Annotated in this window: 200 protein-coding genes, 4 tRNA genes and 1 other RNA gene (2 of these 205 only partly in view); 82 read left to right on the forward strand and 123 right to left on the reverse strand. The window is 52.4% G+C overall.

Annotated features, from left to right (window positions below; all coding sequences use genetic code 11):
- The 14 genes from hrpA to NHM04_RS05135 all read right to left on the reverse strand — a co-directional run.
- A protein-coding gene (hrpA, locus tag NHM04_RS05070; RefSeq protein WP_254265956.1) for an ATP-dependent RNA helicase HrpA crosses the window boundary here: on the reverse strand, nucleotides 1-2671 show its 5' portion. It extends 1238 nt beyond the left edge of the window; only the first 2671 of its 3909 coding nucleotides appear in the window; the start codon lies at nucleotides 2669-2671; the stop codon falls past the left edge of the window.
- 167 nt (nucleotides 2672-2838) lie between these two features.
- Nucleotides 2839-3309 (reverse strand): Dps family protein, encoded by a 471-nt coding sequence (locus tag NHM04_RS05075; RefSeq protein ID WP_254265957.1) that lies wholly within the window; start codon nucleotides 3307-3309, stop codon nucleotides 2839-2841.
- 124 nt (nucleotides 3310-3433) lie between these two features.
- Nucleotides 3434-4222, reverse strand: a complete 789-nt coding sequence (locus tag NHM04_RS05080) for a class II glutamine amidotransferase (protein ID WP_254265958.1) — start codon at nucleotides 4220-4222, stop codon at nucleotides 3434-3436.
- Nucleotides 4223-4240: 18 nt separating this feature from the next.
- Nucleotides 4241-4645, reverse strand: coding sequence for a GNAT family N-acetyltransferase (locus NHM04_RS05085; protein ID WP_254265959.1), 405 nt, complete (start codon nucleotides 4643-4645; stop codon nucleotides 4241-4243).
- A complete protein-coding gene (locus NHM04_RS05090) occupies nucleotides 4645-6729 on the reverse strand; it encodes a vWA domain-containing protein (RefSeq protein WP_254265960.1) in 2085 nt (694 codons plus the stop codon). Before NHM04_RS05090 ends, NHM04_RS05085 begins: the two co-directional genes overlap by 1 nt.
- A gap of 85 nt (nucleotides 6730-6814) precedes the next feature.
- A complete protein-coding gene (locus tag NHM04_RS05095) occupies nucleotides 6815-7171 on the reverse strand; it encodes a hypothetical protein (RefSeq protein ID WP_254265961.1) in 357 nt (118 codons plus the stop codon).
- A gap of 2 nt (nucleotides 7172-7173) precedes the next feature.
- The gene (locus NHM04_RS05100; RefSeq protein WP_254265962.1) at nucleotides 7174-7620 is read right to left on the reverse strand and encodes a YcgN family cysteine cluster protein; all 447 of its coding nucleotides are present in this window, start codon (nucleotides 7618-7620) and stop codon (nucleotides 7174-7176) included.
- A gap of 1 nt (nucleotide 7621) precedes the next feature.
- Complete coding sequence (locus NHM04_RS05105) at nucleotides 7622-7921, reverse strand: YcgL domain-containing protein (protein ID WP_254265963.1); 300 nt, start codon at nucleotides 7919-7921, stop codon at nucleotides 7622-7624.
- Nucleotides 7918-9060, reverse strand: a complete 1143-nt coding sequence (rnd, locus tag NHM04_RS05110) for a ribonuclease D (RefSeq protein WP_254265964.1) — start codon at nucleotides 9058-9060, stop codon at nucleotides 7918-7920. The genes NHM04_RS05105 and rnd overlap by 4 nt, the downstream gene beginning before the upstream one ends.
- Before the next feature lie 8 nt (nucleotides 9061-9068).
- Nucleotides 9069-9662: a recombination mediator RecR gene (gene recR / locus NHM04_RS05115; RefSeq protein WP_254265965.1), complete on the reverse strand. Its 594-nt coding sequence runs from the start codon at nucleotides 9660-9662 to the stop codon at nucleotides 9069-9071.
- A 16-nt stretch (nucleotides 9663-9678) separates the two neighbouring features.
- Complete coding sequence (locus tag NHM04_RS05120; RefSeq protein ID WP_254265966.1) at nucleotides 9679-10002, reverse strand: YbaB/EbfC family nucleoid-associated protein; 324 nt, start codon at nucleotides 10000-10002, stop codon at nucleotides 9679-9681.
- 36 nt (nucleotides 10003-10038) lie between these two features.
- Nucleotides 10039-12132, reverse strand: coding sequence for a DNA polymerase III subunit gamma/tau (gene dnaX / locus NHM04_RS05125; protein ID WP_254265967.1), 2094 nt, complete (start codon nucleotides 12130-12132; stop codon nucleotides 10039-10041).
- A gap of 106 nt (nucleotides 12133-12238) precedes the next feature.
- An RNA gene (gene ffs, locus NHM04_RS05130) (signal recognition particle sRNA small type) lies at nucleotides 12239-12335 on the reverse strand.
- Between the two features lie 99 nt (nucleotides 12336-12434).
- The gene (locus NHM04_RS05135; protein ID WP_254265968.1) at nucleotides 12435-13913 is read right to left on the reverse strand and encodes an AbgT family transporter; all 1479 of its coding nucleotides are present in this window, start codon (nucleotides 13911-13913) and stop codon (nucleotides 12435-12437) included.
- Between the two features lie 95 nt (nucleotides 13914-14008).
- Between NHM04_RS05135 and tpx the strand changes: the two genes are divergently transcribed.
- The 3 genes from tpx (at nucleotide 14009) to NHM04_RS05150 (ending at nucleotide 15841) form a co-directional block, all read left to right on the forward strand.
- A complete protein-coding gene (tpx, locus tag NHM04_RS05140) occupies nucleotides 14009-14506 on the forward strand; it encodes a thiol peroxidase (protein WP_254265969.1) in 498 nt (165 codons plus the stop codon).
- A 107-nt stretch (nucleotides 14507-14613) separates the two neighbouring features.
- A complete protein-coding gene (locus NHM04_RS05145) occupies nucleotides 14614-15462 on the forward strand; it encodes a 6-carboxytetrahydropterin synthase (RefSeq protein WP_254265970.1) in 849 nt (282 codons plus the stop codon).
- Nucleotides 15443-15841: a YbaN family protein gene (locus NHM04_RS05150; RefSeq protein ID WP_254265971.1), complete on the forward strand. Its 399-nt coding sequence runs from the start codon at nucleotides 15443-15445 to the stop codon at nucleotides 15839-15841. Before NHM04_RS05145 ends, NHM04_RS05150 begins: the two co-directional genes overlap by 20 nt.
- Nucleotides 15842-15859: 18 nt before the next feature.
- On the opposite strand, the gene lpxL is transcribed toward NHM04_RS05150, so the two are convergent.
- From lpxL to fabV, 3 genes are read right to left on the reverse strand one after another with little or no spacing between them, the layout of a single operon-like run.
- Entirely contained in the window at nucleotides 15860-16780 is a 921-nt protein-coding gene (gene lpxL / locus NHM04_RS05155) for an LpxL/LpxP family Kdo(2)-lipid IV(A) lauroyl/palmitoleoyl acyltransferase (RefSeq protein WP_254265972.1), read from the reverse strand.
- Nucleotides 16781-16787: 7 nt separating this feature from the next.
- The gene (locus NHM04_RS05160) at nucleotides 16788-17678 is read right to left on the reverse strand and encodes an acyltransferase (RefSeq protein ID WP_254265973.1); all 891 of its coding nucleotides are present in this window, start codon (nucleotides 17676-17678) and stop codon (nucleotides 16788-16790) included.
- A gap of 12 nt (nucleotides 17679-17690) precedes the next feature.
- Complete coding sequence (gene fabV, locus NHM04_RS05165; RefSeq protein WP_254265974.1) at nucleotides 17691-18875, reverse strand: enoyl-ACP reductase FabV; 1185 nt, start codon at nucleotides 18873-18875, stop codon at nucleotides 17691-17693.
- Nucleotides 18876-19019: 144 nt separating this feature from the next.
- Here fabV and NHM04_RS05170 point away from each other — a divergent pair, with 144 nt between their 5' ends.
- A complete protein-coding gene (locus NHM04_RS05170; RefSeq protein ID WP_254265975.1) occupies nucleotides 19020-19433 on the forward strand; it encodes an MAPEG family protein in 414 nt (137 codons plus the stop codon).
- On the opposite strand, the gene NHM04_RS05175 is transcribed toward NHM04_RS05170, so the two are convergent.
- Together NHM04_RS05175 and NHM04_RS05180 are read right to left on the reverse strand one after the other, a co-directional pair.
- Nucleotides 19430-20590, reverse strand: a complete 1161-nt coding sequence (locus tag NHM04_RS05175; RefSeq protein ID WP_254265976.1) for a BamA/TamA family outer membrane protein — start codon at nucleotides 20588-20590, stop codon at nucleotides 19430-19432. The genes NHM04_RS05170 and NHM04_RS05175 overlap by 4 nt on opposite strands.
- Nucleotides 20590-22050 (reverse strand): hypothetical protein, encoded by a 1461-nt coding sequence (locus NHM04_RS05180; protein WP_254265977.1) that lies wholly within the window; start codon nucleotides 22048-22050, stop codon nucleotides 20590-20592. Before NHM04_RS05180 ends, NHM04_RS05175 begins: the two co-directional genes overlap by 1 nt.
- 207 nt (nucleotides 22051-22257) lie before the next feature.
- Between NHM04_RS05180 and NHM04_RS05185 the strand changes: the two genes are divergently transcribed.
- The 22 genes from NHM04_RS05185 (at nucleotide 22258) to NHM04_RS05290 (ending at nucleotide 43841) form a co-directional block, all read left to right on the forward strand.
- On the forward strand, nucleotides 22258-23217 hold the full coding sequence (locus NHM04_RS05185) for a 2OG-Fe(II) oxygenase (protein WP_254265978.1): 960 nt from the start codon (nucleotides 22258-22260) through the stop codon (nucleotides 23215-23217).
- 77 nt (nucleotides 23218-23294) lie between these two features.
- Entirely contained in the window at nucleotides 23295-24386 is a 1092-nt protein-coding gene (gene ychF / locus NHM04_RS05190) for a redox-regulated ATPase YchF (protein ID WP_254265979.1), read from the forward strand.
- Nucleotides 24387-24473: 87 nt separating this feature from the next.
- Nucleotides 24474-24550: transfer RNA gene (locus NHM04_RS05195), tRNA-Met, on the forward strand.
- 79 nt (nucleotides 24551-24629) lie between these two features.
- The gene (locus tag NHM04_RS05200; protein ID WP_254265980.1) at nucleotides 24630-25493 is read left to right on the forward strand and encodes a ParA family protein; all 864 of its coding nucleotides are present in this window, start codon (nucleotides 24630-24632) and stop codon (nucleotides 25491-25493) included.
- Between the two features lie 2 nt (nucleotides 25494-25495).
- Nucleotides 25496-25894 (forward strand): hypothetical protein, encoded by a 399-nt coding sequence (locus tag NHM04_RS05205; protein ID WP_254265981.1) that lies wholly within the window; start codon nucleotides 25496-25498, stop codon nucleotides 25892-25894.
- A 3-nt stretch (nucleotides 25895-25897) separates the two neighbouring features.
- Complete coding sequence (locus tag NHM04_RS05210) at nucleotides 25898-27547, forward strand: ParB family protein (protein ID WP_254265982.1); 1650 nt, start codon at nucleotides 25898-25900, stop codon at nucleotides 27545-27547.
- 6 nt (nucleotides 27548-27553) lie between these two features.
- Nucleotides 27554-28144: an STY4526/YPO1902 family pathogenicity island replication protein gene (locus NHM04_RS05215; protein WP_254265983.1), complete on the forward strand. Its 591-nt coding sequence runs from the start codon at nucleotides 27554-27556 to the stop codon at nucleotides 28142-28144.
- A complete protein-coding gene (locus tag NHM04_RS05220) occupies nucleotides 28144-29502 on the forward strand; it encodes an STY4528 family pathogenicity island replication protein (protein WP_254265984.1) in 1359 nt (452 codons plus the stop codon). Before NHM04_RS05215 ends, NHM04_RS05220 begins: the two co-directional genes overlap by 1 nt.
- A gap of 480 nt (nucleotides 29503-29982) precedes the next feature.
- The gene (locus NHM04_RS05225; RefSeq protein WP_254265985.1) at nucleotides 29983-30219 is read left to right on the forward strand and encodes a hypothetical protein; all 237 of its coding nucleotides are present in this window, start codon (nucleotides 29983-29985) and stop codon (nucleotides 30217-30219) included.
- Nucleotides 30220-30255: 36 nt separating this feature from the next.
- Nucleotides 30256-31107, forward strand: coding sequence for a PFL_4669 family integrating conjugative element protein (locus tag NHM04_RS05230; protein WP_254265986.1), 852 nt, complete (start codon nucleotides 30256-30258; stop codon nucleotides 31105-31107).
- Between the two features lie 20 nt (nucleotides 31108-31127).
- Nucleotides 31128-31700: a hypothetical protein gene (locus NHM04_RS05235; protein ID WP_254265987.1), complete on the forward strand. Its 573-nt coding sequence runs from the start codon at nucleotides 31128-31130 to the stop codon at nucleotides 31698-31700.
- A gap of 248 nt (nucleotides 31701-31948) precedes the next feature.
- On the forward strand, nucleotides 31949-32374 hold the full coding sequence (locus NHM04_RS05240; protein ID WP_254265988.1) for a single-stranded DNA-binding protein: 426 nt from the start codon (nucleotides 31949-31951) through the stop codon (nucleotides 32372-32374).
- 290 nt (nucleotides 32375-32664) lie between these two features.
- Entirely contained in the window at nucleotides 32665-33918 is a 1254-nt protein-coding gene (locus NHM04_RS05245; protein ID WP_254265989.1) for a hypothetical protein, read from the forward strand.
- Between the two features lie 8 nt (nucleotides 33919-33926).
- Entirely contained in the window at nucleotides 33927-35441 is a 1515-nt protein-coding gene (locus NHM04_RS05250; RefSeq protein WP_254265990.1) for a hypothetical protein, read from the forward strand.
- 7 nt (nucleotides 35442-35448) lie between these two features.
- The gene (locus NHM04_RS05255; protein ID WP_254265991.1) at nucleotides 35449-36669 is read left to right on the forward strand and encodes a hypothetical protein; all 1221 of its coding nucleotides are present in this window, start codon (nucleotides 35449-35451) and stop codon (nucleotides 36667-36669) included.
- Between the two features lie 3 nt (nucleotides 36670-36672).
- Entirely contained in the window at nucleotides 36673-37332 is a 660-nt protein-coding gene (locus tag NHM04_RS05260; RefSeq protein WP_254265992.1) for a hypothetical protein, read from the forward strand.
- Nucleotides 37333-37348: 16 nt separating this feature from the next.
- The gene (locus tag NHM04_RS05265; protein ID WP_254265993.1) at nucleotides 37349-39109 is read left to right on the forward strand and encodes a GspE/PulE family protein; all 1761 of its coding nucleotides are present in this window, start codon (nucleotides 37349-37351) and stop codon (nucleotides 39107-39109) included.
- The gene (locus tag NHM04_RS05270) at nucleotides 39102-40205 is read left to right on the forward strand and encodes a type II secretion system F family protein (RefSeq protein ID WP_254265994.1); all 1104 of its coding nucleotides are present in this window, start codon (nucleotides 39102-39104) and stop codon (nucleotides 40203-40205) included. Before NHM04_RS05265 ends, NHM04_RS05270 begins: the two co-directional genes overlap by 8 nt.
- Nucleotides 40206-40207: 2 nt before the next feature.
- Nucleotides 40208-40654 (forward strand): prepilin-type N-terminal cleavage/methylation domain-containing protein, encoded by a 447-nt coding sequence (locus NHM04_RS05275; protein ID WP_254265995.1) that lies wholly within the window; start codon nucleotides 40208-40210, stop codon nucleotides 40652-40654.
- 2 nt (nucleotides 40655-40656) lie between these two features.
- Nucleotides 40657-41145: a type II secretion system protein gene (locus tag NHM04_RS05280; protein WP_254265996.1), complete on the forward strand. Its 489-nt coding sequence runs from the start codon at nucleotides 40657-40659 to the stop codon at nucleotides 41143-41145.
- A complete protein-coding gene (locus NHM04_RS05285; RefSeq protein WP_254265997.1) occupies nucleotides 41142-42284 on the forward strand; it encodes a competence type IV pilus major pilin ComGC in 1143 nt (380 codons plus the stop codon). Before NHM04_RS05280 ends, NHM04_RS05285 begins: the two co-directional genes overlap by 4 nt.
- 138 nt (nucleotides 42285-42422) lie before the next feature.
- A complete protein-coding gene (locus NHM04_RS05290; protein ID WP_254265998.1) occupies nucleotides 42423-43841 on the forward strand; it encodes a hypothetical protein in 1419 nt (472 codons plus the stop codon).
- A gap of 357 nt (nucleotides 43842-44198) precedes the next feature.
- Here NHM04_RS05290 and NHM04_RS05295 read toward each other — a convergent pair whose 3' ends face one another.
- From NHM04_RS05295 to NHM04_RS05315, 5 genes are all read right to left on the reverse strand, one after another.
- Nucleotides 44199-44774, reverse strand: a complete 576-nt coding sequence (locus tag NHM04_RS05295) for a histidine phosphatase family protein (RefSeq protein ID WP_254265999.1) — start codon at nucleotides 44772-44774, stop codon at nucleotides 44199-44201.
- 146 nt (nucleotides 44775-44920) lie between these two features.
- Entirely contained in the window at nucleotides 44921-48691 is a 3771-nt protein-coding gene (locus tag NHM04_RS05300; RefSeq protein ID WP_254266000.1) for a hypothetical protein, read from the reverse strand.
- A 123-nt stretch (nucleotides 48692-48814) separates the two neighbouring features.
- Complete coding sequence (locus tag NHM04_RS05305; protein ID WP_254266001.1) at nucleotides 48815-49681, reverse strand: IS3 family transposase; 867 nt, start codon at nucleotides 49679-49681, stop codon at nucleotides 48815-48817.
- Nucleotides 49678-49986 (reverse strand): transposase, encoded by a 309-nt coding sequence (locus NHM04_RS05310; protein WP_254266002.1) that lies wholly within the window; start codon nucleotides 49984-49986, stop codon nucleotides 49678-49680. Before NHM04_RS05310 ends, NHM04_RS05305 begins: the two co-directional genes overlap by 4 nt.
- Nucleotides 49987-50137: 151 nt before the next feature.
- Nucleotides 50138-51388: a Shedu immune nuclease family protein gene (locus tag NHM04_RS05315; protein ID WP_254266003.1), complete on the reverse strand. Its 1251-nt coding sequence runs from the start codon at nucleotides 51386-51388 to the stop codon at nucleotides 50138-50140.
- Between the two features lie 661 nt (nucleotides 51389-52049).
- On the opposite strand from NHM04_RS05315, the gene NHM04_RS05320 reads away from it, so the two are divergent.
- From NHM04_RS05320 to NHM04_RS05330, 3 genes are all read left to right on the forward strand, one after another.
- Entirely contained in the window at nucleotides 52050-52811 is a 762-nt protein-coding gene (locus tag NHM04_RS05320; protein WP_254266004.1) for a DUF3577 domain-containing protein, read from the forward strand.
- Nucleotides 52812-53022: 211 nt separating this feature from the next.
- The gene (locus NHM04_RS05325) at nucleotides 53023-53268 is read left to right on the forward strand and encodes a hypothetical protein (RefSeq protein WP_254266005.1); all 246 of its coding nucleotides are present in this window, start codon (nucleotides 53023-53025) and stop codon (nucleotides 53266-53268) included.
- A gap of 721 nt (nucleotides 53269-53989) precedes the next feature.
- Entirely contained in the window at nucleotides 53990-54217 is a 228-nt protein-coding gene (locus NHM04_RS05330) for a hypothetical protein (RefSeq protein WP_254266006.1), read from the forward strand.
- A 460-nt stretch (nucleotides 54218-54677) separates the two neighbouring features.
- On the opposite strand, the gene NHM04_RS05335 is transcribed toward NHM04_RS05330, so the two are convergent.
- On the reverse strand, nucleotides 54678-54920 hold the full coding sequence (locus tag NHM04_RS05335) for a hypothetical protein (RefSeq protein ID WP_254266007.1): 243 nt from the start codon (nucleotides 54918-54920) through the stop codon (nucleotides 54678-54680).
- A gap of 134 nt (nucleotides 54921-55054) precedes the next feature.
- Here NHM04_RS05335 and NHM04_RS05340 point away from each other — a divergent pair, with 134 nt between their 5' ends.
- The 6 genes from NHM04_RS05340 to NHM04_RS05365 all read left to right on the forward strand — a co-directional run bounded on the left by NHM04_RS05340 (nucleotide 55055) and on the right by NHM04_RS05365 (nucleotide 58867).
- Nucleotides 55055-55285 carry a hypothetical protein gene (locus tag NHM04_RS05340; protein WP_254266008.1) on the forward strand — a complete coding sequence of 77 codons (231 nt, stop codon included), beginning with the start codon at nucleotides 55055-55057 and terminating at the stop codon, nucleotides 55283-55285.
- Nucleotides 55286-55675: 390 nt separating this feature from the next.
- Entirely contained in the window at nucleotides 55676-55918 is a 243-nt protein-coding gene (locus tag NHM04_RS05345; RefSeq protein WP_020208892.1) for a hypothetical protein, read from the forward strand.
- 77 nt (nucleotides 55919-55995) lie between these two features.
- Nucleotides 55996-56895, forward strand: coding sequence for an ArdC family protein (locus NHM04_RS05350; protein WP_020208891.1), 900 nt, complete (start codon nucleotides 55996-55998; stop codon nucleotides 56893-56895).
- A 72-nt stretch (nucleotides 56896-56967) separates the two neighbouring features.
- The gene (locus NHM04_RS05355; protein ID WP_020208890.1) at nucleotides 56968-57684 is read left to right on the forward strand and encodes an N-6 DNA methylase; all 717 of its coding nucleotides are present in this window, start codon (nucleotides 56968-56970) and stop codon (nucleotides 57682-57684) included.
- A gap of 218 nt (nucleotides 57685-57902) precedes the next feature.
- Nucleotides 57903-58334 (forward strand): antirestriction protein, encoded by a 432-nt coding sequence (locus NHM04_RS05360; RefSeq protein ID WP_020208889.1) that lies wholly within the window; start codon nucleotides 57903-57905, stop codon nucleotides 58332-58334.
- A gap of 71 nt (nucleotides 58335-58405) precedes the next feature.
- Entirely contained in the window at nucleotides 58406-58867 is a 462-nt protein-coding gene (locus NHM04_RS05365) for a JAB domain-containing protein (RefSeq protein WP_020208888.1), read from the forward strand.
- 58 nt (nucleotides 58868-58925) lie between these two features.
- Here NHM04_RS05365 and NHM04_RS05370 read toward each other — a convergent pair whose 3' ends face one another.
- From NHM04_RS05370 to NHM04_RS05400, 7 genes are all read right to left on the reverse strand, one after another.
- The gene (locus NHM04_RS05370; RefSeq protein WP_020208887.1) at nucleotides 58926-59597 is read right to left on the reverse strand and encodes a hypothetical protein; all 672 of its coding nucleotides are present in this window, start codon (nucleotides 59595-59597) and stop codon (nucleotides 58926-58928) included.
- 34 nt (nucleotides 59598-59631) lie between these two features.
- Entirely contained in the window at nucleotides 59632-60300 is a 669-nt protein-coding gene (locus NHM04_RS05375; protein ID WP_254266009.1) for a DUF4113 domain-containing protein, read from the reverse strand.
- Nucleotides 60301-60368: 68 nt separating this feature from the next.
- On the reverse strand, nucleotides 60369-61337 hold the full coding sequence (locus NHM04_RS05380; protein ID WP_020208885.1) for a cation diffusion facilitator family transporter: 969 nt from the start codon (nucleotides 61335-61337) through the stop codon (nucleotides 60369-60371).
- Nucleotides 61338-61412: 75 nt separating this feature from the next.
- Nucleotides 61413-61754: a P-II family nitrogen regulator gene (locus NHM04_RS05385; RefSeq protein WP_020208884.1), complete on the reverse strand. Its 342-nt coding sequence runs from the start codon at nucleotides 61752-61754 to the stop codon at nucleotides 61413-61415.
- 9 nt (nucleotides 61755-61763) lie between these two features.
- Nucleotides 61764-64868: an efflux RND transporter permease subunit gene (locus NHM04_RS05390; protein WP_254266011.1), complete on the reverse strand. Its 3105-nt coding sequence runs from the start codon at nucleotides 64866-64868 to the stop codon at nucleotides 61764-61766.
- 15 nt (nucleotides 64869-64883) lie between these two features.
- Nucleotides 64884-65981, reverse strand: a complete 1098-nt coding sequence (locus tag NHM04_RS05395) for an efflux RND transporter periplasmic adaptor subunit (protein ID WP_020208882.1) — start codon at nucleotides 65979-65981, stop codon at nucleotides 64884-64886.
- On the reverse strand, nucleotides 65978-67240 hold the full coding sequence (locus tag NHM04_RS05400; protein ID WP_169334790.1) for a TolC family protein: 1263 nt from the start codon (nucleotides 67238-67240) through the stop codon (nucleotides 65978-65980). The genes NHM04_RS05395 and NHM04_RS05400 overlap by 4 nt, the downstream gene beginning before the upstream one ends.
- Before the next feature lie 1097 nt (nucleotides 67241-68337).
- On the opposite strand from NHM04_RS05400, the gene NHM04_RS17400 reads away from it, so the two are divergent.
- Together NHM04_RS17400 and NHM04_RS05405 are read left to right on the forward strand one after the other, a co-directional pair.
- Nucleotides 68338-68562: a DNA-binding protein gene (locus NHM04_RS17400; RefSeq protein ID WP_342661972.1), complete on the forward strand. Its 225-nt coding sequence runs from the start codon at nucleotides 68338-68340 to the stop codon at nucleotides 68560-68562.
- Nucleotides 68507-69115, forward strand: a complete 609-nt coding sequence (locus tag NHM04_RS05405) for an SOS response-associated peptidase (RefSeq protein ID WP_083915324.1) — start codon at nucleotides 68507-68509, stop codon at nucleotides 69113-69115. Before NHM04_RS17400 ends, NHM04_RS05405 begins: the two co-directional genes overlap by 56 nt.
- An 89-nt stretch (nucleotides 69116-69204) precedes the next feature.
- Here NHM04_RS05405 and NHM04_RS05410 read toward each other — a convergent pair whose 3' ends face one another.
- The 7 genes from NHM04_RS05410 to NHM04_RS05440 all read right to left on the reverse strand — a co-directional run bounded on the left by NHM04_RS05410 (nucleotide 69205) and on the right by NHM04_RS05440 (nucleotide 74881).
- Nucleotides 69205-69717: a DUF305 domain-containing protein gene (locus NHM04_RS05410; RefSeq protein WP_020208876.1), complete on the reverse strand. Its 513-nt coding sequence runs from the start codon at nucleotides 69715-69717 to the stop codon at nucleotides 69205-69207.
- A gap of 44 nt (nucleotides 69718-69761) precedes the next feature.
- Nucleotides 69762-70466 (reverse strand): MauE/DoxX family redox-associated membrane protein, encoded by a 705-nt coding sequence (locus NHM04_RS05415; protein WP_040516365.1) that lies wholly within the window; start codon nucleotides 70464-70466, stop codon nucleotides 69762-69764.
- Nucleotides 70467-70666: 200 nt separating this feature from the next.
- Complete coding sequence (locus NHM04_RS05420; protein ID WP_020208874.1) at nucleotides 70667-71251, reverse strand: cytochrome c; 585 nt, start codon at nucleotides 71249-71251, stop codon at nucleotides 70667-70669.
- Nucleotides 71252-71264: 13 nt separating this feature from the next.
- The gene (locus NHM04_RS05425) at nucleotides 71265-71549 is read right to left on the reverse strand and encodes a hypothetical protein (protein ID WP_020208873.1); all 285 of its coding nucleotides are present in this window, start codon (nucleotides 71547-71549) and stop codon (nucleotides 71265-71267) included.
- 58 nt (nucleotides 71550-71607) lie between these two features.
- Nucleotides 71608-72105, reverse strand: a complete 498-nt coding sequence (locus NHM04_RS05430) for a DUF411 domain-containing protein (RefSeq protein ID WP_020208872.1) — start codon at nucleotides 72103-72105, stop codon at nucleotides 71608-71610.
- 56 nt (nucleotides 72106-72161) lie between these two features.
- On the reverse strand, nucleotides 72162-72950 hold the full coding sequence (locus NHM04_RS05435) for a copper resistance protein B (protein ID WP_371872597.1): 789 nt from the start codon (nucleotides 72948-72950) through the stop codon (nucleotides 72162-72164).
- A 77-nt stretch (nucleotides 72951-73027) separates the two neighbouring features.
- The gene (locus NHM04_RS05440) at nucleotides 73028-74881 is read right to left on the reverse strand and encodes a copper resistance system multicopper oxidase (RefSeq protein WP_020208870.1); all 1854 of its coding nucleotides are present in this window, start codon (nucleotides 74879-74881) and stop codon (nucleotides 73028-73030) included.
- A 183-nt stretch (nucleotides 74882-75064) separates the two neighbouring features.
- Here NHM04_RS05440 and NHM04_RS05445 point away from each other — a divergent pair, with 183 nt between their 5' ends.
- From NHM04_RS05445 to NHM04_RS05455, 3 genes are all read left to right on the forward strand, one after another.
- Entirely contained in the window at nucleotides 75065-75745 is a 681-nt protein-coding gene (locus NHM04_RS05445) for a heavy metal response regulator transcription factor (RefSeq protein ID WP_020208869.1), read from the forward strand.
- A complete protein-coding gene (locus NHM04_RS05450) occupies nucleotides 75746-77149 on the forward strand; it encodes a Cu(+)/Ag(+) sensor histidine kinase (protein WP_020208868.1) in 1404 nt (467 codons plus the stop codon).
- Between the two features lie 154 nt (nucleotides 77150-77303).
- Nucleotides 77304-77954: a thermonuclease family protein gene (locus NHM04_RS05455; protein ID WP_254266012.1), complete on the forward strand. Its 651-nt coding sequence runs from the start codon at nucleotides 77304-77306 to the stop codon at nucleotides 77952-77954.
- A gap of 786 nt (nucleotides 77955-78740) precedes the next feature.
- On the opposite strand, the gene topA is transcribed toward NHM04_RS05455, so the two are convergent.
- Complete coding sequence (gene topA, locus NHM04_RS05460) at nucleotides 78741-80699, reverse strand: type I DNA topoisomerase (protein WP_020208865.1); 1959 nt, start codon at nucleotides 80697-80699, stop codon at nucleotides 78741-78743.
- A gap of 83 nt (nucleotides 80700-80782) precedes the next feature.
- Between topA and NHM04_RS05465 the strand changes: the two genes are divergently transcribed.
- Complete coding sequence (locus NHM04_RS05465; protein ID WP_020208864.1) at nucleotides 80783-81052, forward strand: DUF1778 domain-containing protein; 270 nt, start codon at nucleotides 80783-80785, stop codon at nucleotides 81050-81052.
- Nucleotides 81053-81565 carry a GNAT family N-acetyltransferase gene (locus NHM04_RS05470; protein WP_020208863.1) on the forward strand — a complete coding sequence of 171 codons (513 nt, stop codon included), beginning with the start codon at nucleotides 81053-81055 and terminating at the stop codon, nucleotides 81563-81565.
- Nucleotides 81566-82017: 452 nt separating this feature from the next.
- Here the strand turns inward: NHM04_RS05470 and NHM04_RS05475 are convergent, their stop codons facing one another.
- The 23 genes from NHM04_RS05475 to traD form a co-directional block, all read right to left on the reverse strand.
- A complete protein-coding gene (locus NHM04_RS05475) occupies nucleotides 82018-83652 on the reverse strand; it encodes a conjugal transfer protein TraG N-terminal domain-containing protein (RefSeq protein ID WP_020208861.1) in 1635 nt (544 codons plus the stop codon).
- Nucleotides 83649-84017, reverse strand: a complete 369-nt coding sequence (locus NHM04_RS05480; protein WP_020208860.1) for a hypothetical protein — start codon at nucleotides 84015-84017, stop codon at nucleotides 83649-83651. The genes NHM04_RS05475 and NHM04_RS05480 overlap by 4 nt, the downstream gene beginning before the upstream one ends.
- On the reverse strand, nucleotides 84017-85369 hold the full coding sequence (locus tag NHM04_RS05485) for an integrating conjugative element protein (protein WP_020208859.1): 1353 nt from the start codon (nucleotides 85367-85369) through the stop codon (nucleotides 84017-84019). The genes NHM04_RS05480 and NHM04_RS05485 overlap by 1 nt, the downstream gene beginning before the upstream one ends.
- A 249-nt stretch (nucleotides 85370-85618) precedes the next feature.
- Entirely contained in the window at nucleotides 85619-85909 is a 291-nt protein-coding gene (locus tag NHM04_RS05490; RefSeq protein ID WP_020208857.1) for a hypothetical protein, read from the reverse strand.
- Nucleotides 85906-86937 carry a TIGR03756 family integrating conjugative element protein gene (locus NHM04_RS05495; protein ID WP_040516364.1) on the reverse strand — a complete coding sequence of 344 codons (1032 nt, stop codon included), beginning with the start codon at nucleotides 86935-86937 and terminating at the stop codon, nucleotides 85906-85908. The genes NHM04_RS05490 and NHM04_RS05495 overlap by 4 nt, the downstream gene beginning before the upstream one ends.
- Before the next feature lie 42 nt (nucleotides 86938-86979).
- Complete coding sequence (locus tag NHM04_RS05500; RefSeq protein WP_020208855.1) at nucleotides 86980-87375, reverse strand: DUF1525 domain-containing protein; 396 nt, start codon at nucleotides 87373-87375, stop codon at nucleotides 86980-86982.
- Between the two features lie 20 nt (nucleotides 87376-87395).
- Complete coding sequence (locus tag NHM04_RS05505; RefSeq protein ID WP_020208854.1) at nucleotides 87396-87776, reverse strand: conjugal transfer nickase/helicase domain-containing protein; 381 nt, start codon at nucleotides 87774-87776, stop codon at nucleotides 87396-87398.
- A gap of 11 nt (nucleotides 87777-87787) precedes the next feature.
- Nucleotides 87788-87985, reverse strand: a complete 198-nt coding sequence (locus tag NHM04_RS05510; protein ID WP_157497734.1) for a hypothetical protein — start codon at nucleotides 87983-87985, stop codon at nucleotides 87788-87790.
- 25 nt (nucleotides 87986-88010) lie between these two features.
- Nucleotides 88011-90836 (reverse strand): conjugative transfer ATPase, encoded by a 2826-nt coding sequence (locus NHM04_RS05515; RefSeq protein WP_020208853.1) that lies wholly within the window; start codon nucleotides 90834-90836, stop codon nucleotides 88011-88013.
- Nucleotides 90833-91207, reverse strand: coding sequence for a hypothetical protein (locus NHM04_RS05520; protein WP_020208852.1), 375 nt, complete (start codon nucleotides 91205-91207; stop codon nucleotides 90833-90835). The genes NHM04_RS05515 and NHM04_RS05520 overlap by 4 nt, the downstream gene beginning before the upstream one ends.
- A gap of 7 nt (nucleotides 91208-91214) precedes the next feature.
- Nucleotides 91215-92627, reverse strand: a complete 1413-nt coding sequence (locus NHM04_RS05525; RefSeq protein ID WP_020208851.1) for a TIGR03752 family integrating conjugative element protein — start codon at nucleotides 92625-92627, stop codon at nucleotides 91215-91217.
- Nucleotides 92617-93402, reverse strand: coding sequence for a TIGR03749 family integrating conjugative element protein (locus NHM04_RS05530; RefSeq protein WP_020208850.1), 786 nt, complete (start codon nucleotides 93400-93402; stop codon nucleotides 92617-92619). The genes NHM04_RS05525 and NHM04_RS05530 overlap by 11 nt, the downstream gene beginning before the upstream one ends.
- Nucleotides 93399-94013, reverse strand: a complete 615-nt coding sequence (locus NHM04_RS05535; RefSeq protein ID WP_020208849.1) for a DUF2895 family protein — start codon at nucleotides 94011-94013, stop codon at nucleotides 93399-93401. The genes NHM04_RS05530 and NHM04_RS05535 overlap by 4 nt, the downstream gene beginning before the upstream one ends.
- Complete coding sequence (locus NHM04_RS05540; RefSeq protein ID WP_020208848.1) at nucleotides 94010-94378, reverse strand: DUF3487 family protein; 369 nt, start codon at nucleotides 94376-94378, stop codon at nucleotides 94010-94012. Before NHM04_RS05540 ends, NHM04_RS05535 begins: the two co-directional genes overlap by 4 nt.
- 9 nt (nucleotides 94379-94387) lie before the next feature.
- Nucleotides 94388-94774: a hypothetical protein gene (locus tag NHM04_RS05545; protein WP_040516363.1), complete on the reverse strand. Its 387-nt coding sequence runs from the start codon at nucleotides 94772-94774 to the stop codon at nucleotides 94388-94390.
- Between the two features lie 10 nt (nucleotides 94775-94784).
- A complete protein-coding gene (locus tag NHM04_RS05550) occupies nucleotides 94785-95015 on the reverse strand; it encodes a hypothetical protein (protein WP_020208846.1) in 231 nt (76 codons plus the stop codon).
- 5 nt (nucleotides 95016-95020) lie between these two features.
- On the reverse strand, nucleotides 95021-95377 hold the full coding sequence (locus NHM04_RS05555) for an RAQPRD family integrative conjugative element protein (protein WP_020208845.1): 357 nt from the start codon (nucleotides 95375-95377) through the stop codon (nucleotides 95021-95023).
- Nucleotides 95374-95859 carry a PFL_4695 family integrating conjugative element protein gene (locus tag NHM04_RS05560; protein WP_020208844.1) on the reverse strand — a complete coding sequence of 162 codons (486 nt, stop codon included), beginning with the start codon at nucleotides 95857-95859 and terminating at the stop codon, nucleotides 95374-95376. Before NHM04_RS05560 ends, NHM04_RS05555 begins: the two co-directional genes overlap by 4 nt.
- A complete protein-coding gene (locus NHM04_RS05565; protein WP_020208843.1) occupies nucleotides 95856-96386 on the reverse strand; it encodes a transglycosylase SLT domain-containing protein in 531 nt (176 codons plus the stop codon). Before NHM04_RS05565 ends, NHM04_RS05560 begins: the two co-directional genes overlap by 4 nt.
- Nucleotides 96383-97108 carry a TIGR03759 family integrating conjugative element protein gene (locus NHM04_RS05570; RefSeq protein ID WP_020208842.1) on the reverse strand — a complete coding sequence of 242 codons (726 nt, stop codon included), beginning with the start codon at nucleotides 97106-97108 and terminating at the stop codon, nucleotides 96383-96385. Before NHM04_RS05570 ends, NHM04_RS05565 begins: the two co-directional genes overlap by 4 nt.
- A complete protein-coding gene (locus tag NHM04_RS05575) occupies nucleotides 97105-97863 on the reverse strand; it encodes a hypothetical protein (RefSeq protein ID WP_020208841.1) in 759 nt (252 codons plus the stop codon). Before NHM04_RS05575 ends, NHM04_RS05570 begins: the two co-directional genes overlap by 4 nt.
- An 8-nt stretch (nucleotides 97864-97871) precedes the next feature.
- Nucleotides 97872-98552: a DUF4400 domain-containing protein gene (locus NHM04_RS05580; RefSeq protein ID WP_020208840.1), complete on the reverse strand. Its 681-nt coding sequence runs from the start codon at nucleotides 98550-98552 to the stop codon at nucleotides 97872-97874.
- Nucleotides 98549-100774 carry a type IV conjugative transfer system coupling protein TraD gene (gene traD / locus NHM04_RS05585; RefSeq protein ID WP_254266013.1) on the reverse strand — a complete coding sequence of 742 codons (2226 nt, stop codon included), beginning with the start codon at nucleotides 100772-100774 and terminating at the stop codon, nucleotides 98549-98551. Before traD ends, NHM04_RS05580 begins: the two co-directional genes overlap by 4 nt.
- 133 nt (nucleotides 100775-100907) lie before the next feature.
- Here traD and NHM04_RS05590 point away from each other — a divergent pair, with 133 nt between their 5' ends.
- The 4 genes from NHM04_RS05590 (at nucleotide 100908) to NHM04_RS05605 (ending at nucleotide 105126) form a co-directional block, all read left to right on the forward strand.
- Nucleotides 100908-101315 carry a hypothetical protein gene (locus tag NHM04_RS05590; RefSeq protein WP_020208838.1) on the forward strand — a complete coding sequence of 136 codons (408 nt, stop codon included), beginning with the start codon at nucleotides 100908-100910 and terminating at the stop codon, nucleotides 101313-101315.
- The gene (gene mobH, locus NHM04_RS05595) at nucleotides 101312-103252 is read left to right on the forward strand and encodes a MobH family relaxase (protein WP_020208837.1); all 1941 of its coding nucleotides are present in this window, start codon (nucleotides 101312-101314) and stop codon (nucleotides 103250-103252) included. The genes NHM04_RS05590 and mobH overlap by 4 nt, the downstream gene beginning before the upstream one ends.
- Before the next feature lie 114 nt (nucleotides 103253-103366).
- Nucleotides 103367-104299 (forward strand): site-specific integrase, encoded by a 933-nt coding sequence (locus tag NHM04_RS05600; protein ID WP_020208836.1) that lies wholly within the window; start codon nucleotides 103367-103369, stop codon nucleotides 104297-104299.
- A gap of 485 nt (nucleotides 104300-104784) precedes the next feature.
- Complete coding sequence (locus tag NHM04_RS05605; RefSeq protein ID WP_254266014.1) at nucleotides 104785-105126, forward strand: hypothetical protein; 342 nt, start codon at nucleotides 104785-104787, stop codon at nucleotides 105124-105126.
- Here NHM04_RS05605 and NHM04_RS05610 read toward each other — a convergent pair whose 3' ends face one another.
- From NHM04_RS05610 to NHM04_RS05655, 10 genes are all read right to left on the reverse strand, one after another.
- Nucleotides 105127-106131, reverse strand: a complete 1005-nt coding sequence (locus NHM04_RS05610; protein WP_254266015.1) for a tyrosine-type recombinase/integrase — start codon at nucleotides 106129-106131, stop codon at nucleotides 105127-105129.
- On the reverse strand, nucleotides 106128-107414 hold the full coding sequence (locus NHM04_RS05615) for a hypothetical protein (RefSeq protein WP_254266016.1): 1287 nt from the start codon (nucleotides 107412-107414) through the stop codon (nucleotides 106128-106130). The genes NHM04_RS05610 and NHM04_RS05615 overlap by 4 nt, the downstream gene beginning before the upstream one ends.
- A gap of 193 nt (nucleotides 107415-107607) precedes the next feature.
- Nucleotides 107608-108909: a zonular occludens toxin family protein gene (locus NHM04_RS05620; RefSeq protein WP_254266017.1), complete on the reverse strand. Its 1302-nt coding sequence runs from the start codon at nucleotides 108907-108909 to the stop codon at nucleotides 107608-107610.
- A 3-nt stretch (nucleotides 108910-108912) separates the two neighbouring features.
- The gene (locus NHM04_RS05625; RefSeq protein ID WP_254266018.1) at nucleotides 108913-109251 is read right to left on the reverse strand and encodes a DUF2523 family protein; all 339 of its coding nucleotides are present in this window, start codon (nucleotides 109249-109251) and stop codon (nucleotides 108913-108915) included.
- A 3-nt stretch (nucleotides 109252-109254) separates the two neighbouring features.
- Entirely contained in the window at nucleotides 109255-110652 is a 1398-nt protein-coding gene (locus NHM04_RS05630) for a hypothetical protein (protein ID WP_254266019.1), read from the reverse strand.
- A 140-nt stretch (nucleotides 110653-110792) separates the two neighbouring features.
- Nucleotides 110793-111023: a hypothetical protein gene (locus tag NHM04_RS05635; protein ID WP_254266020.1), complete on the reverse strand. Its 231-nt coding sequence runs from the start codon at nucleotides 111021-111023 to the stop codon at nucleotides 110793-110795.
- A 20-nt stretch (nucleotides 111024-111043) separates the two neighbouring features.
- Nucleotides 111044-111253: a hypothetical protein gene (locus NHM04_RS05640; protein ID WP_254266021.1), complete on the reverse strand. Its 210-nt coding sequence runs from the start codon at nucleotides 111251-111253 to the stop codon at nucleotides 111044-111046.
- Nucleotides 111254-111289: 36 nt separating this feature from the next.
- A complete protein-coding gene (locus NHM04_RS05645; protein WP_254266022.1) occupies nucleotides 111290-111589 on the reverse strand; it encodes a hypothetical protein in 300 nt (99 codons plus the stop codon).
- A 373-nt stretch (nucleotides 111590-111962) separates the two neighbouring features.
- Nucleotides 111963-112199, reverse strand: a complete 237-nt coding sequence (locus tag NHM04_RS05650; RefSeq protein WP_254266023.1) for a helix-turn-helix domain-containing protein — start codon at nucleotides 112197-112199, stop codon at nucleotides 111963-111965.
- On the reverse strand, nucleotides 112196-112465 hold the full coding sequence (locus NHM04_RS05655; protein ID WP_254266024.1) for a hypothetical protein: 270 nt from the start codon (nucleotides 112463-112465) through the stop codon (nucleotides 112196-112198). Before NHM04_RS05655 ends, NHM04_RS05650 begins: the two co-directional genes overlap by 4 nt.
- A 149-nt stretch (nucleotides 112466-112614) precedes the next feature.
- On the opposite strand from NHM04_RS05655, the gene NHM04_RS05660 reads away from it, so the two are divergent.
- From NHM04_RS05660 to NHM04_RS05675, 4 genes are all read left to right on the forward strand, one after another.
- The gene (locus NHM04_RS05660) at nucleotides 112615-112896 is read left to right on the forward strand and encodes a helix-turn-helix transcriptional regulator (RefSeq protein ID WP_254266025.1); all 282 of its coding nucleotides are present in this window, start codon (nucleotides 112615-112617) and stop codon (nucleotides 112894-112896) included.
- Between the two features lie 89 nt (nucleotides 112897-112985).
- Complete coding sequence (locus NHM04_RS05665) at nucleotides 112986-113168, forward strand: carbon storage regulator (RefSeq protein WP_254266026.1); 183 nt, start codon at nucleotides 112986-112988, stop codon at nucleotides 113166-113168.
- 37 nt (nucleotides 113169-113205) lie between these two features.
- A complete protein-coding gene (locus tag NHM04_RS05670) occupies nucleotides 113206-113718 on the forward strand; it encodes a hypothetical protein (protein WP_254266027.1) in 513 nt (170 codons plus the stop codon).
- Nucleotides 113715-114440, forward strand: a complete 726-nt coding sequence (locus NHM04_RS05675) for a hypothetical protein (RefSeq protein ID WP_254266028.1) — start codon at nucleotides 113715-113717, stop codon at nucleotides 114438-114440. The genes NHM04_RS05670 and NHM04_RS05675 overlap by 4 nt, the downstream gene beginning before the upstream one ends.
- Nucleotides 114441-114805: 365 nt before the next feature.
- Here NHM04_RS05675 and NHM04_RS17325 read toward each other — a convergent pair whose 3' ends face one another.
- A complete protein-coding gene (locus tag NHM04_RS17325) occupies nucleotides 114806-114931 on the reverse strand; it encodes a hypothetical protein (RefSeq protein ID WP_256527293.1) in 126 nt (41 codons plus the stop codon).
- Between the two features lie 1114 nt (nucleotides 114932-116045).
- On the opposite strand from NHM04_RS17325, the gene NHM04_RS05680 reads away from it, so the two are divergent.
- Nucleotides 116046-117140 (forward strand): glycoside hydrolase family 43 protein, encoded by a 1095-nt coding sequence (locus tag NHM04_RS05680; RefSeq protein WP_254266029.1) that lies wholly within the window; start codon nucleotides 116046-116048, stop codon nucleotides 117138-117140.
- A gap of 390 nt (nucleotides 117141-117530) precedes the next feature.
- Here NHM04_RS05680 and NHM04_RS05685 read toward each other — a convergent pair whose 3' ends face one another.
- Both NHM04_RS05685 and NHM04_RS05690 read right to left on the reverse strand, forming a co-directional pair.
- A complete protein-coding gene (locus NHM04_RS05685; RefSeq protein ID WP_254266030.1) occupies nucleotides 117531-119450 on the reverse strand; it encodes a Cache 3/Cache 2 fusion domain-containing protein in 1920 nt (639 codons plus the stop codon).
- A gap of 220 nt (nucleotides 119451-119670) precedes the next feature.
- Complete coding sequence (locus NHM04_RS05690; protein ID WP_254266031.1) at nucleotides 119671-120177, reverse strand: hypothetical protein; 507 nt, start codon at nucleotides 120175-120177, stop codon at nucleotides 119671-119673.
- A 328-nt stretch (nucleotides 120178-120505) separates the two neighbouring features.
- Between NHM04_RS05690 and NHM04_RS05695 the strand changes: the two genes are divergently transcribed.
- From NHM04_RS05695 to NHM04_RS05705, 3 genes are read left to right on the forward strand one after another with little or no spacing between them, the layout of a single operon-like run.
- Nucleotides 120506-121057 (forward strand): paraquat-inducible protein A, encoded by a 552-nt coding sequence (locus NHM04_RS05695; RefSeq protein ID WP_254266032.1) that lies wholly within the window; start codon nucleotides 120506-120508, stop codon nucleotides 121055-121057.
- Nucleotides 121044-121661: a paraquat-inducible protein A gene (locus NHM04_RS05700; RefSeq protein WP_254266033.1), complete on the forward strand. Its 618-nt coding sequence runs from the start codon at nucleotides 121044-121046 to the stop codon at nucleotides 121659-121661. Before NHM04_RS05695 ends, NHM04_RS05700 begins: the two co-directional genes overlap by 14 nt.
- On the forward strand, nucleotides 121654-123978 hold the full coding sequence (locus NHM04_RS05705; protein ID WP_254266034.1) for a PqiB family protein: 2325 nt from the start codon (nucleotides 121654-121656) through the stop codon (nucleotides 123976-123978). The genes NHM04_RS05700 and NHM04_RS05705 overlap by 8 nt, the downstream gene beginning before the upstream one ends.
- Before the next feature lie 78 nt (nucleotides 123979-124056).
- Here the strand turns inward: NHM04_RS05705 and ylqF are convergent, their stop codons facing one another.
- The 9 genes from ylqF to NHM04_RS05750 form a co-directional block, all read right to left on the reverse strand.
- The gene (ylqF, locus tag NHM04_RS05710; RefSeq protein WP_254266035.1) at nucleotides 124057-124989 is read right to left on the reverse strand and encodes a ribosome biogenesis GTPase YlqF; all 933 of its coding nucleotides are present in this window, start codon (nucleotides 124987-124989) and stop codon (nucleotides 124057-124059) included.
- 3 nt (nucleotides 124990-124992) lie between these two features.
- A complete protein-coding gene (ybcJ, locus tag NHM04_RS05715; protein ID WP_254266036.1) occupies nucleotides 124993-125208 on the reverse strand; it encodes a ribosome-associated protein YbcJ in 216 nt (71 codons plus the stop codon).
- Complete coding sequence (locus NHM04_RS05720; protein ID WP_254266037.1) at nucleotides 125201-125980, reverse strand: hypothetical protein; 780 nt, start codon at nucleotides 125978-125980, stop codon at nucleotides 125201-125203. The genes ybcJ and NHM04_RS05720 overlap by 8 nt, the downstream gene beginning before the upstream one ends.
- A complete protein-coding gene (locus NHM04_RS05725) occupies nucleotides 125973-127133 on the reverse strand; it encodes an ABC transporter permease (protein WP_254266038.1) in 1161 nt (386 codons plus the stop codon). Before NHM04_RS05725 ends, NHM04_RS05720 begins: the two co-directional genes overlap by 8 nt.
- The gene (locus NHM04_RS05730; RefSeq protein WP_254266039.1) at nucleotides 127123-127854 is read right to left on the reverse strand and encodes an ATP-binding cassette domain-containing protein; all 732 of its coding nucleotides are present in this window, start codon (nucleotides 127852-127854) and stop codon (nucleotides 127123-127125) included. Before NHM04_RS05730 ends, NHM04_RS05725 begins: the two co-directional genes overlap by 11 nt.
- Nucleotides 127847-129328 (reverse strand): alpha/beta hydrolase, encoded by a 1482-nt coding sequence (locus NHM04_RS05735; RefSeq protein WP_254266040.1) that lies wholly within the window; start codon nucleotides 129326-129328, stop codon nucleotides 127847-127849. The genes NHM04_RS05730 and NHM04_RS05735 overlap by 8 nt, the downstream gene beginning before the upstream one ends.
- A gap of 128 nt (nucleotides 129329-129456) precedes the next feature.
- Nucleotides 129457-130215, reverse strand: coding sequence for a CPBP family intramembrane glutamic endopeptidase (locus NHM04_RS05740; protein WP_254266041.1), 759 nt, complete (start codon nucleotides 130213-130215; stop codon nucleotides 129457-129459).
- Between the two features lie 121 nt (nucleotides 130216-130336).
- A complete protein-coding gene (locus NHM04_RS05745; protein WP_254266042.1) occupies nucleotides 130337-130939 on the reverse strand; it encodes an arylesterase in 603 nt (200 codons plus the stop codon).
- A complete protein-coding gene (locus NHM04_RS05750; RefSeq protein WP_254266043.1) occupies nucleotides 130939-132420 on the reverse strand; it encodes an AAA family ATPase in 1482 nt (493 codons plus the stop codon). The genes NHM04_RS05745 and NHM04_RS05750 overlap by 1 nt, the downstream gene beginning before the upstream one ends.
- Before the next feature lie 112 nt (nucleotides 132421-132532).
- Here NHM04_RS05750 and NHM04_RS05755 point away from each other — a divergent pair, with 112 nt between their 5' ends.
- Genes NHM04_RS05755 through NHM04_RS05765 form a run of 3 tightly spaced genes read left to right on the forward strand, consistent with a single transcriptional unit; the run spans nucleotide 132533 to nucleotide 134255 of the window.
- Nucleotides 132533-133264, forward strand: coding sequence for a hypothetical protein (locus NHM04_RS05755; protein ID WP_254266044.1), 732 nt, complete (start codon nucleotides 132533-132535; stop codon nucleotides 133262-133264).
- Between the two features lie 33 nt (nucleotides 133265-133297).
- Nucleotides 133298-133936: a 2-polyprenyl-3-methyl-6-methoxy-1,4-benzoquinone monooxygenase gene (gene coq7, locus NHM04_RS05760; protein ID WP_254266045.1), complete on the forward strand. Its 639-nt coding sequence runs from the start codon at nucleotides 133298-133300 to the stop codon at nucleotides 133934-133936.
- Nucleotides 133937-133985: 49 nt separating this feature from the next.
- Nucleotides 133986-134255 (forward strand): hypothetical protein, encoded by a 270-nt coding sequence (locus NHM04_RS05765; RefSeq protein ID WP_254266046.1) that lies wholly within the window; start codon nucleotides 133986-133988, stop codon nucleotides 134253-134255.
- A gap of 10 nt (nucleotides 134256-134265) precedes the next feature.
- On the opposite strand, the gene NHM04_RS05770 is transcribed toward NHM04_RS05765, so the two are convergent.
- Nucleotides 134266-135666: a PLP-dependent aminotransferase family protein gene (locus NHM04_RS05770; RefSeq protein ID WP_254266047.1), complete on the reverse strand. Its 1401-nt coding sequence runs from the start codon at nucleotides 135664-135666 to the stop codon at nucleotides 134266-134268.
- Nucleotides 135667-135862: 196 nt separating this feature from the next.
- Between NHM04_RS05770 and NHM04_RS05775 the strand changes: the two genes are divergently transcribed.
- Nucleotides 135863-136441 (forward strand): LysE family translocator, encoded by a 579-nt coding sequence (locus NHM04_RS05775; RefSeq protein WP_254266048.1) that lies wholly within the window; start codon nucleotides 135863-135865, stop codon nucleotides 136439-136441.
- Nucleotides 136442-136599: 158 nt separating this feature from the next.
- Here the strand turns inward: NHM04_RS05775 and NHM04_RS05780 are convergent, their stop codons facing one another.
- Nucleotides 136600-137580: an alpha/beta fold hydrolase gene (locus NHM04_RS05780; RefSeq protein WP_254266049.1), complete on the reverse strand. Its 981-nt coding sequence runs from the start codon at nucleotides 137578-137580 to the stop codon at nucleotides 136600-136602.
- 387 nt (nucleotides 137581-137967) lie between these two features.
- On the opposite strand from NHM04_RS05780, the gene NHM04_RS05785 reads away from it, so the two are divergent.
- Complete coding sequence (locus NHM04_RS05785; RefSeq protein WP_254266050.1) at nucleotides 137968-140196, forward strand: alpha amylase C-terminal domain-containing protein; 2229 nt, start codon at nucleotides 137968-137970, stop codon at nucleotides 140194-140196.
- Between the two features lie 86 nt (nucleotides 140197-140282).
- On the opposite strand, the gene NHM04_RS05790 is transcribed toward NHM04_RS05785, so the two are convergent.
- Together NHM04_RS05790 and mrcB are read right to left on the reverse strand one after the other, a co-directional pair.
- Nucleotides 140283-140810, reverse strand: a complete 528-nt coding sequence (locus tag NHM04_RS05790; protein WP_254266051.1) for a lipopolysaccharide assembly protein LapB — start codon at nucleotides 140808-140810, stop codon at nucleotides 140283-140285.
- Nucleotides 140811-140812: 2 nt separating this feature from the next.
- Complete coding sequence (gene mrcB / locus NHM04_RS05795) at nucleotides 140813-143203, reverse strand: penicillin-binding protein 1B (protein WP_254266052.1); 2391 nt, start codon at nucleotides 143201-143203, stop codon at nucleotides 140813-140815.
- A gap of 100 nt (nucleotides 143204-143303) precedes the next feature.
- On the opposite strand from mrcB, the gene NHM04_RS05800 reads away from it, so the two are divergent.
- Nucleotides 143304-144308, forward strand: a complete 1005-nt coding sequence (locus tag NHM04_RS05800) for an adenosine kinase (protein WP_254266053.1) — start codon at nucleotides 143304-143306, stop codon at nucleotides 144306-144308.
- Here the strand turns inward: NHM04_RS05800 and NHM04_RS05805 are convergent.
- The 6 genes from NHM04_RS05805 to hemA all read right to left on the reverse strand — a co-directional run bounded on the left by NHM04_RS05805 (nucleotide 144298) and on the right by hemA (nucleotide 150785).
- Entirely contained in the window at nucleotides 144298-145476 is a 1179-nt protein-coding gene (locus NHM04_RS05805; RefSeq protein WP_254266054.1) for a M48 family metallopeptidase, read from the reverse strand. The two genes, NHM04_RS05800 and NHM04_RS05805, sit on opposite strands and share 11 nt — an antisense overlap.
- Entirely contained in the window at nucleotides 145424-146755 is a 1332-nt protein-coding gene (locus NHM04_RS05810) for a YjgN family protein (protein WP_254266055.1), read from the reverse strand. The genes NHM04_RS05805 and NHM04_RS05810 overlap by 53 nt, the downstream gene beginning before the upstream one ends.
- 84 nt (nucleotides 146756-146839) lie before the next feature.
- Nucleotides 146840-147595 carry a molybdopterin-synthase adenylyltransferase MoeB gene (locus NHM04_RS05815; protein WP_254266056.1) on the reverse strand — a complete coding sequence of 252 codons (756 nt, stop codon included), beginning with the start codon at nucleotides 147593-147595 and terminating at the stop codon, nucleotides 146840-146842.
- The gene (gene prmC / locus NHM04_RS05820) at nucleotides 147588-148427 is read right to left on the reverse strand and encodes a peptide chain release factor N(5)-glutamine methyltransferase (protein WP_254266057.1); all 840 of its coding nucleotides are present in this window, start codon (nucleotides 148425-148427) and stop codon (nucleotides 147588-147590) included. The genes NHM04_RS05815 and prmC overlap by 8 nt, the downstream gene beginning before the upstream one ends.
- 1 nt (nucleotide 148428) lies before the next feature.
- A complete protein-coding gene (prfA, locus tag NHM04_RS05825) occupies nucleotides 148429-149511 on the reverse strand; it encodes a peptide chain release factor 1 (RefSeq protein WP_254266058.1) in 1083 nt (360 codons plus the stop codon).
- Nucleotides 149508-150785 (reverse strand): glutamyl-tRNA reductase, encoded by a 1278-nt coding sequence (gene hemA / locus NHM04_RS05830; RefSeq protein WP_254266059.1) that lies wholly within the window; start codon nucleotides 150783-150785, stop codon nucleotides 149508-149510. The genes prfA and hemA overlap by 4 nt, the downstream gene beginning before the upstream one ends.
- Nucleotides 150786-150913: 128 nt before the next feature.
- Here hemA and NHM04_RS05835 point away from each other — a divergent pair, with 128 nt between their 5' ends.
- The 8 genes from NHM04_RS05835 (at nucleotide 150914) to NHM04_RS05870 (ending at nucleotide 157630) form a co-directional block, all read left to right on the forward strand.
- The gene (locus NHM04_RS05835) at nucleotides 150914-152668 is read left to right on the forward strand and encodes a tetratricopeptide repeat protein (protein WP_254266060.1); all 1755 of its coding nucleotides are present in this window, start codon (nucleotides 150914-150916) and stop codon (nucleotides 152666-152668) included.
- Complete coding sequence (gene lolB, locus NHM04_RS05840) at nucleotides 152668-153303, forward strand: lipoprotein insertase outer membrane protein LolB (RefSeq protein WP_254266061.1); 636 nt, start codon at nucleotides 152668-152670, stop codon at nucleotides 153301-153303. Before NHM04_RS05835 ends, lolB begins: the two co-directional genes overlap by 1 nt.
- A complete protein-coding gene (ispE, locus tag NHM04_RS05845) occupies nucleotides 153296-154141 on the forward strand; it encodes a 4-(cytidine 5'-diphospho)-2-C-methyl-D-erythritol kinase (protein WP_254266062.1) in 846 nt (281 codons plus the stop codon). The genes lolB and ispE overlap by 8 nt, the downstream gene beginning before the upstream one ends.
- A gap of 7 nt (nucleotides 154142-154148) precedes the next feature.
- Nucleotides 154149-154223 (forward strand) — tRNA-Gln (locus NHM04_RS05850).
- 202 nt (nucleotides 154224-154425) lie between these two features.
- On the forward strand, nucleotides 154426-155355 hold the full coding sequence (locus tag NHM04_RS05855) for a ribose-phosphate pyrophosphokinase (protein ID WP_305881968.1): 930 nt from the start codon (nucleotides 154426-154428) through the stop codon (nucleotides 155353-155355).
- Between the two features lie 121 nt (nucleotides 155356-155476).
- Nucleotides 155477-156115 (forward strand): 50S ribosomal protein L25/general stress protein Ctc, encoded by a 639-nt coding sequence (locus NHM04_RS05860; protein WP_254266064.1) that lies wholly within the window; start codon nucleotides 155477-155479, stop codon nucleotides 156113-156115.
- Between the two features lie 22 nt (nucleotides 156116-156137).
- The gene (gene pth, locus NHM04_RS05865) at nucleotides 156138-156719 is read left to right on the forward strand and encodes an aminoacyl-tRNA hydrolase (protein ID WP_254266065.1); all 582 of its coding nucleotides are present in this window, start codon (nucleotides 156138-156140) and stop codon (nucleotides 156717-156719) included.
- A 98-nt stretch (nucleotides 156720-156817) separates the two neighbouring features.
- Nucleotides 156818-157630: a peptidylprolyl isomerase gene (locus tag NHM04_RS05870; RefSeq protein WP_254266066.1), complete on the forward strand. Its 813-nt coding sequence runs from the start codon at nucleotides 156818-156820 to the stop codon at nucleotides 157628-157630.
- On the opposite strand, the gene NHM04_RS05875 is transcribed toward NHM04_RS05870, so the two are convergent.
- Complete coding sequence (locus NHM04_RS05875) at nucleotides 157614-157976, reverse strand: DUF6164 family protein (RefSeq protein ID WP_254266067.1); 363 nt, start codon at nucleotides 157974-157976, stop codon at nucleotides 157614-157616. The genes NHM04_RS05870 and NHM04_RS05875 overlap by 17 nt on opposite strands.
- Nucleotides 157973-158413, reverse strand: coding sequence for a thioesterase family protein (locus tag NHM04_RS05880; protein WP_254266068.1), 441 nt, complete (start codon nucleotides 158411-158413; stop codon nucleotides 157973-157975). The genes NHM04_RS05875 and NHM04_RS05880 overlap by 4 nt, the downstream gene beginning before the upstream one ends.
- A gap of 103 nt (nucleotides 158414-158516) precedes the next feature.
- On the opposite strand from NHM04_RS05880, the gene NHM04_RS05885 reads away from it, so the two are divergent.
- Nucleotides 158517-160355 (forward strand): sodium:proton antiporter, encoded by a 1839-nt coding sequence (locus NHM04_RS05885; protein WP_254266069.1) that lies wholly within the window; start codon nucleotides 158517-158519, stop codon nucleotides 160353-160355.
- A 4-nt stretch (nucleotides 160356-160359) separates the two neighbouring features.
- Here NHM04_RS05885 and NHM04_RS05890 read toward each other — a convergent pair whose 3' ends face one another.
- Nucleotides 160360-161172: a RimK family alpha-L-glutamate ligase gene (locus tag NHM04_RS05890; RefSeq protein ID WP_254266070.1), complete on the reverse strand. Its 813-nt coding sequence runs from the start codon at nucleotides 161170-161172 to the stop codon at nucleotides 160360-160362.
- 120 nt (nucleotides 161173-161292) lie between these two features.
- Here NHM04_RS05890 and NHM04_RS05895 point away from each other — a divergent pair, with 120 nt between their 5' ends.
- Entirely contained in the window at nucleotides 161293-162639 is a 1347-nt protein-coding gene (locus NHM04_RS05895; RefSeq protein WP_254266071.1) for a YihY/virulence factor BrkB family protein, read from the forward strand.
- 14 nt (nucleotides 162640-162653) lie between these two features.
- Here NHM04_RS05895 and NHM04_RS05900 read toward each other — a convergent pair whose 3' ends face one another.
- Nucleotides 162654-163697 (reverse strand): alkaline phosphatase, encoded by a 1044-nt coding sequence (locus NHM04_RS05900; RefSeq protein ID WP_254266072.1) that lies wholly within the window; start codon nucleotides 163695-163697, stop codon nucleotides 162654-162656.
- Nucleotides 163678-163977, reverse strand: a complete 300-nt coding sequence (locus NHM04_RS05905) for an alkaline phosphatase (RefSeq protein ID WP_254266073.1) — start codon at nucleotides 163975-163977, stop codon at nucleotides 163678-163680. The genes NHM04_RS05900 and NHM04_RS05905 overlap by 20 nt, the downstream gene beginning before the upstream one ends.
- A 94-nt stretch (nucleotides 163978-164071) precedes the next feature.
- On the opposite strand from NHM04_RS05905, the gene NHM04_RS05910 reads away from it, so the two are divergent.
- From NHM04_RS05910 to NHM04_RS05920, 3 genes are all read left to right on the forward strand, one after another.
- Nucleotides 164072-164782 (forward strand): DUF6445 family protein, encoded by a 711-nt coding sequence (locus NHM04_RS05910; RefSeq protein ID WP_254266074.1) that lies wholly within the window; start codon nucleotides 164072-164074, stop codon nucleotides 164780-164782.
- A 93-nt stretch (nucleotides 164783-164875) separates the two neighbouring features.
- Nucleotides 164876-165142, forward strand: coding sequence for a DUF4212 domain-containing protein (locus NHM04_RS05915; RefSeq protein ID WP_020210853.1), 267 nt, complete (start codon nucleotides 164876-164878; stop codon nucleotides 165140-165142).
- A gap of 3 nt (nucleotides 165143-165145) precedes the next feature.
- Nucleotides 165146-166873, forward strand: a complete 1728-nt coding sequence (locus NHM04_RS05920; protein WP_254266075.1) for a sodium:solute symporter family protein — start codon at nucleotides 165146-165148, stop codon at nucleotides 166871-166873.
- Between the two features lie 74 nt (nucleotides 166874-166947).
- Here the strand turns inward: NHM04_RS05920 and NHM04_RS05925 are convergent, their stop codons facing one another.
- The 3 genes from NHM04_RS05925 to NHM04_RS05935 all read right to left on the reverse strand — a co-directional run bounded on the left by NHM04_RS05925 (nucleotide 166948) and on the right by NHM04_RS05935 (nucleotide 171153).
- Nucleotides 166948-169089 (reverse strand): methyl-accepting chemotaxis protein, encoded by a 2142-nt coding sequence (locus NHM04_RS05925; protein WP_254266076.1) that lies wholly within the window; start codon nucleotides 169087-169089, stop codon nucleotides 166948-166950.
- Nucleotides 169090-169318: 229 nt separating this feature from the next.
- The gene (purU, locus tag NHM04_RS05930; RefSeq protein WP_254266077.1) at nucleotides 169319-170179 is read right to left on the reverse strand and encodes a formyltetrahydrofolate deformylase; all 861 of its coding nucleotides are present in this window, start codon (nucleotides 170177-170179) and stop codon (nucleotides 169319-169321) included.
- 83 nt (nucleotides 170180-170262) lie between these two features.
- Nucleotides 170263-171153, reverse strand: coding sequence for an AEC family transporter (locus NHM04_RS05935; protein ID WP_254266078.1), 891 nt, complete (start codon nucleotides 171151-171153; stop codon nucleotides 170263-170265).
- A gap of 135 nt (nucleotides 171154-171288) precedes the next feature.
- Here NHM04_RS05935 and NHM04_RS05940 point away from each other — a divergent pair, with 135 nt between their 5' ends.
- From NHM04_RS05940 to NHM04_RS05965, 6 genes are all read left to right on the forward strand, one after another.
- A complete protein-coding gene (locus tag NHM04_RS05940) occupies nucleotides 171289-172122 on the forward strand; it encodes a DUF481 domain-containing protein (RefSeq protein WP_254266079.1) in 834 nt (277 codons plus the stop codon).
- Between the two features lie 535 nt (nucleotides 172123-172657).
- The gene (locus NHM04_RS05945) at nucleotides 172658-175588 is read left to right on the forward strand and encodes a ribonucleoside-diphosphate reductase subunit alpha (protein ID WP_254266080.1); all 2931 of its coding nucleotides are present in this window, start codon (nucleotides 172658-172660) and stop codon (nucleotides 175586-175588) included.
- Between the two features lie 61 nt (nucleotides 175589-175649).
- The gene (locus NHM04_RS05950; RefSeq protein ID WP_254266081.1) at nucleotides 175650-176876 is read left to right on the forward strand and encodes a ribonucleotide-diphosphate reductase subunit beta; all 1227 of its coding nucleotides are present in this window, start codon (nucleotides 175650-175652) and stop codon (nucleotides 176874-176876) included.
- A gap of 40 nt (nucleotides 176877-176916) precedes the next feature.
- Nucleotides 176917-177126 carry a hypothetical protein gene (locus NHM04_RS05955; RefSeq protein WP_254266082.1) on the forward strand — a complete coding sequence of 70 codons (210 nt, stop codon included), beginning with the start codon at nucleotides 176917-176919 and terminating at the stop codon, nucleotides 177124-177126.
- A 226-nt stretch (nucleotides 177127-177352) separates the two neighbouring features.
- On the forward strand, nucleotides 177353-177901 hold the full coding sequence (locus NHM04_RS05960) for a transglutaminase-like cysteine peptidase (RefSeq protein WP_254266083.1): 549 nt from the start codon (nucleotides 177353-177355) through the stop codon (nucleotides 177899-177901).
- Between the two features lie 39 nt (nucleotides 177902-177940).
- Nucleotides 177941-179842: a LapD/MoxY N-terminal periplasmic domain-containing protein gene (locus NHM04_RS05965; RefSeq protein ID WP_254266084.1), complete on the forward strand. Its 1902-nt coding sequence runs from the start codon at nucleotides 177941-177943 to the stop codon at nucleotides 179840-179842.
- A 43-nt stretch (nucleotides 179843-179885) separates the two neighbouring features.
- Here NHM04_RS05965 and NHM04_RS05970 read toward each other — a convergent pair whose 3' ends face one another.
- The 14 genes from NHM04_RS05970 to NHM04_RS06035 form a co-directional block, all read right to left on the reverse strand.
- Nucleotides 179886-180215: a hypothetical protein gene (locus tag NHM04_RS05970; RefSeq protein WP_254266085.1), complete on the reverse strand. Its 330-nt coding sequence runs from the start codon at nucleotides 180213-180215 to the stop codon at nucleotides 179886-179888.
- A 1-nt stretch (nucleotide 180216) separates the two neighbouring features.
- Nucleotides 180217-190101 (reverse strand): Ig-like domain-containing protein, encoded by a 9885-nt coding sequence (locus tag NHM04_RS05975; protein ID WP_254266086.1) that lies wholly within the window; start codon nucleotides 190099-190101, stop codon nucleotides 180217-180219.
- Nucleotides 190098-198128, reverse strand: a complete 8031-nt coding sequence (locus NHM04_RS05980) for an Ig-like domain-containing protein (protein WP_254266087.1) — start codon at nucleotides 198126-198128, stop codon at nucleotides 190098-190100. The genes NHM04_RS05975 and NHM04_RS05980 overlap by 4 nt, the downstream gene beginning before the upstream one ends.
- 196 nt (nucleotides 198129-198324) lie before the next feature.
- The gene (locus NHM04_RS05985; protein ID WP_254266088.1) at nucleotides 198325-208413 is read right to left on the reverse strand and encodes a VCBS domain-containing protein; all 10089 of its coding nucleotides are present in this window, start codon (nucleotides 208411-208413) and stop codon (nucleotides 198325-198327) included.
- A gap of 91 nt (nucleotides 208414-208504) precedes the next feature.
- Nucleotides 208505-209095, reverse strand: a complete 591-nt coding sequence (locus NHM04_RS17350; protein ID WP_305881960.1) for a response regulator transcription factor — start codon at nucleotides 209093-209095, stop codon at nucleotides 208505-208507.
- Nucleotides 209095-210513: an HlyD family type I secretion periplasmic adaptor subunit gene (locus NHM04_RS05995; protein ID WP_254266089.1), complete on the reverse strand. Its 1419-nt coding sequence runs from the start codon at nucleotides 210511-210513 to the stop codon at nucleotides 209095-209097. Before NHM04_RS05995 ends, NHM04_RS17350 begins: the two co-directional genes overlap by 1 nt.
- Nucleotides 210513-212669 carry a type I secretion system permease/ATPase gene (locus NHM04_RS06000; protein WP_254266090.1) on the reverse strand — a complete coding sequence of 719 codons (2157 nt, stop codon included), beginning with the start codon at nucleotides 212667-212669 and terminating at the stop codon, nucleotides 210513-210515. The genes NHM04_RS05995 and NHM04_RS06000 overlap by 1 nt, the downstream gene beginning before the upstream one ends.
- 66 nt (nucleotides 212670-212735) lie before the next feature.
- The gene (locus NHM04_RS06005; RefSeq protein ID WP_254266091.1) at nucleotides 212736-214493 is read right to left on the reverse strand and encodes a TolC family outer membrane protein; all 1758 of its coding nucleotides are present in this window, start codon (nucleotides 214491-214493) and stop codon (nucleotides 212736-212738) included.
- Between the two features lie 449 nt (nucleotides 214494-214942).
- Nucleotides 214943-215746, reverse strand: coding sequence for a PhoH family protein (locus tag NHM04_RS06010; RefSeq protein WP_254266092.1), 804 nt, complete (start codon nucleotides 215744-215746; stop codon nucleotides 214943-214945).
- Nucleotides 215747-216076: 330 nt separating this feature from the next.
- Complete coding sequence (locus NHM04_RS06015; protein ID WP_254266093.1) at nucleotides 216077-216844, reverse strand: zinc-dependent peptidase; 768 nt, start codon at nucleotides 216842-216844, stop codon at nucleotides 216077-216079.
- Nucleotides 216845-216865: 21 nt separating this feature from the next.
- Entirely contained in the window at nucleotides 216866-218206 is a 1341-nt protein-coding gene (locus NHM04_RS06020; protein ID WP_254266094.1) for a DEAD/DEAH box helicase, read from the reverse strand.
- 64 nt (nucleotides 218207-218270) lie between these two features.
- Nucleotides 218271-219581 (reverse strand): sodium ion-translocating decarboxylase subunit beta, encoded by a 1311-nt coding sequence (locus NHM04_RS06025; protein WP_254266095.1) that lies wholly within the window; start codon nucleotides 219579-219581, stop codon nucleotides 218271-218273.
- A 27-nt stretch (nucleotides 219582-219608) separates the two neighbouring features.
- Nucleotides 219609-221393, reverse strand: a complete 1785-nt coding sequence (gene oadA / locus NHM04_RS06030; protein WP_254266096.1) for a sodium-extruding oxaloacetate decarboxylase subunit alpha — start codon at nucleotides 221391-221393, stop codon at nucleotides 219609-219611.
- Nucleotides 221394-221452: 59 nt separating this feature from the next.
- Nucleotides 221453-221704: an OadG family protein gene (locus NHM04_RS06035; protein WP_254266097.1), complete on the reverse strand. Its 252-nt coding sequence runs from the start codon at nucleotides 221702-221704 to the stop codon at nucleotides 221453-221455.
- 272 nt (nucleotides 221705-221976) lie between these two features.
- On the opposite strand from NHM04_RS06035, the gene NHM04_RS06040 reads away from it, so the two are divergent.
- Entirely contained in the window at nucleotides 221977-222954 is a 978-nt protein-coding gene (locus NHM04_RS06040) for a tRNA-dihydrouridine synthase (protein ID WP_254266098.1), read from the forward strand.
- Here the strand turns inward: NHM04_RS06040 and ggt are convergent.
- The 4 genes from ggt to NHM04_RS06060 all read right to left on the reverse strand — a co-directional run bounded on the left by ggt (nucleotide 222951) and on the right by NHM04_RS06060 (nucleotide 226581).
- Nucleotides 222951-224630: a gamma-glutamyltransferase gene (gene ggt / locus NHM04_RS06045; protein ID WP_254266099.1), complete on the reverse strand. Its 1680-nt coding sequence runs from the start codon at nucleotides 224628-224630 to the stop codon at nucleotides 222951-222953. The genes NHM04_RS06040 and ggt overlap by 4 nt on opposite strands.
- 667 nt (nucleotides 224631-225297) lie before the next feature.
- Nucleotides 225298-225374 (reverse strand) — tRNA-Arg (locus NHM04_RS06050).
- 447 nt (nucleotides 225375-225821) lie between these two features.
- Nucleotides 225822-225909 (reverse strand) — tRNA-Ser (locus NHM04_RS06055).
- 108 nt (nucleotides 225910-226017) lie between these two features.
- Complete coding sequence (locus NHM04_RS06060) at nucleotides 226018-226581, reverse strand: nitroreductase (RefSeq protein ID WP_254266100.1); 564 nt, start codon at nucleotides 226579-226581, stop codon at nucleotides 226018-226020.
- 142 nt (nucleotides 226582-226723) lie between these two features.
- Here NHM04_RS06060 and NHM04_RS06065 point away from each other — a divergent pair, with 142 nt between their 5' ends.
- Nucleotides 226724-227914 carry a hypothetical protein gene (locus NHM04_RS06065; RefSeq protein ID WP_254266101.1) on the forward strand — a complete coding sequence of 397 codons (1191 nt, stop codon included), beginning with the start codon at nucleotides 226724-226726 and terminating at the stop codon, nucleotides 227912-227914.
- Between the two features lie 90 nt (nucleotides 227915-228004).
- A complete protein-coding gene (locus NHM04_RS06070) occupies nucleotides 228005-229381 on the forward strand; it encodes an adenylate/guanylate cyclase domain-containing protein (RefSeq protein ID WP_254266102.1) in 1377 nt (458 codons plus the stop codon).
- On the opposite strand, the gene queF is transcribed toward NHM04_RS06070, so the two are convergent.
- Together queF and NHM04_RS06080 are read right to left on the reverse strand one after the other, a co-directional pair.
- Nucleotides 229371-230198: an NADPH-dependent 7-cyano-7-deazaguanine reductase QueF gene (gene queF, locus NHM04_RS06075; protein WP_254266103.1), complete on the reverse strand. Its 828-nt coding sequence runs from the start codon at nucleotides 230196-230198 to the stop codon at nucleotides 229371-229373. The two genes, NHM04_RS06070 and queF, sit on opposite strands and share 11 nt — an antisense overlap.
- Before the next feature lie 11 nt (nucleotides 230199-230209).
- Nucleotides 230210-230686 carry the 3' portion of an ABC transporter permease gene (locus tag NHM04_RS06080; protein WP_254266104.1) on the reverse strand. Its footprint extends 297 nt past the window's final position, so the window shows 477 of its 774 coding nt (coding positions 298-774); its start codon lies beyond the right edge, outside the window; its stop codon occupies nucleotides 230210-230212.

Genomic DNA, 230686 nt, shown 5'->3' on the forward strand with positions numbered 1-230686 from the left:
GTTCGGGAAGCTCGTGCAGCAAACTGACTGGCACATTGACACTGACGCCATCGTCTTCGCTGCCAGGGCTGAAGTGGTAGCTGAGGGGAAACTCAATCCCCTGCCACTGCAAGGTAGCCGGAAACTGCGCCTCGGTAATATCCGTTACCGCACGTTGCATCAAGCGCTCGCGCGGAATTTGCAGTAAATCCGGGTGCGCCTTTTCAGCCTCTTTGCGCCAGGCCTCGAAGCCGGCGCGGTTAATCACCTCGGTGGGGATACGCTCGTTGTAAAACTCAAAAATGGTTTCATCCTCGGCGAGAATATCCCGCCGCCTGGATTTGGCCTCTAATGCTTCCAGCTCGTCCACCAGCGCTTTGTTATGGCGATAAAACGGCGGCGGCTTTTGGCCGCGCTTAACATAGCGCCCCTCGACCAGCGCGGCGCGAATAAATACTTCGCGGCATTCGCCAGGATTGATTTGGCTGTAGTTAACCCGCTGACGTTCAACCAGAGTCAGACCGTAAAGTGAGACCTTTTCAAAGGCTTTTACCTGTCCCGAGCGCGGGTCGTAATGGGGTTCAAAATGATTACGCTTCACCAAATGCTGGGCAGCAGCCAGCAGCCATTCGGGCTCCACCTTGCCTACATCCATGGCAAATAGCTGCGAGGTTTCTAGCAGCTGCGCGGCCACCAACCATTTGGGCCGTTTCTTTTGCTGAGACGAGCCGGGAAATATCGCAAACTTACGGTTGCGCGCGCCCAGATACTCGCGCCCCTCATTGTGAAAGCCAATATTACCCAGCAGCCCAGTCACCAAGGCCTGATGAACCTGAGCGTAACCGGCGGGCTCGCGATTAAAACTCAGATTGAGCTTTTTGCAGATTAACTTCAGTTGGCGATGAATATCTCGCCATTCGCGCATGCGCAAAAAGGCCAGATATTCTTTTTTGCACAGTTTGCGCAGCTGGTTTTGTGATAACTCCTGCCGCTGTTGCTCGTAGTAGTTCCACAGGTTTACATAGGCGATAAAATCCGAGTGATCATCCCAGAAGCGGCGGTGCATTTGATCGGCAGCCTGCTGCTTTTCGGCGGGGCGTTCGCGCGGATCCTGAATCGAAAGCGCGCTGACAATAATCAGCACCTCTTCTAACGAGCCGAGTTTATCCGCCGCCAGCAGCATGCGGGCGAGAGTCGGGTCTACCGACAGCTGCGCCAGACGGCGCCCATCTTGGGTAAGTTTGTGTTTTTTATCGACGGCGTGCAGCTCTTGCAGCAACTTAAAACCGTCATTAATCAAACGCGAGTCGGGCGCATCCACAAACGGAAACTGCTGAATATCACCAATGCGCAGCTGTAGCATCTGCAAAATAACCGCCCCTAAATTGGTGCGCAGAATTTCGGCGTCGGTGAATTCGGGGCGACTGAGAAAATCCTCTTCGCTGTACAGGCGCACACAGATACCATCGCTGACTCGTCCGCAGCGACCTTTGCGCTGGTTGGCACTGGCTTGGGAGATAGGCTCAATAGGTAGGCGCTGAACTTTGGTGCGCACACTGTAGCGGCTAATGCGCGCCACGCCGGTATCAATCACATAGCGAATACCCGGTACGGTGATAGACGTTTCGGCCACATTCGTGGCCAGTACAATACGCCGCCCCTTGTGGTTGGAAAACACCCGGGTTTGCTCGGCAAGGCTCAGGCGGGCGTAAAAGGGTAGGACTTCGTAATGGCGCAAATCAGCATGGCGCAAGCGCTTAGCGGTTTCGCGAATTTCCCGCTCGCCGCTTAAAAACACCAAAATATCGCCGCCGCGGCCCTTGCCGGTTTTGCGCTCGTGGCGGTCGATCTCCTCCACCGCATCAATAATGCTCTGGTAAGCGTCGCTGTCTTCTCTGTCACTGTCGACGGGCGGGCGATACCACACCTCTACCGGATAAGTACGGCCCGACACCTCAATCACTGGAGCGTCGTTAAAGTGCTTGGAGAAGCGCTCTACATCGATGGTAGCGGAGGTTATTATCAGCTTTAAATCGCGCCGTTTGGGCAGCAGCTGCTTCAGATACCCCAGTAAAAAATCAATATTAAGGCTCCGCTCGTGCGCCTCATCGATAATGATGGTGTCGTAGCGGTTAAGGTAAGGGTCCTGTTGAATCTCCGCCAACAAGATACCGTCGGTCATCACCTTGATCAGCGTATTGTCGTTCGCCTGTTCGGTAAAACGAACCTGGTAACCGACGGTTTCACCCAGCGGGCTTTTTAACTCTTCCGCCACCCTTGCCGCCACCGTTTGCGCAGCGATTCGACGTGGCTGAGTGTGACCGATCATGCCGCGCACCCCCAGCCCCAACTCAAGACATATTTTGGGTATTTGGGTGGTTTTGCCCGAGCCGGTTTCGCCGGCTAAAACCACCACCTGGTTATCGCGAATCAGCGCGGCGATATCATCACGCTTGGCGCAAACCGGCAAGTTTTGCGGAAATTCAATATCTTTGGGCACTTGTGCGGCGCGCATCTCGGCCCGCTCTTTAGAGGTCTGCCACTCACCTTGCCAGCGCTCCACCATTTGATCTACCGGCTTGCCGTTTTTCTCCCGCGCACGAATATCCTCGGCTTTGCGGCGCAGCCGGTGCACATCGCGCAGTAAAACTTGTGACAGGGGTTGATCCAAATTAACAGGCAAAACGGGCATAGCTACTCCGGCATCGGCCCGGCAACACCCCGGGCCGCGATAAACAGGGTGGCTATTGTACCTCGCTGGCGCCACGAGCCAAATGCCCATATACGGACGGTTATAAGGCGCCATAAAAAAAGGCCCCAAGACCTGCGCCTTGGGGCCGTTTGAGCTATAAACGCTACCTATTCTTCAAGCAATGAGCGCAGCATCCAAGCGGTTTTCTCGTGCAGCTGAATGCGCTGAGTCAACAAATCGCCGGTGGCTTCATCATTGGCTTTTTCGACCACAGGATACAAAGCGCGCGCGGTTTTTACTACGGCCTCTTGGCCCGCTACCAGGCTGGCAATCATTTCTTTTGCTGCTGGCACGCCCTCTTCTTCTTTAATCGAAGACAGCTCGGCGTACTGCTTATAGGTGCCAGGGGCGGGATAACCGAGAGAGCGGATGCGCTCGGCGATTTCATCCACCGCAGCGGCTAGCTCGGTGTATTGTGACTCAAACATCAAGTGCAGGGTCTGGAACATGGGTCCGGTCACATTCCAATGGAAATTGTGTGTTTTCAAATACAGGGTATAAGTATCCGCGAGCACATGAGACAGGCCTTCAGCCAGGGCTTTGCGGTCTGTTTGATCTATACCAATATCGATATCCATTGTCATCTCCTAATGATGTATTCCGTAAAACTCAAAGCTATTGTGAATCAAGCGATTGGCAATTAACAATCATGCGTGTCAATTGTTGCCATTAGTACATTTAATGGGGACGAAGTTACCCAACTCAATCTTCCGATTGAAAGATTACTTGACCTGCGTCAAATACGATCAACTCGCCCGGGTCCATGGCCTGCCAATGCTCATTTGCGGTTAAGGGATTAGTGGCAATCACGGTGACGATATCCCGCGGGGTTGTATGCTCGCCAAAGTCTACGGTTAAATCGGCATCGCTCAAGCGCGCTTCGCCAAAAGGCGCTTTGCGAGTTAACCAATGCAGCTTAGTTGAGCAGTAGGCGTACAAATACTGGCCCTCACTAAACAGTAGGTTTGCCACCCCCATAGAGCGCAGGTGATCGCACCAGTGCTTTAGTTGACGCCAAAAATTAGTGCGGTCGCGGGCAATACGCTGGGGCGATTCAAAGCGATCACGAATTTTTGCCAATAGCCAGCAAAAAGCCTGTTCACTGTCGGTGGTGCCTACCGGGATAAAGTCAGCCAACGGCAAGCTGGCGGCGTCTGCCAACTGGCCATTGTGAGCGAAGGTCCAGTTTTGTCCCCACATCTCCCGCACGAACGGGTGAGTATTTTCCAGGTTTACCGCTCCCACATTGGCTTCGCGAATATGGCTTATGGCGATACAGCTTTTTACCGGCAAGCGACTGACGAGCTTGGCGATTTCCGAATCCACGCTCGGCGCGCTATCGCGAAAGGCGCGCAAGCCTTTGCCTTCGTAAAATACCACTCCCCAGCCGTCGCGGTGGGGGCCGGTACCACCGCCTCGCTGAAGCAGCCCGGTAAAGCTAAAACACAAATCCGTCGGCACATTTGCCGACATTCCCAACAGTTCACACACAGTGAAAACCTCTTTTCCCTAATACGCCATCAGGATAAATCCTTTGCCGCGCTTTTGGTATTGCCGAAACGGACCTGCAATGGTTTCGGGAACCTCTTCCGGCGGTGTTTGGCGCATGCCTAAGCTGTGGTAAAACTCACCCAAATACGGCTGACAGTAACAGTACAAAGGTTGACGCTCACTTAACACTGCGCGCATCAATGCTCGCGCCAACCCTTGGCGCCTGTGCTGTGGGTCTACGGTTAAATTGCGCAATAAATAAACGCCGGGTTCCGGCTCAAGTATCCGCGCTGCGGCGGTAATGGCTTCCCCTTTCCAGCAATAGACCTGATCACGCTTACCGCACTTTGCCTTCTCTCCCCATTGACGATATAAACGGGTGACCTGAGGATATTCAGCAACGGTGGGGCGATACACTTGCATCAATCTTTTTTGTCCTCGCTGTCGGGGCTAAAGTCGTCCATTGGCAGCGGATCATCAGCGCCCGACTCAAGGGAATCAAGCGCTGCCATCGGATCATCGTCATCCACTGCGACTGTATTGGATTTTTCTCGCGCCGCTTGTGGCTCGCTGGCGGACTCTTTAGCTTCGCCGTCACCGCTGCGCAGCTGCTGCTCGATTTCATCCAGCTCGCTCTGCACGTCTTTGGTATTGAAGCGACGGTAACCCCAGTAGAGCCCAGCCATCAGTACCAAATTACCCAGAGTTATCGCGGCAATCATCGGCCAGTTCAGCCCTCCGCTTTCAGCCTCATCGCGCTCTGCATCGTTCTCTTTAGCTTGGTCGTCAGGCGGCGTCTGCGCCGGCGCTGAGACTGACAAGCTTGACGCTGAGCTGTGTGAAGCGTCAACCGCTGCGGCCGAATCGCTAGGCGGCGGGCTTTTAGCGTCTTCGAGTGCGGCCCGCTCCTGCTCAAGCTGCTGCTTTAGTGTGGCGAGTTGCGAGTCTTCTGCAGACGCCAGAGGATCGCCCTCATCCGGATACTGGTAATATTGCGTGGGCAGAGTTTCATCAAAACTGCTGCCATCGGCAAGCTCACCACTGGCGTTTAGTTCAATGACAGTACGCGCCGCTTCAGTAGGATTCATAACAAGCTGCCAGTGGGCGGCTCCCGCACGCTGTAAAGCCCGCAGCTCACTCTGGCCTGAGGAGTGTCGTACATGGGCCACCACCGAGGTTTTATCGGCGTTGATCAAATCGCCTGCGGCGGTAACACTTACCGTATAGGTTACCTGTAAATCATCTACGGCTTTTGCCATATTGACCGCAAACAAAGAGCCCACCTGAAGCTGGTGCTGGAACTCCCGGGCAAAGGTCTTACCATCAATTGTCAGGCGCAAGCGATAACGTCCGCGCTCGCTAAATTGCGGCAACACCTGCTGAAATTGCCCACTGGTAAAATTCGGCTGTTCATTCAACGAGACCTTCCAGCTCGCCTCGCTAGCCAGGTTAGTGATAACAGCCTCGCCAGTAATCAGATTGAGAAAATCCGCGTCGGTGATATTTTGCCCTTTCTCCTGCAGCGCATAGTTCAGCGTCAACGAGGCTCCAGCAACAAGATTATTCGGCAGTGGCTCCACATGCAGCTGCAAATCGCTGACCACGGTGACTCGGTTTTGTGGCGATTGCTCAGCTTCCAACTGCCAGCGCCCCGCTTTGGGCTTGCCGATGGTAATTAAATCGTAGCTGTCGGCACTGTACCAGCGCACGTTATCCGGATGACTTGCGGCGCTCAATGCTTCGCCCTCCGGGGGTATAAGTCGGTTGGGCTTAGCCGACGGGGCGCGAAACACCAAGGCGGTAAATTCGTTTACCTGCTCATCTACCAAAAACGTATTATTTTCTAAAGGCAGGCGTTTTGCCGGTACTGCCTGGTCGAAAATTTGCAAATAGGCCTGCATTAAATCGTCGGCATTTTTTGCTACCAAATGATGGCCATCACTATCGCGTGATAACTGCTGCAGCAGTTCGCTGTCGGCATCGTCAGACAGCGCAATAGTGTGCAGACGAAAATTTTTTGCGGCCAGCTGGGGCAGCAGCTCAGTCAATACTCGCTCGCGCTCGCGGGCGTTCACACTGGCGTTCTTGTCGATGTCGATTTTGCCATCGGTGAGTAGAATGACATCGGCCTTGGGGGCTTTAGCGCCAACCTCTGTAGCGCGCTCAAGCGCTTCGCCCATGTTGGTGTATAGCCCCACCGAGTTGACGCGCGCGGTTTTTTCCAGGGCGTCGCGCTGCCAAGTCGCATCGCTGCGGGCGAATGGCACCAGCATGTTAACCTGCTCACCGAAGGTCCAAACCCCGGCGTGGGTGGAATCTGACAAAAGCTTAACCATCAGCTCCAACGCGGGCTGACGTAAATTTTCCGGGTCGGTATTTTTCATACTGCCAGAGATATCCACTAGCAGCCGCACATCGGCCTCGGTTTCGGTTTGGGCGTAAGCCGGTGAACAAAGAAGTACTGCCAGCAATAGCAGAATACTTATGCGGGATGTGTGAATGGCCATGCGCTCTCCTGTGTGCTTCTTTATTATTACCCCAGAGATTGCAGAGGCATTAACAATGTATAGCAGCGGCCATTAAAAATGCAATTTAATCCGCCGCTGCCGGCTCTTCTTTCGGTTTGCGCCAGCGGGTGGTGGCCAGCAGGTAAATAAGCGAAATCACCAGCGCCACTATCCAAATTAAGGCCAGGGTAACGGCCGCATCCAACCCGGCGTCCTCACCCAAAAATAAAGTGTTGAGTACCGCAATAAAAAATGCGGGGGCGTAAGCATCGGGCTTATCAGCCAAGTTCAGGCTAAAAGGGGTAAACACGAATACAGCGTAGGTCACCAGCAAAAAATGCCGTACATAACGCGACCAGCTGCGGCATACCCGCCACACTACCAGCCCAAATAAGAGGCCACCGGCGAGGTAAACAGCCCAGGCCAACATTTGCTTATCCATGATTATTCCACCCAATAAATAATGTGTTCTTCGTAATCGTCTTCGGCAACATCCTGTTCACGGCACACCTGCCCGGCAACGGACATACCGGCAAGTTTCGTCGAATCCGCATCGCCCGTCAGTAAGGGGTGCCAAGCGGGCAAGGGCTTCGCCTCAGCCAATAAGCGGTACGCGCAAGTGTCCGGCAACCACTGAAACTCGGGCACATCGGCCGGTGTTAACACCAAACAATCTGGCACTTGCTGCTGCCTTCTCGGGTAATCAGAGCACTGGCAGGTTTCGGTATCCAGCAATCGGCAGGCGATGTCGGTGTAGTACACATCACCCGTATCTTCGTCCTCCAGCTTGTGCAGACAGCATTTACCGCAGCCATCGCACAGCATTTCCCACTCGGCGGCGTTCATTTCATGCAAGCGCTTACGCTGCCAGAAAACCCGCTCGGCGACCATGCTAGCGCCCCGAGTCTAACTTGCTGTTGTGCGAGCGCACGGCAGCGGCCTCGGCATCCATTTGCTGCAGCGGCGGTAATTGCAGGTAATAGCCCTTTTCATCCAGGCTTTGCAACACCTTACCGATATCGGCATTGGCAAGTTTGCGGTTTTCATCCAGCACCAGCACCATCGCCGGCTCGGCGCGGCCGAAGCGTTGCATCAACTCCTCCGGCACCTTGCTGGTACCTTGGTCTTTACGGCAGTAAAGGTACATGCCGCTGTCGCGGCTACTGCGGTAAATCTGGCAAATTACTTTCACGATTTTCCTCCCAGCGCGTTAGAGGCAACCTCTAACAAGCCTTTGCCAATAACCTCATAGCGCCAGCCGGTGAGCCTTGCGGGCAGCTCGATCTGACCTGCGGCATAAGTGCGCACTAAATACTCGTATTCTTTTTTGCGAATCAGCAGCTCGGGCGGCAAGCCCACCGCTTCTGCACGTTCGCGTACCCAGGCCTTCATGGCTTTTATTGCGGTGCCGTATTCGCGTCCCAGCGGCGCGGGCATGCGCGGCGGCAGCTGATCCTCGGGCAAATCGCGCGCGACTTGCAAAAGCCCCAGCAGTTGGTCGCCATGATCGGCCAGAGTGCGTTTGGGAATGCCCTCTATGCGCCGCATGCCGTTGTAATCATCCGGCAGGCGACGCGCAAGCTCGTACAAAGGCTGCTCTTTTAACAATCGATTACGCGGTATGTTGCAAGCTCGGGCCTCTTGCTCGCGCCACAGGCAAAGGCTTTGCAGCGCCGCAACGCCACGCGGCGGCAGTTTCCAGCCCAAGCCAACCTTGGTATAGGCCTGCGCCAAGTCCAAAGGCCCGGCTGCGGCTTCAACCTGGGCATAGCACTCGGCCAGCACCCAATCGAGCCGGCCCTGTTCTTTTAACAGTCTTAGCAATTTCCCGTATACGATTAGCAAATGCGCCACATCCAGCGCGGCATACTCGGTTTGAGCCTTACTCAAGGGCCGCGCCAGCCAATCGGAGCGGGTTTCGCCCTTGGGTATTTCTATTGCTAATAAGTCCCGTACCAAGGCGGCGTACCCCAATGAATAACCGCAACCGGCAAAAGCGGCCGCCACTTGAGTGTCAAAAAGTGGCTGCGGTAAAGCGTTGAGTAGCACCGAGAAAACTTCTAAATCTTCCGAGCAGGCGTGCAGCACTTTGGTCACTTTAGGGTTGCGCCACAACTCTGCCAACGGGGTAAAGTCGCTAATAGCTTTGGGGTCAATCAGGTAACAGCCCTGGCCATCGCCCACTTGAATCAGCCCGGCGATGGGATAAAAGGTATCGCTGCGCATAAACTCGGTATCCACCGCAATCGCGGCCTGTTGCGCCCAGCGCTGACACAGAGTGTGCAAGGTTTGATCGTCGTCTACCCAAATGGGTTCGGTAGGAATGTGCATAAGCTCGCTTATAGCGCGCGGCGGCTGGAGAAGGCATGCGCCAGGGTGCCACCGTCAATGTATTCAAGCTCACCGCCCAGAGGCACACCGTGAGCAATGCGCGACACGGTGATTCCGGCGCGGCGTGCGCGCTCGCTGATGTAATAGGCCGTTGCCTCCCCCTCAACGGTGGGGTTGGTGGCGAGAATAATCTCGCTGATGGGTTCGGCGTCCAGTAAAGCCAGCAATTGGTCGATGCCAATATCCTCGGGGCCGACGCCGTCGATGGGGGACAAATGCCCCAAGAGCACGAAGTACTTACCCTGATAACTGCCTGCCTGCTCAATGGCCAGCACGTCCGCCGGGGTCTCGACCACGCACAGCAGTGTGTTATCGCGGCGTTCGTTGCTGCACGCGCCGCATATATCCTGCTCCGTTAGGGTACGGCAGCGACGACAACGGGCCACGCCCTCTACCGCTCGATTCAGGCAATCGGCCAGACGCGTTGCACCGGCGCGGTCATGCTCCAACAGCTGCATTGCCATACGCTGAGCGGACTTTGGGCCCACACCCGGCAAGCAGCGAAGCGCCTGCATTAACTCATCAATCAGAGGGCTGAACATAAACGCCGTTATCCACCTAAAAAGGCATTTTAAAGCCGGGGGGCATGCCCATACCGGCGGTCATTTCAGACATTTTCTCTTTGCTGTTGCTCTCCACCCGGCGCACTGCATCGTTGACGGCAGCGGCGAGCAGATCTTCCAGCATTTCTTTGTCCTCACCCATCAAACTGTCGTCAATTTTCACGCTTTTTACGTCGTGGCGACCGGTCATGATAATTTTCACCATACCGGCACCGGCCTGGCCTTCAACTTCGGCATTAGCCAGCTCTTCCTGCATCTTTTGCATGCGCTCTTGCATCTCTTGCGCCTGCTTCATGATATCGCCCATGCCTTTCATCATGGTTTCACCTCGTTACTTTGTTAGAGATCGTCCGGGTTAGGGATCTACCGGCTGTACCGATTCCAGGTTCAGCTCGGCGGCAAAATGTTTTACCAGTTGCTGCACTATGGGGTCAGACTTGACCGCTTCAACCGCTTCGGCCAAACGCTCACTACGCTTGCGCGCGGCGATCTGCGCCGGTGTTTCGGTATTCACCGCTCCCGGCTGAATCATCACTTTAACTGGCTCGCCGTAGTAGTCGGTTAAAGTGTCGGCCAACCGCTGCTGCTGGCCATCGCCAAATAAACTGCTGTTGTTTTCATCCAGAATAAAGTGCAGCTGATTACCCTGCCTGCCGATTAACTCACAGTTGGCGGCAATGTTTTTGGTGACCCCGCCTACATCCAAGCCGAGGAAAATCTGCGGCCAGCTGTGAGGTGCGGTCTCCTCAAGGGCGACTTTTTCGATAGGTGCCTGGGGCTTTAATTGAGCCTCTCCTGCAGGGTGCGACGCCCCTGAAGCTTGAGGCTGCACTGGCGGTTCAGCTTGAGCCTGTTCGGGTGGGGGTGCAGAGGTTTCTTGCAAAACCCGCTCTACCGCCGCCATTGGGCTGGATGCTTGGGCCGGAGGATTCGCCTCGGGCGCTGTGGCCCCGGCTTCTGGATAATCCTGGTCAACAAGATTATCCGGCGCCTCATCCCAGGGTGGGGGTTCATCGGCAAAGGGCGGCGCTTCGTTGACGGCAGCGGCGGGCCCGGCTGCAGGGCTGGGCTGCGCAGCTGGCTTTTGCTCTGCTGCGGCTTGATGATTCGCAGGCTCACTGACCTCGGGGGCTGGTCTTGGCGCTTCTGCCGGGGCCGGTGGCGTATTGGGTTCAACTTGAGGTGAAGGTTCAGGCGGCGTGGCTTGTACCTGAGCCTGCGGCTCTTGGTGCTCGCTTGGCGCTTGGCTTGGCGCCGCCGACACAGGTTCGGCCTGCCGAGCCGGCGGTGGCGCGGCTTGCGCATTCTCGGTTTGCGCCCCAGCCTGGCCGCTCGACAAACGGCGCGTGGGAATATCAGTCACCCCTTGCGGCCTGAAAGCCAGCATGCGCAGCAGCACCATTTCCAAGCCCGCGCGGGGCTCGGGGGCCAAAGGTAAATCGCGCCGCCCCAATAGACCCGTTTGGTAAAAGAGTTGCACGTCTTCCGGTGGTAATTCAGTGGCGAGCTTTAACACCTGATCGCGATCGCCCTGGCTGTTGTCTACCGCCTCGGGCAGCGCCTGAGCGATAGCAATGCGGTGCAATATGGACAGTAAATCGGCCAGCGCAGCGCCAAAATCCGGCGCATGCTCGGCCATTTGCGCCACAGCATCCAGTACGGCCTTGCCGTCACCTGCTACCAGAGCGCGCAAAATATCGTAGACCGCACTGCGATCAATGGTGCCCAACATGGCACGCACTTCGGCTTCAACCACCTTGCCAGAGCCAAAGGCAATGGCCTGGTCGGTCAGACTCAAGGCATCGCGCATACTGCCATCGGCAGCCCGGCCCAATTGCCACAGGGCGCTCTCTTCAAAGGGCACGACTTCGGTTTCCAGCACATGTTGCAGATGCCCGGTAATCAGCTCGGGGGTCATGTTCTTTAAATTAAACTGCAAACAGCGGGAAAGAATCGTCACCGGCAAACGCTGGGGGTCGGTGGTGGCCAGCAAAAATTTAACGTGCGGCGGTGGCTCTTCCAGGGTTTTTAACAGGGCGTTGAAAGAGTGGGTTGAGAGCATGTGCACCTCATCGATCAGGTACACTTTATAGCGGCCACGAGTCGGCGCGTACTGAACGTTCTCCAACAGCTCGCGAGTGTCTTCAACCTTGGTGCGACTGGCGGCGTCCACCTCAATCAAATCCACAAATCGGTTTTCGGCAATCTCAACACAGGCCGCGCATTGGCCGCAGGGTGTGGAGCTAACACCCACTTCGCAGTTCAAACATTTGGCAAGAATACGGGCGATGGTGGTTTTACCCACCCCACGGGTGCCGGTAAACAGGTAGGCGTGGTGCAGTCGGTCGTGATCCAGCGCGTTTACCAGAGCCCTCAGCACATGCTCTTGCCCCACTAAATCGCGAAACGTACGGGGGCGCCACTTGCGTGCGAGAACCTGATAGCTCATGCCTTCCTCAATGTTATTGCGGGTAAAAGCACGGATTATAGCTTTACCGGCGGCAAATAAACACGGGCAGAAAAAGATGAAAAATGGGGAAATAAATTGGAGATGACCCCACCAGCCACACCCCGGCACATGACTTTACCGCTACCGTTGCTCCCTTCCGGGCCTGGCGGGGTTCACGGCGAATCATTGCGAGGGGACCGGCAGGGCCACCATTACAGCAACAGACGCTGTCTGCTGAGGCCGCGCATTATCCGCAAGTTGCCCACGCTTTGCAAGGCGCGCCCACAATAATCTCGCCCCGCCTAAAAACCAAGCGGCCAACCCAGCAACAGCCAGAGGGTAAACATAGCCGTCCACACCAGTAAAAACGCCAGTGAATATGGCAGCATCATCGCAATCAAAGTACCCACGCCGATTTTCGGCCGATAGCGCGCAGCAAACGCCAACACGACCCCAAAGTAAGGCATTAGCGGAGTGATAATATTGGTGACACTGTCGCCGATACGGTAGGCCATTTGCGTTTGCTCAGGCGCCACCCCCAGCAACAGCAACATAGGCACAAAAACAGGCGCCAATAGACCCCATTTGGCCGAGGCGCTGCCGACAAACAAGTTGATAAACGCACTGATCAAGATAAACAGCAGCAGTAAAAGCAACACTTGGCCATCAAAACCGACCAGCCAATTCGCCCCCGTGGCGGCCAACAGCTGCCCCAGGCCACTCCAGCCAAACCAGGCCACCGCCTGAGCGGCGAAAAACATCAATACCAGATAACCGGCCAGCGACGCCATGGCCTGCTCCATGCCTTCGGTTGCCGCGCCCGGTTGCTTAAAACTACCACTGACCTTGCCGTACACCCAGCCGGCCCCGGCCGCATAAAGGGCAATTAAAGGCACCAGCGCCTGCAGCGCAAACCCCTGTTCTGTGCGAAGAGGCGCCCCATCCGGCAGTGCCACACCGAGCACTATCAGAGCAAAGACCAGACTGTAAACCAACACCCAGCGCAACCCCTTGGGGTGCGGCGCAGGCGGAGCATCTTGTGTGCCGCTCTCGACCGGCTGCCCCCGCAAGTAGGGGCTAACCACCCGCTCGGTGACCCACATACCAGTGAGCGCCAGCACTACAGTGGAGGCCGCCGCAAAATAGTAATTAGCGGCCACACTCACTTGCGCCTGTGGCTTGACCAGTTGCAGCGCCTCGCTGCTCAACCCGGCCAGGATTACATCCGCCGGGCCCAGTAAAAAATTGGCACTGTATCCGGCTGAAACACCGGCAAAGCAGGCGGCTATACCCGCCAGCGGCGGGCGCCCGGCCACCTGAAACAACACCCCTGCCAGGGGTATTAACAGCACATAGCCCACATCAAACGCGAGGTTGGACAGGATACCCGCCAGCACTACAGCAAAACTCAGGTAGCGCGGGTGCACTGCCATCACTAGGCGCAACAGCAAAGCCTGCAACAGGCCCGCGCGCTCGGCCACCCCAAGGCCCAGCATAGTGACCAGCACCGCCCCCACCGGGGCAAAACCGGTAAAGTTATCCACCGCGCTGGTGAGTGCCCAGCGAATGCCTTCAACAGACAACACGCTGCGGGCGGATAACACCTCGCCACTGCCTGGCACCCGCGCCTGCCACTGCAGCCAGTGGGCAAGGGTGGATGCCAGCGCGATCAGAACCGCAAGGGCAATAAACAAAACCACCGGCTGTGGCAGACGATTACCCAGCTTTTCCAGCGCACTGAGACGACGCACCCAAAAACTATTTTCCATCGGTGCAGTCATTATTTTTTGTCCATACTTGATTTCACTCTTAACGTCACCACATCAAAGCGGTACACACACTTCAATTCAATGCATGCGACACAATGGAGAACACTATGGCCACGGTTACTTTGAAAGGCAATCCTATCAACACCAATGGCGACCTGCCCGCTAAGGGGCAAAACGCGCCGGCTTTCACTCTGGTCAAAGCCGACTTGAGTGAACTGAACCTGAGCGATCTGAAAGGTCAGAAAGTGGTGCTGAACATTTTCCCAAGTGTGGACACGCCCACCTGTGCCCAGTCGGTACGCACCTTTAACGAGAAGGCCAGCAGTCTCGACAACACCACCGTGGTGTGTGTGTCTCACGACTTGCCGTTTGCTCAGGCACGCTTTTGTGGCGCCGAAGGCCTGGACAATGTAGTCACCGGCTCGGCTTTCCGCTCAGACTTTGCCGAGCAATACGGCGTAAAACTAGTCGATGGCCCCCTAGCCGGTGTCACCGCTCGCGCAGTAGTAGTCATTAACGAAAATGGTCAGGTGGAATACAACCAGCTGGTCTCTGAAGTGGCCGACGAGCCAGATTACGATTCCGCCCTGAGCGCACTCGCTTAACCCCTTCGCCGGTGGCATCTGCTGCCGGCTTTTTTAGCCCCCGCAACGGCTGAGAAATTCCCCCCTTGCTGTTATCATAGCCGCCTTCACAATTGCCTGGCCTCACTATGCTGTTATTTGTCGACAACCTCACCAACGTGGACTTCAGTTATCTGGACCCAACCCGCGGTATTGTGGGCGAAACCTGGCTCGCCAATATTCGTCTGCACGGCGACTTAAATGAGCAGAGCATGGTGTGCGACTTTGGCCGGGTAAAAAAAGTGGTGCGCCACTGGCTGGACACCGAGCTGGACCATCGTCTTGCCGTCCCCGCCAGGGCAGACAATATTGAGATCAGCGAAAGCAATGATCGTATCGAGCTGACCTGGACGCTGACCAATGGCGAGTTCATTCACCTTAGCTGCCCACGTCAGGCCATTGCCCTGGTCGATGCCACTGAGCTCAGTGCCGAGTCTATCGCCCGCTGGTGCGAAACTCAGCTTGAGGTAGCATTTGCGCAAAAGCTCGATAAATTGGAGCTCGACTTCTCCACCGAGCATATCGAAGGCGCCTTCTACCACTACAGTCACGGCCTGAAAAAACACGACGGCAACTGTCAGCGCATTGCCCACGGCCACCGCTCGCGGATTGATATCTGGCAAGACGGTATCAAAGCACCCGCGCTGGAGCAGCACTGGGCCGAGCTTTGGCGGGACATATACATTGGCACCCGCGAGGACATCAGTAGCGCCGTGACCGTGGCGGGCGTCGACTACCTGGACTTTGCTTACCAAGCTCCCCAAGGCGAGTTTACTCTGCGCATTCCACAAAGCCACTGCTACATCATCGACAGTGACACTACAGTCGAGTGCTTGGCCGAACATATGGCTGGCGAAACCGCACGCCTGTACCCCGACAGCCAATTGCGTATTCGCGCCTATGAAGGAATTAATAAAGGTGCCGAAGCCTACCGCTGATTCGCACGGTCAATCACCGCTGCTATTGCGCCTGCCATGGATTATTCTGGCCTGGGTGAGTGTGGCTCTGGGAGCCATTGGCTTATTTTTTCCGGTGTTGCCCACGGTACCTTTTTTACTGGTGGCCGGCTGGGCGGCGTCTAAGGGTTCGCCGAAGCTACACAACTGGCTCTACAGCCATCCCAACTTCGGCCCCCTGCTAACCGCCTGGCACGAGCATCGCGCCGTGCCCCGTTACGCTAAACGACTCACGCCCCTGCTATTGCTCGGCAGCTTAACCATAATGTTTTTGCTGGGGATAAACCCCTGGGTGATAGCCTGCTGTGCGACTATCTTTATCGCCGTGACCGCCTACCTGTGGAGCCGGCCAGACGCCTGAGTCCGGTGTGCTGGCAGGTTATTCGTAAAAGCTGTCTTCACCTTCAGGCCGGGTTTTAAAACGCTGTTGGGCCCAGAAGTATTGCTCCGGCGCCTTGGCGATTTCGCGTTCCATAAAGCTCGCAATGCGCTGAGTATCGGCCAGATCGTCACCACTGGGAAAATCTGCAAAAGGCGGATGAATCACCAAGTCGTAACCGGAACCGTCGGCGCGGCGGAATTGGGTAAAGGGAATAACCCGAGCCTTGCCCAGCTGAACGATTTTGCTGGTGGCGGTAATCATCGCGGTAGGCACGCCAAAAAAATCCACAAATACACTGTTTTTAGGGCCCAGATCGCGGTCGGGCGCATACCAAACGGCGCGGCCACGGCGTAAGTGAGCGATCATGGTTCGCACACTGTCTCGCGGAATGGCAATCCCGCTTTTGCAGTAAGACTCGCGACCCTTGCGCTGCAAATAATCGTACACGGCGTTGCTGTGGGGGCGGTACAGACCATCAAACTCGGTGTTACAGCCAAGAAACGCACTGCCGATATCCAAGGTGCTGAAATGTGTGGTTAACAGCAGCACGCCTACGCCGTCCTGCTCCGCCTGGCGCAGATGCTCCTGCCCGGTAATCGTGTGCAATTTACGCAACCGCCACTGAGGCCAAAACCAGCCGATGCCCGTTTCAAACATGGCCGCCGCCATGGACTCGGCATTTTTTTTCAGCATTTGTTCGCGCTCCTGCTCACTCAAATTGGGAAAGCAGTGCTGTAAATTAATGCGGCCGTAATTAATACGCTTTTTATTCAAATACAACAGCGGCGCTATTTTATTAGCCAGCCACATCTGCCAGCGATAAGGCAGCTGCGCCAATAAAAACCAAACGCCCGCCCCGAGCCAAAACAGCCAGTAGCGCGGGTGCAATAATGCTTTGGAAAAGTGTGTTCGGTTCATCAATTTTTTACCTGTTCGCGCTTTGCTCTAAGCGCTGCAGCAGCTCGTCTTTTTCCTGCCAAATAGTATTGACCCACTGCTGAAAATACGCACGAAACTCACTGTCGCCATAGTCACCGCTCAGCGAGCCATCGATGGGTCTTTGCCGAATCACCACATTAATAGTCTTAACATCGCCCGCCAGATACTGCCAGAAAGTTGGCCGCCCCTCGGGAAAGTGAATAGTGACATCAAGCAGCGTATTAATTCGCCCTTCCATCGCCGCCAGAGTAAACGCCAGGCCACCGGCTTTAGGAATCAGCAAATGTTTATAGGGAGAGTTTTGCGCTGCGTGTTTTTGCGGGGTAAAACGAGTGCCTTCCAAATAACTAATAATGGTCACGGGTTTATTGCTGTAACGCTCGCACTGCTTGCGCGTGGTGGCCAGATCTTTACCGGCAAGGCTAGGGTCGCGGGCAATTTGCTCCTTGCTGTGACGGCGCATAAAGGGAAAATCCAGCGCCCAGAAAGCCATTCCCAATACTGGGATCCACACCAACGATTTTTTTAAAAAAAACTTAAAATAGGGAACACGGCGATTCAGCACACGCAGAATCACCAGAATGTCCACCCAGCTTTGATGGTTTACCACCAGCATAAACCACTGCCGCCGGGCAAACTCCAGCGAGCCGTCCACATTAACCCGGGTGGGCAGAAGTAAGCGTTGGTGAAAGTTATTGCAGCTGATCCAAGCGCTGGCGGTTTTGTCCAGCCAGCGCGTTAAGGTGGGTCGCCAGCGGCTGCGGTACAGAAGTAGTTTGAGCAGCGCGAGTGTCATCAGGGGCACCCCGATCACCAACGTCACCAGCACAAAGAAACTCAGGCTCAGCAGTGCTCGCAAATGCCCCACAAAACTCACAACCGCCCCCGATCAGAATTTGTGGTCAACCAACGGCGTGGTTTCGGCGTCATAGTCCACGCCGTCAAAACCAAAACCAAACAGTTTCAGGAAATCACTGTTATAGGTTTTGTAATCGGTAATCTGCATCAGGTTTTCTTCCGTTACCTCGGGCCAAATGGCCTCTACCTCGGCCTGGGTCGCCGGGTCCAGCTCTTTGTCGTCTACGCGGAAACGATTGGCGTTATCCAGGCGCGGGCTATCGGTGTACAAGCACTCGGTAAACAGGCGCTGCAGCTGCTCGATACAGCCTTCGTGAGTGCCCTTCTCTTTCATCACTTTAAACAAAATGGACATATACAAAGGCATGACCGGAATGGCCGAACTGGCCTGGGTGACCAATGCCTTGAGCACCGCCACATTGGCGCTGATATTTTTGTCCGCAAGGCGCTCGGCGATCGCGCCAGCGGCGCGGTCCAGATCTTCTTTGGCCTTGCCTATAGTGGCATGGCCGTAAATAGGCCAGGTGAGCTTATCGCCGAGATAAGTGTAGGCCACGGTCTTGGCGCCCTCGGCCAGCACATCGGCCTCGGCCAGCGCGTCCAGCCACATTTCCCAGTCTTCGCCGCCCATCACTTTTACGGTGTTGTCAATTTCCTCTTGGGTGGCCGGCTCAACGGTCACATCGGAAATTTTCAAAGTGTCGGTATTGAGGTTTTTGGCGGTATAGCCTTTGCCGATTGGCTTTAACACCGAGTTATAAGTTTCGCCAGTGTTGGGGTCGGTGCGGCGGGGCGAGGCCAGCGAGTAGACCACCAAATCAATTTTGCCTAAATCTTCTTTAATGGCGGCGATGGCCTCGGCTTTGATTTCATTGCTGAACGCATCGCCATTAATGGTGCGGGCGTACAGGCCTTCTTTTTCCGCCGCAGCGTGAAAAGCGGCAGTGTTGTAATAACCGGCCGAGGCGGTTTTTTTCTCGGTGGGGGGCTTTTCAAAGCACAACCCCAGGGTCTTAGCGCCACTGCCAAAGGCCGCGGTTATCCGCGAGGCCAAGCCATAACCGGTAGAGCAACCAATAACCAGTACATTTTTGGGGCCATTTTCAATGGCGCCCTGGGCCCGGGTGTAATCAATTTGCTCTTGCACATGAGCCGCGCAACCCTGTGGGTGGGCGTTAATACAGATAAAACCGCGAACTTTTGGCTTGATGATCATATTCTTCATCCTGTTGGTCTGGAATTCTCCGCAGGCTGTTGCAGCGCAGGTTGCGGGCCGTAAAAGGGGGCTATTATAGTGCTCCAAGCGCCGATTAACAGTACCGTCCCAATCCGAGCACTTTTTGATCAGCAAGGAGGTTGTATGATCTACCCAATGGCCGCTATGGTTTTACTCACCTTCGCCGTCGCCTTTACCATGCTGGGCGCGAGAATCAGCGCCGTAAAAAACCGGCAGGTGCCGCTAAGCTACTTTAAAACCTATAACCTGCCCGCCGACCAGCTGCCCGAGCGCATGGTGCTAGCGCAGCGCTGTTACCACAATTTGCTCGAAATACCGCCGCTGTTTTACGTCGCCTGTCTGGCGGCCATGGCAATTAACGCCACAGGCACCGCCATGATTGTCCTGGCCTGGCTTTACGTGATTGCGAGAATATTACAGGCCATCGTTCATCTAAACGGCAACAAGGTATTGTGGCGAATGCGCGCGTTTTTACTCAGCAACCTATTTTTGCTGGCCATGTGGGGGCTATTGGTGCTTGCTTATACAGCCGTTTAAAAAGCCTCACCCACGCCAAAGTAGAACTCGGAGCCGTTTTTCCCCACGGCCCAATCGGCGGACAAGCTCACCTGATGTTTGCGCGAAAGCATATACCGCGCGCCCACGCCGGCGGCGGGTAAAAAGTTGCTGAAGAACTTTTTCGGCGAGGAGGCCACCTCGCCCACCCCGGCAAAGCCGGTTAACACCCAACTATCGCTGGCGCGCCAGCGATATTCTCCCTGCACCGCGTACATATCGGTATCGCGGTAGCGGCCGGTGTCATAGCCGCGCAAATCGGTTTTGCCGCCAAAAGAGCTGAGCAAAAAGAAAGGCGCATCGTCGCTGGCGCTGCGGTACATAGCCCGCAGAGCCAACACATCGGCTGCGCCAATGGGCAAATAGACATTGCCGTCGAGCTTAAAAATATCGGCGTTAAAATCGGAGCTCAGCCAATCGCGATACAGATAGGCATTAGCCTCAGCCAATACCCCCTTGCGGGGAAAGTGCACATCGTCGCGATCGTCGTGTTGCAGAGGTAATTCCAAAGCTCCCAGGTTTATATCAAGGCTCGGATCCGGCAGCTGTGGAATGAGCTCTTGCACCCCGCGCAGGGTTACCTCTGACTTGCCACCAAGCAGACCGACCCCCGCATAAACACTGTCAAACCACTCCCACATGGCCATGCTGTAAAACATCTGCCCGGTTTGACTGATGTTTAAATGCCGCCCGCTTTCGCCGGCGTCGTTGCCGATCCCCCAAAAGCGATAGTTAAATTTTAGGTCTCCCAGCATCAGCACCAGGCGCAGGCGATCGTTGAGTAAGTGAAAGCTGCCGCCCGCACCCAGAGCGTGACTGTCATTCTCCGAACCCATGGCCATGACGCCCACCAACGAGGCTGGGTTTTCTTTCTGCTTTCGCGGTAAAAAGTATCCGGCGCCCAGTGCCAGGGTCCACCCCAATTCAGAGGAGTAACCGGGCACGGGGGCCAATATCAGATCATCGGGCCAACGGGAAAAAATAGACTGCGCCGGATTGCCACTCACCTTGGCAGTGCTTACCTGATCCACCGCCTGCCCCGCGGGCAAGGGAACCTCGGCAATATCTCCCTCGGCACCTAGCGCGGGGGCGCACAGCATAACCATACTCGCACAACACAACACTATGCTTCGCAACATTAAAACCGCACCGTTAAAGAGGATGTAAAACCCTCACGCGAACCGCTAAAGCCCTCGTACTGCAGCATAAGCGAGAGCCGCGCGCTGATATCCCAGTTCATCCCCACCAGAGCACTCCAAGGATCCTGATTGCGCTGATGTATGCGATAGCCCAACTCTTGGGCGGTGCCGGGAATACGATAAGTGCCATCAATCACATTTTTACTGTCCAGGTAATTGCCGCCGGTAAAAACCGTCAAACTGCCCGCGCGCGGCAAATCAATCAAGCGCCCCAGGCGCGGGGAGACAGTAATGGTCCGACCATCAAAGGTTTTATCACTCGCCTCACTGTAGCTGATATTGCTGGGCACAATCACAACCCAGTCGTGCCAGGCACCGGCCAACACCATTCCGCCGCCGTAGGTGGTGGGCCCCACATGGGCACGCACCGGAAATGTCACCGCGCGATCGGAAAACACATAGCAAACAGGCGGGCGCAGCAAATGCGAACAATCGGCCCCGAGCGAGTCGAGCAAGGTGTCGCCATCGACGGTGATATCCATATCCACATGCCCCTCCACTTTACCCAAAGTGGCGTATAGGTTTAAAAACGGCAGGACCCAGGCGTCAAATTTTATTTGATCGGTAACGATATCCGTTTGCGCATTGTTTACCGCCACAAAGTCGTAGGGCAATTTGGTAGCGCCATTGAAACCTACGTCCAGGTGAGTGAGCGACATGGCTTGATTCATATTCGCGCGAATCCAGCCCACACCATAGGGCCGAGGGAGATTAATTCCACGGTCGATTACTTTTTGTGCCAAAAACGGCAGCGCGTAGGGCCAGCGTCTCGGTGCGTTATCCCCCTGCCCTGCGGCATAAGCGCGGGTGCGCCCAGGTACGGTTGATTCGGACAAGCCTGTATCGGTAAGGCGTTTGTTCACCTCAATATGGGAGAGGTTGAGTCCCGCTCCGATGGCGGCGCCAGACTCACCACGCGAATAGAGGACGTACTGATCCGAATGCAATGCCACACTGCCGCCCTGCTCGCCGATGTTTGAACTCGCCTCGGAATTCAACAGCCAGCGTCCTCTCTGCAAACTGTCCAGCAACTGGGTGGAGTTGATCACTGCCAAAAAGCGTCCGCCGCGCGACCCCAATCCCACCCCCAGCCCCAGGCTGGAAATATCCAGGTAGGTGTCGCTGCTGCGACGCTGATCGCGCAGCACCGCGATAGCACCGCCGCTACCCAAAGGCCCCAGCAATAAGGTATCACCAGTGCCAACCAGATAACCCGGTGCGGCCGCCAGCTCGGCTTCTAGGCCCGGGTTTTCGGCGATAAATTCGGCCAGTGCTGCATCAGTGCGGGCTTTGACCTCGGCCCGGACGGCGGCACTAGTCGCATTCGCACCCTGCGCGTAAGCCACCAAAATGAGCCAAGCCAGCAGCGCCGGTAACAAACCCACCTGCAGTGGTGGCATCCCTTGTTTTCGCACCATCATCCTTCCTAACGCCAAAGGCTTACAGAGTAGCGACAGCAAAAGGAAAAAGAAACCGTCCGCTGCGCACGAAAAAACTGGGTCGTAGACACCTAACCTCACCCAGTTATAATCGAACGCTAAATAACACCAATAACGATCCACGATTGCGCCTTGGCCCGCGATCGCGATTTAGACAACGAGATTTTTATGGCACTTTCACAGTGGCTCAGTCCATCCACCCTCGCCAACACCCCCAACTTTGCGCACAGCTTTCAATCTGCCGAGCCGTTTTCCTATTTGGTTATCGACAATTTCTTCAGCGAGCAAACCTGCGAAGCACTGGTAAAGGAGTTTCCACCATTTGACACAAATCGCGCCCGCGATGAGAACGGCAACATTGGCCGCAAAGCTACCTACCCCAATATCCGTGAGTTGGGCGGCAGCTACCAGAAGCTGGATAAACTGATTCAGTCAACGGAATTTCTAAGCTGGATCTCCGAGGCCACGGGCATCGATGACTTGCTCTACGACCCTGACTATTTTGGCGGAGGCACCCATGAAAACTGTCACGGCCAGGATTTAGACCCCCACGTCGATTTTAACCGCCACCCTGTCACCGGCCACCACCGGCGCCTAAACCTTATTGTGTACCTCAACCGCGAGTGGCAAGACGCCTGGGGCGGCGCCATTGAATTTCACCGTGACCCGCGCCTGCCGCCCAGCGAGAACGAGATTACCGAAGTACAACCGCTGTTTAACCGCTGCGTTATTTTCGCCACTCACGACCATTCCTGGCACGGCTTTAAGCGAATTAACCTGCCCGAGGGAGACGCTGACACGCGCTCGCGCAAGTCGCTGGCACTGTATTTCTACAGCAAAACCCGGCCGCAGCACGAATACCATGGGCGCCACTCGACAATCTACGTGGAGCGCCCTCTGCCCGCCCATATTCAACCCGGGCTAACCCTAAGCGAGGCAGACTACCAGAGCATTCAGGGACTGTTGACACGGCGCGACCAGCACCTCGCGCGGCTGTACCGCGATAACCAAAGGCTTCACACCATGCTCGACAAGCTCACCAACAACCGCGCTGTTAACCTGGCGCGGCGCGGCCTGAATGTCGCCTCGCGCGTGAAAAACCGAGCGCAAAAACTGATCCGCCGCTAGGCCTGGGGCGGCAAAAACAGCGGCCGTTTCATGTATAATCGCGGCCAATTTTTCATATCAGGCAAAGAGACAGATTCATGGGCTTTAATTGCGGTATTGTCGGACTTCCCAACGTGGGCAAATCCACCCTGTTTAACGCACTCACCAAAGCGGGCATTGGCGCCGAAAATTTTCCGTTTTGCACCATTGAGCCCAACGCCGGCGTAGTCGCGGTCCCCGACCCGCGCCAGGACAAAATCGCCGCTATCGTAAAGCCCGAGAAGGTGATCGCCACCACCATGGAGTTTGTGGACATCGCGGGCCTTGTGGCCGGCGCCTCCAAGGGTGAGGGCCTGGGCAATAAGTTCCTGGCGAACATTCGCGAAACCGACGCCATCGCCCACGTGGTGCGCTGCTTTGAAGACGAAAACGTGATTCACGTGGACGGCAACATTAACCCTGCCTCAGATATCGACGTCATCAACACCGAACTGGCACTGGCCGATCTGGAAACCGTGGAAAAAGCCATTCAGCGCTTTGCCAAAGCCGCCAAGGGTCAAGACAAGCATGCGATTGTTATGAAAGCGCTGCTGGAAAAAATTCAGCCGCATCTGGACGAAGCCAAGCCGCTGCGCTCGTTTGATTTAACCGACGACGAGAGAAAGCAACTGCGTGAGCTGAGCCTGATGACCCTCAAGCCCACCATGTACATTGCCAACGTCGCCGAAGACGGCTTCGAGGACAACCCGCACCTGGATAAAGTGCGCGCCATCGCCGCCGAAGAAAACGCCGTGGTGGTGCCCATTTGCAACAAAATTGAAGCGGAAATCAGCGAGCTGGACGACGAAGAGAAAACCGAATTCCTGGAAGCACTGGGCATGGAAGAGCCGGGCCTAAACCGCGTTATTCGCGCCGGCTACGACTTGCTGGGCTTGCACACCTACTTTACCGCCGGGGTAAAAGAAGTACGCGCCTGGACCATCCCCGTAGGCGCTACCGCGCCCCAGGCGGCCGGTAAAATTCACACCGACTTTGAAAAAGGCTTTATCCGCGCCGAAGTGGTCAGCTACGACGACTTTATTGAACTAGGCGGCGAGCAAGGCGCCAAAGACGCCGGTAAATGGCGTCTGGAAGGCAAAGACTACATCGTTAAAGACGGCGATATCGTCCACTTCCGGTTCAACGTTTAAGCAAAACAGGGCGCGACGGCAAAAAACCCAAATTCACCCTTGACTTTACCCCCCCATGTGGTGAAAATACGCGCCCTCAAGACATGTGGCTAGGTAGCTCAGCTGGTTAGAGCACAGCACTCATAATGCTGGGGTCGGCGGTTCAAGTCCGCCCCTAGCTACCATTTTCTAAGTGGTAGTAAGCCCACTTCTTTGGACCATGAGTTCTTAATCGTTGCGTTAAATCAACGGTTGGAGGGCTCTATGGCCAAAGTCTATTCTTTAGTTTCCACCAAAGGTGGAGTCGGCAAAACTTCTATCTCAGTAAACCTAGCTGCAATCTTTGCAGACTTAGGGCAACGTACACTTCTTATTGATACTGACTTCGCTCAAAACTTGAGCAAGTATTTCAATATTCCCTTCCCGGCCGACTCAGGCCTGACTCAACTAATTACCACGACAGACCCCGAAGGCTGTATCAGCCACACCGGATTTTCGAACCTGGATATCATCGTCAACGATGACTCCAAGGGCGACAAAGGCGGCCCAATCCTGCCATTCCTTCGCGAGTCCAGCAGTCATGTTTTATATTTCCACATGGCACTCCAGAAGCTGGCGACCGAGTACGATTACATCATTGTCGATACCCAGGGCGCTATAGGCTTGCTTCAGGAGGCCGTGATTCTGGCCTCGGACGAGGTGATCAGCCCTGTTGTACCCAATTATCTGGACTCGACCGAGTTTGTGACCGGCACAGTCAATATGCTGCGTTCCCTTCTCCCGGCGCCAGGCATGAAAACCACCATTGCCGGCCGTCCCCTCCCTACCTGTAACGCACTAATCAACCGTATGGGTCGAACCAACGACTCACGCGAGATGGCTGAATGGCTTAGCAGGGAGTTCGATGAAGTTGGCGATGGCATGGTCCGGGTGCTTAAGACCATTGTTCCCGATATTGCCGCCTACAACAAAGCTGCCGGGCGTTCTGAGCCAGCACATCGCTTTGAACCGAAGCGCCGAGGAAAGACCCCGAGCGCGCAGGAAACCATGTTGGAGCTCGCCTACGAGCTACAGCCTAAATTGACTGGTCGTAAGCCCCACGACGTCTTATCTGCAGTGGAGGCCTAGTCATGATCTATCGAGCCGTAGTGGAAAGTTTCGATCCTTCAAGCCAGTTCGACCAAAGCGGCTATGTCTTTTTGGTCGCCAGTAACAAGGATCAGGCACAAGAGCGTCTGGCCGCGGCCTGCACGCTCTGGTGTGACGGGCGCGAGTATGATGCATACAACTTGAACTCAGAGAACGAGCTTATGCGCGACTGTATCGAGCCTATCTTTGAGGATTCCCACCTGATTGAGGCTGGCTGTCGAGGCCAGAATATTACCTTTGCCTACCCTGGCCGAAGTGACAACGAGCAGCTGGGGATCTTTTTGCCACCGGATCAGCAGCAGAGGCTGGAGGAAGCTTTTGAGAAAGCTCAAGCCTACGACCGAGACTGGGCACATAACATTGAGAATGGAGAGGGTTAAGTCATGGCCTCTAAGAACAAATCTGTCAATTTATCTGAACGACTGACACGACAGTCACGCACTGTCGAGGCGATACGTAAAGACCCCGCGATCCCGACAGAAATCACGGTTACTTTGGATGAGCTGGTACCCAGTGAATTCAATCCACGTCAATCAGTGAACCCAAAGTTCGATGATATTAAGGCGTCCATCAAAGCCCGAGGCCTCGATCATCGCTTTAATGTGACTCGAAAAAGTGTTGATGATCCCTACCAAATTGCCGACGGCGGTAATACACGTCTTCAAGCTCTGCAGGAGCTTTGGGAAGAGACCGGCGACGAAATATTCTTTCGGCACCAGGTCACTTTTAAGCCGTGGGTGGACGATGAAGAGTCGTTAGCTGGCCACCTGGTAGAGAACGATTTGCGCGGTGATATGAAGCTCATCGAGCGCGCCTTAGCCGCAAAGCGTTGGATTGCCTTGATTGAGGAGAAGGAAGGCAAAATATCCATGCGTAAAGCCGCCGATCGGATGAAGGCTAAAGGTTGGGGAATTGACTCAAGTAACCTTTCTGTATTGTTGTATGCCGTGGATGGGCTGCATGAATTTGTACCGGATTTACTTTGGGCGGGAGCCGGAAGACCTGTTATCAAGAAAATACGTTCCTATGAGACAGCGTTTAAAGCGTACTGGGATTCGCTGATTAAAAACGGTGAAGAGCCTAAAGAAGATTGGGATTCGCTTTGGCAAAATACTCTAAAAGAGTTCGATGACGTCTCGTTTGATTTTGATGGTTTCTTTCAGTTAATGAGCATCAAATTTTCGGACGCGGTAGACGAGCCTTTCAGTGCTGTAAGTTCGGAAATATTTAACATTATGAAAGGCGGCAAGCCTTCAGGTGTTAAATCACCTCAACCCAACCATCCGAACGCTCAGCCAGAGCCTTCGACCCAACCAGATACAGCTGCACCTGAGGCCAGCAATTCGGCACCGTCACAGCGCCCCAGCCAAGAGGCCGGTAATGCTCCTGGAGCTTTTTCGCAACAAGTTGCGACACCAAGCGAGAATGAAGCACCTGCTGTAACAGCCGGCAGGGCAATGCCGGGTACTGCACAAGGTGACACTCCTACCGGGAGCGATCAACTTTCAATTGCTGGGCAAGTAGGAAACTTCCAGCCGAAGACGCTGGACGATCTTTTACAAGAATCGTATCTCGCCAGCTGTATGGTCGCTGAGGTTCATGATATCGACCACCTCTTAGTGCCTACTTACGGCGACACCGCACCTGGTATCGGGTGGCATATCGCAGCCGATCTGTTTGGTGGCTTCGAGGCGATGTTATCCGAGCTAAGGCCTATACAGCGCTTGTGGGCTTACGGGCTCATGATCCCGTTCATCGGTATTGCGCATGATTGTACCGAGAAAGGACAGGACGACGTAGTTGAAGCAATCAATGCCCTGCTGCCGTTTCCGTTTATGCGGCTATTCGAGATTGTGGGTGTCCAGCAAGCCTATATACACACCAACATGCTGAGAACCCTACCGGATTACGAGGGGGCTTCCGCCCAGCATCAACAGAGCCAACAAGGGTTACTCGCTTTTGACAAAGCGTTAGCAACCATTAGGCAACATTGTGCCGACGACTATTCGAGCCTGTTTCTGGAATCGAAGTAAACAACGATGCGCATGATCACGCAAGGAGGTATCGCTGTGGGGCGAGACAACAAAACCATCAATTCAAAGCAGCTGGCTTCATTGAACAGAGAGGCACTGTATACCGCGGCTACAGCCGCTCAAACCTCCAACTTCGCCCTCCTGAAAAAGATGGGCGTTGAGGAGACCTGCTACGACTTATTGCGATCTGTCACGCTAAGAGCGTTGGATCGTATGACCGACTTCCCGGCTCCTCTCGTGGATGTGTCGTTTAATGGGAAAGCGCTCAGTAATTTCCTGAATCACCAGGAGCTAGAGCATTCCGAAGAGACCGATACTGACCGAGCGATTCGACTGGGAATAAGACAACCCATGCTGAACGCGCTGACGGGTATCAGTCGAAGAGACTATGATCAGCGCAAGCAAGCGCTGGGGCTACCACCCCAGGAGCGCGGACGAATCGAGTCACTGACAGAATCTGAAGAGCTGGATGCTCTTCGCCAATGGGAACAGTTAAAAAACTCCAACCTGTCTGAATTACGCAAGTTGTGCTCTCTTTCAGAGTCGACAGGCATAGGAATCGACAGGTTGTGGAACACGATCATGGAGGGCATTTGATGTCCGACCTGTCTCCCATCATTAAGCAGATTTCTTTTGCCGAGCAAAGCCTGCTTCAGCAACGACGAATTGACAACGGTGGCGCCAACTCCTCCGGCAGCTCCGGTACCAGCATGGGCGTCATATTTACCGGTAACTTTCATCATAGTGTGCCCAATCACTTAATCTTTGATGGACAGTTGAAGCCGGCGGATAAACTCCTATGGCAGGTTTTGAGGGCGTTTATCTCAAACCCACAGATGCCTGGCTATGTTCCCTCTCGTGAGGAACTGAGTGCAGCCATGGTGTGTTCAGCGCCTACAGTAGCGAACTCTCGGGCAACACTGCGTATCAATCGCTGGATGACCTTCTGCCGGTCGGTGCGCGATGAGCTTCAGCGGTTTGTGGGCGATGTGTATTTGCTTCATGAGGAACCGTTGAGTTTGGCAGACACGCTGGAACTGGATTCAGGGTATGTACAGTTCCTAGAAGCCCAGGTAAGTGGCGCTAGTGCGGGTAAAGCCAATCGCAACCTGGCCAGCCAGGTTCTCGCTCAAATAAGTGCGCTGGAGTCGACGCCCAGAAGTCCCACTCAATTGGAGTCCATGGAAGACAGGCTGAGAGAAGCTGTTTTTGGGAAAAGTGCCTTGATCACTACGAGTGAAGAGCTTGATAGCCATGTTAAAAATTTTAACACGGCTCTGGCTGACGTTGAGGGTGAAAATACCAGTGAGAAAATCGCAGTAAACGAAGCAATGCGGGCTTCAGAGGGGCCTTTGGAAAGCCATGATAAGAATTTTAACGCGGGTCAAAATAGCCATGTTAAAAATCTTAACACGGCTTTTGATCATAATTTGTCCGAGAAAGAAAATTCTTTACACGGCTCCGAAGAAAATATTTTTTATCCCCGTAGTATTGGTAGTAGTAGTATTAATATTAATAAATATATTACTACGCGCGCGCACAAGGGAATTCACCCATCCACTGAGCCGGCACGGCGACACGATGCCGACTTGGATAAACCCTTGGCCGAGTGCCTGGCTGCCTCCCATCTCGGCTGGCTGGTCGCCGACACCACCCAGCCCATGCTGTTTCTCTGGGAAGTCTACCGAACCAACATCCCGGTCATTGGCCGCGTGTTGCTTGGGCTTGGCGAGGAGGCCCGACGCGACGTGATGTGCCAACTCTTCGGTCGCATGATCTTCAACGTCAAACACCCCGGTACTGAGCCAATCCGCAACATCGTCAGCTTCACGAAAGCCCTGGTAGACCGTCGTCGAGACAACGTCATGATGCTGGATGAGTGGGGGCAGATGGTGAAGGAAGCTATTGAAGATAGTGAACCTCATTTCTTGATTGGCCAAGGTGGTGTGATATGAGTATGCACATCCAAAGTGCGGTCACTGACCGCACTCCGAAGCTGAGTCCGATGCACATCCAAAGTGCGGTCACTGACCGCACTCCGAGACTGCAATTGGAGGTGGTCAATGGCTAGAGTCGAATTTGTTTTGTATGGCGGTGTAGGCGAAGGTCACATTCCCATTCCGGGGCTGACTTCTGAAATCTACCGCGGTGAAAGCCAACCTCCCGTTAAAGTGGTCGTGGTAAAAGTGACTCGCCTAGATCGTAGGCGCCATCGCTATTTGCTGTCCACCAACGACTCACGCATGAAAGCACTCGAAGAACGATGCAATCATTCCCTAAGGCCCGACGGGCAACATGGTCCCGATGTGTGCGTGAAGTGCAACATGCGAATTCCTGAAAAATCCAAAGAGATTGGAAACTGAAGATTCCACGTGAAACACATAGTCCGCTTGGGGCAAGTGGATTAGAAAAAACCATACGGTTGGAGATTGAGAATGGAACAATTAAACCCGAGAACACTGCGAGACATCGCCGTAGACTTATCGTCGATGGCATCGACCGCTGATGGTGAGTACATCGAAGGATACATTCGCGGTGGAGCAATATCGCTGATGCTGTTAGCTACGAGTCTGGAACAGGGTCAACTGGAGATATCCGAAATTGAAGGTCACTTTGTGGAAATGATCAGTGACCGAGAAATGCAAAAGAAAATGCGCGGGTCTCGTTGGTGAGACTGGTGCAAGTTTACAACCTTAGGGCGATCAATCATGGAACATGAGACAAACGAATCGATTCTTGATTTAGAAGAGAAAGCGGAGCTTCGTGCAGAGGCTAAGCGGAATTTGAACCGGTCGCACCCGGACGGTGCCGACAGTATTGTCAAACCTGCGTCAGTTCAGGGGCGACCTGGAAGGCTTGAGACTGGCGGCGGCAAGATCACATTGGAGACGCGGCAAGCGCACGCCCTTTTCTACGGGCGTCGTGGGGATAAAGATAAGAACATCTATCCTATCGTTGGCTTGGTTCGGTTCGCCAAGAATGTGGCGGAGATATGGCATGCCAGTGAGAATGATGATCCCTATGCGGATCAGGCGTTGTTGGAAATTGAAACGAAGTTTGAGGATGCGGCTGCGTTTATCCGGGCACAGAAGAAACACATCGATGAGATTCTGGATACTGAACTTCAAGGTATCGACATTCCCGACACTCATAGCGTCGATCCGGCCACGATGGATATTCAGTTCTATTCGCCCTGGGCCTACCGTTCCGCCATCTTGCTGACTCAGTTTGACCGAGTGGTGTTATCGGCGATGACCGCGAAGAAGATGGGTCTCATGTTTGAGGATGATTGGACCTCCAGCATTGTAAAGTGCTCGTCCATGATTCGATCAGTGTTTGAAGCAAGTCGTCTTTGGGTGAATACATCAGTTAAGCGTGATGATTTGGCCGCGAACAACAAAGTGGCTCAACGTGCGGCGAAAGTGTACGAGTCACACAAACCGACTATGCCCACATTGTCTGAGGATGTTCGTAAAGGTGAGCGTCGCGCAAAATTAGCGCCGCGAATCAAGACTGGTGAGTCTGCGGACGACCGACAAGAATCACTATCGAATATCTGACAGAGAGGAATATCGGTCATATGGCGGTCATTACTTTAAAAGGCCTTTTAATGGATAAGGGCGGTCACTCCGTTGACCGTTGGAAAGATCAGATTGTCCGGCAGCTACAGGCAGCCGATCAGACGGCTCGCAATGCGGTGCAGGACTGGAATCGTTTCTACGGCCCTGAGTGTGAGTATGTCACTCTGTGTTACAGCCCAAGGGCTGGTAGTCATGTGAAGCGTTTCGATGTGCCAGAGGTCCGGATAGGTGATCTACGATGGAGGGTGTTAGCCAAAGGTCAGGATTTTGGTTTCAGTCTTCATTCGTTTGTTCGCCTAACCTCTGGTGTCCGTGAGCGAGTAGATAACCGCGCAAAGGTCGCCGCGATGATGAGCTGCATTCAAGGCGAGTCACCTAGATTTGCCGAGAGTATGTATTCCTACGATGCGGTGGGCATGAGGCTACGTGTTGAAATAGATTCATATCTAGCGATTTTTAAATCATTGGTCGCCGCACAAGTCTGGAAGGACAGTGTTGCTGGTGAAGTCAGCCCCTATTCGAGTGGTAGAGAAATTCTCGTGAGATCATCTGTTGATGGTTATGAAGTTTGAATCGTTTAGAAATGTATTTGTACGAAGTGAGATCAATTTAATAGTTGTCTACCCCTACGCTAGCGTTATACTAAAACCACTTGCCTACAGTCCGACCGACTAAGCGAGTGCGCAATTATTCACGGGGGCTTGCCCCCGTTTCTTTTTCCTTCCTAATTTGCACACCTCTTGTTCAGTTAAAAGCTCTAACCCGTTCACAATTTTAAGTATCCTCAATCCTCCAAAAATTTATATTGAGAGGATGTCCCATGGCGCTCAGCATTTTTGCCCACGAGGGTAATGTCGGTTCATTTGAGTACAAAACCGTTCCGGTCAAAGGCGAAGAAAAATCCGTTTTAAACGTCTCATTTCGTGCGGACGTGAAAGCGCGTGATGAATCGGGAGAATGGAGCAAAGACAACGGCTTCTGGGTGGATGTGGAGTTTTGGGGAAAGCGCTCGAAAGCTGTGGCGGAGCTACTGAAAGTAGGTGCTCGTATCGTCGTGATCGGCGAACAGAGAATGGAGTCCTTTCAATCCAATGACCCAGCGACGCCAGGTCAAGAAATCTATCGCTTAAAAGTCCGTGCTGACTCAATCTCGTTCGCTCCTATGGGCATTGAATCCATTCAATACAAGCCCAAAGCCGGGCCAGAGAATCAAGGCTATCCAGCTGAGGAGCAATCACAAAGCTAATTTTCCATGCACTACATCGCGGGGGCAGGCGATGGAGAAGGTTATTTTCCTGCAAAGACTGCGGGCACTTGAACGTGAGCTATTGACGTTGCAGCGATGCTCTCTGGATCAAAGCGTGAAGATCATTGACCCAGATGAAAAGCTGTTCAATCGAACTGGGGTTGTGAGATCCCTAAAGCTGACGAACACATGTATCTACCTGAATATTGAAATTGGAACAAACATCGGGTTGTACAGGTTGGAACAACTGGGCGCGATGAACACGCCCCTACATTAAACCGGCGATGATTATGAGATATTTATTTCTGATAGCACTGACATTTTCCGTAACGGCCAGCTGGGCGGGTCAAGATCCGATAGCAATCAAGACCGACCGATATACACTGGCTGTGATGGAGCCGACCCAAAGCTCGGTTAATCCACTCTACACGGCCGTGACCGCCGCCTTTGCGACTGATGTTATTACGATCGGTGAGGCTGTCGACGAGGTTCTTGACGGTACCGGCTATCGCGTTCGGCGCAATGCCGATCAAACGCATCGGGGTATCTATCTCGATTCAATCCTACTAAACCAGCCACTGCCGGCCGCGCATCGTGAGCTAGGTCCTCTCCCTCTGATTGAAATACTCCAAGTGATCGCGGGAAGCTCCTGGACAGTGAAAGGTTCTGACCTGTCCCGCACCGTCACATTTACTCTGAATGATTCCGCAGCACCGTCAGGTGCCTTATTGGACATTCTGGTCGATGAGGTGGACGGGCTGGCCTATACCCGAAAAGCGCCAACAGAAGTGATGGGGTCGACGGGAATGGCTGCGGGACAGTTCGAGCCGAATGCCACGATTGGGGGCTCGGCTACGAACATGCAATCCAATGTGGTTGCCCAGGAAAGCGCCGGAAGGGCTTCACAACAATCTGTATCGCATCGCACGGTAACAGCAGCAAAGTCTATTGGAACCCCCTCAAGAGCGGCTTCTGAGGGCGCTCAGGGGCCGTCTGGCCGTGCTGAGGCGCCTATCCCTGAACTAACTCTGCTTGAAGGCGAAAGTCTGGTATCGGCAATCATGAAACTCCAGTCCAGGTTTGACTTGGGTGGTGTGGTCTACAGCGTTCGAGATAAATCCTTTGATATTAACCGTCTGAATATTGGAGACGATATCGAAGTATCAGAGGATCTTATGAGCACCGAATCGATAGCGCTCAATGATGTGTTGAGTGGTTTCATCGTATCAGACCAAGGTGATCGATCGCTGATCATTACCGACAACTCAGCATTGAATGCATCCAACACCGTGGTATTTGATGTGAAGCCCGGTAGCGTGCAAAGCAATGCTAAGCGGCTGCTATCTGAATTTGGCTGGGAGATGCCTTTCAAGGATGGCTGGCAGGCCCAGGACTACCCCATTACGTCCTCCTTCCCAATCGCAATCTCACGCGATGATCCCCGTCAGGCCTTCAGTGAACTTCTAGCCGAGTATCCCATTCAAGCGCGACTTAACCCGAGTACAACCACGGCGTATTTCGTACATCGCAATCCGATTCAATAGGGGCAGACATGCAATTCAGACAATACATTCAGCGAATTTTGGTGATGCTTGCCGCCTGCAGCGTTTCGGGCTGTGGCGTGATGGGATCCTTCAATGACAGTAAACAAGGCCTGGAGTCGGCCGAAGACAAGATTTCCGCAGCCGCTACCGACACCAGCCAGGATGCGGCGATCTATGTACAGCGTCCGGCCGCCAATCTAACGCCCATCAAAGAGCCCGAAGGTCCAGCTTGGGTAAACCAACCCTTAGCGTATGACGTTGATGTGGCAGGTTTACCGATTGACCAGGTATTGGATCTAGTTTTAACCGAAACCGGCATCGTGGCTCAACTCGATTACAACGTCGATCCATCCTTCCGGTTGTCTATGACCCATCGTGGCAGTGTACGTGGTGCCCTGGACAAGATTGCTTCGCTGTCCAATTACTCCTATGAGGTCAGCGACACCTCTGTACATTGGAGTGCCTACGAAACCGAGACATTCACCTTACCAATCCCTGGTGGCAACTACAGCTACATGGTGGGGAAGAAAAAGCCCCGCGACGATAACGCCAATAACGGTGGATCGAGTGAAATGACACCGATTGATTCGTCGGTTTTTGATGTTGACCGCGATCAGTTCAGCAACACTCAAGCAGAAGGGTTAAATCCATTCACTGATGCCAAGACTACGGTCGAAAGCATTGTGGGCGACTATGGCGTGGTAATTCCCTCCGAGTCATCGTCAACCATTCTGGTGAAAACCACACCTGATTTGATGCGCACCGTGCGCTCCTATATGGAACCGTTAATTCAAGAGCTTTCCACTCAGGTTGTATTAGAAATCAAAGTCCTTCAGGTGACCACGGAAAACAATGCCGAGGTTGGTTTGGATTGGACGGCCGTGAAAAACACCGCCAGCAGTCAGCTTAACTTTTTTGGCGAATCCCCCTTTGGTGTTTTCACCAATGATGCACCGATCGCTTTTTCCGGTAGCCGTCAAACCGGATCCAGCTCTATTGATGTTCTGGTAAAAGCGCTTGAACAGCAAGGTCAAGTGTCGTTTGTGACTGAACAGCGAGTCATGACACGCAGCGGTAGTGTTGCCGAAGTCGAGCTTGCCGATATCGAGGGTTATCTGGCCGCGTCTCGCACCACGAATACGACAGATGTGGGTAGTACGACAGAACTTATACCAGGAATTCTCCAGGGTGGTTACACACTCTACTCAATGGCCAAAGTCTTTGATGAAAATAGAGTCTCGGTTGTATTGAGCAACAGCGGATCTGAGCTGCAGCCCACCGAAACCATCGGTACTGAAACTGACTTCATCCAACTGCCTCGAATGAAACGTAATCGTTTCAACATCCAGCAAGTAGTAAGCGATGGCACCACAGTGGTAGCGGCCGCTGTTCGTCGTGAAGAAAACATGAGCAAGCAGGACTCCCCTATACGTACTGGCTGGGCTTCTACATCGGCCGGCGCCAGACACCGGGTGACCGATATCTACCTGCTGGTGACGCCCCGAATCATTCGGAATATCTGAGGTCGTCATGGGAATCATCATCGGTAATACCCGTTATGTGGTTGGCGCTCAACGTGAGCGTATTCCAGCCGCTCAACAGCCCTCCAAGATTCAGAGCAAGGTACAGCAGTTTAAGCAAGTTTATGAAAGTACCTATCCCTATGCGTCCATGTATGAGCGTCAGGGCTATTGGAACTTGGTGTTCAGTACCGAACAAGGTGTAGCACTGGGTGATCTGGTCAGAAGCAATATCGACGACAATAACTTTGTGTGGATTAACCAGGTAGAAGATGGCTCACACTTGGTGGTCGTTGGTCATGGATCGGATGTTGACGAAAAACACGTAAAGCCAGGTGAGTCCGACAAGCTCTTTTGGAACAGCATTGTTAGGGATCTGGATCAGTACAAGGTATATCTATACGGAGAGTTGCCTGAGGATCTTAAGGGGTTTACGCAGTTTGACATCGATGAACGCTCGAATGCGATTATCAGCGATTCCCCACTGATCAATAAACTGTCGTCTTTCACCGGCGCGACGTTAATGCCGTTGGAAGAGGCCCTAAAGAAACATACGAGTGCCGGGAACAAGCCTGTGCTTGTGGCAGGCCTGATAGCCATCGTTGCTATTGGTAGTGTTTTGTTCTTTACGCTGGGAGGTAACGAAAAAGAGCAGGAGGTGGTTGATGACTTTGCTGACTACCGGCAACAGTTTCAAACTCCCTCAGCGACGGCCGTATTAAATGACGTTTGGTCAATTACTGAGGGCATCCAGTTTATCGCAGGCTGGAACTTGCGCAGTTGTTCTTTGAGTGGGAGCCATCTCAGTTGTGAATTTTCACCCACACCTTCCGCTTACGTTAGTAATCTCGAAAATCGGTTAACTCATATCGGCCGAGACTTTACCGTTGATCTGGCAAAAGAGAACGCGATAGCCAATATCGCACTTCAATTGGAAGACAACTCAAGGCCTTACCTGATCACGCCCGTCTCTGAGTCGGAGCGAGAAGTTCGATTCAATCTGTTCTCGAACAAGGTGGTGGACAGTGTCGACTTTGATACCACCGTTCCAGGCAATCACTGGAGTTCTCGCCATGTCCTAGTCAAGAAATCCGGCGCGGGCTCACACACCTTGCTGCAGCTGGCTAAGGCCACTCGTCATCTGCCTGTGTTTATCGACTCACTGACTGTGGATCGCGCCGGCGTTGCATACAACATTGAAGCAAATTTAAAACTCGTGGGTGCTAATTAAATTATGAAAACTTCAGAGAAGGTCCTTATTGGCATGTTGGTGGTGGCCGGTGCAGCCATCGGTTACTCAGAGCTCTCTAGCGACTCGGACAACGTGGCTGACAAAGAAGTCGTCAAAGTGCCCGATCCGGTATTGGTGCCCGTCCAGGAGTACAAAGACCAATCCGTAGACCCGGTTATCCGACTTCCAAGCAATGCTGAAACCTTGATAACCAAAGAACATCAGCTGCTGGTTGCCGGCTACGACGCCAAGATCGCTGAGCATAAGAAAACCGCGGACATTGCGGAAGTCGATGTCGATAAAGCCGAGGCTGAGCTGGCGAATCGCCGTAAAGAGGGCGAAAGCCTGTCTAGTCATAACACAATGTACAACCCACAACAGCCCACAACGACTGATTCAGCGACAAGTAAATCTGAGCACGTGCCTTCACAGGTGGCGATCAACACGTTTCTTCCTGACGGTCGTGCAATCACCTCAATCAACGGTGTCTCGACAGCTGTCTCTGAAGGCCAGACCTATGCTGGCATCACGATCAAAAACATTGATCGATCTGGCCAACGGCTGACCTACACCGACGGCGGAGTGAGCAAGTCCATTGCCTATTCCAAATTGGTCGGACGTTCCCACCCGACAGTAAAACCCATGAAGTCGAGCACTAAGTAACCTTCGAGAGCGCCTTATGACATCAGATATGCAGAGCATTGCGGATATGTGTGGCACTAGCCCTGTGCTGGACATGCGAGACATCGCCGGCACACCGGTGCAGGACGAACGCTTACGTTCCTATTTGGCTGACATGCAATCTTGTGTGCTCCTGGATACCGATGAGTTATTGACAGCAGACATCTCCCACAAAGGCTTACAGACGGCCAGGAGAGCCAAGGATTTTTTAAAGACGTCACACGGTCTGGACGTCACGATTCGCCCCGCGGAGCAACAAATCGTCTCGATGTTGCGCTCGAATAATGCGGTCCTTCAAGGCACCGCCGAAGAACCTACTCAAAGTGAGTTAAACAACGTTGAGCGTTCCGCTATTCAACGGCTCTTGGATATTTTGGTTCAGTCGGCCTATCAGGCCGGATCCTCCGATGTGCACATTGAGACCGATGAGATCTTGGGGCGCTCGATCGTCAAGTTTAGGGTGCTGGGAAAGCTGGTCGAGCAAACGGGTACCAGCTTTCGCTTAACCGCAGAACAGGGCCGCAAATTAGGGGCTCTGATTGTGAACTTCGAGTCCTACCGCACCGGGGGGACGTCGCCGAAGCCCTTTGACGTCAATATTCCAGTGGACGCCAGTGTCACGGTAGAGATCAGTGTGGGCGGCCGTCTGCGTAAAGTGAAGATCCGCTACGCCCACCAGCCAATGGATGACCCTAAGGGCATCAGCATTGTTCTACGGTTGCTCTCCGCCGATGGCGAAGGTAAGAACCCAACATTCGTGGAGCTAGGCTACAGCTCGGGCCAAGTAGCGCTGCAGGAGAAAGCTTTTGCCTTTCCCCACGGCATTGTGCTTTACGTCGGCCCTACCGGTTCCGGTAAGTCAACGGCACTGGCAGCCGGGGTAACCATCCTTGCTAAGGACGGCACCCGGAAGATCATCACCTACGAGGATCCGGTAGAGAACCGAATCCCCGGTGTTTGCCAAACACAAGTCAATGAAAAGCGCCCTGAGACTTCATGGGCAAGCTATTCAAAATCGACGATGCGTCAGGACCCGGATGTCATTGTCTACGGGGAGATCCGTGATCCTGAAGTACAGTCCAGCGCGTTTCAGCAGGCGAATACAGGCCACTTGGTGCTGTCCACTCTCCACGCTAACAGTGGTGTAGTGGCTATTGAGAGAATGGTGGACCTTGGCGCTCAGCCGAGCCGGTTGGCCTCCCCAGGGTTAATCCGGGCCATCATCGCCCAGCGTCTGGTGCCCGAGCTTTGCCCGGCGTGTAGCCCGCGGTTGGCGGATGTCGTAACCAGCCCGAAAGCGACCGATGATCACCGCCGTGTCTGGGATCACTTTCAGAAGGTGACAGCCGAGACCAACCCAGAGGCTCTGAAACGTATTCGTACCAAAGCGGTTGGTGAGAACCACTGCCAGCACTGTGATGGTCATGGGATTAGTGGTCGCGTCCCGATTGCTGAAATCATCTTCCTGGACAGGTTGGGCCGCGGATACATCCGCAGTGGCGATTTGAATGGCTGGTTGGATTACTTGAAGTCTACCGGCTGGAAGTCAATGGAAGACAATGCGGCCGATAAAATTCTCTCGGGGCGACTGTGTCCCATCATCGTTGAAAAATCACTGGAATCTCCTTACGGGATCAATGCGGACAGCTTTGATTACGCTCAGTTTGATCGCGACATCGAGTCTCGCAGAATGGCGGAAATTGAGTCACGCCAGGCCGCGATCGCCAAGAAGCAACTGGAGGTGGTCGAGAATGGATAGCTCTATCGCCAACCTTGTTAACGTGAATTCACTGAGTGAGTCGTTCAACGATTCATTACAGAGTCTATCTCGGTCTTTTCGTTTCAGTCGTGCAAAACAAGCTGACTTTCTTCGTGCGTTTGCTGGCCCCATGTCAGTTGGTAGGCAACCGATTGAAATCTGTGAACACATACGCAAACACGGCTCGACCGTTCAGAAGGAAGTCGCCACACTGATTCTTGCGTCGCTCGAAGAAGGGGGTGGTATTGCCTCGGCTATGGAGGGGTGGATCGACCCGGTTTCATTGTCTGCGCTTAAGGCGACCGAAGAGGCGGGTTCAGAAGTGTTTGTACGCGCCTTAGAGCGCATTGCTGAGTCACTGGAAGTGTCGTCACAGGGACGTGCGAAAATTATCAAGCTTGCCATCTATCCCGCGATTATCTTGATTGCGACGATCGCTATTATGATTTACCCCGTTGGGCCGGTGATTGAAAGTCTGAAATTGATGATTCACGGTAAATCCGATCCAACACTCGACAGCATGACCTCTCTCATCGAGTTTTATGTTCATTGGTTATGGTTGGTGGCACTGATCGGAATCGGGCTGATCATTGGATACCGCTGGTATATGGCGAACAGTATCTCCAGCTTCAGACACAGAATCGATCAAATACCAGTATTTTCTGGGTACCGGCTTTCGATTGCGAGCAAGTTTATCTCTACGTTCGCGCTTCTCAAAGAGTTCGGCATGCCTGCCTCACGAATTTTTAACATCCTGAAAGATTCTGGAAATAACTATCAACGGTATCACGCCACTTTAGCTCAATTTAACTTGGGTGAGGGTGCTATAAGCGAAGTGGACGCCATGGATACTGGTTTGTTGGATGACTCGCAAATTGCGACGCTGCATCTTTACGCCAGTGCCGATGACGACCAGCTGATCGCTGCAATGAACAAGGCCGCAGATGTAGTCGGAAAATCAATATCGAAGCGTTCCACCTACGCTGCTTATCTTGTAGCTCTTCTCATTGGAGGATGGGCTTTTTATAACGTCATCATGATCGTATCCGTACTCGTAGGGTTTAACCCTAAAGATCACATGCAACTTGGAGTCTAACCATGAACAAACCATTCTTACCCAAACGCCAGGCGGGTCTAACAGCAGTTGAACTGATTGTTGGCTTGGCTGTACTAGCGCTGGTCCTTCTCTACGCGGTTCCCAAAGTGAACAGTATGTATGAAAGTAAGCAAGAAGAATCGCTCATAAGCGATATATCCATGCTTGTTGCCGGTGCTAAAAAAATGCGTGGTATTCGCAGCAATTACACCGGGGTTACCTGTAACACCATCGTTTCTCAGAAGTACGCCAGCATGCCGTTTTCCAGTTGTACCGGCGCCAACCCTCAAGGCGGTAACTACACCGTCAGTGCCAGTGGATCGACACTCACGGTCACAGCGACAGGGTTAGAGGCTAATTTCTGTTCGCGTGTCGAAAACGCGATCGCACCATCCTCAACGACTGCAGCGTGTTCCGGTGGAACACTGACGACGACGTTCAGAGGATAATCGTGAATCCACGACAGCAAGGTTTTACCTTACTTGAGATAGTGACCGTTCTCGCGGTCCTATCTCTTGTTGCAATTGGAGGAATCAGAGCGGCTGAAAGCTATTATCGCGATGCCGACTATAGGCTACTTGAAAGAAATGCCGTGCTTGTCATGAGCGCTCTCAACGGGTACTACGACATGCATTGCAGTAGTACGTCGTTCAGTCCGACACCGTCGATAAGCCATCTGGTCGGTCTTGGTCTGCTTGATCAATCATCTTTCGCTGACAATCCATTCGGGTCTGATCTTACCGTTGAAATTGACCAAACCTTGATGGTTAAAGCCCGTGTTTCTGGCGTATCCGCGTCAAGGCTGTACTCGACTGTGGGCGCAACGCGATATAGCGGCAGCGAGGTGATTTGGGAATCTGCGCCGACGGTTTTAACCGCCCAGGAAAATGTCTACAACATGCAGCTTAAACACATGTACGAACCAGGAGTATGCCAATGATTAAGGTTTTCAGGTCTAAAGGCTTTACCATGATTGAGCTGACCGCTGCGTTGGCTGTTCTTGGTTTAATTGCGTTGTTCGCGATTCCGAAAGTCGAAGAAGAATGGGCTGAGCGCATTGTGAATAATGCGGCTAGCCAGGTGCATGATGTACTGACTGCCGCCAGGCGTCATCGTCTGGACACTCAAGCTTGGCCAAATAATGTTGGCGCTTTAGTATCTGGTGGGTATCTAAGTTCCAGCATGGCGGCGGCGCCACTGGGTGGCAGCTATACCTTCAACCATGTTGGAGATGATTTTGAAGTCCAGTTCAGTGCAGCGCAAAGCGTCTATGCGAACCGATTATTAGCAAGACTTCCCTACGCGCGTCGAATTGGTGTAGCCAATGTGGCCACAGTGATTCCGATCCCAGGGCACGAAGTATCTTATGCTGCACTTGATGACAAGTACTACCACCGTGATGGCTCTCGGGAGCTTACAGGTACCTTTGCCGGTGGTGACCAGGATGCCGTGAACTTGCGCAATATTGAAATGACGATGCTCACAGACAGGGATGACATTACCAAGGTGCTTGATCCTTCTGACCTATCAATTATCCATAACATGGAGGCGAACCGAGTAGATGCCAACAATGTGGTAGCGGATCACACAGAAACCGGAGCACTTAACCTTTTACAAGTGGCTCGTGAAGGAAGTTTTTGTAATGCGAACTCGGGAAATATCGCAATTAATGAGGCTGGCCGTAAATCGTTACTTGTTTGCTACATGGGCGCCTGGGTAGAGAAAGAGGAAAGCAGATTGGTTGCGATTAACCCGACAATACTTGTTCAGCGCCGAGGGTATCAATCTGGAAGCCTAAATAGTAACTATGGCGGCGATTACCTTAGGGACGCTCGGGTTGCATTAGTAACAGCACGCTGTGAGCTCGCCGGTTCACACGGCTCAACATTTACCATTCATGCGGCGGGCAGCCTACTTCTATCGGTTAAACATGCAGGCGATAGCGGTCACTCTGATAGTGCGTTTGGGATGACTCTCGCCAATGTGACTAATGGCCGTATTCGACTGACTTCAAACACCTCACACGATCACCCTTGTGAAGATGGTTTTATTGTCCATGTAGTTGGGTATTCGACTTAGATTGTGTACGCTTCTGCGCGGGGAGGATGCGATTTAGCAAGAAATTATTCGATAAATCGTATGAGACTGAACATCAGATTGACAGATATTTTGCAACCCCCAAACTGTAGGAAAGTCATACAAGAAAGGATGTGTTCGATGAAAATTTCAAAAGCTCTTCTTGCAATCTCAGCAATTACCTTGGCTGGATGTGGGTCCGGCTCTGGCTCTTCTGGAGGGGATACTGGTGAATCTAATGGCGGCCAGCGAGGCAATATTGAGGACCGCCCAATAAGCATCTCTGAAAGCGATCGAGAGATGACCATAATTGAGATTGTTGGTGACTCCATAATGAAGCAAACGATACCTGCTTATCGTGGATTTCCCATGGAATTCACCCTTAACGGTTTAGTGGATGAACGTTTTGAGCTAACCGATATTGAAGGTTGCGGCGGTGTTCGCTCGATGAATCCCGACGCTCCTTTAGTAAGCCAATATGAAACCGTTCATAACGTACCCGGCGATTGTACGGTTACCGCTACATATTCTCTCGCTAGTGAGACACCGCATCTCATATCCGTAGATCTGGAAGGCTACGGAACATCAATTTCCCCTATGGACCTATCTGTTCCTAGTGGTGAGAGTGCGTATTTATTTGTAAGTCGCGAACCTGGCTATGATTTGAATATTACTGGCTGTAACGGCTTGCTTAATGAAGACACCTATGTCATTGAGTCGGTGACTGAGAATTGCAAGATCACGGCAGAATCCACGCCCACCAGCGCTGAGCAGGTCATCATTACTACATCAGCAACGGCTGGCGCTCGTATAGAGCCATCGATAGCTACAGTAAATAGCGGCGATCAGGTGGCTTTCGATATCGAGTCAGGGTATGGATTCACAGCAGAGGTTACGGGGTGCGATGGTACCTTTTCTGAGGGATCATATCAGTTTACGGCAACAGGTGATTGTACGATTAACGTTGTATCTTTGCCTGACAGCGATAATCCAATTTTGACGATTGAAACTTCAAATAACGAACCAGTTTTTCTTAAGATCGTAGATGAGAATGGCTGGGAAAATCCTGTTCTCACCACCATCCCTCATGTCGTTCTTAGGAAATCTATTGAATCAATGGACATCCAGCTTGTAAAGCCATCAGGATCAATATTGTATTCAGCCGATGGCTGCCATAGAGATCCCTATCATAATGAGATCATTCATGACGGAATAATCAATTTATACGACGAGCTTCCACTCATCCAAAATGATTGCGCGCTAACCCTAGAAACTCGCGTTTCGGACTATACGCCAGTCGGCACCGCGTCATTATCTAAGTTCTTTACTGAAACAATGGAAAACGAAGAAATTACAAAAATTGCATTTGTCGGCACTGCCTCACAGTTTACGATTGACGAGCCAAATAAGTCAGTAGATGAGCTTAACGGTCACTACCTTTGTGAATATCGACGCGATGGGAACCTAGTTACTGTTTATCATAATCAAACGTACACAAATTGGAATTCCCCAAATGCCGGATTATCTGAGTTGTGCTGGGCTACTATAGACCTTGAGTGATGCGATCTTGTCAAATGAACACAGCCCAATATGCGTCGGGCTGTGTTCTTCTTTTGGCAACCACATAAAGAGTGCTTTTTATGGGCAGACCGACATTATATCTAACGAAAGTTTTAACCAAAGCAATTGAACCGTCCTTTGTGTGGGCGACGGGTTCACATTAATCATCGAATACGTATACGCACCCCGCAATGGGGTGGCGACTCTAGGAAGCGGGCCAGATGCCGCTTTAGCATCTTCACTCGCTTGGACTTTTCTAGCCTTCGCTGGAGTAATTTGCATACGCCTTCCATTTGATTTTTAGCATTTCCGTCACCGGGGCCCAAAGTGGCGGTGTAGCGACACTTATGGCCTCCGTTACACGGCGTTGTTAGAGCACAGTGCGCGATTGATAAATACTACTGTGTTTAGCTCACCCACTGAGATGCGGCTTAGCCCGCAGTTGTCGTGAGGGAACCGTGTTTTTACTGGTAAAGCCAAATAATTGTTTAGTAATTCGCGAATCATATGCCCGTGAGTGACGACCAAGACCTTAGATGCAGATTGAGAGGAAATTATCTCTTGCGCCTGCAACGCTCGCCTCAGAAACGCGCCAGCTTGCTCATTTTCTGCGGGATAAAGATGACCGGAAGAGTGCGACACGTAAACGGGCTCTTCGTGGGAGACGAAGCTATCAAGCACCAATTGTCCTTCAGCTAAACAGGGGTGGACCACAACGGGGATCGAAGCGGCTTGCGTGAAAGGGTAAATTGTATCCAGGGCTCTAGAGTAGGGAGAACAAAAAATAGCCTCTATCTCTAGCTCCATAAGGCCGGCGACAATCGCTTGGGCCTGCCATTTGCCATACTCTGTCAAAGTATCTTCACTTCCAGAAGCGAGTGAGCCCGCTTGGTTTGACTCAGTTTCGGCATGTCTCAATAGAAATATGTCCATATGCTTCTTGCTCTAACGTCCGCATTTGCGGCTGGTTTGGAGCGCAGCGGAAAACCAGTCCGACAACATGCGCTTGTTATACGGTACTTAGGTTCTAGTCGCTAGACACCCGGAGGAACCATAGAAAATAGCACTTAAGATATTAGCTAATTCAAATCTACAGTTTGATCATGACGATTTGCATCTGAACGATAATGATCTGCAAGTTCCCTTAATATTTTAGCTGTGCGCGGGTATATCAACTGTACAGACTCTGAATCCTTTTGATACCCCTCAGCCAGCTTCCTTTCTTGATCTCCACCTGCGTGTGGATGCCTAGTAGTAACACCCCTAGAATTTAGCTTTCCGTTGATTATACCGTCTTCAAAAGACTCCGTTTTTAGAGATTCGATAGTGTCCCTAACAGACTTTTTCGGCCAAATTTTATCCTCTTCATCTGGCTGACATTTGGAGAGGTATTTTCCTATGTATAGGTCGCCAATATCTAACCTGCCACATTCAACTAACTGCTCCCTAGCCAATGAAACCCACTCACCAATAAAGTCATCTTCTGGCAAATGGTGTAAAGTATCAAGTATATCCCACGCTGCACTAGCAACTTGTTTCGCCTGTTCCTTAGGCATGGTTTCCTCTTCTTCAACACCGTCTTTTCTTACAAAGACCCACTTTATTAATTGCACAAAGTTCGATGGATCTTTTGCAATTGACTTATGAATAAAAGTTGGTGAGAAATCGTGATGACGAAAAGCTTTTGCATACAGCCATTCAACCTGCAATACCTCTTCGTCACTGCACTGGCCAGAATCCTGAATAAACTTTATTGCCTGAGTAATATCGTGGCTTACAGTCTGTATTGAAACCCTATCTATATCTTCAGGGTTAGTAGCGACCTTTATAAGTATTTGATGAGCAAGTTTGGCATCTAGATCTCCAGCACTTTTTCCACGGTGGAGATATTGGGCAAATGCATCAATGGCAGCTAGAGGTCTGCCATTCTTCAATAGGTTCCTAGAAATATACTCTACCAAGGAGGAATCTTTATCTTGAACAAAGTAATATGCGATCTTGTGCCAATAACTCTCTTTTACGGACCCTTCACACGCATCAAGTATATCGAATGTTTCTTGGGTAACAGGGAAATTCACTAGCATTTGGCTTTTAATGTTTTCATCAACCAAATGATGTTCGCTAATTATTTTCTTGGTACTAGTAAAGTTAGAATGTGCCATTGCTGAAAAATATCCATTTGAGCACTCTTTATAACAGTCATCTTGTCCTAACCAGGCAACCAAATCATCAACGAATAAATCTTTTAGTTTAGACTTATATAATGAAAAACCCACCAGCCGAGGAAACTGACAGTTTTCTAATAGGTCTTTAAAGCCCTCAAATCCAGACTTATCATATAATTCTTCTAGTTTTTCAACTCGCAAAGATTCTAAGTATTCCTGCCTTTCATCATAGGGCACTTTTCTTCTTTTGACAGGGTCAATCAGATCAGGCCAATGATCATCAAAAAGATACTTCGCATTGAGTACGGGGCTATCAAAATCAAGGTGCAGATAAACCTCTTCCAATTTGGTTATCACTTCATCTGGCCATGCCCAATCGGAATCTGAGAACTCTCTATGCCTAGAGATTAAGTCCCTTAAACGCTTAAGTAATTTTTTACGAGAATCTTCAGACAACTTATCGATATCAACTGATAGCAATTTATCAATGATTATTTCGCGCTGAGCAACGGTATAGGAATCGAAGTTACTCGCTAAATCGATGTATCTGTTATCTGGGTCTTTGTCGGCTTCAGCGATCATCATATCAACAATTTTTCCGACATATGAAAAGTAGTCGCTTTGCTTAGTAGTTTTATCAACCCCCTCAGCCCAATGTTGATAATCTGGACTAGCTATCCCACTTGTCGTTCTGGTATTACCGACCAATAATTCACGCATCAACCTCCAGGCAACTTCGGGATACTGTTTTAAGAGGACTTGTTTAATAAGGTTAGCCCGCTCATCATGCGTAGCGGAGCTATATGTAACCCATCCAATAAATATGTCGACTAACGAAGAAAATGGCCTATTACCGTATCTTCCGCCAGGATCTATTTCCGAAAGCCTTGCTAAAGCCTGGCATACTCTAGTGAGGTAGTTTTTATTCCAGGATATGGTTTCTAAAGCCCACAATAGATCAGAGTGGTAACACCCGCCGGCAAAACTATCTTCGGTTTCCGAATTAAATAGGCCAAGCAAAGGTGAGTTTTCACCTAGAGAGGATCTATCTACCGCATCTAGAAAAACTTCTGGCGCAGCTTCCGCTAAAGGTGATGTAGATCTACCAAGTGAATACCAGAACTCCGTCGTGTTATTATCTTTGAAAAGATGATTCAACCAAGTATCAATCTTAATCTTAACCGACACCCCACCAAGCTGAGATACATAATCATCACTATAAGTTGACAGTAAGGCTAAAGTATCAGCTATATCTCTTTTCAATAGCCCAGAATATTTGGGTATATTTCCCTTAACAGACGCCATCCATCTTTCATCTGGATCTAGGTTATACGATGGATCAGTATCTCCTAACACCTTGCCACAAATTTCACCAAGCCTATCGATATGGGACACTGACATTAAGCTTCTAATGTTCAACCAAACGTCAATCTTAGATATCACTTGCCAAGCTGCACCAACTCTTCTGATAGGCGCATCAGAATAAGTGGATAGCTTATCTAGTTGCTTTTCAAGCTGGTCGTAATCCATTCCCGATAAAGCGGACAAAATATCTTTGTCACTGTCATTATTCGAATTCCACTCCGTGGCAAAAAAGGCTGCAAATAATACATCTGCGTCAATCTCTGTTGGCCACTTTGGTGCAATATATTCTCTAGGCCTTAAAATTTCATGTCTCAGAAGTGGCTCCAAATAGCCTTTAGTATCAGAATATAACTTAGAGGCCTGACTATCATTAAAGCCGAGTTTTTGTATCGCCTCCTGCTGAATCAACCTAGGCCGCTTATCTAAACGGATAAGAGGGGTTTTCTGGCTTGATTCATTTGTAGGCAATATCACAGTATGCCCATTACTAACTGCATCACCGACCCCGTTTGGCTGGAAATTAATTGGCATTAGTATGAGCGGAGATTTAGATGATGCAATATCGTCCCAAGCCGGCTGGTTGAGCACTGCTAGAAATTTGGAGCTTAGTGAATCATCATTTAAAATGACCGAAAGAATAAACCCTTGAGATTCATTGATAGACTTGGCACATACTGTATAGCTGGCGGAGTTGCCCATTAAAGAATCTTTTAAGCGATCAGCTTGCTCATCCCTGTTGTGGAGAAAAAAATCACCAGTGAGTGAAATCTCTGTGATATTGGAAAACTTTGACCAGCTCTGTTCAATATCCCATAAATTAGGACACCGTTTACCTATTAACTCTGCAAACCAACGATGTACCGCCGGGCACTGCTCCAGCCAGTCACACAGAACTTTTGCATTGATTGCTTTTACGCTACCCCATTTTTCTTCAAGGTTCTTCTCGGCTTCCCACTTGGATCTATCTTTCCAATGTCTCGATGTTACAAAAACGTAGGTAGTGTTATTTTTATCAAATGGGTCAGGATCCTTGGTTCGCTTTTCATAATCATCATTTGCTTTTGAGTTGACGCTTTTGTCGGTTCCAAACTCCCAAGCCGACACTCCCGATGGCACAAATAAATTACCCTGATCAACTTCCAACTCTCCATCCCAACCACCTGTAGATACTGAATCCCCAAAGGGGAAGTCGATTTTATTCGGACTGCATGAAGCTAAGATAAGTTTATAAATAAGCTGAGGAAGCAACTCTTCTGATCTGCGCTTATCTGTCTCAGTCCAGTTTTTTATATCATTCTCCGTGACATGCCATCCAGCCATTGTTATTCCTTTTCGTGAGCGTTAATCATGAATTCAAATTATTTGATCTGTTTGGCCCGAATGAGTTGAGAGTAAACGCGATTTCTAGCTGTTGGTGTTCCCCACAAAAAATAGACACCGTACCTATGCAGCGATAGCTGCCTTCTCTTCAAACTCAACAGGGCTTACCCCGTCATTTGCAGAATGTCTTCTTTTGCGATTGTAAAAAATTTCAATGTAACCAAATATACCTGATCTTGCCTCATCAATCGACTGATAACACTTGGAGTAGATCAGCTCAACTTTGAGTCGAGCATAGAAAGATTCCATCACGGCATTGTCCCAGCAATTTCCCTTCCTACTCATGCTGCGCGTGATGCCGTGCCGCTCGAGAAAGCTGACGTAGCTGTTTGAGCGATACTGCGTGCCCCGATCTGAGTGAACAATCAAGCCGGGGGTTTTCCCACGAGCATCGATGGCCATTTGCATCGCCTGCGTGATTAGTTCTTCCGTCATACTCGTATCCAGACTCCAGCCAATAATACGACGTGAATAGAGGTCCATGACCGTTGCCAGGTAGAGCCATTGGTGTCGAACCCAGACGTAGGTAATATCCGTGACCCATTTCTGATTGGGTCGCTCCGCCGAGAAATCTCTCCACAGTAAGTTGTCCGCCACGTTGTGCATCGTTAAGGCATGGCCGCTGTAGTTAAACGCTTTACCGTTTCGCGCCACTATCCCCTGCTCCTGCATGATTTTGGCGATAAAGTTAACCGAGCACTTATGCCCGAGCGCATTAAGCTCCTGCGCTATCCTGGGGGCGCCGTAGGTAGCCTCAAACGATTCAAACGTATCTTTAACCAATGAGGTGACCTTCTCTTTACGAGCCTCTCGCTTGCTTTGTGGACCCTCTCGCCACCGATAGAAGCCGGAACGATGAACACCCAGCACCTCGCACATCAGGCTGATGCTGTATTGACTCACGTGATCAAGGATAAGCGCGTACTTCACTCTTGGTCTTTCGCGAAGTACGCAGAAACCTTTTTTAAAAATTCCATCTCCTCTTTCAGGCGCTTGTTCTCCCGCTTGAGCTTACGCAGCTCTTCGCTTTCGGACTTGGAATAATCTACGCCATCGAGGGAGTTAAACTGTTTATCGGAGAGACGATTGAACTGCCTCTTCCAGTTCGAGATCTGTTGAGCGCTGATCCCGAGTTCTTTGGCTACTTGGGCCTGTGTAACGCCCGGCTTTTCCGAGCGCTTAATAGCTTCTTTTCGAAACTCTTCGGTGTAGTGCTGATGCTTTTTACGTGCCATTTTGGACACCTCCATATAGGGCAAATATAACTATACAGGGTGTCTACTTTTTATGGGTAACTTGGCTGTATAACGCCGCCAGCAGGCGACCATTTGTAGTGAAGCAAAGCGCAACGAAAAATGGGTCGCACTGCCTGGCCTTGTTATAAGCTTACCCGCTGATGAGCGATTTAAGCATCTCTATTTTTCTTTTAATCTCATCGAATGTGATTATTTCAACGTCTCGATTATTACTTCTGAATAATTCAAAAGAATACCGTTGTTTTTTCGTTAAAGCTTCGAGAGACCCAACCAAAACGAAGCATTCAGGGTTGCACGACTCAAACTCTTCATCGCTTTCCATTTTTAACATAGCATATGATTTCTGAAATTTATCTCTTTGGTTTAGAACCTGATTAATACACCCAGCCAGCTCTTTGGATGTACTAAAAACATCATTTCCTCTATAAGCTTTATCTTCTAGGAGCTTTGTTCTATGGGTTTTAATCTCAAAAAAGGCAACATTATCACTTAAACTATTTTTAACGAGAAAGTCTGTATACTTTCCATTCTTATTGTCTATTGATTTTCCGCCTGCATAAGCCTCGTCATGGTACAAAATTACTGGCTGGGCAAAAATTGAAGAAAATATCCATGCATTATCTTTGAGATAACCTTGCCATTTCTTCTCTAAAGTTGTCGTATTACTGGATTGTGAGTATAGATCGTCAAATTCCGACAACGCCTTTTCTATGAGTCGGATATCGACAATTTCTTTTGTGCTTTTTAGCGAGTCAGCTGTTAAAAAGTCCGTAGAAGAAGATAAAGATTCAAAAAGCTCTGCTATAGCCTCTTTATCTTGCTCAGAAAATTCATCAATAGAGTTCCCCCAAGTTGCTAAGGATTGTGAAAGAGCGTTTTTTATATATTTGGCTTCTGGCTCTTTTACTTCCTTTGGAAATAGATCATGAACAACCCTCTCCAGTACAACCTGAACCTCAGCTTTGTTTTTGGCAAAAACAGTAGAAAAAGACGAATTAAGCTTTTGTAGCGAGATTTCATTGAGGTATAGAATATTTTTCGAACTATCGATTTTGGTCAATCCACCTTTTTCAACGACCACCTCTTTAAACTTAAAGTTATCATCTATAAATCTTGAAAAAGGCCCCAAAGTTTTAGTGAAACCATAACCAAAAAATGGCGATTTCACCATTCCCACAGGTAGTTTTCCTTTAAATCCAAGAAAAGATATTTTCTTTATAGTCTTATACTTTTGTCCTCCCTCGAAACCTCTGGGATAGTGAACTTCTAAATCTTTATTCTTATAAACTTCCTTGGATAGTTGATCTATGCCAGCGTCGGTATCTACAAAGTGATAGACTTTTTTGGTTTTAAGGTCTTTTTCTAGTTTTTCGTCTTTCATTCGCGCTCCGTCACTATAGATTTGAGCTTATAACAGTGTATTAGGAGGAATTCCGATTATACAACACAGAAATTCACCTTTATTTCTACGTTTATCTTCAAAAAATCATACCAATCTCAATAGGTTAGTGCATCTTTTTCGAGCCCTTGTTGTTGTGGAAACGAAGCCATTGGGCTTAATGAGACCACAGCGAGGCTTTCCATACACTCACGAGGTTAGAAAATATACTATTATTTCAATGGGTTAGAGTGCAGAACACTGAGAAACAAAGACTCATGAGTTTGTTACTCATGGGACCCAATCTTTGAGTTTACCGACAAAGCCATTATGGCCATATATACAAACAGTAAAGTGTTGAGATGTTTGTGAAACCTGCTCCTTCGCAGCGAGGGTTCTATCTAGGCTTCATATTGGCCTCTATTCGCTTTGAAGGCAGGGTTTACAAGCGTCTAAACTTTGCTAGAATCAGAAATGCATAGTGGCCACTGCTATCAGTGGTACCTTTGTTAGAGCTTTCGTGACGCGGCAGCAAGCTCAGGGTTCATCCCGGCGTTCATATCTAGCCTTCGGGCCTAATCAGTTGTACCAACCCAATGGGGAGCATCTTCCCGTTGGGGGCAAGTGTCTCCCCTTTTTTGTTCCTAAAATCAGGAGAGATATCATGTCTTACAACCAATCAAACGATCAACGTTACTTCAATCTTCACCTGGAAGGCTTTGCCAACCTGTACGATGCACGGATGGTTACCCCCAAACAGGGGCAGTCATTTGAGTCATTCCTGCAAGTTCGCGCCACCTTCCTTCAGGGTAAGGCCGAAGACGCTCAGCCGGTTTTTGTCGACCTTAAGGTCACTGGCAAAACCGCTAAAAAAATCATTGAGAAGTTCCAATCCGAAATCGCTGACCGTGACAAGAAGGTCAATGCCGTCCTTAAAGCCGGCGATCTTCGATTCACAGCCAGTTCTCCCGGCCAAGGCCAGGAGGTTCGGGTGTTCACCAGTGCTCGTCTACTGTCCATCAAATATTTGAAGGTAGATGGCCAACAAGTGAACCTGGAGCAATTCAATGATGCTAGTGCTCAAGCAACCGCTGGCGGTTCTTATCAGCCACAAGCGCAGCAAGCCAATCCGGCCGCGGCAAATGCCAACTTACCGGATTCTGTGACGCTGGATCCAGAGGCACCTGATTTCAAGCAGCGTAAAGCTGAATTGAAAGCGGCAGGCTACTCTTGGAACCGCGATCAGGGCGCTTGGGTCGCTCCTCAGAGCCGTCAAGCTCCGGAGAACCAAGCTGCTCCTGCACAGGGCGATGTAGTAAGGCTGGATAAAGGTCAGCCTGATTTTGCTGCTCGTAAAGCTGAACTGAAGAGCCAGGGCTACCGCTGGGATCGTGATCAACAAGCATGGGTTCGTCCCGCGGCTTGAAAGTCCATTCCCATCCAAGTGGCCAAAGGCACCTGGCTGGCAGCATCGCTGTCAGTCCGGGTCGCCTGGATCTTCTACAGTACTCTGACGCGCTGATTTGCCCCTCTGGGCGATTTAGCGCTCCTGTGGAGTCCCGCTTAGCGGGTTCCCTAGAAGGCTTTCTGAGCCTTTTAGGGAGCCCGTTGGGCGTAACGAAGCATAGGAGCACAGTATGAGCACAGCTACAGCATCCATTGGTAATTCTCAGTCCACCGTTTACCCCAACTACCAACGAGCCGTTGGGGCATGCATTACCCAGTACGCCTCTGGTGGCTTAGCACGGTTTGTCGTGCGCTCAATCAGGGGTATCCAGGTATTCAGTGATTTTGATATGACGGTCCGGTCATCCGAGGTCATCGCTACGCTATTCGATATTGAATCAGGTAGCGCGATCCACGCTCCCAAGGAGGCGGCATAGCCGGCGGTGCCGGCATGCCCCTTATTTCACCAGGTTCCGCTGGTGAGCTGATTTTGGTAACATGCTGCGCCTTCGGGCAAGAGCCGCTGTATTACTCAAGACGTGTGATCACCACGGTTTCAGTAATCCAGTTCTCCCGTCCCACTACGGATTTAGTGGACCTTAGCCGCTTATGCGGTTTGATTCAGTCGTACCGGTGAAATACTGAACAAGGCTCTGTTCTGCCCCACAGCCAGGCCTTTCCGGTTGACAGTCAGCAGGTACCCTCCAACCGTCCTGACTGGCTGATTAAACTCGACGATGTGAGAATCGTCCCTTCCAATGTCAACCGAGGTCACACCCGTGGCCTCGGCCTAAAATCGCTTCTGGCAAGGCCTTTGTGATGAGCATACCGGGCAACACCTGGTGTTTTTATCACAGAGGCCATGCCAGTTTGCCAGGTCAACGTACCGCGACACGTACAGGCGCGGGCCATAGCACAATATTGTGCGCTGATATCCAAAGGGTCCGTCACCAGGCGGACCACTTAAGGACCTTGAATCAGGGTCTTTACGTGGTCTGATTGTGCTGCCGGCGAGCCTAAACGCCGACCCTTTTAGCTGTTCATGGATCTGAGCAGGCACTGCCTGTGATAGCAGCAATACGATCCTTTTTTCAAACTGTCCGCCCACTGGGGAATACTCCCCATGGGGTGTTCCCTGTCTTAACCAGGAGCATTCCCATGGCAACTTCCCCACGTTTCAACATTGGCTTCTTTCGGGTCGCCGAATCTCACATTGACGGTGAGTATCACATAAAGGTTTCCGACACCCGCACGGGTGCCACGTCGACCTTTGGTGAGCTTTCACTACTTGAGTATGACGAGCTCTTATCGGGGCTTGAGTCTGACCCATCAATTCACTGTTTGGCCAATCTCACTGATCAATTTCAGGCCTTGGCCAATGGTTAATTTGTTGGATCTTCGATACCTCATTGACTGCAAGAAGAAAGTCAAAGAACTGGCACAGGATCCAGAGTATGCACAGCAAATCCTGGACTGGCTCAACGCCAATCCAGAGATGCGCGATGAACTCTCTGAGGTGTATGTAACAGCCATCAAGACCGTAGAGGTTCAGACGAAGCCTTAGGGCTTCTCTGACCTCCACATCCCGTTAGGAGTGTTTATGTCTAAGGAACGTATCAGCTTGGCGTCCCGTCACCGCCACGCGATGACAGTGGCGTCCAAGCCAAAAGATCGTGAAACCCACACTCGCAACATGTGGTACCGGACCTACCGGTGTTGGAGAGTGGTCTTCCAGGCGGGCATTATGCCCCCATCGTCGGATGAGCAGTACTATGCCGGAGATAAGATTGGATTTTCTGCGGCTAAAGTATTGGAAACCAGGGCGTAGTCAGAGCGCGGTGTGGAGCTATTCGTTCGCACCGCCGCCCTTTTTAAGGTTGATGTCGATGAGATGCCGTAGCAGCACTTCTGCGGCCGAATCACCGGAGAATTGTTGTTTGCTGAGCTCCACGTTCTGTTGATATTGGTCGTGGCTCAAGAACCGCTTACGATCGAGACCAGCCAACTCTTTTAAAGCTTTCTGCTCTCGTTTGTCGAGATATACAGTGCCAGCTGGTTTTGCTTCGGTGGTTGCGACAGTAAGCATCATATGTGGCCCGATTTATTGCATGAGATTCAAGTGTAGCAGAATCAGATGCCAGCTCAATATGAGGCTGTAGCCTCAGGGTTGTAGAGTACTCTAGGCGATTCTATACTGACTTCAGTAATAGATTGGAGGTCACCATGAGCATTGATCAGAACGGACTGAGTACGCCCAACGATCACCTTGGCAACGTCATCCAAGGGATGATTGATCGAGGCAGCCTTAAACCTGAGCAAGTAAGGACGTGGACGTTTGTGGAGCTGTACCATGCGGCCCCGGCCGATTTAACACCCCTGGAGCGTCAAACCCAGGTTGAGTACAAAAATTCAGCCGTGTGGGCTGAGCTTAGAACCAAACATGGATTGCAGTAATGGACTTTGATTCTGTGCCTCACAGTGAAGCGTTTCTGGCCAGTGTTAACTTAGACCTGGCTCTGCGGGGAAAGTCGAGAGAAACGCCCATCCACTGGACTTTTTTAGGGCTGTGCAAGGCACCGCCGGCAGAGCTCACGCCAACCGAGCGCCGGCTACAGCTACAGTATTTGAATTCACCAGATTTTAAGGATCTGCGCGAAAAATATAATATTCCTCGCGCGTTAGTTCCTGGTGGCAACTACCCTTAGTTGCACCTTGAAATGCGGTTGTGATGCCTGAAATACCGCACCCTTAGACGGGGCATCTTCCTTTCAAATAGATTTTCAATCACCCGCTCGGGATATGTCATCCTGAGGATGGTGTGTTCCGAACAAACGGAGATACACCATGATTCTGCAATTCAAAACGAAAGTTCTTCAAAATGGGGATTTTTCTCGCCCTGACTGGCACAGTCACCATGTGCTGAAAGGCAACAATTTCGCGAATGACTTGCAATTCAAGATGGCAATGCGAAAGCTTAATGATTGGCGTGTGCCTAAAGCCATGAATATTTCTAAGCTGCCTGCCAACGTCAAAGTAATTTCAAAAAACAGTTTAATGGCCACAGTTCAAATAGTCGTTAACTCTTAGGTCATCAATTCTCGCACTTAGCTCACCCTTGAGGGACATTCCCTCAGGGGAGGTCCCTCCAAATTTCGGAGGTTACCATGAGCAACCAAACTGACATTCAAGACGTAGTCACCAACAAAATCATTGAGCTGATTGAAGGTGGTGAACTTCCACCCTGGCGTCGACCATGGGATATTTCACAAGATGGCATGATGCCCTATAACGTCTCTACCAAGGCGAACTATAACGGCATTAACATTCTGATTCTTTGGTATGAAGCACTGGATCGAGGTTTTTCCAGTAATGGCTGGGTCACCTACAAACAGGCGCAAGCCTTAGGCGGCCAGGTTAAAAAAGGAGAAAAATCGGTTCGATGTATTTTCTTTAAACCCATCGAGATTGAGTCCGAAGATGGCGACGAGGAATCAAAAATAATCCCTTGTCGTCGTACCTTTTCGGTATTCAACCTTGAACAGGTAGACGGGCTTGATCATTTACTTCCAGGTAAGGCGGACGGTTACTCAGAAGTTGTCGAAGAGGCGACACTGTGTATCGAGCAACTTCAGCGGTATTGTTCGAATGAATCGATCGACGTGAGTCAGCAAGGAAATGTCGCAGCCTACTCACCGAGCAAAGACCTCATTCGATTGCCGACGGGGTTTCACTCTGCTGGTGATCATGCAGCGACCTTTGCACATGAGTGCATTCACTCAACAGGTCATCGTTCTCGGCTGGATCGCTTCGATAAGACAACGTTCAACTTTTCCATGGAGGATGAGAGCTATGCGTATGAAGAGCTAATCGCAGAGCTGGGCGCAGCGTTCTTGTGCGCACAGTTCAACATTCAGGGACAGCATACTCAACACGCCTGCTACCTGAAGCATTGGCTCGGCAAGCTCAAAGAAGATAAGACCTTTTTGTTTAAGGCCTCTGCGGCTGCAAACAAAGCCTTCCAACTCATTCTGCAATCTGCCAACTCAAAGCGCGTTGCAGCATAAACTCACCACTTCCTCTGCAGGGAATCCCCCTGCAGAGGTGGATTCCCTCAGGGGTCATTTCCTGGAGGAATCATGTCGTTTAATACCTCGAACTTCGTTCGTTTGTTCAAGACCATTGCACCACACCAGCACCGATACGAAGTCTTCCGCGACTTTGTGATCCTATCCGCATGCACGCTACAAAATGCGGTTCGTTTCGATCAGGCCATTGAGGATGAGTATCTGCAGGTGGCGGGCAAGTACCAAAAATCTGACCTTGAGGCTATCTCACATCTCTTTGCTGAGGTGGTCATGGGGCTGGAAAAGCAAGTCGGTGACTACCTGGGGGCAACCTACATGTCGCTTGAACTGGGCTCTGATCACATCGGGCAGTTTTTCACGCCCTACGAGGTTAGCCGGATGATGGCCAAGGTAACGGCCGGTGATGATATCGCTCTTCCTGAAGGACAAGATTTCATTACCGTCTCTGAGCCGGCCGCTGGCGCTGGAGGTATGGCCATCGCCTTTAGTGAGGCATTCATGGAGGCCGGATTCAACCCGCAAACCCAGCTTTGGGCCTCTTGTTGGGATATTGACCCAGTGGCGGCCAGGATGTGTTTCATCCAGCTGTCGCTATTGCATATTCCAGCGGAGGTGGTTGTCGGCAACACGCTTAGCGGGAAGGTGTACCAGGTAATGCATACACCAGCCCACCATTTAGGTTTTTGGGATCTGAAGCTTCGCGGCCGCAAAAATACGGCAGCCAATTCGGTTGGAACGCAGGACGCAACTTTGCGCACTGCCGTCTAACTTTTACGCCCCTCGATGAGGGGCACACCCTAAGTGCATCACCAGGTGTATTTAGGATGTGAATCACGGTGGCAACTGCCTTTAGTTGCACCTTGATAGCGGTTCGTTTGCCTGAAAAACCGCACGGGAAACCGAGGCATATCTTGGGCGTTACGCCTACAACCCAACTGGGGGACATTCCCCCAGAGGGGGGAAGTCTCCCTATCTTAGGAGGCTTTATGCAATCCAACGCAGCTGAAGTACAACCGGTAACGGCCGAGGCCGTGCCCACTGAGGAACGAGTCGACACCTTACCGTCGTTCTTTCCATCGTGTTATCTGGAGTTCGAGCTGATGGTGTTTGATGTGGCTCGCACTATTTCGAAGACCTACCAGGGAGTCTCCGGGTACTGGCAGTTCTATCGCTTATCCAACGGGGGCTTTTACATGGCCCCTCATTGCGATGGTGAATTCGAGGTAACCATACCCTTCGGTAATGGCTTCCGGGGATCACTCAGTGCTGATGCTTTTGGCGTGGCCGTGACTCTGTATGCGTACTGTTTCATTGCTGAGAAGTTCCAGGATGCAGATCTGGCGGATCATTATGCTCGGTTATATGACTACATGTCCGATCACAAAGAAGCCGGCAGCATCTGGCAAGCCATTGACTGATTTCATCATCGTTTTATTCAAATCCTGAGCCCTCATCGAGGGCTCTATCTTTTACATTTAGGAGTACTTATATGTCTTACGATCGTTACAAGAAAATTGATAAGCGTCGCGTGATCGACTCACCCAAAAAAGCCATTGCGTATGTTAAGGCTCACTCGATAAAGACAAGAGAGCGTATGCTGTTCTGTCTATACCTGGATGACAACCTGCAGCCATGCTTTTTTGATGCTTATCCTGATGAGATGCAGATGGAAACTGCTACGGCTCAGCGCGATATTTTGCGCAAGGCAATTCAGCTGGGTATCGAGAAAGTGGTGATCGTCACCATGCTTGATTTGGAAAACAGCCAGGTGGGTGATCCGCTCCAGGATCAGTACGAGCTGGTAGAGGCATTGAATGTCGCCGGCATCGAGGCCTTGGATCATGTCATCATGAGCCCAGTGGGCTTTATGGAGGCTACTCGGTCAGTTCTCACCAGCGTAAAACGCAGCTGGCGGAAGGTTCGGCGTCTTCCGGCCCCGGTTGCAGCTTAGCCAAAACCACTGGCCGTCCATTAGGACGGCCATTCAATTAACAGTAGGCTTTAAGTATCTATAAATACATACCGACTTCTTTGCGGTATAAATTTTGAGATTCTACCCAGGAAAGGTTCTTTTCAGAAATTAGACGACAAATATCCAATTGCCTTGCGTGTTCATCCAACTTTTGTCGATTTTTCTCGGACCCTCGATAGACTCCATCGCCATACTCTAGTAACCGGAAAATATTGAGAATTTCATTTCGATGGATCTTTGACGTACCCGTGGTCAGAGGTACTAACATATTTTCATCTTGGCGTAGGTGAATACGATTGGATAATCCTTTGAGGTACAAAGGAACTAATAAGTTATTAACGGCAATGCTTGCGTGCTGTTCTGAGTTAGTAGTCCAAAACCCGTGGATGCTCAACACTCCATTAGCCAAGATTAAATCACAACCCAGCTCACCTTTGACACATTGATTACCATCAAGTCTTTCGTATATGTGAACGCTGCCAATACCGTCGCTATCCAATTTTCCTACGAGCTCAGAAATAGAAGATTCGGTGCTTCCGTCTTGGGCTAAAAGAGCATTGTTGTTTTCCAGTAAAAACCTATTAAGACAATCAGTGAAAAAACGTGATGGCACACGTCCAGCTAGCTTACATAACGTTATAAGACTGAAAGATGGAATACCGTCTAAGGTGGAGTATTCGCCAAAAAAGAAATCGTTACCTTTAGTCATAAGCATCATCCTCTGTCGTAAGAAATAAAAATTATTAACATATCGCTCTTGGAATTTGAGACCAAGAGGTCATGTATCGTGGCGATGCGTAAGACTGCCTCATCGCCCATTTTTTCTTTAAGCCCTCGGCGGCCGAGAAAGCGGTTCCGCTTCCAAACCGCTTATTCACGGCATCCAGTGTCGCCATGATTTTGGTCGATCGGAGTGGCTGCGTTACCTGAAATAAGTCTCCCTGACCATATGCCGGATCGATGAGGTCGACCAGCCCAACACCTGATTTAAGGGTTTGATACCCCTCTTTGTAAAGAGATTGAATTGCTTGCTTGGCGGCACGTGTTATCAGGCGTGTGTTGTCGGTCGGGTAAGGCAATTTCACCGTCACAGACTTGGAGTAGCGCTTTTCCGCAAAGGGCGAGGTTTGCAGGAACACCAAGATCTCACGCATCAGGCGTTTTTGCTTTCGGAGCTTTTCGCAGGCACGCCTAGCATAGAGTGATGTCACCTGCAGGATGGGCTCTATCGAACTCGCCTTCTCGCCAAAGGATCGCGTACAGTAGATTTCGCGTTTAGCCGGCGGCGCATCCTCCAGGGGGAGACAGGAAATTCCGTTCAGCTCCTCGATCGTGCGCTCCAGGCAGACGCTGAAGTGCTGACGATCATGTTGGTCAAACCCCTGCCGACCGCCACCCCAGATATCATCCACTCTGGCTTGTTTTCGAGAAAGAAATACTAGTGGATCGATTCTGGCAAGTGTCTGTGGACTCGTATTGTTCACCTTTGTGTTGGCGCGGTCGGGTTAGTGGAAGCATCCGCAGGGCATGCTTGCGCACTGCCGTGCTTTCTGTTGGTCTGCGTGTCGACACAGCCACTGCCTTCCTGCTCAATTTCAAGTGTTGAGTGGCTGACGTCAAATTGGTCATGAAGCACGCGCTTTAAATTGGTCTTCACCCGTTCAAGATCGGGCAGATTAGCCTTCTTTACGACAACATGTGCTTCCAGTGCGATTGTGTGTTCAGCCAGTTCCCAGACATGTACATGATGGACACCCACAACATCGTCCAATTGTTCCATGGCGCTGATCACCTCATCAATGGAGACTCCGTTTGGTGTGCCTTCCATCAGTAAGTGAATGGTTTTCGGTAGCATACTGAAACCTTGCCACAGCACGTACCCAGCGATCATCAACGTCAGCACAGTGTCCGTCCAGTACCAGCCGTACAGGAGTATCAAGGTCCCCGCTATAACAACACCGACGGACGCCATCGCATCCGACACATTGTGCAAGAACGCGGCCTTTATGTTCATGCTGCTTTTTGACATCGTGTAGGTGAGTATGGCCGTGGCAAGATCTACAATTAGAGCGATACCTGCCACCACAACTATAGTCCAGCCTTCGACGGGCTGCGGAACAAATAGTCGTCCTATCGCCTCGTAGACAAGATACAAACCCACGATTACCAGAGTGACCAGATTGATCAAGGCAGCTATGGTTTCACTGCGTTGATAGCCGAAGGTTTTGAACGCATCGGGTGGTTTTCGACCAATTTTTCGTGCTATGAGCGCGATCGCCAACGACGCGGCATCGCTCAGATTATGGAGCGCATCAGCGATGAGCGACAAACTACCTGAAAGTATTCCGCCAACAACTTGTGCGAGCGTGAGTAATGCATTAACACCAATGGCCGCGACCAAACGTTTGTCGCCCATATCACTGGCACTATGGTTATGTTCATGTCCCACGGGATGACCCCTCTCAGAGTAAACAATTTGTGAAGAGCAGCAGGGGTGCTAATTAGCACCCCTGCTACTCAACGTTTAGACGACGTTGGTGTCTTCGATACCATCTTGAATGCGAATTGCGCGCCTGATATCGCTCACAAAGATACGGCCGTCCCCTCTAAGTCCAGTATGGGCTTCGGTTTTCAGCAGCTCCACTACGGCATCGGCAAGGTGGGCCTGACACACGATCTCCACCTTCACGTGCTCGGAGAACTCCGACGCACCCGCAATCGGGTGCGTGGCGCTGCTTTGCGCCTTGCTGCGACCGAAACCCCGGACTTCGGAGACGCTCATCCCGGTAATGCCATCCAGGCGATGCAGCGCCAGAGTGACCGATTCCAGTTTACGCGTTTTGATGTAAGCTTTTATCTCTTGCATGGTGTCACCTCAAGACGTTGAGTTGTCGCCGTTGGAGCGATCGGCGAACCAAGGGTAGAGAGCTGGCAGAATCACCAACGTGAGAATGGTGGCGGTAAACAGCCCGCCGATAACCACAGCCGCTAAGGGACGCTGAACTTCGCTGCCCGTCCCTGTGGCAAACAGCAATGGCGCGAGCCCCAGGCCGGTAGTGACGGCCGTCATAACGACCGGGCGCAAGCGCGCCATTGCGCCCTGGACACAGGCCTTTGCCATGGGCACGCCATCACGCACCAACTCGTTTAAGTAACTGACCAGTACCAGACCGTTTTCAAGCGCTATGCCGAATAGGGCGATAAAGCCTACAGAGGCCGGCACTGACAAACTCAACCCCGCCAACCACAGTGACACAATACCCCCGACCAGAGCTAGGGGAATGTTGAGCATGATCAGCAGAGCATTACGCAAAGAACCGAAGTTTGCGTATAGCATCAGAAACACCAGCGCCAAGGTAATCGGAACTACCACCATCAGGCGTTTGTTGGCCTGCTGCTGAAGTTCAAATTGGCCGCCCCATTTCAGGAAGTAGCCCGGTGGAAGCTCCACCTGCTCGGTAATCGTCTGGTCCGCCTCGGCCACATAGGAGCCGATATCACGGTCGCGGACGTTGGCCTGAATGGTGATAAATCTCTGATTATTTTCCCGGGTAACCTGTCGTGGACCAACCACTTCTTCCACGCTGGCGAGTTCACTGAGAGGAATCTGCTGCCCCAGTTCATTGCGAACCTTTAGGTCCCGAATAACCTCGGTTTTATCTCTTGACGACTCTGCCAGCCGCACATAGATATCGAAGCGACGAATACCTTCGAATACCTGACCGGCGCTCTCGCCACCTACACCAACCCTGATGGTTTCCTGCACGTCCGACACATTCAAGTTATAGCGGGCTATAGCCTTCCGGTCCAACTGAACTTGGACTTGAGGCGTACCACCCACTTGGTCTTTCTGGACATCTTCTCCACCAGAGACTCGGCGCATGACCTCGGCAATCTCCGTGGCTTTACGATCCAGAACCTCCAGATCATCGCCAAATAGCTTAGCGGCCAGCTCGGCTTTCGTGCCTGTTAGCAGTTCATCAGCAGCGGCTGCAATCGGCTGTGTAAAGTTGAACTTGGTGCCAGGAAAATCTTCGAACTCGGCACTCATTGCAGAGTATAGGCCGTCCAGTGTCTTCGCCGTCTTCCATTGCTCCTTGGGTTTAAGTCCGACAAAGATTTCCGCACTATTGACTGGGTCAGCATGTGCCCCGACTTCACCGCGACCGATGCGGGTTACTACCTGAGTTACTTCGGGAAAGCGCTCCAATAGTTGACGTTCAAACAGCGTCATCGATTGCTTGGCTTTATCAAGCGAGATAGAGGGCGCCATAGTAGCTCGGATCAATAGGTCTCCTTCGTTGAATCGCGGTACAAACTCCGAGCCGAGGCGTGGACCGATAACGCCCCCGATTGTCAGAACCACCACTGCAATGGTCACACCAATCCAGCGGTTGCGAATAACGCCCTGAACGAGTGGTCGGTAACCCCGGGCGATCAAGCCAATAAGGCCACCGGGCTCATCCGAAGTCTGAGTTGATTTTGGGCGGCGCATGATTAGCGAAGCAATCACCGGTGCCACTACCAATGCAAAGATCAACGAGCCCATCATGGCTAGAGATACCGTGTATGCCAGTGGCCGGAAAGTGGCACCTTCAACACCCTGCAAGCTGAACAACGGCAAGAACACCACTATGATGATACTTATGGCAAAGAGTATTGGTCTTGCTACCGCCTGGCTGGCCCTCGCCACAATGTGCATGCGTGACTCATCCGAGGACGATTCACGCAAAAGTCGGTCGATGTTCTCTACCACGACTACAGCGCCGTCTACCATCATGCCAATGGCAATAGCTAGGCCGCCCAGAGACATCAGGTTTGCGGAAATCCCAAACCATTTCATGGCAATCAATGCCAAGCACACCGAAAACGGAATGGATAGGGCTACCACCAGACTGGGGCGCCACCCACCCATAAAGACGAGTAATATGATTGCGACTAAGACAATACCCTGGAGTAACGCATTGGTCACAGTAGAGACGGCAGCCTCGACCAATTGCGCCTGGTCATAATAGGGACTGACTTGAATACCTTCCGGCAAATTAGCATTGATGGTTGTCAGCTCTTCCTTCACGGCACTGATCACGTTAGAGGTGTTGGCACCAATTAGCTTGAGCACCATACCTACCACGGCTTCGCCTTTACCATCCTTAGTGGTCAACCCTCGACGAATTTCACCGCCAATAGTTAGCTCGCCGAGTTGGTGCAGGTAGACCGGCACTCCATCAACACTTTTGACCACAATGTTACGCAAGTCATCCAGGTTTTCTGCGAGGCCGACAGAGCGAACGATGTATTGCTCGTCATTCTGGATGATAAACTGGGCTCCCGCATTGGCATTGTTCGCCTCGATCCGACGTTTGACCTGTGGCAAGGAGATGTCATAGCGCAACAGCGCCTTGGGATCAATGCGCACCTGAAACTGCTTGACGTTGCCGCCAATGGACAGTACTTCGGTGACGCCTTTGACCGTCTGCAGGTTGAACTTGACGATCCAGTCCTGAATCTCTCGCATATCGGTGCGGCTGTACTCGCCACTGGTGTCCTCCAGAACATAAAACAGAATCTGTCCCAGGCCGGTGGTGATCGGCCCCATAACCGGTTCACCAAATCCATCCGGAATGGCCTCTCTGGCCTGTTGCAATCGTTCGCTAACCAATTGTCGGGCGAAATAAATGTCGGTTCCATCTTCGAAATAGATGTTTACCACCGATAGACCAAAATTGGATACTGACCTGACGTGGTCTAGCTTCGGTAAACCATTCATGGAGCTTTCAAGAGGGTAGGTCACATATTTTTCTACTTCCTCCGGCGCGAGACCTTCAGTCTCAACAAATACCTGCACCAATGAGGGGGAAATGTCCGGGTAAGCGTCTACCGGTAAACTACGATAAGCGGCATAACCGCCAATCACACAAGCCAGTGCAATCACTACCACCAGCAGCCGGTTTTGCAACGCCGCTCTAATTATCGCCTGCATAAAAACCTCCGAGTACTAGTGGTTGTGGCCCGATTCGAATTCGCTCTTGAGCAAATCCGCTTTCAGCGTGAAGCCACCTTTCGCGACGTACTGTTCACCTGGGGAGACGCCCGACCGGATAACCACCTGATCTCGATCTCTTGCCCCTAGGACGACAGGCCTGGGGCGCCAACTGTCACCCTCTTTTACAAACACTACCTGACGGCCCTGATACTTGATTACCGCCGTCTGAGGCACCACCACTTCGGCTTCCGTCTCGGTCAGAGTCACCTCCGCCTCAATGAACATGCCGGGTCTCCATTGGCCTGCGGCATTATCTAGATAAATTCGAGCCAGGCCGCTCCTCAGCTGTTCGCTGACAATGGGATCGAGATAGTCGATCTGGGTGTTGACAGGCTCGGGGCCGAACGTCGTGGAAATGCGCACCGGTTGGCCCTTTTTTACGAGCCCAATCTGTCGTGGATAGAGTGCAATATCGACCCAGAGCGTCGAAAGGTCCGCGACTACGAACGCTGCGTCACTAGGCTGGATATGTTCACCTAGCGTTACGGAACGATCAATGACAGTGCCGCGAATTAGGGACTTGAGCGAGAAACGTTGTAGGGTCTGAGAGCTTTCACCAATGGCCAGCGTATCTCCTGCGGCGACAGAATCGCCGATTCGGGCGCTAACATCGACAATCTGCGCAGAGTAGCGAGGGGTGATCTGAGCCACCGCCTCTTTATTCAGGCGGACCTCACCCGGTAAAGACACGGTTTGACTCACTCTTCCGGGACTCGCGATACTCACTTCTGCGCCAAGCGCCCTTAGCGTTTGGGGATCTATCGAGGCGCCTTGCTCTTCATGTCCTCCATGTTCATCATGCTCCTCGTGGGCTTCCTCGCCAGCTTCATCATGGGCTCCCTCGTCCTCTCCGTGGTCTTGGTGATCATCATGACCTTCTTCGTGGTCCTCATGCTCACTATGATCGTCGTTATGGGTTTTCTCTTTTTGCGTCTGCTCATGCTCGTGATCGCTGTGTTCGGCTTCTTGAGCCTGTACTCTGATGCTGACTCCAGACAAAGGCAGCGCCATACTCATCACAAAAATCCAGAAAAATGCTAACGACTTCATGATTCACCTGTTTGTTCTTTAATGTAACGGGGTTGGGGTTCATAGGGTTCGGTGGCCCCATCGATTGAATTGGGAGTCAGACTCCATTGCCCGGTTAGGCCCGTGCCAGTGAGCTGTTCGAGAGTCACCAGTGTCTGGTGAAAATTTACAGCTGCTTTAAGTGCATCACTCTCTACCGCCAGACGTTCCCGTCCCGCATCGACTAGCTCAAGGTAACTATACAAACCCTCTTGGTAGCCTCTGCGAATACTCTCAAAAGCGGCGCGAGCAGAAGGTAAAGCTTCGCCCCGCAAGCGAATTGCGGTGCTGCGAAATACCTCCAGCTCCTGATAAAGCCGTTGAATTCGAGCCATAAGATGTACCCGTGTGGTTTTCTCTTCCAGTGCCAGTTGCTCGTATTCTGCACGTCGAGCCCGGACCTCTCCCTGGTTACGGTCATTGACTCCAATAGGCATGGACAGGCTCAGAGTAAAAGCGTGATCGTCGGTTTCTTGCATTTGCTTGACGCCCACACCGATTCGAAGGTCTTGCCGACCCCGAGTTTGTGCCAACTGCAATTCCGCCTCGCGTAGGCGTTTTTCGGTGATATAGCGAGATAGTTGCGGCGCATTTTCTAGCTGGCGACGGATCTGATTAAAATCAGGCAGCTCCACAAGTTGGTACAAATCGGCGTGAACCTGCTCAAAATTCGGTTCGCTCTCGCCCCATTGAGCAGCCAACGCCACCCGCGCAGACGCCAGTTGTTGATGGGCAGAGTCTACGGCGAGCTCCGCACGTGTGACCAAAATGGCCGAGCGTTGAAGAGAAGCGTCACTGGCTGTTCCCGCTTGCGTACGCTTACGGATAGTCTCCCTGCTTTCTTTTGCTAATTCTAGCGACAGTGAAGCCAGTTGGATCTGTTCTTGGGCTTCGGCTATCCCGAGAAAGCGGCGTACGGTTTCCGCGAGCACTTGCCAGCGGACTTGCTGGTATTCGCTGTCCACCAGATCGGTACGGTAGCGGGCGACCTCCTCGCGCTGTCCGCGCTTACCGCCCAATTCGATCAGTTGGCTCAGCACCAGCGAGGCTTCGGCCGAGTCCGTACCGGCAAAGCGGCCGCTGCCGCCGATGTTTTCCACTTCAACGGCCAGTTCCGGGTTGGGGATCAAACCTGCCTGGAGCTCCCGGGCCTCTGCGGCGCGCCGACGGTAGGAAAACTGCGCCAGCTCGGGATGGCGCTCCAATGTGTAGGCCAATGCTTCGTTTAATGAAAGAGGCATCGGCTCCGCCACAGCGGGCGTGGCAGTCATGACCAATAGCAAAGCCCAGACCGCTAGTATCCCTCTCCTCTGAGAAGAGAGAGTTAATAAAGAAATAAACATGCATTACCTGCCTGAATTTTCAGTGATAGAAATGTGCCGTTCTGCATAGGGCAAGGTGCCGAGCAAAAACCGACAGAGGATCTCTAGTGCATGAAATTAGGCAATGGGGGGGGGCACATCAGGTGCCAAAAAGTGCTGTGGAGGTAAAGGCAGGTCTTCAGCTCGCCAACGAGGTGCGGAGGGTAAATCGGGCCCATATCCACTGGTTTCAACAAAAAACAGATGGGAATGGGCATGGCAGCTATGGCTGTGAACGCAGCTCCCCCCTGGAGGGTGAGAGTGATTGCCGCGATCGGTGCCGAGTTTACCCTCAGCATTGGCCAAATATTCCAACGCGGACTCATCTCCTGTTACTCGCTCATGCCAGTCCGCTGCGAATACGAGGTTCGCGACAGCTAGCAGCATTAAAAACAGGATCAGAGAGCGTTTTTTCATACGGTTGAGTTTACTAGCAAGCGTTCAGGAAATACAACTCCTTTCCCTTTTACGTAGCCGCGCTTTTGGCTGTCACGGTCAGTTAGCCGCCTTCAGCAGGCCGTAGTCGATGGTTTTCTTGTAGAGCGGAGAGGCATTCGAAGTCGAGGTCATCTTTCTGTGTCGTGTGGAGTAGAGCCATACATCACCTTGAAGGTCATGGGATTTGAGATCAAGGAGAGACTCACTCGGTTAGCGGTTTGCAGCAACCTCTTCATGACTTGCTTGGCCTGGAAAGATCTGTACCTGTACAGATTTTGGCGTCGGCTTGAGCAAACAACGTTCCAGCATCAGATAAACCACTATTATTCTCTGTCAGATTTACCCCATACCAAGCCTCGGACACGACCTAAATAATACGTATTACAGTACGAAATAGACAGGAGGAAAACCCGATGGCCCGTGGCGGTATTAACAAAGCATTGGTGGCGAAGGCCCGTGAGATTGTTCTAGCCAGGGGAGAAAATCCCTCCACTGACGCTGTACATATTGAACTCGGTAACATCGGCTCCAAATAGACCATTTATCGCCACTTCAAAGAACTGGAGGAAGAAGCGTCCACCCGGATGGGGGATGAGACACTGTTAAGCCCGCCCATCAAGGAGCTCGTTGCACGCCTGATATCACATTTACAAGAAGAGGCCCAGCGCATTATTGATGAGGACAAAAGCCACTATGAGAACCAGCTCAATGAACTCTCTGACCACTCCGCGCAAGACAACACAGGAACTCGAATCGAAGCCTAGCCCCTCGAAAAGGCCAATAAGCGATTGCAGGGCTGAGCAAGGTTATACTCTAGGACCAATGCGATGGTGGCTGCACCCGCACTGGTCGCCAGACCCGCCTAATCAGGCATTTAGCATGTTCAATGCGAAAATTGAGACCGTACTGAGCAGCCGGGCCTTCAGGGGGGCGGTACGGCACCGTAGGGGTGCAGTGTTGGCTGCTGGTTTTGTGGAGTGGGAAACCCGATCGGATGGCAAGCAGCCGTATTACATCACCACCGACGACGTCCTGAAACTCGCCGCTATCTGGGATTGCTGGCAAGACCAGGTATGGTCGTGCTCGATCATCACCCAGCCGGCCTCCGATGATTTCAAGCACATTCATCACAGGATGCCGCTGGGCTTAGATGACGATCAGCTCCATCAATGGCTTAACCCTGAGGCGGACGCTAAGCAGCTCCTTAGCGGTCTGAAAGGTGCCTCACAGCCTTTACGGACTTGTGAGGTCGATCGAGAGATTAATAATGCTAGGAACAAGATCTGGCCCGATAGGGCTGCTACTAATAAATTATGAGCTAATTAAGTGTATCGTGTGATTTTGATAATCTGTTCCCCACCAATGACGCTTAAACGCCATTGATGAGGTAAAAAGATATACAGAATTTAAAGTTTACCTTCAAAGTTTGGAATCGGCCGATCTCGCGCCTGTAATTCAGTTGTTGCTTTACCATTTTTTGAGATGTCGTCAAGAAGCCACTCCATTTCTTTAATTTCTTTGCGTTGGGCTTTTATAATTCCATCAGCCAGCTCTCGCACACGAACATCTGTAATTTCAGAACGCTCACTTGTTAATATGGCAATGGAATGATGTGGGATCATTGATCGCATGTACGAGGAGTCTTGTACTGTCGTTTGAGAGCGGAGAAGAAATAAGGCAGCTATAAATACCACAACGCTACCTAAGTAAATTCCAGCATTGACTCTCTGCTTTTTATACATGGACAGCATGAAGCTAAGCATGATTACCGTCATCGCCGCCCCCATCATTAGGGCCATGTATGTTCTTGTTTCACTGTAAAACACATGGTTAACTTCGTAGGTGCTTAGGTACTTTAAACAAAACATAACCACGACTGAAGTGGCAATCATCAGTCCAAATCTAACGTAATTCGACATGGCATCCTCCAAGGTTGAAATGATTGGCTTGTGTTGTTGAGTTACTACTTGAGTAACATCCAAGTCCCCATTGCGATCATCATTAAATTTTCTGTTAATGATATGAATCCTAATGGAACGTTACTGTTGCCGCCCACGCAGGCACACTTTAACTCTCGCTTGTCGATATAAACGGCTTTAAATACAGAAATCGCGCCAATAGTACCGATAAATAATGCAGGTGGTGCAAAAAGCCAAGGGGCTGTTCCGCTCAGCATTCCTATACCTGAAAAAGCCTCAAAAACCGCATAGATATAGGCATAAGGAACAAACCTCATCGCCAATAAATCGTAGGTGATAAACTGTAGGGAGAAAGCGCTTAGATCACGAAGCTTTTGGATAGCCAGGGCGCACATGCTCAAAGCTATGAAAGTCTCAACAATAAAAATAACTTCGAAGCTCTGGAGTTGACGCCAAGCCAGGGCAGAAGCCATCAAAAATGTCATGGCGAAAATGGCTACGACCGGTTTATATGTTGTCTCTTCGGCGGATTCTACCGTCTTGCCAAAAAACTCTTTGAGATCATCATAGCCGCCAATTCGCTCTCCATCAATAAATGTTTGCGGTGTTGTCTTGACATTATTCTCCCTTTTAAAGGACTCTGTTTCTTCCCTTGAAGTAAGAAGATGATCCTCAATTTCATAGCCCTTCCGCTTAAGTAGGTCGCGTGATTTCAGACCGAAAGGGCATATATGCTCATCTGTATGCATTCTGTAGAGAGTAGCGATCTTGCTCAAAATTGCCTCCTAGCTATTTGAATTTGACAGTCAATTAAGCAAAACAAATGCCGAATATACTCGTTGAAATGATAAGGTGGCGAGAGTAAATCCCGAAAACCTCATGGCGGTCTTGTAAAAAATACAATTAGTTAGATAAATAAGGCTTTCTAAAGTAATTTACTTCGGGTGCGCTAATGTGATGTTCCGTGTGTATCGTTTACATCTCCTCTTGCCGTCAATATTTGATATTCTGATTTAGATAAGCTCGGAAGTTTCTGCAGGAACGCCACCATATTCCAAATGCGTTCTTCATTGTGTGTTGGTCCCCACGCAGGCATGCCGGACGCTTTAATGCCATGTTTTATAATCCAAAACTGTCGTCGAATAGCCTCATTACTGGTCGGCTCTGCGATTTGGCTATGGATACTCCCGTCAGCTGAGCTGCTCAGGTTTCGAGGTGAGGGATACAGGCCAATGGTAAAATCACTATCTGTTCTACCCGGCTTCAAGTGACATCCTGTGCACATGTCATTGTAATCGGCTCCACCAGCCAATAGCCGGTCAGCGGATTCCAGGTCTGTTGGGATTTTAATTCCCTTTGCAGCGCGGGCGATGGATTTTTCACGCAGCGTTTCTAATAACCAATAGGTAATTGGGTGGTGCTGGGTATCGGCTCCAATCGGATAAAGTCCTGAATAAATAAACAGCCCTCCCGCCAGGAAGGCTGCAATCACAATGATTAATAAACTTTTAAAGAACGCTGAGATCGATAGCATGGCACCCTCTCAATTAATGTTTATGTTCTGCGTGCTCGTCCTTGTTTTGATTATCGTCGTGCGCATGATCTGAATCGGACTCGTTGTTTTCATTATCATGGTGCATATCTTTCTTGCACTTTTTCATCATGGCTTTCATGACCGGGTCGTCCATATCCATTTTGCTGTGATCCATATTTTTCATTTCGGAACAATCCGGGTTTTCAGCATCTTTCTTGTGCTCCTTGGGATCATGGGCTTGAGCAGCCAAGGTCGTTGTAAGAAGAGTTGACAGTAATATCGATGTAGTCATATTCATAATATAGTTTCTCCAAAAAAGTGGATGACAGGTAAAGCAAAAATTAGATCTCTTTGTTTTATTCAGGTCTGTCGATGTGCGCATAAACGCTTGTGCTTCCATCTTCTTTCATCAGAAGGACATCGTATTCATGAAATTGACCGTTTACTTCCATTCCGGGGCTGCCTAATGGCATTCCCGGAACAGTCAAACCAATGGTGTTTTCTGGTTTTTCTTTTAAAAATCTTTTTACGACAGTTGCAGGAATGTGCCCCTCAAACACATAGCCTTCTATAATGCCTGTATGACAGGATTGATTAGCCGGCATAATTTTATGTTTATATTTTATAGGGTTTAAATTTTCTTGATCATAAACTGTTGTTGAAAATCCTGCATTTTTCATATGATCAACCCAAAGGCCACAACATCCGCAAGTTGGTGTTTTGTAAACAGTCAGAGCAATCGGAGATGCCAAGTCTTCTTCAGTTGATGGCATCGACTGTGAAGCGTCATCCGCAGAGTGTTCAGTGCATGCGGCAAACATAAGACTCGTTATAAATAGCAAAATTTTACGCATAACTTATACGCCTTTTTAATGCAAAAGTATTTCAATGCATGATTTCTTTGGCTGATTCAAAACCAAAACTTCAGGCCAGCCACTAATTGCGAGCTGGATTTATCTTCTCCGGCCGCTAGCAGGTAATCGGCTGTGTCATCAAAAGCTCTCGACCACTCCACGCCGATATAAGGCGCAAATTGACGGCTAAATTCGTAACGGAGGCGCAAACCTGCCGACAAATTTGTTAAACCTGATCCAAGTCCGTTTTCAGGGTCATCTTTGCCAAGTAGATTTATCTCTATTCTGGGCTGCAGTATCAGTCGTTGAGTGAACAAGAGTTCGTATTCAGCTTCGGCAGACAAGGCTGATCGCCCGTCGTCACCGAGATATGCGGTGACATCAAGTTCAAACCAATAAGGAGCGAGCCCTTGAAAACCCAGCGCGAGCCATTGACGATTTTCACCTTCGTCATAGGTATCAACCCGTGCGCCTAGCTGAGCATCAAAATACGCATTAAAGGCACGGCTCCAAAAGACATCGGTGGAACTCTCCTCAAGAGCACCATCAACACTGTCTCCTTCTGTTTTCACAACGAAGCGGTTGTAGGTGGTTCCATACCACGCTTGCAAATCGAAAACAGTACTTTCGGATTTTTCCTGGTACTCCAGGCGATCACCGATGATTGCCCAAAAGCGATGTTCATCGGCCAGCCTTAATTGTCTGGGCCCAGGTAACGCATAAGGCCCCTCAGTCAATGTGAAACCATCTGAATAGGCATGTGGATCACGTGCATTATCAGGAGCTTTGCCACCTTGCGCTTGACCCATCTCGTGCGCTCCCGAATCATGGTTGCTGTGATCCATTTCTGCATAAGCCCCGCTCGCTAGCACCGAAGCCAAAACTAGAGAAATATGGGTTAGCCTGGTGAAATAGTTCATACTCATGACACCACCACTTCACGGAACATGCCCGCATCCATATGGAATAAAAGGTGACAGTGCCAAGCCCAGCGCCCTAGATCGTGAGGTGTAGTGAGAAAGCTGATGCGCTGAGCAGGCTGCACAGGAATCGTGTGGCGTCTGACGCGTAGCTCGCCCTGTTCAGTCTCCAACTCGCTCCACATCCCATGTAAATGCATAGGATGAGTCATCATAGTGTCGTTTTGTAATATGATTCGAACACGTTGTCCGTGCTTAAGGGATACTGGCGTACTTTGGCCGAACTCGAGCCCATCAAAGGACCAGGTGTAGCGCTCCATGTTTCCGGTGAGGTGCAGCTCAAGCTCCTTCTCGGGTATACGAGAGTCATCGAAGACGCCGTCGGTGGATGTTAAGTCAGCCAGGGTGAGCACCTTGTGCCCGTGAGGGCGCAGGCCTTTCTCTACAAGGTTGCGTAACCCCACCCCCGGATCGTCGAGATTAGTGCGTGGTGTATCCACCCGCGCATCAACAGAAGGACCATATTCAGTTCGCGCATGATTGACGCTGGTAGACGGTTTTGCTAACGGATCATTGTCACGGTCTTGCATGCCGTGCATGCTATGATCCATGGCCATACCGCCGTGCATGTTTGAGTGGTCCATCTTATCCATTGCCATATTGCTATGATCCATTCCGGCCATAGGCATATCGTGCCTCACTCCTTCATGGCTCATTGCACCCATCATGTCTTGCATCGCTAACCATTCAACGGGGTCCAGTGCGGGTACGGGTGCTGACAAACCTTGTTGCGCAGCCAGGGTGCCCCTAGCATAACCAGTACGATCCATACTCTGCGCGAAAATCGTGTAGCACTCTTCATCGGGGCTTACTAATACATCGTAAGTCTCACCAGGGCCAAAGCGAAATTCGTCAATTGAGACTGGCTCAACGTCTTGACCATCGGCTTGTATTACTGTCAGTTTTAATCCGGGAATGCGAACATCGTAGAATGAGTTGCTGGCAGCATTAATAAACCTCAAGCGTAGGCGCTCTCCTTTTTTAAATATGCCTGTCCAATTGCCCGAGGGAGTCGTGCCATTCATGAGGTATGTGAGAGTAGCTGCAGATAAATCCGCCAAGTCTGTGGGATTCATTCGCATTTGGTTCCACATCTGGCGCTTGCTTAGTGCCGCCTTCAACCCCTTATCTGACACATCTCGAGTGAAATCAATAAAAGTTGGTTGGTTAAAATTGTAGACGTCCCCTTGGACTTTGAGCTTACTGAACACATGCATCGGATCTTCATCGGTCCAGTCAGAGAGCTGAACTACAAGGTCCCGATCAGTTTTGTGTCTTTCCCCCGAGCGAGGTTCGATGATGAGCGCGCCGTACATACCAGTCATTTCTTGAAAGCCGGAATGGCTGTGATACCAATAGGTTCCGCTTTGACGAAGCTTAAAGCGATAAACAAACGTCTCCCCTGGAGAAATGCCCTTGAAGCTGATGCCAGGAACACCGTCCATTTCGAACGGTAATAAAATACCGTGCCAGTGGATTGAAGTCGGGACACTTAGCCGATTTGTAACTCTTATCGTAACCTCATCACCTTCACGAAAACGCAGAGTCGGGGCGGGAATCGACCCGTTAATGGTCGTAGCCATGCGGGTTACACCAGTAAAATTCACCGGAGTTTGGCCTATTTCCAGGTGAATATTGGTACCAGTGAGTTCGGGAGCCGCACCTGAGGTCGAGTTTGTCGTTTCTCGCGCCAAAAGGGCGGAAGGTGTCATTGCCAGTACACCGCCAACAGCGATGCCTTGAACAAAGCGTCGGCGACTCATTGGGCTGGGAATAGAGCTAGAGAAGCGATTCATGTCGTTTCCAAAAATATATAATCCAAAATTTCGATTTTAGAGGGTGACTGGAAGGTTACAATCCGAAGACTGTCAGGGACATGACCTGAAGATGACAAAGTTGTAATCTTTGTGTCATTTCTCTGGCGGGTTAGTGGGACTAATGTTCCACTAAGACGAAATTGCATACAAGAGGGCCAGAGCGTGCGGCTTTTAGTGGTTGAAGACGAAGTGAAAACTGGTGACTATTTGCAGCAAGGCCTGAGCGAGGCCGGGTTTATGGTGACACTGGCACGAAACGGCCTTGATGGCCACCATCTAGCGATGACAGAAGATTTTGATCTTTTGATTCTCGATGTGATGCTGCCCGATGTAGGAGGATGGCGCATTATCGAGTCGATTCGAGAGTCGGGAAGCAAAACACCGGTACTGTTTCTCACCGCGCGCGACAGCGTTGAAGATCGAGTGAAAGGGCTGGAGCTAGGTGCCGATGATTACCTGGTCAAACCGTTTGCGTTTGCCGAGTTGTTAGCTCGGGTTCGAACCCTGTTGCGAAGAAGTTCAGCGCCTATACTTGCTGATGAAATGAAAGTGGCGGACTTGAGATTGGATCTTATAAAACGTCGAGCTCTTCGTGGAGACCGAAAAATAAGTCTCAGTCATAAAGAGTTTTGCTTGCTGGAATTGCTTGTTCGGCGTCAGGGAGAGGTTCTTCCACGTTCATTGATCGCATCCCAAGTATGGGACATGAATTTTGACTCCGATACCAATGTCATTGATGTCGCTATTCGTCGCTTGAGAAGAAAGATTGATGAAGGTTTTGAGCCAAAATTAATTCATACCGTTCGTGGCATGGGTTACAAACTCGATGTGGAGAATGAGTAGGTGACTATTGGTTTCAAATTGGCGCGACCTTTTTCACTGAATAATAGGGTGATGCTGTTTGTTGCGCTTGCGATCAGTCTAAACCTTATTACGATCGGCCACCTCGTTCAAGAGTCGGTTGAACAACATTTTGCCGAACAAGATGCTGACGAGCTGGTTGTTATAAGTCGTGCTGTTGAAAAGGCACTAGAAAAAGCTGTTCTTTCTGGTCGATACGCCGTTGACACGTTACCACATGCCGTGTCGGGTCACCACGGTGTGTATTATCAGGTTTGGGATGAATCGTATGCACTGGTTTATCGTTCAGATGAAGCCGTATTTCCCTCCAGAGCTGCTTTCAATAATCCGGTTAAGGTTATCAAGGCAAACAATCTCGTCAGTTGGAATATCGATGAAAAAATATATCGGGGAGCAATGACAGAGGTAAATATTGACGGACAGGATTACCTCATCGCTGCGGCCATTAATATGGACTTCCATATGTATTTTCTCGAGCACTTTAGCCGAAACTTATGGTTGATAATGTCAATGGCTGGTGTGATTACATTGCTTGCAGCCTGGTATGGAGTTCACCAAGGACATGCTCCTCTACGATCTTTAAGTGAATCCATTCGTTCCGTGCAGGCCAATCAGCTGGATATTCGATTAAACGAAAGCACTGTTCCAAAAGAGTTGCAGCCGTTGGTTGAGTCCTTTAACCAAATGATTAGTCACCTCGAGGACAGCTTTACTCGCTTGTCTCACTTTTCAGCTGATATCGCTCATGAGCTGCGCACACCACTTACGAACTTGACGACACAAACTCAAGTCGCTTTGGGCAAAGCAAGAACGTTAGAGGAGTATCGCGAGTTACTCTACTCAAACCTGGAAGAGCATGAAAGGTTAACCAAAATGGTTAATGATATGCTTTGGTTGGCGCAAAGCGAGAATGGCTTGCTTAAACCTAATTTGGAGAAGTTGGATTTAAGACAGGAAGTCGAGGTCATCTTCGAGTTTTTCGAGGCATTATCAGAAGAGAAAAATATTAAGCTCGCGGCGAGAGGTGACCATGTTCACGTAAAAGCCGACCGTTCAATGCTGCGCCGAGCGATATCTAACCTTTTATCTAATGCTCTGCGTTATACACCGGAAAATGGGACAATCAATGTGATCGTTGAACGGCTAGGCCAAAAAGCTCATTTGATCATTGAGAACTCAGGGCAGAGTATTGCTGCTGAACATCTACCAAAACTTTTTGACCGATTTTATCGGGTTGATCCCTCAAGGCAACATCAAGGAGAAGGGTCAGGGTTGGGCTTAGCCATCGTTAAGACGATTATAGAGAGCCATGGAGGTGTGATAAATGTCTCTTCGGAGAATGAAACAACGCGCTTTATGATATCAATGCCTAAAGATGAATTGTAAACTTCCAATAAGCTAGGGCATTTACCGTTGGCGCGGAACACAGGTCGTGCATCACCAATTCCTCTTTAGGTCTAGAATGGTCAAAACTCGCCACCCGTCCGATACGAAAATTTAGACGAACGATTTTTTTGGAATAATTCTGCTGGCCTCAACTATGCTGCGAGTCAACGCAACTGTATTCGTCGTACTTATACTTTCGATTCCCGCCGCACTCGCGCGGAATATTCATGGCCGAGTTGTGTCCGTGACAGACGGCGACACGATAAAAGTGCTTTCCGAAAACAATACTCAAACCAAAATACGATTGGACGGTATCGATGCCCCTGAAAAAAGCCAACCATTTGGCGGGGCTTCTAAGAAGGCTCTGACCAAGAAGATTGCCGGCCGGGATGTGTTGGTGTTATCGAAAGAGAAAGACCGGTACGGTCGCACTATCGGTGTGGTCATGCTCGCTGGCAGAAATATAAACCGTGAAATGGTCGCTGAGGGTTACGCTTGGGCGTATCTAAAATATCTCACAGACCAACGTCTAATCGAGCTAGAGAGTGAAGCGAAAGCCTCAATGCGTGGCCTGTGGGCCCTTCAGTCTGATCAGGTCCAGGCGCCATGGGAATGGCGGGCAGATAGGCGCTCAGGGCAAGCCAGATCGAATACCAACAACGCGCCAATAGATGGCCGTTGTGGGCAGAAGCGGACCTGTAGCGAGATGGCGTCATGTAGTGAGGCTAAGTTTTACTTGGCTAAGTGCGGTTTGCCCATCGATGGCGACGGGGATGGAGTACCTTGCGAGTCAATTTGCCGCTGACAGTGGATGAAATATCCGGTCAGTGGTTTTTAATGTAAGCCCGAAACCGCTTTAGATCTTCGGCCGTTGGATTTCTTATTGCCTCGGCTATTGCCTCTGCAGCGCTTTGGCTTGAGGTATGTTTGTCGCCGTTGTGTTTCTTCGCAGGGAGGGGCTTAGGTTGGTTTGGCATGGTCTACAGCTCTAGATTGATTGTGTGATCAATATAATAAGATCCAGATTGCGCGCGATGGCAATACCGGAATCTCTCCACATTAAACCGGTGCTTTTGTGCTGGGCTGGTACCGGAATTTCTCCATAATAGCGTCCTCAGTATGCGTGACCATCGACCTGGAGGCTAGAGAATACGTGCACTTTAGCATGTTAATTCTAGGACAACCCGGACTACCGGAATTTCTCCACATTAGAATTGAAGTAGCTATTTTCTCTTGGTGCCGGAATTTCTCCACAATTACTTATCTGACTGTATTGTCTGAAGTTTTTAGCCATGCTTCGAGTATTTCATCTGTTCCAGAAGTAAAGTGATGCCATGAATCTAGCTCTGTAATCAGCTTTGTATCAATAATTTTGTTAAGTACACCAAGGCTGTTGAGCTCCTTTAGTACTCCAAGGCAGGGCTTTGTCGGCTCTGAATGACATGCCCATGTCTTTCCATGAGTTACACGCATGGCTAGAATCTCAAAGGGCGTCGGTATGCACCCATAATTCTGTATCATTTCGCTTTCATCCGTATAGGCGAATGGGCAAGACGTCACGCTGCAGCTCGCCCTGCAGTGTTTAGCCCTATCACTCATTATTTATCCTCCCATCACATTTCGGAAATCCACTACAACCCCAAAAGTCATAGCCGGACTTGCCGCCTTTCTTCCGGCGAACCAGCTCCTTCCCGCATTTCGGGCAAGGTGTTTCAGACACTTCCCGTTCTTTAGGTTTGCCTGGCTTACCATTCTTGTCTGGCAGAGTCACTTTGCACTCAGGGTAGCCAGAGCAACCCCACCAGGCTTTCTTGCTGGATTTACCCGGGCGGCGAGTCAGCTGCTCCCCGCACTCCGGGCACGGGTGATTCATTCCGGCCGGCACCTCGACTTTGACCGTATCCATATTGGTGAGCTCGGCGGTCAATCGATTATCCAGAGTCGCGATCACACCCTTGTAGCCGGCGCGACCTTCCGCGACCTCGTCCAGCTGGGCCTCAATGGACTTTGTGAAATCCAGCTCGATAAAACTGAAACGACTGGCGACCAGGCAGTCGACCACCAGGTACCCAGTATCGGTCGGTACAAGGTACTTGCCGGCCGAGTCATAAGTGACATATCCGCGGGACATGATGTTCTCCATGATCGCGGCGTAGGTCGATGGTCGGCCAATACCTTGCTTCTCCAGCTCTTTGATCAGCTGTGCCTCGGTGAAGCGCGAAGGTGGCTTGGTACGCTTATCCAGGACTTTGCCCTCAGCAATGTTGACCAGCTGGCCCTCCTGCAGCTTGGGTACCGGATTGGCCGCTTCCTCAGGGTCTTGTTTAGACGCCGGCGCATCGTCGGCATAGACCGTCTTCCAGCCCGGATTGAGCTCGGTACGGCCTTTGGTCACACATTCGACGGGCTTACCCTGCAGCTGCTCGCCGGCACGGAGTTTGACCGTGCGCACCGCGTATTTGGCTGCCTGCAGCTGCGAGGCCAAGGTACGCTGCCAGATCAGCTTATACAGCTGTTGCTGATCCGAGGTCTCGCCAGCTTCGACCAGGTCAATGTGAGTCGGCCGGACGGCTTCGTGCGCCTCCTGGGCGTCACCTTTGGCTTTCCAAGTGCGTTGACGATCGACGACGGGCAACCCATTCGCTCGGCCGTAATCCTGGATCTGTGCGAACGCCTCCTCTGATAAATTGGGTGTGTCAGTTCGCATGTAGGTGATGTGGCCTTGTTCGTAGAGCTTCTGAGCGGCGGCCATTGTGGCCTTCGGCTTCATCTTGAGGCGGCTGGAGGCCGCTTGCTGCAGCGTAGAGGTGATGAACGGTGCTGGAGGTGCCTTGGACTCCTGAGTCTCCTCACAAGCGATTACAGACGCCTCCGTGACATTTGCCACCCATTCGGCCAGGGAGCGGTCAAGCAGGTATTCCTGCCCCTCCAGGAGGAACGGCTTGGCGTCCCAGTCAGCAAACCAGCCACCGAGATTCCACCGTGCACCATAGTGATCTGTGGTGACAAAGGCTTGAATGGCTCGTTCACGATCAGCAACGATGCGCACGGCCGGTGACTGCACTCTGCCTGCGGAGAGGCCTCGCTGTTTGGTCACATCTCCGAGCTTGGGTGATACCCGGTAACCCACGAGCCTATCCAGGACGCGACGGCCCTCCTGGGCAGCTACACGACGGTAATTGATCTTTCCAGGCTTACTGATCGCTGCTTTGATGGCTTTTGCCGTAATCTCTGAGAAGACAATCCGCTTGGGCTCCTTGAGTTTGAGAGCCTGCTGCAGATGCCAGGCAATGGCCTCCCCTTCCCTATCCATATCCGTTGCCAGATACACCTCATCGGCGCGCTGTACGGCCTTTCTGAGTTTGGCCAGAACATCTTTACCCCTGGTCGTGGGCACGTACTTTGGCCGGTATTCTGGTGCTTCTACGCCCATTTCCTTCTCGGGAAGGTCCCGAACATGACCAACACTGGCCTGGACTTCCCAGCCTGAACCAAGAATCTGACTGATCTTTTTGACTTTACCGGGTGACTCGACGATAACGAGATTCATTGGTGCTTCCTCGCATAGGTAAAATTGATTTTTGTACGGCAATCTGCCGTATGATATAGTGTGGCAAATCGTGGAGGTTTCTTATGGCAACAAAGACAGAACGAATAGAGGCCCGCTTCCCCGCCGAACTTAAGGTTTTGGCGGAGCGAGCTGCATTGGCCAGCGGCTATAGCCTGACGGACTACCTTGCTAACCTGGTCCGCAACGACGCTATTGAACGCCTGAAGTCCCAAAGTGAAATCCAGCTGACGAACGAGCGGTTTGATCGTTTTGTTCAAGCATGTGAAGACGCTAAAGCGCCGAGCAAGAAAATCATCGAAGCTGCTGAAAAGCTGGACAGAGAGGGATTTTAATTGCCTCTTGCCAAGGATTTTGTCCCGGCCAGTAAGGCATTGCACGACCTCAAGGGGTTCGACTGCGGCAAACCGGATATGAACACCTTCCTGTCCCGCTTCTCTGAAAAGCATGGAAAGCTTGGATTGAGCCGCACTTATGTGTTGCCAGAAGTGGCCGCTTCTGGAAAATCCCCCATAGCGGCCTATTTCACCCTGGCTACCAACAGTGTTGTTAGAGAGAAAATCCCGATTAAACAGAGTCTGCCGCAATATCCGATCCCCGTGGTGTTAATGGCTCGATTGGCTGTTGATGACCGCTATAAAGGGTGCGGACTCGGCAGCAAAACGCTTGTTTACGCGCTACGCAAAGCCGTGGCGCTGAGCAAAGCCGGGTTGCCAGCGTACGGATTAATCTTGGATGTCCTGGACGAAGACGCTTTAGGCTTCTATCAGCACTTTGGTCTCTTCGAGTCATTTACCGACGATCCCATGCGACTGTTTGTTCCAATGAAAACTCTGGAGCAAATATAAGCAGGTCAACTTAGTGTAAATTACGTAACTCATTGATTTTACTTGCGACCTTTTCTTTCAAACGCCAATTTCACTGAGACTGCAACAGCAGTGGTTGAACACGGATTGACCACCGGCTAAACTGTTAGGGCAATCAGGAGGATTTACCCATGCAAGCCACAGACACTGCCACAGATCGAGATTTCGCACGGAAAGCCGCGACCGCTGTTCGCTGGGCGGGTAAAGCGCTGTGGTTCGTATTTGGCTCATTGGTTCGGGTTTTGTATCTAGCCATAACTTCTCTACTCGCTATTGGCTCCGCTCTGCCAAGTGCGAAAGAGGAAACTTCCGATTACCATTCTAGCGACCCTGGTCCGGCACCATTTGAGCCTGGACACAACCCTCAGCGTTGGAACGATTATTATCAATGAACTAACTGGTCGGTTTTTACTTTTGGTCAGATTATTCACTAGTTAGTTTTTCGTTAGTTTTCCTCCAATCGACTTTCCAACACCCACTCCAGCATTTGCGATAACTTTGGCATCAGCAGGCGCCCGCGAAGCAGCATTACCGGCATTATTCGCTCCAACACCAGCTAAAGATGAACTAGCATCTCCAGCTTTAGCGCCCACCGCTCCCATCAGCGATGTAAATATTATTGGGAGTAAGATGTGCATCCATCGCGTAATAAAATTAAGCGCTGATACCGCCATATCCATTTTTCCACCGTTTGAAGAAACAAGAATCCAGCGACTTAAATCACCACCGACTACGCCACTCCAGGCAGACAATAAGTAGTTATCAATCCAGGCAGCCACTGCGAATAAGAAGGCCCAGAAATACACTGAAAATTTAATCAGCATCAGTGTCACAACAGCCCCGACACTGTAACCACTGGCAGTCAATAAAATTGGAATTAAGAAAGTAATGACCATTAGTAAAATGGCTCGCAGCATCGGCGCGGCTGTTTGAGTCATAAGCGCTTTGCTGCGATCGCCGAGAGAGGATGCATCGGCAACAACGGCTACGCCACGCTGGGCAGCGTCTGAGGCTACATCGCCCCATGATTCATCGCGAGGGTAGCGATTCGATTGCTGCATACGCACTGTATCGTGATCACTCATAAGGATGGTCTGAAGCAACATGTCGTCATAGGTAGGTCGTGGGGTTACACCATTGTCAATCTGCGACTGAACGTATTCAGGCCAGAACTCGGCAAGATCTGAATGCTCGACTTTGAAATGCCTCACCAGACGATCGCGAAGCCCGTTATAGGGGCTTTCCCACCATTCATCACAGAACGGGAAACCCTTACCGTCAGACAAGATTGCATTAGTGGCTTTAGCTTCGTCTCTTGAGGCGACATAGGGAAAACTGGATAAGCCTTCTTCCGCCCTAAAATGACGATAGTACGGCTGACCCGCTAGGAAAATCTGACTGCCAGCCCATTTCACATCGTCTGGCGTTGTCGTACCCATACCATGGGTCGCTAATCCTGGTTTCTCTCGTAGGTAGCGATTGAAACTGGGGCGCCAGCAATCTCGCATAAACATACCGAACTCATCGGCAAGGTCAGGATTTTCAATGCGGGATGTGGTTGCGGCCGTAGAGATTCTTCGAATATCGGTCTGGCAAGGAAGAGCGGACTTCGCGCTCAAGGACAGCGATGATGCTACATAATCCCATACGTACCACAGTACCGGTATTTTGATTGTATCGCCGCCTAAATCGAGTTCTTGCACCTGGTCATAGGTGGTGCCTGTGTTACCGTAATCGTTCTGTTCCACGTCTGGTGTCGATCCCCCTTCACCGGGTGAACAGGTGGTGTCCATGGCTCTCACATTGCTGACAGAAAGATTGATCATTGGGTTGACGCAAAGCAATAAAACAAAAAATGCCACATAGAGTTGCATTTCTGTTCTATTGAAAAACGATACACCGATATCGTCTTTGTCTCGGTTGTTTCTCGCATCGATGATATTGCCACCGATGATGAAGGCAAATGGGATCAGGATGATCCCGGTGCCCATCATTAACGTGAACAAACCATTATTGATATGCCAACCCATGACGGTGGTGTAGAGCTCAAAAGCGTCATTGACGATCATGCCAAGCTCCCCAGTGAACCAATTATGTTAAACGGAAAAAGCAGCTCATAGACAACGAGCACACGCAGTAATGGCCATCGCCACCGCATGGCATAGTCAAAGACTTGGTGATGATCTTCTCTTTCTACAAATGACTTTGCGAGCCAAAGGCTTATTCTCGGCCAACTAATAATCAGCAGGGTATAGGCAAGCCACCGAGATACTGTAAGCCACCAAAAAGATGCCTCAGCGAAGGTGCCCAATGATTGAGCGCGCTCTGGTGATTGGATCATCCAGAAACCGAGAGCGACGAGAATCCCCAAGATGGCTACAGTAGAAGCCGAATAAACCAGACGTTTTTTCCAGCGACCAGTGGATGCAGACATTAGTTTCTTACCCCACCGCTGAACGGCTGAATGTCAGGCGAGTTGGGAAAGCCTACAGCTGCTCCGGCATCGCCCGATTGCATGCGAATTGAACGTCGCTCCATAAGAACCTGAGCTGTTTTGGCAAAGACCTGTTGCTTAACATTTTTCTCATAAAGAATGCCGTCGATTTCAGCCTGAAGGCGCGAGAGAACCTTATCGGCTTCTTTTTGGTATTCGGCATTGGCAGCGACATTTGGCTCCTGCCGGCCAGCCTTGATCAGATCCATAGCCACCAGTGCTTTTTCCACGGTTCTAGCCAGGGCCAATTCAGTGGCCAGGCGTGCCCCTAATATGGATCGCTCGGCTGTATTTTCCTCTTCGCGTAATGCTCGAATCAGATCCTCAGTAACCATAATACCCATGCCAGGTGCACTGATCTCATCGAGCTCATCTTTTGTGGGCTGGCTGGACATGCCTACCAGTGTGCCTAGCTCGGGAGCAATCTCTTCACGTTCCTCTTTGATCTTTGTTCGGAGGCCTTGACCAATTTGCGTTTTAAGCTTAGGAGAGCAGCTTTTGCAGACTTTGACTTCTTTCTCACCCACAACGCTGGTCACCCAATCGACCGCATCATCACGGTGGGACCATAACTTTTCGATTCGTGGGTCGGTCGAGCCTGGGTTTAAGTGGTTGTAACCCGCTCCAACCACATCACCGACGGTACGAATAGGCTCTTGCCAGCGTCCACCGAGCTGAATACCGTCTGGCCCTTGGATCCCTTCATTGCCGGCCGTGCGCTCAACTTCTTTTTCGGCGGCGCCGGCATCCGGTTGTGAGGACTGCTCATTCCAGCTGTCGCGAGTACCGATAGAGACCCAACCGTCGACCGGGTTTTCGCCATTTGAGACATCGTTGACCATCGCCTCACAGGATTTAACACTCAGATTGTATTCTTCCTTCGCGTCGACCAGGCCTTTCGTGATCAGATCGTAAATACCTGGATTGGCTTCCTGCAATCGCGAAATCCCCCAACTTGCGACCAGTGTTGGAATGCTGGAGATCACATCATCCACGTAGCCATACAAGCTCCGTTCGGCATCTCGCAGTGTGTTTTTGATAGATGCTTCAGGATCAAAACCGGCACATACGTTGCCCGTGCTCCACCTCATGCCGACACCCAGACTCAGGTGATACCGTTGGTCATAGGCAAACAGATAAGGCTCACCACCACCGATGTTGTAGTACAGAGCAGAATTATCGATCGGCCGTATCTCAACATTGGCGAGATCGATATCCGCCGCTACACCAGGTAGAACGTTAACGCCTGCCATTGTAAGAATCAGTGCGGAAAGTAATTTATTGGTTTTCATCTGTACCTCCTGGAGCGTAGTGCCACGGGTTTATACCCTCTAGTTCCTGGCTTAAGGTCTGAACTAGGTATTTACTGGGCTTGGTTTCACCAGCGAGCGCCTTATACAGCGTGTTTCTATGCACCCCACATCGCTTGGTAAGCTCGCTAAGCCGGTCTCGGCGGGCATGACAGATCAGCGTCAGTGTGTGCTGCAAAGGCACACCGTGGCGCATACCGAGCCTTAGGTACGCTTCAATGGCCGCCTTATTCATTGCATAAGCCCCTCGGGGTCGGTATAAAAGCGGAGGTGGCCCCCTTCCTGGTATTGCACCAGCGGGTTGCCAGGAAGGTACGGATCACTGCTGGTACCCTTCTCAACACATTCTGAATAGGAGGACTGTGTTGAGCGGCCGCGCCCCAGCGCGGTCGTTAAAGTACTGGGACCGTTAAACCGCACTTGATCGGTGCGGATCCATAGCCTGCCGGGAGCTATCCCGGTGACCGTACCCCTGGGGGCCACCTCCAAACCGGTTTGTAACTCGACGGATGCACTGATCACATCATGCTCCCACTACCCGAGCTACCAAAATCGGCCCCATCGGTTTCCATTAGATCGTCAAAGTCTTCATCGTCAAACGAACTGGCTTCACCTTCGGTGAGGTCAATACTGAAGATCAATACCGCCCCCTCGCGTGAACAGCATGAATACGGACGCCACAATAGCCAGGCGTACTGCTCATCAGTGTCGTATTTAAAGTTTGACCAACCTGACCTGGTACCGAAAATTTCACCCTTGGTCTGGTACTTGGGTACCAGCATTTGCCACTTATGAGTGGTCATATCGTTTTCTATAATTTCTTCTGCCGGCCAGCACTTATCGCCACAGTCGGTTTCTGGCTCCAGCCGCACTCGCGTGTTGTCATTGGGGTTGGTGACAATGTAGCCCGCCCGCTGAGCCGACAATGCGGCCGCTTTGGGATCCTCCGGGTGGATAGACCAACCGCATCGAGGGTATACGTTGCCAAATTTAACCGTGGTGGTACCCATATCATGAGCACCGGTGTAGCTCTTGGGGTTGAACATATCGGGGATGTTCATATGCCAGCCGATGTAATCGGCCGTCCAGATGTAGTACGGTTTGTAAGTAGTAATTCCTGATTTACAGAACATGCCGTCGAACGCATCATGCATTTGCTCAAAGATGGCCACTCCAGGATTGCCCCACACCTCGGTTTTTTTGAATCGGAGGTGATCGACGTGCTTACTCTGTGTTGTGGCAAATCCCGCTGCGAACCCAAACATTTCATTGGATGAGTCAACGACAGATTGCATTTCCTCGAACGGTGTTTCTTCGTTGCTGTAGCTAGTTACTACAAAATCTGGGACAAAATTTTTAAAACGTATTGAGTAATCAAAATCGCAACCCCAAGGGGTGCACGTCATCCAAATACAGACTCCAACGGGCTTCCAGTCTATACAATCGAAACAGTCTACGGAGGCTTGTAAAAGCATTTCCGTATCAATGGAGTCAGCGCGAGATGCATTCACCGACAGCATAATCAATGTTGCAACCAAGTACTTACACATGGCCAGCACCCCTTACGTTCGCCTCTTCTAAAAGTGAATCGGTCATTGCTTCCCCCGGTAAATCAAAAGCGCTTTACGGACGTTTGTCGTGCCATAGACGACCTGCCGACCGTCCAGGACAATCGCCGGTACCTTTTTAATTCGATATCGCATGGCTTGGCCAAAGCCTCGATAAGATTCACGAGCGGCGGCCAGGTGAGCTTTACCCTCGGCACTGGCGAGCCAGTCGCTGACTTTTTCACGCACCACACGTTCAGTGCCCGTGATGGAGGGTTTCTGGCGCTTAATCAGCTTCGGCTTATCGAGGTTCCAGAGCGTAATGTCGGCGCCTGGTACACGGCTTTGAGGCTCGGAGTGCATAGTGCTACGGTAGAAAACTTCGACAGAGACATTCTTTTGCGCAATCGCACTGCAGCTGGTCAGAGTAAGAACAGCCATTATCGCGACTCTGCTGATCGTTACGCCCATTGAGGTACCTCGTTACGCACCAGGTGTGCGGGTAAATTGGGAAGGACCTTTTCAAGGTTGTGGAACGGGATAACAACACCTACTTTATGAACACGAACAGAAAGAGTTCCATGTTTAGTGGCGTTGAGGTGTCGACCGTGGAAATTCCCTTTTTCAACCGGGCATCGAGTATGTAACCCTAAGGATAAAAACTCGTGTTGTGCATCGAGCCAACGGTTGGGCATATACATCTTGAATACGGCAGGAGACTCTAAAAATAATCCGCCCTTATCGAGATGAACAGGACTATCATGTGCGCCGATCACAACGGTGTCGTTGGCGACCGCACCTTGAAGCCAGCTGATGAATGTTTCGTCTATTGTTTGCCCCACAGCAAACCTCCTTATTTTGCTTCAATGCTCGGAATGTCCCATTTTGCTCGATAGGTACCCGGCACCTCTTGAGCATTGCCTGTTGCCTTTCGAAGCGGCCTCTTTATTCCATCTTCGACAAGATAAAAAATATCGCCTCGACAAATATTGCTCGGATGACACGGACGCATGCCAAGTTCGGTTTCTTTGAATGCAACGGTAATTGCCATTAATCTGCCCCAAAAATACGTAGCTTTATCGATGCTCTAATACGGATTGCCTTCTGGCTTCACGAAGCTTGTCAGCTAGCTTGAACGCCGCTTCCACCTCAGTGCAGCCAAACTCATCCATGACAAGCCGGCGCTCTCGCTTCTCTTCTTTTTCAGTGCCAGCGAGCAGCAGGCACGGCGCGGGCGGCACATTGCGAAATAGACCTTTCATGGTGTCGCCAAGAACAACACCCTCCGTGTACTTTTTCTGAACTTTTTTAGTGTTGAGCAGCATGTCGCGCTCATCGGATGTGAAGGTTTTGAATTTCTCGATTTCCTTGAGCTCTTTGGCATTCACAAAAAGCACTAACCACCACTCAAACATGGATAGAATCTTTTCCGCTTCGTCGGGAAAATCTTCCATGTTCTGGGTGGCCATCCAGAGCCAAACGCCGGCGCGCCGACCCAAGAGCTTTGCCAGGGTTACCAGGTATTTTGCTAGTAAGCGTTCGGTCGTGATTACATGGGCCTCATCGGTCAGAGCGATGGTGTCGCGACCGTCGTCTTTGGTGCGTTTTGCCCTGGCGATGATTTGATTCATAATGGAGATGTAAGCGACGGAGAGCTTGTCTTTGGTGTCATTGCCGCTGGCGAGGATGCCGAGATCAATACGGATATAGTCAGCGTCAGGAAGCTCATCACCTTTACGGTTAAACAGCTCACCCGCGAACCCATCGGTGAAAAGCTTCATGGAGTCGACCATCTCCTCGATGCGACCGCGCTTTTCCTGCCGATTCTCTTTGGTGGCATCCAGAGCCCGAATAACGTCCTCAGTCAATAGATACTCGCGGCCGGATTTCCGACACTCGACGGCCGCAGCCAATATGGCCTCCTTCAGGAGGGCACCATCTTGCCGGCTGAACTTACGCTCTTCGGATTCAATACAGCCGGTGACCATGATCTGAGCGATGATGAGCAATTCACCAAGAAGGTCACGCTCGACCTTTTCGGTAGGCTCCTCTTCAATGTCGTCGGCGTCTTCCTCCAAGTCCGCGTCTACCGCTATCAGGTCTTCGGCCTTGATGATGCTGCCATTGGCATCCACCAATTCCAGCGCGGCCTGGAAAGGCGCCAGCGAGGGTGCAACACCCGGAGAAAGTGTGATGTCGACGGTGCTTAAACCTTGCTGTTTGAACAGCTCTGCGAGTAAACCAAAACTATTACCCGCTTCCATGACCACAAACCGTGGCCGGTAGATGGCCATAATGATCATCTGCAGATAGACCAGGGAGGCGGACTTACCTGCACCGGTGGGCCCATACAAAAACAAGTGCGCGTTTCGGGCACGATCGTTCAAGTTAAGCGGATCCACCATAAAGGGTTCTCCACCGCGGTTTGAGAACAGCAGGCAAGGATTACCTGTACCTGTTTCACGGCCATAGAACGGCAGGATGTTTGCCAGGTGCTGGGCGTACATAAAACGGTTGCGCCGCTTGATGTGATCCAAGCGGTGGTCATAACCCATCGGTATGAACCGCAGGTAAGAATCCAAGCGGTAGACATCGTCATCACCGGCGATGAGCTCCAGACTGTTGTTACCCAACCAGCTGGTGACTTCATCCATTTGATGTTCCAGTTCGATATCGTCATCCGCGCGTAGCGCAATGGCGATCGACACCGGGAGAATGAGATTGCCTGACTGCAGCTGCTCGCGGCCGTGCTCGATCGCACGCCTTGCGGCCGCCGCTTCCTCGGTTTGCGCCTTTGAGCGCTTTTCCATGATATCCAGATGCTTTTTGATCGCGCTGCGTGTTGGCATCACGAATGTGATAATCACAATTGAAGAGCTGGGAAGTTGGTCCAGTACACAGATGGTGCTGTCACTGACTTGGCGCTCCGCGCTCAGCACACCAATTTCAGGACGATGCGATAATCGCTCTACCTGAAGGACGGTGTGTGGGAGTCCGTCGAAGTACCAATTACCGGTTTTCTTATCCGATCTGGCATCGGGCGATACCACATCATCAGCCAGCGAGTAATCGAACGGTGTGGCCAGTTCATCCTCGCCCACATCATCCGAGGAGGCATACCGGTTGGATTCCAATAATGCCTCAGTATCACCACCGGTTTGTTGAGGTGCAGGTCGGAACCAACGGAAGAGCCAGTTCCGAATCGTCTCCCCTTTGAGGCGAGTCGATTTGATACCGGCGACCTGCAGGTTCATCGATAATTTCTTGAGGGTGGTGTTCAGCTCCTGGAGCGGATTCATATTGCGGCGCAATTTGATGCCGCGGCTTAAACGCCGATAAACCACCATATACACCCGGCGATAGTTCCCGCCCCAAGGCAGCTCATTGCCACTGGAGGAATCAATGAACAGGCCTTCAGGCGCTCTCATGTCCTCAACGTGGGGCCGAAAGACGTTATCCACGAACCAATCGGTATAGGGGTGGACGTCACCCACTTGTTTCGCCTGGCGACTATGAGCGTAGTCGCGCACCCGATCTGGCAAGTGTTTGAATTCCGCTTTATCCGGGAACGCAAATACCTGGCAGATCCAAGGGCTGCGATCGGTACCGGGGAAGCTCTGTGTCAGGACACGCTGGATCGCATCGCGCTGGGAGATCATGTAATCCATGGAGCGCGCTTCGGTGCTGATCGGCTTAATCTCAATAACACCGGCAACGCTGTAACCATCCTCCAGCAGCACAGCATTGTCATCACCGACAATACCCAGCCACGGCAACAAATCACTAATGCTCGCTTTGTCGCGGTAGCCGCCCTCAAGGTCGGCATCGGTGGCCGTTTTCTTACCGAATGGGGAGCCATCCAGGAACAGCTGCTTAAGGATATCGTAGGCGCTGGCACTCATGGGGCACCTCCGCCAAGGTTGTGGTTGGCAGTGGGCGCCTCTCCGGGCATACCGTAAATATCCCGTGGCCACAGCTTGAAGGGTACGGTATAGCCAGGCACGGGCAGCCCGTCAGTCCCGACAGTGCGAGGACGCACGTACAGATACAGCGTTGGATTAGGAAGTGCCGGAAACAGGTTGTCAGTTTCATTCTGAACCTGACGGGTGTACGCGGTGTAGTCCGGGTCAGGCTCTACCAGATCGCGACCACCCACGACTCGCGGCAGTGATTGAGCAGAGCCACCACCGACTTTCTGGTCATAGACTTCGCGCATATCCAGCCCGTCGTCTTCCGGCTCTGGAATGGTCGAACAGGCTGACAGCACAGCCATTAACCCACTAATTAAAGCTGTTCGGAGAATCCAGGGATTCATAGCTCACCCTCCGAGCGTTTTTGTTGTGATTGATGTGCAGATCGCGAGCAACGTGAATGGCCACCTCTTGACCAGGTGCTACATAGATGGCGTCAAAGGTGTCCTGAAAACGCTCCTCAAAAATATCGATGGTTTTATCCAGACCGGATGCGGCCAAACCCCACTCGCCGTATTCGCCGCGATCACCGGTGACACTGGAGATGACGGTGCCGCCATCCACACCGGTGGTGCGCAATGAGTCAGCGCGATACTTGGAGTAGCCTTGGGCAGCACCCAGTATTGTCATGAGGGACGCCTGCTTATAAGCGTCGGTGATGCGCTTGCCGGCGATGCAGGGTACGCCCTGACGGTCGGAGATATAGCCGATGTTCTTACCGCTCTGGCCTTCACCAAAGCTGGCTCCGAGAGCGTCGGCACTTACCGTCTTATCGGGCGGCATGTGATTGATCGTGCCGTCGTCAAACACATAGGTAGCCCCGGTCAGCTCGACCGATACACACGACAGCGACCAGTCACCACGGGCAACGCCATCGAAAATCACACCATCAAGGCCGGGGATCTGATGGCCGTTTGCGGCCATGTTGTCCGAGCCCACAATGAGCTTCACCGGGAACGGGTCTTGGACCTGCCCACCGATGGGCACACGGCCGATCAAGGCGGTCATGGACGTGGCGTCAAACAAGGTCGCTCTGGCCGGAATCGTGTACACGGGCTCACCGCTGCTCATGGGATTACTGAGCTGGGGAAGTGAACTGTCACTGTCGGTGGGGGCCAGTGATTGCGAAGGCCTTGGGGCTTCGGAACCCGTGCTTAACGGTTTTAAGCGACGGTAAGAAGGTCGACCTTCTACCGAGGTGGTTTGCTCGTAAGTTGGCGAGGTATTGCCGAAGGCAAAACTTTCGCCATTGATCTTGTAATCGACCGGATCCTCAGAACCACTCGCGAAACCTGGAGTGTTGAACCCAAAGTTTTTAAGCACGGCACCTTGGTTGTCCATAGAGAAGTTGCCGACCTTCAGGCTGTTGACCTTCTGCTCCAGCTGGGACAACTGATCGGAAAGGGCTGAATTAATCTCTTCACCCTTATCCGTGGACATATCCGTTACCGTCTTCTTGAGTGTCGCGATTTGATCATCACGCTGCTTAAGCTCCCGGCGAAGATCCCCGTATTGCGCCTGTACAGTACGCAGCGTCTCTTCGGTTGTATCGCCAGAAGCTGTATCAGTAATGGTCGGCGTCGCCGGCGCATCCGGTGCCCTGGATCCCGCCGGCACCGATGGTGAGCTTGTTTGGGTGTTGATCGCGACCACGATAACAACCACCAGCAGGATAGCCGCGATCATCCAGGGCATGCGGTTGGTGCGAACTTTATTGGCCATAAGACAGACCTCCTACTGCCTGAGGCAGCGGGTTATCGCTGATCAGGTAGACCGTGGTGCGATCCTCCAGGGTGCCCTTAGGGCCAAGCCAGTTGTGCTGAAAGGCGATGGAGTCAAATTCGCCGCGTACCAGGCGAGGATCCAGGGAGACCTTTAACGGGGATCGATTAATCACCTCTACGGCAGTTAAGTAATGACTCCATCCACGCCAGGCAGCGACCGGGCGATAGTAAAAAGATTCACCATTGCGGCTACGGATAAGATCGGCCACTTGCTGCGCAGGCACCGGAACCTGTTTGATTGCACGGTTATGAGGTGCCAGTCGCACCGGACCGTACAGCGATTGCGCGGCGTAGCGTGTGAGCTCGATCTGAAACGGATTTTCGAGCCCGGCCGGCTCGCTGTCGGTTTGTGTGGACTTGGCCACTAAGGACGGATTCTCAATCACGTAGTCTGCCGCCGGCGCGTCTTCAGCGGCCTCCATATCGATGAGATACACACGCTCCTGATTCTCGCTCTGCACAATCAGACGTCCAGGAGTCGCTGTCTCCAGCGCTTTAAAGTAGGCGACAGAAGGATTGGCCTGAGTCGCCTCCAGGTTTTTGAGAAGTTCAGAGGGTATGTCGATACTCACAGGCTCTGGAAATAAGACACGGATCTCTTCACCAACCGGGAGCGTGATAGTCACCGGGTGACCGGAATACACCAAGCGAGTGTCAGACCAAGTAACCACCGACAAGCACAGAAGTGCGAAGGTCAACAAGATACGGGTCACAACTCACCTCCCACACCAATGCGCGCCGGGTCATTGAAAAATCCACCGATGGCAACGCCAAATTCGTTGCACGAGCGTGAGTCGCGGTAGGCGTACAAGGGATAGCGCATCACGACATTTTTCACTTCCTCCCCGACAACGCGCTCGACCAAGGCAAGATCCAGCCAGACGTACCAGGTGCCGTTACCCAAGGCTTTAACGTGTTCCTTGGTATAAAACGTTGCAGGAGAAATACTGCGCGTGCGCGATAGCTCACCATTGGTGCGACGCTTTTTCACATCGTCTTTCAACCATTTGTACATGTCGGCCGATACATAACATTTCATTTCATCGACGTTGCTGTCGTAGTCGGCCAGGCCACTCTCAAGCCACTCGTTAATCTGCTTCCAGATATAGAGGGTGTACATGTACACGTTGGCTTGCTCGGGCATGTTAGGGCGCAACACCGCGCCCTCTGATAGGTCTGGCGGAACGTGCATACGAAAGTCCTGCTGAACATTGGCAAGACGATAATGCGCGTGCGTTAACAGCAGCCCGAGAAACACCAACCCAATGGCCAGATACCAATTTAATCGCTCACGCGCGGTCAGCGCGTTTCGGATACGGCTCATAAGCTTCGCCCCCGCTGAAACCTTTCGGTTTTGTTGAATATTCGATCCCCAATACCCCACTCACTGAGCATCAACTGAAGGACCTCTTTGTAATAGTTGTCGCCACGCTCTTCTTTGTTGGTCATTAACTTACGAAGCACAAAAACCGATAATGCTATGGTGCCTCCCATAAGAATCACCGCTCCCGCAAGAATGGCTAAACTGGATGACACACCGAAAAGCACGATAAAGACGATCACTGCCGTGAGCAGTGAAATTGCGCCACAGGCCACAGCGACTACGGAAATCTCACTGCCGGTGCAGCCCATAAACACCACGGGTTCATCGGTGAGATCATCAGCCAACTGAATTTCTGAGTGCTCCACGGTATCCCCTTAGCTGAAGAACTGGTTGGTAATCCAGATGGCAATAGCCAACGCCACAAGAAAGAACATGACACCGCCCGCAATCGATTTACCGGCCGATACCCATTTGGTGTCGCCGTCTTTGGCATCGCGAATATCTTTGAGGGCTTCGAGGAGAACTTTCACACCCAGATAAGCAACCGCAATCCAGATCACAACGGCGGCCACGTATTTAAAAATGTTGAGCAGCACATCGAGGGGGTTACCACTGTCAGTATTAACGCCATCCATTTCCAAGCCAGGCAAAGAAGGCGCATCAGCAAAGGACAAGGACGGCAATAGCAACGTAAACGCGACCATGACTCCTAATCGCATCCACTGTTTGAATGATTGATAATTCAGAAATGTGTTTTGCATGTTGATACCCTCATGAAATTGCTGGCGTTATGAGCCAGATAAAAAAGAAAAACAGCACAAAAAATCGGATAAGAAGGTTCAGAACATCGCCTTCTTCCATCTCGCCTTTTTGACGACGTTGCCAGCCCGCCACCAAAGCCATCCAAATCAGAAGCGCCAACAAGCCACCAAAAATGATGGCAAACGTCATGTAGGCGTACAGTGGCTCTAAGCCCGAGATGGCTTGAAATTTATCCAGCATGGCGCCTACTCAACAAACACACCGATGATCTGATCTTGCTCGATAGCCGCCTCGGAACCTTCCCGCGGAAGATAATCACTGTCGAGATTCTTCACCTTGCGTGGTGAACGAGAAGGTGCCCGTAGGTGGCGCTCCAATGCATCGCGAATCTCGGCAAGATCCGTATTCAGCGCCTGATAATTGAGAGGAAACCGAGTGTCGATCGCGCTGACCGAGTTGGCTTTTGAAACAAGACCTTGGGCATCTTTCAGATACACCAGCACTTTCTCCAGGGCTAAGCGTTCCTGATCAGTCACATGATCGACGCCCGCACTCGTTGCGCCGGATATCAATAGCAACAGCGTCAGAACCAGGTATTTCATTGTGTTAGGACTCCCTGATGAACAAAGAAAGGGTAATGTTGAACGCCCCAGAGCTCGGTAAAGCTGGAGCCTGGTGCGGCGATAAGAGTCAGTGGCTTGAGAATGGAACGCAGCTGCTGCAGTTGTGCGGCGGATTCCACATTAACGACAAAGCCCTTGGCGGAGGCCTCCACCAGTTTTTGTTTGTGGGCACTGACCCATTGAACCGAGTAGTTGTCGTACCCCATCACAAAGAACGAGGGATGCAGCTTTGCCGTTTCATGAGGTAATGGCAGATCACCACCACGAATCCTGCCCGGACTCATACTGGGTGTATGAACCGGAAAATGATCATTTAGGTATGCATCTCGGCGTGGAGGTGTCAGTTTGATTTCAGGTGTTTTCAGGAATGGATTACCACCGAAATCCGCAATGGTTTCGGGGGATTGACCTAAGGTCTCCTGACAGAGCAGCGCAATCAGTAGAGTGGCGATACGTTTCATTTGACACCCCCTGCGATGAGAGGCTGCCATTTAGAGAGAACCTGAGCACGATACGACGCTGCAAGTCGGGGATTATTGGGTGCATGGTAGCGACCGGCGGCGGTCACCCAGTCGCCCGAGCGTTCGTATTCAGAACGCAGTAAGGCTGCCGCATACTGAATGTTGGCGTAGGGGTTTATGATGAGGTATGGATCATTGATCATATGGGCATGGGCACACCAGTGGATCTGACACAGCCCGATGTCCACGTTGCAACGATTCTGGGACAGAAACTCGGACAGTGCTTTGGCCGCCTGCTGAGCGTCCGCGAAGTAGGCGCCACGGCCACCGAGGTTGAGTGTCCACGGCCAAGGGTGGTAGGCGCCTGACTGACTGTAGCCACTCTCCTGGAGACAGATGGCATACAAGAGTTCCGCTGGGACATTAGCGTGCTTCGCCGCAACCAAGTACGGTTCTGGGACAGTCTTCTCTGCCGCCAAGGCCTGGCAGCTGAGCATGATCGAAATAATCAGGATGATCGATTTCAAAACTCGACCTCCATAAGCTCGCCGTCCATGCGAGGGTCGCGAACATAAATCTGAGGCAGATCGCCGCTGTTGGGCGACATGGCTTGAAAGAGGCCACGGTCAATATTGAGTGTGATCTTACCGGCATCATTCACGAGCTCCGGCGGAATCGCATGGGTGGCTGCCCATTGAATGATGTCCTCACGCTCAATCTTGCCGATAAAGTAAATATCGAGACTGGCTTTATTCTGAATGACCGATTCCAGCGTCTTCTGGCATACCTGGATACAGTTTTCATCGGTAAACATCACGAGCTTTGAATTGGCCGTAATGTTCGAAATCGACGCCGATTCAACATCAATCATCGCGATCTGTTGACCGAAATACTCTTCTTTGGCGGACTTATATGCGAGGTGCCAGGCACGCTCATTCATCAATCGCTGCCAGTCCTGCCTGGCGGCGATTTTGGCGTATCGAGTCCGCTCTAACTCAGATTGAGCATTTAGGCCGAGGGCTGACACCGGGCTGATATTGGGTGTCCAGGTGCCGCGTGGCCCCTGCATGATGTCCTGGTAGGTTGCCCACTCGAACTCCGTTAACCCCCAGCGCAGCCAGGGCTTTACAGCCTGAGTGCGGCCGGTGAGGCTGTCGGTACGCTGGGTATCGTTGATCTCGGTCTGCGCTGCCTGACAGAGGCAGGCCGTTCCCAAAAGCACCAATATCGCGAAAACACGGATGATCATATGGACACCGTTAACCGCGTGATTTGGTCTTTGTAGGTGAACTGGACTCGACGACCGGTGAGATCGACACCGGTCAGTTTCCAATCCATCCACCGGCCATTGAGCCCCATATCCCGGCGATGGCCGTCGTGTGAGACTGACACCTGCACTAAGGTGCCCATTTGCTTGATGGCCACAACCGAGAAAGGTAGCTCTGGATTTTTGATCGGAGTCGACGCCTTGTGCTCTTCTTTAAAATCGAGAAAGGAGCGGCGTAGATGGTTGATATCCGAAGCGTTGTCGTTATCAGCTTCACGCATGTCGGACAGCTGCGCCTTAATCTCCATCAGGGTGCCTTGCATCAGCTCGACAGAGCTTTTAACCGACTCAATCTCACTCTCAAGCTTTTGCTGTACCGCGCTGTTGGTTTCCAACACAACGGACTCGGAATACAGATCTTCAGAGGACTCCACCTGTAACAGCGAAGACGTAATATCGGGGTCGACGTTGTCGGCCGTTTTACGTTGAATGTCGATGGGCGGTTCGGGTAGTGATATTTTCTCTACAGGCGGTGTTGACTGATCCTCGACGACTTCTTGTTTGGCTTCTGGAAGGAAAACCACAAAGCCTACGAATGCCACTAGCACCAATATCAATATTGATGCCAAGCCGAGTTTGAACCACGATGGCATTGAAGAGCGGTTATCAGCGATAGGCTCTCGGGGTTCATCCGAATGCTCTATGTTTGGCAAACTTGAGTCAGTAGTCGATTGCATACGATCCCCTAAATAAACTTCTTGAACGTTGACGCGGTGTAATACACGAACGTGAAGAAAAGCAGCTGTGGCACGATGAAAAAGAGCGCTGGATTGATTGAGAAAGGAAGCGTCAGGTACAAGCCAGAGCTCAACCCGATGGCCGGTTTTATCCAATCTTTTACTCGGTGATACACAAAGGATGATTCCACACCACCACAGGCTTTTCGGATGTCGCGAGCGACCAATCCATCAACGAGGCCTAAGAGGCCCCAAAGGATGAAGGCCGGTAGTGCGAGCAACACCACAGCCAGACGAATAACCAGCGTGTAGGTGATATCAATGGCACTGCTGATCCCTATGGCAAGCCATCCCATGTACTGAGAGAGAAGATTCAGCGCTTTGGGCAAACCAATAAAACTGTACGCTTCGTTCACCCACGTAATGGCCTTGTCAGCCAATTGCACTGGGTGAAGTTTTAGAAGTGCGTTCTGATCGATGTGCGAGAGATAGCCGATCTCTTCGGTGAGCATGTGTCTCGCGTGGGTCTTATCCCACCAACCGGCCAGCATGCCAATCCACTCGATGACGATGGAGATAAACACCGCAAACAGAAACCAAGAGACCAGAGAGGCAACTTGTGAGATGGTGCTACCGAGTATGGTTTCTCGGCCGGTATCTTGTCTGTCTATGCGCTGAGTGCGTGTCATGCGACCTCCGCCCACCGTGCTGGCATTTTGTGCCAGCCTTCGGAGTTCTTCGCGGCGTACTGCTTGCGCATCTCATTGGTGACAAATGAGAGATCCGAGGGCAACGATTTTTCATCGTTGAGAATGGGAAGGCGAATCTTGTAAAGACGACTGCCCACCAGGGCAAAGGCTTGGCCTTTGGGTAAGCGTGTTACATCACCAGGGTGCAACAACGGTACTCGTTGAGTACCAATGTGCTGCTGTGTGGATGAAACAAAGTCCACCTCTTCAGAGGCTGGACTGTCGGTCGCGCCACTACGGAGGCCAAGTGTATGCACATCCACATCAGGCAATTGCTCGGTCAGCAGTTCAGCCGTGGCGAGCTCTTTCACGCGCAGCATAATGATAGAGCCCAAGTTACCAATTACCTGAGCGGCTTTAGCGGTATCGCCAAACCGAACGATAATATCGCTCATGGTTTGGGTATACGCGGTCAACTGGAACCCGGCGCCGCCGGCCTTGTTGGCCATCGGCACAAACTCTTTACCCACGAGCTCGTTGAATTCATCCAGGTGAAGACAAACCTTGCGCTTCTTGCCATTGCGGCCTTCGACTTTCAGCAAGCCTTGATCTGATCCAAATTTGTAAATAGAGCCCGCAGTAGAAGTCAAATCAGCAAACATGGAACTGCCCACAGCGCTTGCGACTTCCGCGTCGCTTAGCGCATCGAGGCCGATATACACAATGCCGCCTTGGCGAATGATCGACTTCCAGTCGATGATTGGTCGCTTGTCTTCCAGGTCGAGATAATCGGGCGACAGCAGCTGGCCCGTTTTACCAGCACAGAGTTTTTCCAATAGCGGGAAAAGAGACGCGACCAATTTGTCGTAGAAAGATTTCTCATACTCAAAGGTCTTGATCAGGGCGTGGGCGACTTCATCGTATAGGCCGTATTCTTTGTAGACGACCACAGCTGCCCATGCCTTACGATCTCGCGCTGACATACTGCGATCAGGCTTTCGATCTGACTCTTCGACTTTTTCAATGTCCTTTTTCCATTTTGGGAACTCGGCTTCATTTTTCTTAAAGACTGCTTGCAGGTATTCATACAGAAGCGGGTCAATATCAGCGCCGTATTGTAAATAGAACTCATAGGAGAGGCGTTTACCGAGTTCGGTACCGGCGCGGCTGATCACATTCACATAGCGCCAAGCAAATTCACGGAAGGCTGCGCTATTACCTTCACCCGGTAACTGGCTAGCAATTCGACTGGCTGGTTCAGTAATACGCCCAAAGGAGCCTACCGGGTTATAGCGACAAGAAACGTCCGGGTAGCCAAGGTGGAACATATAGAACTGGTGTTCACGTCCGGCTTTGACCGATTCGGCCCACATGCGAATCAGCAATTCGGCATCGCCTTTCGGGTCAAAGACAATCACGACATCGTCGTTGTGTATGTCCTGAGTGACCAGCACTTCGCATAGTCGTGTCTTACCTACGCGAGTGGTACCCACGACAAATTTATGCGCAACGCGCTCACTTTGAGGCTCGGTGATATCGTATTCACCTTCCCACAGACCAACACCGTGCGTGGTGGTATCACCACCTAAATCTAAATTGACGGGCGACCAAGGATTAACCCAGTGGGTACTGCCCAGCAAATTGCCAAGACCCGTAGTTAATGGCGAACGCTTAAAGGCGGATTCGATTTGACGTGCGCGTTTGTATCCCGGTGAGGAATAGCGTTTAACGATGTGACGATTTTCGGGTTGCTTACAATCGTGGTGGCGCTGGGTATGAATGGCTTCCCACTCAAAACCTTTTCCCAGAAATAAGTCTTTTTTGCTGCACGGAATCTCGGTGCTGCTGATCTCCCACCACGGCAATACCGTCAATCCATGCTGATACTTCATAAGCTGAACGGCGGAAGCGGTTCGAGTACAAAAACGATACCCACAGAAAGCGGCCAGCGAATACGCCACAGACGGCACGGTTAATAACATGCCGGGGCTCATCACCGCGAGGCCTGCACCACAGGCATAGGCGAGACTCGAAGAAAGCTCTACCGGTGGTCGCATTAGCGATTCTATGGGGTGTTGGTTACTCATACGGCTGAGAATACTGACCGTGACGGATTTCGCATCAATCAAACTGCACAAGGGCTGTACAAATTGATTGCTGAAATAAGGAAAGGAAAACGCTAAAAAGCGGGCTATGCCCGAATGGTTAATGGCGTCTATCAAAAAAGGCGCCCCGGTCATCCACTAAAGTCCGTGGATGACCGGGGCGGCCAAAGGGGCATAAGGGGGCAATGGATCAATAAGGGAAAATGGCCCTGCGGGGCTAAGGGTAACCGCAAACGATAAAGGGTTCGTTATGACACAGTCTCACTGGGAGCATTCAGTCACGGAAGCACTCTCAAAACTGGGGAAGCCAAAATGGCTTCAGCCTTTGCAGCAGCTCTGCGAGGCATTCGAGGGCGTGAGCCTCGATGGTGAAAACATCGGCTCTGAAATAGAGCTGGTACTGTGGGATCTGGTATCTCTAAACAATAAATCCGACAGCCTCCCGTTGGAACGCTTATTTCAGCGTCGGTTGTCCGAGCTCGAATGCTGGACACACCGAGCGTTTAATCCTTCTGGCAATCCTCAGTTTTGGAACCCGCTACAGGAAAGCTTTAAAGCATTTAAATCAGGTCAGGGTTCCATCCGAGAGTACACCGCCGCCAATGCCCACCCAGCGCAAGATATGATACGCAAGTGGGCTGAAGCACACTGCGTATGATTAAACGCCTATTGGGTAAGGTATTCACGCCCGATCCCGCCCAGCCTCAAGTCGAACTTCGAGCGTCACAGCTCGATATGACCGCATTACCCATACTCACTGCGCGCGAGCTTCTGGAGTACGTCGGCTATGACGCAACGCTGAGCGGTATGTATCGCCTGGTCGGATTAAGCGAAGAGCATTTCGATACCCTCTATCGACAGCCAACTTACGCTTTTGCGCTTTGCAGTCAACTTGCACCAGCCTCAGAGAATAACCATCACTCAGGTCCTGGAGGCCTGTTACAGCATACGCTCGAAGTGATCGAGAACGCGCTGCATATCCGCCGCAGCTATCAGCTACCGCTCGGCGGCTCTCCCGAAGAGATCGCCGCCCAGGAGCACATCTGGACCTATGGTCTCTTTATCGCCTGCCTCCTTCACGATATTGGAAAGCTGTTTCGGCGAATCCAGTTGGTACCGACCTACTCGGGAGGTCGGACTGGATTCTGGACACCTCAGGATGGTTGCCTGATTGATACTGACGCCGTGTCCTACGCGATAGCGTTCAATGATGTGGCTTACAAGAGCCACCAGCGACTCAGTCTTACCATGTTTGGCACTTTGATCCCCAAGCCTGCCAGGGCTTGGTTGACACAACACCCCGAGATATTGGATCAGGTTATTAACTATCTGTGGGGGGAGGAGTATGAAAGCCAGGTGATCGCCGATATCGCCATCCAGGCCGATAGGCGCAGCACCGCGAAGAATCTGGATATCAAAAAGCCGGCATCCCGGCTACCGGGTGCCGGTGATTCGCTGGCCGATCGTATGATCAAGAGGCTGCGACAGCTCATTGATCAGCGTGAGATCAAGTACAACCAGGATGGTGGGATGGCCTGGGTGACCGGTGAGTACACGTACTTTGTGTGCCGGCCGCTGGCCATGAAGCTGATCAGCAGCTTTGAGGACACCGGCACATCGGGGATGCCTCAGGATCCTGTGAGAATTTATAACGTGCTGCAGGAGCATGGGTTTGCCATTGAGAATGACGACGGCGGAGCCGTCTTCAAGATATCCATCGAGCATGCCCAAGGACGCTTTAGCCATACGTTTACCTGCCTCAAATTCAAAACGAGACTGCTTTGGCGCGCCGTGAGGCTGCCGCAGCCGTTTGAGGGAACCATCCGTGAGCTCGGCGCCGATAAGGCGCCTCAAAATGAAACTGCACCAGCTCCAAGCCGGACGCGGTCAGCGCCGGCTAAATCTGCTGAGTCTGCACCAGTACAACACGATGCTGAGCGTCATGCGTCGGCAGACGCTGCGCCCGCCAGTGAAGCTGCTCGCCCCCCTGAGACTGTCGAGGATGATACGGATCCGTTTGCGGATCCGTTACCGAGTGAGACTGCACCAGATTCCCAACCCGCCCTGGAAGAGGATCAAGTCGACGCCTTCGAGGGCGAGCCCGTATCGGCGAAAACACCTGTGAAGTCTGATAGAGCTGACACTGACACAGGTTCCTATGAGGCTGCCGAGGACTTAGGCCCTGCAACAGATATCAAGAGTCTGGATTGGACCGACGATGTGGGTACGGCTTTTTTGGATTGGGTAAAACAAGGGATTCACCGTAAGACGTTGTCTGTGAATAACGCCAAAGCAGGCCTGCATTTTGTGGAGGAAGGCGTTTTTTTGGTATCCCCCCGGATATTCCAGCATTTTGTCAAGGAGGCCCGTCTGGGGAACGGTAGCGAGTACACCAAGCTGCAGAAGCGATTCGCACGGCTCAAGGTCAACTTGAAAACCAAATTAACTCACCAGAACGTCCATCGTTACACCGTAGATACAGGCAACAAACAAGCTCGCCTTAATGGCTGGCTGTTGCCTTATTCAGCGCTGTTTGGTGAAGGACAAGAGCTACCTAAGACCAATAAATTTGTGAGGCCAGCAGAGGATGTATGACCGAACCCCAATATTCCTACAAATTTTTACTAAGGGCTGGCGCATAAATATGCACATTACAGTTATATTACAGTATTCCGTTTATAGTTACATGGAATATAAGGAGTTAGTAATATGCGAGTAACGGAAGCGGCTGAATTATATATAGCGTTAAACATATACCAGCCAGATACAGCTGAAACTTTAAACAGAGTTGCAAGACTTTTTGAAGAGCGCTCTGGAGTAAAATCAATCGAGGAGATAGATTTTACCAGTATTATGAAGTTTCGAGCGGAGACCCTAAAAGTTGCTAAGCCGGTGACATATAACGGGTATCTCAGATATCTAAAACTTCTGAGTAAGTGGCTGTTTGAAGAAGCATATCTGCAAAGGGATTGGTTCTCTAAAGTAAAGGGTGCCCCCCTACCTCAGGCTCCACCTAAAACACTCGACAATGATGCTTTTCTGAAAACCATTGAATACTTGAAATTTGATGACTCTGCCCCCCAGCCTGCTTGGTTCTGGCTAATCGTGATCAGATTTTTATACTTTACAGGCATTCGAAGAAGACAGTTAGTTTCAATAGAAATCGGCGATTTAAATCTCGAAAAAAGAATCCTGACCTGCAGCTATAGAGGGTCAAAAACTTATCGAGAATGGGATATTCCGATTGCCGATGAAATAATTCCAGACATTGAGTACTTACTAAGAAGATCGCAAGAATATCTTGGAAGAGAGCTATGGAAAGATGATCGACTTTTTAATGTTTGTCTTTTTTATAACCGATACAAACCCGATCCGACGAATCCAAGAGCAATGAGACGAGAACACATTACTGGTTTTATGCGTAGATTATCCTCCAGGACAGGTGTGAGAATTGGCGCTCACAGAATACGACATACAACAGCAACAGCTTTGTGCAATCCAGATAATGAAGACCAAGAACCCGATATTTTCACCATACAACGCTTGATGGGACACAGCCAACTTTCAACGACGCGTAATTACGTTCGGACAAAGGTTGGAAGAATGAGATCGCAAGTAAACAAATTAAGTTTGCCAAAATGATTATAATTTGGCCAAATAGAGCAAAATACTTGACATGGTGAATATTTAGCGATATTACTTACTGTCAATTGAGAAAGGCAGAACCATATCTGCCATGTATTTTGCGCATTCAAGCAACGATTATTTACTCATAATGCTGGGGTCGGCGGTTCAAGTCCGCCCCTAGCTACCACATTTAGAAAGGCTGGCAGGTTAGTATCTGCTAGCCTTTTTTATTTTCTTTCCAATAAATTACTACCCTTTTCCTGTATTGCTTTTCCCTCGCTTCTAGACTCTCTAGTCACCCAGGCTTCAGCTCTGTATCTCACTGCCCAGGCGATTAGTTATCTACAGGCCGCTATCAAACTCATCCATCGCAATAACAATTTCTAACAATTAACCCGTCATGGCCATGCTATAAGTTGCCATTCAGCTGGCACAATATTCAACGATAAACATAGGCTCACTAATAGTTAGAACACTGGATTGACACAAGGGAAGAGCAAATGGAAAAGCGCATTAGCTATCTAGAAGATTTTCAAGTCGAACAAACTGCAAAAGCCGTATTTTTCAAGAACATAAGTAGCCTCTTTAATGACGAGATAACTTATGAAAAGGTTCTAGACCTTACCCAAGGAAAGCACGCCAGCGGCGAAAACATACCTCCCATACGGGTCAAAACCTATTGCTATTCGATGCGCTTGTTTTCAGGGATGTCCCAACGAGACTGGGTAAAAGTGAGTTCGACCATCGATAACTACAACATCCCCCTGACACTATCTGGTGCCAAGTCACTGTTTATCCACTCCATTGATGACGCTGTTAGGCTGGTTGAGACAAAACTTTGATCAAGACCGGTTGTTCTGATCATTTAGAAAATTACCATTCATTGGCGCGAGATTTGGAACATCTGCCATATACAGTGGCGACAGATGCGCATACCTCATCGTGACCTTCAAATCTGAATGCCCTAGCAACCGCTGTAAAACCAATATATCCCCGCCATTCATCATGTAGTGGCTTGCGAAGGTGTGCCGTAATACGTGGGACAGCTGGCCGGGAGGTAGTCGGATACCTGAACGATCGACAGCGGTTCGGAATGCTGAATAGCAATTGGCAAAGAGCTTACCGCCTACTGGGAATGCTAATCCTCTTAGGTACGCTGATAGCTCAGGTTTTATGGGTATTACTCTTACCTTGCCGTTCTTGGTACCAGAGAACACCACGCGATCTTCGAGCAGTTGCGTTGATAGCAGTTGGTTACCCTCATTCCATCGGGCACCGGTTGCCAGGCATAAACGAGCGACGGGGCCGCAGTGATTATTGGTTGATTGGTCACAGGCGTTTAACAGTATCTCGATTTGCTCAGCGGTCAGGTATGACAGTTCGCGCTCTTGCTCTTTAAACGTCCTGATTTTGCTCATGGGGTTTTGGCCCATGTATAAGTCCAGGCGTATCAGCTCAGAGAATACAGCCCGTAGATACCGAGTCTCATGGTTGACAGTTACGGTGGAAACTTCCTTTAATCGCTTTTCCCGATAATCTGCAAATTGTGCGGCTGAGAAATTACACACCCTGGGGTCACGAAGCCTTTGCACTACAGCCTGGGTTCTGGAAAGCCTGTATTTATGATCTTTAAGGGTTCTACCGTGCATCTTGTACCAAAGGTCTACCAGCTCAGATAATCGCCTTTTATCGTTCTTGGGGTCGGCTTGTGGTTGCCGGTTTAAGTAATCCGCTTCAATGAGCTTGCACTCTTTGCGTGTATTGCGAACACGAACAATGCGGGTACCTTCCGAGCCATACGGGTAAAAATCCAGGCGATAACGGCCATCGGGTAGTTTCTTAATCATGCAGCAACACCCGATAGAATATGACCTTGCATCTTGTCTTTAACGAACTCTAACAGCACCGAATATAAGCCCTCAGATTCACCATAAAGGGGCACGTTAAAGTAATGGGCCAAGTCTGCATCTAAACCCGAGTGTAGAAGCCTGGAGACAACGTATTCAGGCTTAAAGCGACCACGAGAATAGAGCTTGATTTGATTACCCAACCAAAAGGCAACATTGCGGCGTGAGCTTTCACTGGGCGGCTTGGGCGCGCGTTTGTATAGCAGGTCTGGCGAGGGGCAAAAGTACTGCACATCTTCGATAAGAGACTGCCAAATGGGGTCTATGTAGCTGGTGGAGTGTTGCAGGCGGAAGTTATTGAGCGCGTATTGCCAGAGCGCGGTTAGGTGGGGCACTAAATCAGCGTAGTTTTTGATGCGAATAGAACGGCCCTCAGCGTCTTTTGTGCCGTAGCTGAACTGGTTAATCACGGAATGGTGAAAACGCGCCTCTATGCGGTGTACGGTGTCGCCCTGCTCGTATTCTGATACCGGTGCATCGGTGGAGAAGTCGCCGTCAAAATCAGCCCTGGGCACCCTTGACCAGACCTCTTCCCAAAAGCCAATCTTATCGCTTTTGATCGCCTCAGCGGTTTTGTCGTACACGCAGAACTGCAATGCACCGGCAGACCCGAAGGTATAGGACTGGCCAGCCCCGTAGATAACAGCGGTTTCATTGAGCGATAACTGGGCATTGCTGATTGAGTTAAATTTGTACTGGCGTTTTGCCTTGGCGACCAATCGCGCTTCGAAGTCCTGGGGAATGATTAACCCTTTTACATCGGTGGCAATGTGCACTGATACCCCGGCGTGTACGAGCTGGACGCAGAACAGGCGTGCAATACGGTCTATTTCGGCTGTCAGGGCATCTGGGCTGTACTGCGCTATGGTTTGCGGGGTGACTTCTATTTTCAGGTGTGAGCCTGACAGATCGGCCTCAGCGTAAAAGGATTTGAGCAACACCACGAAGCCTAAATCTAGGTTTTTCAGGATGAACTGATAGCCACTGGCCTTACTCGAGCGGGTAATCAGCCAATCAATACCCCCGATGGTGAAAAATTGGTCAGTGCTGTCATAGGCAGTTTGCAGGTCTAACAGCACATCAGGACGCAGTAAGCAGTTGTACAGCTGTTTGACCGTATCAACGCCGGAGTGTAGGTAACGAAGATTGGACAGGTTGACGGTCTGATTTTCCATCATAAAAACCGAACCTTCACGGTGCCAACGCTTATTTTCATATCGCATTTAATTACCCTCTTTTCTTACTGTTTGTGGTGTTTCGTGTTTCTGTGTGGGGTAGCACTCCCCTTTTTATTAACGTGTTACAGAGACGTTAGCCGGTGGAATTTCGGACGCTGCGCGCTTTTGCTTGCATAGCTGCGCAGCGCACGCAGCGTCCGAAATCCAATCGCGCAACCGACTACCGCTGATGCCTTCATCACAATGTCACCGGCCTGGGTTTAAACACATCGCCATCGGGCGAGACATATTCAACGGGTGGCTGAAACTGCTGGTCGTTGCCTCGGCTTCGCTCAGGGGCGGTGTAAGGCCGCGTATCAGCGGGTTTTTGTGAGGCGATCACAATCTCACCGGTTTCGGTGTGTTCAAGCTGTACGAACGATTGGGTGCTTCTTAGAACGTCATAGCCCACCAGCTCTAAATCATCGGACTTTAGCGGTATTTCACAGGCGGGGCCGTCTTCACACAGAACGAGTGAGAACCATAACTTACGGTTTACCGAGCCAGTGAAATACAGTCTGGCACCATTGCCCAGGGTGTTTACGCCATTGAAACGAGGCAAGACCGAACCAGAAAGCTGAGAACCGCGAAGATGATGGCCCACGCCAGTATTCGTGCTATCACCTTGAGTAGGTACCATAGGGACAGTTTGCCGGTTCGCAGTAGAGTCGCGCTTAGCCGGAGCAGTACGCGCCTGAATATCTTGATACTTTTGATATCCAACAATCGAGATATAAACGAGAGCGCAGACAATAACCCCAAGTAACATGCGAACTTTAGGGTCTCGAAAGATCGAAATATTTTCAGCAGATTCTTTAGCTTTTCCCGTAGCGGTAGATTTGTAGCATGCAAAGGCTTTTGACTGGGCCTTGTATTTTTTCGGGGTGCCTGAATAGTGACTGATGGACTTTCCTGATTGCTCTGCGTCATGTCTAAATTCCGTCCAGGTGTTTTTGTACCAGGGTAAAAGGCCTGAGTTATTGCGGTGCCTGTATGCCCACTCGACCACTTTGCGAATTTCACCGTGTATCTTGCCGATGTTGGTGGTGCTGATGTAAATGTCCCAGTTGTAATGCCTGTGCTGGTCAAGGGCATTTTCAATGTTGTATGGGCGGTAGATGGGTTTGCCGTCTGAGTCGGTCTGCACTTCGCCGCTTTCGTCTTTAAAGGCGTTGTCAGGGTCTTGGTCTAGGTGCGTTAGGGTGCGCTCGCGTGTGGGGTAAACGCGCTGGCCTTCGTCCATAACAATGAGCGCACCCAGGGGCACCCAGTGAAAGAAGCGCGCAATGTGTTTGTAACCGGCAATGTCAGGCTCAACATAAATCAGGCGAGACTCCTGGGGCAGCTCTACACCGTACTGTGTGGCGATTGCGTCAAGATCGACACCGCGTACATTGGTTACCACGGTACGGCCCTTAATCAACTCAGGAATAATAATCCGCTGTACCAGGGCGAAGGTTTTATATGACCCAGGCGGGCCGTGATGAACAACAGCCGTCATGATTTACGCCCAGGGAATAAAGGCCAGTACAAAGCGTGTGACGTAGGCCGATAGAATGATGTTGAGTGATTCAAACGCACCGGCATAGGCCAGCACTGCCGAGATTTGCGGGTTGATACCAGAGAGTGCGGTACTGATTTGATCGGACAGATTCAAGTTGGTTAATACAGGCTGACCGATGTTGTAATACACAAATTCCAAGGTGTCGCGCTTCATTTCGAAATAAGACGTAATCCCCCACACAATAAACCGCTCCATAAGCTGGTCTATCATGTCGGGTAATTGAACGACCCACTCTTTAACGCTGTTAATTAGCTCGCCAATCTCTTTAAAAATGTCCATGGTTTACCCCTTAGGCACGAGAATGATGTAAGCCGCGATTAAGGAAGCCGCTGCAACCAATAGGCCCCGAATCATTGACCAGAACTCTTCCTGGACACAGACGCCGGTTTCTAAGGTTTTGCCCTTAATCTCGATGGATTCACACGGAAGGTCGCCACCTGAACCGGAGACGGATAACGAAAGGTGGCTTTTTAAATCGGCGGCGACGGTGTCAAATGTGCTTTGAAACTCATCTTTGGCCTGCTGCAAGCGCTCGCCAATGTCTAAGGTGTGATCGGCCTCACCGTCGTATTCGCCCACGGTGACATCGGTTTCGGGCACATCGGGGCAGCGCTGGTAATAGAGTTGGAATAGGTTCGCACAACCTACATCATCGCCTTCACAAGTTGGAGGTGAGCCGCAAGAATCGCCGCCGTTTGCAGTAGGGTCTGAACTGGAAGAATCGGAAGAGTTTGAATCAGAGCTAGAGCTTGAACCGGCAGAACTGGTGGAGCCATCGCCCTCACCTTCCCCACCATCGCCTTCACCGTCACCATCAATGTCGGGACAGAACACTTGACCATTAGCGGCAAAACAATTGTTGGGTATATCGTCAGGGCCAGACGTGCCCTGATCTTGACAATAACGGGTTGTATCGTGGCCTACATAGCAACCGTCTTCATCAATGTAGTCATAGTCATCACCATCTATGGTGCCGTCACAGTTTGTATCAAAACCACAATCGCTTGAGGAGCTAGATGAATTTTGGCCAGATGAAGAACTAGAGCCACCGGTTTCGCCGCCATCTGAAGAATTACCGCCACCGCCACCATCACCACCGTCGGAACTATTGCTTCCGGAATCGCTGCTTGACTGACCGCTACTGCTAGATGAGCCTTGGTCTTGATTTTGACAGGCTCCACCAGCACCAGTTAATTCATAGAGACCTGGAATTTCAGTTTCGGTAGCTTCACAAGCGCCTGAACACATTGAACCGTTTACGTCATGAACGTTATCTACCGATTGACCTTGTGAGTCAGAGCATATGTTTACCACACTTGCTCTACAAACCTGACTCTCCCAATCTGCACCTAGAAACTTAATGTATGTAAATGGATCGGTTTCGTAGTTTTCGAGGATGGATAAATCACACTTCAGTGCGGTAATAAATGGGGCGTAATAGTCGGGGTTTGATTGGTGCTCTGTAAATTGACATTGATAAATTACGCCGAGATGCTCTGAACCGCACTTCGCTTTTAAATCATTATATCTTGAACCCTCATCCCCTTTAGCCCGCCAGCCAGCGGTTTCCCTCCACGCTGTCCATTCAATAAGTGCGCCCTCAGATAAAGATTCTGACCAAGCAGGCATTGTAAAAACAGCTGCAAACAATACGGTGATTAGTAATAGTATTTTTCTCATGGTTTAAACCATTGAAATTCGCTGGATTAAAAAAGGCCCCGAAGGGCCTTGCTAGCTGATACGGCCTGTGTAGAAACCGAAAAGAAAAGAGAACCAAATCAAAATAACCACACAGACCGTGATCAGCATGTGCCCACCTATTAACGGCTGATGATGCCGCGAATGATGGAGAAGCCCATTGCAACAGCGGCCACGGCGATTACCGCACCTACGGCCAGAGTTACAGAGCTAACGCCCTCGGTTTCAGCAGCGCTGATGGCAGATGAAATGCCGGTTTCTTGGGCGAAGGTTGCGGTTGACGCCAGGGCACCGGTCACAACAGCAGCGGCTTTGGCGGTTTTGCTTTTCAACAGAGTGAATGCATTTTTCATAGTGATAATCCTCAGTAGAGTTAAACGCGGTTAAGGTTTCGGGCGACATGCCCTGCACTGTGCCCCATGATAAAAAGCACAATGCATGTCCCCAGCAGGCTGGAGAAGGTGCCAAGATCGAACTGTAAAAGTCCGACTAGCTCAGCAATCGTGGTGGGGTCGGTTTCGATGATCTGCCAACCCCCTGGGCAGGTCGATTGCACCAGCTCGCCAGACTGCGACTGCGTCATAGTTGGCTCACTGGGGCACACGACCTGAAACATGGTTTACTTGCTCGCGCTGGATGATTGAGTCGGCGCGGGGGCGACTTTTACGCAGTGCTGGCCCAGCTTTCCGCCAGCGGCTTTTTTCAGGCGTACATGCGCTTGAACCGGTGCGGGGTATTTGGGCGCGTTTAGTGCGTGGTATACATCGGGGTCACAGGGCATTTTCATAATCACAATGCCTTTTGCACCCTCTTCTTTTTCGTCCTCAACCGTCTGGCCGATGTAGAGCGATGCGTATTGGCGGCCGTCAACATCTGCTAGTGAGGCGCCGTACAGTTCAACGTTAAGTACTTGGTTCATAGTGTTCACCTTTAGGGTTTAACAGCCGGTTTACTTTTCAACTCACGCGCCGGCGATTCGCGTAAGTGTTCGGAATAAAAAAGCCCCGCGTCAGGGTAAATACGGGGCAAGCAGGCACGGATTGCCAAGGGTAAGAACTTCGCTTTAGCCACAGGTGCTGGGTTTACCGTGTGGACGATCTGCGCAGCAGACGTGAGCGCTAATGCGTCACTGTCGCCCACACTGGCCCCGCTCACGCGGCCTTGTGCCCTGGGGGCACTGCAAGCAACAATTAAAATCGATAGGTAATGATTTTTAGCGGCCATTTCTAACCACCCAAAAAATGCAGCCAGTCAGAAAGCCAGCAGAAAAATAAATAGAGGCAATGGTGATGTTAATCAGCATCGGAAAAGTCCCCGCGGCTGAATATGGTTTTGCCCTCGCGGATTTGATCGACCAGACGTGTGATGTTGATGAAGCGCTGGCGGCCGATCTTGACGTGGGGAATGGTGCTGTTTTCTACCCAGCCGCGCACAGTGTCTGGCGTGGTGCCAAGCCATTGGGCGAATTGCTCTTGAGAGCTAACCGGCGGCAGCACGGATAAATTAATGGGCTGATTCGGGGAGATCATGCGGCCGCCCCTTTGTGGTCATTGATGTAGTCAGCGACTTTTACGGCTTCATCGACTGGGGTATTCAGGGTTAGCGACCCTACATAAACGCTGGCATTTCCTGTAGCGCAAACGTGGGTAAACGGGCTTGAGTGCGTGGCGAATACGGCAGGTACAGCAGCGGTTGTATTGGGCTTTACAGAGAAGCGGCAGGACTCGGCATTAAAGCGAATTACCCAGTTCGAACCGTCAGTGGTTTTGAATACACACCCTTTCAAAATCGTCATTGCTATCCCCTTCTATGCTTTTTCATTTGGCTTGGCTTTTGAACCACGTTGCGCCACAATGAAACTTGTTTAATTGGTCTACATGCACATTATCGCATGTATTATTTTACATGCAATATATTGCATGTCATTTTTTATATTGATTCACTATGGAAGATGTAGTTCTTAGAATTAAATCTCTATGCGAGCTGGAAGGACTTTCGCGGGAAGAGCTAGCAGATAAAACCGGAATGAAATATTCCAGGTGGCACAATCTGATGAACGACCGTGGAAAGATTAAAAGCGAAGAAATAGAGCTAGTCGGTAAAGCGTGGCCCGAGTACAGACTATGGGTAGCGTTTGGCGATGAAATGCCCGAAGCAGGTCAAATAAGCCCAGGTACAAAAAAAGCCCGAGAAGAGCTAAAAACACAAGGGAAGGCCGGAGCATAGCGGCCAGGGCAGCACAACGCTGGATGGGCATAATAATAAATAACCGTTAGCCAACGGAGAAAGCAAACACTAATACAAGGAAGTTGAAAATGATGATACTCAGCAGAAGATTAGGCGAATCAGTAATTATTGAAATTGACCGCGAACCAGTAAAACTAAAAATCATGAGTATTGAAGGCAAACAGGTAATATTAGGGATAGAGGCCCCCAAAGATATTAAGATACTCAGAACAGAAGTTCGGGAAAGGATAGAACAAAGCAAAATCAAATAACATAAAGGAAGAAGGAAGCTCTCAAAGGACTAGCAGTATGGAATGGGGAAATACACCAAGCAACAAGCTAGAACCCGAAAATCAAGAACAACTCTACCCACCCTCAAAGCTTTGGACGATTCTCGCCACTAGCTTTGGGTTACTGCTCATTTTGGGGTGCACAGGGCTGTATTACCAACTGAGACAGACACAGGCCGAACTAGCAGAACTCAAAAACGAGAATAAGCACCTGAAGCTAATAGCCGAAGATCGCAACCGCGAGATTTTTGATCTACGGAAAAAGGGCAATTCAGGGGCTACAAAAAACCAAACAATCCCTAAGCGACTTACCATACAAAATCATCAGAGCAAGAAAGAAAGCAAAGAGAGAAAATCATCATATAAACCCGCACCCGAAGGAAAAGAATGGGCGACCAGAGTTGGAACCTACCGTGCCCTGGATAGCTACACCCAAGACAAAAAATCACTTCAGGAGTGCATGGGAGAGAAAAAATCCATCGACCCATCTGTAATTAGATGCATGAATGAAAGAGATACAAAAACGCAATGAAAAGGTTCGATTTTTTTGTAGGAGGAATACTAGGAGTCATAGGATTAGGGATATCCACGTTGATGTTTTTGACTATATACCACTGGAATTCACTATACATAAACATAGACAACTGGAAAGCAGCAGAAATATTAATATCATCAGGAATAACTATAGCTGGTTGGTTTATCGCCATGAAAATGGCCATAAATCAATTGGAAACATCACACAAAAACAACATAAAAGCTCAAAGAGAAACAGCAGCGATTAATGACAAGCTTAAAGCCATGAATGAAATGGCGGAATATCTAAAAGAGGCAGCACTAATAGCACACAACCTTTCAATTTCAGTCTACAGTGCTAAAAGCTCAGCAGAGGAAGAATCAAAAAATCATCACATAATCACTCACCTAGTTTCAGCACAAAAGCATAAAGATAAACTATTGGATAAGTGGCAAGAAATATTCATGCAGGACAGCATATTAAAGTACCACAACGTAAACATTAATATTGAAAAATTTAAAAACCTTATAATAGATAACTTCTACGGTAAAATATGCGCATGGGGTAATCTTCAAGAAACGGGAATAAATTATCAATCAGAAAAGGGAGGAAATCAGGAAAAAATTATAATTATGTCATCAAGGATGTTTGATGTATCTCTAGAAGTTTTCAAGGAGTGCGCAAATCTTATACCTGAGTTAAGTCAAAGAAAGTCGCTTATTGACGAGCATGGCCACTGACCACACATTAAAAAAAACGAAAGTACAAAACAGGCTTACATGAACTTCACGCCGTAAAAGATAATATCGCAATCTCAAGAAAATAAGTATCGAATCTTGGAGAAGAAAACTCACCAAATACATTGTGATAAAAATAGGGTTTCTTAGCCCATAATATTTTCACAGGAGCCCCCAATCCCTTGGGGGAAAACCTTAACTAAATACTAACGTTTACATCCATTTTTGTCACAAGTAATGGGACCTGAAGAATTAACCCAATGCGATGGATGTTCTTTGGTATCAAAACCGCAAGCTGTTTTTCCACCTTTCGTGCCAGAATGAACTTCGTTGGTAGGCAAATGTTTAACTGTCATGATTAGTCACTCCTATTTTTTAGGTTTCTTGATGCGTTCAACGACAGTAGTTGCTGGCCGCCGCTTAGCTTCAGAAACAGGAATGAACTGACCAGTACGGGCGTCACGTCCAATTGAGCGAGATTTAGACTTACTCATAAGGAATATCCTCAAATAAAAGTTTAAGTAACGTTGGTGTCACAATTGAACTTCTATCGGACTTGAAATAGCTCACCACTAAAGTAAACTACAGGTTCTAATCTCTTGCAGGAGATTACCCTTCTATCAAGTTACTACTCGGACTTGGTAGAAGGGACTTAGACAAGAACCTCGCCTTCCAGAATCACCAACGTCCATAAGATAACAACGAGACGTGGATTTTAAAACCAGCCAAAAGCACTAGATATAGTAATCTCCGAGTAAAAAATCACATCATAATGGGTTATTCCTGCGTATTTTGGTGTTTTTTGTTGTATTTAGACAGTTTTTAAAACCTTTAAGAATAAAAAGCACCTCAGAAAACCAAAAATAATCTATAAAAAGTTTCGTAATGCGATATAAACCATAGAAAATAATTACCAAAATCGAACCAAGAATAAACGATTTCAAAGAATTAATGAGTTCAACTGTGTTCGTAATGGCCTGATTTTATTGTATTTGTGGCTTTATAAGGTGCGCCACAAGGGTCTCATAATGCTGGGGTCGGCGGTTCAAGTCCGCCCCTAGCTACCACATACAAATTAAAAAGCCCCTGTAGGCCGAGCCTACAGGGGCTTTTTAATTTGTATCGATTGTAGATACGGGGCTGGGCGCAGAACCGCCCCCGGTTCACCCATTGCGACTAAGCAATGGGCAACGAGCGCAGCGAAGCCCGAAGGGTCATAAAACACCTTAGTGTTTTATGATTCACCCGCCCCGGGAATCCTCTGCCACAACTCAATTAAACACTCCGTTCCAAGCAACAGTTTTTCGTTTTGAATCACCCGTAAATATAAGAGTTAAAAAACACCCCAACACTTTGCAGCCCAAATTGAAACACACACTAAGTCTGCATTTTTACTTTAATCACTAGAGCTGAAATGCAAACCTCACCACTACTCGATCAACCTTCACTCACATGCCGACTAATGCGGATCGATCGCACAGAAACCCATCAACCCCATAAACCAGCAACCTCCCACAACTTTCTTGAAACCACTCACACCAGCGGGTTAATCTTGCTCCAGCTGCCAATTAGCAGCGCGTATTTGATAAAAAGAAACGGTATCTATCTATGTCTATGCCCAAGCTTAGCGCTCTGTTTTTCGCGCCCTTTCTGTTTGCCAGTGCACAGCAGGGAACCTCCGCCGAATTGCCCACCAACACCCCAGCGTCTGCGGTGCCAGAGAAGGAGGTTCATCACGTCGACACGCTTAACATTCACGACCCGGCGGTATTGGCAGACCCGGTCAGTAAGCGATATTACGTGTACGACAGTTTCCACTACGGCCACCCGCAGGAAAACCTGGCCTCGCCCAATGGCCGGGCTGGGGTCGAGGTATTCTGGAGTGAGGACTTGGAGCATTGGCATGGACCAGAGCTGGCCTATGACTTTGAGGAAGATTCCTGGGCCAATACCAACCACGCGCCCTGGGCACCGGAGGTCGCTTTCTACGAAGGCAAGTACTACCTGTTCACAACCTTTCATAACTACGACGAAACCATCGGCGAGGCCGAAGAAGGTCGGCCACCGCTGGTACGGCGGGCATCGCAAATTCTGGTCAGTGACAGTCCGCGTGGCCCCTTCAAGCGCTTTGCCAATAAACCTCAAACCCCAGCAGACGAGATGGCGCTGGACGGCACCCTGTGGATTGAAGACGGCCAGCCCTGGATGATTTATTGCCAGGAATGGATTCAGGCCGGTGATGGTTTGATTAAAGCCATTCGCTTAAGCGATGACCTGACTGAAAGCATCGGCGAGCCCATTACTCTGATTAACGCCGGCGATGTGGAATGGACCGCGAAAACCAGCCGCCACGAGGGCAAAGACATTCGCGCGGTTGTGACCGATGGTCCCTGGCCCTATCGCAGTAAAACCGGCGAACTGATGCTGCTGTGGTCCAGCTGGAATAAAGACAAAGAAAAAGCCTATACCACTTCGCTGGCCTATTCCGACAACGGCAAGCTGAGCGGCAACTGGACCCATCGCGAAGAGCCACTGATTGCAGGGGACCGAGGTCATGGCAACATCTTCCGCAGCTTTGACGGCGAACTGATGATCGCCCTGCACCGCTACTTTAAACAGCCTTATACCCGCCTGCAGATATTCGAACTTGAAGATCTGGGGGACGATTTGGAAATTGGCGAGCAGCTATACGGTCACCCTTGAGGTAAAAAAACTGTTCACGTCGAAGCTAACTGCGGCCAGAGGAAAGCTTCGATGTGACACCTATTCTCGAACCTCCACCATCGCACTACCAGCAGCAACAGAAAACAAACTATTCAAGCATAAAGCGAAAGTCGAGCACGGAGAAATTCAAGCCAGAGAACAGGCCTGAGCAGAATATTTGGCTTTGGTTAACTTACAAAAATTTAAGACCAGAAGCGGGATATTCTAGTTATGGATTGTGTGCGTAACGGGGCTGTTTACGCCGCCCCAAAAATATTCGCAACGTTCTACGCCTTTCTCTTTGTAGCAGGTCTACGCACAAGCCCGCTCGGCTAGCAGGAAATTTAAACTCCAATTTATTGCAACTCTTAAACTTGTTCGGTTGTTTTTTTAAATCCGATACTCATCCAACTGCCGCTGTAATTGTTTTGCCAAAGCCGTTAATGAGTCGCTGGCGCCACGGGTTTTATCAGCCTGGGTTGAGGTCAGCTGCGCATTGCGGCGCACATCGTCAATATTCTGATTGATCTCATCGGAAACCTGGCTCTGCTCTTCTGAGGCACCGGCGATTTCAGTATTGAGAGCGGAAATTTCCATCACTGCCCTCATGGTGCCGCCGATGGACTCGCCGGACTCTATCGCTTTTTCCGACAGGCCCGTTGCTAAGTCCTTGTTTTGTGCCATTTTGCTGGCGGCGGCCTGGGCGCCACTTTGCAGCTGCTCAATCTGCTCGCGAATATCCACAATGGAATTTTGCGTGCGATTGGCCAGCATGCGCACCTCATCCGACACCACGGCAAAACCGCGACCGTGCTCGCCGGCACGGGCCGCCTCGATGGCGGCGTTGAGCGCGAGCAAATTGGTTTGCTCGGCAATGCCGTGGATTACATCCAGCACCCCGGCAATCGCGACACTGTGCTCGCTGAGATTGTTCACCGCTTCGGCGCACTCAAGGGTGCGATGGGTCAACTGCTCAATAACCACGATGGTTTCTTGCAATGTATTCTGCCCGGCACCGGCCTGCACGCTGGCGTCTTTTGCCAGCTGGTCGGCGGTACTGGCACTTTGTGCAACGTTTTGGGAGGCTAACACCATTTGCTCCATGGCCTCGGCAACCCGAGCGATACCTTCTGTTTGCTCTTCTACCGATTGGCTGGATTCTTCGGCCACTTGCGACAGGGATTGCGCTGACTCTAAAAGTTGCGCAGACGAGCCCCCCAGCGCGCTGATGGTGTGCTGAAATTTCTCCATAAGCGCGTCGAACCCGTCGGCCACTTCGCCAAACTCATCGCGGCTGCTGCTGTTTAGTCGCACCGTTAAGTCACCATCGCCCTGGGTAATACGGCGTATGGCCGCGATCAACTGCCCCATAGGGCGCGCCACTAAAAAATTGGCCAGTGAAATCACCAGTATGATCACCAGTACACCCGCAAACACAACGACCCCGGCCACTTTTGCCATAACCTGCCAGATAAGATGACTTACCTCGGTATCTGAATAGGCCGCAACGATACTGTACCCCCAGGGGTTAAAAGGCATGCGAATGATATTCCAGCCCTCGGAATTCGCGAGTACCGCATCAATCTCGCCCGAGCTGTAACTATCTGAATGCATACGCACCCGGTTCTTATCATCCACTATGGCGACAAAGCCGTCTTCTAAAATACGCGCGTTTGCCACTTCGTTTTCTAGCTCGGACAAGTCGGCGGAGTAGCCCACGTACCAAATGCCTATCACATCCCCCTGGGAATCCATCATGGGAGCGTAACCTGTTAAGTAAGGTGAGCCCAGAATATCGACCTGGCCATAAAACGCCCGCCCTGCTTCAATCGCGCGGTAAGCGGCACCGCCCGGGGTGAGTATGGTGCCCGTTGCCCGCTGCCCCTCTTTTTTCACATTGGTCGAGACGCGCACATAGTTTTCGCCATCGTGGACAAACAAAGTAGCGGTGCCGCCCATATCGGCGGTCAGTGCATCCACCAACTCGTAGTTATTGCTCTGCTCCATTTCGCCCAGATATAACTGAGGCACTTCTCGCTCGCCCACCCAGACCGGAAAGCCAAGAGCCGGTTGCCCAATGGCCTGGCCGCGCTTAATCAACACGCTCATGCTGCTTTTTACACGCTCGGCCATTATCGAGTCAGTTACGGTTAGCAAGCGTAAACTTTGACGGCTCATTTCGCGCGCGCGCGCATCGGCATCCTGCTTTATCTGTCGAGACTCCAGCATCCATATTGCTACCATGGCGACCAAAGTGAGAACCAAAACCAATAACACCAACCAAAATGCGAATTTTTTGTTAAGAGACATGGGCTAACCTAAAAACGGAATCAGACGGGCTTGTGAGCAAGCTTTCGGCCAAAGTACAAAAAACTCCAACAAATTTTAGGATAGCTGTTTTTAGGCGAATTGAACGCGGGTGGGCGTTAGGCTTTTGCCCCAACAAGGGGCAAAACCGGTCCACATAGAAGAAAACAGCACCGCCATGGTCTAGCTCTGGCGATGGCCATAAATGACCAAAGCCAGGGGCTTAATACAGCCCCACTTTAAGCCGCTGGTAATTGCACTCGTGCGCACCGCATACTTCAGCAAAAAAATAGACATTTTGCGGGACTTCGTACACCACCTCTAGCATATCGACCACCGGGCCATTTTCGCAGAACAGGGTAAAATCCTGGTTGTATTGACACAAAGCATAGCCATCCAGGTTACAGTGCTGGCCGGGCCCGCACCCGGTTTCGTACACAGGGACGGCATCGGCAATATAGGGGGTTTCGCTAACACTTAAATAAAAGCTGTAATAACGCGAAAATCTCGCCTGCCAAAACACCTCAAATACACCGGCATTGACAAAGGGATCAATCGCTAACGGGGCGTCGGGCGAATAGCCGCTGTCTACGCCGTAGCTATCGATTACCACAAAATCGGTCAAAGCCTGGGGCGGTGGAGGAGGGGGTGGATCGTCGTGATAGGCTTCATTACAGCCTGCGAGCAGCAATAATCCAACCGTAGCTGAAAGTAGATTTATCATTCTCATAGCAGCGCCCCTATTAACACCTGAACCACAAGTCTAGACTGGCCGGACTGAACCTTTGCTGAACCTAGTGGCACTGCTTAACGGTGTGTCTTAGAACGGGTACAGGGCACCTAAATGTGCCCTAAGCGTTTAGCAACGCCTTTGTCTTTTGTGGTATAACCACATAGTTTTTGCGGGCCTTGAGCGGCCAGCGTGGCCTCACTAACCTTGGCAGCGACAAAGGAATTCACTCTCTCCCTGATTTATGACTCCTGCAAACCTAGCGCCCACTAACCACGCGGTAACCTGCGCCTGCAAAGACTGCGATCTGCTCGTCACGGTGCCGGCGATGCAAAAACGCCCAAAGTGCCCACGCTGCGGCTCAGCCCTGCCTGGCGCGGCGCCGCTTAACCCCAGCATCCCTATGGCGCTGGCGTTAGCGGGGTTAATTATTGCAATACCCACGCACGTATACCCGCAAATGAGTTTTGGCCTGGTGGGCGCCCCGAATACCTACACCCTACTGGGCGGCGCCTGGCGGCTGATGGACATGGGTTTTGTCTGGGTAGGTGCCTTGGTGCTGCTGTGCACGGCCGTTGCACCAGTGTTTTTACTGGCGGTGGTATTTGCTACCTGCAGCGCCTGGTTTCTGGGCGCCCGAGTCTCGCTGATACACTTGGGGCTAAAGCTCTATCACCGTATCGCACCCTGGGTCATGCTGGATGTGTACCTGCTGGCGGTGATTGTCTCAATGGTAAAACTGGTGGACATGGGCAGTTTTGAAATATCCACGGGGTTTATCTGCTTTTTGTGTTTGCTGGTATTGCTGGGCCTCACTATGGGCCAGTTTAATACCGACCGATTCTGGGATTTAACGGAGCGCCAGCATGCGCGCGATTGATAAGCACCTTGCCCTGTGCCATACCTGTGGCAAGCTTTCACGGGTAAGTAGTGGCCACACGCTATTGTGCCCACGCTGTCATAATCCGGTGCATCTGCGTGACCCCTTTGCCCTGTCGCGGGCCTGGGCTTTTACCATTAGCGCCTTGGTGGCCTTTATACCGGCAAATTTTTATCCGATTATGACGGTCGTGCAGATTGATAAAACCATTCCCAGCACCATTATGGCCGGGGTTATCGATCTGGCCAAAAACGATATGCTTCCCATCGCCATTGTCGTTTTTATTGCCAGCGTGGCGGTGCCTGTGTTCAAACTGGTGGGTATTATTTTTTTACTGCTGACAGTGCAGCGGGCAAAACCGATCAACGCTTCGCAAGCCACGCGAATGTATCGCTTTATCGACTTAATTGGTCGCTGGTCCATGTTGGACTTATTTGTGATTGCCATTTTGGTAACTCTGGTGAGCTTTGGCAAACTCGCCAATATTGAAGCAAATATAGGCGCGACAGCGTTTGGCGCAGTGGTGGTGCTCACCCTATTGGCCGCCGAAAGTTTTGATCCGCGCCTGATTTGGGATTTACAGGACAAACACAAGAATGACTAACGACAACGAGCAGTTTGACGATGCCATCCCCCTACACAGCGTAGACAAAAAGCGCGGTGTCTCGGCCGTGTGGCTATTGCCCCTATTTGCCGTCATTCTGGGCGCCTGGCTTACTTACAAACACTTCACCGAGGCCGGTGTAAGCATAGTGGTGACATTTCCTACCGGCGAAGGGGTAGACGCGGGAAAAACCGAGGTGCGCTATAAAGGCATTCAAATCGGTACGGTTACCGAGCTGGATGTTCACCCGGATTTACAAAGTGTTGCCGCGCAAATCGAGCTGAGTAAACAGGCCGAAACAGCCCTGCGTGAGGACACCCAGTTCTGGCTGGTAAAGCCCGAGCTTTCGCTGGGCGGGGTGCAAGGTCTGGACACTCTGGTTTCAGGTAATTACATCGCTATGCGCCCCGGGCAAAGCCCCAACGCTCGCTATGTGTTTAAGGCCCTGGAAGAAGCGCCGCCGCCGGAGCTCACTCCGGGCGATCTGGAAATCCGTCTCTCGGCGCCCAATTTGGGCTCACTGCATGCGGGCTCCCCCATTCACTATCGCAAACTGCAAGTGGGTGAGTTGGTGGACTATGCGCTAAGCGACGATAACCGCAGCGTTATTTTCAAAGCCCATATCGATGCCGAATACGCCCACTTACTCAACAGCAACTCACGCTTTTGGAACACCAGCGGTGTTTCTATTTCGGGGGATTTAAACAGCATCAACGTTAACACCGATTCGCTGGCATCCATTATTTTGGGGGGTCTGTCCTTTGCCGAACCAGAGGGCACGGAACCTGGCGAGCCGGTCATGGACAATCAGGTGTTTAAAATTTACCCCAGCTACACCGAAGCGGACACAGGCATAGAAATAGACATTCAATTTAATACCGCCGAGGGATTAAAAGCGAACCACACCGAAATTCGCTACAAAGGCCTGACCGTAGGCAAGCTCAAAACCCTGGATATGAAAGACGACTATTCAGCGGTTAACGCCACAGCCAGCATTAACCCGCTGGCCGATGTACTGCTGAATGAAACCACCGAATTTTGGCTCGCCACCCCGACTATTTCTCTGTCACGCATTTCCGGCCTGTCTACCCTGCTGACCGGCTCCCATGTGGAAATGGAATTTACCAGCGAAGGTGACACCCAGGTGCGTGAGTTTATCGCCCTGCAAGAGCCACCCGCGCCGCGCAAAGATAAAGACGGACTTTACCTCGAGCTGACCGCCGAGGGGCTCGAGGGCATTACCCGTTCAAGCGAGGTGTACTACCGCAATGTCAGCATCGGCAAGGTGGTTGACTATCGTCTTAACGAAGATCAAAGCAAAGTGATCATGGACGTGCATATCCCCCCTAAATTCGCCCCGCTTATCACTCAAAGTGCACGTTTTTATCAAAACAGCGGCGTTAACATCAGCGCCGACTTGAGCGGTGTGAACATCAACACCGAATCTCTGTCCAGCATTTTGCGTGGCGGTATCGGCTTGTACTTACCCGAGTCTGCCAAGGATGCACCCGCCGCGGAGAACAAAAGTCGCTTCGCCCTGCACGCCTCTTTGGCCGAGGCCAAAGATAAAGGGCCAGTTATTCAGGTAAGTTTTACCGACAGTGATGGGTTAAAAAAAGGCGCGGAGCTTCGCTATCTGGGCGTTGCCATTGGCGAGGTGGAAGACATTACCCTCAACCATCCCGAGCCAGGTATTACCGCTTATATTCGCCTGCGGCCCGAGGCGCAGTCGCTGATTGTGCAGGGCACCGAGTTCTGGCGTGTTAAACCGGATATCAGCCTCAAAGGTATTAACAATTTGGGCACCATTGTATTTGGCCAGTACATCGCTATCGAACCTGGCCAAGGGGACGAATTAACCTACGAGTTCCACGGCCGCGAAACGCCTCCCGACGACTACCTGAGTGAAAATGGCCTCTCGCTCACCTTGCAAGCGCCTTCATTGGCGTCAATTAAAGAGGGCCGTTCGGTGTTCTACCGTGAAATTCCCGTGGGTGAAGTCACAGGCTTTGAACTGGCGCCCAAGGCTCAACATGTGAATATTTATCTGCATATCTATCCCAGCTATGCGCCGTTGGTGCGCAGTAACACGGTATTTTGGAATGCCACAGGCATCGCCTTTGACTTTGGCTGGCTCTCGGGCGCGAACCTGCGCACAGGCTCAGTACAATCACTGCTCGCAGGCGGCATAGCCCTGGCCACCCCGGATTTACCCGGCGAACCGGCAAGCGATGGAAAAGTATTTACCCTGCACGATGCACCACAGAGCGAGTGGAAAAACTGGACACCGGAGATACCCTTGAGGGCGAGCAATTAATTTACGAAATTCACATAAACGGCGAGGCTGTTAAAAACACTCGCCGCTTCTGCCGAATGAAAGCTGAACAAGCTAAGGTTAGCTATTTTTTCGCCGCCGCTTTCTCCTTGCCGCTTTGTCTTTTTCTTTTTGTTCCGCCTTGAGCTGTGCAAGTTCCTTTGCCTCTTTGACTTCAGCGGCTACTATATCTGGCGTTTCCAGGCTGATGCGACCGAGGTTGCCACTGCGAAAATCATTGACGAATAACTGCGACACTTTATTTAAGTCGGCGCGCCCCCCTGCCCCCAGGCAACCGCGCCGAGCGGCAATCAGTTCAAGCACTTCCAGTTCTGAATCCGGTAGCTCTTTTAAACCGTAGCGCTCAATCAATGCCTCGGGGTAATTCTTGCGAATGTAGTCGGCACCAAAAAAGGCAACGTCCACATAGTCGAGCGCGGTGTCTTTAATCGCACCGGTCAACGCCAGGCGGTAGCTGCAATTGCGCACTTCTTGTTTGGGCCAGAGAATACCCGGGGTGTCGAGCAACACAAAGTGTTCGTCAATATCAATGGTTTGCTGGCGCTTGGTGACCGCCGGTTCGTTACCGGTTTTTGCCACCGCTCGCCCTGCGAGTGTGTTGATCAGGGTGGACTTACCGACATTGGGAATACCCAGAATCATCGCTTTAAGCTTTTTTAAACCGCGCGTTTTCTCCGGCGCCAGCTTGCGGCAAAGCTCTGGTAAGGTATGTATTTTGGCGGGCTCCTGCGTACTAACGGCCATGGTCTTGGTTTGCTTTTGCTCATCCAGATAGGCCTGCCACAAAGCGATATTGTCAGGGTCTGCCAAATCGGATTTAGTCAGTACTTTCACCACCGGCTTTTCGCCGCGCAGGCTGGCAATCAGCGGGTTTTCGCTACTAAAAGGGATGCGCGCGTCCAGCACTTCTATCACTAAATCTACTTTGGGCAGAACTTCGCGCATTTCTTTCTGCGCTTTGTGCATGTGCCCCGGGTACCACTGCAACGTCATGGTTTACTCCACAACCGTAATGCTTTCACCGTTAAAGGAGACTTCTTGCCCGGCGGTAATTTTGCAACGCTTACGGGTTTCCACTACGCCATTCACGCTGACCATTCCCGCGTCAATAACCTGCTTGGCGACTGCACCGCTTTCAACCCAGCCCTCAACTTTAAGCAGGTTATTGAGGGTGATAAATTCACTACCCTCTAAATGAAAGGTGTTACTCATAATTTTGTACCTTGGAATAAAAATCACGCTTTAAGTTTGCCAACAGCTGGGGCCACAGCTCGCGCCATGATTGCCAATTGTGGCCGCCGTTAACGGTCGCACTGTTCGCAGCAGGCAGGCGCTCGGCCAACAACTGATTTGCGCGAAAGAAATCATCCTCGCGAGCCATACCCATATACCAATGCTGTCGAGCCGCCGGCTGTTGCGAATCGAGCCAGGGCCACAGGTTTTTCTCCTCGCCCCGAGCCTTGGCAGCTGCGCCCGGGTTGATATGGTGTTGGTAGTACTCGGGCTCGCCCAAATAGGGCGTGAGCAGTAAAACGGCGCCCAACTCGGGGCCGCCCGGGTCTGCACCAGCGAATTCGCGCCAGTATAGCAGAGCGCCAAAGCCGCCGAGCGATACACCCGCCAGGTGTACCCGCCGATAGCCCAGCGCTTGCGCCGGGAGCAGTACATCCTGGTGTAAGCGCTCGAGCAGTGTGCGTGAGCGATAGTAGTTAAAGTGCGCATTGACCACGACAACATCCAGCGGCAAGTCCACATGGGCAACTTGTGCAATCAGCCCTTCGCGGGTAAAGCGGTCAATGCTGTCACCCATGCCGGGCAGCATAATCAGCAGATCGCGCTGGCGGTGTGCTGGCGCCTGTGCCCTTAGCTGATAGCCGTTTTGTGCCGGGTAGTAGGCCTGCTCCATTGGCGCAGTAGGCTTTTGCAGGTAATAGCAGCCAGACAATAAAGCCAGGGTAACAAGCAACAGGGCGTGCTTAACCATAAACGATTTTCGCCCGTCGCAATTGACGCCCCGCCCCCCACAGCGCCAGCAAGGTGAGCGGTATTGCGCTCAACCAAAATGCCGGATACGCGAGTAACGGCGCTGCCTCTCCCAGCAGCAACCCTTTAAGTACCGTCTGGTGGCCCAGCATAGGCACCCACAGGTGCCAGCTCTGGTAGAGGCCCGGGTTGGTAATCATGATAAAAAACGGCACCATGGGCAGCAGGATTAAAAAGCCCATGTAAGTTTGCGCGTCTTTAAATGAACGCGACAGAATGCCCAGCGCCAGCTGCAAGGCGGCGGCGATAAAAGCCACGGGTATTAGCGCCACGAATATTCCCGCCATCGCCATAGGGCCTACCTCTACCCGCAACCCCATTTGATTAAAGGGTAAAAAGTACAGTGCGACAAACAGCAGTAGCAAACACAGTAGTACCACCGCCAAGGTGAGCAACACGGCGGTTGCCCATTTACCGACAATAAGCACTAAAGACGACACCGGGTTTATCAGCAATGGCTCCAGCGAGCGACGCTCGCGCTCTCCTGCGGTCATATCGGCGGCAAAGCCCATACTGCCCATCATCGCGCACATCAACAGCAGCAGCGGCACGCCCCCCAAAATAAGCCCGCCCATTTGTTGTTCACTGGCGACATTGGAGTCGCGAATCACTAAGGGGTTAATTAGCTTGGGGCTCAGGCCACGCGCCATTACATTTAACGCCGCCTCCATGCCATTGTACTGGTACAGCAGGCGACGAATTTCCCCCACAGGGCCATGCACATTTTGGTTGGAAGCGTTGTACACCAAAGTGGCACTGCGTGGTGCGCGCGGGTTGTCCGCCTCGACCTGCTCGAGTATTAACACGTAATCCAACTCGCCCTGCTCTACGGCGCCATAGGCATCATCGGGAGCGGCTTTGATATCCAGACTGTTTTCCCGCAGCCAATTGGTCAGGGCCTGATTGTTGCCCGCCACTGATAATTCGATATTGCGCTCCTCGGTGTTTTGAAAGTGAATCGCCATACCAATACCCATGGCAAAGAAAAACACCATATAAACCGGTGGCAGAAACGCGAGTTTCATCGCGCGCTTGTCGCGCACCGCGTCTTTAATTTCCTTTAAACACACGGCTTTAATTTGCTTAAACCACATACTCTGGCGCCTCCGACAGGGTCACAAATGCATCTTCCAAGCTGTTGCAACCGGCGGCAGCCACCACCTCCGCCACGGTACCGCCCGCCACCAATTTGCCACCGGCAATGACTAACACCCGATCGCACAAATTTTCCACTTCGTACATTAAATGGCTGGAAAACAATACCGAGCGCCCGGCCGCTTTTTGCTGGCGCAGCAGCTTGCGCACCGCGCGGGTGGTAATCACATCCAGACCGTTGGTAGGCTCGTCCAGCAAAATGTGTTTAGGTTTATGCACAATGGCCCTTGCCAGCGCGGTTTTCATGCGCTCGCCCAGCGAAAATCCATCGGCATAACGCCCTGCAATGCTTCCCATGCCTAAAATATCCATTAACTCGTCGCACGACTGATTCAACGCACTTTCGTCCATGCCTTGCAAGCGGCCAAAATACAAAATGTTCTCGCGGGCGGTTAGGCGTTTATACAAGCCGGCATTGTCGGGCAGCACGCCCAGCAGTGAGCGGGTGCGCTCGGGGTCGCTGACGGCGTTAATGCCGTCGATAAAAATCTCTCCTGCCGAGGGCTGCACTAGGCCGTAGGTCATTCGCATTAAGGTGGATTTACCCGCGCCGTTTAAACCCAGCAAACCTACAATTTCGCCGTCATTGATTTGCATGGATACGCCATCCAGCGCCGTGACCTTGCCAAAGTGTTTACTGACGTTATTGATTTCAATCATTGGAGACTCCGTGCAAAAATGACGGCATAGGGACAATGGCATCCATACACTTGACGCTGCGCTCACCAACTGCCAGGTCGCGAATAAATTCGGTCACCACACTACCGGCACAGGTTTGCAAGGTTACGCCGTGATGAGCACCAGTTGCCACCAAGTGCGTCGCGTTGGTGAGAGACTCAGCAACCTGAGTACCCCACTTGGGCGGCGTAACCGGGTCAGCGCGACCCGATAACAAAAGCACAGGCGCGTCGGATATCACAGGCGTGTAATAGTCGTCGCTTACCTCGGCAGCGGGCCAAAACTCGCAGGCCTGAAGCATGGTTGCCGCGAGGTCCACACCAAGGAAATCCTCGCGCTCGGGCAGTGGAGTTACCCCTGCATCCTCGTTGCACATAATGCTCAGGTGCATACCCATGGCGATATTCAACTGCGACTCATCCACCAGAAACTGACTTACTAGTGCCGCCACGGGCTGATAGTCGCCAGCGGCGGCGGCATGAATGGTAAAAGGTAAAAGCCTCGACATAATACGATCGTACAAAGCCATACGTACCAAAGCGGCAAACTTTTTAGCATCCAGCAGGATTGTTTCAGGCTCAGCGGTTAGTGGATTGGGAATGCTCAGCGTGACCGGATCGGCCAGCAACCTCTGGCCTACCTCTTTGGCCTGCCGCTCGATATTGCCGTAGCGCGAGCCGCAGTCATGGCGCGCCAGGCACTCATCGGACACGGTAGCCAGAGCATGATTGGCGCCCGCACCGATCACATAGGGAACTGACATAGTCGCGGGCGCCAAGCCATCCAACACCGCAGCGCGCAAGTTATGCGGGTATTTCGCCATGTACCGAAGGGCCACCCGTGTGCCGTAAGAGCCGCCCCACACATTAATCTGGCGATAGCCCAGTGCTTTGCGTACCTCATCTAAATCGGTAACCGCCTCGGCGGTAAGCATAAAAGGCGCACGCTGACTGTGCTGCTGCGCGCAGGCTTGCAGCTCGTTTAGAGTCTCGGCTTCTGAGTCGGCACTGAGTTGCGCCAGGGATAAGTTCTGCTTTAATTCGCAGTGTAAGGGGGATGACCCACCCGTGCCGCGCTGATCCACAAAAACAATATCGCGCTTTTTGCGCAGGTTAAAAAATACCGGCAAGAGCCGATCGGAAACATCGATAGCCGATTGGCCTGGGCCCCCGGCAATAATAAACACAGGATCCGGCTCGGCGGCTGCGCTGATCGCGGGCCAGCGCTTAATCGCAAGGCTTATCGTTTCGCCATCGTCTTGCTGATAATCCAGGGGCACTGACAATTGGCCACATTCTGCTCCGTTAACCACTGGCGGCGGCGCTTGCGGCTCGCGCGTACAGGCAGATAGCTCAAGGCTAAGCCCCTTTTTCTCTGCCTCTTGCTCAGCACAGGCGCCAAGCACCGTAGCCACTGCCGTGTAGAACAGAACTTTAAACAGCGTACTGGATTTCACTCATTCACTCCCGGCTATTGTCTTCAAATTGATTTAGGCGAGCACAACAATCAGGCTAGCGCTTTAAAAGCCGATGGAATTGCAACCAGATATCGGCTGCCACCTGCCCTATTAACAGTTTGAGATTTTCATGCCCAAAAAACCAATGCGATTACCGCAAAGGTATTATTTACGGTATGTATCAACCAAGGCGTTATTACTGAACCTGTACGTTCGCGGGCAACACCCAGCATAAGCGCCAGAACAAAAAGCTGCAGTAAAACCAGAGGATGGTACTGGCCCACGTGCAAAAGCACAAAAAGCGTACTGGTCAGCAATAAGGTGCCACTAAAACCCAACCAGCTCCGGCGCCAAGCCTTAAACAGATAGCCGCGAAATACCAGCTCTTCTAGAACCGGCGCGAGAAAAATGATCACAAAGCTCATCAGCAGGTTCTTGGAGCCCGCCATCTGGGCGATAAAATCATCCACGGGAATATCCACCCACTGATGCAAGATCACGCACAGCACTTGAAAAACGCCCCAAACGCCAAGCCATCGCGCCATAAATTTGAAGGCTACCGGGCGCAGCGCCAGAGTTTGCGACCAGTGCTGCTCGGGAAAATTCGAGGCTACAATAACCAGAGGCACCAGCACCGCAAACTGCGTAATATAAACAGCGGCAATCACATTAAGACTAAGGCCGTTGCTGCCCATTAGGGCGTCGACTTCCGCCGCCGACAAATTTGAATTATTAAACGAAAGGTAAACGCCGTAGCCGATAAAAAATACAAAGGCGGCGAGAAAAAATGCCACTGCAAAAAGCAGTAGCCAGGCCAGTGCGCGTTTTGGCGACGGTAATGCTGGGTTTTGATCAGTGGGGTCAATCGCTTGAGGTGGGCTCAACACACTGTCCTCTGTGTTATTAATATAGTGCTGTGCATTATACAATCAATTTACCGGTGTCTCGGGCCACTGATGATAAATCTCGACACGCCCAACCATCACCGGTGGTTTATAAACCCTGGCGCTAAAGCGCGCCGGAGTCTCGCAGCAGCTGGTTCACCTGCTCGGCCATTACACCATACCCAGCGGCGTTCGGATGCACTCTATCCGAGCGTAAAGCCGCCTCCCCCAGCACATCGGCAACCACATCCTCTAGCAAAGGGATGGCGTTCTGCTCGGCCAACTCAGCGTAAAGAGGTTCTTCACGCAATAGTAAAGAACGTTTGGGTACACCAATCAGCACCACCTGCACGCCTCGCGCGCGGGCAAGGTCAATCATCTGTTGCAGGTTATGCTGCATCGTTTGCATGTTAAGCGTGCGTAAAATGTCGTTACCGCCGTGGCACAGTAACAGCAAATCCGGTTGCACTTCGTCCAGCACCTCTGGCAGTCGCGCCAACCCCTCGGCCGAGACTTCACCGGGAATGCCACGATTAACCACTTTGCGGTCTATCAGGCGCGCCAGCTGCTGCGGATAACTCTGCCCTTCGCCTGCACCTGTGCCATGGGTTAGGCTGTCACCAAACGCGAGAATGACCGCATCTTGCGGCAGGTAATCGAGCTCAGGGGCAGGGGAACAGGCAACCAGAAACAGCCAAACAATAAAAATACTACAGCGCTGCAACATCACGCGGGCACCGTTCGCTCAGCGGCCCAATGGCGCAGGTGGGCAATTTTTTCCGACATCACCACCGCCAAGGGACTGGTGTTGCGGCACTGCTCGCTTATCAAGCCCGTGGTTACTTCCTCTCCCGTGCCCTGGGAGGCAAATACGGCGGCCACCACGGCCTGCTCAATTTCGGCACCGTTAAAACCGTCACTGACGTTGCTTAATGCGGTCAAATCGAACGCGCTGGCATCCAGTCCGCGCTTTTGCAAATGAATCGCAAAAATATCGGCGCGCACGGCGGCATCGGGCAAGTCGACAAAAAAGATTTCATCCAACCGGCCTTTGCGAATCAGCTCTGGTGGCAGGCGACTGATATCGTTACTGGTAGCGACAATAAACACTCTGCTGGGGCGTTCGGCCATCCAGGTGAGCAAAGTGCCCAATAGGCGCTGCGCCGTGCCATTGTCCGAGGACTCCTGACTCATGGCCTTCTCGATTTCATCCATCCACAATACGCAGGGCGACATGGCATCGGCCAGCTGCAGGGCCTCGCGCAGATTGCGCTCGGTCTCGCCAATGTATTTATTGAACAAGGCGCCCATATCCAGACGCAGCAATGCCAAGCCCCACATACCGGCCACAGCCTTGGCTGCCAGGCTTTTACCACCGCCCTGTACGCCCAGCAGCAAAATGCCCTTGGGTTTATCCAGGCTGGCGTCATCCTGCACAAAGGCCTCTCGCCGCTGCTCTAACCAGCGCTTTAAATTATGCAGACCACCGACATTAGCGAAGTCATCCACTTCGGTTTCAAAACTGACAATACCCTCTAAATCCAGCAGCTGAAACTTGCTTTTGTTAATACGCGGTAAATCGTCCGCCGAGATCGCGCCGTCATCCCAAATAGCCGCGCGTACCAGGCGGCGTACATCGCTCACGCTCAATCCCTGCAGGGTTGCCACCAGCTTTTTCAAAGTGACATTGTCGGTTTTGATTCGCGCATCGCCGTGTTTTTGCGACCACAGCCGCGCCTCTTCGCGCACCAGTTCAAGAATTTTATTGTCACTGGGCAGAGGCATGGAGAACCCCGTAGCGTAGCGAGACAACTCTTGCGGTAGCTTTAAGCGATGGCTGACAAAAATTAACGTATTCGGCACTGCCAGATGATTGAGGGCAATATCCTTTATCAAGCGCACAATTTCTGGTTGCTCTTGCAGATAAGGGTGAAAATCACACAGCACATAAATGCAGGCCTCGTGCGAGGCTTTAATATGCCGCAACAGCTCAACCGGTTCGTTATATTTGGTTTCTTTGGCCGCTAACTGGGGGCCAAAACTTAACGTCGACAAACCGTCGGTGATACTCCAGCGTGCCAGCTTGGCAAAGCGCTCGCGCGCTACTGCCAGCAGCATTTCCTCCACCTTTTTTTCTTCGAATGTCTCTACCACCACCAGTGGAATACTGGCGTCCATAATTTGCTTGATTTCCGTAATCGACTGCACGATGTGCTCCTGATTTTTGTTTTACTCTGGCCGCAATGTCATGAGGGTGCAACTTGACTGAAAGACTATAGCCGCTAGAATCTCTACTCCATTGCTACCCGGCCGGATCGTTGTGATTGCTTACCTTACCTTATTAATCGGGTTATTTACCGCCTTCGACGCTCACCCCCAGCCTAGCTCGGCCACTCCCACCATTGTTTTTACTTGCTCTGTAGCCAAGGAAATTCCCAGCCTTAAAATCCTTGAAAGTTACTATCGCGAAGCCTTTGCCGCTTTGGGCTATGGTTTTGAGATGCAACATCGCCCCTCTAAGCGCTCGCTAGCCGAGGCCCGCTCCGGCATGAGCGATGGTGAATGCGCACGTGTTACCGAGCATTTCACCCAAGGCAGCAGCCAAGACGATCACCTGATTCCGATCCCAGTAGTAGTCGCAAGCTCCACTATTAATATCTGGAGCCGTAAACCGGGTCAAATATCCATCGGCCAATTGATGCGCCCAGAAAACAACATCTGCTATGTCTCGGGCAGTAATGCCGGCCCTGACTGGCTTAGACAGCATGTATCAGCCGCCGCGGACACTGCCCCCACCACCTTTGCGGTGACCAATTATGAGACAGGTCTGCGTATGCTCTCTTTTGGCCGGATCACCCATTGCATTGGCCCACAAATCTCGCTTTTGGCTGCAGCGCAAAAAACCAGCCTCAGCGGCCAGGTGTTTAATAACGGCGAACTTTTCTCAATAGACGCTGGACCACTACTCAATGTCAAACATAAAGACATGGCTGCAGATTTTACCCGAGAGCTGCAGAAGGTAGTGGACAAACATGGCATACTAACCCAGTAAACGGACCCCTTTAAAACTGGAGGCTATGCCGCGATGCGCCAGCATTCCATACTGGATCAACTAGTACTCAAAGCCGACCGCACCTTAAAAGCCATGGCGGGCGGACGGCCGGTTAAAACCCGCCCGAGCCCGGCAAGCGAGCTGGCCGAACCGGAGCTTAGCAGTAACGAGAAACGCCACGCCGCGGGGCTGATGCGCGTCAATCACGCCGGCGAAGTGTGTGCCCAGGGGTTGTACGAAGGCCAGGCGCTCACGGCGAAGCTGCCCGAGGTACGCGAGCAAATGCAAGAGGCCGCAGACGAGGAAGAAGACCACCTTTTCTGGTGCCAGCAACGCCTGGATGAACTCGGCAGTCACACCAGCTACTTGAACCCTCTATGGTACGGCGCCTCCTTTGCCATTGGTGCCACGGCAGGCTTCATCAGCGACAGAATCAGCCTGGGCTTTGTCGCCGCCACCGAAGAGCAGGTGTGCAAACATCTGGAATCTCACCTTAAAAGCCTGCCCCCAGCCGACAACAAATCCCGCATTGTGGTTGAGCAAATGCTGGACGACGAGGCCCGCCACGCCCACACCGCCATAGAGGCCGGTGGAGTGCGTTTTCCGGCGCCGGTCAAAGCCACTATGACGCTCACATCTAAAGCCATGACAGTGGCGAGCTATTACTTGTGAGGCAAAACGCTGAGCCGATAGCCGCCTAAGGCCAACAGGAGCCGCCCTTGTGCTGCACTATTTAAAAATTTTCAGCTGGCTGTTATTTACCTTCGCGGTGGTGGGCTTAGTTGCGCTGCTGGCCGGTCTCGAGCCGACCATGACCAGCGTCTATAAGGCCACTTGGCTGCTGGTACTGCAAACGCTGATCGCCTCAGTGCTATTGCTGGGCTTTAAGTTTTATCGCCAGGGTAAAATATCGCAGAAGCTGTTGCTCTACAGTGGCTGGACGCTGATTGCCGTGTTGGTGATTGCAGGGCAGATCTGGATTAATCTTTAAACCATTATGCTTAGTCGGCCAGCAATTTTGCCAGGGTCAACAGCCCCCGCTCGACCCGGGCGTCCCACTTCACCGCACAGTTCAGGCGCAGGCAATTGCCAAACTTACCCGTAGCGGAAAACAAACTGCCCGGAGCAAAACTCACGCCCTCGGCCATAGCGGCCTCCAGACGTTCAGAGGTGTTCACCCGGCCCGGCAACTCTACCCAGAGCACAAACCCGCCGGCAGGGCGACTGATACGGGTATCGGCCGGAAATAACTGACTCACCCGGTCAATCATACGCGCCACAGCATGCGCGTATTCGCCACACATACCGCGAATCAGCCTCTGGTAGCGGCTTTTGTCCAGCACTTCGGCCAGTGCCAGCTGCGCCGGCGAGTTTACACTGACGGTATTGATAAACTGCAGATATTCGGCACGCTTGATATTCTTACCGGGTACTAACCAACCGACCCGCAAACCCGCCGCCAGGGTTTTCGATGACGAGGAGCAGTAGTACACCAAACCTTGCGTATCCCAGCTTTTAATCGGCCTTGGCCTGGGGCCGTTTAACGGCAACTCACCGTAAATATCGTCTTCCACCAAAGGCACATTGTGCTTCGTAAGCAACCGCAATAGTGCTTGCTTACGCTCGTCCGATAAGCACACCCCCAGAGGGTTGGAGAAGCTTGGCACAAACACGCAGGCAGCTACCGGCCAGCTCTCCAGCGCCAACTCCAGCGCCCCCAAAGACAAACCCTCGGTCGGGTCGGTGGGGATTTCCAGCGCTTTTAATCCCAGCTGCTCCACAACCTGCAACAGGCCATAGTAAGTCGGCGATTCCAACACCACGATGTCGCCGGGTTGGGTGATTTGCTTTAGCGCAATGGCAATAGATTCCTGACAACTGTTGGTTATTAATACCTGCTCGGGCGTTACCCGGCACTGCAAGCTCGCCAAATGTCGCGCAATATGGGCCCGTAATTCCGGCGCCCCCGGGGGAAATTCATAGCCCACACAGCGCCGGCGCTGCTCGCGCCATACCTGGCGAAAAGCTTTTTCAATGACGTTGATGGGTAAAAAATCCGCCGCTGGAATCGCGGTGCCCAAATTAACCATCTGCGGGTTATTGGCACCCTGCACCAGCTGCAGCACTCGCTCTTGCCCCGACACGGGCTTAGGCGTTTTGCTCACCGAGCGAATACGCGGCGGCTTGTGCTTAGAGAGTGCCTGACGCACAAAATAGCCTGAGCGTGGGCGCGCCTCCAGCAAGCCGCGGCGCTCCAGTTCCTGGCATGCGTTCACAGCGGTAGAAACACTGACTTTATGCTGCTGACTGAGCTTGCGCACGCCGGGCAAGGCCGAGCCAGGCGGATAAATTTCATCGTCAATTAAGGTCTGCAGCCGATTAGCCAGCTCGCGATACAGCATAAGATACCTCGCTACTCAGGTTGCTAAAGTCTACGCCAGCTTTCACTTAGCGAGCAGTACAGTTGCCGCCGGGACGGGCAGTACAGAACACCAAAGAATAAAACTGTACCGCATCAAGATACTTTTTGTGAATCTGTATCGATCAAGGCGAACCACTTACTCTGATACCTGTTGCACCACAATCAGGGAAGCGAGCATGAACGAAACACTGTTAACTCAACTTGGAATTATTGCAGTAATGGTCGGCACCCCCGGCCCGAACAACTTTCTACTGATGAACTCCGGGGTCAACTTCGGGGTACGGCGCTCTTTACCTTTGCTCACGGGTATTATCGGTGGCTGCCTGGTGATGTTGCTGGCGCTGGCCACCGGCTTGGAGCAGTTATTTGAACGCTACCCCGTAAGTCTGACCTTGATGCGTATTGCAAGTGCGGGCTTTCTCGCTTACTTGGTGGTGAGACTGCTAAAAAGTTCGGCCGCCACCAGCAACAGCCCGCACAAGCTAGCGCCCCTTAGCTTTTGGCAAGGTGCAGCCTTTCAGTGGGTTAACCCCAAAGCCTGGATGATGTGCCTATCACTCATTACCGCGGGCTTCAGCGAGGCTCCACTGGGGTTACTGCTGCCGCTGTTTGCCCTGACCGCACTACCCTTATTGTTGGCGTGGAACTTGGGCGGGGTCGCACTTCGCAACTGGCTGGCTAAAGGCAGCAGACTGGTATGGTTTAATCGCACAATGGCGCTGTTGTTAGCCGCCTGTGTGGCGATGATTTTTTAAGTGAACGCTGGACACTGGACGCTGGACGCTGGACGCTGGACGCTGGACGCTGGACGCTGGACGCTGGACGCTAAAAAGTGCAGTGCACCCCGGCTCCATCTGACAATAACTATAGTGATACGGGCAAACTGAATTTGCCTGTATCACTTTTTAAAAACTTAGAAAATCTCGTTGAGAATTTTTTGGTAGCGCTCGAAAGCCTCAAACTGAGGCATATGCCCCACGTCAGCCAACTCGTGTAGCGTGGCATTGGGAATGCGCTCAGCGGCAGCTTTGCCGAGTTTGTCATATTGACCCAGGGTTCGAGTCACGCCCGGCTTTTTCCAGTTTCGTCCGGGGCCTGTGGTATCGCGGGTGCCGATGATTAAATGCACCGGCATGCTGAACTGGTCAAATTCGTTAATCACCGCGCCGGTAAAAATCACATCGTAAGTCTGGGCGTTATTCCAGGCCACCTGCTCCCAGTCTGGGCCGTTTATCCAGCCTTTGTGAATCGTGGTGAGGGCTTCATAGTCGTCGCTCCATTTGCCGTCATAATAGTTCTTTTTTTGGTAAGCAATCACATCGGCAGCGGTTTTCTGCAATTCGTTTTTATAGAAAAACTCAGGGTCTTTGTACTCGACGTATTTTAGATAATCTTCCAGCCCGACGGGATTCACCAAAACCAGTTTTTGCACCTGATCGGCATAATTCAACGCATAGCGACTGGCAAGCATACCGCCCATGGAATGTCCCATCACCACTAAGTCACTGATGCCCAACTCTTGTACCAACTCGTGCGTATTAGCGACCAGCGCCTCGGCACTAAACTGATAGTGCGCCGGTTTGGATGATTTGCCAAAACCAATTTGATCGGGCATTAACACCCCATAGCCACGCTCGCGCAGGACCTCGGCGGTGCCCTGCCAGTAATCGGCGGCAAAGTTTTTACCGTGCATTAGAAGCACCGTAGGCTTGCCCTTTTCGGCGGGTAAATGCATATAAGCCATTTCCAGTGTTTGCCGCTGGGTTTGCAACTCAAACTGCTGCACCGGATACGGATAGTCGTATTGGCTTAAGCGCGCATCGAAGGACGGCTCAGCCGCCTGAGCCAGCACAGAGAATAACCATATGACTATTATGGCGGCGGATGCTCTCATAAAAACTCCCGTAAAAACTTGATTGAACTCAGTCTCAAAATACCAGTTTGTCAGTGTACACTCTGTGAATGATTCGTTTGATTTACAAAACCTTTTACAGCCTAACTGCTCACCTGACTCAGGTCGCCACGCATTGTGTGAGTCAACCTCAGAGCAACGGATTGCTCTGCCTCAGATGCACTGACCAAGTGGCTTATTTGACACCTAATATTACCTGCATACGTATTCAATTACCTTGCATACGTATGCATCTTGGAGTCTAACCGTTTACAGACTTAGCTTTTGCACCGGCATTTACAAAACCTAACATGCCGGCAGTTCTTTGTTTTCACGTCCGTGTCATATCTGCCTTCAAGACAATAATCATAATGAATTGGAGAACCTGAGATGAAATTAAAACAGTCTGTAAAAATGCTAAGTTCCGCAGCCGCCCTTTTGGCCGCCAGCCAAAGCGCCTCGGCAGGCAGTGCCTTTGTGCACTTATTTGAGTGGAGCTGGAACGATATCGCCCAGGAGTGCGAAACCTTTTTAGGCCCCAAAGGCTTCGATGCGGTACAGATTTCACCGCCCAGCGAGCATGTGAATATCTCCCAGTGGTGGGCGCGCTATCAGCCTATCACCTACCAAAACCTGACCAGTCGCAGCGGCACCGAAACCGAGCTGCAAAACATGATCAACCGCTGCCACGCCGCAGGGGTAAAAATTTACGCGGATATCGTCGTCAACCAAATGGCGAATAATCTCGACGGCGGCAACACCGGCATAGGCGGCACACCCTGGTCGCCGCGAAATTACCCTGAATTCGGTCCGCAGCACTTTCACCCCAGCTGCGATACCAATTACGGCGATGCCAACTCGGTATGGAGCTGCGAGTTGTACGGCATGCCGGATCTGGACCACAGCCTGCCCTACGTACGCGACACCATCGGTGCCTACATTAAGCGCTTAAGCGACATGGGGGTCGACGGCTTTCGCATTGATGCCTCAAAACACATGCCGCCTGCGGACATTCAGGGATTCTTAAACGCCGCCGGTAACCCCTGGGTCTTTTTAGAGGTGATTGGCGCCGCCGGTGAGGCCTCGGAAATTCAACCGCCTAATTACACCTACTTGGGCCCTGTCACCGAAATGGGCTATGGCACGGCCGTGGCCGGTAACTTTAATGGCCAGATCAAACACCTGCTTAACCTGGGGGAAAGCTGGGGCCTGCTGCCATCCAACGATGCGTTGGTGTTTATCGATAACCACGACCGCGAGCGCGGCCACGGCGGCAATGGCAATTTAACCTATCACAGTGGCGCTAAGTACAATCTCGCCAATGTGTTTATGCTCGCCTACCCCTATGGCTACCCCAAAGTGATGTCCAGCTACCAGTTTGACCCCAACACCACGGCGGGCACAGATATGGGTCCACCCGCACCCGGCGGCTGCGATGCCAACGGTTGGGTGTGCCAGCACCGCTGGGGCAACATTGCCAATATGGTGGGCTTTAGAAACTACACCCTTGATGCCTGGAGCCTGGATAACGCCGTGACCATCAGCGATAACGCCATTGCCTTTGGGCGCGGCGATAAAGGCTTTGTGGTCATCAATAACGAAAGCCAGAGCATCAGCGAGACACTCTACACCGGCATGCCCGAGGGCAGCTATTGCGATATTCTCGCCGGGGAAGACGAGTGCAGCGGAACCCTTATTCAGGTGGATGCCAGCGGCAATGCCACCTTCAATGTGCCCGCCGAATCGGCCTCGGCCATTCACGGCGGTGCCGTACCGGGCGGTAACCAAACCCCGACCGCCCAGATTATCGCCGCGCCCGGCACCGAGGTTTCGGTGGGCACTCAGGTCACCCTGGACGCTTCCGGCTCCAGCGATCCAGACGGCAGTATTGTCTCTTATCAATGGAGCACCGGTGCGAGCAGCGCCGCCATCAGCGTTACACCGCAAAGTGCGGGCAGCACCACCTACACCGTGACGGTGACCGATAACCAGGGCGCCACTGACGACGAGAGCCTTACCATCAGCGCCACCGATGGCGGCGCGGCCAGCAATTTTGAACAGCTGTATTTTCGCGGCACCGCCAATAGCTGGGACACCACGGCAATGAGCTTAGTGGCCGATTACACCTGGCAAACCGAGGTGTATTTTGATGGCCAGGCGAACCAGCGATTTAAATTCGATGTGTTTGGCGACTGGAGCTATAACTTTGGTGACAATGGCGCCGACGGTACGCTGGAGCAAACCGGTGGGGATATTTTTACCAACGTGATCGGCCACTACCAAGTCACGGTTAACGACCAGCAGCTGACCTACCAACTGCAACCCTTGGACGGGTTTAGCAGTAACTGGAGCGGCGTGTATGTGCGCGGTACCTTCAACAACTGGGGCTGCACCGCCATGACACTGGTGGATGACAATACCTGGGCGGCCTCGGTCACTCTGGATGGGCAGAGCAACCAGCGCTACAAGTTCGATCGCCACTGCGACTGGAGTGATAACTACGGTGACAACAACGCCGATGGCAGCTTGGAGACTAACGGTGCGGATATTTTTGATGCCAGTAACGGCGTTAAAACCCTGCAACTAAATGATGCCAGCCTGACCCACGCACGTTTTTAAAAACGCGTAAAAAGCCACAAAAAAAACCGCGCGATGCGCGGTTTTTTTGTGCACTGATATCAAGAGTTTTTCGGGTAGATGTATCGTTACTCTACCTCAGCCAACACTGAATTTAACGCCCGTGTGAGCGCGCGGTCATCCCCTGCGTAGCGCAACCCCTGGCGGGCGAACTGTTCGGCCTGACTCATGCCGCCCATCTGCCAATAACTCTGGGCCAGCATCAAATACGCTTTGGCGCTGCGCCGGTCGATGCGCAGGGCGCGCTCGGCGCTGGCAATGGCGCGGCTGAAATCGGACTGCTGGTAATAACCGTCGGCCTGATTCAACAGCGAGTTCACCGCTGAATTGGTACCGGCCGCACGGGGCGTTGCAGGTTGAGTGCTCGGCGCGGTTTCAGACGTGGAGGGCGGCTGGGTGATTTGCCAGCCGCCGTTGTCTCTTGGGGGCGTTTCTGGCTCGGGCGCTCGTTCCTGCTCGGGTTGACGCTGGCTCGGTGGCGCAGGCGCGTCACCCGCATCGCTCACCGGCGCCCCTGGCCCCGACGTGGTCGAACAACCGCCGAGCAACATCAGTAAAACACCGGACATTAATATCGCTTTGTTCACGTCTTTCATACTCAATTCCAAAATCTTTGCCACCAGCTGCGTGTGCCGCCTGTGTTATCAAGCCGACAGCTTACCGCGTCGCTGGGGAGGTAGTCACTGTGTAGAGGCAGCCACATGGCGCCTTCACAACCCTCGGCGCTGAGCTTGCCCGAGGCCCGATCAATCCAGTCAAAGGTTACCCCCTCGGGCGCTTCGGTGTTCACGCCTCGGGTGGGCAATTCGCTCATTAAATCCGCCCACACTTTTAACGCGCCGCCGCTGCCGGTCAGCGGTGTTTCGGCGTTATTATCACGCCCCACCCAGGCAATGGCCAAATGCTCGCCACTGAATCCGGCAAACCAGCTGTCGCGCTGATCATTGGTAGTACCGGTTTTACCCGCCAGGGGTAGGTCAGCCGGGAAGCGGTGGTACACCTGCCTGCCGGTGCCTTCGCGCAGCGCCGCCTGCAGCGCATACTGCAGCTCAAAAACGCCCGCACCGCTAAAGCGCTGCTCTATTTGCAGTGGATAACGCTTAAGAGGCTCGCCGGTGGCGGTCAGCACATCGCGAATAGCCCGCAGCGGGGTGTAAGTACCCTCGGCCGCCAGGGTGTGATAAATACCGGCCACCTCGTAGGGCGACATATCGATGGCGCCCAATGTCATGGCCGGTACCGGTGGTATGTAACCGTCAAACCCGGCGCGCTCCAGCGTATGAGCCACTTGGCGCAATCCCAATTGCATACCCAGCCGGGCGGTGGCCTGGTTGTAGGAATGCGCCAACGCCTCGATCAACGGCACCTGGCCGTGACTTTGGCGCGAGTAGTTTTGCGGCTCCCAGAGTTTGCCGTCGTCGCTGGTTACCGTCACGGGCTCATCGGCGATGGGCGAGCCCAGGTTGTAAGCGGCAGGCTGCTCCAGCGCCGCCAGGTACACGAACGGTTTCATCAGCGAGCCCACCGGGCGCTGGGCATCCAGGGCACGGTTAAAACCGGCGTAGCGAGGGTTGCGATCCCCCACCATGGCCAGCACTTCACCGGCACCCACCGAAGTCACCACCATCGACGCCTGTAACCCGTCCACCTTGTAGGCAGACTCCAGATTATCCAAACGCTTAGCCACTGCCTCTTCGGCCTGGCGCTGCACCATGGGCGACAAAGTGGTGAAAATACGCAGCCCGTCGCTGCGCAGGTCTTCTTCTTTGTAGTCCCGCGCCAGCTGGCGTTTGACCAATTCAACAAAGGCGGGGTAAGTGCTTTGCGAGTTCTGCCCAGGTTTGACCACCCCCAAAGGTGCCGCCTGTGCCTGCTTGAGCTCGGCGTCGTTAATCAGCCCCTCGCGATGCATAACACTCAGCACCAAATTACGGCGCTTGGTGGCCCGCTCGGGGTTGCGCCAGGGGTTATAAAACGAAGCCCCTTTTACCAAGCCAACTAACAGCGCCACTTGCTGCGCGTTCAGCTCAGACACGGGCTGGCGAAAATAATACTGCGACGCCAGGGCAAAACCGTGAATGGCACGGGCACCACTCTGGCCCAGGTACACCTCGTTAATGTAGGTTTCCAGAATTTCCGATTTGCTGTAATGCACCTCCAGCAACACCGACATAATCGCTTCCTGCGCTTTACGGGTCAGGCTGCGCTCGTGGGTGAGGTAAAAGTTTTTTACCAGCTGCTGAGTCAAGGTACTGCCGCCCTGCACCACTTGGCCCGAACGCAAATTTACCCAGGCGGCACGGGCAATCGCTGTGGGCGATACGCCGTAGTGATCGAGAAAATCTTTGTCCTCGACCGCCAGCAGAGCCTCGCCCAGCAGGGGTGGTAAATCGGATAATTGCACCAACAGCCGGTCTTCGGCCTGGGTGGGGTAGATGCCGCCAATTTGCTCCGGTTCCAGACGCACCAGTGGAATGTGCTCATCCTGCGCCGTCAGGCTGGCCACCCCAGATGGGCCCAGCACTACATCGAACAGCAAGGCTTTATCCCGGCCATCCCAAAACTCAAAGCCGCGACTGTAAATGCGATAGCGGGTATAGCCACCCGCGCGGTGACGACTGAAATAACCCGGGCGGCTGACGCTTTCAACCGCGCGATAACCCAGTGCGGTCAATTCCAACTCCAGCAGGTTTGGGGTCACTGCGGCGCCTTCGTACAGTTCCAGCGGACGGGCGTACACCCGCGCCGGGAGCGACCACTTTTTGCCATCAAACTTATCGCGCACCACAAAGTCCAGGTACACCACCCATAAGCCGCCCACAATCAGGCTGGCCAAGACCGCGTAGATCAACAAAATTTTAAATAGAGAGCGGCCGTGCCGCTTTTGAGTAGGCTTTTTCTTGCGGGCGCGGCGGCGCGGTGCTGGCGTACGGCGTTTGGTCATTGGGTCTCGGTCAGTGTCTTTGCCTGGAGCGCGGTTATTTTGCATAATGTGCGCCCGATTACAATCATCGGACCACAGACAAGTCCGCAAACGCGGATAAAAAACGTGAACTGTCCGACATCCCCCCTATTCCTAAGAGGCATTTATGACTGAGCACTACCACATTTATGGCATCGGCGCGGCGCTGGTGGATATGGAAATTACCGTTAGTGACGATGACCTGAACACCATGGGTGTGGATAAGGGCGTAATGACACTGGTGGACGCCGAGCGTCAAGGCCAGCTGATTGCTCATCTGGAAGACCACCTGGTGGCCTCACAGCGCGCCAGCGGGGGCTCGGGCGCCAACACCATTATTGCCGCCGGTTATTTTGGTTGCCGCAACTTTTACTCGTGCAAGGTGGCCGATGACGAAAACGGCCACTTTTACCTGAAAGACATCGAAGACGCCGGGGTTACCTACCCCAAGCATATCGGCACAGCCGAAGGCATCACCGGTAAATGCCTGGTAATGATTACCCCGGATGCCGAGCGCACCATGAACACCTTTTTAGGCATCAGCGAAACCGTTTCGGTAAACGAGCTGGACGAGCCCGCCATTGCCGCCTCGAAGTGGGCATATATTGAAGGCTATTTGGTCAGCTCCGAAACGGGCCGCGCTGCCGCCATTAAACTCAATCAGCTGGCTCGCCAAAACAACACCCAAATTGCGCTCAGCCTGTCGGACCCGGCGATGGTGAAATTCTTTAAAGACGGCTTGACCGAGATGATTGGCGAGGGCGTGGATTTACTATTTTGCAATCGCGATGAGGCCCTGGGCTACACCGATACAGACAACTTGGCAGACGCCATTGCCGCGCTCAAGCCAGTCGCCAAGACCCTTGCGATTACCTGTGGCGCCGAGGGCTCGGTGGTGTTTGATGGCGAGCGCGAGTTGCACATTCCCACGGAAAAAGCCAAAGCGATAGACACCAATGGTGCGGGCGATATGTACGCCGGTGCATTTTTATACGCATTAAGCCGTGGCGAAACCTATGAGCGCGCCGGACAGTTTGCCAACAAGGCGGCAACCCTTGTGGTCACCCAGTACGGCCCACGCCTGCGCGCCGAGCAACATCAAGAACTGAAAGACGCGTTTTTTAACGCATAAAATCTTCCAGGCGCTGCTCTAAGTTGGGGTGGGTAGAGAGGTAGTCAATCCATTGGGACGACTCGTCTTTATCCGCCTCGGCGGCCAACTCTTCACACAAACGTAAACGCTCGGCATCGCTCAGCTCTTTTTCATCCACATCGTCGGCATCTTCCAGCAGCGCCTGGCAATGCATAGTTTCACCAAGGCGGCTCATTAAATCCACAAACGCCTGACGATCGATACCGGCACTGTCGAGATACTGCGCAGAGAACTGATCGGCTTCTGTTTCATGGTCGCGCGAGTAAGACATCGTCGTCGCCAGCACCGGCAAGCCCAGTAATAAATCGGCCATCGCCGTACCATCACCCACCAAGGTCACATAGGCAAAACCCAATACGGCGTTTTGAATCACCGAGCGCAAGCTGTGGCGCAACTCCACATGGCCAATCTCGTGTGCCAGCACCGTTAGCAACTCATCGTTCGATTCGGCCAGCTCGATCATTTCATCGGTAAACACAATCGTGCCATCGGGCAGAGCAAACGCGTTGGCACCTATGCGTTCACCGCCGCTGCGAAATAGCACTTTTAACGGCAGCTCTGGGTATTCGGCCAGCACCGGGGCAAAGGCTTGCTGTAAAGCGTCTTTTTTCTCCGCGCTTAGTTTACTGGGCGAGAAATACACCCGGTCCATTACCTTCATGGACTCTTTAGAAACGGTATCCAAGGTGTCTTGCGGCAACTGGTAGGCAATGGCCTTGCTGGCAGCGGGAATGCCGTAAACCACACTGCCCCACACGAAAACAGCCACCACCAAAGTAGCAACCAGCACTAATCCAAGGTGAGATTCTAATTTGTGCAGCAGGTTACTCCACAGCCCCGGTTGCCACTGGCGCTGCATTTCATCCACCGCATCATTTTCTGTGGTCTCGAAAGCAGCGCCATCCGCGAAACGAATAAAGCGCGCGGTATTACCCAAACGCGAAGACACCTCAAGCGCGGTGGCGTGCCCCTGGGCCAGCACCGTGTTACTGCCCTGAGCAACAACCTGTACCTCCCCCTGCGAGCTGAGGCGCAACAGCGCCTCGCATTTGCGGGAATCTTTACCGTTGTACCAAAGCCCGTGTATATCCACCTTAGAAGCCCACTTCGATATCGAACAGATCACCCACAGATTCGGCCAGGGCATTCACGTTCTCGCGCTCTTCAGCGGCAAAGGCTTCCATATCGCCGACAAACTCGGCGCTGGTGTGATCGGCTTTGTACTGAGCGGTACGCACCTTGGCCCAAGGGATAAATAAACCGAGTGTCAATAAAATTAAGATGGTGTTGGTAACGATCAGCCAAAGATAAGGCCACAGTGGCCAATCGGCTTTTAAGCGGTGCTCGCGCAGGTTAATCGCGTTGTAGTTCACATTAGCCATAGCCGTAACAAAGTAGGCAAAAGCGAACAAGTAGGCGGCGAGCATCAGCACCACACTGGTAAAGCCCGGCAGCCACTTACCCAAGAGAAAAGCCGCACCCAAGAGTACCGCGTAAATCACAAAGGTGAGCACAAAAATTTTGTAGTAAGCGCCCACACCGGCAGAAAAATCAAACTCGCTGGTGCCGTAAGCGTGCTCACCATAAACAAACTTTTTCTGCTGGTAATACGCCATAGGGGCGAGAATACCCAAAGTAATCACCGCCAGAATCGGCCATAAAATATACGCAATAGCCGCCTCGCCCAAGCGCCCATTAAAGGCAAAAGGCACATTGCGATAACTGGAGTAGCGCGCATTAAAACGCAGTGATTTACACATCACCCAGGGCAGGAAAATAAACAGCAGCAAACTCACGACTATGCCAGCCAGAATACTGAACTCGCCCGCGAAGGTATACACCAGCAAAAACACGAAGGCGATAATGCGACCTATCAAAATTTTTACCGGGTCGGCGGTGTAGGAAAAACTCACATCATCGAGATACGTATTGCCGTAAAAATACTGTTTGTTGCGCACCTTCGCCCAGGCGGAATAAATGCCTAAAGTCACAATGGACAAAAGAATATTCACAATCCAGATTTTGAAATATTCAAAGCCGTTACCGGTAAACTCGAAGGCTACATCGCGAGCTTGATTGTTACCCTGCTCGGGTTGTGCCGCGGCTGAGGTATCGCCACCGGCAGCGGGCGGTGGAGGTGGCGGTGTAGCAGCACCCGTTTCAGGCGCGGTTACGGATTCGCTTGCGCGCTCTTGTTCGTGTACTTCACAGGCCACACCCACCTGCGATAAACGCTCCATATACTTTTGCGCTTGCTCGTAGGTTAAGCCGCTTTTTAACACCCGGCGCGGCTTGGCAAACACCTGCTCTACTTTCTCTGGCGGCAACTTGAACAGCTTGGCAAAGCCCGCCTGAGCCTGCACATCCACCACTCCGGGCAGCGCCCCCAACAGAATAATTTTGTATGTTTTATTATCGTTTGTCATAGATATCCCTATTGCTTTTCTTAGTACTCAGGCTTTGCGCCCTTACAGATTTATTTACCACCACAACTTACATCTGACTGCAACTTAGCGGTCACTACAAACAGGACAGTCCGGGTCCTTAGGTAACCGCATCTCCCGCCACCGTCCGTTTTTAGCGTCGTAAAATTGTATACGTCCGGCCAGTGTATCACCAAAGTCCGCCAACAGTTTTATGGTCTCCAGCGCCTGCGCCGAACCAATCACCCCCACCAACGGTGCAAGGACACCGCTGGCAGCGCAACTTAAGTTTTCATCGTTTTGCTCTTCGTACAAACAGCGGTAGCAGGGGCTATCGGCGCGGCGCGAATCAAATACCGCCAGCTGGCCCTCAAGACGAATGGCTGCCCCGGAAACTAAGGGTACCCTGTGCTGTACGCAAGCGCGGTTAATGGCAAAGCGGGTACTGAAATTATCCGAGCAATCTACCACTGCCTGCACTCCGGACAACAGCTCATCCAGGCGCGCAGGGGTTAAACGCTCGCAAAGCGCCTGCACCTGTACGTCGGGGTTGATATCTGCAAGCTGCGCTTTGGCTGAGTCTACTTTCGTTTGGCCAATGCGCGAGCTGGTGTGAATAATTTGGCGCTGCAAGTTGGAAAGCTCGACAGTATCGTCATCGACTATAATCAGCTCGCCCACCCCGGCCGCCGCCAGATAAAGCGCCACCGGTGCTCCCAGGCCGCCGGCACCGACAATCAAAACCCGCGCATCTAACAGTGCCTGCTGCCCGGCAATGTCCATCTCGCCCAGCATAATTTGCCGCGAATAGCGCAGCAATTGTTGATCGGTTAATTCAGCCATGCCACCGCCCTAAGGTGATTCGCTGGTGCCCTGCCAGATCTTTTTCGCTACGCACGTTCGCAAAACCTGCCTGCTGCAGCAATTGCTGCACTTGGTCCGCCTGCTGCCAGCCATGCTCAAAAAGCAGCCAACCACCAGCAGTTAAAAATTGCGGTGCAAGTTCAATAATCAGCCGAATATCATCCAGACCATCGGCGCCTGAGGTCAGCGCTGTGTGCGGTTCAAAGCGTACATCGCCCTGCAGTAAGTGCGGGTCGCTATCGGCAATGTAAGGCGGATTGCTGACAATCACATCAAAAGGCTCGGCATTTTCCAGGGCACTGAACCAATCGCTTTGCAGCACGCGGATGGGTAAATTCAAGCGTTCGCTGTTCGCCTGTGCCAGGGCCACCGCACCTGGCATTTTATCCACCGCCGTGATGCGCCACTGTTTTTTTTCTGAAGCTAGAGCCAGGGCGATAGCGCCCGTGCCCGTGCCTAAATCCAAAACGCGGGCCGACTCGACCACACCGAGTTGCAGTACCGTTTCTACTAAAAGTTCGGTTTCGGGGCGCGGTATGAGCGTATCTTTGGCCGTGTGTAACGGCAGCGACCAAAATTCCTGGGCGCCGATTAAATAAGCGATGGGCTCGCCTTGGCCGCGCGCCGCAATGAGCGCAGAGAATTGCTCTTGCTGCAGTGCATCCAGTTCTTTTTCCGGCCAGGTGTAAAGAAAGGTGCGATCGCGCTGGCAGACAAACGCTAACAGCATTTCGGCATCGAGCCGTGCGCTGTCGCTGGCACTTTGTAATTGTTCGGTCGCCTGCTTCAGCGCGTCGCGAATGCTGAGCATATTATTCCGACAGTGCCGCCAACTGATCGGCTTGATACTCCTGCGTCAAAGGCCCGATCACCTCATCCAAGGCGCCCTGCATCACCTCGTCGAGCTTGTACAAGGTTAAATTGATACGGTGGTCGGTCACCCGCCCCTGAGGATAGTTGTAGGTGCGAATGCGTTCAGAGCGATCGCCGCTGCCCACCAGCGATTTACGTTCTTCGGCTATGCTCGCGGCTGAGGACTCTTCTTGTGCGCTTTTTAATTTTGCCGCCAACAAGCTCATGGCGCGGGCACGGTTTTTGTGCTGCGAGCGCTCATCCTGACACTCCACTACCACGCCGGTGGGAATGTGAGTAATACGAATGGCCGAGTCGGTTTTGTTAACGTGCTGACCGCCGGCGCCGGAAGCGCGAAAGGTATCGACCCGAATATCGGCCTTGTTGATGTTGACCTCTTCCAGCTCGTCCGCCTCGGGCATTACTGCTACGGTACAGGCAGAGGTATGGATACGCCCCTGTGATTCCGTCTCGGGCACCCGCTGCACGCGGTGCGCACCGGATTCAAACTTTAGCTGCGAATACACATTGGTGCCGCTTACGCGGGAAATAATTTCTTTATAGCCGCCGTGCTCACCCGGGTTTTCGCTCAGCACTTCAATTTTCCAGCCCACTTTCTCGCAGTAACGCGAGTACATACGGAATAAATCGCCCGAGAAAATGGCAGCCTCGTCACCGCCGGTACCGGCGCGAATTTCCAAAAACACGTTTTTATCGTCATTGGGGTCTTTCGGCAGCAGCAGAGTTTGCAGCTCTATTTCAAGCTCTTCTTTGCGCGCCTCGCCCGAATCGATTTCTTCGCGGGCCATTTCGCGCATATCGGCGTCGCCCTCATCGAGCATTGAGCGGGCTTCTTCTAAGTCATCCATTACCGTGCGATAGGCGTTGTAGGTGGCCATCACCGGTTCCAGCTCGGCGTACTCTTTCGACAGCTCGCGGAATTTGTCCTGATCGGTAATAACATCGCCGTCCGATAAAAGCGCGCTGACTTCTTCGCTGCGCTCGCTGAGTTTGTCCAGTTTTTCCAGAATTGATGCTTTCATTCGTTCTCGCTGTTATCCAAGTCGTCTTGCGTTATCGCAAATAATTCATGGGCCAGCCGCAGGGTATCACTTTGCCCTTTGGCGCTGGCCTCGCGCAGCGCTGTGGTGGGCGCGTGCAGCAGTTTGTTGGTGAGATTGCGAGCCAGTTGAGCAACCACTTTTTCGCTGTCGCCGCCGCTTTGCAACTGTTTTAAGGCTTTTTGCAACTCCTGTTCACGCAGCTCATCCGCTTTTTTGCGGTAGGCGCGAATGGTATCCACCGCATCCAAGGCACGCTGTTCGCGGCGATAGGCACTAACGCCCAGCTCGATAATTTCCATCGCCCGCTCAGCCGCCTCTTCGCGGCTTTTGCGGTTTTGGTCGATCACCGTGTTTAAATCATCCACGGTGTAGAGGTAAACATCGTCCAGGTCGCCCACCTCGGTTTCGATATCCCGGGGCACGGCAATATCGAGCATAAAAATCGGTTTGTGTTTGCGTTTTTTCAGTGCCGACTCTACTGCGCCCTTGCCCAGCAGGGGCAACTGACTGGCGGTGGAGGAGATCACAATATCCGCGCGGTGTAAAACCTCGGGAATATCGGCGAGCAACACAGCTTCGCCAGCGTACTGACCGGCCAGCTCCTGCGCCCGCCCCAGAGTGCGGTTGGCGACAATAATATGCTTAATGCCCTGCTCGGCCAGGTGTCGCGCTACCAGTTCAATGGTTTCACCGGCGCCAATTAGCAGCGCGGTGTCCTGTTTCAAGTCAGAAAAAATCTGCTGCGCCAAGGTGACGGCGGTGTAGGCCACGGATACCGGATTCTGACCAATTGCGGTTTGGCTGCGAACCTGTTTGGCCACCGCAAACACCTGCTGAAAGGCATTGTGCAACTGCGCCCCTACCGCACCCGCCTCTTTTGCCTGGGTGTAGGCGGATTTCATCTGGCCGAGAATCTGCGGCTCGCCCAGTACCAGCGAGTCCAGGCCGCCGGCCACTTTCATCATATGGCGCAGGGCCTCTTCGTCCTCCCATATATAGTGGCAGGAGGCCAGCTCGTCGGCACTGAGGTTGGAATGCTCCACCAGCCAATCGATCAGCTGGCGCGAGTCCCGCTCGCAATCAACATATATTTCGGTGCGGTTGCAGGTGGAGAGAATTGCTATTTCCCGAGCACCGGCACGGGCGCGAGCCTCGTTCAACGCCGGCACGACCGCATCCGGCGCAAAAGCAAGCCGCTCTCGAATATGCAGAGGAGCCGTTGTATGATTGATGCCAAATGCCAATAATGTCATGCAGAAACAGTCGGTGCCGAGATAAGGGGCGTCATTTTCCAGCTCACAACGCCCGCTGACAAGAGGCAGTTTACACCCTCTGGCAATCCGCGCTCGGGTTACAGACGGCACAAACTCAGGAATAGGTAATGAAAGTAGTACCCAAAGTGGCGCCAGTGTTAGTTCTGGCAGGTTTAATTGGCTGCGCCAGCCAAGCTCCAACCCCCGAATCCGAAGCCCCCGCAGCTGAGCCTGTCGCAAAGGTCGAACCGGCCCCTGAGCCCGTACCCGCGCGCCCTTTTACCAGCGACACTCTTTACGCACTACTGAGCGCCGAGGTGGCCGGCAGCCGTGGCCGCTTTGACGTCGCCCTCGCTAATTATCTGCAGCAGGCCGAACAGACCGGAGACCCGCAAGTAGCCGAGCGAGCCTATATGATTTCTCGCTACGTCGGGGACCAGCAAGCTGCTCTCAGCGCCGCCACCCTGTGGGCCGAGGCCGACCCCGATAACGAAGAGGCTCAAGCCGCCGCCATTTTGGCATTGATTGAGGCTGACCGCTTGCTGGAGGCCTTTAGTGCGACCCAAAAGGCCCACACCCGCGACAATGGTGCACTGCTGCAAAGCATCGCCGCCAACGGCCAGGAAATCACCGATACTCAGCGTGAGGTACTGCTGGAGCAATACCAGCAACAACGCTTAAAAGAACCGCAAAATGTCCCGCTACTGATTGGTACCGGTCTGTTACTGCAACAACAGGGGCGCGGCATAGAAGCCCTGCAGCTGGCAGAGCGTGCCATGCAGTTAGAGCCAGACAACACCCATGCACTCGTGCTTAACTCCGGACTGCTGCACGAGCTGGGGCGCACCGATGAAGCGATCGCCCTGGTAGAAACCCAACTGGAGCAAGACCCGGACAACAATCGCGCGCGCCTGCAATACGCCAGACTACTCACTTTTAGCGATTTGAATGCGGCGCAACAACAGTTTCAAATTCTCGCCGATGCCAGTCCCGGCGACCCGCAGTTGCAGCGCGCACTGGCGCTGATTGCCGAGGAGCGCGGCGACGTCGACACCGCCGAAACTGCCTATTACGCCCTGCTAGAGATGAACCAAAGCACTGGCGAAGCGCATTTTTTTCTCGGCAAACTGGCCGAGCAACGCGGCGAGCTGGACGAAGCCCTGCGCCATTACCAAGAGGTAGAACCCGGGGAAAACTTCTACAGCGCGACGGCCCGTGTGTTTGCGATTTACCTGCAGCAAAACCAACCCGCCAGCGCCGACAATTATTATCGGCAACTGCTGGGCTTTATGCAGGAAGGGCCCGAAACGGACCACAGCACCGAATTGACTTTAATTTACAACCAACAGCTGTTGGCGGCCGGTAAGCACGAGCGCGCCCTGCAGCTGTTAAATGAATCACTTGAGAGCAATCCCGAAGACCAGACGCTATTGTACTCGCGCGCAATGGTGCACGATGGCCTCGGCAACCTGGCCCAGGCGGAACAGGACTTACGCAGTATTATCGAGTATGACCCAGACAATGCCGCCGCCCTCAACGCCCTGGGTTACATACTCACGGAAAACACCGAGCGCTACGCCGAGGCCTACGACTATATAAAGCACGCCCTCGAGCTGCAGCCCAATGACCCGGCCACGATCGACAGCATGGGCTGGGTGCAGTATCGTCTGGGCAATCTGGAAATTGCCCTGCGCTATCTAGAGCGCGCCATGAGCGCTTACCCAGACCACGAAATTGCCGCCCACCTGGGCGAGGTTTTATGGGTCTCCGGCCAGCAGGACGAAGCTCGCAGCGTATGGCGCCAGGGGCTGGAAATTGACCCGGATAGTGAATACATACACAGCACCATCAAGCGGCTGGGCATAGAGCCGGATTCCCTGTAATGCTGCGTACTCGTTTGCAACACGCCGGGCGCTTCCTGGGCTGGTTGAGTGTAGCCTTGCTGCTGAGCCACTGCGCCCAACTGCCGGAACAATCCCCGGATTCTCTCAACCTGTCGGCCAACCAGCAGGCGCTGCGCGCGTTGGAAAAATGGCAACTACAGGGCAAGCTGGGTGTACGCCTGCCGGATGATAACGGCTCGGCGCGGCTCAGCTGGCAGCAGCACAATGACTCTTTCTTTATTAGCCTATCCGGCCCCCTGGGTCAGGGCCGGGTCGAGATAAACGGCGAGCCCGGCCGTGTCGTACTGCGCGATGGCGAGCACGCCCCCATCAGCGCCGAGTCGCCCGAGGCATTGATTTTCCAGGCCACCGGCTGGGACTTACCGGTCAGCGCCCTGCGCTACTGGGTACTGGGCCTACCCGTGGCCGATACCGAGGTAACGCAGCTAAGCTATCGCGACGACCAGCTGCCGGAGCGCTTCAGCCAGCTGGGCTGGCAACTGCACTTTAAACGCTATTATCAGCAGCAGGGTTTGTGGCTGCCCAGCCTGCTCAGCGCCACCACGCAAACACCCGGTGGCGAAAATATTCGCCTTACCGTTGCGATTAATCAGTGGGAATTACAGCGTGACTGAACTGACGCTGCTGGCGCCCGCCAAGCTCAACCTGTTTTTGCACATTACCGGGCGCCGACCCGATGGCTATCACCAACTGCAAACTCTGTTTCAACTGCTCGATTATGGCGACACCCTGTCTTTTAATCTGCGACAAGACGCTAGCCTGCGGCTGACCCCAGAGCTTCCCGGCGTCTGTTTTGAAGAAAACCTGATTATTCGCGCCGCACGGGCCTTGCAAAAGATAGCGCCCGGCCCGCTGCCTGGGGTTGATATTCATCTGCATAAACGCCTGCCTATGGGTGGCGGCATTGGTGGCGGCAGCAGCAATGCCGCCACCACCCTGGTGGCGCTTAATAAACTCTGGCAACTGGGGCTTTCACGGGCAGAACTTTTAACCATCGGCGCCGGGCTCGGCGCCGATGTACCGGTATTTATTAACGGCCGCACCGCCTGGGCTGAAGGCATTGGCGAGCAGCTATCGCCCATAAAAACACCAGATTGCTGGTATCTTGTTCTTACCCCCCAATGTCATGTCAGTACCGCTGAAATTTTTTGCCATAAAGATTTGACAAGAGACACACGCCCCATTAAAGTAGCGGCCTTCTCGCAGGGGGGCAGTCAAAACGACTGCGAAGCACTGGTTAGAAAGCTTTACCCTGAAGTGGATAACGCACTGATTTGGTTGAAAAAATTTTCACCATCTGCGAGAATGACAGGCACTGGAGCTTGCGTATTTGCAGCCTTCGAGAGCGAGCCTGAAGCCAATCAAGTATTGGCCCAGGCACCGGAAAATTTACCCGGTTTTGTCGCCCAAGGCATTGTCAAATCGCCATTGTATGATCTGGTCTCTGACTAAGCACCACTGGGGTGTAGCCAAGCGGTAAGGCAGCGGGTTTTGATCCCGTCATGCGAAGGTTCGAATCCTTCCACCCCAGCCATATTTTCCTCGGTACCCGTTGCGGCGCAACTCTAGCGCCCCTGCTAGAGCTTGAAGACACCATCCCCTGACTTCACTCTGGCCCTGATGCCGGGATTAAAAATACAGCACTGCGCCCGGCGCAGTGCTTTTGTTTTATCTGCACTATGCTGATAAACCGAACCACACTGTAGACAAAAAGGGTACCTGACGTGACGGACTTAATGGTCTTTACCGGCAATGCCAACCCCGATCTTGCAAAAAAGATTGTCGATCAACTGGGGATGACTTTAGGTGATGTTTCCGTTTCTCAGTTCAGCGATGGCGAAGTAGCCATTGAGTTGAACGTAAACGTCCGTGGACGGGACGTTTTTGTGGTGCAGCCCACCTGTGCGCCCACCAACGACAATCTGATTGAATTGATTGTTATGGTCGATGCCCTGCGCCGAGCATCGGCTGGGCGTATTACTGCCGTGGTGCCCTACTTCGGCTACGCTCGCCAGGATCGCCGCGTGCGCTCCGCCCGGGTACCCATTACCGCCAAGGTGGTGGCCGACATGATGGTGGGAGCCGGTATCGACCGCTTGCTTACGGTCGACCTGCACGCCGAGCAGATTCAGGGCTTTTTCGATGTGCCCGTCGATAACGTATACGGCTCGCCGGTACTGTTGGAAGACATCGAAAAACAAAAATTTGAAGATCTGGTGGTGGTATCGCCAGACATTGGCGGTGTGGTTCGCGCCCGCGCCGTGGCCAAGCAACTGGGTGTGGATTTGGCGATTATCGATAAACGCCGCCCCAGCGCTAATGTGGCCGAAATTATGAACATTATTGGTGAGATTGAGGGCCGCACCTGCTTGCTGGTAGACGACATGGTCGATACCGCTGGCACCTTGTGCAACGCCGCCTCCGCGCTGAAAAAGCAAGGCGCCAAACGAGTGGTGGCCTACGCCACTCACCCGGTTTTATCTGGCAAGGCGGTAGATAACCTCAACAACTCGGAGCTGGATGAACTGGTCGTCACCGATTCTATTCCGCTGCGCCCAGAAGTAGCCGCCTGCGGCCGAGTACGAGTACTGACCCTGTCAAGAATGCTGGCTGAAGCGGTACGCCGCTTGAGCAACGAAGAATCTCTGAGTGCGATGTTCCGCTAACAGATAACTGTAACCGGAAGCTCAGATAACCGCTGCGGCGTAATCGCTACAAAGCAGCATGACACAACCCCATGCAGTGTTCTGGTCGCGGACCTGTATGGACTAAACGAGGATATTCACAATGAGTGAAGATTTTGTATTGAATGCTACAAGCCGTGAGGATGCGGGGAAAGGTGCGAGCCGCCGCCTGCGTCGTCTGGACGGTCAAGTTCCCGCTATCGTGTACGGCGGCAAGAAAAAGCCTGCCAACATCAGCGTTAGCCACAAAGACCTGACCAAACAACTGGAAAACGAAGCTTTTTTCTCGCACATCATCTCACTGGTGATTGACGATAAAGCCGAAGACGTAATCCTGAAAGATCTGCAACGCCACCCGGCCAAGCCACAGATCGTGCACGCCGACTTTATGCGCGTTTCTAAGACCAAGAAGCTGAACACCAGCGTACCGCTGCACTTCTTGAACGAAGACACCAGCAAAGGCGTTAAGATGCAAGGCGGTAATATTGTTCACAATATGGTACAGCTGGAAATTAGCTGTCTGCCTGCCGATCTGCCCGAGTTCATCGAAGTTGATCTGAAAGACGTTGAAGTGGGTCAAGTGGTTCACATCTCCGACATTCAGCTGCCTAAAGGTGTTACCTCGGTAGCCCTGTCTCACGGTGAAGATCACGACCTGCCGGTTGTGGCCATCAACAAGCCGAAAGGCGGCACCGATGACGACGAAGCCGAAGGCGAAGACGCTGAAGGCGATAGCGAGTAATCGTTACTAGGCGCCGAGCTTTATGGATACAGCGGTTCAGTTGATCGTCGGCCTGGGCAACCCGGGCAGCGAATACGACCGAACCCGTCATAACGCCGGCGCCGATCTGGTGTCTGAACTGGCTCGCCAGGCAGGCACCAGCCTCTCCCCCGAGAAAAAATTCTTCGGTAACACCGCCCGCATTAACCTCGGCTCGCGCCAGGTGCACTTGCTAATTCCCACCACTTTTATGAACCGCAGCGGCCAGGCCATTGGCGCCCTCGCGCAGTTTTATAAAATTGAACCCGAGGCCATTTTAGTCGCCCACGACGAGCTGGATTTAAACCCGGGCGTAGTGCGGTTAAAAATCGGCGGCGGTCACGGCGGCCATAACGGTTTGCGCGATACCATCAGCGCTTTAGGCAACAACAAAAACTTTGCCCGTATTCGTATTGGCATTGGTCACCCGGGCCACGCCTCAAAAGTGACCGGCCACGTATTAAAGCGTGCTGGCAGCGCCGAGCAGCAGTTGATTGACGAATCCATTGATAGAGCAATCGATGCTTTGCCGCTGGCTGTAAACGGCGAGTGGAATAAGGCGATGCATAAACTGCATACGCAATAGACGTCTGAGGTCTGACGAAACCCTACATTTTCTAACAATTCCCGCGTACGCTTTTTGCTAACCTTTTGCGCCAATAATCACAACGCAAGAGAGACACTATGCACTACTCCCGCAAACTCCTGACCGGAATGGCCTTAGCACTGCTGGCAGGGGCACCAGCTCACGCGACCACGGTTCAATTTCAAACCGTAATGGGCGATTTTGAAGTCAACCTGTTTGATAAAACCACCCCCGAGACCGTAGCCAACTTTTTAGAGTACGTTGAGGCGGGAGATTATCAGGATACGTTCTTTCATCGCTCGGTACCTGGGTTTGTCGTTCAAGGCGGCGGCTTCCGTTTTGATTTAGAAGCAGACCAAGCAAGTGAAATCCCGGCTAATGAAGCAGTAGTTAACGAGCCGGTTTATTCCAATCAACGCGGCACTATTGCCATGGCCAAACTGGCCAATAACCCCAACAGCGCCACTAACCAATGGTTTATCAACCTAGCGGATAACAGCAGCAACCTGGACTCTCAAAACCAAGGATTCACCGTATTTGGGCAAGTCACAGGTAATGGCATGGCAATTATCGATGCCATTGCAGATCTTAAATTTGGCAATTTTTCCGGCGAAGACTTCTTAGGTGACTTTCCCTTCGATAATATGCCTGTGCGTGATTACAGCCAGGATGACTACGACAACACACTACCTGTGACAGAAGAGCACATTGTGTTGATCCAGAATATCGTCGTGCTGGATGCCAGCGAGGATACCGCCGACGACCTTAATCCAAAACTCAGCACAAAAGATGACAACAGTGGTGGAGACGGCGGCAGTGGCGATAGCGGCGGTGGTGGCAGCACTGGACTGCTGGGCTTGCTGGCATTGGCCGGCTTGGGAGTGCGTAAACTTTTTAAAGCCCGCGCATAAAAGGCAGCAACGAAATCGCCAATATGGCGGCTACGGCCGCCAGAGCGAGTATCACCTTTACCGGATGTCGCCACAGCTGCCCGGCAAAACTGGGAGCTTCACCGCGGGCGTGTAATGCGCGGTGTTGCTCCTGGGCCTCTTGCCTAAATTGCGCCTGATACTCCTCTAATACACGTTTGGCGCGCTCAGTATCAGCGCTATTGCGCACCCATAAACCATCCACACCCAGGCGCCAAAAGCCAGAGTCGGTTTGATAGCATTCAATATCCTCGGCTTCGAGGCGATCGATCAGGCCCGCCACTTCGTCAAAACTGGCACCGCTGGTGCGCATTAGCAAATGGCTCAAGCCAAGGCCTCCAGGGATTTAATCTCTTCGTGCAGTTCGGGCGCCAGTAGCGCTTTTTGTTTGGAGTGCTTATCCAGCAATACCACCCGCGCAACCCCTGTTGTCACCACTTTATTTTGCACAGCGCTGAATATTTCATACTCTTGTGCAAAGCCAAATTCCTGCATTTCGGTAATGGTACAACCTACCGTTAAGGTGTCCGGGTAACGCACCGGGCGTAAGTACCGGCAACTGCTTTCAGCCAGCACCGGCACAATTCGGCCCAGATCAAACACCCCCTTTGCGGAAATATGACGCATGTAGGCAATGCGGGCAGACTCAAAATAGCGATAGTAAACAACATTGTTTACATGCCCAAAGGCATCCATTTCGCCCCACTGCACGTCGACATCAATTGTTACCGGAAAATTGCGGACAAAGTCTTCTCGCTCTAGCACGGTAAACCTCCGTTTTATTAACCATAGGCGGGCGGCGCCTTCGCCATTTTAGACGCTATCGGCTATGATGAGTAGCGATTCACCCGACCCAAAAGGATAGTTTATGCACGATGCTGGCCTGGATATCGCCATTATTGGTATCACCGCCCTGCTGTGCCAATGGGGTGCCTGGAAAGCGCGCCTGCCCGCCATTTTATTTCTCCTGATTGCCGGTTTGATTCTGGGGCCAGCGACCGGGGTGTTAAACCCGGACGCCCTGTTCGGCGATTTGCTTTTTCCACTGGTTTCTTTGGCGGTGGCGGTCATTTTATTTGAGGGCAGCCTGACCCTTAACTTTAAAGAGCTGGGCACTATCTCGGCGGTAGTGCGGCGCATGATCACCGTGGCTGCTCCCGTGACCTGGTTAATCGTCGCCATCTCCACGCACTTTTTGTTCGGCCTGAGCTGGGAGCTATCCATTCTGTTCGGCGCGTTAATGGTGGTAACCGGCCCCACCGTGGTCACGCCGCTGTTGCGTACCGTGCGCCCGTCGGAGCGGGTAGCCAATATTTTGCGCTGGGAAGGTATTGTTATTGATCCCATTGGCGCGCTGCTGGTGGTCGTGGTGTACGAATTTATAGTCACCCAGAGTCAGGGCCAGGCCTTTAGCCAAAGCCTGTTTCTTTTTTTAGAGATTATTGTTGTCGGCCTCGCCATAGGCGCGGCAGCGGGCTTTGCGCTGGGTAAAGTGCTATCGCGCCGCCGCCTGCCAGAGTATCTGCAAAACTTAGCCACGTTAAGCCTGCTGTTTTTGGTTTTTACCGTGTGTAATCACCTGGCCGAAGAGTCCGGCCTTTTAGGGGTTACGGTGATGGGTATGTGGCTTGGCAATATGCGCGGTGTGCACATTCACAATATTTTAAACTTTAAAGAAAACCTTACGATTTTATTTATTTCGGGGCTGTTTATTATTCTCGCGGCGCGCCTGCCGATGGAGCAGCTGCTGAGTATTTTCGCCCTGGCGCCGCTGTTACTGCTGCTGATTATTCAGTTTATCGCCCGGCCGGTGTCCGTCGCGCTGGCAACGCTGCGCTCCAATATTAAATTTCGCGAACGCATTTTGCTCGGCTGGATTGCTCCGCGCGGTATTGTCGCGGCGGCCGTCTCGGCGCTGTTTGCGCTGCGCTTATCCGAACAGGGCTACGCAGGCGCAGAGCTGTTAGTGCCTCTCACTTTCGCCGTTATTCTGGGCACGGTTATCTTCCAAAGTGCGACTTCGCGCCCCCTGGCCAAGCTGTTGGGGATTGTCGAGCCCGAGCCGCGCGGGGTACTGATTCTGGGGGCCAATTCGGTGGCGCGCACGGTCGGCAAAGCCTTGCAGCAACAAGATATGCCGGTTCTGCTTAGCGATTCAAACTGGGAGAATATTCGCGCCGCACGCATGGCCGGGTTTAAGACTTTCTACGGCAACCCGGTCTCTGAGTTTGCCAGCCAGAGATTGGACTTAACCGGCATTGGCAACCTACTTGCCATGTCGCCGCTGCGCGAATTAAACGTGATTGCGGGTATGCACTTTCGCAATGAGTTTGGCATTCACCGTACCTTTAATGTGCGCACCAGTGCCGATACCAATCAGTCAGAAAAGCACCAGGTTTCGAATCAGCTAAAGGGCTTGCCCCTGTTCAATCCAGATTTAACCTATGCCAAACTGGCCAGCCTGATTCACGCCGGAGCCGAAATCAAAACCACTAAGCTGACCGATGAATTTAGCTTTGATGACCTGCGCCGCCAGGATCCAGACGCGCAACTGCTGTTCGGCATTAACGAACGCGGCAAACTCAAGCCCTACCTGGCCGATGAAAAATTTAAGCCGGGTGCGGGCTGGACTATTTTAAGCCTGGTGCGCGAGGGTAGAGGCGCACAAACCAACAACCACTCGCCCAATGCGCTGGCACAGGAATAACGGCTTAACCGACCTCTGGCGACAGGGCGATGGGAACCGCTGAGGCTTTTTCACTGGCCGGGGTGCACTGGGCCAGATAATCGCGAATGGCGCCGGTTAAGGTGGCGCCACCACCGGCAATGCCCTGGTTGCCAAACAGGCGGTTAAACTCCAGTAAGTAAGGGTGAGCGCCCACCATGGCGATATCAAACCCCGCGTGGTTAACCCCCAGACGTGCCGCCACCTGCAAGGCCAGCTGCACCGCCTGATAGGGCACGGGCGAGTGGTCGACAATGCCGCCGCGCGCCACGTTGTTATAAAACCCCTGCTCCGACTGATGCCGCCAATAGGCGGCCACCATCTGGGTTCCCACCACAATCACGCGAATATCCCGATCGATGGGCAAATACTCTTGGGCGTAGATCACATCGGTAAGCGCGCGATAGCGATTAAAGTCAGCTAGATTTTCCACCAGCCACACCCCCTCCCCCATACTGGATTTAGCCAGCTTTACCACAAACGGTAAATCCATCGCCTGCCATACCCGCTCGGCTTCGCTATCGGTATTGGCCGCAATCAAAGTGGTGGGGGTATGAGCCGGCGCGACGATTTCAAAGGCGCGGGTCATCTCTATTTTATTGTGTCCAATTGCGTAGCTGGCCAAGCTAGGGAAGATACGACACCCCATGCCGTATACCAGCGCGTTTACCTGCCAGTATTCGGGAAACAACACCCAGTCTGTCTGACTGAGCAGATCGCGATGCTGTAGGTAAAGCTCGGGCTTAATAAAAGTGGTATTGGCCAAACCCAAGGTGCGAAAGGCATTAAATGAGATCATTCTCGCGGTCTCAAAAAAAGGTGGATATTAACCAGTTTCGTTAACCGCGCAAGCATTTTTACGCTTGCAGTGGCCAGCAGCGGTTCGCTATGCTGATCAACCAGAAGCGAGGATTGCAATATGGCCGATTCGGCAGGTCAACAACCATCACTGAGCAGTAAAATCGAGGCGGCGTTTAAGCGGCTGGACGGCTGGCTGTGGCAGGTTGAAACCGCTCACCGCTCAAAGCTGCACCAAAACTTTTGGCACATCTCCCGGGTTTTAGTGGCTGTGGTGCGCGACCTACTGCGCGGCCAGATCACCCTGCATGCGATGAGTTTGGTGTACACCAGCCTGCTGTCACTGGTGCCCTTTTTAGCCCTGAGCTTTTCGGTACTGAAAGGTTTTGGCGTACACAACCAGCTGGAGCCATTATTGCAGAACATTCTGGCGGCACCACTGGGCGAGCGCGGCCCGGTCGTGGTGGATAATATTCTCGACTTTGTCGATAACATTAAAGTCGGGGTGCTGGGGTCTGTGGGCCTAGGGCTGTTGATTTATACGGTTATTTCCCTGATCCAAAAAATCGAGCGCTCGTTCAACGAAATCTGGCGCGTCAGCGAAAGTCGCTCTCTGGCGCAGCGCTTTAGCAGTTACCTCAGCGTGATCATGATCGGCCCATTGCTGGTCTTTAGCGCCATGGGCGCCACCGCCGCGCTGGTCAACAGCGATGCGGTACAACAGGCTATCGCTTTCGCACCGCTAGGGTGGGTGTTTGGCTTTTTAAGCAAGCTGATGCCTTATGTGATTATTATTGGTCTGTTTACATTTCTCTATACGTTTATTCCCAATACCAAGGTAAAGCTACGCCACGCATTCCTAGGGGGGCTGGTTGCCGGCATTATCTGGCAGACATCGATTTTTGGCTTTACGTTGTTTGTCTCTAACTCCACTAATTACACGGCCATTTACTCAGGCTTTGCGGTGGGGATTTTGCTGCTTATCTGGCTTTATTTGGCTTGGCTAATCTTACTGATTGGCTCGTCGGTCGCATTTTACTCCCAGCATGCGCAGCAAATTACCCGTTCGCGGGTCAATAAGCCCTCGGCGCGGGTGGACGAGCTGACCGGACTTGCCATTATGCATCGGGTCGCACGCCAGTTTGACCACGACGGCGGTGGTATTTACATTGCCAAGATGGAGTCCAGCCTGTCGGTGGGCCCGGAAACCATTCAGCGAATGATAAAAAAACTGCTCAAACACAAGCTGGTGGAAATATCCGGCACCGATGCCAACCAACTGATTCCCGCCCGATCTCTGGACCATATTACTGTGTATGAAATTTTTCATGCCGTGCGGGTCGAAGAAACGCTACTGCCCTCCTCCCTGCAAAACGATGCTGCGGTAAACAGCATGATGAAAACATTTGAGGGAGCTCACGAACAGGCATTGGGCGATATGACGCTGGCCGACTGGATTCGTCAGTAGCCAGCGCTCACAGGCTACTTTTGCGCCAATGTTTTAAAGAGCACTTTTCCCACATCGGTATTATCCCTGTGGCCACTGAGCTTTTCTGCCCCCGCGCCAATGGCGAATACCGCTACATCCCCGCCGGTATGACCCGAGGTGGTCCAACCGGTAACACTAGCGGTATCGATAGCCGCCAGCACTCGCTCGCGCAGCTGCGTGGTGGCAATATTTTTCTCGCTTTGCGTCTCGGCTCGCAACACCTTTAAGCGAGCCTGAGCCAAAGGTGTTTGCTCGCTCTCGTTTAAGTTAATAGATGTGAGTGACTGCCAGCTTTGGTACCAATCGGACGCCTCCAGCAACTCCTGCGTAATCACATTAGCCGAGGCTTTAACTGCGCGAACCACATCGGCTCGCCATTGGTAGTCACCGCCACTGCCCATGCTTAGTCCGCCGGTGGAATGATCGGCAGTCACCACCAGCAAAGTATTGGGATGCTCAGCAACATAAGCGCTTAACAATAGCAGCGCCTGCTCGGCGTCACGCATCTCGTGCATGGCACAGGCGATGTCGTTGGCGTGACCGCACCAATCAATTTGACTGGCCTCTACTAACATAAAAAAGGGCTGCTCATTGCCGAGTAGCTCTAGCGCTTTTTCAGTTAGAAAAGCCAGGCGACGGGGTTCATCGCTATCAATGGCAAAAGGCAGACCTTTGTCGGCCAGCAGTGCCAACGCAGGTTTACTCTCAATAGCGGCAAGGTCATCGTAATTATCCGCGTAGGCGTATCCCAGCGTTGCAAATTCTTGCACCAGGTTGCGGTCGTCGCGCAGAAAATATCTCTGTCCACCGCCGAATAAAATATCCACCCAGGGTTTACCTTGATAGCGACGATCCAGGTATTGATCGGCAATTTCATTGTACTTATTACGACTGTCAATATGCGCCGCAAAACTGGCGGGGGTTGCGTGGTTGATTTGGCTGGTGACCACCATGGCGGTTTGGTAGCCCTGTTTCTTAGCGCGCTCCAACAGCGTTTCTAGCGGCTGTTTATCGCGATCAACCGGCGATGGCGCCATTATAGGTTTTGACACCGGTGGCCAGTGCCGTGGCACTGGCGGCCGAATCGGTCACTTGGTTCACATCATCAGGGTGAGTGCTGGCGCTGCCCAATAAGTGGCGGTCAAACCAGGTGGTCTCCAGAATTTGAGTATCCGGGTTATCCTGGTAATGGCGATAAGCAGTGAGATATTCCATTCCCATACCATCGCCAATAAAAAATATAATATTGGGCTGCTTGGGTTCGGCGACCGCCGCACTGGCAATGGCACACATAAACAGCGTCAATAACTTTTTCATTTTTAGCTCCTGGGTAACAATTGCACGCCTTATCGCGCCCACGCTATAGTGCATGCTAACGAACAATAATGACAATTTTGCATAGCGTGGTTTTATGCCCTTAGACGATGTTCAATTAAACCCGCACGCCCGCATTTATCATCATAAGATGGGAGCCGAGCGTCAGCCGGTGCTAATCATTGATGATTTTTTGCTCAACCCAGATGCACTCATTGAGCACGCCTGTCGGTGCAACTTTGCACGAGAAAAAAAGCTTTACCCAGGCCACCGAGCCGAAGCGCCTGATGTTTATACCCAAGCGCTGCGCTCGGCTTTGCCCCAGCTGCTGTCTCGTGTTTTTGACACCCGGCCCGGTGATATTAACGCCGCTGAGTCCAGCTATTCGCTGGTTACCCAAGCGCCCGAAACGCTGCAAATGCTGCAGCGTCTACCGCACTTTGACTCACTCAATGGACGCGAGCTGGCCAGCGTGTATTTTTTATGCAACCGCGACAGCGAGCGCTATGGCGGCACCGCTTTTTATCGCCACCGCGCAACTGGATTTGAGTCGGTCGATTCGACGCGCATCAAAACCTACTCACGCTCGGTGGAAGATCAGCTACGCGACGGCAAGGCTCCAGCGGCAGGCTATATTTATGGCGATACCGAGCTCTATCAACAAATCGACCAGTTTGCCGCTCGCTTTAACCGCTTAATTTTATATCGCTGCACCAGTTTGCATTCGGGGCTGATTGATTCTGAGTTTGATTTTTCCCGCGATCCGGCCAATGCGCGGCTGTCTATTAATACGTTTTTGGTGGGCTAGTGAAGCGTCAGGGTGTAACGGATTACTTGCGCTTGTATGACAAGTCAATTAGTGTAACCAGGCCCTAAATAACAATAATTCGGAGTACCTATTATGAGTTTCGCCTCTCAAGATGCGGCGCGGGCCTATTGGCGTGCCAACATCCGCTGGCTATTGATATTGCTCAGCATCTGGTTTGTCGTCTCCTACGGCGCCGGGATCTTATTTGTCGATCAATTAAACGCCATTCGCCTCGGCGGTTTTAAGCTCGGCTTTTGGTTTGCCCAACAGGGCTCGATTTACACTTTTGTGGTATTGATTTTCGTCTACGTGCGCGTGATGAATCAGCTGGACCGCAAATTCGGTGTTGAGGAGAAGTAACCCATGGACGTGCAAACCCTCACCTTTATTATTGTCGGACTCACCTTCGCGCTCTATATCGGAATCGCCATTTGGGCCCGCGCAGGCAGCACCCAAGAATTTTACGTGGCGGGCGGCCATGTACCACCGGTGGCCAACGGTATGGCCACCGCCGCCGACTGGATGAGCGCCGCTTCGTTTATTTCCATGGCGGGACTGATTTCGTTTATGGGTTATGACGGCAGCGTCTATTTGATGGGCTGGACCGGCGGCTATGTCCTATTAGCCCTTTGCCTGGCCCCTTATCTGCGCAAATTTGGCAAGTTTACCGTGCCGGACTTTATCGGCGATCGCTATTACTCACAGACCGCCCGTACCGTCGCCGTTATTTGCGCGATATTTGTTTCCTTTACCTATGTTGCCGGGCAAATGCGCGGCGTGGGGGTAGTATTCTCCCGTTTTCTTGAAGTGGACATTACCTGGGGCATCGTCATCGGCATGGGCATTGTCTTTTTTTACGCCGTGCTCGGCGGCATGAAAGGCATTACCTACACTCAGGTGGCGCAGTACTGTGTATTAATTTTTGCCTTTATGGTGCCGGCGATTTTCTTAAGCATAATGATGACCGGCTCACCCATTCCACAAATCGGTATGGGCAGCACCCTGGCCGATGGCAGTGGTCAGTTTTTGCTCGACAAACTGGACGGACTCAGTACCGAGCTTGGCTTTAATGCCTACACCGAAGGTAGAAAATCCACCATCGATATGTTTTTCATCACCGCCGCGCTTATGGTGGGCACCGCTGGCTTGCCCCATGTGATTGTGCGCTTTTTTACCGTACCCAAGGTGCGCGACGCGCGTAAAAGTGCGGGCTGGGCACTGATTTTTATCGCTATCCTTTACACCACAGCGCCGGCGGTAGCGGTATTTGCACGAGTGAACATGGTCGATACCATCAACGGCCCCGACGCCCAAGGCGTAGCCGCTGCCGAGGCGCCCGAGTGGGTGTCAAATTGGGAGACCACAGGCCTAGTCAGCTGGGAGGATAAAAACAGCGATGGCCGCATGTTTTATAGCGGTGATGAGCGCAACGAAATGACCATCGACCGCGACATTATGGTACTCGCCACGCCGGAAATTGCCGAGCTGCCCGCCTGGGTGATCGCCCTGATTGCCGCCGGTGGCGTAGCCGCGGCCCTGTCCACCGCGGCGGGATTGCTGTTGGTGATCTCGACGTCTATCTCACACGATTTACTCAAGCGCAATTTGATGCCCAATATTACCGAAAAGCAAGAGCTGCTATTCGCCCGCCTCGCTGCTGCGGTCGCGATTACCGTGGCAGGCTATCTCGGCATTAACCCGCCGGGGTTTGTCGCCGAGGTAGTCGCCTTTGCCTTTGGCCTGGCGGCGTCGAGTTTCTTTCCCGCGATTATCATGGGGATTTTCTTTAAATCCATGAATCGCGAGGGGGCCATTGCCGGTATGGTGACGGGCATTGTGTTTACGGCGAGCTACATCGTGGTGTTTAAAGGCATTTTTATGGAGCCGTTGTTACCCAACACGCCGGAGTATTGGTTGCTGGGCATTTCCCCCGAAGGCATAGGCACTCTGGGGATGGTAATTAACCTGGCCGTCGCCCTGACGGTGTGGAGCTTTACCAAACCCGCTCCCGCCGAGGTACAGGAGATGGTGGAATCTATCCGCTACCCCGAGCAGTTGGGCGAGCCGAGTCCCCCACCGGCGCCACACTGAGCCAACAAAAAGCCGGGCTAAAATGCCCGGCTTTTTATTTACTCCCCGGCTTCTTATTGACTCAAAGCTACGCGTTACCGCACTGAGACCTGGAAAGAATCCACCAGCTGATGCAAGGTCACGGCCGTATTTTGCAAACGGTCAGAGCTGCCGCGCAATACTCGGTACACCTGCGACATGGCGCCGCTGGAATCGGCCACCTCACGCACCCGCTCACCACTCTGCCGACTGCTCTGCTCTATTTGCTGAATGGCATTGAACATATTCGCGACAATTTCATGCAGCTCACTGTTGTCGGATGAAGAGGCTTCGGCCAGTTTTAAACCGCGATCAACTTCTTCGATACTGGTTTCCATATAGCGCGCTGCCTGTTCCGACTCGGACTGGATAGTGAGAATTTTTTCGCTGATTTCATCCGCCACCTTGGCGGTGCGCCCTGCCAGCGAGCGAACCTCTTCGGCTACCACGGAAAAGCCCCTTCCATGCTCACCGGCGCGCGCGGCTTCAATGGCCGCGTTTAATGCCAGCAAGTTGGTTTGCTCTGTAATGCCGCCAATCATACTCACCATGCCGGCAATCTCGCTGGCCTGGGCGTTTAAGCTGTGGATAGTTTGCGCCGAATTTTCCACCACTGAACGAATCGACTGAGTTCCGCTTTGTACCGCAGCCAGCTGCTCACGCGCCTGCTCGACCACATCGTCCATGGTTTGTTTCATGCGGTCGGCGGTTTCACTTGCGGTAGTAATATCGCCCATTTGCGACTCAATCAAATGCAGCATTTGCTCGATGGACTGGGAAACGGTTTGCGAAGTCTCGCGCGCCTCATCGTTGCGATTGAGCATTTGGTCGCTGTTGCTTTTCACATCCCGCGCCGCTCCAATCACTTCCCCGACAATATTGTCCAAGTTGTCAATAAAGCTGTTAGTCCAGCGTCCCAGATCGCCGGTTTCATCGGCGGCCAAGCGCTTGGTGTCGAGGCGCTGGCGCAGGTTACCGCCGCCCTCGGCAATGGTGTGAATCATCTCGGTCATTTTGCCGATGCGCCGTGCTAAACGCCTGGGCCCGCGCTGTCGGAAAAACAAGCCGGCGGCCAGCAGCAAACCACCGGTTGCCACATTAATGGCCCAATGGGGCAAGTCGGCATAGGCGTGCAACAATGCATTGCCACCAAAACCTACCAACACCGACAGAATGTACAGACGCATCATCAGGTAAGTGACAGAGCGAAAACGATAGACCTCTTCCAGATCGCCCTCGCACATCATTCCCCAGCGATCTGGCGAGCCTTTTAAACTGAAAGTTACGCCCTTGCCAATCACGGGTATGTGGCGGTAGTCGGAATAGCCGGGATAAGTGACAAACAAGTTGCTGCCGTTGCGAATAGTTTCGCGCACGCCAGGATGCAACTGACCGGTGGCCGGATCGGTAAAGCGAATTTCAAACTCGGTGTGCTCGCGCACGCTGACAGTACCAAAATCGGTGTGAATACCGGATTTTAGATTTTCTCCGTGGGAAAAAGTGCTGTCCTCAAAGCGTGAACGCGACAGTGCGGTACCCGGCTGAATCGCGCTATCAAATCTGGACTCCACCATAAACAAATAATTATCACCGGATTCGGTAAAAATATGTCCAGCTTCGCGCTGAATTAAATCGCTCAGTACATCATTGGGGTAGCGTGCACATAAACACCCAGGTGAACCATCGGCCAGAGTAATTGGCAAATAAAACATCAGGGTTACCGCATCGTGAAATTTCGAGCTGGATGGACCTATGGTTTCGGTCAACTTGTCGACATAGGGTCCGTGCAAGAAGGGTTCGGTCAAACCCGCTGCCACGGCTTTGCTGTTTAAATCCCGAGCACCTTTATGCGCGGAGTATGTGGTCTCGCTGACCGTACCCGTGGCATCAATTAAAAATAGCTCCGAACAGTCTTTCATACGCTGCAATTGGCGGGGCAAAATCGCCGTCGCCTCACTGTCGTCCTGCCCCAGTCTGGCCGCCACACTCTCAAGATGACGCCACTGGGACTCAACCCACTGGTGCATCAGCCGGATACGCGTATTGGCGATACTTTCAAAGGCTTGCTCCATGAGCCCGTAGCGGCTGCGGTTTAACCAGCAGGACCAGCTCATATTAAATTTACCGTTTACCCCAAACCAATTGAGCCAGCGCTTTTCACTGGGGGAGAGATTCATTCTGTCGCTTTGTAAGTTCATGGCGTTTTCTCTGCAGTCTCGACTCTTAATGGTCGTAGTGTTGTGGGCTCAAGCCCTGATGATCACCATCAGAAATAGCAGAAAATGCGCCAAGTTGGCGAGGCCGGGTGGGACGTTAGGACATGGGAATTCACGACCGACAAGCGCACCATAAGGGCGCATTTTATGAAGAGCGCACCTTGCGTGCACACCAAAACAATGCAACCCAAATTATGGAGGGAGCCGCCTATTAGCGGCTAAAGACCACCGTCTTGCTACCGTTTAACAATACTCTGTGCTCGGCGTGCCAACGCAGTGCCCGATTCAACACCACCGCTTCGATATCGCGGCCGATTTCAGCCATCTCTTCCGGCGAATTGACATGAGAGACACGCTCGACCGCCTGTTCAATAATCGGCCCCTCATCCAAGTCAGCCGTTACGAAATGCGCAGTGGCGCCAATCAATTTAACCCCGCGCTCATAGGCCTGATGGTAAGGTCGCGCTCCTTTAAAACCGGGCAAAAAGGAGTGGTGAATATTGATTGCCCTACCCTCAAGCTTGCGGCATAAATCGTCAGAGAGAATTTGCATGTAGCGCGCCAGGACCAGGCAGTCGGCGTTGTAGCTTTGCATCAACTCAAAGATTGCCGCCTCCTGCTGGGGTTTGCTATCTGGTGTGATAGGCAAATAATGAAACGGCAATTCATACCATTCGGTGAGCGGGCGCATCACCTCGTGGTTGGATACCACGCCGACGATATCCACCGGCAGCGACCCTACTTTCCAGCTATTGAGTAGGTTGCTCAGACAGTGGCCCCACTGAGATACGGCAATCAACACCTTGGGCTTGCAGTCGCTGTCGCTGACCTGCCAATCCATATTGTATTGCTCGGCCACCGGGGTGAACATGGTCTCTACCATATCCAGGGTGACGTCGGCGGGACACTCAAACACCGTGCGCATAAAAAAGCGCTTTTTATCTGTGTCTTCAAACTGCGAGGACTCGCGAATATTAAACCCGCGCTCGGCGAATAAACTTGCCACCCGGGCCACTAGCCCCAGACTATCCTGACAGCTAAACGTCAACACTATTTCACGCACACTGGCCATGCCGGTCTCCATCGGTTTTTTGCCGCGCCAAGCCTATAGCAAGCGCCGCAAACCCGCAAGCAACCCGACCGCCGCGATCACCGTTATAAAAGCCACCACAAAATAACCGGTAAAACCCCAAACGCCATAACCGTAGAAGCCACCACCATAGCGGCGACCTCCTGCGGATCGCGCTCGTACCTTAACGCCAATAAGTAGGTGAATACTGCCACCGGCATTGCCGATTGCAGCAGCACTACACCGCGCTCGGTACCGCTCAAGCCCAACGCCATACTGACCAGCCAACCAACCAGTAAACCACCGCCAATCCGCAGCACACTGTAAACGATGCTGCGCTGCCAACGCTTCACTTTTAGTCTTCCCAAAGACACACCCAGGGTGATCATCATCAGCGGTATGGCGAAGCCGCCCAGCAAATCTACGGTATTGCCAATCCATTTGGGCAGAGCTACATCTGCCAGCAAAATAATTACCCCGACCACCATGGCCCAAAGCACTGGCTGACGCCCCACCTGTGCCGCCGTGCGGCGCCAATTGCCCGAGCCTGCCACCAGGGTAATACCGAAGGTAAAGGTACTCAGCATCATCACCAGAAAATAACCCAATGCCAGTGCCAGGCCCTGATCACCAAAGGCAAACAAACAAACCGGCAAACCCATATTGCCATTATTGGGCAGAATTAAAGGCGGCAGATAAGTCGCTAAGGGCTGGCCAGACAGGCGCAAAATAAACGCACCGGCGATACCGGTAAGTAGAATCGTCAACGCCGCCGCCAGAGCCACCCGTGAAATACTGGCAAGCTCGACGTCTGTATGCGCCAAGGACGCAACAATCAGGCAAGGGGTACCAATATTCATTACTAGCTTGCCGATAAAATCCGATGGATACTCGGCGCCACTTTTGGCCCAAACAACACCAATGGCCGTGGCAATAAAAACCGGTGCCAATACGGGCAGGAGCGTGATTAACAACATAGGGATCGCATTAACGTGAAGGACGCGACCATACTATCACGTAACCACGCGCACACTCGCGACACGACTCGGGTGTTTTCAACCGATTTGCCCTACAATGGCCCCACGAATTTAGCCAAAGGACCTAGCAGAAAGATGAACCACTTCGCCAAAACTCTCTGTACCCTGGCCGCCGCTACTGGTTTAGCCGCCTCTGCCAGCACCTGGGCCGAAGAGCCCAGTGTGCAGCTTAAACTCGGCGCTTTTGCGCAAACCACCGACGCCACCGTCTCATCCGCCCGGGAAGGACAAGCCGGTACGGATCTAAATCTGCAAACGCTGGGGCACGATGATTCGCAGACGAATTTCTGGTTCAGCGGTAAATGGCAGTTTGCCGAGCGCTGGCAACTGTGGGGCAATATTTCACAGTTTGATAGCGAGGGCACAGTTGATGCAGATTTTCACGTAGAGTTCGGCGATCTGGATCTTCCCACCGATATCGACTCGTTGGATGGCAATGTTCAGTTGGATTCTAAATTCAACGCCGACTTGTACATTATCAATTTAGGCTACCAACTGTACCAATCGGACAGTATTAAGCTGGATGCCGGCCTCGGGGTTCACGTGGTGAAATTCGGCATGGAGATCGATGCCACTCTGATTGCCAATGAGCGCACCGAATCGCTGGGTTCGGAATCGAGCGATGTCACTGCCCCCCTGCCCAATATTGTACTATTTGGTCAATGGCATCTGACCGAGCGCATCGAAGTCTCATCCACCCTGGGTTGGCTATCACTGAACTATGACGACTACGACGGCGAGCTGACAGCCATCGAACTGGAAATTGACTATGCTCTGACCGACAGCTTTGGTCTGGGGGCCGGATATCGCTATATTGATTACGGAGTCACCAAGAATGGCGATTATCTCACCAGCTCTTTCGACAGTTTGTTCGAGGGCCCGACCGTTTACGCGGTAATGCGCTTTTAAGTGGCCCCAGCGTCCAATTGATTTTCTTGAATAAACAGCAACACTGTCATAAAAATTTATTCTAATCTGAGGCGTCCTGCCTTTTCGCAGACGCCCCTCAGTGTTGCACGGGCACACAAAGTTAGTAGTCGCTCACAGAACAAAGTACCCACACCTTATCCACAGCTTACGGCCCCTGTTCTTCACTTGCATTCGGTCAAAAACCGCATTATCTTGTATCCCGCTTCGGCAAAACACCCATATATAGGGTTTTAGATACAGCACCCACTACTACTAGTGAGCCGCCAGTTTACTGAGCCACTAACGTAAAAGGCCGTGCTACACCCACCCGAAGTCTTACAGCATGTATCCAGGCTGCATTCAGCCAAGGGGCTCGACCCACGAGTCAGGCCCGAACCCGATGTATCTTCGCCACTCGTCTCTGTGGCGAAGCGCAGTAAACCGTTACAACGCACAAACTTAGGCCGGGCCAGGCTGCTGCGCCTCATTGGAACCGACCATTCTAATTAGACAGGGAACCTTCGCGGAGAACTTAATGTACACAGAAACAGACCAGCCCCAAGTCGCCAAGACCCAAGCCGGCGCCCACGCCGATGCCAAACACGACCTGGAAGCCACAGCCCCGGGCCAGCTGCGCGTGATCAAGCGCAACGGCACCGTGGTTCCCTTTGACGCGAGTAAAATCGCGGTCGCCATGACCAAGGCGTTTCTCGCAGTGGAGGGCGGCACAGCAGCGGCCTCGAGCCGTGTGCACGAAACTGTCGATAACCTGACCAAGCAGATCACCGCCACCTTCAAGCGTCGCATGCCCTCGGGCGGCACTATGCACATTGAAGACATTCAAGATCAGGTAGAACTGATTTTGATGCGCTCGGGCGAGCACAAAGTGGCCCGCGACTACGTGCTCTACCGCGAAGAGCACGCGCGTATGCGTGCGCAAAGCACGCCGGGGGCCGCCTCTGAGGTGCAAGAAGACCCAGATTACCCCACCCTGCAAATTACCCTGGACGATGGCAGCACTGCGCCTTTGGATATGGCCCGGGTGCGCACCATCGTCAGCGAAGCCTGTCAGGGGCTGGAAGACGTCAACGAGAAAGCCATTCTCGACGAGGCGATGCGCAACTTGTACAACGGCGTGTCGCTCAAAGACGTCAATACCTCGCTGGTGATCACCGCCCGTACCCTGGTAGAAAAAGAGCCTAATTACAGCTACGCCACCGCGCGCCTGCTGCTAGATAAACTGCGCGCCGAAGCGCTGGGCTTTTTGGGTATCGCCGAGGCCGCTACCCAAACCGAGATGCAGACTTACTACGCTCGCGCCCTGCCGGTGTACATCCGCAAAGGTGTCGAGCTTGAGTTGCTGGACCCAGAGCTGTTGAACTTTGATTTGGAAAAGCTGGGTGAAGCCCTGCTCGCCGAGCGCGATCTGCAATTTACTTATCTCGGTCTGCAAACTCTGTACGACCGCTATTTTATTCACAGCAACGATGTGCGCATCGAGCTGCCGCAAGTATTCTTTATGCGTGTGGCCATGGGTCTGGCGGTGGAAGAAGACAACCGCGAAGAGCGCGCTATCGAATTCTACCGCCTGTTGAGCTCTTTCGATTACATGAGCTCAACCCCGACTTTGTTTAACGCCGGCACCCTGCGCCCGCAGCTGTCCTCTTGCTACCTGACCACCGTGCCCGACAACCTGCACGGCATTTACGGCGCGATGCAGGACAACGCCATGCTGAGCAAATTTGCTGGTGGCCTGGGCAACGACTGGACCCCTGTGCGCTCTTTGGGTTCTTACATTAAAGGCACCAATGGTCGCTCTCAGGGCGTAGTGCCCTTCTTAAAAGTGGCCAACGATACAGCCGTTGCGGTTAACCAGGGCGGTAAGCGCAAGGGCGCCGTCTGTGCCTACCTGGAAACCTGGCATTTGGACATTGAAGAGTTTTTGGAGCTGCGCAAAAACACCGGTGACGACCGTCGCCGCACCCACGATATGAACACCGCCAACTGGGTGCCCGACCTGTTTATGAAGCGCGTGTTTGAGGACAAAGACTGGACCTTGTTCTCGCCCAATGACGTGCCCGATTTGCACGACTTATACGGCGCCGAGTTTGAAGCGCGCTACACCCACTACGAGCAGCTGGCCGCCGAAGGCAAGCTGAAACTGCACAAAAAACTCAAGGCGGTAGACCTGTGGCGCAAGATGCTGGGCATGCTGTTTGAAACCGGCCACCCCTGGATCACTTTTAAAGACGCTTGTAATTTGCGCAGCCCGCAGCAGCACGTAGGTGTGGTGCACTCGTCCAACCTGTGCACAGAGATCACCCTGAACACCAAGGCCAATGAAGAGATTGCCGTGTGTAACCTGGGCTCGATCAACCTGGCGCAGCACATCGTGGACGGCCAACTGGATCGCGACAAGCTGGCTGCTACAGTCAAAACCGCTATCCGTATGCTGGATAACGTGATTGACATTAACTACTACTCGGTGGATACCGCACGCGCCTCTAACCTGCGCCATCGCCCCATTGGTTTAGGCGTAATGGGCTTTCAGGATGCGCTCTACGCACAACACATTGCTTACGGCTCACCCGAAGCGGTGGAGTTTGCCGATGTGTCCATGGAGGCCATCAGCTACCACGCCATTGAAGAGTCCTCTAACCTCGCCGCCGAGCGCGGTCGTTACAGCACCTTTGACGGTTCACTGTGGAGCAAAGGCCAACTGCCCATCGACTCCATTGAGATTCTCGCTGAGCAGCGCGGCGCCGATTATATTCAGCAAGACCGCACTCAGCGCCTCGACTGGGACAGCTTGCGCGAGAAAGTAAAAACCCAGGGTATGCGCAACTCTAATGTGATGGCCATTGCGCCGACGGCGACCATTGCCAATATTACCGGCGTGAGCCAGTCCATCGAGCCTACGTATCAGAACCTGTACGTTAAATCGAATCTGTCGGGTGAATTTACGGTAGTAAACCCATCCTTGGTACGCGACCTTAAGGCACAGGGCCTGTGGGATGGCGTTATGGTAAACGACCTCAAATACTACGAGGGCTCGCTGCAAAAAATCGACCGCATTCCGGCCGACCTCAAGCAGCTGTACGCCACCGCCTTTGAAGTTGAGCCGCGCTGGATCGTAGAAGCGGCCAGCCGTCGTCAAAAGTGGATTGATCAGGCGCAGAGCTTGAACCTTTACATTGCCGGCGCCAATGGCAAAAAGCTGGATGTTACCTATCGCATGGCTTGGTTCCAGGGTTTGAAAACCACCTATTACCTGCGTGCACTGGCGGCTACCACTACCGAGAAGTCCACCATCAGCACCGGTTCATTGAACGCGGTATCCGCAGGCGGTGGCGGCGGTGTTGCAGCCAGCAGTGCGGAGCCGGCGGGAGCCAGCGCCGAGCCGCAAGCGGCCCCTGTGCCTCAGGCCTGCTCACTGGATGATCCAGACTGCGAAGCCTGCCAGTAATTTTCTAGCCGCCCGACTCCGGTCGGGCGAACATGCACAAACGTTAAAGGATACTGTCACCATGTTGAGCTGGGACGATTTTAATACCGAAGAAACCGCACAACCGAAAAAGCCAGCACCCGCTGCGCCGCCAAAAGCGCCACAACCAGAGCCCGCCCCCAGTGCGGATGCCTCTCAGGCAACGGCGACCACTGACGCGGTAAAAGCCGCGCGTGAATCGCTGGAGCACCTGGACGTTGCCCCCGGTCTTGAAGAGTTGGAAATGGGCGCCCAGCGTATTGAGGTTGACGACAAGCGCATGATCAACTGCCGCGCCGACCTGAACCAGCTGGTGCCCTTTAAATACGATTGGGCCTGGCAAAAATACCTGGATGGCTGCGCCAACCACTGGATGCCGCAAGAAGTGAACATGACTGCGGACATCTCGCTGTGGAAAAGCAGCGAAGGCCTTACCGAAGACGAGCGCCGCGTAGTCATGCGCTCGCTGGGTTACTTCTCTACCGCTGACTCTCTGGTTGCGAACAACCTGGTATTGGCACTGTATCGCCTGGTTACTAACCCGGAGTGCCGCCAATACATTCTGCGCCAAGCCTTTGAAGAGGCGATTCACACCCACGCTTACCAGTACTGCATTGAATCTCTGGGCATGGACGAAGGCGAAGTCTTTAACATGTACCGCGAACTGCCCTCGGTAGCAGCCAAAGCGGCCTGGAGCCTGAAGCACACCCAGGCACTGGGCGACCCGACCTTCACCACCGGCACCCCAGAGACCGACCAAGAGCTGCTGCGCAACCTGGTCGCTTTCTATGTGGTTACCGAGGGTATTTTCTTCTACTGCGGTTTCAGCCAGATTCTGTCCATGGGCCGTCGCAACAAAATGACCGGCGTCGCCGAGCAGTTTCAATACATTCTGCGCGATGAATCTATGCACCTGAACTTCGGCATCGATGTCATCAACCAGATTAAACTGGAAAACCCCCACCTGTGGACAGCAGAGTTCCAAAAAGAAGTCACGCAAATGGTGGTTGAAGGCGCCGAGCTGGAAATTGCCTACGCCCGCGACTCTATGCCGCGCGGCATTTTGGGCATGAACGCTGCGATGATGGAAGAGTATCTGCACTTTATCGCCAACCGCCGTCTGGCACAGGTAGGTCTAAAAGAGCAGTATCCGGGTGCGCAAAACCCCTTCCCCTGGATGAGCGAAATCATGGATTTACGCAAAGAGAAAAACTTCTTTGAAACCCGTGTGATCGAATATCAAACAGGCGGCGCCCTGAGCTGGGATTAATCTCAGGCGGCCCTACGGGGCCGCTTTTTCTGGAAAAGCCATGCAAAAGTCAAATAAAAAGCTCGACCCGGACGAAATGCTGTTCACGCTGGATCAGCTGGAGCAGACTACCGAGATCATGTCGAAGGTAGTGTCCCGTTTAAAACGCCAGCTTATGCAATTGCAGCAGGCCGAATCCGACCGTGAAGTACTAAGCAAACCCGTTTCTGAGGCGCCCACCCCCGCCAAGCAGCGCCGTACTCTGCATTAGGGCGAATCGAATACAGCCGAGACACCCCAGCTGCTATACTCGCAACACTGTTCACAATGTTGCGAATGACGGTTTGAAGCGGCTGCAATTACGACAAAAAATATATCACCAACAACCAGCCAGCCGCTGGCGTAAGCCCGTTGCCACGCGGGCCCTAATAACTGTATTTCTGCTTACGCTTACTCTCGCCCCTCTCGCCCTGCAACACAACAAGCTCACCGAAATAATGCAAGCTAACTACGGCGAAGATGGCGTCAGTTACCTGCGCGCCTGGTTTGAATTGCTAGAGCGCAGCAAACCAGAAAATACGCAGCAGCAATTACAGAGTATTAACGACTTTTTTAACCGCGGCTTAACCTTTAGCGATGATCGCCTGCTCTGGAAAGAAAAAGACTATTGGGCCACACCCATGCAAACCATGGGAGTACGCGGCGGCGACTGTGAAGATTTCACCATCGCGAAATACTTTTCGCTGCTAAAGCTAGGTATGCCAGCCGAGCACCTGCGCTTGATTTACGTGCGTGCTAACACCGGCGGCAGAGTCCAGGCACATATGGTGCTGGGGTACTTTTCCTCCCCCGACGCCGAGCCCCTGATTCTGGATAATCTTAACCCTCTCATTTTGCCCGCAAGCCAAAGAACCGACCTTACTCCTGTGTTTAGTTTCAACAGCCAGGGGTTGTGGCTGGGCGGCAGTAAATCCACATCAGACCCCACCGCCCGCTTATCGCGCTGGCGCGACGTGTTACAACGAATGCAACAAGAAGGTTTTTAACTATGAGCAATTCCCGCACAAGCCAAGAGGTGAAGCGCAATGTCCTTGACTAAACAAGTGTGGATAGGAATCTGCCTAATACTGATACTGGCTTTGGGTGGGAGCTTTTTTATCAGCACCCTCACAGCCCGCGAATATTTAGAGCAGCAGCTACAGCTGAAAAACATCGACAACGCCAACTCTCTTGCGCTATCGATCACCCAGATGGAGAAAGATCCGGTCACGCTGGAGTTACTGATTAGCGCGCAGTTTGACAGCGGCCACTATCAAAGCATTCGTCTGCTCGATCCCGCAGGAAAAATCATCGTCGAGCGTCGCTATACCCCGCAAAGCTCCGAGCACTCGGTTCCCGGCTGGTTTGCACAACTTCTGAATATTCATGTGCAACCGGGTATAGCTCAGATTCAAGACGGCTGGCAACAATACGCCACCTTAGAAGTTCAAAGCCATTCACGCTACGCGCAACAAGAGTTATGGAATAGCAGTCTGAAACTTTTGCTTTGGCTGGTAATCGCAGGCCTTGCTTGCGGTCTTGTGGGCACTCTGGTGCTAAAAGTTATCACTCGTCCCTTGGGCCGGGTGGTAGATCAGGCCGAGTCCATCGGCCAACGCCATTTTGTCACCTCAAGCGAACCGCGAACTCGTGAATTTCGCAAGCTGGTACGCGCCATGAATAAGTTATCGGCTAGCGTGAAAGCCATGCTAGAGAAAGAGACAGAAAAGCTGGAGCGTTTGCGCACCCAATCGCAACAGGACGAAGTCACAGGCATTGCCAACCGCAACCACTTTCTCAATTTGCTAGACAGCTTGTTGGGGCGTGAGGACGCCGCGCAGGATAGTGCTATTTATATGGTTCGCCTGCTAAACCTCAACGATCTCAATCAGCGTTTAGGTCGCGACCAAGTAGACACTTTATTGCGCACACTAACGCAGCAATTGAATGATCGCGAACCTGGTGCAGAGACCATCATCGGACGCTTAAATGGTACTGATTTTGTGCTTGTTGCTCCCTATCAGGAAGACCTTCAGTCCTGCGCCAACACGCTCAGTGAGCAATTGCTGAGTGCGTTAAATAAAAAAGTTCCAGAGGGCATTACGGTCAGCCTGCCACTGGCTGCCACCTTGTTGAACAGGGGTAAGCAGCGCGGCCAGGTACTGGCCACGCTAGATGGACTGCTGGCGCTGGCTGAGCAGCGCGGTAACAGGGGCGTAGAAGTTGCGACACAAGACCAGAGCCAACAGCGCAACCTGGTTCAGTGGCGCGCGGCCCTAAACAAAGCCTTGGCTCAGGGAGTACACTTAGGCGAATTCGCTGTGCGTTTGCAAAATGGCACACTGCTACACTGGGAGAATCCGGTGCGTCTGGAGCTGGAAGGTCAATGGCAAAGTGCGGGCTATTTTGTCGGCTGGGCCAGGCGTCTGGGCATACTACCCGAAGTCGACTGGTTAGTAGTTAATCAAGCGCTAAAAAACATTCAGCACAGCGGCGATCAGTGCGCTGTCAACATCTCGGAGAGCGCCCTGTGCGACGCCGACTTTCGCACCAAGGTACGTAGCCTACTGCGGCAATGCCCAGCTGTTTGCGACAAACTATGGTTGGAGTTTCCGGAAAGCTGCGCTATTCGTCACCTTCCCCAACTGAAGAGTTTTAGCGCTGAATTAAGGCAGTTAGGCTGCAAAGTGGGGCTGGAACACGTTGGGCTTGAGTTTACGAAAATTCGCGAGCTGGAAGGTATTGGGCTTGATTATTTAAAAGTAGACAGCGCGATTATTCGCGATTGTCACACGAATCAAATCAATCACAACTTTATGCAAAGCCTTTGCGGCATAGGCCATTCGTTAGGGGCCGTAATGATAGCCGAAGGGGTGATTTGCTCAGACGAACAAAATGTTTTAGCCGAGCTTAATTTTGACGCCTTTACAGGTCCCGCCATCCGTTGAATAGAGTACTGATGTCTCCTGCGCCAGGCAACCACACTCTGGGCTAAAGCCCCAGAGTGTCATCGTCATCGAAGAAGCTCAAGCTATGTAGACGTTCGCGAATTTGTTCACGTTGCAACAGTTTTGCCTGAGCCGCATCGGGTAAATCGGTAAAACGAATTACCGATTTATCCACCAGCAAATTAATGACATCTTCCATCACCCGCGCCATTTGCAGATCGCTGTCAAGCAACGCCTGATAGGCCTCGGGCTGCAGTGTGCGCATAAAACTCACAAGCTCTGGCGAATCTGCCGACACAGATTCTGAAAAGCCATCCGTGGCTTCGCGGCTGATGGCGATAATTGCACCGCTTTTATCCCGCTTTACATACATATCATGAATCCACGTTTAACTGGCCACTATTAAGCAGCTGGGTAATGATTTCTGAATCTGTGCCGGACAAGCTGACATTTTGCAACGTTATCGTTTGATCGGTAGCACTGTCATAGTTACTGCCATCGAAGCTGCCAGAGCTGCTGATATGGATAACCGTATCTGCGCCAGATTGCTCGAAGTGTAGATAACCTGTGAGGTTGCTGCTGTTCTCTCCTTGCAATAGATCCGCTAAATCCAGAGAATTTCCAGCGCCACTTTCAACATTAAAGTCTGTCACAACATCATTTGCTGAGGCGCCCGGACTGCCTTGATCCCCCAGTTCCCAGGCAAAGACATCAGAAGCCCACTCGCCGCCCCCAGATAAAGTATCATCGCCTGGCCCGCCAACCAAAAGATCGTTATTTGAACCGCCATAAAGCGTATCATTGCCTTCGTTGCCGTATAGAGAGTCGTCTCCCGAGTATCCATAAATCTCATCATCACCCTCTAGACCGAAAACTGTATTAGCTTCCCAATGAGGATAGGTAGAATCATCGAGAAGATCATCACCCTCTGTGCCATAAATATTATTGGTAATTGTGATAAACGACACTACCTCGGCACTACTGTCTAAACCGTCACTGACGGTAATAACAAGCTCCCTTGGTGTTTCGGATGTTTCAGAGCCATTCAAAGCAATTAGACTTAGGGCCGATTGATAGTCTTCATGAGATGCAATTCCGCTGAGGGTAGCGGTATTGCTATTGCTATCGAATGTGAAGTCGATACCACCAGGAAGTGCGGCAGATTCAACCAACTGATCCCCCAGTTGCGCGTTTCGAATCTCAATCTGCGCCGACCACAAGTTGGAAGCATCGATATCAGTTATAACGACATCCTCGCCAGCAATAGCAACATTTGTATCTGGCTTACCATAGGCTTGGTAAGCCCCGGCATTCGCCGTACTATCATCCGCATCCAGATCCACTTCAGGGGCGTTATTGGTAGGCCTGACCTCCACCGGGACCCTCATAGAATCATATCCACCATTGCCATCAGAGACTGTGTAAGTAAACGAATCTTGGCCAAAAAATCCCGGGTTTGGCGAATAGGTTACCGTATTGCCGTTGGTCGATACTGTACCGTTCGCACCGTCGGAAACGGAACTAATGGTTAAACGATCCCCATCAATATCGTGATCGTTGGCCAACACATTGATCGTTATGGGTTGATCTTCACTTGTGCTATAGGGGGCGCCGCGATAAGAGACGTTACTGGGAGCCCACACGTCCTCTCCCCCTGGACCAAACAAGCTGCCATCAAATACATATTCACCACCCTGATCCCAGTAATAAACTTCGACCTCATGAATACCCGCCGACAACTGTGTTGTCTGGACAAAGTTACTGGGCGAGGTAATAAAGTCGGCGGTAAACGTCTCTTCTCCATCAATAAATATCACAAACCCATCATCATGCGTAATATTCAGTGTGTAGGTACCGGCAGTATCCACCTCGAATACGCCCACAAAGCGCACAATAGCGTCACCCGAACTCTCTGTAGTGTTGCGCACCACCGAGTCATCGTCACTACCATCTGCCAGCCAGCTTTCCAAGTTGTTACCCGAGCCGAGATTCTGTCTGTAATCGGAATCCCCCTGACGAACCGCATAGTTGAAACCGGTGGAAATAAAGGTCGCATCCGGTGCTTCACGACCAGTAAATCCAATAACCTGAGCTACGGACTCGAGGTTGGGACCATCTACACCCTCGTTGTATACCCAGAACTCTGAGGCGAATCCTCCCTGCGTCAAACCAGTATCAGGTTCGGCCACAGGAGCATCATTTTCACCTTGTATATTGAGAGTTGCCGTAGAGCTGAAATTTTCACCAAAAGTGTTTACCGTATAATCGATTAGCAATTCAGCAGTATCAGACGAGCTTAGAAAATCAAATAGATTTCCCTCTTCGTTGGTAAAGCTAACATCGCCGTTTGCTTGTACCACAAGCTCTGCTGTGTGCAATGTATCGTTATGAGTAATCGTATAGTGAACCACTTCATTACCAGCGTTTGCTTGCTGGGTGAACGTAAAATCTGAAGCGGCATTGACGCCATTAATCCGAATGCCGCCGCCTGTCACCGCGGTCACCGACCCAACACCACTTTGAGGCCCCGTATTATCCAAAAGATTCAACTCGCCCAAGACCAGGTCCTGATTTTCGCTTAACGAATAAGACTCATCCCTATCGCTTGGTACATCTGTGCGATCATCGACTATTGCTACATTCAATAATGCGCTATCACTGAATTGATCTCCGTCGGTAAGCGTGTAGGTAAATTCATCCGTCCGTTCCACTGCTGAAATATTCAAGTCATCCAGCAATGCAAATTCGTTACCTGCCGTCGAATTGGCAGTGAGCGCCAATGCGAGATCGCCATTTTCATCAAGCGCTGTGGTTACAGATACCCTACTGGTTGTTTCATCAGAGGGAGAAACTGAACTTACCTGATTGCCGTTGGCCACCACTTCAAAGAAGTCTTGCCCACCACCAGAGGTTTCCCAGCCTCCATCAACATACAAATTAAAGCTCACTACAACTTCTGCCCCGGCCATAGAGGCACCAAAGCTAAATATTTGCGAGGCAGTTTCATCGCGATCAAGCCGCAATTGGCCGTTCTCATTGCTTACTCCCGAACCTGTCCAACCACCATTGTCTGAGTCAAAGGTTTGCTGCGAGATCAGGTTGTGATCCACGGCGTTGATCAGCGTATAAGTGTAGTCACCGAAGTCGGCAGACTCTGCGTCAGTGTTTACCCTCAGTGTATTCCCATCAACGGTGGTAATAGTAGTTTGCCCAGGCACAGAGCTATCTACCGTACCTCCGGCAATAGCGACAGAAAGCGAGATATTAGCGGGTAAGCTAGCGTCGTTTGACAGCAAATTGCCACTCACCATTTCTGCGGAACTGCTACTGTTACTGCCGGAATCAAGAGCAGCTTCAAATACCTGAGCACTGTTGTCGTTTAGCTCAGGGATCAAAATATTAACAGTTGCTGTTGAGATATCTCCATCTGCATCGACAACTGCGTACTCGAAGCTGTCCACGCCCGTATATCCCGCGTTAGGCGTGTATGTAAAAGTACCGTCCGAATTAAAGTTGAGAACACCGTTTGAGGGAGCACTCTGTACGCTGTACTGATTATTCCCATCGGTACTTTGCGTATCGTTAGAACTTACATCACCATTCAAATAGGTAGTATCAGCGGCTACCACAATGGCATCGTCCACCGCCTCAGGCTGAGAGTCTTGCGGAACTTCACGAACAACAACGGTGAAGTTCGTGGACACTTGACTAGTATCACCATTCGAACTTTCTATAGATTGCGCCACAGCGCCCAGCTCAAAGGAGCCGACAAAGTTTAAGGGCGCCGTTATAACCAAAGTTTCCAAGTTCCACTCACTCACATCGGCCACAGTAGCACCCGGCGCAGCAGTGAAATGGTTACTACCATCACTCAGCACGCTCCCTACCGGCAACCCTGTAATCTGCATGTTCAACGTCTCCGAGCCATCGGTATCCGTTAAATTCGCGACGATGTCCTGGAGCTGTATAGGCGTATTTTCCAGACCTTCATTTAAACGCACAGGATAATAGCCGCCATCAGCGTCCCCAATGTACTCAGAGAACTGGCCACCGGCCGTTTCCACCGCCTGAATATCACTAAACAACGTGTAATTATCCAGTGTTTGGGTTGAGCCGTCGGCGGTAATCAAAGCACTAACACGACCGACGTTATCGCCGTTGTAAGCGTAAAGCTCAAAGGTGTAATAGCCACTCTGGGATGGAGTAAAGTTACTTGAGTCGTAGCCTCCGTAAGAATTAAACCCCTCTGAATGAACGACATTACCACCGATCTCTATGTGCAAAGTATCGTCCTGGTAACCGCTCACCTGATAGGTCGTGCCAGCCTCAAGGTAAATTAGACCAGTAAGAGACAGACCATCGTCCTCATCAATGTTTACCGCCGTCGCTGAAGTACTGCCCGTGCCCAATTGATTCACCAAAGCACTGGAGCTTGGCGCCAAGGAGGTCAGTGCGCCTTCAAGCACACTGGCATCGGCCGCATTAGAGCTGTTAACAGTTGGCACATTGTCGAAGCGTTGCAACTGCAGGCCATTGCCAGAAGGCAAGGCAAAATTGGCATCACCCACAACATCGGAGGCATCGGCCAGAGATAAATCAGGTGTATCGGCAACAGCGTCAACCGACAATGTCATCGTCGCCACGGCGCTGCTGGAATTGCCGTCCGATACCGTAAAGGTAAAACTTCCGCTGCCGCTTCCATCATCAGACCCAACAGGCGCGTTTGGCTCAGGCTGATACTGTAAATAGCCATTGCTAATGTCAGCGGCCGAAATTGAGTCGCCAGCATTAACAGTTTCCCAGCCAGTTCCGTTGAACCACTGTAAACTACCCTCAGCAGGTAAAGTGACGATAGTTACAGCCGCTAGAGCATCCCCCTCTGCGTCCGTGTATGGGAAATCATTCAACGAAAATTCATAAGCAACATCCTCGTCGGTTCGCACAGCCGCATTTGACGTTGTTGGCGCGTCGTCTACCGGCGCGATGGTGCCGCTCACAATTGCCGTATCGGCTCCGCCATTGTTGTCACTAATACTGTACTCAAAACTGACCGCCCCGGTGTAATCCGCCGCAGGGGTAAAACGAATGGATCCAGACGCATCTATGCTGACAGTACCGTTCAGTACATCGATATTCTGCGCAGCACCAGTTAACGCCACTCCATTCACGTGAGTGATAGTGAGCGCATCACCATCCAAATCAATATCGTTGCTAAGCATGGCCGCATTCAAGACACCGCTAGTGGTGTCTTCGGTGCCATTTAAAATACCGTCATCATTGGCTACCGGCGCGTCGTTTTCTGGGGTGACGTTGACCGTAACCGTGGCGCTCTCCGTGCCCCCTTCTCCATCACTGACGGTGTAGGTGAAGGTGTCTTGACCGGTGAAGTTGGCGTCCGGAGTGTAACGCACTTCTCCGTTCACCAGGGTCACGGTGCCGTTGGACGGCTGGGTCACGGCGGTGACGCTGAGAAGATCACCTTCCACGTCGCTGTCGTTGGCCAGCACGTCGATCACGGTCGCGCCCGAGTCTTCAGAGACAGTGACGTTGTCGTTCACCGCTACCGGTGGGTCGTTTTCTGGATCCACGGTGACGGTCACGGTGCCGGTGTCGGTACCGCCGTTGCCATCGCTGACGGTGTAGGTGAAGGTGTCCTGACCGGTGAAGTTGGCGTCCGGGGTGTAACGCACTTCTCCGTTCACCAGGGCCACGGTGCCGTTGGACGGCTGGGTCACGGCGGTGACGCTGAGAAGATCACTTTCCACGTCGCTGTCGTTGGCCAGCACGTCGATCACGGTCGCGCCCGAGTCTTCAGAGACGGTGACGTTGTCGTTCACGGCCACCGGTGGGTCGTTTTCTGGATCCACGGTGACGGTCACGGTGCCGGTGTCGGTACCGCCGTTGCCATCGCTGACGGTGTAGGTGAAGGTGTCCTGACCGGTGAAGTTGGCGTCCGGGGTGTAACGCACTTCTCCGTTCACCAGGGCCACGGTGCCGTTGGACGGCTGGGTCACGGCGGTGACGCTGAGAAGATCACTTTCCACGTCGCTGTCGTTGGCCAGCACGTCGATCACGGTCGCGCCCGAGTCTTCAGAGACGGTGACGTTGTCGTTCACGGCCACCGGTGGGTCGTTTTCTGGATCCACGGTGACGGTCACGGTGCCGGTGTCGGTACCGCCGTTGCCATCGCTGACGGTGTAGGTGAAGGTGTCCTGACCGGTGAAGTTGGCGTCCGGGGTGTAACGCACTTCTCCGTTCACCAGGGCCACGGTGCCGTTGGACGGCTGGGTCACGGCGGTGACGCTGAGAAGATCACTTTCCACGTCGCTGTCGTTGGCCAGCACGTCGATCACGGTCGCGCCCGAGTCTTCAGAGACGGTGACGTTGTCGTTCACGGCCACCGGTGGGTCGTTTTCTGGATCCACGGTGACGGTCACGGTGCCGGTGTCGGTACCGCCGTTGCCATCGCTGACGGTGTAGGTGAAGGTGTCCTGACCGGTGAAGTTGGCGTCCGGGGTGTAACGCACTTCTCCGTTCACCAGGGCCACGGTGCCGTTGGACGGCTGGGTCACGGCGGTGACGCTGAGAAGATCACCTTCCACATCGGTGTCGTTGGCCAACACGTCGATCACGGTCGCGCCCGAGTCTTCAGAGACAGTGACGTTGTCGTTCACCGCTACCGGTGGGTCGTTTTCTGGATCCACGGTGACGGTCACGGTGCCGGTGTCGGTACCGCCGTTGCCATCGCTGACGGTGTAGGTGAAGGTGTCTTGACCGGTGAAGTTGGCGTCCGGAGTGTAACGCACTTCTCCGTTCACCAGGGTCACGGTGCCGTTGGACGGCTGGGTCACGGCGGTGACGCTGAGAAGATCACCTTCCACGTCGCTGTCGTTGGCCAGCACGTCGATCACGGTCGCGCCCGAGTCTTCAGAGACAGTGACGTTGTCGTTCACCGCTACCGGTGGGTCGTTTTCTGGATCCACGGTGACGGTCACGGTGCCGGTGTCGGTACCGCCGTTGCCATCGCTGACGGTGTAGGTGAAGGTGTCCTGACCGGTGAAGTTGGCGTCCGGAGTGTAACGCACTTCTCCGTTCACCAGGGTCACGGTGCCGTTGGACGGCTGGGTCACGGCGGTGACGCTGAGAAGATCACCTTCCACATCGGTGTCGTTGGCCAACACGTCGATCACGGTCGCGCCCGAGTCTTCGGCGACGGTGACGTTGTCGTTCACCGCTACCGGTGGGTCGTTTTCTGGATCCACGGTGACGGTCACGGTGCCGGTGTCGGTACCGCCGTTGCCATCGCTGACGGTGTAGGTGAAGGTGTCCTGACCGGTGAAGTTGGCGTCCGGGGTGTAACGCACTTCTCCGTTCACCAGGGCCACGGTGCCGTTGGACGGCTGGGTCACGGCGGTGACGCTGAGAAGATCACTTTCCACGTCGCTGTCGTTGGCCAGCACGTCGATCACGGTCGCGCCCGAGTCTTCAGAGACGGTGACGTTGTCGTTCACGGCCACCGGTGGGTCGTTTTCTGGATCCACGGTGACGGTCACGGTGCCGGTGTCGGTACCGCCGTTGCCATCGCTGACGGTGTAGGTGAAGGTGTCCTGACCGGTGAAGTTGGCGTCCGGGGTGTAACGCACTTCTCCGTTCACCAGGGCCACGGTGCCGTTGGACGGCTGGGTCACGGCGGTGACGCTGAGAAGATCACTTTCCACGTCGCTGTCGTTGGCCAGCACGTCGATCACGGTCGCGCCCGAGTCTTCAGAGACGGTGACGTTGTCGTTCACGGCCACCGGTGGGTCGTTTTCTGGATCCACGGTGACGGTCACGGTGCCGGTGTCGGTACCGCCGTTGCCATCGCTGACGGTGTAGGTGAAGGTGTCCTGACCGGTGAAGTTGGCGTCCGGGGTGTAACGCACTTCTCCGTTCACCAGGGCCACGGTGCCGTTGGACGGCTGGGTCACGGCGGTGACGCTGAGAAGATCACTTTCCACGTCGCTGTCGTTGGCCAGCACGTCGATCACGGTCGCGCCCGAGTCTTCAGAGACGGTGACGTTGTCGTTCACGGCCACCGGTGGGTCGTTTTCTGGATCCACGGTGACGGTCACGGTGCCGGTGTCGGTACCGCCGTTGCCATCGCTGACGGTGTAGGTGAAGGTGTCCTGACCGGTGAAGTTGGCGTCCGGGGTGTAACGCACTTCTCCGTTCACCAGGGCCACGGTGCCGTTGGACGGCTGGGTCACGGCGGTGACGCTGAGAAGATCACCTTCCACATCGGTGTCGTTGGCCAACACGTCGATCACGGTCGCGCCCGAGTCTTCAGAGACAGTGACGTTGTCGTTCACCGCTACCGGTGGGTCGTTTTCTGGATCCACGGTGACGGTCACGGTGCCGGTGTCGGTACCGCCGTTGCCATCGCTGACGGTGTAGGTGAAGGTGTCTTGACCGGTGAAGTTGGCGTCCGGGGTGTAACGCACTTCTCCGTTCACCAGGGTCACGGTGCCGTTGGACGGCTGGGTCACGGCGGTGACGCTGAGAAGATCACCTTCCACGTCGCTGTCGTTGGCCAGCACGTCGATCACGGTCGCGCCCGAGTCTTCAGAGACAGTGACGTTGTCGTTCACCGCTACCGGTGGGTCGTTTTCTGGATCCACGGTGACGGTCACGGTGCCGGTGTCGGTACCGCCGTTGCCATCGCTGACGGTGTAGGTGAAGGTGTCCTGACCGGTGAAGTTGGCGTCCGGAGTGTAACGCACTTCTCCGTTCACCAGGGTCACGGTGCCGTTGGACGGCTGGGTCACGGCGGTGACGCTGAGAAGATCACCTTCCACGTCGCTGTCGTTGGCCAGCACGTCGATCACGGTCGCGCCCGAGTCTTCAGAGACAGTGACGTTGTCGTTCACCGCTACCGGTGGGTCGTTTTCTGGATCCACGGTGACGGTCACGGTGCCGGTGTCGGTACCGCCGTTGCCATCGCTGACGGTGTAGGTGAAGGTGTCCTGACCGGTGAAGTTGGCGTCCGGGGTGTAACGCACTTCTCCGTTCACCAGGGCCACGGTGCCGTTGGACGGCTGGGTCACGGCGGTGACGCTGAGAAGATCACTTTCCACGTCGCTGTCGTTGGCCAGCACGTCGATCACGGTCGCGCCCGAGTCTTCAGAGACGGTGACGTTGTCGTTCACGGCCACCGGTGGGTCGTTTTCTGGATCCACGGTGACGGTCACGGTGCCGGTGTCGGTACCGCCGTTGCCATCGCTGACGGTGTAGGTGAAGGTGTCCTGACCGGTGAAGTTGGCGTCCGGGGTGTAACGCACTTCTCCGTTCACCAGGGCCACGGTGCCGTTGGACGGCTGGGTCACGGCGGTGACGCTGAGAAGATCACTTTCCACGTCGCTGTCGTTGGCCAGCACGTCGATCACGGTCGCGCCCGAGTCTTCAGAGACGGTGACGTTGTCGTTCACGGCCACCGGTGGGTCGTTTTCTGGATCCACGGTGACGGTCACGGTGCCGGTGTCGGTACCGCCGTTGCCATCGCTGACGGTGTAGGTGAAGGTGTCCTGACCGGTGAAGTTGGCGTCCGGGGTGTAACGCACTTCTCCGTTCACCAGGGCCACGGTGCCGTTGGACGGCTGGGTCACGGCGGTGACGCTGAGAAGATCACTTTCCACGTCGCTGTCGTTGGCCAGCACGTCGATCACGGTCGCGCCCGAGTCTTCAGAGACGGTGACGTTGTCGTTCACGGCCACCGGTGGGTCGTTTTCTGGATCCACGGTGACGGTCACGGTGCCGGTGTCGGTACCGCCGTTGCCATCGCTGACGGTGTAGGTGAAGGTGTCCTGACCGGTGAAGTTGGCGTCCGGGGTGTAACGCACTTCTCCGTTCACCAGGGCCACGGTGCCGTTGGACGGCTGGGTCACGGCGGTGACGCTGAGAAGATCACCTTCCACATCGGTGTCGTTGGCCAACACGTCGATCACGGTCGCGCCCGAGTCTTCAGAGACAGTGACGTTGTCGTTCACCGCTACCGGTGGGTCGTTTTCTGGATCCACGGTGACGGTCACGGTGCCGGTGTCGGTACCGCCGTTGCCATCGCTGACGGTGTAGGTGAAGGTGTCTTGACCGGTGAAGTTGGCGTCCGGAGTGTAACGCACTTCTCCGTTCACCAGGGTCACGGTGCCGTTGGACGGCTGGGTCACGGCGGTGACGCTGAGAAGATCACCTTCCACGTCGCTGTCGTTGGCCAGCACGTCGATCACGGTCGCGTCGCGCCCGAGTCTTCAGAGACAGTGACGTTGTCGTTCACCGCTACCGGTGGGTCGTTTTCTGGATCCACGGTGACGGTCACGGTGCCGGTGTCGGTACCGCCGTTGCCATCGCTGACGGTGTAGGTGAAGGTGTCCTGACCGGTGAAGTTGGCGTCCGGGGTGTAACGCACTTCTCCGTTCACCAGGGCCACGGTGCCGTTGGACGGCTGGGTCACAGCGGTGACGCTGAGAAGATCAGCTTCCACATCGGTGTCGTTGGCCAACACGTCGATCACGGTCGCGCCCGAGTCTTCAGAGACAGTGACGTTGTCGTTCACCGCTACCGGTGGGTCGTTTTCTGGATCCACGGTGACGGTCACGGTGCCGGTGTCGGTACCGCCGTTGCCATCGCTGACGGTGTAGGTGAAGGTGTCCTGACCGGTGAAGTTGGCGTCCGGGGTGTAACGCACTTCTCCGTTCACCAGGGCCACGGTGCCGTTGGACGGCTGGGTCACGGCGGTGACGCTGAGAAGATCACCTTCCACGTCGCTGTCGTTGGCCAGCACGTCGATCACGGTCGCGCCCGAGTCTTCAGAGACGGTGACGTTGTCGTTCACGGCCACCGGTGGGTCGTTTTCTGGATCCACGGTGACGGTCACGGTGCCGGTGTCGGTACCGCCGTTGCCATCGCTGACGGTGTAGGTGAAGGTGTCCTGACCGGTGAAGTTGGCGTCCGGGGTGTAACGCACTTCTCCGTTCACCAGGGCCACGGTGCCGTTGGACGGCTGGGTCACGGCGGTGACGCTGAGAAGATCACCTTCCACGTCGGTGTCGTTGGCCAACACGTCGATCACGGTCGCGCCCGAGTCTTCAGCGACGGTGACGTTGTCGTTCACGGCCACCGGTGGGTCGTTTTCTGGATCCACGGTGACGGTCACGGTGCCGGTGTCGGTACCGCCGTTGCCATCGCTGACGGTGTAGGTGAAGGTGTCTTGACCGGTGAAGTTGGCGTCCGGGGTGTAACGCACTTCTCCGTTCACCAGGGCCACGGTGCCGTTGGACGGCTGGGTCACAGCGGTGACGCTGAGAAGATCAGCTTCCACATCGGTGTCGTTGGCCAACACGTCGATCACGGTCGCGCCCGAGTCTTCAGAGACAGTGACGTTGTCGTTCACCGCTACCGGTGGGTCGTTTTCTGGATCCACGGTGACGGTCACGGTGCCGGTGTCGGTACCGCCGTTGCCATCGCTGACGGTGTAGGTGAAGGTGTCCTGACCGGTGAAGTTGGCGTCCGGGGTGTAACGCACTTCTCCGTTCACCAGGGCCACGGTGCCGTTGGACGGCTGGGTCACGGCGGTGACGCTGAGAAGATCACCTTCCACATCGGTGTCGTTGACCAACACGTCGATCACGGTCGCGCCCGAGTCTTCAGAGACAGTGACGTTGTCGTTCACCGCTACCGGTGGGTCGTTTTCTGGATCCACGGTGACGGTCACGGTGCCGGTGTCGGTACCGCCGTTGCCATCGCTGACGGTGTAGGTGAAGGTGTCTTGACCGGTGAAGTTGGCGTCCGGGGTGTAACGCACTTCTCCGTTCACCAGGGCCACGGTGCCGTTGGACGGCTGGGTCACGGCGGTGACGCTGAGAAGATCACCTTCCACGTCGGTGTCGTTGGCCAACACGTCGATCACGGTCGCGCCCGAGTCTTCGGCGACGGTGACGTTGTCGTTCACGGCCACCGGTGCATCATTCTCGCCACTAACATTAATAGTCGCGACAGATTGGATATTGCCATTCACGGTGTATTCGAGCGTGATGCTGGCCACATCTCCTGCACCGAGAAAGTTAAATAAAGAGGCTGCTCCGTTTTGCAGCGTGAGGTTGCCGTTGCTGTTAATGGTAAAGACGCCGACGTTACCTGTTTCTTTGTGAGTGATGGTGAACTCGGCTTCGCCAAACTCCATGGCGGTGGCGCTGATGGTGAAAAGATCAGTCTGATCTATGCCATTGATCAGTACCGCTTCATCCCCTGTGCCGGTAACGACATTGCTGTTACTGGCTGGAGTCGCGTTGTCGAGCAAATTAAATTCACCCGCGGCGATGTTGTCGTCTTCACCAATGCTAATGGCTTCGTCGCCGTCGGCGGCTGTAATCGTATGTTGAATGGTTAAATCACTTGCGTTTGAGATAGAACCGTCGGCATCGATTAACTCGTATGAAAATACATCATCCGCTGGGTTTGCACTTGCCTCAACATAGTCGACGCTGTGCAGGGTAAAATGATCGTCGGTATCCGCGCCGGAAATCGCTAAATACTGGAACTCGCTGCCCGGGTTAATGTGCAAACTGTAGGGCATCAAATCGAAAGTGCCGGAGCCGACTTGATTAAAGTCTTCGCCGTACGCAATCCAACGGCCATCGTCACTACTGCCTATCTGGCCAAATTGCACATTGGCTTGTGTGGCGTTCACGCCGAAATCAATCACCAATGCCTGACTCTCGGCGCCACCGTTATCGCGCGAGTCAATGGTGGAGATATCGCCACTGCCAATGCGTACACCGACTTGCTCACTGGCATACACCACATTGGCACTGTGCGCAGCATCTAAAGTGGCAGGATCAAGCAGGCCGTTAACATCTAAGTAACTGTCGCTGGCGCCATCAAAGCCATACAGTGCCACCCCGCTCCAGCTACCGGCATCCCCGCCACCCACACTCGTGGCGTCGGGCGCAGCGGCGGTTGAGCTGTAGGTGTAATTGCCCTGCGTATCAATAGTCAGGACACCGGAGTCGCCAACAATAGTCCATTCAGTGCCATTAAATTCAGCGCTGTCGGTATCAAACTTAACGCCGCCAAAAGAAACACTGTGCAGCTCGCCACCTTCGGCGCCAAGCTGATCAGCACCACCGCCGGTGATGACATTACCAACGGCGCTGCCGCCAAGTTCTACGGTATTGCTATCATCCGCTGTCTGCGGTTGGGTATCGGTAATGAGAATATCCAATACATCTGTGGCAACTGAATTGGCAGCATCGGTTACGATAATTGAAAACTGATCGACAACACTGTCCGCACCGGCGCTGTGATCCCGCACCGCACCATTCTCTGTATAGGTATAGGTAATTGCACCCGTGCCTGAATCGTAATTGGTAACGGCCAACTGCCCGTAGTTGCCATTAATGAACACTGGCGAATCAATACTGGCGCTGGAAATATCCTGGTCGTTGATGGTGACTTGACTGATACCCGCAACAGCCGAAACAACAGCCGAGCCAGAAACCGAGTCGCCACTGGCTTCCTGCACCGACTGCTCACCCGCCTCAGAGCCGTTGCCATCAATAATGGCAACCCCGGGGCCCGATAGATCCACACTGTACACTTCAACAGCGGCGCCGGTGGCCTGCGCACCGTTCGCGCCAAAACCGTAAACATAGCCCTCAACCGTAGTGTCGGCGTCACTGCTTAGCTCGCTACCAGGTACATTAATACTGTAAGTGCCGCTGCCATCGGTGGTGGTTTGGTAGCTCTGGCCATTAATATTGAGAATAACAATGGCAAAATTAATATTATCCGCAGCGGACACAGTTCCGGTAACGGCGATGGTTTGGCCGGCTTCGGCAGCATTGACGAGGTTGTCACCGGTGATCGGATCGATATCCAATCCAATGTCGGTAGTATTAGGGCTGTCGTTGTCAAAAATTCGGAGAGTACCCTGCGAATCCGACAACACGGCATTGGTTGCATTGCTGAGGTTTATCAGCGCCAACTCAGGGTTTGGATTACTTTCGACAATATCGTCGTCAATAATCGGAACAGAAATAGTCGCTGAGGTTTGCCCCGGGTTAAAGGTTAACGTGCCGCTGACACTTTCATAGTCCAAACCGGCAACGGCGGCCAGATCGGCTGTTGCATAATCTACGGTTACCGTTTCGGTGCTCGGGCGATCCAGGCTCACGGTGAAAACCGCATTGCCACTGCCCTCAACTGTGACCACAAAGTCGATGGAAATCTGTGGCAGATCGCTGCTTTCGGTGTCGTTATCGAAAATCGCAAACTGTAAGTGTTCGTAGTAGACGTTGTCGCCCGAGACATAGGCATCGAAATACTCGGTGGGCTCAATGGCGGCGTCATCAAAAATCGGCACGCGAATGTCAACCGAATCGCTACCCGCCGCCAGGGTAAAGCTGAAAATTGGCCGGGGCAGAGACATGCTGTAATCAATAGAGTGTTGCTCCATTGTTTGCCAGGTTTGCCCGCCATCGTTGGAATACTCGATGGGAACAATATAGTCATCCGCATACTCTGCCACGGGATAACCGAGTTGTGCGCTTAACAGCTCACTGGTGAAATTAATCAACAGCGTCTGATCGGTATCGAAGGTCAGCTCGCTGTTTAAAGTAAACTGGTTAAAACCGTCGCCTTCGTTTACATCGGGAATTTCAGCCGATAAGTGAGAGCGATACTGGTCTTGCGTACTGGAGGTGACCTCTTCAAACGCGGTCCAGTCCTCTACGCGATAATCAATTGCCAAGCCTTCCAGGTCGTACTGATCTACGCCGTCGTTGAGCACAATCGCATAATTACCATCGCCGCGGTCTTCCAGGGTGCCAATATCTTCGTAGCCGGCGCTGAGCGAAACATTTTTAACCAACAGGTTTTCGGTAATTACCTGACGGCCAACCGCGCCTTCCAGAAGATCGTCGGTGGTAAAAGTGATTTCGCCATTTAATTCGTTGTAGTTGTACTTTATCTGTCCGCCGGGCACATCCAACACATCGGGCGTGCGCTCATCGGTTGTGACCGGCCCGCGGTCACCGGCCAATTGATCAATGGTATCGGCCACGTGCTCCATGGCGATGGTTTCAAATACGTTATTGTCCGAGGGATCGCGCTCGGTATCGCGAGTGAACTCTACACCGGCGTGCGCCAGCGCCTGCGAAATCATTTCTTTACCGGCGGTGGCAATGTTTAACGGCGCATCGGTGGTGGGGTCGATATAGCCGCTGAACAAGTCGTGCAGGCTGGCGTCGATGTTAATGTTGCTGTTGTAGCTGGCATCGGTGTTGGTCAAGCTGCCGGTATTTAAAACACCGTTATCGGGAGTGGCATCGGTCAAATCGTTATCCAGCGCCTGCAGGAAAATAGCCATATTTTCAACGTAATTATCGTTGCTATTGGCCAACTCTACTTCGGCGATATCCTGCAAAAACAGTACAGTCCCCTGGATAACATCGGCACTGAACTGTGCCACGGTGACATCGCCTATGGTGAAGGTGATGGTATCTTCAGGGCGCACAAAAAATGACCCAGGCGAACCGGCATCACCGGTATAACCGCTTAAACCCGACGAGGTCTGGTAGGCGACGCCATTAACAAAGTTATCGGTAAACTGCACCACCGTAACCGGGTCAAGGCTGTAGGCTTCTTCGTCGTTGGCACTGGCGCTGTTGCCGGCGGCATCGAATGTGGTGACCGAGCCGCTTATGCTACTGTCACTATCGTCAATTAAATCTTGAGCGCTAACGTCAATATTAAAAGCACCGTTTTCAACTAAGCCGGTGTACTCATTACCAGCGATTGTGATGGTTACGGTATCACCATCTTGTACATCGCCGCCCACAGTGCCACTAATTTGCGTCGTTTGACCTTGCGCTGCGGCCATTGCCACGGCGTTGCTATCGCCGATAGCATCAATCGTAATTTCTGCAACCGGTGCGGTGGTATCAACCTGATACGACTCAGTGTCGGTAGCAATAAAAGCATTGCCATTAGAATCGGTACCCGTGACCTGGGCACTTAATTGGTTATCAGCCGCCAAATCGGCGCCAGCAACCTCAATACTGAACGTATTATCGCCCGCCACTAAACCGGTGTAAGTTGTGCCATTCACACTCAGGGTGACGGTATCTCCCGGCCCTGCATCGGCGCCTACAACACCAGTAATAACAGGAGTGCCAGCGGCCTCTTCCATATTGACAATATTGTCGCCGGTAATAGGATCGAGCGTTATCAAGGCCTGGGATTGGGTATCCACCGCATAGTTAGCGGTGGTGGAAGCAGTATAGCTGGCGCCAGCCTCGGTTTGCCCGCTTACGCTGGCTGAGATGCTGTTATTTGTCGCTAACACGCTACCGGCGACATTAATGGCAAAGGTGCTGCCAGCACCGACGGTACCGGTATAGGTGTTTGCGCCAATAGTAAGCGTGATCTGATCGCCCTCACGGGCATCACCACTAACGCTACCGCTAATAACGATAGTTTGTGCGGCTTCGTTAGCGTCGATTAAATTATCGGCCGTGACACTATCCAAAGAGATGCTGGCTTCTGCCTCTGCTGGAGGCGGAGGTGGCGGGGTAACGCCCCCATCTGCTTCCGGCACATTGGCAAAACGAATCACGGCGCTATCGGTCGCTTCACCGTCGGTGACGGTGTAAGTTACCTCGGGCACAGGACCGCTGTAATTTGCAGAGGGCGTAAAAGTAAAATCGCCGTTGTCAGCGAGGGTAAAGCTTCCTACACCATCAATAGCGGCGACTTCACCGGCCGCGTATTGTGTCGCATCCCCAGCCACCACAAAGCCGGTAGCCGTTAACTGGGAGCTGTCGATATCAAAATCATTCTCCAGCGCATTGCCCAGCGTGACACCGTTGTGCACGGTTTGCAGCGGGCCGTCGTCAACGGCTTGTGGGGCATCGTTAACGGGGTTAACGTCAACTTCTACTACAGATTCAGCGGTCGCACCCGAGCTGTCAGTCACAAGTACGGTGAAAGAGTCTTCGCCGCTGTAATTTTCGTTGGGTGTGTAAGTAAATTCGCCCGTTTGCGCATTTAAGTTAACCGCGCCATTTTCGGGCGCTTCGGCGAGGCTGTAGCTGAGGGTATCGCCTTCGGGCAGATCAATATCGCTAGCATCCACCTGGCCTGATACAGGAATGTCCTCTGCAGTCGCGAGGGACAAGTCTGTGGCAGTCGGAGCATCGTTTACCGGCGTAACTTGTACAGAGATGGTCTGCTCTGCGCTGGATTCACCATCGCTGACAATAACAGTAAAACTGTCGGCGCCGTTATAGTCGGCAAACGGGGTGTAAGTGAACTCGCCAGTTTGCGTGTTTATAGTGACGTCACCGTTTAACGGTGCTCCAACAAGCTGGTAACTGAGTGTGGCGCTGTCGGGGTCAGAGGACTCTATCTGGCCATTGAACGGCGTATCTTCTGCAGTTGTAAATGATTGCGCCGCAACAGCTGGCCCTTCATTAACGGGGACATCGCCCTCTTGCACGGCAGCGCTCTGCGCCGCGCGGGGGTTGGCAAAGCTTAAGTCAGGGTCAGAGACTGTTTCGCTAATACGGGGCAAGCGCACAAAGCTGCTACCGCCTTCACTGGCTTGTCCACCCGCCGCCGGCGCTTCATTAAGCATGTCCAGCAGGTCGCCATCACCGGCCAAGAGCGCTTGCTCATTCGCCTGCAAGCTTGCGAACAGATCATCCATACGCGCATCCAGCAACAATGCGTCGTTTTCTGCCAGGTAATTGTAGATTGTCGAGAAGTCGCTCTCTCTAAGCAGCGCTTCGTTTGCGACTAACGAGCTGTAGATGGCCTCGAACTGGCTGTCTTGCAGCAGCTGATCATTGACTTCTAGGGCGCTCAAGATAACGTCAAATGGGCTTGCCCCCAGCAACGCATCATTGGCCTCGAGCGAGGCGTAAATATTATCGAATTGCGATTGCTGCAGCAGCTCGTCGTTTTGTTCCAGGCTGGCTAAGATGCTGTCGAACTGCTCCTCGAGCACGCTCGCCTGGGCTTCGGAGGCGGCCGTTTCGGGCCATAGGTCAGGACTCATGGAAACCGTATGTGCCCCCGCCAAGCTCGCGGTTTCACCACCGCCAAAATCCAGCGTTATCTGGGTATTGGTTTCGGTTACCAGCTGTTCATCTGCGGCAAGTACATCACCGACTTTGAGCTCTCGCAAATTGCCTTCGGCATCTTTAGCCCAGGCGCGACCTTGAAGTGAGATAACTGCTGCAGACTGATTGCTCATAGCTATTAACCAAAATTAATTAATAATAAAGAATAAGGGCTGAAAACACGGTTTTCAGGCATTTAACCGACTATAGGATGATATTAACGCCATTGCTATTGTCCTTTAGGACAATATAGGTACAAAAAAGCCCCCGCCCAGAGGGCGGGGGCTGATGAGTACACAAATAGTTTAACGCCGCAGAGGGCAGCCGTTGTTACAGGTCAATACTGCTGGGGCTCGTCTCCATAAATCGGGCTAAGTCGGTGGAATCAGAAGCCAAGGGCTGATAGCCCCATTGCGCAGTGGTATCGCCAGCCCGAGTATCCATAACCGGCGTTGATTGCGCGCCGGCATCCTCGTCGGCACCGGGCAGCGCCGAGCTTAACCAGTCATCGTCATCATCCAGCAGGTCAGACATTTTCAGCTTAGAGCTTTGCATCTCGGCTGAATCAGAGTCTTCGGCTGAGGTTTTCCATAAAGCCTGAGCAGAACTAGAGGTACTGGACGCTGGCGCAACGGTACTGTCGCTCACATTGATGGTGACGCGGCCAATATCGGCAGCACCGTCCGGATCGCTGATACGATAGATAATCCGATCTTCACCCACAAAATCTGGGTCGGGCACGTAAGTCAGCGTGCCATCAGCATTGATGGTAACGCTGCCAGATTGAGCGCTGGCGGCAGTTACCGTGAGCGCGTCGCCATCAGCATCGGTATCATTCGCCAGCACATCAATCACATAACCCGTGCTGTCATTGGGCACATCGGCGACAACATCATTGACCGCGACAGGCGCATCGTTTACCGGATTGACGGTGATGCTCACGCTACCGGATTGCACGCTATTGGCCTCACCCTGGCCGTCATCCACCGAATAACTAAAGCTTTCCACACTGGTAGTGGCCAATTCATCTGGTGCGTTGTACAACAACCCCGTTAATTGCGACACGCTTAGCGTCTGCCCTTGTGACACTGCCGTGCCGTCGGCCAGAGTAATTTCACCGATACCGGGAACCTCAGTCACAGTAATCAGTAAACTATCACCGTCGTCGTCAGTCGGTGCCGCCAAAGCCAGGGGCGTGCCCACTGATTCTTCATCGACCACGATAGCCCCGGAGGCAACTACGGGAGCGTCATTGATGTTGACTACCTCGATATTAACCGTTGCCGTATCCGTACCGCCTTCTCCGTCGTCTACGGTCACTTGTAGGCTGTAACTGCCGACATCCGCATCACCTGCCTGGCGAGTCAAGGTAATTGCACCGGTCGCGCTGTCGAGTACAAACAAACCGGCGCTGTTTCCCGAGCTTATGCTGTATTGCAGTGGGTCATTGTCCGGGTCAATCGCCGTGACACTGCCCACACTCGTGCCTGCCGCGTCGTCCTCATTGACCGAGAAGCTGTAGGTATCGTCGTCATTGCCCGAGGTTTCGTTAACAAAATCGGGGGCCGGGTTGCTGATATTCCAGCTGAAACCCTGGCTGGTAGCAACGCCTTCAGAATCGGTTGCCGTGATCGTTACATCGTAAGGGCTGGCAGAGGCGGCATCAGCATCGACCGTACCGGAAACAATCCCCGTGGCCGGATCGATACTTAAGCTTGGCGGTAAACCGGTCACCGAATAGGTAAAGACATTATCCGCATCTACATCGCTAAAATAACTGCTGGCATCGAAGGAGACGCTCTCCCCCTCTGCGGATGCCTGATTGCCAATGGCCGTTGAAGTAGGCGCATCGTTTACCCCCGTAACCTCTATCGTTACAGTAATAGGGTCGCTGATGCCATCGCTATTATCCTGGGCTACATACTGAAAGGTCACCGTGGCGGTATCGCCCTGGTCCAGATACTGGAAATCGTCCTCGGGATCGTAGCTAAAGGTTCCGTCATTATTAAAATTAAAACTACCGGGGCCTGTGAAAGAGCCGTCGACCACACGGTATCCAACCACTGTACCGTCTACATCGGTAGCCGCTGGAATACTGCCGTTTAAAACCGTGTCCTCGTCGACGGTTACAAGCACATCATCGCTTGTAGGCACGTCGTTTAGGCCTTCGATATTTACGGTAACGGTGGTCGTGCTGCCGTCAGACAAATTGACCGTAAGCACATCGGTATCATCATCGCCATTGTTTAACGTTTGCGCCTCAGGCCCGAGGTTATATTCCCAGTTGCCGTTAGCGTCTATGGTTAATGTGCCATAAGTACCAGTGATGTTTGCGGGAACAAAACTCAAATCAGTCGCGTCGTCGTCCGGGTCAAATGCGGTTAATTGACCAGAAGCGGCGGGATTCACATCGTCTTCGGTAATATTCACCGTAGCGGACGAAATTACCGGCAAGTCGTCCACACCCGTGATGGTAATAGTGACTGTCTGTTCGTTACTTACGCCACTGTTATTATCCACCGCGGCAAAACTAAATTCGATTTGCGTGGTTTCTCCTTGCGCCAAGTAATCGTAACTGCCCCTCGGATCGAACAAATAAGTACCGTCGGAATAAAAGATAAGTTCGCCCGGGGCATTGGTTCCGTCATTCACGTAAACGATATCGCCACGCTGGATATAACCGACCACACGCCCAGCGCTGTCAACATCTGTCGCCTCTGGCAGCACGCCATCTAACGCGGTGTCTTCGTCGATGCTGGCGGTAACATTATTGTCAGTACCGTCAATGACCGGCACGTCGTTGGCACCGGTAATGGTAATGGTGACCGTGGTACTGGAACCATTGGAGGCCTGAACAGTAAAGTCCTCGGTAACTTCTTCACCTTGGTTTAGCGCATCAGTGTCGGGGTCTGTGTTGTCTAGGGTGTAAGTCCAGTTACCATTACTATCGATGCTAAAAACACCGTAAGTACCGACTACGTCCGTTTGCGGTGTAAAAGTTACCGAACCGGCCACTTGATCATCGTCATCCACGTCGGTGTAAGTCACCTGGCCGCTAGCCTGACCTTGAGTGGTGCTGTCTTCGATCACGGCCCCCGTGTCTGGCTGTAGCGCAGGTGCGTCGTCTTCACCAATAATGGTAATACAACCACTGCCTACATTGCTCGGGGCACCGTTATTATCGATGGCTCTAAAGGTAAACGAGAGCTGCTGCTGATCTCCGTCATCCATATGATCGAAAGCAGTGCCAGGGTCAAAGGTAAACGTACCGTCCGAGTTAATGGTAATGGTGCCGCCTTGCAACCCCGAATCATCCACCACTTCATAGGCAACAATACTGCCGTCGATATCCGTACCGGTTAAGGTTCCGTTAACGGTTGAGTTTTCACCGGTCTCGACAATACCGCAGGAAAGATCATCAACCACCGGCTCATCATTGGTGCCAATAATCACTACATCGACCGACGAACCGCCACCGGTTGGGACATTGATAACCACCTCATCGCCTGGTGCTAAAGGATCGGCTGCATCAGGATCTAACGAAAACGACCAATTACCATCCCCATCCACAACCAAATCGCCATAATCTGTGCCATTATCGACAGGATAGGTACCCGGAACAAAACCGGGCGGTAATGGCCCGCCGGTTACCACGACGGAATCCGGCGGATCCCCCTCAATAACAATAGCAGTGTTATCGTCGCCATCACCGTTGGTAATACCCGTGATGGTGATGGTAACTTCACCCTCATCAGACAAGGCGCCATGACTGTCAAAAGCCTGATAGGTGAAGGTGAGCACTTCTGACTCACCGTCATCAAGACCTACAAATAATCGGCCGGGGTTAAAATCGAACGTACCGGCAGTGTTAAACACCAAAGAGCCGGGAGGAAACTCGGAATCATCCACCAGGTAATAGCCACCTAACGTATCATCGGTATCGATATCCGTGATATCCGATAGATCTACATTTGTGAGGCTGGTTTGTTCGTCCACCGTATAGGACGCCGTCGGCGTAACTAACGCCGGCGCGTCATTGGTACCGGTTATCTGGACGGACACCGAGGTAGTCGAGCCGTCACTCAAAGCTACTCCGCTGATAGCGTCGGTTTCTATGTCACCTTTATCCAGTGGATCGGCATCGGCCGAGCGAAGGGTATAAGTCCAACTGCCATCGGTTTCGACCACAAGATCGCCGTAAGTGCCGGTGTAGGTCGCGGCGGTAAATTCTAAATCTGGGTTGTCGATATCTGAAGCGGTAATTGTGCCGATCGTCGAAGGTTGAGTATCTTCAATCACCTCGCCACTGCCAGTACCGATCACCGGAGCGTTATCCACACCCACGACGGTTATGGTGACGGTACCAGGCGCGGATACTGCCCCGTTATTATCTGCCGCCGCATAATTGAACGTGACCTGCCGGGTTTCCCCCTGGGCTAAATCATCAAAATCGCCCTGAGTTAAAAATCGAAATACACCATTGGGCTGGAAGGTCAATGAGCCTTCGACAACGTCAGACAGAAGACCATACCCTTGGATTGTCCCGTCAACATCTGCAGCGTTTACCCGCCTAAGCTCTAAGTTCTCATTTTCGTTAACGGTAAAGGACAAGTTTTCAACGGTAGGGATATCATTAATCCCTTGGATATTAATGGTTACTGTCGTCTGGACATTGTCGTCATTAGTCGTAGCGGTATCACCACCATCGGTTAAATCAATGGTGTAGACCTGCTGACGTGTTTGCCCGATACTTATGGCATCGACTATTTCATTTTGATTCAGCACATAAGACCAAGAGCCATCAGCATTAACGGTTAGCGCGCCATAGTCATCGCTGTAACTGTTGGCCACAAATGCCATATCTGGGTTATCGATATCAAATACAGTCAGCTGCCCGCTGGTGGTCAAAGTAGTATCTTCGCGAACCGTGCCAGAACCGGTACTTACTTGAGTCGGGTCATCCACCCCCGTGATCACAACCGTAATCTGTCCAAACTCACTCAGCTCGTTTTGGTTATCTACAGCCCTGTAGCTAAAGACAAATTCGGTGCTTTCGCCCGCGGCCAAATAATCGTATTTACCTCGCGGGTCTACCGAGTAGGTACCGTCGGCATTGAAGGTTAAAACCCCAGTGGGGCTTGCTACACTTCCGGCGGTTGTGTAACTGGCGACTGTGCCGTCGATATCATCTGCGACAGGTACCATGCCATTAATGTATTCGTGATCTTCATCCGTGGTTACCACATCGTCATAAACAACCGGCTGATCGTTGGTACCACCGATAACGACGGTTACCGTTTGCGTATCCGTAGCATCCGGAATATCAGTAGCGGTAATTTCATAGACTAAAACCAGATTGTCGTTGCTGGATAGGTAATCAAAGGCGTCGTCAACGCCGGAATCAAACTGCCAGTTAATTTTTCCAGAGGTTTCGCCGGCCGCGATAACCGCACTGGCGTCAACGGACATCATGGCCAAAAGCTGGGCATCCGATAAGGTGCCTCGGTTACCCGCTGAGACGCTAACGCCAGTTACCGAAGGCGTAACAGCATCGGCCACATCAATATCCGTCACGCTCAGCTGCCCGCTTGTGGTGAGCACGGCATCGGTTTCTACCAGAGTTACGGTATCTTTGTCGCCGCCTTTTACCTGGATATCGGGAGTATCGTTGGTGCCTGTTAATGTAACGGTAATCGTGTGTTCGGTACCGTCCAGTGCGAAAACAGTAAAGACTTCATCGCGGGTTTCGCCCTGTGCTAAATACTGCAGCAAACTGTTATCAACGCTGTATTGCCAATCGCCATTCGCGGCAATGGTCAGCCCGCCAAGTACACTACCCACAGCAACTGGTGCGCGCCCGGCATCAATGGAGGACTCGCCGTTGTCGATATCAGTAACCACCAAGGTGCCGCTATCTTCGGTGGGAAGATCGTCTTCAGTGACATCTCCGGTATCATCGCCACTGAAACTGGCCGGATCATTCACCCCCAGAATTTCTATGGTTATTGTTGCGGGATTACTGAACACCGGATTGCTATCAATGTCAGGCTCGGAGTCTTGCAGGTAATAAGTAAAACTTACGCTGGCGGTTTCGCCACTGGCGAGAGTTTCAAAATCCGTGAGAGTATCAAAACTGTAGGAACCATCCGCATTAAAGATCAGGCTACCGCCAGTAATACCACTGGTATCATCAAGAATATAGCCAGTCGGGTTAATCGCACTATCTACATCAAAGGGCTGTGGCACCCTTGCAGTAATCGCCTCATCCTCGTTTACTTGTACGGTATCGGGGTAGACAATCGGTGGGTCGTTAACATTGAGCAGGGTAACGATAACCGTGCCTAAGTCTCGCCCGCCCTCGCCGTCGTCGGCCTGGATGATCAACTCGCGCACGCCCAAATCTGGATCGTCCACCTCGCGGGTAATGCTCATTTCCCCGGTCACCGCATTCATGGTAAAAAGACCATCTTCGTTACCAGCGATAATGCTGTAGCTTAGTTCATCGCCGTCCGGGTCTTGCGCCTGAATAATGGCAGTTTCAGTAATGACTCCTTCGTACACGGTATATTCGTAGGTATCGTCATCAATACCGGTGGTTTCATCGATAAAATCTGGCGCGGGGTTGGTAACCACCCAGGTAAATTCTTGCGTGGCAGTTGCGCCCTGAGAATCGGTAGCCGTTACTTCCACAAGGTAGGGACTGGCCACCGAGGCGCTATTGTCGATCGTACCGGTAATGACTCCAGCGCTTGACATAGTCAGCCCGGGCGGCAATCCGGTGGCGCTAAAGCTGAGCGTATCGTCGCTGTCGACATCAGTGAATCCAGCGCTGATATCCACCGGCGCTATGGATTCGAAATCTTCGTTTTTCTGATCGTCCAACCCTTGCGGGTCAGGCTCGGGCGCATCATTGCTACCGGTAATGGTGATCTGTACATTATGCTGAGCGGTAGCGCCCTGGTTGTCTTGTACCGATACGGTATAGGTCAATACCAGCGGATCGCTGGCATCGAGATAATTAAAGGCTTCATTTTGCGAATCAAATACCCAGTTGATTTTTCCATCGGTACTGCCACTGGCAATCACCGCATCTAAATCGACGCTCAGCATTGACAGAAAACTGGCGTTATCGATGCTACCCGAGTCCCCAGAGGTCACGACTACGGAGTCAACGGCAGTGGTGACGGTATCACGTACATCCACATCCGCAGCACTTAATGTCCCGTCGGCCAATAATCCGCCATCAGTTTCGATCAAGGCTGCGGTATCGGCATCGCCCGCCAAAACACTGATGGTAGGAGCGTCGTTGACACCGTTTAGCTCTACTGCAATAACATGGGTGGCACCATCGACCGTCGTCACTTGAAACAAATCGAAATTGCGCTGCCCTTCGGCCAGGTACTGAGTCGCCGCATTATCGACTTCGTAGGTCCAATTCCCCAAGTTATCGATAGTCAAACTACCCAGCGCAGCGTTCAGCGCCCGAGGTGGAATACTGGTGTCTATTTCCGACTGCCCATAGTCGGGATCAAAGCCTAACAACTGGTCGCTGTATGTCAGCACATTGCCCGGCTGAATATCTAAATCCTCGGTCACCTCACCGCGGTCACCGCCGGTAAAAACGGGTTTGTCATCGGTGCCGGTAATGGTAATGGTCACTTCATGGGTATCGGTCGCCCCCTCGGCGTCCGTAAGCTGGACGGTATAGGTGAGCACGTAATCAATACCATCTGGCAGGATATTGAAGGTTTCACTACCACTGTCGAAAGCCCACTGAATATCGCCTGCTGTATCACCCGAAGCGATAATGGTTCCGCTATCGACGCTGAACATGGAAAGCAACAATGCGGTGTCAAAAGCGCCGGGAATATTTTCCGAAACATCCAGCACCGATGCCGTAGCACTATCGAGAATATCGACATCAGTGGCCGATAAGTTGCCCGCAGCAGTTGCGGGGTTATCAGACTCGACTAGATTGGCTGCGTCGCTGTCGCCTGCCTCCAGAAAAATTTCCGGCGCATCATTGCGGCCGTGAATCTGCACAAGCATTTCATGTTGTGTGCCGTCAGCGGTGGTAATCAGGAAACGCTCTTCTCGGATTTCAGACTCGGCAAGATACTGTACGTCGGCGTTAGCGACGGTGTAAGTCCAAGCGCCATCGGCGCTAATAGTCATGCTGCCCAAGGTAGTACCCACCGGAATCGGCGCCACCGAATCATCGACGGCGCTCTCATTACCATCCGGGTCATAGCCTTCCAGCTGACCGTTATAGATTAGATCTGGGTCACTGGCATCTTCTATTACTTCGCCCTCATCGCCACCGGTGATCACGGGTGTATCGTTGGTACCGGTGATGGTAATAATGACCGGGTGGGACGCACTGGCACCTGCGGTGTCGGTCACCTGTACTGTGTATTCAAGAGTTAGAGTGTCGTCCTGAGGAAGAAAATCAAATGCCTCGCTACCACTGTCAAAAACCCAGTTGACGCCACCTTCGGTTGCACCAGCGGCAATTACATCACCGGCGTTGACACTCAGCATCGTTAACAGAGCAGCACTGGTTAGGGTGCCGCTGTTTCCAGACAGCTGTACATCAATAACTTCAGCGCCAACACTGTCAATAACATCGACGTCGCTGCTGGATAGACGACCGGAGGCCGTCAGCGGATCGTTCGTCTCGGTCAAAGACGCACTGTCGCTGTCACCACTGGCGGTAAAAATTTCGGGGGCATCATTGACCCCGGTAACGGTGACCGTAATGTCAGCGGTAGTACCGTCCACACTGGCAATCGAGAAGGTCTCGACGCGCGTTTCACCTTCGGCCAGGTACTGAGCATCTGAATTATTTAGCTGGTACTGCCAGCTACCATCTGCGCTTAAGGTAATAGACCCCAGCGCATCTGCCTGCGGTATCACCGAAGTTGGATCGAACTGCGCTTCTCCAGCATCCGGATCGGATATTTCCAGCTTACCTTGATCCCGCAGTAAAGGATCGCTTTCGTCCTCTACCACCGCGCCTTCGCCATCACCGGTGATGATCGCGGGATCCTGCACCGGCGTCACTGTGATGTAAACAACAGCTTCGGCGGTGCCACCATTGCCGTCATCAACCAGCACAGTAAATTGATCCTCGCCGACATAATCAGGGCCCGGCAAATACTCAAAAGTACCGGTAGCACTGTTAAATTCCACCTCACCGAAATCCGGCGCGTCTATCACGGTGTAAGTGAGAGTATCGCCATCGACATCAGTAGCGGTTATGCCGCCTGGTACCGGTGTGTCCTCAGGGGTCGTCAGATACAGATCTTGGGTTACCGGTGGGTCATTGAGCGGCGTTACGGTGATATACACCACCGCTTCTGTGGTACCGCCGTTGCCGTCGTCCACCAGTACCGTAAACTGATCTTCACCAACGTAATCAGGGCCCGGCTGGTAGTTGAATGTTCCTGTGTCGGTGTTAAATTCCACCGCGCCAAAATCCGGCTGATCAATCACCGTAAAGGTCAGGGTGTCACCATCGATATCACTGGCGGTAATCGCGCCGGGAATTGCCGTGTCCTCGGGGGTGGTTAAATAAAGGTCTTCAGCAACGGGAGGATCGTTGACCGGGGTTACATCAATGTAAGTGGTTTGACTAACCGTCTGGCGGCCATCGCTAACAGCAACCTGAAATTGGTCGGGCCCGTAATAATCGGAGTCTGGCGTATAGACAAAGGCGCCTGTTGCAGGGTCGAGCGTAACGGTTCCATGTTCCGGCTCAGCAATGATCGTGTAAGTCAGCGGATCACGATCCGGATCTGAACCGGGAATATCGCTATCAATCGACGTATCTTCTGGGATAGTAAAGTATAAATCCGTGGTCTCCGGAGGCCGATTAACAATATCCGGGTCAGGATCAGGGTCGGGGTCGGGGTCGGGGTCTGGATCGGGGTCTGGATCGGGGTCTGGATCGGGATCAGCGGAAAAAAGCCGCGCACCTTCAGTCTGCAATAGCCCTGAGTCCAACTGCTGCATTGAATCGATCGGCCTGAAGCCATCCAGATCTTCACCAACCCGTCTCAGCAATACAACATAGTGCCAGCCTTGCGATACTTCTGAGCCTAATTCACCCCCCTCGCTCTGCGGGGTCGGCTCGGCAATCAACAGCTCGAATTCTTCGGCGCTGATATTTTCCAGCTCGCTCTGTACCTCAGCCGGAGGTACAGCGGGATCTATGTCTAACTTGCCGGGCCCGACAAACTCTCGCGCACCAAACTCCCCAAAATCGATGGTAAGACTGGCGCCTCGATCCAGCACAAGCTCGCCCTGCTGCGCAAGCACTTGCCCTTGCTCAATGGATAATACCCGACCGTCGTCGGTTCTGAACCAAGCCTTTCCCTGAATTGACACAATCCGAACGTCAACTCCTTCCACTGGCATAAACACCTCACCCCTGGCGAACTAATTTCAGTACCCGAGCGCCTCTGCAGACACTCAGCTCCATCTTACGCATAAGGAGATAGTATAGTCGTTATACAGCTCGAATAAGAGGCCTAATTTTTACCGCCAATTGCATTCGATCCCTGACATTTAACTTTTCAAAACAGGCACTTAAATGTGCCTTTACAGTGCGCTCGGTGATTGCTAATTGACGCGCCACTTCCTTGTTATTTAAACCCTGGGCGACCAATTCAGCCACCGCTCTTTCCCTGGCGCTCAACTTGTTTAAGTCTATAGTTTCCGTCTGAGCCGTTGGCGCAACCAACAGCTGGCGCATTAAATCTCTACCTAACCACAAGCCATCGTATTCAATGGCTTTAGAGACTCGCTGCAATAACTCTGGCGCAGCCAAGGCGTGCACATACCCACGGGCGCCCAGTGCAATTAATCGCCGCGCCTCATCCGCCGACTCGTTTAAGCTAAGCGCCACCACCCTGGCGCCCAGGTTTGTCGCTACAGTGAGATACTCTTGCCAACTGCCATCAAGCAATAACCACACAACCGTATCGCCATTTAACTTCAGCTGGCTCAATTCCGGGTTGGTGTAAACCTCCGCATCGGCAAACGCTTGCTGCCAGCGCTTTGACTGAACACTTGATGTGGTAATAAATATCGACGGCATTATCTTTCTGTCAGTGCATTTTGCTTGGCCCGCAATATGGGCTTAAGCAAATAGGAAAGTATGGTTTTTTTACCGGTTAAAATATCCACTTGGGCAGTCATACCCGGAATAATGGGCAAAGCTTCATCAAAACTCGCTTCGCGGGTACGCACTCTTACAAGATAATAGGTCTGATCGTCCTCGTCGGTGATGGTGTCGGCACTGATGTGTTCAAGCTGCCCCTCTAAACCGCCGTAGACGGTAAAGTCGTAAGCGGTAAATTTCACCATCGCCTCCTGCCCAGGCCGCAAAAAAGCAATATCTTTGGGGGGAATTTTCGCCTCAATAAGCAGCTGATCATCCAGCGGCGTCATTTCCAGTACTTCACTACCGGGTTGTACTACACCGCCTTCGGTGTTGATAAATAAGCGCTGTACTGTACCGCGCACCGGTGCTCGAATATCGGCATATTTAACCCGGTCTGCCAGGCCAGCGCTAGACTCCGATAAGGTAGACAATTTAGCCAAAGCTTCCGACAACTCTTCGCGCCATTCATTTTTCGCGCTCAGAGTAACTTGTTCAAGCTTATTTCTCGCCTCGGCAATGGCCGCCAGCACTCGCTCGCGCTGGGCTCGAGCCTGGTTCAGCTCGCCCTCCGCATTGGCGACATCCCGCTCCAGCCGCAGCACTTCTACTTCGGATATGGCACCACTACCCAATAGTGGCCGGGTTACCGCCAACTCTTGAGATGACAACTCAAACGCCCGCTCTACCTGAGTTAAGCGCGCCTCAATTTCGTTAAGCTCTTCTTTGCGCTGATTAAGCTGTGCTTCGGCTTGGGAGGTTTGTTGATACAATTGCTCTAGATTGGATTGGTAGAGAGTATTTTCGTTATCGGCTAGGGCCGGCTCTGTGTCCATCACTTCAGCGGGAATTTCCAATGGCGCGCCGCTAACCAAAGCCTTTAGCCTTGCAGCCTTTGCCCGCAGGGATAAATACTGAGCCTGGTTTTCACGCAGAGAGGACAAAAACCGAGTGGGGTCGATGCGCATTAATACATCACCCTTTTCCACCACCTGGCCTTCATCCACCAGAATCTCTTGCACCACACCACCGTCAAAAGACTGCACAATTTGAGTTTGGCTGGAAGGAATCACCTTACCCTGCCCCCTAGCCACCTCATCAATATACGCCATTGAAGCCCAGACGATTAGAGCAATAACGATAAAGAGCATAGCGTAGAGCAAGCCGCGTGCACGCACCGGGGCCTGCTGAATCCGGGCCCAATCAGCGTCATCAATCCAGTCCTTGCCATGATCGCCACTGGGCGACATCCAGCGGGCCCACAAGCGATCTACCAAGCCGCTCAAAGGCTGGCCCAGCTTGCGCAGAGCACGCCCGACAAAATTAAACTGTTTTTGCTCGCGGGTTTGGGCCATTACTCAGCCCTCCCAATACGGCCCTGCTTAAGTGCTTCAACCACTTTTTCTTTCGGACCGTCGGCCACTATCTTGCCCGAATCAAGCACAATTATTCTATCGACCAGACTCAGCACCGATGTTCGGTGTGTAATGACCAACATGGTTTTATCTTGGGCGTATTCGTGCAGGCGCTTTTTCAACAGCTCTTCGCTGGAGTGATCCATTGAACCGGTAGGTTCATCCAATAAAAGCACCGACGGATCATTAATCAAAGCTCGCGCTACAGCCACACTTTGACGCTGCCCACCGGACAACAAAGAACCCCGCTCACCCACAGGCATGGCCAAACCCTGAGGGTGGTTATTGATAAACTCAGCCAAGCCGCACACATTAATTACTTCCATAATGCGCTGATCGCTGGCAGCTGGGTCACCCATGGTAATATTGTCGCGCAAGCTGCCCAAAAAAAGATGGATATCCTGAGGGACATAACCAATATTGTGCCGCAGCTGCGCCGGATCTATCTGCCCCACTTCGATGTTATCCACCAACACACTGCCACTGGCCGGGGCATAAAGACCCGCAAGAATTTTTTCGATGGTGGTTTTACCCGAACCATTGCGCCCCAAAATCGCGACTTTTTCCCCCGGCTCAATGACAAAGGAAACATCGCGTAACACCTCGCGCTCATCGTTCGGATATTGGAACGATACGCGTTTGAACTCGAGGCGACCGCGCAGCCTTGGGTGACTGATCCATTGCGCATCAGCGGGTCTTTCCACCGGCTTATTCATAATCATATCGACGCTCTCTAGCGCCGTCGCCGCCTGATGGTATTGCATCATAAGGGCGGCACTCTGACCCACCGGTGCCATAATACGCGATGACAACATATAGGCCGCAATTAGTCCGCCCTGGGTAAGATCCCCTTCGGTAATCAAATACACACCGACAATAATGATTGATACCGCAACCAGCTGTTGCGCCCACAAGGCGCCCGAGGTTACAGAGCCCGAGAGCAGCCTCATTTTGGTAGTAGTGCGCGAAAGATAGACGGTTGCCCGCTCCCACAAACGCTGCATTTTACCTTCGGCACTTAAGGCTTTTAGCGATTCCAGGCCGTCGAGACTTTCCACCAGCACCGCATTGCGGTAGGCGCTCGCCTCCATACTGGAAAGCGATAGCTCGTGCATTTTAGCTTGCACTGTAGCCGCGTAAAGAAGACAGAAAAGTACGCCCACCGCTATCGGAATCACCAACCACCAGGAGGTAAGTAGACCAATAACCAGCGAAAAAACCACAACAAACGGCAAATCTATAAAGGCGATAATAGTGCTTGAGCCGATAAAGGCGCGCACCGATTCAAACGCCTGCAAGCCGGCCGCAAATGAACCTACCGAGGCAGGCCTCTCGGTCATGCGCATGCCCAACACACGCGCCATAATATTGGCCGATAAGGTAATGTCGATGCGACTTGCAGCCAAATCAACGAACCAGGCGCGCACCATTTTCATTACCAGGTCGGCGCACAAAACAATCGCCACCCCAATCGCCAATACCCACAGGGTTTCAATCGCAAAGTTAGGCACAACTCTGTCGTACACATTCATCACAAACAATGGCATTGCGAGAGCGAACAGATTAATCATAAAGGCAGCAAAGAGGACATCGCGATACAAGCTGCGATGGGCCTTGACCACACTCCAGAACCAATGCCCTTGCGGCGACTTGTGTATGTCTGCATTGCGATTAGTGAACTTGACCTTGGGGCGACAGTAAATAACCTGCCCGGTGTAGCTGTCCGCTAAAGTATCCAGTGACTCTTCGACTGTAGTGTCTGACAGCTCGGGGTAGACAACTTCGGCCACCCCCCGGCGAAAATCTAACGAGAGCAGCAGGCACGCCGTATTTCCATGTAGCAAAAGCACGGCGGGCATTAACGATGTATTGATTTCCCGTAGAGGGCGACGGGTCAGTTGACTCACCATACCCGCTCGAGAGGCGGCGCGCTGAAACAACGAAGGGGTTAACTGCTCGCGCTGCAAGGGTAAGCCCGCAAGCAAGGTAGTTTCTGACGTATTAATTCCGTAAGTCTTGGCCAAACTTACCAAGCAAGCTAAAAGCGGTCCGCCCCGCAACGCAGAGCGGTCGCTTTCGCTTGAATAATCACTCATATATCCGTGTAACCCTTAAACTGTGTAGCAATCTTCTCAGCTGTGAGCATAACAGCAAAGGGGGCATTAATGAGATACATAGCGCACGGTAATTTCAACCAGATCGGTGGCGGGCTGCACTGGTGAATCCTGGCTGCCAGACTGTTTGACCTTGGCCACTTCCATGCCATTAATGACCAGATAATCGCGCACGGCAGTGGCGCGGCTTGCAGCCATGGATTGATTCACCACAGAGCTTGAAGGCGAGAGGCTATAGTTTACCCAGGCCGCAGCAACAGTACCCTCACGCGCAAAGCGAGCCAGAAAATCGTTGAGGCGCGTTTTACCGGCCTCACTGATGACACTGCTATTATCGGTAAACAGCTCTGTCATCTGCAGGCTCACCACTTCACTGACTAAGTTTGAGGCATGGTCTGCCCCGGGCGCAATCGCCGGGCAAGCAGAGTCTGGCTCTACCGAAACATCGGCCAAATCTTCATCCAGCTCGTCGTTCAACGGCATACGCTCACCGGTTATCTCCAGCGCTGCAAGCAAATCGCCGGTAGATTCCAATACCTCTGCGTAAGCGATGTTCAGATCATGCTCACCATTAACCAGAGCACGACTGGACTGAAAGTATTCGTTTTCCGCATCCAATAGGTCTAACAAGCTTCGCTGGCCTATCTGGAACTGTTCGTTATAGGCTGCACGCACACGATTACTGGCATCACGATGGTTGCGCAGAGAAACGAGCTGATCGGCCAACTGCTTGGTATTGTTGTAGGATATTTGTGCGGTCTGACGCAGGTTGATACAAGCCTGATCGCGCTGATCCTTGGCCGCATCCACTTCTGCCAACGAGCGCTTCACCGCCGCGCGGTCACTGCCGCCGTTAAAAAGGTTGTAGGTCAGAGCGAGCTCTACGGCCCCCTCATTACCAAAATCGTCTGGATCGTAACGATCGTCAAACACGCCTAAGTTCTGCTCAGTACCATAGCGGGCACGCAATTCTAATTTAGGATAGTAGTTAGAGCGCTCCACTTTAACCGAGGCGTGGGCCGCGGAAATATTCTTTACCGCCGCGTGAAAACCAGGGTTACCTTGATAAGCGGCGTAGAGGACCTGCTTGATATCAGCGGGCAGATTTTGCTCGGTCAGATCTACGGGCACCAGCAACTGCGGTGGCAGCTCGCCCACCAAGCGCAGGTACTTGGCGGTCACATCGTGCAGGTTAGAAGCCTCAGTAATCAAGTTCGACTCAGCCAGGGCGACCCGGGCATCAACTTGGTCCAGGTCAGCGCGACGGCCCACCCCTTGGTCGACCCGATCTTGAATTTGGATTTTGACATCGAGATGCTCATCGTAATTATCTCGCGCCAAATCCAGCAGCTTGCGGTAACGAACCAAATGCTCGGCAATGGTGAAGGCTTCCAAGGCGACATTGTCAACGGAGTCCAAAAACTCCAGGTAACGCACCTGGCGCAAACCATCGAGTTGCGATACTTCGCCTACGGTTCGAAAGCCATTAAACAGCAATTGGGTGACGGATATCTCGGCACGATTAGTGGTGTAATCATCCCGATCGTCATAATCGCGCTCCATCTTGCCGGTACCAGCGGTCAAGTCAACTGAGGGAAAATAGTTGCCGCGGGCAGTACCCACATTGTGATCAGCGGCATGAAATGAATGAAGCGCCTCGCGCACCTGAGGGTTGTAATCCAGCGCGGTGATTACCGCGTCGCGACTATTATACGATTGCTCTTGCGCCAGAGCGTTTGCCCCCAGACCACAGGTAGCTGCTAAGCAGGCAATGACAGTTCCTTTTAAACGTGTTACTAAACGCATAATTTTCCCTCAAAAATAACTTTTTTCAGATTCTAGCCTACTTAACGAACGAGCGTAGCCAATCGCTTAGCTTGCTAACTAATTAGCAGCTATTAGCTACCTAAATAACCAATCCAGGTCACCCAAAACGACAGACGCCAGACTGCTCGAACTCGCCCAAACAACACCAGGTAACGATCAGGCCAAAACACTATAGATATAAAAAATGAAAAGCAATGCTGCCAAGACTTGCCGACAAGGGCACATTTTTCATCATTCTACAGACAGCAAGGCATAAAAAACAACATTTTCCTTACATTGGCTTATAAGAATTGGTTGTATAGTAAGCGAATTTATATGCCTTGGCTATGCTCTGGCAATTACAGCTCATAACACAAAGGATCTGAAAGAAGAGAGATGCAAAAAGAGGGAGCGACCCTCGCAAGGGCCGCGATACTTGAAGAGACAATTTAACTCAGTTCATAGCGGTCGATAATATCCCGCACCAATCCACTGCGTACAATGTCCTCACGCTCAAACTTATGTACGTAGACCGAGGCAAGATCACCGAGCTTATGCACGGCATCCGATAATCCGTTAGGACCGCGGATATCACTCTGCTCGACGTCGCCGTTGATAACAACTTTGCAGTCCTCACCAATACGAGTCAAAAACATCTTCATTTGCGCAACCGAAGTATTTTGTGCCTCATCCAACACTACAAAAGTTCGGTTATTGAAGGTCTTGCCACGCATAAATGCCAAAGGCGCTGCGACAATCCGCCCGTGGCGCAGGCAATAATCCACGGTTCCTGCTCCCAAACGCTCGTTTAAAATATCGCGAAAGGCATCGATATAAACCGAGAACTTCTCATCCAGAGCACCGGGTAAAAAACCCAGCTGCTCACCCGCCTCTACCGCCGGACGGGTCAGGATAATACGTTCGATGCGCCCCGACTCTAGCGCCTCTGCTGCCAAAGCCCCGGCACAATAACTTTTACCCGTACCGGCCGGGCCGATACCAAAAGTTAAGCTGTGGGATTTAATAGCGTCTATATATTGTTGCTGGGCGGAGGTTCTGGCGTGGAGGGGTTGGTTGGCACGCTGGGGAGCGTAGGCGGTTTCAAGTTGCTGGGAGCGGGATTTCATTTCGACAATATTGCCGTCATCCCTTCGCTGCTTTCGCCCCGATTTGCTGCGGCCTTTGCCGGGGGAGTAAGCGTCATCCATATCGTAGTGGTGGTTACTGCGTCTTGCGTGAGATCTTTTCGCCATGGGTATTGTCCCTTTCGGTTCAAAGTTAACACTGGCGCATCGCGTGTCAGGCCATTTTTTGTCTGCGGCCCGCGACGAGCCATTCCAGATTACGCGAAGAAAAATCACTCCTGTGGTTGGATGGATTGAAGATAACCCGGGTTATTGCTTGTTTGGAAAACACAATATATACCCTCGAAATTGATACTAAGCCCAATTTATTGTGTTGGTCAACGGCTTTTAACGTTTTTCTGCGCCCGCGTACCTTTTGCACCACAAACTGTCATAAAGCCTTAGCGAAAACGTAACACGCCCTAAATAAAGGCGTAATCTTAAGGGTATTTAGCCGCTTTAGGTCAGTCTGTGCTCGGGGTTTTGGCGGTAAAAGGCCACGTAAAGACGAAAGACATCAGGGTACTCTGACTTTAAAAGAGTGGGTAATTCAAAGAAAACTTCGGATGTTACCGCCACAAATTCCGCCGCGTTGGTAGCTGCGTAGCGATCAATGGGCGTCCTTTCACCTCGCGCCAGGCGGTCAGTTAAATTCTGGTAGGCACCGCTGAAGGTTTCGTGCCAGTCCTTAGGGGAGATCTCTGGCGGCAGAGGAAAAAAACCATCGGCGGCACCGTTGAGCATATCCAGCTTGTGCACGAACTCGTGGATCACGAGATTGTGACCATCAATAACGCCGGCGTGTGCGGTATCGTCCCAAGCGAGAATAACGCCGCCATGGCTCCAAGCCTCACCCAGTAAGTCGTGCTCAACCTCGTGAGCAATTCCGTATTGATCCACCTCGGTGCGACTGGCTTTAAAAGCCGCAGGATAGACAATCACAGACGACCAGCCCCGGTACCAATCGATCCCCAAATGCAAAATGGGCAAGCAGGCCTGCAAGGCGATCAATAATGCCATATTGCCCGTTAATACTTGCCCCTGAATACCGACAAAATCTTTGTCGTGCATAAACAGAATTGCCAGGCGGCGCAGCTGCGAGAGCTCGCTATCCGTCAAACCACGCAGCAAGGGAAGCTGCGACAGCACCTGCTGCCAGTCGCGCTCATCAATAGGGTTATTGCGTAATATTCGACGCTCACGCCACTGTTTGATCCACTGCAACACTGGCTTATCTCCTTGCGTGTTTTATTTTTCGGCAGAGCTATCTTCGTCTTTGGCTTTATTTTCGCTTGGTTTGCGGCGCTTGCCGATATTTTTCCGATCGCGCAAGCGTTGCTTCATTTTAGGCTTGTCATCTTTTTTAGACTTAGCGGCCTTTTTCTTTTGCGCTGGAGATTTCTTGGTCCCCGCCACCTTACCAGAGGCGCGAGTTTTTTTCGGGCCTTTGTAGTTGGCCTCAAAGCCAGTCACTTTTACTTTATTAGCCGGCCGCCCCAAAAACTGTTCAATTGCAGCCATACGATTCCAGGCTGGAGCGCTGACCAGCGAGATCACACACCCCTCTTTACCCATTCGGCCGGTGCGTCCGGCGCGGTGAATAAAACTCGGCACATTGTAGGGAAGCTCGGCATTGATGACTAAATCCACCCCGGAAATATCCAACCCACGCGCGGCCAGATCAGTGGCCACCAGTATGTTGGCTTCACCCGAGGTAAAAGCTTTGTGTACTTGCTTGCGTAGTTGGGCATCCATCTCGCCGTGCAAGCTTGCGGCGCGACAACCGGCCTGTTTTAACGATTCATTCAGAGCATTAGCTTGCTCACGCTTATTGACAAAAATAATCGCCCGGCGGAAATCACGCTGCTGCAAAAGTGCGGGTAATAAGCGCGCCACATGCTCGCGATCGTCCACCAGTATTTTTTCCATGGTGCGATTATCCATGGCGTTTTTCACCTGAATATCCGCCCGCTTATCGGCGTCGGTTAGGGCATTGATAAATTCCTCTACCCCAGCGCCCTGCAAGGTGGCGGAGAACAACAAGGTCTGCCGCTCGGGGTTGCAGTTCAGGGCAATCTGCGTCACCTCATTGGCAAACCCCATATCCAGAGTGCGGTCGGCTTCATCCACCACCAAAAATTCAAGCCCACTCAAATCGATACGCGCTTCACCCACATATTCGGCCAAACGGCCGGGGGTGGCCACGAGCAAATCCGCATCGCGTAAATAAGCCTCTTGGGTTTGTTTGTGATCGCCACCGGTAAGCGCCACCACGTTCACCGACTCGCGTTCACTCAGCTTGCGCCCCTGCTCAACAATCTGGCGCGCCAATTCACGCGTGGGCGACAACACCAAAGCGCGAATACGCCCGGCTTTACGCCTTTGGCTATGCAGCGACTGCATTATCGGCAGCAAAAACGCCAAAGTTTTACCCGAGCCGGTAGGCGCAGAAACCACGCAGTCTGAGCCGTCCAGTACCGCTTCTATAGTGCGCTCCTGCACTTCGGTGGGTTGCTCAATTCCCATACGCTGCAAGTTCTGCAACAGGGCTGGATGCTCAATATCGGAGAAAAAAGAAAAGTCGGACACGGCGTGCCTCTTGAAAAGCGCCGCACCTTAGGTGCGGCGTGTAAAGAAAGGAGTATAGAGCGAATTAACTCAGTGACGAGACGATTGAAATCATCACACCCGCGGCAATAGCTGAGCCGATCACCCCGGCCACATTCGGCCCCATGGCATGCATCAGCAAATAGTTTTGCGGGTTAGCCTCAAGGCCCAGCTTGTTGGAAACACGGGCCGCCATAGGCACCGCGGATACCCCGGCCGAGCCGATCAGCGGGTTAATTTTCTGCTTCACAAACAAGTTCATAAACTTGGCCGTTAGCACACCCATGGCGGTACCAATACCAAAGGCGACAATACCCAAGACCAGAATGCCCAGTGTTTTCGGGTCCAGAAATTTATCCGCAGCCAGCTTTGAGCCCACGGACAAGCCCAGAAATATCGTGGTGATATTGATCAATGCGTTTTGTGCAGTATCGCTCAAACGCTCCACCACGCCACACTCACGCATCAGATTACCGAAACAGAACATCCCCAACAAAGGCGCGGCGCTGGGCAGAATAAGTGCCACCAGAATCAGCAGAATCAGCGGGAAAACAATTTTCTCGCGGCGCGATACCACACGCATCTGCTCCATCCGGATCACCCGCTCTTCCTGGGTGGTCAGCAAGCGCATAATCGGTGGCTGAATCATTGGCACCAGGGCCATATAAGAATAGGCCGCCACCGCAATGGCCCCCAACAGCTCGGGCGACAAGATACTGGCCACATAGATAGCTGTAGGTCCATCGGCGCCACCGATAATACCAATGGCTGCAGCATCGGCAATGGAGAAATCGATAATACCGGTAACGGACAAACCCACTGCCCCCATTACCGTTGCGAAAATACCAAACTGCGCCGCCGCCCCTAAGAACAAGGTTTTAGGGTTAGCCAACAGCGGGCCAAAATCGGTCATTGCCCCCACGCCCATAAAAATTACCAAGGGCGCAACGCCACTGCCAATGGCTACGCTGTAAAAGTTGTACAGCATGCCATTGGCGTAGCCTAAATCGGTGGCCAGACGGTAAGCATCAGCTTGCACCGCCGCGGGCGCCTGTTGATAAGCGGCTGTCAGCGCTTTGATTCCGGCATCCGCTTGCTCTCCTAGCAGTTGCGCCAGCGGGCCTATGACCTCTGGGTAGCCGGAATAAAAGGCGTTTTCCACCGCCGACATGGACAAGCCAGCACCGGGAATGTTGGACAAAATACAGCCAAAACCAATGGGTACCAGAAGTAGCGGCTCAAAGCCTTTACGGATGGCGAGGAATAATAATCCCAGGCCGATCAGCATCATAAAACCCTGGCCCATGTCCATGTGGTAGATGCCCGAGTCGTGCCAAAGACGTAAAAAATTCTGCATAGTCTTCTCTCAAATTAAGCGGGCAAATTAGCTGATGCTCAGCAGGTTATCACCGGCGGCAACGGCGTCGCCGGCCTGCACGTTAATAGAAGCCACAGTACCGGCGCGCGGCGCACTTACCTCGGACTCCATTTTCATGGCCTCGAGTATCAGCAGAGTATCGCCTTCGCTAACCTGATCACCGGGCTTAACGGCCAAGCGCACGATAGTGCCACCCAATGGCGCGGGAACTGGCTCACCAGCGCCACCTGCCGCAGGCGCCGCTGCAGCACCTGCGGACGAACCGCCCACAGGGCCAATGCCGGTTATATCACCGCCGTTAGACACGGTGACTGTGTACTTCTGACCCTCGACCTCAACGGTGTAGATTTCATCACCGCCATCGGTGGTAGGGGCGCTGCCCTCTTTACCGGTAGGCACAGGTTCGAAGGCGTCTGGGTTACCGCGATTTTGTAAAAACTTAAGGCCAACCTGGGGAAAGAGCGCGTAGGTCAATACATCGTCTACCTGGCCTTCGCCTTCGGTCAGGCTGATGCCTTTTTCTTTAGCTTCGTTGAGCAGCTCGTCGGTCAACTTACCAAACTCCGGCTCGATCAGATCGGCCGGACGGCAGGTAATGGGGTCTTTATCGCCCAACACTCGCTGCTGCAATTCTTTGTTAACAGGCGCCGGAGCCGAACCATACTCGCCCTTTAACACGCCTTCGGTCTCGCGGGTAATGGTTTTATAGCGCTCGCCGGTCAAAACGTTCATAACCGCTTGCGAACCAACAATTTGCGAAGTAGGCGTCACCAGCGGAATATAGCCCAAGTCTTCACGCACGCGGGGAATCTCGGCCAGCACGTCATCGAGTTTATCGGTGGCGTTTTGCTCGCGCAGCTGATTTTCCATATTGGTCAGCATGCCGCCCGGCACCTGAGCTACCAGAATGCGTGAATCGACGCCTTTGAGGGCGCCTTCGAATTTCGCGTACTTCTTCCGCACTTCGCGGAAGTAACCGGCAATATCCTCTAGCAAATGTATATCCAAACCGGTATCGCGCTCGGTGCCTTCCAGCGTAGCCACCAGAGTTTCGGTGGGGCTGTGGCCGTAGGTCATGGACATGGAAGAAATAGCGGTATCGACGTTATCAATACCCGCCTCTACACACTTAAGGTTAGTGGCGTGAGCCAAACCGGTGGTGGCGTGGCTTTGCATATGAATGGGGATAGAACAGCTTTCTTTGAGACGCTTAACCAGCTCATAGCCCACATAAGGTTTCAGCAGGCCAGCCATGTCTTTAATGGCTATGGAGTCGGCGCCCATATCTTCAATGCGCTTACCCTGCTCGATCCAGCCTTCCAATGTATGTACCGGGCTAAGGGTATAGGCGATGGTCCCCTGAGCGTGTTTGCCCTGATTTTTAACCGCTTTCAGCGCCGCTTCGATATTGCGCATATCGTTCATGGCATCGAATACGCGGAATACATCCACACCGTTGGTAGCAGCACGCTCGACGAATTTCTCTACAACATCGTCGGCGTAGTGACGATAGCCCAACAGATTTTGTCCGCGCAGCAGCATTTGCATTTGCGTTTTGGGCATGGCTTTTTTCAGCTCGCGAATGCGGTGCCAGGGGTCTTCGCCCAAGTAGCGGATACAGCTGTCAAAAGTGGCGCCGCCCCAGGTTTCCAATGACCAGAAACCAACGGCATCAAGCTTTTCTGCGATTGGCAGCATGTCGTCTAAGCGCATGCGGGTGGCAAACAGTGACTGGTGCGCATCGCGCAGGACCACATCGGTAATACCCAGTGGTTTTTTAGCCTCGCTCATGGCGTTTCTACCCCAAGTTGATCTGTCTTATTACGGTGCATAGAGCGCGCAAAGCGCGATTATTTATGCGAGTTACGGTGTGTGCGGATCGCTTCTTCAATTACCCTCTGAATACGCGGTTCCACCTGAGCACTGGCAGGACTAGCCCGGCGCTCTTTTTTGGGTTCGATCACAACCGGATCGGGAAAGTAGCGCAGCATTACTCGGGACATAGCGCCCGTGGCAATCACCAACAATGTTAAAAACACTAAGACGGTGCCCATGCCATAGATCATCAGATCCATGCCCTGCTGCAATAATGTTTCCTGCATAGCAACTACCTTCTGAAATTCTAGATACCGGAGCACAGCTAGGCCCCGCGCGCCCTAAAAACGGCCGTGCATTTTCTCTTATCTTTCATAAACTTACAAGACGGGCAAAACAGCCTGTCAATTCATTAGGAACTTTTAGCCACTCTTTCAGCGAAAATCGACCCTTTTCAATCGGATTTAATAGAAAATTAACAATTCCCGAACCACATCTAAGGCCTTGATTTACGCTAGAATGCCCGCCCCAATGCAAACGGAGCCAAGCCATCACGATTATGCGCATACATCTTGCCCCTATGGAGGGCGTGATCGATTACCTAGTGAGAGACATATTGACCCAGACGAAAGGAATCGATCAATGCGTCACCGAGTTTGTGCGGGTGGTGGATCAACCATTACCCAGGCGTGTGTTCCGCCGCTTCTGCCCTGAGTTAGAAAACCAGTGCAGAACCCCCTCTGGAGTCCCGGTAAAGCTGCAATTGCTGGGCGGCCAACCAGAGCCCATGGCCGAGAATGCCCGCCGCGCGGTGCGCGCCGGAGCGCAAGCGATAGACCTTAATTTTGGCTGCCCCGCCAAAACCGTCAACAAAAGTGACGGCGGCGCCTGCCTACTGCGCGACCCCAACCGTGTATTTAACATCGTTAGCGCCGTACGCAATGCAGTCCCGAGCGACATCCCCGTCAGCGCGAAGATTCGCCTCGGCTTTGCCGACCGCTCCAACTACATGGATAACGCCCGCGCCTGCGAAGACGCCGGTGCCGATGAACTCGCCGTACACGCCAGGTCCAAAGCCGATGGCTACAAGCCCCCAGCCTACTGGGAGTGTATTGGCGAGATTAAGCAAAAGCTCACTATACCCGTTATTGCCAACGGTGAAATTTGGAGCGTGGAGGATTATAAAAAGTGCCGCGCACAATCTGGCTGCGACGATATTATGCTCGGGCGCGGCCTGCTGGCCTGCCCGAATCTGGCTCAGCAGATCAAAGCCTACCTCACCGGAACCCATTCCAGCCCAATGACTTGGCATCAAGCCTGTCAAATCTTGCACCACTACTTTCGCATTAGCCTACCAATCTACCCGCAAAAGCACGCCGGTAACCGCATCAAGCAATGGCTTATGTATTTAAGGCTAAATTACCCCGAAGCCCGTGACTTTTTCGAAGCCATCAAGCGTGAGAGGAACCCACAAGCGCTGGAAGCGGCTTTCCAACGGCAGCTGGCAGACACCACCGATGCACGCATCCGCGCCTAATGTTTATTGCGCTGCTCCAGGCGCGGCTCCGATACGGCCGTAAATTTTCCATCGCGCCACTCGATAGCCTGAGTCGATCCGTAGGGCCCCAGCGGCTTAACAGTATGGCCCAAAGCTTCAAGCCCGCCGCGCAAGGCATCACTGGCCACAGGCTCCAGATATAACGTATCCGGCTGCCACTGATGATGGATACGCGCACTGGCTAACGCCTCGTAGAGCGGTTTACCTAAGTCGATATGCTGAATAATGCCCTGCACAACCTGGGTAATGATAGTCGGACCGCCTGCCGCCCCAAGCGTCATTACCGGCTTGCCCTCTTTTAACAACAGGGTCGGACTCATACTCGACAGCGGCCGCTTACCCGGCGCAATAGCATTAGCCTCACTCCCAACTAAACCATAAATGTTCGCCACGCCGGGCTGGGCGACAAAATCGTCCATTTGATTATTCATTACCACTCCAGTGCCCGGGATAATCACCTTAGAGCCGAAGTCGGTGTTTACTGTGGTGGTAATTGCCACCCAATTACCCGCACGGTCAGCCGTGGCAATATGGGTGGTGTGCTTATCAAACAGATTGGTTTTGGCATCTGCTGGAGTGCCGCGCGTAGCGCTGTCGATCACCTTTTCCAGGCTGATCAGCTCGGCGCGCTTGCGAGCATAGGCATTGCTCACCAGACCTTTGGGAACATCCACATATGCTGGATCCCCCAACCAGTAGGCCCGGTCGGCAAAAGCCAGCTTCATCGCCTCGGCAATCACGTGATAGCGGGACACTTCATCGAGCTTGGCCAGCTCGAACGGCTCAAGCGTATTGAGAATTTCGGCCACATGAACCCCACCAGAGCTGGGCGGACCGAAACCAATGACTTCATAGTCGCGATACTGGCTGCGTACAGGCGTACGCTGCAACATTTGATAATTGGCAAAGTCCTTTGCGGTTATCAATCCGTGATTGGCCTGCATCCAGCGCTCTACCGCCCGAGCAAAATCGCCGTGATAAAAGTAATCCGCGCCCTGCTCAGCCAGGGCACGATAAGTGGCAGCCAAGTCGGGTTGCTGCAACCTATGGCCTGCGGGCCAGGGCTTACCCTCTGGGCTCAGTAACACCTCAGCCGAACCGGCAAACCTTGCCAAAGTCTCTCGATGCCGAGCCAGGCGATCGGCATAAATCTGATCAATGGCAAAACCCCGCTCAGCCAACTCAATAGAGGGGGCGTAGACTTTCTGCCGAGGCAGCGCCCCGCCTTTTTGCAGCATGTAGTCGTAAACCGCCACCGACCCTGGAATACCCGAGGCCAGCGCCCCGGTGCGGCTTAAGCTTTTTATCACCTTGCCATCTTTTACATACATATTTCGGCTGGCGGCAGCGGGAGCCATTTCGCGCCCATCCAGCGCCTCAATGGTGCCATCGGCCCAGTGCACAATGGCAAAACAGCCGCCACCAATACCCGAGTTATGGCCATCCACAACCCCCAGTGCCAGAGCGGCGGCTACTGCCGCATCCACCGCATTACCACCTTCGCGCAACACCGCCATGGCGGCCTCGGTCGCGCGTGGCTGTACAGTCGCCACAGCAGCCTTGCCGTCTTCGCTCACCTGGGCGTAACCGGACATATCAGCCCAAACCCAGGAACTTAAAAGCAGGCTTAGCAGAACGACCCCTGACACTCGCATAACTCTCTCCACCATTATCTCTTGACGGCTCCAGATTACCTGCATAGCCCAGATACAAAAAGCCCCCGCAGGGCGGGGGCTAAAGCTTTTTCCAGGAGCCTGGCTGCAAGTTAAACCCTACTTACACCCAAAACACATTGCCACGCACACCTTCCAATCCCATAAAGGCGCTCAATTTACCGCGGCGAACAACACGAAAATTCATTAACATCAACAACAAGTACTGCTTTACCTTGTTCATCTACCTCTATTACCTCTAGCTCCATCGGGCAGGTTCATTACTACAAAAACACAAAAAGCCCGCCAAACAGTGGCGAGCTTTTTATTATTTTGCTTTTGTTACCTTATTGTAACGTAAATAGCTGCACCTCTAGCCTGCCAAAGGGATTAAATCACTAATCAATATTTATAAGATATAAGAAGCTTATAGATTGAACGACCAGATCACCGCCTACCCTGAGGGATGCCCCTATATATTTCGATTCAGGTTTTTGTATATGCCACTCGGCCAGAGAGTTCTGCCTGCTTCTTAATGCCACCGCTATGCTGACACCATCGTGGGCCCAGACAAACTGCAGCACTTACGGATTGTCGGGCTAGCGGGTCTAGCTAGTCGTGTGAGCGAACATAAAAAAAGCCCAACCTTACGGTTGGGCTTTTGTTTATATGGCGCACTCGGGAGGATTCGAACCTCCGACCGCTCGGTTCGTAGCCGAGTACTCTATCCAGCTGAGCTACGAGTGCGTCGTTAGGAGGCGCGTATAGTAGTTAGTCACCTGCCCAAGGTCAAGCGCTTATAAGAAAAAAATCAGCTTTTTTGCAAATTTTAGCGGCTATCGACCAAGCGGTGATCAAGTTGTCGATCATACACTCAACCACCGCGGTTAAGGCGCCGCTGAGTGAATCAGATAATGACAAACACAGCCTCATACTTATGCCTCCCGCTTACCTTTGGCGCAATAAAAAACCGCCGGAGGTCATTTTACCTGCGGCGGTTTGTTTTATATGGCGGTGAGGGAGGGAGACACCAGGGCGCGTCCATGCGCCCTGCCCTTCGGGCTCGCTTCGCTCGGTACCAAACGCTCCCGGCGTTTGGTCGAACCCTCTTTCGGATTCGAACGCCTCCCGCACAGCCTTTTGCGCAATAAAAAACCGCCGGAGGTGATTTTACCTGCGGCGGTTTATTTTATATGGCGGTGAGGGAGGGATTCGAACCCTCGAACGGTTTCCCGTTACACACTTTCCAGGCGTGCGCCTTCGACCACTCGGCCACCTCACCAATGCAAACGGCAGTTTTTTTATTTTGCAGCGGTTTATCCGCCGAAAACAAAGGGTTACCCCCGTTTAGGAAGGGCGCAATCCTACACAAACATAATTGGAAACGCAATTACTTATTGGGCCAGACCTGCAGTAACGACGCAACGTCTGGAGCTTTAGGCTCTGCCGGGGAGGTTGCCGGAGTGCCCAGATAAATATACCCAACCAGCTCTTCGTTGGCACCCAGCCCCAATGCGTCGGTGACCCTATGGTTGTATGCCATATCACCAGTACGCCACATAGCACCAAGACCCAAGGCATAGGCAGCGTTAATAATGTTTTGCGCCGCCGCTCCGGCCGAGATTATTTGCTCTTGAGCAGGCACTTTGGGATGCTCTTGCACTGAGGCAATCACCAGTAATAGGCAGGGTGCCCGCAGCGGCATATTGCGAAACTTCTGTTGGGCAGCTTCGCTCATATGAGGCGAGTCCGCCACCGCCGCCTCACAAAACACCTGCCCCAGCTTTTGGCGACCCTCGCCCTGCACCAACAAAAAGCGCCAGGGGCGCAGTAGACCATGATCTGCCGCTCTGACAGCCGCACCTAACATCTGAGCCAACTGCTCTTCAGATGGCCCAGGCTCCTGCAGTTTAGCCACCGACACTCGTTGAGTTAATGCGGTTATCGCATCCATTGACCACTCCAAAATCGCCAAAAACGCTATTGTAACAAGCTCACAACCTATTTCGGCGCAAGAATTCGCACTTCTAAGCCGCTTAGACCATAATAACCTTTATGTACAGACAGGCTGGGCCATAACAATTATTTGAGGTCACATGCAGATACCATCAATCTTGCTGATTGTCGGACTGGAAATTGTTCTGGCACTAATACTCGTGTGTCTGTTGGGCTTCTTCCACCTACGCAAATTGCGACGCCTTCTCAACCGTCAACAAGAGCAACTGCGCCAGAGCTTAGAGGCGCCCGCTGCAGACAATCAAACCCCAAACCCTCTCGACCACCAACTAAAGAGCGCCTACAAACATTTCTACGATCAAGAGCCTGAGGCCGACATCAACACTCCCAGCAGGGACCTGTCTCCCAGCGCTCAGCTGGCGGCTATCCACTACCACCTGCTCTCACACCTAGGCCCCGAAGCTGCCGAGGGCACGTGGGAACAAGCCGACGAAAAACTGCACAACCTATTAGAGACACAAGCCTCTGACGAGACTGCCCCAGAACTGGCGCAGGCACAAAAGCGCATCCAAAACTTAGAAAAGTTTAAAAAGCTGTTCTTCGATATGGAACAGCAGTGGGAGCATGCCCGTAGCGAGGCGCAGCAATATTACGAGCAACTCATGGCTATGAGCGCTGAGGTCGAGGATCCGGAAAAATTTAACCAACTACTCAACCAGTACAACAGCCTCTACGACGACATTCATCAACATTTTACGTCAGCCGTTAGCGCCCCCACTGACACAGGACAAAGCGACGCAACCAGACTAGTTACTGTCACCCGCGCCGACCCTCGCACGGCCGAAGAATTAAACAAGCTGCGCAATGTCGCCGCAGATCAACACAAAATTATTGGCAAGCTGCAAAAACAACTGCAAGACGCTCAAAGTGCCGAAGAAAAGGAGGCCGTTATCCAACAGCTGCAGGGGCAACTGGAACAGCAGCTGCGCTATGTCAAAGAGTCGGAAACCTGCGTGCAGCTACTAGAAAGCGAACTGGAAGCCACTATCTCTAAACTTAACGAACTGGAAAACCAGCAGGAAGGCGGCGCCGATAAAGACCAGGAGATAGAGGAAATGCGCGCCACGCTGCATCAGTTCACCCTGGAAACTAAAGATCTTTTACTACACCTAGAAACCCTGGAAAAAGAGAACCTAGAATTAAAAGATACTACAAATAGAGACGACAGCCCCGCCCTATCACAGCTGCAACAGAGCTATACAGAGCTGCAAGCGCAGTACACCGAGCTCGAAGAGCGCTACCTGGAGCTGCGCAGTAAAGGCTCAACATAACCTCATCCAGCATAGACGCCCAAGGCGGTTAGTGTATAAGATGTTGCTCCGGATTCATCCGCACTACGCGCGACCCAGGCCCGAACGACAATGATTACAGCCGACGAACAAAAACACACAGACTCTACTTTGCAGCAGTATTATTTCCGCACCCTTATGTGCTTTGCCACCGGTGGAACCCTGGCGGCAATGATGGACTGGAAAGACATTAACTGGATTTATGTCGCGGCGATTATTTTTCTTTTGCTTTATGCCTACGGCAGCTTCGCCTACACTCGTCGGCAAGAACCGGAGCAGCAGCAAAAAACTCAGCGCTGGCTCGCGTACGCCGATGCCGCTATTGTCGGGGTCATTCTTAACCTTATTAACTTCTCCCTCCTGCCCTGCATCTTATTTTTTGCCATGATTCAGTTCAATGCGCTGCTAAATGGCGGTCTGCGGCGCTGGCTGGAAGACAACACGGCTCTCGCCTGCGGGGTGGGACTCAGCCTTTTAGTGCACAAACCACAGTTAATCTTTAACAGCAACTTTGAAATCAGCGCTGTCAGCCTGATTGGCATTTTGACTTATTTTCTTGCCTACGCAGCTTATATGCACCAACGCTTCCACCGCTTAAAACTTAACAACGCCAAACTCGTCAACGAACAAAAATGGCACAAAATCCGCGCCTATAAGCTGTCGCGCTATCTAGCCCCCGCCGTGTGGCAGGCGGTAAATCAGGGGCGCGACGAAACTCTGCAGGCCGAGCGTAAAAAAATAACCGTCTTTTTCTCCGACATTAAAGATTTCAGCCAGCTTTCCGAAGAGATGGAAGCCGAAGCGCTTACCGAACTGCTCAACCAATACTTGACCGAGATGACCAAGATTGTTGCTCACTTCGGCGGCACCATCGATAAATTTATGGGCGATGCGGTTATGGTATTGTTTGGCGATAGCGCCAGCAAAGGCGTAAAAGATGACTGTTTACGCTGCGTACAAATGGCCATCGCGATGAAAAAACGCATGAAATCCCTGCAGCAAGAATGGTGGAATCAGGGTATCAAAAAGCCGCTGCAAATTCGCATGGGCATTAACACTGGCTACTGCACCGTGGGCACTTTTGGTACATCCAGTCATTTGGACTACACCGTACTGGGCACCCACGTAAACTTGGCCAGCCGCCTGGAATCGGCCGCCGATCCGGATGAGATTCTTATCTCCCACGAAACCTGGTCTCTGGTAAAAGACTCAGTACTGTGTCGCGATAAAGGTGAGATTACGGTAAAAGGCTTTAGCGCGCCGGTTAAAGTTTACCAAGTAGCCGGGCTGCGCAAGGACTTAGGGCGCAACCAAACCTACTTTGAGGACCGAGCCGAGGGCTTTTCCATGTACCTCGACCTAGATAAAGTTAAAAACTACGACAAAGACCGCGTTATTACCGCGCTCAAAAAAGCCGCTGAAAAGCTCGACGACAAGGTTATTGTCTGATCAGTCTTACTCTGGGCGCCGCGTTTTCAAAGCTGGAACGATAGGGGTTAATATCCAAACCGCCGCGGCGGGTGTAGCGCGCGTACACCTCCAGATTTTGCGGCTGGCACTGCTCCATCAGATCACAGAAAATCCGCTCTACACAGTGTTCGTGAAAATCCTGGTGCTCGCGATAGGAAACGATATAGCGCAACAGCCCTTCGGGATTGATATCCACCCCCGTGCAACGGACCCACACACTGGCCCAATCTGGCTGACCGGTTACCGGGCAATTAGATTTTAATAAGTTACTGTACCAACTACTTCCGTCGCCCTGGCTCGCCGAGAGCAGCTGAGGATCGGGGCTGTACTGTTCCACCGCAATATCCAGCTCATCCAGGCACTGTGCGTTAAACGGCGCTTGGGCGAAGTTTACAATGCCGCCAAAGCCTTGGTTTAACGTTCGCAGCTCCACCGCCACAGAAGCACCAGCGGCCGCAGACAAGTCGCGCGCAATAAGCGCTTGAACCTCGGAAAAACTTTCGAAACGGCTCTGATTAAACGAATTCAAATACAATTTGATGGACTTGGACTCAACAATATTGGGACTGTTGCAGGGCAAAGCAAATTCGATAAGCGCCACCTGCGGTAGGCCCTTGGGGTTGAGCCAGGAGAGCTCATAGCCGTTCCAGATATCTTCGCCACAAAACGGCAGCGCGTCTTTGAGACCAAGCGCCCCACGCGAACTGCTGCGCGCGATGGGGTACAACAACGAAGCATCGTATTGAGCAATATACGCGCTGGTTTTGCCCAGTGGGCTGTCTTGAATAGTCGCCATAATACCTCCGCCTAAGCCCGCAAACGCTTGCCCGATTTCAACAAGTGCAACCCAACCACAAACAATACTGCGGTAAACACAATCAAACCGGCAAAGGCAAAGCCTAGGTTTTCACCGCCGCTGCCCAGCAGGCCGTAGCGAAACGCACTGACCATATGCAAAATAGGATTTAACTGCGACACCCATTGCCAAAACTCCGGCAGTAAACTCACCGAGTAGAACACACCACCAAGATACGTTAGCGGGGTTAGCACGAAGGTGGGGACAATGGAGATATCGTCAAAGGTGTTGGCGTAAACTGCGTTAATAAAACCCGCCAGAGAAAAAAACAACGAGGTTAAGAAAATAATACTTACCGTAAGCCACCAGCTATACACCTGAATATCGGTAAAAAACAGGGCGACAACCGTTACCAGAGCACCTACACACAAACCACGTGCCATACCACCGGCGCAATAGCCCAGTAAAATAATGACATTGGGTGTGGG

The organism is Gilvimarinus sp. DA14 (genome assembly GCF_024204685.1).
In the GTDB taxonomy this organism is placed as follows: domain Bacteria; phylum Pseudomonadota; class Gammaproteobacteria; order Pseudomonadales; family Cellvibrionaceae; genus Gilvimarinus.

Coding starts and splice junctions, on each gene's coding strand:
- hemA (WP_254266059.1), bottom strand. CDS start 150,785: ATGACATTATTGGCATTTGGCATCAATCATACAACGGCTCCTCTGCAT.
- NHM04_RS05200 (WP_254265980.1), top strand. CDS start 24,630: ATGGCCAAAGTCTATTCTTTAGTTTCCACCAAAGGTGGAGTCGGCAAA.
- NHM04_RS05220 (WP_254265984.1), top strand. CDS start 28,144: ATGTCCGACCTGTCTCCCATCATTAAGCAGATTTCTTTTGCCGAGCAA.
- NHM04_RS05100 (WP_254265962.1), bottom strand. CDS start 7,620: ATGGTCGCCGAGCGGGTTTTCTGGCAGCGTAAGCGCTTGCATGAAATG.
- NHM04_RS05790 (WP_254266051.1), bottom strand. CDS start 140,810: ATGAAAGACGTGAACAAAGCGATATTAATGTCCGGTGTTTTACTGATG.
- NHM04_RS05230 (WP_254265986.1), top strand. CDS start 30,256: ATGGAACATGAGACAAACGAATCGATTCTTGATTTAGAAGAGAAAGCG.
- NHM04_RS05385 (WP_020208884.1), bottom strand. CDS start 61,754: ATGCAAGAGATAAAAGCTTACATCAAAACGCGTAAACTGGAATCGGTC.
- NHM04_RS05360 (WP_020208889.1), top strand. CDS start 57,903: ATGCAATCCAACGCAGCTGAAGTACAACCGGTAACGGCCGAGGCCGTG.
- NHM04_RS05745 (WP_254266042.1), bottom strand. CDS start 130,939: ATGTTGCAGCGCTGTAGTATTTTTATTGTTTGGCTGTTTCTGGTTGCC.
- NHM04_RS05285 (WP_254265997.1), top strand. CDS start 41,142: ATGATTAAGGTTTTCAGGTCTAAAGGCTTTACCATGATTGAGCTGACC.
- NHM04_RS05995 (WP_254266089.1), bottom strand. CDS start 210,513: ATGGCCCAAACCCGCGAGCAAAAACAGTTTAATTTTGTCGGGCGTGCT.
- NHM04_RS05895 (WP_254266071.1), top strand. CDS start 161,293: ATGGCCGATTCGGCAGGTCAACAACCATCACTGAGCAGTAAAATCGAG.
- NHM04_RS05210 (WP_254265982.1), top strand. CDS start 25,898: ATGGCCTCTAAGAACAAATCTGTCAATTTATCTGAACGACTGACACGA.
- NHM04_RS05275 (WP_254265995.1), top strand. CDS start 40,208: ATGAACAAACCATTCTTACCCAAACGCCAGGCGGGTCTAACAGCAGTT.
- NHM04_RS05635 (WP_254266020.1), bottom strand. CDS start 111,023: ATGAAAAATGCATTCACTCTGTTGAAAAGCAAAACCGCCAAAGCCGCT.
- NHM04_RS05630 (WP_254266019.1), bottom strand. CDS start 110,652: ATGAGAAAAATACTATTACTAATCACCGTATTGTTTGCAGCTGTTTTT.
- NHM04_RS05395 (WP_020208882.1), bottom strand. CDS start 65,981: ATGAAGTCGTTAGCATTTTTCTGGATTTTTGTGATGAGTATGGCGCTG.
- NHM04_RS05600 (WP_020208836.1), top strand. CDS start 103,367: ATGCGAGTAACGGAAGCGGCTGAATTATATATAGCGTTAAACATATAC.
- NHM04_RS05400 (WP_169334790.1), bottom strand. CDS start 67,240: ATGCCTCTTTCATTAAACGAAGCATTGGCCTACACATTGGAGCGCCAT.
- NHM04_RS05265 (WP_254265993.1), top strand. CDS start 37,349: ATGACATCAGATATGCAGAGCATTGCGGATATGTGTGGCACTAGCCCT.
- ychF (WP_254265979.1), top strand. CDS start 23,295: ATGGGCTTTAATTGCGGTATTGTCGGACTTCCCAACGTGGGCAAATCC.
- NHM04_RS05670 (WP_254266027.1), top strand. CDS start 113,206: ATGGAATGGGGAAATACACCAAGCAACAAGCTAGAACCCGAAAATCAA.
- NHM04_RS05235 (WP_254265987.1), top strand. CDS start 31,128: ATGGCGGTCATTACTTTAAAAGGCCTTTTAATGGATAAGGGCGGTCAC.
- NHM04_RS05455 (WP_254266012.1), top strand. CDS start 77,304: ATGCTGCGAGTCAACGCAACTGTATTCGTCGTACTTATACTTTCGATT.
- NHM04_RS05805 (WP_254266054.1), bottom strand. CDS start 145,476: ATGCCCTGGCCGAATCTGTGGGTGATCTGTTCGATATCGAAGTGGGCT.
- NHM04_RS05675 (WP_254266028.1), top strand. CDS start 113,715: ATGAAAAGGTTCGATTTTTTTGTAGGAGGAATACTAGGAGTCATAGGA.
- NHM04_RS05180 (WP_254265977.1), bottom strand. CDS start 22,050: ATGCCACCACTGCAGGTGGGTTTGTTACCGGCGCTGCTGGCTTGGCTC.
- NHM04_RS05085 (WP_254265959.1), bottom strand. CDS start 4,645: ATGCAAGTGTATCGCCCCACCGTTGCTGAATATCCTCAGGTCACCCGT.
- NHM04_RS06040 (WP_254266098.1), top strand. CDS start 221,977: ATGCGCATACATCTTGCCCCTATGGAGGGCGTGATCGATTACCTAGTG.
- NHM04_RS05430 (WP_020208872.1), bottom strand. CDS start 72,105: ATGCGTAAAATTTTGCTATTTATAACGAGTCTTATGTTTGCCGCATGC.
- NHM04_RS05900 (WP_254266072.1), bottom strand. CDS start 163,697: ATGGCGCCATCGCCGGTTGATCGCGATAAACAGCCGCTAGAAACGCTG.
- NHM04_RS05480 (WP_020208860.1), bottom strand. CDS start 84,017: ATGTCTGCATCCACTGGTCGCTGGAAAAAACGTCTGGTTTATTCGGCT.
- NHM04_RS05250 (WP_254265990.1), top strand. CDS start 33,927: ATGCAATTCAGACAATACATTCAGCGAATTTTGGTGATGCTTGCCGCC.
- NHM04_RS05315 (WP_254266003.1), bottom strand. CDS start 51,388: ATGAAAGACGAAAAACTAGAAAAAGACCTTAAAACCAAAAAAGTCTAT.
- NHM04_RS05245 (WP_254265989.1), top strand. CDS start 32,665: ATGAGATATTTATTTCTGATAGCACTGACATTTTCCGTAACGGCCAGC.
- NHM04_RS05560 (WP_020208844.1), bottom strand. CDS start 95,859: ATGAAACGTATCGCCACTCTACTGATTGCGCTGCTCTGTCAGGAGACC.
- NHM04_RS06025 (WP_254266095.1), bottom strand. CDS start 219,581: ATGCAGAATTTTTTACGTCTTTGGCACGACTCGGGCATCTACCACATG.
- NHM04_RS17325 (WP_256527293.1), bottom strand. CDS start 114,931: ATGAGTAAGTCTAAATCTCGCTCAATTGGACGTGACGCCCGTACTGGT.
- NHM04_RS05770 (WP_254266047.1), bottom strand. CDS start 135,666: ATGCTGTATCGCGAGCTGGCTAATCGGCTGCAGACCTTAATTGACGAT.
- NHM04_RS05655 (WP_254266024.1), bottom strand. CDS start 112,465: ATGACGATTTTGAAAGGGTGTGTATTCAAAACCACTGACGGTTCGAAC.
- NHM04_RS05555 (WP_020208845.1), bottom strand. CDS start 95,377: ATGAAATACCTGGTTCTGACGCTGTTGCTATTGATATCCGGCGCAACG.
- NHM04_RS05335 (WP_254266007.1), bottom strand. CDS start 54,920: ATGATGCTTACTGTCGCAACCACCGAAGCAAAACCAGCTGGCACTGTA.
- NHM04_RS05660 (WP_254266025.1), top strand. CDS start 112,615: ATGGAAGATGTAGTTCTTAGAATTAAATCTCTATGCGAGCTGGAAGGA.
- NHM04_RS05355 (WP_020208890.1), top strand. CDS start 56,968: ATGTCGTTTAATACCTCGAACTTCGTTCGTTTGTTCAAGACCATTGCA.
- NHM04_RS05605 (WP_254266014.1), top strand. CDS start 104,785: ATGGAAAAGCGCATTAGCTATCTAGAAGATTTTCAAGTCGAACAAACT.
- NHM04_RS05145 (WP_254265970.1), top strand. CDS start 14,614: ATGCTGTTATTTGTCGACAACCTCACCAACGTGGACTTCAGTTATCTG.
- NHM04_RS05330 (WP_254266006.1), top strand. CDS start 53,990: ATGGCAACTTCCCCACGTTTCAACATTGGCTTCTTTCGGGTCGCCGAA.
- NHM04_RS05885 (WP_254266069.1), top strand. CDS start 158,517: ATGCACGATGCTGGCCTGGATATCGCCATTATTGGTATCACCGCCCTG.
- recR (WP_254265965.1), bottom strand. CDS start 9,662: ATGTTCAGCCCTCTGATTGATGAGTTAATGCAGGCGCTTCGCTGCTTG.
- NHM04_RS05665 (WP_254266026.1), top strand. CDS start 112,986: ATGATGATACTCAGCAGAAGATTAGGCGAATCAGTAATTATTGAAATT.
- NHM04_RS05700 (WP_254266033.1), top strand. CDS start 121,044: ATGCGCGCGATTGATAAGCACCTTGCCCTGTGCCATACCTGTGGCAAG.
- ylqF (WP_254266035.1), bottom strand. CDS start 124,989: ATGACGTTGCAGTGGTACCCGGGGCACATGCACAAAGCGCAGAAAGAA.
- NHM04_RS05520 (WP_020208852.1), bottom strand. CDS start 91,207: ATGGCTGTGCTGTCAGCCTGTTCGACCATTCCAGAGCCGGAAGACGAC.
- NHM04_RS05725 (WP_254266038.1), bottom strand. CDS start 127,133: ATGTGGTTTAAGCAAATTAAAGCCGTGTGTTTAAAGGAAATTAAAGAC.
- NHM04_RS05960 (WP_254266083.1), top strand. CDS start 177,353: ATGCAAGCTAACTACGGCGAAGATGGCGTCAGTTACCTGCGCGCCTGG.
- NHM04_RS05835 (WP_254266060.1), top strand. CDS start 150,914: ATGAAAGTAGTACCCAAAGTGGCGCCAGTGTTAGTTCTGGCAGGTTTA.
- NHM04_RS05075 (WP_254265957.1), bottom strand. CDS start 3,309: ATGGATATCGATATTGGTATAGATCAAACAGACCGCAAAGCCCTGGCT.
- lolB (WP_254266061.1), top strand. CDS start 152,668: ATGCTGCGTACTCGTTTGCAACACGCCGGGCGCTTCCTGGGCTGGTTG.
- NHM04_RS05340 (WP_254266008.1), top strand. CDS start 55,055: ATGAGCATTGATCAGAACGGACTGAGTACGCCCAACGATCACCTTGGC.
- NHM04_RS05135 (WP_254265968.1), bottom strand. CDS start 13,913: ATGACTGCACCGATGGAAAATAGTTTTTGGGTGCGTCGTCTCAGTGCG.
- NHM04_RS05370 (WP_020208887.1), bottom strand. CDS start 59,597: ATGACTAAAGGTAACGATTTCTTTTTTGGCGAATACTCCACCTTAGAC.
- NHM04_RS05625 (WP_254266018.1), bottom strand. CDS start 109,251: ATGGACATTTTTAAAGAGATTGGCGAGCTAATTAACAGCGTTAAAGAG.
- NHM04_RS05870 (WP_254266066.1), top strand. CDS start 156,818: ATGCACTACTCCCGCAAACTCCTGACCGGAATGGCCTTAGCACTGCTG.
- NHM04_RS05435 (WP_371872597.1), bottom strand. CDS start 72,950: ATGGATCACAGCAACCATGATTCGGGAGCGCACGAGATGGGTCAAGCG.
- NHM04_RS06060 (WP_254266100.1), bottom strand. CDS start 226,581: ATGGATGCGATAACCGCATTAACTCAACGAGTGTCGGTGGCTAAACTG.
- NHM04_RS06035 (WP_254266097.1), bottom strand. CDS start 221,704: ATGCAGGAAACATTATTGCAGCAGGGCATGGATCTGATGATCTATGGC.
- NHM04_RS05950 (WP_254266081.1), top strand. CDS start 175,650: ATGTTGAGCTGGGACGATTTTAATACCGAAGAAACCGCACAACCGAAA.
- NHM04_RS05170 (WP_254265975.1), top strand. CDS start 19,020: ATGATCTACCCAATGGCCGCTATGGTTTTACTCACCTTCGCCGTCGCC.
- NHM04_RS05815 (WP_254266056.1), bottom strand. CDS start 147,595: ATGGCTGAATTAACCGATCAACAATTGCTGCGCTATTCGCGGCAAATT.
- NHM04_RS06065 (WP_254266101.1), top strand. CDS start 226,724: ATGCAGATACCATCAATCTTGCTGATTGTCGGACTGGAAATTGTTCTG.
- NHM04_RS05485 (WP_020208859.1), bottom strand. CDS start 85,369: ATGAAAACCAATAAATTACTTTCCGCACTGATTCTTACAATGGCAGGC.
- purU (WP_254266077.1), bottom strand. CDS start 170,179: ATGGCCAGTGTGCGTGAAATAGTGTTGACGTTTAGCTGTCAGGATAGT.
- NHM04_RS05800 (WP_254266053.1), top strand. CDS start 143,304: ATGACTGAGCACTACCACATTTATGGCATCGGCGCGGCGCTGGTGGAT.
- NHM04_RS05290 (WP_254265998.1), top strand. CDS start 42,423: ATGAAAATTTCAAAAGCTCTTCTTGCAATCTCAGCAATTACCTTGGCT.
- NHM04_RS05695 (WP_254266032.1), top strand. CDS start 120,506: ATGCAAAAACGCCCAAAGTGCCCACGCTGCGGCTCAGCCCTGCCTGGC.
- NHM04_RS05590 (WP_020208838.1), top strand. CDS start 100,908: ATGACACAGTCTCACTGGGAGCATTCAGTCACGGAAGCACTCTCAAAA.
- NHM04_RS05905 (WP_254266073.1), bottom strand. CDS start 163,977: ATGAAAAAGTTATTGACGCTGTTTATGTGTGCCATTGCCAGTGCGGCG.
- NHM04_RS05205 (WP_254265981.1), top strand. CDS start 25,496: ATGATCTATCGAGCCGTAGTGGAAAGTTTCGATCCTTCAAGCCAGTTC.
- NHM04_RS05550 (WP_020208846.1), bottom strand. CDS start 95,015: ATGCTGGATAAATTTCAAGCCATCTCGGGCTTAGAGCCACTGTACGCC.
- NHM04_RS05915 (WP_020210853.1), top strand. CDS start 164,876: ATGAGTTTCGCCTCTCAAGATGCGGCGCGGGCCTATTGGCGTGCCAAC.
- NHM04_RS17350 (WP_305881960.1), bottom strand. CDS start 209,095: ATGCCGTCGATATTTATTACCACATCAAGTGTTCAGTCAAAGCGCTGG.
- NHM04_RS06070 (WP_254266102.1), top strand. CDS start 228,005: ATGATTACAGCCGACGAACAAAAACACACAGACTCTACTTTGCAGCAG.
- NHM04_RS05300 (WP_254266000.1), bottom strand. CDS start 48,691: ATGGCTGGATGGCATGTCACGGAGAATGATATAAAAAACTGGACTGAG.
- NHM04_RS05645 (WP_254266022.1), bottom strand. CDS start 111,589: ATGAACCAAGTACTTAACGTTGAACTGTACGGCGCCTCACTAGCAGAT.
- NHM04_RS05465 (WP_020208864.1), top strand. CDS start 80,783: ATGGCAACAAAGACAGAACGAATAGAGGCCCGCTTCCCCGCCGAACTT.
- NHM04_RS05690 (WP_254266031.1), bottom strand. CDS start 120,177: ATGAGAATGATAAATCTACTTTCAGCTACGGTTGGATTATTGCTGCTC.
- NHM04_RS05415 (WP_040516365.1), bottom strand. CDS start 70,466: ATGCATACAGATGAGCATATATGCCCTTTCGGTCTGAAATCACGCGAC.
- NHM04_RS05475 (WP_020208861.1), bottom strand. CDS start 83,652: ATGATCGTCAATGACGCTTTTGAGCTCTACACCACCGTCATGGGTTGG.
- NHM04_RS05090 (WP_254265960.1), bottom strand. CDS start 6,729: ATGGCCATTCACACATCCCGCATAAGTATTCTGCTATTGCTGGCAGTA.
- NHM04_RS05405 (WP_083915324.1), top strand. CDS start 68,507: ATGAACTCTCTGACCACTCCGCGCAAGACAACACAGGAACTCGAATCG.
- coq7 (WP_254266045.1), top strand. CDS start 133,298: ATGCGCCAGCATTCCATACTGGATCAACTAGTACTCAAAGCCGACCGC.
- NHM04_RS05270 (WP_254265994.1), top strand. CDS start 39,102: ATGGATAGCTCTATCGCCAACCTTGTTAACGTGAATTCACTGAGTGAG.
- NHM04_RS05440 (WP_020208870.1), bottom strand. CDS start 74,881: ATGAATCGCTTCTCTAGCTCTATTCCCAGCCCAATGAGTCGCCGACGC.
- lpxL (WP_254265972.1), bottom strand. CDS start 16,780: ATGAACCGAACACACTTTTCCAAAGCATTATTGCACCCGCGCTACTGG.
- NHM04_RS05425 (WP_020208873.1), bottom strand. CDS start 71,549: ATGAATATGACTACATCGATATTACTGTCAACTCTTCTTACAACGACC.
- NHM04_RS05390 (WP_254266011.1), bottom strand. CDS start 64,868: ATGCAGGCGATAATTAGAGCGGCGTTGCAAAACCGGCTGCTGGTGGTA.
- NHM04_RS05890 (WP_254266070.1), bottom strand. CDS start 161,172: ATGATCTCATTTAATGCCTTTCGCACCTTGGGTTTGGCCAATACCACT.
- ggt (WP_254266099.1), bottom strand. CDS start 224,630: ATGCGAGTGTCAGGGGTCGTTCTGCTAAGCCTGCTTTTAAGTTCCTGG.
- NHM04_RS05225 (WP_254265985.1), top strand. CDS start 29,983: ATGGAACAATTAAACCCGAGAACACTGCGAGACATCGCCGTAGACTTA.
- NHM04_RS05495 (WP_040516364.1), bottom strand. CDS start 86,937: ATGTGTAAGTACTTGGTTGCAACATTGATTATGCTGTCGGTGAATGCA.
- NHM04_RS05730 (WP_254266039.1), bottom strand. CDS start 127,854: ATGATTGAAATCAATAACGTCAGTAAACACTTTGGCAAGGTCACGGCG.
- NHM04_RS05510 (WP_157497734.1), bottom strand. CDS start 87,985: ATGGCAATTACCGTTGCATTCAAAGAAACCGAACTTGGCATGCGTCCG.
- pth (WP_254266065.1), top strand. CDS start 156,138: ATGGATACAGCGGTTCAGTTGATCGTCGGCCTGGGCAACCCGGGCAGC.
- NHM04_RS05255 (WP_254265991.1), top strand. CDS start 35,449: ATGGGAATCATCATCGGTAATACCCGTTATGTGGTTGGCGCTCAACGT.
- NHM04_RS05545 (WP_040516363.1), bottom strand. CDS start 94,774: ATGCAAAACACATTTCTGAATTATCAATCATTCAAACAGTGGATGCGA.
- oadA (WP_254266096.1), bottom strand. CDS start 221,393: ATGAGCGAGGCTAAAAAACCACTGGGTATTACCGATGTGGTCCTGCGC.
- NHM04_RS05650 (WP_254266023.1), bottom strand. CDS start 112,199: ATGATCTCCCCGAATCAGCCCATTAATTTATCCGTGCTGCCGCCGGTT.
- NHM04_RS05940 (WP_254266079.1), top strand. CDS start 171,289: ATGAACCACTTCGCCAAAACTCTCTGTACCCTGGCCGCCGCTACTGGT.
- topA (WP_020208865.1), bottom strand. CDS start 80,699: ATGAATCTCGTTATCGTCGAGTCACCCGGTAAAGTCAAAAAGATCAGT.
- NHM04_RS05350 (WP_020208891.1), top strand. CDS start 55,996: ATGAGCAACCAAACTGACATTCAAGACGTAGTCACCAACAAAATCATT.
- NHM04_RS05925 (WP_254266076.1), bottom strand. CDS start 169,089: ATGAACTTACAAAGCGACAGAATGAATCTCTCCCCCAGTGAAAAGCGC.
- NHM04_RS05120 (WP_254265966.1), bottom strand. CDS start 10,002: ATGATGAAAGGCATGGGCGATATCATGAAGCAGGCGCAAGAGATGCAA.
- NHM04_RS06005 (WP_254266091.1), bottom strand. CDS start 214,493: ATGCGTTTAGTAACACGTTTAAAAGGAACTGTCATTGCCTGCTTAGCA.
- NHM04_RS05780 (WP_254266049.1), bottom strand. CDS start 137,580: ATGAGAGCATCCGCCGCCATAATAGTCATATGGTTATTCTCTGTGCTG.
- NHM04_RS05345 (WP_020208892.1), top strand. CDS start 55,676: ATGATTCTGCAATTCAAAACGAAAGTTCTTCAAAATGGGGATTTTTCT.
- prfA (WP_254266058.1), bottom strand. CDS start 149,511: ATGAAAGCATCAATTCTGGAAAAACTGGACAAACTCAGCGAGCGCAGC.
- fabV (WP_254265974.1), bottom strand. CDS start 18,875: ATGATCATCAAGCCAAAAGTTCGCGGTTTTATCTGTATTAACGCCCAC.
- NHM04_RS05640 (WP_254266021.1), bottom strand. CDS start 111,253: ATGACGCAGTCGCAGTCTGGCGAGCTGGTGCAATCGACCTGCCCAGGG.
- NHM04_RS05410 (WP_020208876.1), bottom strand. CDS start 69,717: ATGTCGAATTACGTTAGATTTGGACTGATGATTGCCACTTCAGTCGTG.
- mrcB (WP_254266052.1), bottom strand. CDS start 143,203: ATGCAAAATAACCGCGCTCCAGGCAAAGACACTGACCGAGACCCAATG.
- NHM04_RS05515 (WP_020208853.1), bottom strand. CDS start 90,836: ATGAGTGCCAGCGCCTACGATATCCTTAAGCAGCTGTTCCTGGATGGC.
- NHM04_RS05910 (WP_254266074.1), top strand. CDS start 164,072: ATGCCCTTAGACGATGTTCAATTAAACCCGCACGCCCGCATTTATCAT.
- NHM04_RS05920 (WP_254266075.1), top strand. CDS start 165,146: ATGGACGTGCAAACCCTCACCTTTATTATTGTCGGACTCACCTTCGCG.
- NHM04_RS05535 (WP_020208849.1), bottom strand. CDS start 94,013: ATGAGCCGTATCCGAAACGCGCTGACCGCGCGTGAGCGATTAAATTGG.
- NHM04_RS05810 (WP_254266055.1), bottom strand. CDS start 146,755: ATGACAAACGATAATAAAACATACAAAATTATTCTGTTGGGGGCGCTG.
- NHM04_RS05720 (WP_254266037.1), bottom strand. CDS start 125,980: ATGGTTAAGCACGCCCTGTTGCTTGTTACCCTGGCTTTATTGTCTGGC.
- NHM04_RS05320 (WP_254266004.1), top strand. CDS start 52,050: ATGTCTTACAACCAATCAAACGATCAACGTTACTTCAATCTTCACCTG.
- NHM04_RS05705 (WP_254266034.1), top strand. CDS start 121,654: ATGACTAACGACAACGAGCAGTTTGACGATGCCATCCCCCTACACAGC.
- NHM04_RS06000 (WP_254266090.1), bottom strand. CDS start 212,669: ATGAGTGATTATTCAAGCGAAAGCGACCGCTCTGCGTTGCGGGGCGGA.
- NHM04_RS05980 (WP_254266087.1), bottom strand. CDS start 198,128: ATGAGCAATCAGTCTGCAGCAGTTATCTCACTTCAAGGTCGCGCCTGG.
- NHM04_RS05525 (WP_020208851.1), bottom strand. CDS start 92,627: ATGGCCAATAAAGTTCGCACCAACCGCATGCCCTGGATGATCGCGGCT.
- rnd (WP_254265964.1), bottom strand. CDS start 9,060: ATGCACATTCCTACCGAACCCATTTGGGTAGACGACGATCAAACCTTG.
- NHM04_RS05570 (WP_020208842.1), bottom strand. CDS start 97,108: ATGATCATCCGTGTTTTCGCGATATTGGTGCTTTTGGGAACGGCCTGC.
- ybcJ (WP_254266036.1), bottom strand. CDS start 125,208: ATGAGTAACACCTTTCATTTAGAGGGTAGTGAATTTATCACCCTCAAT.
- NHM04_RS05970 (WP_254266085.1), bottom strand. CDS start 180,215: ATGTATGTAAAGCGGGATAAAAGCGGTGCAATTATCGCCATCAGCCGC.
- NHM04_RS05610 (WP_254266015.1), bottom strand. CDS start 106,131: ATGATTAAGAAACTACCCGATGGCCGTTATCGCCTGGATTTTTACCCG.
- NHM04_RS05855 (WP_305881968.1), top strand. CDS start 154,426: ATGGTCTTTACCGGCAATGCCAACCCCGATCTTGCAAAAAAGATTGTC.
- NHM04_RS05935 (WP_254266078.1), bottom strand. CDS start 171,153: ATGTTGTTAATCACGCTCCTGCCCGTATTGGCACCGGTTTTTATTGCC.
- NHM04_RS05240 (WP_254265988.1), top strand. CDS start 31,949: ATGGCGCTCAGCATTTTTGCCCACGAGGGTAATGTCGGTTCATTTGAG.
- NHM04_RS05575 (WP_020208841.1), bottom strand. CDS start 97,863: ATGCAATCGACTACTGACTCAAGTTTGCCAAACATAGAGCATTCGGAT.
- NHM04_RS05500 (WP_020208855.1), bottom strand. CDS start 87,375: ATGGCTGTTCTTACTCTGACCAGCTGCAGTGCGATTGCGCAAAAGAAT.
- mobH (WP_020208837.1), top strand. CDS start 101,312: ATGATTAAACGCCTATTGGGTAAGGTATTCACGCCCGATCCCGCCCAG.
- NHM04_RS05420 (WP_020208874.1), bottom strand. CDS start 71,251: ATGCTATCGATCTCAGCGTTCTTTAAAAGTTTATTAATCATTGTGATT.
- NHM04_RS05785 (WP_254266050.1), top strand. CDS start 137,968: ATGAAATTAAAACAGTCTGTAAAAATGCTAAGTTCCGCAGCCGCCCTT.
- NHM04_RS05095 (WP_254265961.1), bottom strand. CDS start 7,171: ATGGATAAGCAAATGTTGGCCTGGGCTGTTTACCTCGCCGGTGGCCTC.
- NHM04_RS05295 (WP_254265999.1), bottom strand. CDS start 44,774: ATGGACATATTTCTATTGAGACATGCCGAAACTGAGTCAAACCAAGCG.
- NHM04_RS05260 (WP_254265992.1), top strand. CDS start 36,673: ATGAAAACTTCAGAGAAGGTCCTTATTGGCATGTTGGTGGTGGCCGGT.
- NHM04_RS05615 (WP_254266016.1), bottom strand. CDS start 107,414: ATGCGATATGAAAATAAGCGTTGGCACCGTGAAGGTTCGGTTTTTATG.
- tpx (WP_254265969.1), top strand. CDS start 14,009: ATGGCCACGGTTACTTTGAAAGGCAATCCTATCAACACCAATGGCGAC.
- NHM04_RS05215 (WP_254265983.1), top strand. CDS start 27,554: ATGCGCATGATCACGCAAGGAGGTATCGCTGTGGGGCGAGACAACAAA.
- NHM04_RS05775 (WP_254266048.1), top strand. CDS start 135,863: ATGAACGAAACACTGTTAACTCAACTTGGAATTATTGCAGTAATGGTC.
- dnaX (WP_254265967.1), bottom strand. CDS start 12,132: ATGAGCTATCAGGTTCTCGCACGCAAGTGGCGCCCCCGTACGTTTCGC.
- NHM04_RS05365 (WP_020208888.1), top strand. CDS start 58,406: ATGTCTTACGATCGTTACAAGAAAATTGATAAGCGTCGCGTGATCGAC.
- NHM04_RS05620 (WP_254266017.1), bottom strand. CDS start 108,909: ATGACGGCTGTTGTTCATCACGGCCCGCCTGGGTCATATAAAACCTTC.
- NHM04_RS05175 (WP_254265976.1), bottom strand. CDS start 20,590: ATGTTGCGAAGCATAGTGTTGTGTTGTGCGAGTATGGTTATGCTGTGC.
- NHM04_RS05310 (WP_254266002.1), bottom strand. CDS start 49,986: ATGGCACGTAAAAAGCATCAGCACTACACCGAAGAGTTTCGAAAAGAA.
- NHM04_RS05860 (WP_254266064.1), top strand. CDS start 155,477: ATGAGTGAAGATTTTGTATTGAATGCTACAAGCCGTGAGGATGCGGGG.
- NHM04_RS05965 (WP_254266084.1), top strand. CDS start 177,941: ATGTCCTTGACTAAACAAGTGTGGATAGGAATCTGCCTAATACTGATA.
- NHM04_RS05325 (WP_254266005.1), top strand. CDS start 53,023: ATGAGCACAGCTACAGCATCCATTGGTAATTCTCAGTCCACCGTTTAC.
- NHM04_RS05945 (WP_254266080.1), top strand. CDS start 172,658: ATGTACACAGAAACAGACCAGCCCCAAGTCGCCAAGACCCAAGCCGGC.
- NHM04_RS05685 (WP_254266030.1), bottom strand. CDS start 119,450: ATGTCTCTTAACAAAAAATTCGCATTTTGGTTGGTGTTATTGGTTTTG.
- NHM04_RS05955 (WP_254266082.1), top strand. CDS start 176,917: ATGCAAAAGTCAAATAAAAAGCTCGACCCGGACGAAATGCTGTTCACG.
- NHM04_RS06010 (WP_254266092.1), bottom strand. CDS start 215,746: ATGGCGAAAAGATCTCACGCAAGACGCAGTAACCACCACTACGATATG.
- prmC (WP_254266057.1), bottom strand. CDS start 148,427: ATGCTCAGCATTCGCGACGCGCTGAAGCAGGCGACCGAACAATTACAA.
- NHM04_RS05680 (WP_254266029.1), top strand. CDS start 116,046: ATGTCTATGCCCAAGCTTAGCGCTCTGTTTTTCGCGCCCTTTCTGTTT.
- NHM04_RS05580 (WP_020208840.1), bottom strand. CDS start 98,552: ATGACACGCACTCAGCGCATAGACAGACAAGATACCGGCCGAGAAACC.
- NHM04_RS05185 (WP_254265978.1), top strand. CDS start 22,258: ATGGCACTTTCACAGTGGCTCAGTCCATCCACCCTCGCCAACACCCCC.
- queF (WP_254266103.1), bottom strand. CDS start 230,198: ATGGCGACTATTCAAGACAGCCCACTGGGCAAAACCAGCGCGTATATT.
- NHM04_RS05985 (WP_254266088.1), bottom strand. CDS start 208,413: ATGCCAGTGGAAGGAGTTGACGTTCGGATTGTGTCAATTCAGGGAAAG.